This window comes from Marinomonas sp. 63XJN7_9_ISO-PGPR-S23-217, assembly GCF_056173515.1.
In genome coordinates this window covers 403,581-634,266 of record NZ_CM149678.1, presented here as the reverse complement: position 1 = coordinate 634,266, position 230,686 = coordinate 403,581, and the positions used below count along the sequence as shown (strand labels likewise).

Sequence of the window (230,686 nt, the reverse complement as noted above, 5' to 3'; positions counted from 1 at the left end):
AACGTTATGTCATTTCTGTTCAAAAAATTGTACTTTTTGTACAAGATAGCTTAGTTTAATTTACTGTGATATATATAAAAACATCACTAATGATAAAATTAATTAAATAAAAACAAAGAGTTAAATTCAATCAATCATATTGATTAGTGATTTTCTCTAACACTAAATTCAATAGGATATTGCATCTTTCGAATACTGCAGAAGAATAAAATGGCGAAAAATACCAATAACATCCCTCATTTTGGCCTATATGGCGAATCAAGTTGGGTCGACGATCCGGAGTTTTTTCATATCGAAGACATTGTCTCCCGCAGTGAAAACCTTGACTGGAAAATTAATGCCCATCGCCATGCTCAGCTCTTTCAAATTCTTATCTTAAAGGCCGGTGGAGCACTGGTGCAGATGGATGAGAAACAACAAAAGTTGGTCGGTAGTTGGGCCATCATTGTACCTGCTGGCGCTGTTCATGGTTTTCGATTTGCGCCAGACACTGATGGCCGAGTCATCACTATTGCCGAGCCCATGCTAGAAGATATTTATCGAGAAAAAGCAGCACGTTTCGTTAAACCTCTTTTAAGCCAACCAAGCTATATCAACTTTAACGGTTATCAGCCGGCTTTTTCTGAATTATGGCCCCTGCTTTCCCAATTAGAAAAAGAATCAGAGCAAACCCGTAAAGGTCGTGTTTTGATGAGCGAGTATTTGATCAAAGCCATCTTGTTATTATTGCGTCGACAACAACTCTCTTCAGGCATATTAAGCACTGACATCACCCTTCAAAGTCAGCAGATTCACGAGCTAAAAGAACTCATAGAAAAACACTACAGACAACACTGGAGCAGTGAGGAATACGCCACCGCGCTGGGAACCTCTGTCAGCCGTTTAAACCGACTGAGTAAAGCCATGCTGAATCACAGCGTCCACGATTTAATTTGTGACCGTCTGCTCCTAGAGGCCAAACGTAACCTTATTTATACCGCCCGATCAGTAGAAGAAATTGCCTATGATTTAGGCTTTAAAGACCCAGGTTATTTTTCACGTTTTTTCAAAAAAGCCTGCGGTGTTCCACCAGGACGATTCCGCGCACTTGCTAACCAGCCAACGGCCTAAATTTAGCGCTCATCCTCTTCTGTTTCCGATCATTTCCTTGTGAGTTCCTTTATTGATAAGGACCTCACGATAAAGGGTGAATTTTTCTAACCTCTATGCTGAAAATTGATCGTTTGTACAAATCTCCACGGGCTCTTATCATTAACACTGTCGATAAAGACAACTTACATAGATAGGAGAAACACCATGAAAAACGATTACAAATACGATAGCTTAGGTAATTTAGATACCGACTATTACGTTGAAAAAGCCTATGAAATGCGTCGTGTATACTTTGCTCTTATGATGAAAAAAGCCGTTGCCAGCGTAAAAAATATTTTCTCTGGATTCAGTGCTGCACGTCATTCACAAGGACATACTGCTAACTAATTTTTCTACACAACGTTTCACTCAGCAAGCGGTGAAATAGACTTAGTTGGCTAGCTTTGTATACCTCAGCCATAGCAATAACTAAGAGCTTTCTGTAACCGATCGAAGTGCAACAAGAATAATATCGATCTGGCTACAGCTCTCCTTTTTCTCTCTAGAACATCTTGTCTTTTTCCCATCATCCCGCTATTTTCCTTTTTCACACTACGTAGACTGCCTGTTTTCTTACGTGTCTGATACGCAGCTAAACCATACCAAAACCTATCCGTCATGAAATCGTCATAATTTAGACATAAAATTATTCAACATACATGGATGGGTAATCGATAACATTTGGATAATAAACAATGAGCCAAATAGATGAACTGCAATTATTAAATAAAATCATCCAAAACGGCTTAATTACACCCGTCTTTCAGCCCATATATGATTTGTCTAACGGGGCTATCTATGGTCATGAAGCGTTATCACGAGGCCCTAAGAATAGTGCCCTATTTAATCCAGATGCCTTATTTTCTCTTGCCACAAAAAAAGGCCTGCTTCATGAGTTAGAGCTTTTGTGCCGTGAACGAGCCTTATCGCGTTTTGCGAAATTAGAACTAGAAGGGCGCTTATTTTTAAATGTGAGCGCCTCTCTGCTTAGCTCTCCTTTGCACCAAAAAGGTATGACACTGGAAATTCTGAATAATTTAGGCTTGGACCAAAAACGTATTGTTATCGAGCTATCAGAACAACATCAATATGACCACAATGGCCTATCAAGAATCAGTGTAAAACATTATCGAGACATGGGATTTCACGTTGCCATTGATGATTTAGGTGTTGGTTATTCAGGGTTACGTCTTTGGTCAGAATTGCAACCTGAGATCGTCAAAATAGACAAACACTTTATTCACAACATTGACAAGGACGAAATCAAGCGTGAGTTTGTGCGCTCCATTTTGAGCATATCACAACGGTTAAAATGCATTCTGATTGCCGAGGGAATCGAAACGCAACAAGAATTGGATCAGCTAATCGACCTTGGTATTGAATTTGGACAAGGCTATTTCTTGGGCCACCCAACGGACAAACCCGCGTTTTCGACTCATCCCTATTTGAAGAAACAGGCACAAAGGCGAGCCGTATTTGAAGTGGATCATTCGGAAACGGTACGTTCTCTGTCGCGAGTCACGCCAACTGTCCAAATTGACAGTCACTTAGATGAAGTCTCAAACCTGTTTAAAGAAAATCAGGATGTGCATTCTATTCCGGTGTTAAAAGACGAAAAGCCAGTGGGTGTTATACGACGTCATCAGCTCCATGAATTATTTTCTACGCCCTATGGGCGGGCACTGTACGAGCATAAGTCGGCTGCCCTATTACTCAGCGAAGACATTCTTGTAGTCGAAAGTAATGTCAGCCTATCGACAGTGTCGACATTGGTAACCAACCAGGAAGCCGATACCTTGAACAATGAAATTGTCATTGTTCATAACGGTAAATTCCTTGGCACAGGCTCCCTAAGAGATCTGCTAAGACGCATTACAGAATTGAAAATCCAAAATGCGACCTACTCCAATCCACTTACTCTCCTACCAGGGAACGTACCTATCAACCAGGAGGTCATGCGACGCTTATCCAATCGTGAAAATTTTCATGTGGCGTATTTTGATCTCAACGACTTCAAGCCGTTCAATGATTATTTTGGCTATTCCATGGGGGATGAAGTAATCCAGCTGGTCAGCAATCTGATTAAAAATATCATAGAGCCGACGCGTAACTTTATTGGGCATGTGGGTGGTGACGATTTTATCGTTATTTTTTCAGACGATCACTGGCAAGAACAGTGTCAGGCAGTGCTCGATCAATTTGCTCATCAAGTGCGCCAATTTTACACCCAAGAAACCCTGCAAGCTGGTGGTGTATGGGGGAGTAACCGACAAGGCGAAAAGGTTTTTCATCCCGTACTAAGCTTATCCGTGGGGGTTGTCGATTTACGAGCAGATCAAGGATTAAACCACCATCAAGTGGCAGAATTAGCGGCATTAGCGAAAAAGTCAGCCAAGCAACAAGGTGGCAACCATCTGTATATTCAACCCTACCAACGTACGTACTCTCGCTCTACTTTACAAGAACCATCGTAAAAATAAAGCGACCGTTAACACACTTCAATCATAGGAATGAAGTGTGTTAACGTCCTCAAACTGTCACGACACTGTCTCAGAGCTGTCATGTTTTTTCCTTAATCTAACACTAAAGCCACAGCGTTAGCCATAGGACGAAACGATGCAAACGACTTTTCGAACGGTGTTTATATCCGATGTGCACTTAGGGACTAAGGCATGTCAGGCCGCCCATTTACTGGATTTCCTTACCACGATAAAAACAGACACTTTATACCTAGTGGGCGATATTATTGACCTTCAAGAAATGCGTCGTAAAGCACATTTTATCGACCTCCACTATCGGATTGTAGAGCGTATTTTGTATATGGCAAAAAATGGCACTCAAGTCATTTACATTCCTGGTAACCATGACGCCTTCTTTCGTCAATTCACTGGACAAACCCTCTCTGGCATCGAGATTCGTCTTAACGCTCGCCATACCACCGCTGATGGCCGACATTTCCATGTAAGCCACGGCGACGAGTTCGATCAAATGGTTAAAATCAGCCCATTGATGCTGGCTATCGGTGATAGAGCTCATGGTGCTATGTTGTCACTAAACCAGTGGATTAATGGCGTGCGGCGCTTTATTCGGCTCCCTTATTGGTCCCTCGCTGGCTACCTAAAAAGCCATATTGGCAAGGCCAAGGAATTCATCCATCGCTTTGAAACAGCAGCTCTCAAATCGGCCAAAAGCAAACACCTTGATGGCTATATTTGTGGTCATATTCACTTTGCCTCGTTTCTTTTAAAAGAAGGAGCCTTGTATTGCAACGATGGCGACTGGGTTGAACATTGTACCGCTCTCACCGAGTCAAAAACAGGCGAACTCAACCTCCTTCACTGGTCAGAGCAACCTAAACACCTTGCAACAGAGCCTCAAGATGAGCAGTGGCAAGGCAATCCGCTAAGCCGCCAGCCTAATTAGATTTACTCTATCAAACTCATTTATTAAAAATAAATAGCGCACTATTTAATATCTTGACATTAAATAGTGCGCTACTTATTATAAAACACACCCAGACAAAAGAACAAGGTAAGTCAGCCATGCAAGACACTCCCAAATTAAATGAGCTTTTATGTTTTTCGCTCTATTCAACGTCCCTGGCGATGAATAAGTTGTATCGAAAACTCTTAAAGCCGTTGGGCATCACTTACCCGCAATATCTGGTGTTAATTCTACTTTGGCAACATAAGTCTTACCCTATGACCAATATTGGTGAAGATTTGTTCTTAGATTCAGCAACGCTGACCCCCTTATTAAAAAGAATGGAAAGTGCCAATTTAGTGACACGTCGTCGAGATAAGCAAGATGAACGACATGTGATTATTGAGTTAACGGAGCAAGGCCAAGCATTAGAAGACCAGGTAGAAAGTGTTTTTCAAGAGGCTATTTGCGCCTCTCAACTGTCGTTAGAAGACATTGGTAGGACCAAACATGTAGTGGATACATTGAGGCAAAATCTCATTCATTACAACGATAGCCACTAACCAACAGGGGGCGTTACCTTATAACCCCCTTGTGATAACCCGTTTAAACGATGACAAAACAGGAGTCAGATATGACAGCATTAAACCAAGTACTATACACCGCTCACGCAACGTCTAAAGGTGGCCGTACTGGCGAATCAAAATCCGACGATGGTAAATTATCTGTCACTCTTAGCACGCCAAAAGAACTAGGTGGCAATGGCGGTGAAGGGACTAACCCTGAACAACTATTCGCAGCAGGCTACTCTGCGTGTTTCATGGGGGCATTGCAATTAGTCGCTTCTCAGCAGCAAGCAAAATTGCCAGCAGACAGCACAATTGATGCGGCTATCAGCATTGGACCAATCGATCAGGGTTTTGGTATTGCCGCGAAATTGACGGTTAACTTACCTGGAATGGATAAAGCGCAGGCAGAGAAGCTGGTTAATGATGCTCATCAAGTTTGCCCATATTCCAACGCCACTCGTAACAACATTGATGTTACCTTAGTCGTGAATGTATAAACATTTAGGTCTGCTCACTAATCTGGAGCGATCTATTTTATGAGCAAGATGGTTGTTTCAAAAAAGGGCGTCTCAACATGAGAAGCTCTTTTTTATGCGACAGCTATTTATTCTTGCTGTCGAGCTCATCAAACCGATTTATGAGCCAACGATGAGACAGTTACGGCCTTTTGATTTGGCTAAATATAAGGCATCGTCCGCCCTTGAGAGAAGCGTGTCCATTGAGTCTTCTGCGCGAAAACAGCTAATACCAACACTAATGCTGGTCGATACCGTTTTATGATCACTTGAGAGACGATACAAGGCCACTTCATCACGCACTTGCTCCATCAAGGTAATGGCCTTTTCTTGGGAATATTGAGGCAATATAACAAGAAACTCTTCCCCTCCCCATCGACCTAACAAGCCATGATCATTGATGATGTTATTCATTAACTTACCCAAAGCCACTAAAACATCATCCCCCACCTGATGACCAAATTGATCATTCACTTTTTTGAAGTAATCAATGTCGATCATCGCAATGGCCAAATCCTCAGACGACGCATCGTCTTGATGTTCGACAGCATAAGACAAACGCTTCATGATAAAACGTCGATTAGGCAATTCCGTCAGCGGGTCGATTAACGAGGTTCTCTCCAACTCAAGATTCAACTGGCGCAAATTACGCTGATAACGATCCGAGATCCGGGTTATTTTTTCTAACTGACGTAAGTGCTTATCAAAGCGTTCACTTAAGCTTTTCTCGCGCTGCATCATCATATCTTGGTAAGAATCGGACAATCGTGTCAGACGATCCATTCTATTCCACTGATCTTGATTCACCTCCCATAACTGACGCAACGCTCGACTCGCTGGATGGTCGTTATATTGGGGGGTATTGAGTATTGTTTGAATCTCCTTTTCAAGCTCAGAGAAATTGGTTTTCATCTATTTACCTATAATCTCAAAGGGAAAATGGCAGTCTTCTTTGAATTCTTCGGCTAACTCAGCAACACGTTCATTATCTTCATCAAAATACCAATTCACTGAGACCTGACGACCTTGTTGAAAGAACTCTTCCATTTCATCAAAGATGTCCATCATGACTTTAATACTACTGGTATTCAAATACAGTAATGACAACTCAAGCTTAAGCGGCGCAGTCGATTGCGCTAAATATTGACTGACCCAAGCCACCACATCAGCATACAACTCATAGGAGTTTTCAGGGTAAGAATCACCTTCCATATATAACGTACCTTCTTGCCAGCTAGCTCTCACACTCGGCGAAGAAACGGTCCCATCTATTTTCAAATCTTTCATCGTGTTCTCTCAAATCTCTATGCTTAAGCTAAAGTAAGCGGTATCGTCATCAATCATCTGCACATTCGCTTCCATTGGTTTTGACGATTTACGAGCCATGTCAATTAACCCTAATCCAGCACCAGTGACTGCATTTTCATCACGAGGTTTACGCAACTGAGCTTTATACAGGGCTTTTAACTCAGTTTTATCCAATGTCGATAATGCATCAATACGTTCCACTAACGCCTGACCATCTTCAACTTTGACTATATTACCGGCTGAAACTCGGTAGTAGCCTTCATCGTAACTCACAATCACCGTTGCTACTTCAGCACCAGACAATTGGGAAGACGCCGCATAATGACGAATATTTTGCGTGAGTTCTATATAGGCTGCAAACACATCCAACGCACAAGCTGGCGACATTTGCTCTGATTTCAAATAGTTTTTCAGTGCATTGCCTATTTCCTCAATCAGACTGCGAGAAATAGGGCCATTAAAACAAAGTAGAATCCTGTCTTTTTCAAAACGCTCCCTCAAATCATATAAATTTGGTGCAGGCATCTCATCAAACCTCATTATTTTGCGTTTTTGGATCAAACCGGAAAGACAGCAAAGTGATATCGTCTCGTTGAGGTTGATCTCCCATATAGTCATCTAGGGGCTGTTGATCTTTCACATTGGCAGCCAAATGATCGAGCAAGCTAACGCTAACATGCTTTCAAAATGAATTTTCAACTTATCATAACGCGTGGCTATCGCTCTAAAATGTTTGAGCCGAGCAAACGCATTTTCAACTAAATGCCGATATTTGTATAAACACCAATCTATATCGGCGTTTCCTTTTTTCGAATTTTGCTTTCTAGGAATGACTGGAGTCGAGCCGCATTGACGAACTTTCTCGCGAATCGCTTCACTGTCATAACCTTTGTCCGCAATGATGAAATCTCCTTGTGGCAAGACCTCAATAAGGTCATTGGCCACTTTACTATCATGAACTTCTCCGCCTGTGATTATGAACTCTATTGGTAAACCATAACTGTCTACAGCAAGGTGGATTTTGCTTGTATTACCGCCACGACTCAGCCCAATCGCTTGATTTTCCTCAGAGGATGCGCCCGAGCTGTGTTGATGCGCTTTTATATAGCTGCCATCAAGAAACTCCCATTCCGTATCCTTATTGGCCGATAAGGATTTGAATAGCCTGAGTAAAATTCCTTTTCTGGACCACAGTAAAAAACGACGGTAAACCGTATTCCATAAGCCAAAATAGTCTGGTAAATCTCGCCAAGGGCAGCCGACACGCAACCGATAAAGAATGCCTTCCATCGTGTATCGATGCTCTCGCTTGTTATAGACTCTATCTTCAAGCAGAATAGCTTTTAGCTTCGACCACATCTCATCAGTGAGCATTAATCGGGGCATGGTAATCTCGTTGTATTTGTTTTTGGCGAAGTAAATTATACGAGATTACCTTCTTCGCTCACAATTCAGACAAAGATCAACAGCCCCTAGAGCAGATTCAAAAAAATCCGCTTGATCCCTTAGAGGTAAAGCAGCATTGTCTTTTATTAATCCTTCAAAACGTTGATTACCAAAACCAAAGTTCTTCTCGCCCCCCGCCTGATCTAAAAAACCATCGGTTGTCATATAATAGGTCCAGCCAGACATAGGTAATTCGGTATTGTTATACTCGCCTACTCGTCTATCCCCCAATGCTCTTCGTCCTGATTTTTGCTTGATGATGTCATCACCATTACTGCCGTAAAGCGTAATTTTAGCGCCAGAAAAACGAATAAAGTCCCCTTGGTTAGGCACATAAACCAATCCAACATCGGCATTTGTTGCCACTTTATTCGCACTCAATTCTTCATTCAACATAGAACGCAAGGTGGTATCGATTGAACTGAGCAAAGCCGCAGGATTTTGAATACCGACATGACCTATAGCATAGTCAATGGCAGCACGCATTAACATCGTCATCAATGCACCAGGGACACCATGCCCAGCACAATCGACGATACCTAATAAACAGCCCTCGTTTGTGTTGTGGAACACATAAAAATCCCCCCCCACCACATCTCTTGGCCGCCATATGACACTGTGCTGATCCCCCAAAAATTGTCGCATTTGCCGATCCGGTAAAATCGACTTTTGAATCAAGCTGGCATAATCAATAGACGCTCCCATTTTGCGGTGCGCATCCACCACTTTCTGGTGTGCCTCCTCCAGCTCAGCAGTACGCTTTTGAACTTGTTTCTCTAGCTCCTGAGTATGGTTTCTAACCTGTTGAGCCATAGTATTAAATGTCTTGCTCAAATCACCAATTTCATCGTTACTACGCGAAACCAAAGACACATCGTAGGAACCACCAGCAATACTTTTTGCCGATTGTTGTAATTCTCTAATGGGAGTAATCACTAAACGCTCAATTACCAGTCCAAAAAATCCCAAAAGTAAAATCAGCAACAACACGAGTACACCAAGCGTCGGCAAAACAAGATTAGAATTGAACAGACTAACCTTGTTTAAATCTATATTGGTCACCACATACCAATCTAATAATGGAAAATACACAAATGCCATTAATTGCTGGTGTCCGCCTTGATCTACCTTAATAGTGACAACCTTTTCCTTATCATGGCGTGCTTTCTGTAAAGCCGCTTTTACTTTTTCTCTGGACTTGTCATTGTCCAACAAAGCATAAATAGAATGCTGTTTATCCTTACCATTCATCGAGTTGTAGGCAATCATCTTTTCGTTATGATGAATTTGGATACTGCCATTGGCATTGATAATAAAGGGTGTTACCCCAGGAATGGCGTTATCCGCAAACTGTTTAATAAAATGCTCTAAAGACAACCCGGTTCCAGCAACTCCCAAAAACTGTCCATGATCAACAATATCAACATCAATCCAAACCTTTATGACCTTTAATACCGAGTCGTAATTCACATTGATAACAAATGGCACATGCTGTTGACGTGTTAAAAAATACCAACTATCGGCAGGTTTACTGGCTTCTAACACATATTTTGGCGTCGTCGACAATGGACTATTTGGATCCGCAAAAAAGTACTGCTTCGTTTTATCATTCACCAAGAACATATTATGGCTTTGAAACGCGTTAAGATAACTCTGCGTTTCCTCTAACCATAGCTCTTTCAAAGCAGGGTCATCTGGCTTTCTAAGCCATGCCTTAACAATGGGGGAATTCGCAAACCGTTGAGCTAACGCTAATTCTCGAGAAACTGGCGTCAACATTCTCTGATAGTTTAACTCAGTAAAACTATCCGCATAATTTTCAGCGGAATACTCTTGTCCTTTTTGGACAAAATACCAACCAATCATCGCAATCATTAATAAAGCAAACACACTCGTACTTGCCAACGCAAACAACGATTTACCACGCAAGCCCCACCGTGCCATAAGCGTACCCTTTGATATAAATGAAAAACAGTAAGATTATGTTTACATAACCACTAATTAGTAACTAAATGTCTCTATTGGCATGGGGCGAGCCAGTAAAAAACCCTGAAACAGATCACATCCGTGTTGTTTTAACCAATCAAATTGGGCCTGTGTTTCAACCCCCTCAGCAATCACTTCCATATGGAGATTATGACCTAAACCGATAATAGAGGCGGCAAGAGACGCTTGCTTATCACTTTCTTGTATCGCTCGAATAAAGGACTGGTCAATTTTCAGTTGATCGATCGGCAGTTGTTGAAGATACGATAACGAGGAATAGCCTGTCCCAAAATCGTCTAATGAAATTAGAACACCTAACTGCTTGAGAGACTGCATCTTTTGAATGATATCAAATTGATCATGTACCAACATACTCTCAGTGAGTTCGATTTGTAATTGTGCTGGGGGAATCCCCGTTTGATAAATTGCCTCTTTTACTTGTGACACAAACTCCTCTTGGGAAAACTGCAACGCACTGACGTTCACAGACATGATCAAATGTTTTAACGCTGGATCCTTTTGCCAGTTAGCCAATTGCTTCAACGCTGTTCGTAATACCCAATCCCCTAAAGGCAGAATTAACTTTGACTCTTCAGCAAACGGAATAAAATACATTGGAGAAATCATACCTTTTTCTGGATGCAGCCACCGAACTAAAGCTTCCACCCCTTTCATTTTTTGGTTCGCCGTCCATTGCGGCTGATAATATAAAACAAATTGTTCTTCGGCTAAGGCCCGCCTAAAATCACTGTCTAACGTCACACGTTCTAATACTTTTTCGTGCATTTGAGGAGCGTAAAAGCACACTTGATTACGGCCACGCCCTTTGGCCTCATACAACGCAAGTTCGGCCTGCTTGATGACCTCTTGACTATTCGTCGTCTCTTTACCAAATAGAGCAATGCCAATACTAACAGAGAGATGATAGGGGGCATCATCCAGTTCGAACGGCACACCTAACGCCTTCATGATTTTTTCAGCAACATGCTTAGCACGATAAGCAATTCTATCTTCTGAAACAGAGACATCCACATCTTCCAGCATGATCAGAAATTCATCGCCACCAAAGCGAGACACAATATCCCCCGAGCGTGTCGAATCCATCAAACGCGATGCAATTTGTTGCAATAGCGCATCCCCAACCAAATGCCCTCTAAGATCATTCACATCTTTAAAATGGTCTATATCAATAAACAACAAGGCACTGCGACGAAACGTTAAAATGCCACTTTCCAGTATGTGATCTAAGTCCTTGGTGATCAAACGACGGTTTGCCAAACGCGTTAAGCTATCGTAGTAATTCAACTGATTAATACGACGCTCATTATCTTTGGTTTCAGAAATGTCTTTAAAGGTCGCCACATAGTGGGTTAATACACCATGCTCATCTTTTACCACAGAAATACTCAGCCATTCTGGAAAAATTTCACCGTCTTTGCGACGATTCCAAATTTCTCCTTCCCAACTTTCAAACTTTTCAATGTGTTCGTACATATCGCGGAAAAATGCTTTGGAATGGCGGCCAGAACTGATAATAGCAGGGGTTTTGCCAATGACTTCTTTCTCTGTATAACCCGTTATCTTCTCAAAGGCAGCATTCACTCGTACAATACAGTTTTTCGTATCCGTAATTAAAATACCGTCTTGTGTTTGAAAAGCCGTGGCGGCAATACGAAGTTCCGACTCGACGTTTTTTCGAAAGGTCACTTCACGGGTAATCACAACAAAAAAGCCGTCTATCTCATCATCCGACTGGGAATAGGTTGCTGACACTTCATACCATCGACGCCCTAATTCAGTCTCTACATAGCACTCATGGCCTTTGGTTATTCCATACTCTTTTGCACAATGTATCGCCTCTTCAAATACCGCCCCCACGCTAATTGGAAAAAACGCTCTATAGTCCACTCCCAAAGGTGAACCAAGAAAACGATAGTCCTGCTCGATACGCGGTGAATGATAGGCAATAATACAACCGTCTAACCCCACTTCATAAATCGAATCCTGCATGGCGTTCAACAATACCGTTAGACGCTTGTTGAGAGTTTTTAATGTGGCAGTCCTTTTATCCACCAAGCTTTCTAGATTATGGTGGCTGAGACGAACCTTTAGACCCAAACAGACAAAGTAGGCCATCAAAAAGCTGACAGAGAGGATAAGCAACACACCAAACAAAAGCATCCATATAGAAACCCATGAGCTTTCAGGAGCGAGGTATAAACGCCAAGTCACCCCCTGAATAGGGATATCAAGGTGAATCGCATAGGGACTAGAAGAGATTTCTTTGGAGGCAGCCACCGTCTGTGCTTTACGATGTTGCGCTTGGTTGAGAACAGTCAGTTGATAATCTAAATGTCGACTGACAAATTCATTTAAATCTAATCGCTGCATCAAATCAGCCATATCAATAACGGTATTACTCAATCCCCAAAAAGAAGAGTGCCCTTGCTGATCTTGCAAATAGACGGGGAAAGAGCCAATGATCTCTTGCTTATCCGAGAATACATGCAATGGTCCTCGAAAAGTAACGGATCGAGGGGCATCACCACTAAGATAAAGCCTCTTTTCGTCGTCACCAATAAACAGGCTCTTATTTAGAGATTGCTCATGACCCTTTAGTGGGTAGATATACTGAATCAAACCTTGTGGAGCAAGCGAAAACAATTCAACATCAGGATAGTAGGTCTTCAATGAGTCAGCTAAATAAGAAAAACCGACGGGGTTCCCCTGAGACTTTTGCAACATGGCGGCGAAGGCATAATTAGCCGATACGCTTTTATTCAGTGTGGTGACTAAAAGCGAGGCGTTACTTTGCGCTAGGGCCATCGCCATATTTTTTTCATCTTGCACCTCTATTTTATAAAACTGAAATGCCACATACCCTAAAATAAGTAGAGCCGTTATAAAAACAAAGATACAAACTTGTTTAGGTCTATTTAGTAATTTAAGAAAAAAATCTAACATCAATGATAGAACCACAACCTAAATAATAGAAAAACAAACTGTTTTTACACACCATAATAACAACATTGAGCGTTAACGATCCTACTATAGGTTATTTTTTTAATCGACCTTCCCATCGTAAATTTGCGTTTTACCAAGACCAACATCAAAAAATCATTAAAAATTTCAAAGCATTAGAAAAAGAATAACAGAAGGGCCTAAGAAAGGCTTGACGGCACCAAAAAGTTACCGGTAACATAAATAAATAGTTACCGGTAACAAATCATCTAAATTCCTACAACAATAATCATAGGAAGCCAATAATGAATAAGCTCACGACCTCTCTTTTGACCGTTGCTCTAGCAGGTACACTCTGCACGTCAGCCATCGCCGCCGACTACAAATTCAAATTTCAGTCTTCTGACCCCGTCGGTGATAAAAACTTTCAAATCCAAAAAGAATGGACAAAACGTGTCGAAACCATGACCAATGGTCGAATAAAAATCGATCTTCTTCCCGTCGGCAGTGTGTTTAAACACACCGAAACACTAGATGGCATTAAAATGGGAATTCTGGATGGGGAAATCACCGCCGTTAGCTATTTCTCCGGGAAAGATCCGGCTTTTGGTCTGATAGGTAATACGGTGGGAGCTTGGTCTGACACATCTCAGCTATTGCAATACATCAACTACGGCGGTGGTTATCAGCTTATGAATGAGTTGTACAAACCCTACGGTGTAAAATTCATTGGCGGATCAACAACCGGAGTGGAATCCCTTGTTTCAAAGGTTCCTTTAGATGGCGTAGATGACTTAAAGGGGTTAAAAATTCGAGCGCCAGAGGGACTCGTCCAGCAGGTTTTTGCAGCTGCGGGCGCCGCCCCCGTCAATATTCCTGGTTCCGAAGTCTTTACAGGGTTGAGTAAAGGGGTCATTGACGCCGCCGACTACACCGTATTCTCCACCAATCAAAAAGCCGGCATGAATGATATTGCCCCCAACCCTGTTTACCCTGGTTTCCACTCTTTGCCATTGATCGACATTTCCATGAGCCTCAAAAAATGGAATAAGTTACCTCCAGATCTACAGGAAATTCTCACCGTTTCGGTGCGGGATTTTGCACAAGATATCACCACACAATTGGCCATCGCCGACCGTAAAGCCGTCGCTGAAGCCAAGGCCAACCCTAAGATCACCATCCATAATTGGTCACCTGAAGAGCGTAAAAAGTTCCGAGAGATTGCCCGTACACAATGGGCAAAATACGCCAAACAATCACCCAATGCGCAAAAAGTCTATGACTCGATTACTCAGTATTTAAAAGAGAACGACCTACTGTAATGTCACAAACTCTTTAGCCATGTTCCGTAGAGGTATTCAACAAAGTACGCACTTTGCCTCTACGGTTTTGACTGGACGACGACTATGAAAAAAACCATTCATCCCCCAGAACTAGACCCTTCGGAAGTCCCCAGAAATGCATTGGATCGTTGCATTTATAAACTGGGCAACCTGTTGAGTTTGTTGTTTATTTTTACGGTCGCCATTTCTTTTTATGAGGTGGTGATGCGTTATGTCTTTGACGCCCCGACTATTTGGGTTCATGAAACAGCTTCCTTTCTCGGTGGTTGCTTATTCATTTATGGTGGCATTTATGCCTTGGCCACCAATAAACATGTGCGCGTCGTGCTGATTTATGATGTGGTTTCGGATAGAACCAAACGCTGGCTCAACGTTTTTCATCATATTATGGGGCTCTGTTTCACTGGCATGTTGAGCTGGGCCGCTTATCAAATGACAAAAGACGCTTGGTTATCGCCCTTAGGTGAGGTTCATTTAGAAACCTCTGGATCAGCTTGGAACCCGGCCTTTCCGGCCCTTGTTAAAGCCATGATTCTGTTAACCATTGGCGTCATGTTTATCCAGTTTTTGTTGCATCTGATTCAAGAGCTTAATGGCCTAAGGAAGCGTGACCATGTTTGATTTATCCTCCTTGGGAATCGGTTACGGCAGTCTACTCATGCTAATGAGTATGATTGTTTTACTCCTAACTGGCATGCAGCTGGCGTTCGTCACTTGCTTGGTTGCTTTAGTTTTTGCAGTCGGCTGGTTTGGCGTCGCCGCACTGCCATTGATAGCAAGTCGTTTATACAGTTTTGTGGGCGGCTATGTGTTTCTCGCCGTCCCCATGTTTGTTCTGATGGCCGCGTTATTAGATCGTTCTGGCATTGCCAGAGACTTATTCGATGCGATGAAAGTCTTCGGACGAAAATTGCGTGGGGGCGTCGCCGTCCAAACCTTATTGGTTGCCATTGTGTTGGCCTCTATGTCTGGGGTAATCGGTGGTGAAACGGTGCTACTGGGGATATTGGCTTTGCCGCAAATGTTGCGCCTCGGCTATAACCGCAAACTCGCCATTGGTACCACCTGTGCAGGCGGCGCGCTCGGCACCATGCTACCTCCGAGTATTGTCTTAATCATTTATGGACTCACGGCTAGCGTGTCCATTGGTGACCTATTTAAAGCCTCATTTGTTCCCGCTCTATTACTTGCCGCCTCATATATTGTCTATGTGTTGGTCATTAGCCGCTTGCATCCAGAATACGCCCCTTTACCAACAGAAGAAGAATTAGCGGCGGATGCCGATGTTAATTATTTTAAAGCCTTATTATTTCCACTGCTCACCGTCATCACGGTTCTAGGCAGTATATACACTGGCATTGCCTCAGTAACGGAATCCTCTGCCTTGGGAGTAGTCGGTATTATGATCAGTGCCGCCATTCGTGGGGAACTTAACTTTTCCATGCTCAAAGACAGCGCCAAAGCGACAATGAGCACCTGTGGCATGATCATTTGGATTGGTATCGGTGCCACCGCCCTAGTGGGCGTGTATAACCTCATGGGTGGTATCGACTTCGTCGAATCAACCATTCTGGCATTAAGCGGTGGCAGCGTGATGGGTACCGTACTGATTATGATGCTGATTTTACTCGTACTTGGTATGTTTTTAGACTGGGTCGGCGTCGCCCTCCTAACCATGCCCATCTTTGTACCGATCATCTCAGGTCTGGGTTTGGATCCCATCTGGTTTGGCGTGGTGTTCTGTTTGAATATGCAGGTATCTTTTTTGTCACCGCCTTTTGGCCCTGCCGCCTTTTATCTCAAATCGGTAGCCCCAAAAGACATCAGTTTAGGGGAGATTTTCTCTTCCTTACTGCCCTTTATCGCGTTACAAGTGCTGGTTTTGGCCTCCGTGATATTCTTCCCACAACTGGCACTTTGGTGGAAGTAGTACATCAATCATTATTAACATTTACACAGGAAGAAGCTGCGTGATGATGCATCCGCCATCACGCAGTCATACATTATAGACTTATTAGGTAAGAGGCTTCATTCATGGGAAAGAAGATTGTCGTTCTGGGTGTCTCAGGATCCGGTAAATCATTGATAGGTAAACGCCTAGCCGATGCATTAGGTTACCCCTTTTTTGATGGAGACGATTATCACAACTCATCGAACATCGAGAAAATGAGCAAAGGTATCCCATTATCCGATCAAGACCGTTTTGGGTGGTTAGCCACGTTAAATACCTTATTAAAAAATCATGAATGCGCTGTTGTCGCTTGTTCTGGCCTTAAACCGGAATACCGAGCCATACTGAAAAAAGACCTTGATGATGTCACCATGCTGTACCTTAAGGGGGACTTCAATACCATTTGGCAACGTCACCAAAAACGCAACGGACACTATTTTAAAGGCCAAGACATGCTAAAAAGTCAGTTTGCCACCCTCATTGAACCCACACAAAGCGAAGCTTTTAGCGTTGACATTAGCCAAGATGCTGACTCTGTGTTTCAACAAGCACTGGCCTATATAAAGCAATAAATCAGTCCTCCGCAGAATCGCAATCATCCATTTTTTTGCGGTTCTCGGGCTACTCAAGCTATGATAATGTTACTAGTAACAATACCACGAGATAGTTGCACCTAAATGAAAAAGAAACGTCCGACGCTTCAAGATGTTGCTGATCAGGTTGGCATCACTAAAATGACGGTCAGCCGTTATCTTAAAAACCCAGATTTAGTATCTTCTCCTCTACAAACACGCATTCGTGAAGCTTTAGATACTCTTGGTTACATTCCCAATCGCGCGCCGGATATTCTCTCTAATGCGAAAAGCCACTCGATTGGTGTGCTGTTCCCTTCCCTCACTAACCAAGTGTTCTCTGAAGTATTACGCGGTATCGAGTCGGTCTTCGAGCCTGCTGGCTACCAAACCATGCTGGCCCACTATGGTTACAGCCAGGAGGCCGAAGAAGCACGCATTATTACCCTATTGTCTTACAATGTGGATGGATTAATTATTTCAGAAAGTACTCATACCGAGCGGGTGCGAAAAATGCTCGATGTGGCAGGTATTCCAGTTATAGAAATTATGGATTCCGTATCCCCCCCAATAGAGCAAGCCATTGGTATCGACAATGAAGCCGCTGCCTATGCGATGACGCAGCTGATGATCAAAAAGGGTCGACAGAAGATTGTGTATTTCGCCGCACGAATGGACATGCGCACATTGCTTAAGATTCGTGGTTATGAGCGCGCCATGGAAGACCATGGCTTAACGCCTCTATGCTTAAAAAACAATGAAGCATCTTCTTTTACCTTAGGCGGACAGTTTCTACACCAAGCCTTAGAACAACAACCGGATACTGATGGTATTTTTTGCACCAATGATGACTTAGCCATTGGTGCCCTTTATGCCTGCCAAAAGGCAGGTATTTCTATCCCGCAGCAAATAGGCATTGCAGGGTTTCATGGCCATAATATTTCGCGAGCCATGGTGCCTTTGCTAGCGACAGTTATCACCCCCAGAGAAGAAATAGGGCGGCTTGCTGCAGAGCAGCTTCTGAGTCGCTTAAAAGGCGAACCTGTTTCTCAGCGTGTTATTGAACTGCCATTCCAACTAGAGGTTGGGGAAAGTTTGTAAAGAATGGCTGGCAAATCAAGCGCCATAACAATAGATAAATAATATTGAGAAGTGTTATCATTAAAATCTTCATAAACAAAGAATCAAGATGCAATGAAACACTTCCTCATCATGGTGCTGACTTGTGCCTCAGCTCTTCTTTTTCCTGGGTTGAGTCAAGCCGCTTCAGATAATGGCCCTCATCCGAAAAACACTCTAGACAAAACTGTAACGGTGCAAGATAGCAAAGGGACTTTCACAATCGATTATCGACCTAAGCGCATAGTGGTCTTAGAGTTTTCCTTTGCCGATGCGCTAGCATCTGTCGGAGTCAGTCCCATTGGTATCGCGGACGATAAAGATCCAAGCCGTGTATTACCAGCCGTCCGTAAGATCATCAAACCTTGGACATCGGTTGGTACACGTTCACAGCCTAGCTTAGAAACCATAGCAGCGTTAAAACCCGACCTCATTATTGCCGATATCTCTCGCCATGAAGGAGTCTATGGGGATCTACAAAAAATCGCGCCAACCCTTATTTTGCCATCGCGCCGCGAAACCTATCAGGATAGTCTCAAGGCAGCCGCTATCATTGGCAAAGTGATTGGTAAAAACAAAGAAATGCAAGCGCGTCTAGCAAAGCATCAGAAAATTATGGCCGCCTATGCTAAGCAATTACCAAAAGGCGTGGTGGTTCAGTTTGGGGTTGCCCGGGACGACGCTCTCTTTTTACATACTGCCGACTCCTACGCTGGCGGCGTTATTCGAGCCCTTGGTTTAGCCAACGCGCATACCGGAAGAAACGATTCTGCTTATCGCCAAACCAGCTTGGAACAACTGCTTAGCATTAACCCTGATTATTTGATTATTGGCAACTACACCCATCCCAGTATTGTGGATAAATGGGAAAAAGAACCACTCTGGTCGGTATTAAAAGCCGCTCGTGAGCATCACATTTTTTACGTGAATCCCAATGTTTGGTCGCGCTGTCGAGGCATTATGGCGGCGGAACAAATGGGACAAGACTTGGTTAATGTATTTCACGGCAATCAAGTCGCCTCTCAACCATGATGCTATCACGACTACCCTTTACCTGGCAGTGCATAGTGTTAGGGGCAAGCTTATTGATCATCGCTTGGGTCAGCTTATTTAGCTGGTCTGCGGTACCGATTACGCCGATGGATGCCCTTCACGCCTTATTCAATATGGACAATACCAGTATCCCCCAACATATTGTGCAAGATTTGCGCTTACCCCGCACCTTGATTGGTATCCTCGTCGGCGCCTCCCTAGCGGCAGCCGGTGTGGTGATGCAGGGCTTAACACAAAACCCGCTGGCCGCGCCCTCCGTGCTTGGTGTCAATGCCGGTGCCGCGCTTGGTATGGCGGCAGTCTCGACCATCGCCCCTTGGTTTGGTCTATTAGGCACCTCTGTTGCCGCCATTATTGGTGGCGGGATGACTTGGACCTTGGTTATGGTACTGGGAAGTGCATGGAAAAGCGGCAACGACTCCAGTCGCTTGGTACTAGCAGGTGTGGCGATTTCGGCGCTTTGTGCGGCACTCACTAAAGCCTCCATCATTATGGCAGAAGATCAGGCCTCAGGTGTCTTGACCTGGCTAGCTGGCAGCTTAGCGAACGCCCGTTGGAATACATTCGATCACTTGTGGCCTATCTCTTTGTTCAGTTTGTTAGGCTGTATGGCGCTCTCGCCAACGTTAAATATCCTGCAACTGGGGGAAGAGAATGCTCGCAACTTAGGTGCGTCGCTCATTCTCACTAAGCTGGCTGGAAGCTTCTTAGTATTACTACTGGTTGCCAGCGCCATCAGTTCAGTGGGCTCCATTGGCTTTGTGGGCTTACTCGTCCCACACATGGCCAAAATGCTTTGTGGACAAGATCATCGGCGTTTTTTACCCCTTTCTATGTTATTGGGCGCCATTTTAGTCGTCCTCTCGGACATTATCAGCCGTTCAATTATCTTCCCTATGGAAACTCCGGCTGGGGCGGTTTTAGCGTTAATAGGTGCACCGTTTTTTATCTATCTGGTTAGGAAACGCACTTTATGAATCGATTTATTCCTTTCTTTATTATTAGTGTGTTGTTGATCTCATTGGTCGTAGCGAATTTGCTATTCGGTGCCGTTTCGCTGTCATTACATGATGTTTTTCGCGGCTTTCAACCGGGCAGTGATAGCTACTTCACCATTCACGAATACCGTTTACCTCGTACCCTACTGGCAATACTAGTGGGCGCCATGCTTGCTCTTGCCGGGGCTCTCGTTCAAGGGGTGATTCGTAACCCATTAGCATCACCGGATATTCTCGGCGTCAGCCACGGAGCAGGCCTTGCCGCTGTCGTGTATATGATCTATTTTCCACACTCAAGCATCTCTTGGCTTCCGGCGGTGGCCTTAGCTGGCGGACTGTGTGCAGCACTGGTTTTATGGTGGTTATGTGGTCATCGCAGCAGCACGATAAAACTGGCGATTACTGGGGTGGCTCTGGCAACGTTTTATGCCAGTACAGTCGACTTTTTAATGTTGATCAAGCCGTTAGAAATCAACAACGCGTTGCTTTGGTTAACAGGCAGCTTATGGGGGCGCAGTTGGCCGCAAATTACCATGCTACTCCCTTGGCTTGTGCTCATTCCATGTGCGCTGTACTTGGCGAAATCGTTGAATCTTATTCATCTTGGCGAAGACACTGCCATTAGCCTTGGCACAAAGGTTAATTCACTTCGCCTGATTGCCTTAGCCATTGCTGTGGCACTGACTGCAGCGGCGGTGTCAATTTGTGGCCCCATTGGCTTCTTAGGTTTAGTCGCCCCCCATCTTGCACGCAAATTATTTGGTGGACGCCACCAAGCTCTGCTGCCAGCCACTATGTTAGTGGGCGCCGTCTTACTGCTAATGGCCGATTTAGTGGCCCGTACAATTGATCCACCGATTGAATTACCAGCGGGGATCATGACGGCTGTACTTGGCGCCCCTTATTTTCTTTGGTTACTTATCAGGACAAAATGATTTATGTCTCTTAGTACTCATAATGTCTGCGTTGGCTATCATGGTAAAACCATTGTCAATCAAGTTTCACTGACCATACCAGAAGGAAAGATGATCGCTTTACTTGGACCGAATGGTTGCGGTAAATCGACTCTTCTGAAAGCCATGGCACGCATTCTACCCCCCATAAAAGGGGAAGTGCATTGGTGTGGGAACAACCTTCACCAAATGCCTTCCAAAGGCTTAGCAAAACAACTGGCCTTATTGCCACAAACACAACCCATTCCTGAGGGCATCAAGGTTAAGGATCTCATCGCTTATGGACGTAGCCCGTATACAGGCTTTTGGGGGAGGCTAACGAAAGACGACCACACCATTATTGATAAAGTGATGCAAGAAACGGGGGTCACCGCACTAGCCGAGCAGTTAGTGAGCGAGTTATCAGGTGGACAACGTCAACGTGTCTGGCTTGCCATGACGCTTGCCCAAGACACGCCCTACTTACTCCTTGATGAACCAACCACTTACATGGACTTAAACCACCAAGTTGAACTGATGCATTTACTTCGTCAACTTAACCTATCTGGAAAAACCATCGTGACGGTCCTGCACGATATCAACCAGGCAGCACGCTATTGCGACCATTTGATTGTCATGAAGCAAGGTCAAATAAACACACAGGGAACACCAGAGGCGGTATTAACAAAGGACATGCTACGGACTGTTTTTGATCTCAACGCACAAATACATCGCGACCCTATTGCCAACACCCCAATGTGCATCGTTGAAGATAAATAAGCAAAGCGACACCTCCGCCAAGATATGACACCAGAACGAAAAGGCCCCTGTCAATAAAACAGAGGCCTTGATCAGAATCACCTAAGCAAGCGTTAGGTTTGCTGTGATGCTAATGTTTCTTCAGCATTCTCACGAGCTTCTTCAGGTGTTAGTGAATCCTCACCCTGCTCTTTCCATTGAGCCAATTCTTCTTTACTGGCTTTGGGTGAAAAGAAACCAAGCTGAGCATAAAGAATCCCCAATACAGGCGACAACCAACACGCAAACGCTAATGGAATATATAGAAGGTTTTCAAAATTTCCATCCGAGATTCCCAGCCCCAACGCACTGATCACAAAAGCACCACCCGCATTCCAAGGAATAAGCGGCGATACCAAGGTTCCCCCTTCTTCAAGCGCCCGAGATAAGTTCAAAGTAGAGTACTTCATACCACGATAAACAGGAGAATACATACGGCCAGGCAAGGCAATGGATAAGTAAGGATCACCTGCGACTAAGTTAGTCGAAATAGAGGTACAAACGGCAGCGGTTTGAATGTCTTTGAATTTATGAATCTTAGTCAAAATCGCCAGTATAATGGTTTCTAAACAACCCGTTCTCTCCAATGCGCCACCAAATCCTAAAGCAATCAGTACAAGGGAGATAGTCCACATCATGGATTGAATCCCACCACGGTTCAGCAGAGTATTAATGGCCGTCACGTCGGTATTAATCGTGTAGCCACTGTTAGCAAAGGTCACCACTTCGTGAATGCCATTGCCTTGCGCAACCATGGCGGTTATCGCACCGGCCACGACACCGGCAAATAGCGAAGGAATAGGCGCAATACGTTTGACCGCTAGGACAATGACCAACAAGGCAGGGAGTAGTAACCAAGGAGAGATAACAAAATGCTTTTGTAGCTCCGTCGTAATGCTATTAATCTTAGCAAAAGACACGTCGCCATCATGCACCAGCATGAAACCAGCAGCTAAGTAAATAATTACCGCGGCCATCATGGCAGGCAAAGTCGTTGGCATCATGTTTTTTATATGGGAGAACACATTGGTCCCCGTGACTGCTGGGGCCAAGTTAGTGGTATCAGACAGCGGGGAGATTTTATCCCCGAAAAAGGCACCAGAAACAACAGCACCCGCCGTCCAGTACACAGGCACATCAAACCCTGCACCGATGCCCATTAGGGCAAGACCTACGGTCCCGACTGTCCCCCAAGAGGTCCCCAGCGACACAGATACAACAGAGCACAACAGCATGGCAGCAACCAGAAAAATCTGTGGAGACAGGATGGTTAAGCCATAGTAAATGAGAGTCGGTACCGTACCACTCGCGATCCAAACACCGATAATCATCCCGACACAAATCAGCACCGAAACGGAGGGCAGCGCAATATGGATAACGTGAAAGATCCCTTCTTCTATATCTTTCCATTTAAAACCGAGTTTTATACCAACGAGTGAGGTAAGCGCAAGACCAATAGCAAGAGGAATGTGCGGAGTGAAGTCGCCAAAATAAAAAATCTGCACCCCCAATACCATAAGTGTTAAGACGACTGGAGTCAGGGCAAGCAACAAACCCGGACGACTAATCCCAGTATCCTGATTTTTTTCAGTCATAAAAGCTTCCTTAATTGCACTTTTTTACATACATAAAACTAGTGTAGCGGAAATAAAAAGCTTTGACCACGAAGGGATATGGTTTGAAAAAACGGATTTATTGCCTATGAAAAGCATTTTATGACATATTTTTGAGGATTTTTCTGAATGATAGCGATCAATATCAGAAAAAAGCCTTTTTCCTGATATTATTTTTAACTCAAATTATTTTTGAAAAGTACAATTTTATTAGCAACATCAAAAATGAACAACCTCGCCTATTTGGCAACTGGCCTATATACAACCTGAACAGGTCATGACTCCAGAAGCTCGAACGCATCCGTTTGAGAAATCACCGTCGCATACTCACCATGAAGATTGGCCAGTGACATAGCATGAACCTCGTCAGCACTACGCTCACGACCATCAAAGTCCAATGTAGAAAAGGCAAAACAAGCACTGCCGACAACATAGGTGGTAAAACCAATGTTCCCAGCGGTTCGAACGGTCGATTCAATCGAGTGATTCGTGCTGACCCCCACCACCACTAAGCGATCAATCTTCTGGGATTCAAGCCATGACTGCAAATCTGAATGAGTAAAAGCATCAGGCACGTGCTTCTCAATAACTTTTTCCCCCAACAAGGGTATAAAGGCTTCTTGCACCATGACCCCTTCTTGCTCAGGCCAAAATAAAGAATCCTCTTCCCGCGATAAGTGATGAACATGCACAATGGGCGCATTGTTCACACGCCAATGGGATAACAGCTCAGCAATCTCTCGTTCCGCATCCGGGTTATTACGCTCACCCGCTTGCGGCCAAGCCATACCATTTTGCATATCAATAATGAGCAATGCCGTCTGACTAACCATTGCTTTCTCCTTGTTCTTTCACTGTTTTTTCGTTTACAGAAAAGGGCGCACTAGAATATAAGGATAAACGCTTAGACAATCTCCATATATACCAAGTCAAAGCCAAAATCACTATAAAAAGTAAGGCTATCAATGTCGATAGCAGGTACATTCTGTCGACAATGGACGAAGTTATAGCAAAGTGATGTTTCAGTTCATCGATTTGCTGTTGCAGATCTTGTACATCATCCAAAGAGGCACTGGACACCTGTAAAATGGCCACACTACGCTCAAGTTCAAAGACCGTCTTCATCGGGTCTTTTGTTGGCCCCTCGCTCTTACTCACCTCCTTCTGATTTTTAGTGGCAGGCGCTTTCGCGGCATCGGTCTTCTTCACAACGGCCGTCTTAACAGGGACATGATTCTTAGACTCGGCTTTTTCCACCTCTTGATCGGCCCATGCTATATGAACAAAACAGCCAACGAACAAGCACAGTGCGATTTTTTGCAACATGAAAGACCCTAGTGATAACAATCAAAAACGGAGTACCCACAACCATAGCAGCGAATCACACCTAAAAGTAAGCAAAAGTTTACGCACGCAACCAGGGCAAACCATCAGAAGACGCCAACTTTTTGCAATAACTAAGTCGGGCCACATCCTTTTTACAATTCGTTTTGTAAAAAGGTAATAAGAGCCAATGAATCAAAAAATAAAAATTATTTAATTTCAAATACTTATATTTTGGCACGATCATCGCTATGGCTTTTTATAGCAAGTTTTTCACAACAAACTTTTTACAGCAAATAATAGGTCATGAGGCAGAAAACAACTTCAGTCACGCTATGGCCATTTTTAAAATAAGGAGAGCACTATGAAGAATACAATCATGTCCATCCTTTTCGTATCAGCACTCACTGCCGGTGCCGCGCAGGCCCAGACAAATGATCACTGGACTGACCGCGCCAAAGACGCATGGATTGATGGTAAAGCGGAAGCCACTTTATTATTCAATAAACACGTTAACGCTTTTCACATCAAAACCAGCGTAAAAGATGGTGTGGTGACCTTAACGGGCACCACAGATAACAGTACCGATAAGGACCTTGCAGGCGAACTTGTCGAAGGTTTACAAGGCGTCAAAGAAGTTAAAAACAACATCACCATTGCAGATACCCCCGCAAACTCACCAGAGGGCGCCGATAAGAACAACATGACAGATCAAGCCAAAAGTACCTTGATCGATACAAAAATTGCGACCGTATTAAAAACCCGCTATTTATGGAACCAAAACATAGAAGGAACCAAAATACACATTGACGTCGATAAAGGCATCGTCACCCTCACAGGGAATGTAAAAAGCGATGCCGAAAAACAGCTAGCCGTGCAGATTGCACGTAACACAACGGATGTAAAACAAGTGAAAGATGAGCTTAAAGTCGCCTCCATAGCCGCTTAATAAGCGATAACGATTAAATACGTTAAGCACAGAGCGCAAGCCTTATCTGCGCCCATCCATGATGGGCGCTTTGCCTTTCTCAACGTTTTGCTCCCCTACTACTTTTCCCCTTCACAAAGCACGTGTAATACGCTCGAATTCTACTTTTAAAAAGTCCACCAGCAAACGCAGCTTTTTAGCACTGGAAGACCCTGGTGGGAACACAGCGTATACATCAATATCAGTACAACGATAGTCTGGCAAAATACGTTTTAACAGTCCTTTTTGAATACGAGGCTTGGCATCGTATACAGGGATACGCCCGATGCCATTTCCCCCTTCCAAAAACATCGTCCTCGCCGCTGCATTGTTAGTACTGACCTTGCCCATTACCGACAAACTATAAGAACGTGATCCTTGGCTCAGATGGACGGAGTTCGCTGCCTGCTTATATACAACCCAATCATGATCATACAAATCCTGAGGTTGAACAGGTGTGCCTCGCTTACGAAAGTACTCAGGCGAGCCACATAAATAGGTTTCAAACGAGGCCAATATACTGGCTTGTAATCCAGAGTCGGCCAATGGCGCACCTCGAATAGCAAGATCCATTCCGTCTTTAATGATATTAACGACCTCATCACTTAATGACACATCCAATTCGATCAGAGGATACAAACGACGGAACTCATTCAATGCAGGCACCACAACTTGCAGCCCTAAATTCACTGGACAGGCGATTTTTAACTTACCCACAGCCTCTTGTTTTGATCGCTCTATTTGCAGATTGGCTTCATTGGCTTGAAAAGCAATAGTACGACAACGCTGATAATAGGCCTCTCCCGTGTCAGTTAGTGACAAACTGCGAGTGGTGCGATTGAGTAATACAACCCCAAGCTGGTCTTCTAACTTCTTCAAATGATAGCTCACCACGCCACGAGAAATTCCCATCGCTTTGGCGGCCGAAGTTAAACTGCCTTGTTCCACTACTTGAGCAAACACCACCATACTTTTTAACTGCTCGAACGAAATGTCCACACATGCCCCTTATCTGCAACTGACTTATTAATTGTATCAATTATTAGACCAATGAAGTCAACTTTATCCCTGTATTCAAACCATTAAAGCCCCTCTATACTGACCACAACTTAACAATCAATCCGACGAGACCTTTGCACGATGCCACGAGCGACGCCAAGACACGGCAAAAAAAGACGAAAAAGCGGAGTTTATACCTATAAATGAGCATTTTGAGTCTGTTTTTAACAAAGTATTGGCAAGCGCAGTAGTCGTGCAAAAGTCTCTCGACACCAACAAGGAGTCATAATGATGAGTACGAATAAAATTTTAGTGGTTCTAACATCTCACTCAGAAATGGGTAATACAGGTCACAAAACAGGATTTTGGGTAGAAGAGTTTGCGGCTCCTTACTACGCCTTTATTGATGCAGGGGCTGAAGTAACGGTTGCGACACCGAAAGGCGGCCAAGCGCCTATCGACCCAAACAGTGAAGCACCGGATGCCCAAACAGAAGCGACCAAGCGCTTTTATGAAGACAAAATGGCGCAAGACGTCATCGCCAACACGCGTAAATTGAGCGATATGAAACAAGATGATTTTGATGCCATTTTTTACCCAGGTGGTCATGGTCCACTATGGGATTTAACCAACAACGAAGAGTCTATTGCACTCATTGAAAGCTTTATCCAAGCAAACAAACCAATTTCTTCTGTTTGCCACGCTCCCAGCGCGTTTTTAAACATTAAAGACAGCAAAGGTGACTACTTCATTAAAGGCAAAGTTGTCACAGGCTTTACCAATAGCGAAGAAGCAGCGGTACAGCTTACCGATGTGGTGCCCTTCTTGCTTGAAGACGAAATGAAAAAACGTGGTGCAGACTACCAAAATGCAGACAGCTGGACGCCTTTTGCTGTGCAAGATGGCTTGATGATTACAGGCCAAAACCCAGCGAGTTCAGAGCTTGTGGCAGAGAAATTACTGGCTCAACTAGCAAAATAGTGAATTGACTCGTTCGTTCGAAAAAATAAACCAATAACGGATTGGTTTATTTATCCAACTAAAAAGCCCGTCCTCAAAGTCTGATTGAGTGACGGGCTTTTTGATGCTGGCATCTTCATACAAGCAAAGCACTTTTTCACTTTAGCGTTGAAACGCCTCACTCTTTGAAAGGCACAGGATTAAAGTTAAGTACTAACGAGTCCATCTCTTTGCCAATTTTACTATTAATCCCATTTATGACAAAAAATGGGCAGATTCTATTCAAACATTTGGATCAATTATTGATTCAAATGCCATTCTATGGCACGTCATATTGCCACCTCGTATACTAACCATATAGAAAAGACTGATAACGTTTTGACCTTCGGGAGAAAAAACATGGCTGTTATATTAATCGCAAGCGCCGCTTATTACTGGCTTTATGCCTCCTAATAGAAGGCTTTTGAAATAACAAACCAGACATCCGTCTGGTTTTTTAGCGAATAGCGCGAGTATTACGACAATGCGTAGTCAAACACAATAATGTCTTCCATAATGGGCCCTAGCTGTGCCTTTAATGCCATATGCTCTGGGTGTGGCAGGTAGTTATCAAGGGAAGCTTGATCAATAAATGTCATCAATACACAATGTGAATAACCTTTATTGCGATCTTCTGAACTGGAGTTTTCACCCCACTCTACCGATTCAATACCCTTAACCTGATGCTGAATCGCTTCAAAATTCCCAAAACAAGTTGAGATGTCTTCTGCCGTAGCCTCTTCTTTAAACTTTATAAATAACACATGGCGAATCATAACGTCTTAGCTCCTAATCGATCATTTACTTAGTGATTATTAATATCAGGGCTAACTCAAGAAAACCAAGTTTTCTGGCGCTTGTGCTAGTTTAATGCGGCCTTTTTCATCAATTTCTATCAGGTTATCTAAATGGGTAAAATGCAAATCACTTAGCACCAGTACTTTTTCTTGTTTTTCCTTCAAGGATTCAACAAAGGCATGAGCATCAAAGGTATCATGGGCTTTCATATAAGTGACGAGTCGTCGAAACAACTTAGGTAAGATCACGTATTCATCCGTCAGGTTGCTTAGCGATTCTATTTTGATAAAACTGTTGGTTTTATCCTCACTCCATACGCCTTTTTTCGCCGCTCGTGCTTTTATCGCGGCTTTGGCAAAACGTGCTCTTAAATCGTAGAAAAGCCCATCATAAAACGTTGGATAAGCGAACCCTTTTGCTAACATTTTAAAGTTTACCGACGTTTTCACGATGCGGTTATCTAGAAAAATAGATTGCCCATCTTCGTATTCTGTTTCGCCAGCAAACACAAATGCTACAGGTCGACCATAGCGCTCGGCCATACGCGTCATAATATAACCTGGGACGCCATCGTCTGCGGATACCACTTTGCTTCGAGATTCATTCCACTGAGTGTTTTTAATTTCTAGTAACTTCAATAAATATTGCGTGGCAGAATCCGCCCACTCAGCAGGTTGGTGCTCACTTTTATAATGGGTTTCTAAGGTATCGATAGCTTCAATTCTCAGTTGAGCATGCTCCTTTTTGTTAAGACGCACTTTACTGCCTTCTAACAAATCCCACTGCGCTAAGTCATCCGCTTTGAAGCGAACTGAATCGCCATCCGGCGAATAACCCACTATATGAAAAGACCCTTTAATCACTCGAAATGACATTTCTATTCCCCCTGTACAGGAATCCAACAATTTATTATGGCTAGATTGCGCTTTTCTACAGCCGCTGTACACTGCCTTTTCAGAAAAATTAACATAAGCTTTATAACGGTAAATCCTTCCAAACCATCCCCAAGGTCAATTTTGTTCAATACTCAAGAGATAACAAAAGGGATAGTCGTCATCGACTTTTTCTCTTTTGGACTACCCTATGACCTTATCTCTAATCACCTCTATGTCATTGTTTGCCTTAGCGGCGTCTTTATCTCCTGGCCCAGTTAATCTTGTCTCACTAAGTGGCAGTGCCCGCTATGGCACGAAAACAGGATTACGATTTATTACTGGCGCGACACTGGGCTTTGTCGCTTTATTTTTAGTAATTGGTTTTAGCCTACATTATTTGATCAGTCATCTGGCTTGGATTACTCAAGTATTACAATGGCTAGGCATCATGTTTTTGCTTTATCTAAGTTATCAATTATTCATAGATAATGGGCGATTAGACGCTGATAGTCATAAAAACGCGCCGACCTTTATGACGGGTGCTGTCATGCAGTGGCTGAACCCAAAAGCCTGGTTGGCTTCCCTCTCAGGCATCGCCGCTTACATTCCCAGCGCAAAAGCATTCGAAGTTGTCACCTTTGCTGGCTTATATCTGCCTATTTGCTGGTTATCTTTAGGAGTGTGGGTTTGGATCGGCATCGTGCTTGGACAATACTTCCAAAGCCCCGAAAAAATGCGTTTGATGAACAAAACACTTGCCGTTCTGTTGGCGGCTAGCTGCCTGTTACTCGTGGTCTAATCCTCTGAGATTGATAAGACTTAAGATGACATGGAACGGCGATATTGATCCGGTGTTGCAGCCACTCGCTGTTTAAAGACACGCTGAAAATGCGCTTGATCACTAAATCCCACCGTCTGCGCCACGGAAGAAATCGCCTGACCTTGTTTAAGGGCTTGTTTTCCCAGTTGAACCCGTCGATTCAAACGATAGGCATGGGGTGTCATATTAAAATGACGTTTAAAAGCACGAACTAAATAGCTCGTGCTGTAGCCAAACTTCTCGCTAATAAGATCCAGCGACATTTCTTCTAGGCAGTGCTGATCTAAATAGCTCGCCACAAGATACAGTCGATTCGGTGGTAACAAGGTTTCCTCTCCGCCATCGCGGGTATCCAGATAACGAAATAAGGCGACAAAGTATTCAATGAGTAGGCCTTCTTTTTCCAGAACGGTCAACTGATGGGACATAATAGCTTGGCATAAAGCAACAAAATCTTGATAAAAAGACTGTATCGTCAAAGTATCCAGATGAGTATTTTGCCAATCGCCCACAGACCTTAAACCATGCTGATAAAGCACATTCGCCAGCCAACTTGGCTCTATATGCATCATATAATAGGCCCAAGGGGAATCTTGACGGGGGTTACAAGCATGCACCACATTCGGATTCATAAACACCAAACTGCCCGCTTTTACTTGATGAAGCCTGCCATCACAAAAGAACTCGCTTTGCCCATTGAGGACGGCACCGATCGACCACTCTTGATGGGTGTGAGGAGAATAACGTACCCTTTCCCCCTCCAGAACTTGACGTAACTCAATATAAGGCAAAGCAGCATCTCGCCAGAAAATAGGATGGGTAGTCGGTGTCATATGCAGCTTACCTCCAACAAAAATATCTCAGACTCTTTTCACTTTAGGGCTGACAACTTATGCGAAAAGAATCATCAAGCTTAACAGGCAAAATTAACGTACTAAATTGCATGGCCAAAGATTCCTTACACATGGCCGCTCTATCTTCAGCATTATTCACATAGCTGGTTCGGTATTCCGCATTCAATACTGGTTTTCCTTGTTTAATAAAAGCAGTAAAAGAGCGGCATTCTGAAAAAGCAAAACATTGCTCGGTAACAGCAAAATCAAAATTGCTAACTAACGCCCGAACCTGATCAGGGTCATTTTTCAACCCTACAGCGAGCCCTCTTTCATGGGCTTGCTTTGCTAAAAAACGATTAAAGGCTAATTGGTCATATTGGCGAAATGAAAAGCCCGTATTCGTTCGATAGCTGTCAACATTATCCGGCTCCACCCCATCACAGCCTTTTTTCACGGCAAGATCTAAACGTTTTAGCATGATGCTTCGTACGTTTTCAGATCGAATATCTAACCAGCGCTCATCATTCCAACCTTTTAGCGTTTTCCCCAAGTCCTGTTTGGCGAACTCAGCCGCATCAGGTCGCCAGTCTTCATAAGAACCCGCCGAAAAGTAACAAATCACCTTTTTACCTGACGCGTGCAAACGTTGAATCAGCGCAACGGGGGAATCAAATAAATCAATATCATATAGATCCACATTGTAGCCTTCGTTAACGACCCCATCTAACTGCCATTGCCATGTTGCAGACACAGGCGGTTTATACCAATTCTCAGCGGCATAAAGAGAGGGAACACTGCAAAGCAAGGTCGTTATTGAAATAAGTAATGCGCGCATGTTGGATTCCCTGTTTCCTGCAAGACGAAAAAGCCTACAATATGAGTGTCGTAAGCTTCACTCTACTCTCTTATGAGGCTTTATGCTTATAAACAAGGGAAATAGTTTTATGGAGACCTTTGCACAACATCACAAACAACCGTTTTTAGTGGAATACTTGAGACAAACATTCATCATCAATCTGACCATGACACACTGACGTAACACTCCCGCTCATTGAGACCGTCATGTCCGCGGCAATGTCTATGTCTATTTGCCCTCCTGGCATCATCACTTTAATAGACGAATCACATAACCCTAACTTGTATGCCACGGCGGCAGCCGCACAGCTACTACTACCAGAGGCCAGCGTATAGCCTGCACCACGCTCCCAGATCTCAATCACAATATGATTGCGGTCAATCACTTGCATAAATTGCACATTCGTTCGATTCGGAAAATCAGGATGGTGTTCGATCAATGGACCAAACTCTTTTGCCATGGTCTCGGTGGGTGCTTCGCTCAAGATCACACAATGGGGATTACCAATCGTCACCGCACTGAACACATGGTTCAAGCCCATGACATTTAAATTTTCCAGTAATACTTCACGAGGCTCACCCCATACTGGAATGTCTCGGCTCATAAAAGACACCTTGCCCATTTCTACATTGACTCGACGCCCCTCCTCCAGCACTTGCGCTTTTACCACACCGCCTTTGGTTTCAATGGTAAACGGCTTGTCTTTGACAAGACCTTGATCCCACAAGGAACGACAAAAAATCCGTAAGCCATTGCCGCTTTTTTCTGCTTCACTGGCATCAGGATTAAAAATACGCAACCCAAAATTCGCAACCTTAGAAGGAAGTGGGCCAATCAATACACCATCAGAAGCCACTCCGTAATGCTTATGGCACATGTTCTTAATCATTAAAGCAGCGGGCTCATCTGGAAACGACTCTGGCGGCACCACTAAATACACATTACCAAGGGCATGATACTTACGAAACTCCAAACAACTTCTCCTTAACCATCATCTCTTTTAACATCCGTCATCAATTTATCAACATAAGGCTCGATAGCATTTGCCCAAACGGCATACTGACTGGCATTAGGGTGTAGAAAATCACTCATTATGTCACGACTCAAGCGCCCTTTGTCATCTAAAAAGCGTTGGTTAATATCAAGGTAGAAAACACGCTCATTATCCTGATAGCCTTGAATCAAGGCATTAACACTATCGTTAAGAAGACGCAGTTTTTGTGTGGGTTTGGCACTACGCGGAAAAATAGCCAACAGTAAAATATTCGTGTTTGGGAGCTTGTTAGCCAACACCTGAAGGATTGTTTTAATTCCTAATGCTGTCTGTTCGGGCGCATCTTGGCGATGACCAGTGTTGTTTGTTCCCACCAGCAAGACCAAGAGTTTAGGCTGAATATTATCAACTTCTCCGTGTTCAAGACGCCACAAAACATTTTCTGTTTTATCGCCATTAAAGCCAAGATTCAATGCATTTCGTGGACGGTAAAATTTTTCCCAAACATCCGCCCCTTCCTCTTCCCATGCTTGAGTAATGGAGTCACCAAGAAACACCAAATCTACTCTACCCATTGCCGCTTTTTCTGCCAGCTTTTGTTCATGACGAGGCAGCCACCAATCGACTTCTTGAGGCGCTGGTGTTAAGGCTAATAAATCACGCTCATTTATCATAGATTGCGTCCTAAAAAATGTGCCCCTGGAATGGGGTTGTAACTCACAGGGTCACACGGCTCAAACCCTAACTGAATATATAAGCGCCTAGCCGTGCCCAAGTCGGCCAATACATCAAGGCACATGCGCTGGTAGCCATTACTCTTTGCCAGTTGCATTAACTGGGTCACCAATTTCTCACCCAATTGGTGGCCTCGCTCAGTGGGACGAATATAGACGCGTTTTATCTCACAGACAGTCTCATCCACTCGACGAAAAGCACCACAGCCCACAACTTCATTTTGCTTTTTAATCAGCAAAACGACCCCATCAGGCAACATGTATTTCTCTGCCAAATGTTCAAACTCTTGTTCATTCTGCTGGTAATCCAAGTTGACTGGCGCCGCGGCAATGTATTCACGAAAAATAGACAGTACTTTTTCGTTATCCCTTGGTAAAACGGCTTGGTGAATGGCGTACATGGTGTTTCCTTAGTAAATGGCCTCTAACATATCGTGCAAAGGTCTCATCTTATAAGAGATCATACTGATTTTACTATTCGTCTTTTGTAGAATGGCGTTTTCCATCAAGACAAACAACATGAGCCTTATTCTTTTCTATTGTAAAAAATTCATCGGCATGATGCTGATGCCCATTCCACTCACCTTGGTGATCATGTGCCTTGCTTTTTTTCTGATCAATAAGCGACCTAGAATTGCCAAACTCTTTTTATGCTGCGCGATACTATTATTAGGCTTGACCAGCTGGAGTCCCGTCGCCAATCGACTTATTGCCACTGTGGAACACGATTACCCCGTCTTTAATATTCAGCAACCTGTGGATGTAGTGGTTGTGCTAGGCAGTGGGCATAAACGCCTCACCAACACGCCAGTGGTAATGGAACTGGGAAACAGTGCCTTATTTCGACTTGAAGAAGGAATACGCATTTTAAAAGCTAATCCCACCGCGCAATTATTCGTTTCGGGGTATTCTGGTGGGATTGGCAAATCCCATGCGGAGCTGATGCGAGAAGCAGCAATAGAATTAGGGGTTAGCGCAGATCGCATCACCATATTCCCTTTAGCAAAAGACACTGAAGACGAAGCCAACATGATGGCACCGCAGTTAAAGGGCAAACGTGTCGCCTTAGTCACAGAAGCATCCCATTTAAAACGGGCGGTGATCTTTTTCCATCGAGCAGGAATTAAGGTCTTCCCTGCCCCCGCTATGTTTTTAGGGTCAGAACAAAGCGATTGGCAAATTAACGCCACTGACGCGCACAAAAGTGAGCGAGCCTTTTATGAATGGATTGGTCGGACCTGGCAATGGATAAAAGGGGAAATAACAAATTAAGAAATTAAACAAATCTGAAATCAAGAGAGGCTAACCTCCGCTAGCCTCTCCGTAACTTACTGAAACCTAGTTTGAAACTTTTGGAACGCCGCTAGATGATTTTTTGAGGCATCACGCAAACGTATAAACACATCCTTAACATCGCTCGGTAAATCCTGTTTTAAAAAGCGTTCATACATAGCAATATTATTGATTTCAGCGGTAACACCAATGGGAAAGGTTTCCTGGTAAGTGGCTGGCAATACCGCACTTTCCATTCCTTTATCCGCCGGTAAAGCAAAGCCGTACTTTGTAAAAAGGGGCTCTAACCAAGAAATATGACGCTCCTCCGCTTTTACTATATTGCTATAAGGTTTGCGACTGCCATACGTCTCGATAATCTTTTGATACTCACCTCTTGCGAGATATTCATCCTCAATCGCAAAACGCAACATCTGCTCTAGAGTAAACGATTTATCAGACATACTTTTCGCTCCCGCCGCACCATAACTTTCACCAAAAGCAGCAATTGGCAAACTAGACATTAACAATACAACAACCCCACTTGCCAACAATGATTTAAGATTCATAATCTTCTCCTTCTTAGCAACCATACCTATTCACAGTCATAGACAACACGCCTATAACCGTCAGCTTCCCTTATCAAATAGACCCATCGGAGTATTTTTACCAGAGATAAAAGCCCTTTGATTGATCTGAGTGCATATTTCGGAGCATTCCGAACAGCCATTTCGGAATGAACCGAACACCTATTTCGGTTTAATCCGAACGCACATTCCGCGATTATCCGAACACTTTTAGGCGAACTCCGAAATCAGCGTTCGGAATAGCGAAAAGCCCGTTCGGAATGTCCGAAATCCTAATTTTTTCTCTTTTAAATCAATCACTCGCTATTCTTTATCTCTCAAATCAGAAGGTAAGGAAGCGACCATGGCTAAAAAGAGAACTCCAATGAAAAAAATCAAAGAGATATTACGACTCAAATACGACTGCGGTCTGTCCTATCGTCATATCGCTAGTTGCCTCAATGTCAGCCTTGCAACTGTCTCAGAACTTATCGCGCGCTTTAAGCAAAGTCAGATAGGTTGGCCCCTCCCAGAAGACTGTAGCGATACCGATCTCAATCAAGCGCTTTATCACTCAAAGAAAGCCAGTCGTCATAAAGTCATGCCGGACTTCGTTCAGTACGCTGTCGAACTCAGGCGTAAAGGCATGACGAAGATGCTGCTCTGGCAGGAATATCATGAACAATATCAAGAGCAAGCTTACGCTTACACTCAGTTCTGCGAGTACTTCATTCGCTGGTTCAAAACCCAAAAGCGCAGCATGCGTCAGCTTCATGTGGCGGGGGATAAGCTGTTTATTGACTATTGTGGACCTAGGCTTCAGGTGGTCAACCCTGACACAGGCGAAGTGCGAGAAGCGGAAGTGTTCGTGGCGACCTTAGGTGCGTCCAATTACACTTATGTTGAAGCCTTCCCAAGCCAAGGTAAATCCTATTGGCTAGAAGCCCATGCCAATGCGTTCGAACACTTCGGCGGTGTTCCCCAACTTTTAGTCCCCGATAATCTGCGCAGCGCGGTCACCAAAGCGAACCGCTATGAGCCAAGGCTTAATGACAGCTATCAAAAACTGGCGAATCATTATCAAACCGCGGTGATGCCAGCTCGCCCTTACAAACCAAAAGACAAAGCCAAGGCTGAAAATGCCGTGCTCCTAGTGGAACGTTGGATCATGATGCGATTGCGTCACCAAACCTTCCATACCTTCAAAGAACTGAACCTAGCCATCCGCGAACTTATGAATGAGCTAAATCAGCGAGAGATGAAACAGTACGGTGCGAGTCGCCAAGCATTGTTCAACAAACTCGATAAGCCAGCGTTAAAACCATTGCCCAAACAGCGTTATCTGTATACCGAAACCAAACGCGCCAAAGTTGGGCCGGACTATCACATCGAATATCGCCGCCATTATTACTCCGTTCCCCATCAACTGGTCGGCCATCATGTTGAACTGGAAGCCTCTAATCGTCTAGTGCAGATCTACCACCAAGGTAACTTGGTGGCTCAGCACCCACGCAGTCAAAGGGAGCGCGGAAACAGCACACAACCCGAGCACATGCCAAGTCATCATCAATATCAAAAGTGGTCACCTGGGCGCTTGCTCAACTGGGGAGCGAACATAGGACCAGCGACCCGAGAAGTCATTAACAAAATGCTCCACTCCAAGCCTCATCCAGAGCAATCCTATCGTTCCAGTCTGGGGTTGCTCAATCTGAGTAAAGTGCATGGAGAGTCGCGTTTAGAGCAAGCCTGTAACGATGCCTTGATGCTAACAAAACCTAACTACACCTTCATCAGTAACTTGCTTAAAAACAACCGCGAAGGACAACTGGATAAAGGCAAAACGAGCACACCTAACCTTGTTCATAGCAATGTCCGTGGCCCGAACTGTTATCACTAGGAGAAGATAAATGAACGCACTCGACGAGAAACTAAAAACCCTCCGCTTGAGCCATGCAGCGAAAGCACTAGAGCAGCAACAAGAGCAACTGACCACCTACGCAGAACTGAACTTCGAGGAACGGTTAAGTCTGCTTCTAGAAAGTGAGATATTGAATCGTAACCAGACCAAAATCCAACGCTTAAAACGACAAGCCAAGCTAAGAATGGACGCACAACCGAGTCAACTTATCTATAAAGAAAGGCGAAACCTTAACCGAAAACAAATGAGCGAATTACTCACTGGCAGCTACCTACACAAACATCAGAACATCTTGATAACAGGCCCAACGGGCGCAGGCAAAACCTATCTAGGCTGTGCACTGGCAACCAGTGCCTGCGATCAACAACACACCGTTAGGTACTATCGATTAACTCGCTTGCTTGATGACCTAAGTGCAGGTCGTCTCGATGGCAGCTATCAAAAACAGCTTCAGTCTCTGGCTAAAAAAACCTTACTGATCCTCGACGACTGGGGGATGGAAAAACTGACTCAAGAGCACTCAGGTCATCTGCTGGAAGTGCTTGAGGATCGTTACCAAAACAGCAGCACCATCGTCATCAGTCAACTTCCTGTAAAAGAGTGGTACAGCATGATCGACAACGCCACTGTAGCAGACGCCCTAATGGATCGATTGGTACACAATAGTCATCGAATAGAATTAGGAGGTGAGTCAATGAGAAAACTGGCGTAATCCGAACAGTTAGAGTAAAAATAAGGAAAGAGAAAAAAAGTAGGTTCAGGTGTTCGGAATAAACCGAAATGAGCGTTCGCAATCACCGAAATACGCAATCTGAGGCGTGATTTAGCGTTTATAGTGGGAACGAAATAGCTAAGAGCATCAGTGCAATAGAATTTGTTAAGCAATACTGTTTGCACTAACATTTGTATGACAAAAACGTCAAAGGTGAACGTCATAGATACAAGAATTCAATTTAGAATAGATGAAGAAACAAAACATCTGGCGCAACTTATGGCAGAAAACCAAGGTCGCTCACTCAGCGATGCTTGTCGAGAAATGATAGAGCAACTCGCCAATGAGCAAAGGAAGCGCATGTCTCATGACTCATGGGTAACAGAGCAAGTTAATCTAGCCTTTGAAAAAATGGAAAAAGGCTCCGCTGAATTTATTTCAAATGAAGAAGCGAATGCTCAGATGGAAAGCTTCAAAGTAAAAATCAGAGCAAGAGGGTAAATGATGATTTTATGGGAAAAGGAAGCCCAGCAAACTTCGGGTTCTTCATATGAAGCAGAATTTTCCCTACCGCGAGGAGTAAATTATGAACGGGACTTCACTATACAGATTCGAGCCTGCCGATGAAAAGAGAATTCTCTCTTTAGCAGACAACAAACTCTGGTTTTCTGATCCTCTCAAGTTTAATGACCCTTTTGATTTTCAATTAGGTCTTAATGATCGAATTTACCGGTCTGGGCACAATGATGAGAAGTTCAAAAAAGCAGTCAAAATGTTATTCGAAGATATTTCTCTGGATAGTATGCATTGGCTATTTAATAAGATAACAGTCAAATTTATTAATCAATGGACTAAAGATTCTTCAACCCGAACACCGGAGCAAATTCAATATGAATTCAAAAAGCACTTTGGTTCTTTTGGCGTTCAGTGCTTCATGAAAAATCTCGAAACGCCTCTTGCTTGGGCTCATTATGCTTCAAGCCACAAAGGCTTTTGCATTGAATATGTCTTATCCCCGATGACATTTGCTACTCAGAATAATAATTTGGCACAATACCATGTAAATTACGTATCAGAACTACCAGAAATATGCTTCTCCGAATTGTTATTCTCACCTCACCAAGCACTAGCCAAATTTATCGCAAGCAAAAATGTAGATTGGAGTTATGAACAAGAATTAAGGCTAGTCAATTTTGAGAAAAAAGCCACCTCCATTGATATGCCAGAAGGACTCAAAATCAAAACACTTATAGCTGGATATAAAATGTCTACAGAGCACAAACAACTCCTCAAATACACAGCTGAAGCTCTTCAGGCTGAATATGATGAAATGACCATTACCAGAGAAGGCTTAGCATTAATATCTTCAGTGCCAGATTAGGAATATTTCCCCGTAAAGAAGTAATTTTTTCGAACCAAGCAATCTAATGTCAAAGATGCTAGCTCAGACCTGATCTAGCACGGTTAAATAGCCTTATAAGTTAAACCCATAATGGCTGCCATCGGGCAATTCAACATCCACTGTTAATTTACCACCAGCGCCTTCAACATAGCGCTTCAAAGTAGATAATTTAACATCACGACCCTTGCGCTCCATTCCAGCAATCGTTGGCTGCTTCACGCCTAGCGTGTTTGCCATATCCTCTTGAGTAATTTGCATGCGTTCACGCAACTGGGCGAGATGAATACCAAGCAACATATCATCCGCCTTTTTACGAGCATTTTTTACTATTTCAGGCTTCTGATCTGAAATTAATTTATCAAGTGTTCTAGCCATTACTCACCTCGACTTTTTAGCTCCAGTAGATGCTTTTCAAATTCTTTATCAGCAACTGGAATCATCTGTTCATAAAATCGCTTATCTTTCCCTGTTTTCTCTCCAGCACACAATAAAATACCAGTTCTGCTTGGATTGAATGCATAGAACGAGCGTATAGGGTTGCCCTTACTTTGCGTCCTTAGCTCTTTCATATTAGCGAACTTTGAGACATTCACAGCATCTGCATAAGGCCTAGATAATTGCGGTCCTTTTTGCTGTAGCAAAAGTAATGTTGCCAACACGTTTTCTTTATCAATATCGTCCAGAGCGTCAAACCATTCATCGAACACATCCGTTGTTTCTATACTCCACATAAATTCCCTTTTACATAAAATAATAGCCTTTAAACTATATAGCTTTAAGGCTATATTTTCAATTCAAAAAAAAGCAGCGCCCATAATTGAACACTGCTTTTTATCGCATCAAAGACTATGTCTTTCCTAACAAACCTGAAATAAGAAATTCTTAATCAAATCCTTACCGCCTTCTGTCGCAAAGGATTCTGGATGGAATTGAATCCCTTGGATCGGGTATTCCTTATGGCGCACGCCCATCAGCTCGAATTGCCCGCCTTGATGGATCCTTGCTAGATTATTAAAATCCGCTGGTTGCAAGTCGCCAACCGACGCGGTGACTTCTAGCACCTCTGGAAAGCTTTCCGCTTCGGCAATTAAAGAATGGTAACGCATTACTTCTAGTTGGTCTGGAATGTCATGGAAGATGCCTTGTCCATTATGGGTAATCGGGCTGGTCTTCCCGTGCATTGGTAAGGGCGCTTTCACAACTTTACCACCGAATACATGACAAATACCCTGCATCCCCAAGCAAACCCCCATTAAGGGAATGGTTTTGCCAAATTCTAAAATCACATCGGCACACACACCAAAATATGCTTTATCGTCTGGTGAACCCGGCCCTGGAGAAATAATAATGCGATCGGGCGATGCATCGCGAATGTCATCTAAGGTCACTTCATCATTGCGCTTCACGATCACTTCGAAGGCACTGATGTCGCCACGACTTTTTTCGGTTTCCAACACTTCACCAATAAACTGATATAGGTTGTAAGTAAAGGAATCGTAGTTGTCGATAATATAAACTTTCATGTTACCTTCCCTTAAACCTTAGCTTGATGTTTAGCTGGCGCAAAGCTTTCCAGTACACGGCGGGTACCAGCAAACTTACGTTGAATTTCTTCATACTCGTCTTCGGCGTTTGAGTCATATACGTTACCGCCACAGGTTTGCACATAGGCTTTGTTACCCTTAGCAAACACGGTACGAATGGGAATCGCGAACATACAATCACCATTAAAAGAGAACTGACCAACCGCGCCACCGTAAGGGCCTCGGCCATCATTTTCCAAATCGTCGATGATTTTCATGGCTTCGATTTTCGGCGCCCCCGTCAAGGTCCCCGCCGGAAAATTACTCGCCAAGGCCGAGAACATATCGTGATCTTCCGCCATGATACCAACAATTTCACTAGAAATATGCTGAACATGACTGAAACGTTTAATGTCCATCAAACTGCGCACTTTCACCGTACCAAAACGCGCCACACGGCCGATATCATTACGATGCAAATCGACAATCATATTGTGCTCGGCAATTTCTTTTGGGTCGTTCAACAAAGCGCGAGCCAAAGCCACATCTTCTTTTTCGTCCACGCCACGTTTTGCTGTACCCGCTAGCGGAAAGGTTTCCATTTCCCCCTGACGTACACGGAATAGTAACTCGGGGCTAGCACCAATGACTTTTTGCTCGCCAAACTTTATGTAATACATTTGTGGCGAGGGGTTCACTTCTCGCAATTGCTCGTACAAGTTAATGGTATCGCCTTCCATGTCGAACCACATTTTAAAGCCCACTTCGCATTGGAAGATTTTGCCATCAATAATGTCTTTTTTGACTTTGGCTACGGCATCGGCATGGTCACTTTTACTCATGGACTCCCCCGCTGGCGTGACCACAAAAGCCCCATTCTCTGGCGTTGGTTCTGCCATCATATGGTTCACCAGTTCTACTCGATTGTCATCGTAATAAAAGTAGAATAACTCACCCGTCATTTTGTCGTAGATCAAGCCATCCTTAAACAAACCAAAGCGGAACGCATCAAACATATCGCTCGATTGTAGATCTAGCGTAGGCTCGAAGTAATTCATGCTGTCGTAACCAAGATAACCGGTTAACCCGCCTGCAAAGCCTCGTGACAAAATATTCTGAGGCACGATATCACGCAGCAAATAGTATGGATTGTCAGACTCGTAAGCTTCTGTCGAGCCATCGCGCTCTTGAATAAACAATTGCTTGTCTTGTGCCCAGATCAACTTTTCAGGATCAAAACCAATAATAGAATGGCGGGAAATAAAGCTCTCTTCACCAAGAGATTCCAACATAAAACAGTTGTCGAAACGCTTCTCAACCTTTTTAAATAAATCAAAAAAATCACAATCTGAACTGATAGTGATGTACTTAGGTTTGCGCGGTAGCGTGATACGCTCCGGCTTTTTATTAGATTTACTCATATCTCTTTTAATTCCTTCAATGCTCGGGAACCACGGGTCACAGTAGCAATACCTACGCCTAATTGTTTTGCAATATCTCGCTGTGGCACGCCTTCGTCTAACAACGCAATGATCTTCAAACGGCTCACCATTTCACTAATTTCATTCGGTGTCAGTAGCACTTTTAAACGCTTCTCCAACACAGATGCATCATCAACTTCGGATAAAAACTGGATTAAGTCCTGCATAGGCGGCACTCTATTATGGCTCTTTCAAAAAAGTTTCGTATTCATGTACTAGTACAGTATAGTTTTTGAGCCAGAGAAACAAGAGGAACAGGCACAAAAAAACACCGACTGGCGGTGCTTTTTTGCGAGAAATAAAATAAAACTAATTTTCGGATATCTGCTCTAACTCTTTTTTCAATCTAGCTTTGTCTTAACACTCTTCGAAGAAACGGTTAGCGCGAACTAAAGGAAGACAAGCTTTCCTTAGTAGACTCTGCATTTTCCAGCAGATCTTTGCTATGTTCCGTCATTTGCTGACTATCATGAAACAAGTCATCCATTTGTCGGTCTAAATCAATCAGTCTATTTGACATATGCTCCATAGATTTGTGCTGTTGTTGATTCGTTTGTACAACATCCAAGTTCAAACGATTAGAGTTATTTACCTTCCCAATAATATCTTCTATATAAGAAGACGCTTCTTCTGTTGCTTCAACACAAACCGTAGAATTATCCAACCCTTGCTCCATGGAGCCAACAAGGTTAGTAGCGTAATTCAAAAGTTGCGTCAGAATTTCCTCTACTTGATCGGTTGAACTGGACGTTTTCTCCGCCAAAGAACGTACCTCATCCGCCACCACAGCGAACCCTCGACCAGTTTCGCCAGCTCTGGCGGCTTCAATCGCGGCATTAAGCGCTAATAAATTCGTCTGGTCTGCAATATCGCGGATGATTTCTAGAATGCTGGAGACTTCACCAGCCTGTTTATTGAGAGTATCAGCAATATCGAAGGCCGATTTGGTACTTTTCGCTAGTTGCCTATTTCTTTCAACTGCCTCCTGCAATTTACTTTGACCTTGTTGCGCAGCTTCAACAGCCTGCTCCAAAGACTCCGAGGCGGTTTCAATTCTTTCTTTAACAGAACCCACAGACTGTTGTAGATCATTGCCCAACGCTAAAGTTTGCTTGATATCCTCACGTCTTAGACGAATTTTTTCTTCTAGCTGCTCAACATTGTTCTCAAGACTAATAGACACGTTTGAAACTTTCTCCGCACTACCCTGTAGCCCTGTAAACGCCCCTTCCAACTTCTCGATAAAAGTATTGATATGATGTGCCAACTGTCCAAACTCATTAGAGCTATCATAATGAATACGCTGTGATAGATCACCGTTACCTGAAGATAGCTCCCCTGTTAAGTAGGTGAAACGCTTGATAGGTTTTTCTAAAACTTGGCGAATCATTAAAAACAAACCTAGTAAAGTCACAACTAGAATACCACCGCCTATCACCAGTGCTTTTGTCAGCAATAACTTTTCTAACACAATGACAGAACTGTAACGCCAATTTGAACGAACATAACCCACCACACTATCACTTTTGCCTGAAGTTAGACGTATAACTAGAGATAATTCGGTTCCCGTTTGCAGCACAATCCCTGTTCTATCATTAAATGTTATGCCGTCTACAGCAATAGGAGCGACTTTTCCATCCAAGGAACTGTAAAGTAACTCTCCATCAGCGAGAAACACGCTGACTTCTTTTAAATCGTTTTTTGACTCTTCCAGATATGGCTCAACCTTTTTACGAACCGAACTCTCTTTTTTAAAACGCACAGATGTCGCAATCTGATCAGCAATCGTATTGGACATTCTATAGTAGTTATTTATGCTGGCCTGTCTCAAAGCGTCTGTACTACTTTGCCACATAATGGCAGTCATAATGACCATTGCCAGTGTCACAACCAGAAAAGAGCTTAGAATCAATATATAACGAATACTCATACCATTCCTCCATAAATATGAATATAGCCAGTTACTACATTTTCCCTATATTGACTCCAACCGTAATCGCCCCGATAGCTTCGCCCGTTTTAGGATCACTAATGGTGTAACTAATCTGAGATTGGAACGTTTGCGTTGATTCATCCTCCTCTATGTCACCAACATATATGGCACCAGAACCTTTGAGAAACGTTTGTTGCCACTTCGCTTCGTCACCTTGCCAGTAGTCAGATGTAACGACACTCTGCCCAACGTTAAGACCTTTGTTATCCATAATAAATATCTCAGTATAAAGTCCATCACTTTCTTTCTGGGCAGACATCAAATAAGTAGATAGCGGATTACCAAGTACCTTAGAGATTAGAGGCTGATCAGAAGCACTTACTTCTGCACGCCATTGTTGGTCTAAATTATTAATATCGCTCTGTGATAAGGTAGCATTGCGTTGATTCTGCGCCTCAACCGCTTCTATAACTATAGGAGATGAGACCAGTTCTCGCACCTGAGTATTAGCTAACTCAGTTAGTTGACCTTCGAATTCATTAGCAAAAAGGATAGAAGGAATAGAAATAAGAGCAGTAAATAATAGAGCTTTCTTCATAGTACACCCGCCACTTTGATATTGATGATTGGAAATTAGATCTTTAAACTGTAGAACAGGGATTCGTAATAGCGAGATGCCGTTACATGAAAATACAAGCCTATAATTCTCTAACAAGCACAGACTAGAAACAGATAGTCCTAGAAGCAGCTACAGAGCTACTTTTAAAGACTTTCAAGAAATGAATAATCATTCATAAAAAAGTAATAAATGAAGACTATGTTAGGCCTCTTGTATCAAATTCCTAACTTATTGTTTTTAGACAGGGCTCTAGTATTCAACAGTGCCTGATATTAGCAATGCACTGGACGCAAAAAGAGTGTTTGCCACCTAGCACTTAAAAACGTCAATGCCAAATACCTGCGACCTATCCCCTAGCGTTTTATCAGTCCCACCTTCAAATCCGTTGCTTCGTAAATCACTTCACCATTGAGCAAGACAAAACCGTCAGCAATCCCCATTCCTAAGGGCTTTTTGATAATACGTTTAATATGAATTTGGTATTCAATGCTTTTAGCGTCTGGATAAATTTGCCCTGAGAAGCGTACTTTCGCTACACCTAATGCACGGCCTTTACCAAGTAAACCAGACCAACCCAAAAACACGCCCAATAATTGCCAAAGTGCATCCAAGCCTAAACAACCCGGCATAACAGGGTCTCCTTTAAAATGGCAGGCAAAGAACCAATGATCAGGCCGAATGGCTAAGTTCGCGATCAATAGGCCTTTATTGTATTTGCCGCCGATATCATCAACGTGTGAAATTTCATCCATCATCAACATCTGATCACTAGGCAATTGTGCGTTGCCCTCACCAAAGAAATCCCCTTCTGACATAGCAATAATATCCATGTTAGAAAACCTCATATTCACCTCATGCTTTTTAAGAATCCGTTGTGGTGAGTATGGAAGTTGCTTAGGGGCGAGGCTTGTAAAAATTGGACATGAATTGCTGGGAAATAGGAGAAAGCGACGTTACATTGTGCTGAGCCGTGGTTCTTAGAATATGCGATTGGTCATAAAAACCAAGGTCCAATCCATGATGAAGATACGGGACATCATCTTGCGAGCAACGCTTTAAAAAATGATTAATACGAATAGTCTGAGCAAATGCCTTGCTAGTCAGCCCTGTATGTAATAAAAATTGTCGATTCAACTGACGATGGCTCCAACCGACTTGGCTCGATAAGTACGCCATACTGATATTGCCACATTCTTGATAGATAATATTTTGAGCGTGTTTTAATTTATCAGGGAAAGATATCGATTGAGTATGCTTTATCAGTATATTTTCACAGTAGTTAACCCGATCATTAAAAGATGCCTTCTCATATAAGCCTTCTTGAAAAGATAAGAACACTTTGCTGTCTAAAAAATCCAATGGGACGAGCTGGTCAGTGACCTCAGAGACATCCACATTAAAAAAACTTCGCAATTTTCCAGGCTGAAACCAGATACCAAAATAGGGCCCATCCAATGTATTTAAAGGTACATCCAAAATGGAAGATTGAGTTCCTCCGAATAACTCTCCACACGCAGAGAAAAACATAATATTGGTACCATCAGGTACGATGGGATACCGAGTGGGATGGTCGGTACTTACTTCAACAAAAGCATACACGTCGTCCGACAAGGTAAAACAAGGCTTATGGATTTGTAGCTTTAATCCAAATTGCTCTTGCCCCGCATTCGTTAACATTGGCTGAAAAGATTGGTAACGTGTTTGAGATGCTTGCAAAAACAATCCTATTAGAGACCTTTGTGTCAAGTCCGTTAGTATAAATCTGAAATGGAAAAGCGACCTATAACTTAGATCGCTTTTCAAACTCGAAACGAATTTTAGCCAATCGCTATGATACTTTTATCCATCTTAGGTTTGATCCACGATTTCAAGCCCAGCACAAAAAGCACGATCCATACACTGGCAAGGGCGATATAGAGCAAGGATTCCATCGGGTGGTCAGCAAAGGTCAGTACCTGGAAACTGTATACCGCGCCCACGTATGCAACGGATGTGCTCCAGCCAACAACGACCCCCGTCCACAATAATCCGCCCTCTTTCACCAACGCGCCAATCGCCGCAGCACATGGCGTATAAAGCAAGACAAAAACAAGGTAGGCGAATGCGCCCTGCCAGCCCTCAAATAACGACACCATGCGCTGGTGTCCTGGCGATAAGGTGGTTTCTGTTTGCGCTTCAGACACAGCAGACAAGCCTAATGGGTCGATCAATGTACTCACCACGCCGCTAAGATTTGCCCATAAAATCGAGCCCGCTTCTTTTAGGTTTACCAGTGGAGACACATAATCTCCTCCTGCACTGCCCCCTGCCGCATTGGTATATAACGCATCCATGGTGCCCACTACCGCTTCTTTTGCTAGCACACCAGTAAAAACACCGACAGCAGCAGGCCAGTTGCCATCCCCCATACCAATCGGAGAGAAAACGGGGGTAATGACTTGTCCTACCTCCGCCAAGGCAGATGGTTTTCCGCCGTCTGCAACAGAGCGCCACGATGGCACCGAATTCAATATCGTTAATATGGCAGAAACAACCACGATTGTCTTACCTGCACGGATCACAAAACCTCGAACTTTGTGCCAACTAGACAAGCCAACATTCCCCCAACGAGGACGATGATAGTGAGGCATTTCCATAAAGGAGCTAGCTTGCACGTCTTTAAAAAGCTGCTTGCGGAAAATCCATGCCGTACCGACGGCCATAGCAATGCCCAGTAAATACAAACCAAATACCAAAGAACCACCGTGCTCCCGAAAGAAAACAGAAACGAACATGACATACACAGCTAAACGTGCACTACAGGACATAAAGGGTGCCATGGCCATGGTGAGCATACGCTGTTTGGGGTTTGATAAACTGCGTGTTGACATGATAGAAGTCACATTACAGCCAAAGCCCAATAGCAGGGGGATAAAGGCTTGTCCCGGCAAGCCAATCGACAGCATCACTCGGTCAATAATAAAGGCTGCTCGCGCCATATAGCCACTATCTTCAAGGATACTCAGACAAATGTATAAACAACCGATCACGGGAACAAAGGTAGACACCAACTGCACACCGCCGCCAACACCATCCGCGATGACGATAATCAACCAATGAGGGATACCCACTTGCGCCATCCAATGACTGGGAAACGCCACAAACCAATAACCAGCAAGAGAATCAATTGGATCAACAAATAAATTCCCTACACCAATCGCAAAGGCAAACATGGCATACATGGCGAGTAAAAAGATAGGAATCCCCAACCACGGATGAAGCACAATGCGGTCAACCAATTCAGTGGTATTTTGTGCCCTCGCCTGCTGCTTCATCACACCGGATAACCAATCTTTGATTGGCTTTGGTTCCGCGTTTATCGGTTTGCCTTTTAACTCGTTTACTAAATGGCAAACATGATATTGGAGATCATTCACCGACAATTCGTAACCATCAATAATGGGCACCCCCATATTGGCCTCTAAACTGGCAATGTCTGGCATAACACGCATTTTTCGAGCTAAATCCGTCATGGTTAGGACGACAATCATCGGACGACCCAAGGCAATCAACTCTTTTGTTAACTTGAGATTACGCTTTAAATTGGTGGCATCTACCACATTAATAATGACATCGTAATCCCCTGTATTCAAAAAACGGCGCGCCACCGCTTCGTCAATGCCGCCAGATTCAGTTGCAAAACTGTAAATACCAGGTAAGTCTGTCATATCGACGCGCTGTTGATCAGAAGCAAAAAAGCCCGTTTTACAATCGACCGTCACACCAGCCCAGTTACCCACCTTTTGCCGTGTACCAGCAAGCTTATTGAATAAGGTGGTTTTACCTGTGTTCGGATTACCGACTAACGTAATATGTCGGCTCATTCGTCGTGTCCCTCGCAATACTCATCACATAAATGAACATGCTGAGCATCGTCCGTATGGATAGCAATCAAAGTGGCACCGACTTTCACTTGAAGGGGGTTTCCTAAGGGAGCTTTCATTAACAGCTTTATCGTCTCACCAGGATCAAACCCCAGTGCATTGAGTTGTATTTGCATTTCATCGCTTGGATGAGAACACATGATGAATAGTTGCTTCTTGACCCCTCAATAACTCTGACAAAACCATTGCAGCCCCCCAAAAATGAACATAATAACAATTATCAATACAATAGGTTTCGCTATTATCACCCAAAATCAGGCTTAACAGCCAGAAATAAAGACGACTCAATCAACAAAAAGTGCTTAAAAAAGCACAAATATTAAGCAACTTTTCTTCGCGCTCTAGCGCAGAACGATTTTCATCATACCAGCTCACCCACCAAATGAAGGCTCACTTAGCTCCAACAACAAGGTTTAAAGGCTATAAGCTGTTAATTTCATTCGACAACGTTTGTATTGTCGTGAGCAAAAAAAGAACCGCTTATCGTCAAAGGCATAGTCATACCAAAAATAGAAATCCCTTTAAAAAAATATAAAATGTATTTTTTTGTAAACATATACATAAATTAACAAAAAAATAATTAAAATAGATACAGTTTTTTACAATAACCTAAAAAAATAGATGCGTCTCATAGGCCTAGAAACGGATGACCCAGCCCCACTTCCTCTCACTTGGTATAAAGCGAAAAAAAATCTGTCAACTATTGTTCTTGGTGATTCCAACCATTTTGGGGTTTGTAATTACACTGGCCCTCATTCATTTTTTTTTATTCAACGAAGATAAAAAAAATCTCTACTCTGATTTAGATAAAATGAACTTAGAAAGCCAAGCGCTATATAATGAGGTAATGTCGGCTTTATCCAGCGCAAAGCTAGACGACAACCAACTTTGCTCATCAGATAACCTTAAAAAAATGAGGACTGCCTTATGGAAAGACAAATATATTAAAGATATTGCTCATATTAAAAATAATCAAATTATTTGTTCTGCCAGTTGGGGCATACTAAAAGACCCAATATCTCTTCCAAAAGAAGCAAAAAAATTAACAAAAAACTTCAAGCACTGGAAAAACATACCAGATCCATTCACTAAAAAAACAAACATCAACATGATCAGCATTGATCACACTTTAATTTCAATTAAAAAAAATTTAGTGAATAAATATTATTACAAAATAGACCATAACAATAATGTCGCTTTTGAACTCAAAGCATTTAATTATATTTTTAGACATTATGGCAGTACGTCACCAAACGTATTAATTGAAGCAAAAACCGGTATGACTTTAACATCCATGACCGAAAAAGAATGTTCAGATAACAACCAATGCATTATTATTCAAAATAATAAAATGGGATTGCTAGGTCTATCCGATAGCAACTTATTAATCGCGATGATAGTAAGTATTATCTCTGGACTAACCCTAAGTTATATTCTATTTTTATCTAGAACAAGACATAAATCTCTATTACAACATTTAAAACGAGCTATTACTAATGGTGATATTTATCTAGAATATCAACCTAAACTCTGTCTTAGAACATTCCAGGTAACTGGGGTGGAAGCACTCGCCCGCTGGCACGACAAAACCTTCGGAAAAGTCTCTCCTGATGTTTTTATCGGTTTGGCCGAAAAACATGACCTCATGGAAAAATTAAGCCATCTTGTGGTTCATCGTGCCCTTCAAGACATGTCACCTATCATGAAGAAATACCCAGACATAAGCCTAAGCATTAACCTGTCTATGAAGGATATCTCGCAAGGTCAAATTTTATGTTTTATTAATGAACAAGCTGAACGGCATCAAATTGCCCATGATAGGGTTATTTTCGAAGTCACTGAACGAACAAATGATGGTGTTGATTTGATTGAAGGACCTGTGGCGGAATTCACCAAAACTGGCTATAAAATCTCATTAGATGACTTTGGTACAGGCTATGCCAACTTGTCTTGGTTAAGTAAGATACAACCCCATGAAATCAAAGTAGACAAGATATTCACCCAGTCCATCGGCACAGAATCCATCAATCAAAACATGCTCAACGCCATTTTTCTTATGCTACAAAAGCTCGATGCAACAGTCGTTTTTGAAGGCATAGAAACGCAAGAACAATTAGACTATCTCACGTCTTTGTCAAGCGAAGCGATGGGACAAGGCTGGCTTTTTGCCCGGCCAATGAAAACAAACCAACTAGAAAACTATCTACAAACAAAAAAGGTAAAAAACAAATGTCATTCAGAAAGAATAGCAAAAGACTCCTTAAGTACGACACGACTAAGTAATTAAAGCATTCGCTCTATTTTGAAGACAGAACGATGATTTTCACATTAATAACCCCTTTATGAATGTTTGCAATGCGTTTAAAAGCAGCCTTACTCAAATCGATAATACGATCACTGGTGTAAGGACCTCTATCATTTATTCTCACCACAACACTCTTACCGTTCGCTAGATTAATTACTTTAACTCTAGAACCAAATGCTAAACGTTTATGGGCAGCGGTTAAGGCATGTTGATTAAAGCGCTCTCCGTTGGCGGTTTTTCGACCTTGATATTTATCCGCATAGTAGCTGGCTTTACCATACTCTACAAAGCCTCGCGACTCAGAATGTGTCATTGGGGCACTAGCACAAGCAGATAGCAACAAAGGCAACACAATCCAACTAACGACAGTAATTTTTAACATAGAGGTTCCATTTAATGAAGACTTAATATGAGCAATTATCAAATGCGAATATTTTAAGACAGTTTACTTTTTAATATCATTTTCCGCCAATATTTCAGGTATGCTCCGGTGTGAATTCTCTGGAAACCATCTTATTCATTGATCGAAAAATCAGCCTCATGACGACCAACAAACCACACTGCGAGCCAGAAAACAGACCCAAATATCAGTCTTTTATTCTGTTATTTGTCCTTTCTAGCCTCATCGGTGGCTTTTTAGAATGGTTCCACTTACCTGCCGCGTTGTTACTTGGCCCAATGATCGCCGCAATCATCATCACCATAAGAGGGGCAAGGTTAAGACTCTATAAGCCTTTCTTCCTATTGGCGCAAGGTTCACTGGGTGTCATGATTGCCTCTCATCTACCTTTAAACCTCTATACTGAAGTTGCCAAAGACTGGCCTGTTTTTTTACTTGGTACTTTATCCACGGTCGTAGCATCAAGTTTCCTCGGCTGGCTACTAAGTCGCACCGGATTACTGCCAGGCACCACGGCTATCTGGGGCTCTTCTCCCGGTGCCGCCGGAGCAATGACGCTCATGTGTGAGGCCTATGGTGCCGATATTCGATTGGTTGCCATGATGCAATATTTACGAGTGGCCTGTTGTGTGGTGGCAGCATCCGTCGTCGCTCATATCTATAATGTCAGCTCAACACCCAATCATGCTGTCAGCAATTGGCTCTTAGTCAGCTCATGGCAAGGTTTTGGGCTCACCTTGTTACTCATCAGCATTGCCTCTTATATCGGAGTGAAGCTGCGCTTGCCTGGTGGCCCTTTGCTTATTTCGATTGCTTTAGGTGTATTACTGAAGGCCACAGGGCTACTAACCATTGTATTACCCACTTGGTATCTCACTATCAGCTATGCCATATTGGGCTGGGGAATTGGCTTTCGATTTTCGCCAGAAGTCGTGCGCCACGCCGTTAAAGTCTTTCCCTATGTATTAGGCTCTATATTAGCGTTATTATTTCTCAATGGCTGCTTTGCTATTTTATTGGTGTATTTTGCCGATATTGATCCACTCACAGCTTTTCTGGCTACTAGCCCAGGTGGAGCCGATTCCGTCGCCATTATCGCCGCTGCCACCAATGCCGATGTCGCCTTCGTCATGACAATGCAAATTTTACGCTTTCTCTTAGTATTGATTATTGGACCTTTGCTTGCTCGCTGGTTGTCCGCCAAGCGCCCAAATGAAACCGCGTTATAAACGTATTCAGAGCATAAAAAAACCACGTTTTTAAGCGTGGTTTTTTTATTTAACAGAGACAAACTAAAGACCGAATCAGTCACCTTTATTATTTGGCAAGATTCTCAGGGCCAAATGACAAAGGCAGCAATTCATCCATGGTTAGGGTTTTCTGTATCTGCGTTGGGCTGCAAATATGAATTCTCGTTTGCTCAGTAGCAAACTCACGAATTTTCTGACGACAACCACCACAAGGGGTTACCAACAAGTCCCCCTTTCCCATAACATAAATGTCTTGAATTTGAGCATCACCACCCAGCACCATGGCCGCAATGGCTCCTGCTTCGGCACAGGTTCCCTCTGGGTAGGCCGCATTTTCGACATTACAGCCGGAGTAATACTTGCCGCCAACCGTCAAAATTGCAGCACCAACATGAAAGTGAGAATAAGGCACATAAGCCTTATCCATCGCTTCTTTTGCTAGCTTAAAAAGCTCTGAGTTTTCCATTGTTTTTATCCTGCTGTTAGGCTCGTTCTTTCACATAAGGACGGCCAACCGCTTTTGGCCCAACGGCTTTACCGATAAAACCCGCCAATAGCAATATGGTTAACACATAAGGTAACGATTCAATTGCCTGTACTGGCACTTCACCAACCCCTGGAATAATCACACCTTGCAAACGTACAGCAACAGCATTCAAAAAGCCAAATAACAGACAAGCAAACATCACAGGCACAGGTCGCCATTTACCAAATATCAACGCAGCCAGAGCCATATATCCCTGACCCGCACTCATATTTTTCAAGAAACCTGCGTTGTGTGCCGTCGACAAATATGCGCCAGCAACGCCGCACAAAATACCACACATCATTACCGCTCGATAACGTAACCAAGTCACCGAAATCCCCGCCGTATCAACAGCGTGGGGATTTTCTCCAACCGCACGAAGACGTAGTCCAAATCGAGTTTTATAGACAATCCAGTACGTCACTGGCACCATAACGAAGGCCAGATACACTAAAATATTATGACCGCTGATCAGGTTCGAATATATCTGCCCGATAACGGGCACATTCTGCATCGCATGAGCGAACGGCAAGGTAATGTCCAAGAAGCGCTGATCACCAGATAACGCCGGTGTTTGCCCTCCCATATTGAACCAATGCAAACCAAGGGTTACTGTCAATCCTGCAACAATGGTATTAATCGCCACCCCCGAGACAATATGATCACCACGATGAGTAATACAGGCAAAGCCGTGTATCAAGGCCAAAGCAACGGAGGCGATGATGCCAAAGATCAAACCAATCCAAGCAGAACCAAACACCGCAGAAGCCGCTGCCGCTGCGAATGCACTACCTAGGATCTTCCCTTCCAAGCTGATATCAACAATACCTGCTCGCTCGGAAAAAAGCCCAGCCAAGGCCGCCAAAATCAATGGCGCAGAGACACGCACGGTCGCGTCCAACATTTGAATAAGCGTATCGTACATTTTATTTCTCCTGTGCTGCCGCGGCTCTGCGAATAAAGAAGCCTTCTATACGATCTTTAAACATGTGCTCTAAAGCGCCAGAAAACAAAATAACCAAACCTTGAACCACCACAACAATGTCCGGTGTAATTTGCGGCATATCAAATGACACTTCCGCACCACCCTGATACAAAGCACCGAACAAAATCGCCGCAAGGAAAATACCAACAGGGTGATTGCGCCCCATCAACGCCACCGCAATCCCAGTAAAGCCATAACCCGCTGCAAAATTCAGCAACAGGCTGTGGTTGACCCCCATGATTTCATTTAGCCCCACAAAACCCGCTAGTGCGCCCGATACCAACATCACCCAAATAGTCACTTTTGCGGTATCAATGCCAGCGTATTTTGCAGCAGTAGGATTGGTTCCTAAGGTTCGTAGCTGATATCCCCAACGAGTATGCCAAATTAATAGCCACACCCCAAAACAGCACAACAAGGCCCAAAAGAAAGAGAGGTTTACCGGAGAATCGCCGATATCAATCCCCAAGGGTGTCAGCAAAGTATGCAAATAAGGCATCCAAGCATTTTGCTCAAACGTACGGCTGTTTAAAGACATGTTTTGCGTCCCTTTTAACCAGTTCACCATCAGATAAACCATTAAAGACGACGCAATAAAGTTGAACATGATCGTGGTAATTACAATGTGGCTACCACGACGCGCTTGAAGATAAGCTGGTACGTAGGCCCAAGCGGCCCCAAATACCGCCGCCCCAATAATCGCCAAGGGAGCAATCACAATAAATGGCATTGAATGATCCAATGCAAGACACACTAAGCCAACGCCTAAGCCACCAATATAGGCTTGCCCTTCACCACCAATATTAAACAAACCCGCCTTAAAGGCCACGCACACAGCCAGCCCGGTGAAAATAAAGTTGGTCGCATAATATAGTGTGTAACCAACCCCTTCACTGTAACCAAAGGCGCCGTAGATCATATAGCCAGCAGCCTCAATGGGGTTTTGACCAATGGCATAAATCACCAAACCAGAAATAACAAATGCCAAAGTGATGTTTAACAGTGGGATCAATGCGATATTAACCCAAACTGGGACTTTTGCCTGATTCATGCTGGCTCTCCTTGAGGGTCATCACTGTAAGAATTCGCCATCATCAAACCAAGAACACGTTCGTTAGCGTCTTTTGCCTCCAGCTCGCCAACCACCGCACCATCAAACATCACGAGGATGCGATCACTCAATGCCATAATTTCATCCAACTCTACCGAAACCAACAAAATTGCTTTGCCAGCGTCTCGTAAACTAACAATTTGTTCATGAATATTTTCGATTGCACCAATGTCCACACCACGTGTTGGCTGACCAATCAATAACACATCAGGGTTTTGCTCCACTTCGCGGGCAATCACAATCTTTTGCTGATTACCACCTGAAAAATTGGCCGTTTTCAGGTATGGATTAGGTGGTCGAACGTCCCATGCGGCCATGCGCTCACTGCATTCATCTAATATGACTTTACGATTCATAAGAAACTTGCCGTTATAAACTGGCGAGTTATGGTAGCCTAATATCGCTGACTCATAGGCCTCAAACCCTGTTACCAAGCCCATTTTATGACGGTCTTCTGGTACATGGGCCATTCCCATATCACGCATTTGTGCCGCATTTTTTGGCGCACTGGCAGAAATCACTTCACCGGCGAAATGGATTTCACCTTCGCTCATGACCGTAATACCAGACAGCACATTCAACAGCTCACTCTGGCCGTTTCCGGAGACCCCGGCAACCCCCAAAATTTCACCCGCACGCAACTCTAGACTAACATCTTTCAAGCGCTTTACACCTTGGCTGTCAAGCTGAGAAAGATGCTTCGCCGATAGAACAACCTTGCCAGGCTTTGCTTCTTCTTTATTAACCGTCAAGCGAACTTTTTTACCGACCATTAATTCAGCCAGCTCTTCTTTGTTGGTTTTCGATGTCTCTCGGTGAGCCACCATTTCCCCTTGGCGCATCACAGAAACATTATCCGTCGAAGCTAAAATCTCGCGCAATTTATGGGTAATCAATAAAACCGTCACTCCCTTTTCTTTTAGCGAGTGCAGAATACGGAATAAATGATCAGCCTCCTGCGGTGTTAGCACTCCCGTAGGCTCGTCGAGAATCAAAATTCGCGCGCCGCGATATAAAGCTTTTAAAATTTCCACGCGCTGCTGTAGACCAACGGGAAGCTCTTCCACTACCGCATCAACATCAATTTCTAAGCTGTACTGAGAGGCCAACCGCTTTAACTCAGCACGCGCTTTGCTGACACCTTTTCGCAATAAGGCGCCACCTTCGGCCCCTAACATCACATTTTCCAGCACGGTAAAGTTTTCCACCAACATAAAATGCTGGTGAACCATGCCGATACCAGCGTTTATAGCATCTTGCGAAGTACGAATGTCGACGATCTCGCCATCCACTTCAATATGGCCTGTATCCGCCGCATAAAAGCCATAAATGATACTCATCAAAGTGGATTTTCCTGCCCCATTTTCACCGATGATACCGTGAATACTTCCCTTAGGTACTTGCAAGCAAATGTCTTTATTGGCCTGAACCGTACCAAAACGCTTGCTTATGTCACGCAATTCTATTGCGTATGGAATAGTTGTATTTATCATAACTAAATAATGATTCGTCTATGTTGTATTGGGGCAGCAAATGCATTTCATTTTCCGTCAAAACGGGCAAAATCAAATACATCAACCCACCTAACCCAGCGGATTAGGAAGCATGTTTTATTCACACGCGGATCCTGCATAAGCGTAGGTTATAAGGGCAATGCAGGAACCATGATCAAGACAAGAAAACGTGTTCCTGCCCTCCCTCTCATACCGAATACGAGGAATCGAACGGAGTGGCCGTTCGTGCAACAGATCGTAGGTAAATCTATTGATCAAAAGAGCAAAAACAAAAAACGTCAAAGACAAAAAAACAGCGACTCATACCAATAAGTCGCTGCTTGATTGTTTGTCTCTTACATATTACAGCTGTTGTCTACAGAGTAATCATGTACTTTAATCTTACCATCGATGATGTCTTTACGAATCGTATCCATTTTCGCTTTCATCTCTGGGGTAATCAGTTTTTCGTTGTATTTGTCCAGCGCCCAAGTAACACCATTATCCGCCAGACCAAGGGTCACTACGCCAGGTTTCCAGTCTCCAGCAGCCGCACTTTTGTATACATTGTAAGCCGCTTGGTCAACACGCTTAACCATAGAAGTCAGCATCACGCCTGGATGAAGGTAGTTTTGGTCTGAATCCACGCCAATTGCGTACTTGCCAGCATCGGCTGCGGCTTGGTAAACACCAATACCCGTTCCACCAGCGGCCGCAAAGATAACATCAGCCCCTTGGGAAAATTGGCTTTTGGCTAACTCAGAACCTTGAGTTGGGTTACTAAAAGCTGCACCTGTAGAACCAACAAAGTTAACAATCACTTTATCGTTTGGCGCAATGTATTTCACACCTTGTCGGTAACCACAGCTAAACTTACGAATCAGCGGAACATCGATTGCCCCAATAAAACCAACCGTATTGGTTTTAGACTTCATCGCAGCCAGTGCGCCCACCAAGAAAGACCCTTCTTGTTCTTTAAAGACGATCGATTGCACGTTTGGCAGATTGATTACACTATCAATGATACTAAAATGGATATTAGGGAAATCTTTCGCCACTTTCTCTGTGGCAGCAGACATACTGTAGCCTACAGCAATAATCGGCGAGTAACCACGCTGTGCCAAACGACGAAGACCTTGTTCAACTTGCGCTTCATTTTTTGGTTCAAATTCACGAATTTGCTGCCCCGTGTCTTTCTCGTATTTTAGGACACCGTTGTAAACACCTTCATTGAAAGACTTATCGTATTTACCAGCTTGATCGTAAACAACCGCCGGCTTATCAGTTGCGGCATGGGCTAACGTTGCAGACATTGCCAATGCGGTTACAGACGCAAGAAAGACACCTTTCATTCCAATTCCTCTTATGGTTTTTTAATTGTGGCATCGACATTTAAGTTGTCTAGCCGGTCAAAAATAAACTTATTCACCTCATATCGCAATCAAAAAACATCAAAACAGGTTGTTTTTTGAGCGACAATTCTTAGCAATACATTTTTTATTCTCTACTTAAGAACTATAGACGAATAAAATCGACTATAGTCGAGCAATAAGCATGCCGATCTTATCTATTTAGTCAGGTTTGGCAGTCGGGACAATATACGGTACTACGTTGCCCTTGACGAATTTCTTTCAACTCGCCACCACATTGTCGACAAGGCTTACCGGCTCGACCGTACACGGCTAACTCCTGCTTAAAGTAGCCAGGCTTACCATCCCCCCCAACAAAATCTCGTAACGTGGTACCACCTTGCTTAATTGCTGAGGTAAGCACCATTTTAATGCACTCAACAAAATAAGCTAAACGGGCTTTACTAATATTACTCGCCATACGAGTAGGACGAATACCCGCCATAAACAAAGCTTCGTTAGCGTAGATATTGCCAACCCCTACTACCACTTTGCTGTCCATAATAAAGGTTTTAATAGCGACTTTACGGCCCTTTGCCTTTTCATGTAGATAATCTACGTGAAAGTCTGGTGACAGAGGTTCTGGACCCAAATGACTCAACAACTCATGCTGGAGCCAGTCATTTGTTGTCCATAAAATCGCACCGAAACGTCGAGGATCCGTATAACGCAACCAATTCGCCTCCCCTGCAAAACAAAAATCCACGTGATCGTGAAACAAAGGCGGGGTATTGGGCGGCACAAAATACAAGCTGCCTGACATGCCTAAATGGATAATTAAGGTTCCCTTGGCCGTATGAATGCCAATGTATTTTCCTCGCCTAGACAAGTGTGTAATGACTTGCCCTTGCATTTGATCTGTTAACTCAGGCGTGATTGGCCAACGCAACTTTGGCTGACGGATATCAATCTTAGTAACAGTCTGATTAACAAGATGCGGTTCGATGCCTCGCAGTGTTGTCTCTACCTCTGGCAACTCAGGCATGACTAAAACCCCACAAACGATTAAAAAGAAGCGATTATACTAACCCTTTAGACAAAACTCTTTATTTTAGAAAAAGAAATTTTCAATACCGAACATCGAATACAAAAAAACCGACTCAGTGAGTCGGTTCCTTTTGACAAAGATCGAAAATTATTTAATTTTCGCTTCTTTGTACATAACATGCTTACGTACAACAGGATCAAACTTTTTCATTTCTAGTTTGTCTGGAGTATTACGCTTGTTCTTGTCAGTTGTGTAAAAGTGACCAGTACCAGCGGAAGATACCATGCGAATAAGATCGCGAGCGCCTTTAGAAGCCATGATTCAGATCCTTATACTTTTTCGCCGTTAGCACGAAGGTCAGCAAGAACTGATTCGATGCCTTTTTTATCGATAATACGCATACCTTTAGAAGAGACACGTAAACGGATGTAGCGGTTCTCACCTTCGACCCAAAAACGGTGCCAGTGAAGGTTTGGAAGAAAACGACGCTTAGTACGACGCTTTGAGTGAGAAACGTTATTACCTGTAACAGGACGTTTCCCAGTAACTTGACATACGCGAGACATAATTAAATACCTTTTGCTATCCAGAAAATTATTGGAAGTGTGCTTCACTTCCTCAGGCGGAGCATGATTCCTTGTGAATCAAAAAAATCCCGTACCGAGGATATAGCGGCGCGCATTTTCCCATAAGCAGCATCATTGAGCAATTCTTTTGTTAAAAAAATGATCAATTAAATAAACTTAGTCGAGAAAAGAAGCAAGCCTCGGCAAAAACCACGAAAAATCTATACCAGCCCACGCTCAGCCAGTGATACAGGCGCGCCATCCCCCACCACAAAATGATCCAACATACGCACATCAACAAGCTCTAACGCCTGTTTGATGCGACCCGTTATAGTAATATCAGCTTGACTAGGTTCTGCCACACCACTTGGATGGTTATGGGCGAGGATAACGGCAGCGGCGTTGTATTGCAGAGCGGCTTTAACCACTTCCCGTGGGTACACGGCAGCAGCATCAATGGTGCCCATAAAAAGCTCTTGATAACGGATTAAACGATGCTGTGAGTCTAAAAAAAGCACCGCGAAGACTTCCCGTTGGGAATGGCGAAGCTGGGAAGACAAGTAGGTACGAACATGCTCAGCGCTGGTAAATACTGTTTCACGCACAAGCTGCTCGTGCAAATGTCGCTTCGACATTTCTAGCACCGCTTGTAACTGAGTGAATTTCGCATCCCCCAATCCTAGCCCTTTGCAGAATTCCTCGCGACTGGCCGACATCAACGAACGCAACCCACCAAAGTGACTCAACACTTGCCGAGCCAACTCCACGGCGCTCAAACCTTGCGTACCTGTACGCAGAAAAATCGCCAACAACTCAGAATCACTCAATGCGCCTGCGCCTTGATGAATCAGCTTTTCTCTGGGTCTTTCTTGTTCAGGCCAATGCTTAATACTCATGATCTCCTCCTTGATCCATGATAATCTTGCGCTACTGCGATTATATTAGAGAGGCTGAGGTTTAATCTGCGACAGGTTGGTCAAGTCAAATAACCAACCCTCATTATGCCACCTCGCCTTATTATTACCTTATCGGTCATGACTTGAATTGAGAAGTTTTTTATGTCGTCTATCCATCAGAAACGCATTCTACTCGGTATTACTGGCGGTATTGCTGCTTATAAAAGCATCGAACTCATACGTTTACTCAGCAAAGCAGGAGCAGATGTTCAAGTTGTGCTGACCGATGGCGCTAAAGCCTTTGTTACTGAGATGACATTACAAGCGGTATCGGGAAACCCTGTTCGTAGCACCCTATTAGATCCCAATGCCGAAGCAGGCATGGGACATATTGAGCTCGCAAAATGGGCTGACCTTATTATCATTGCTCCAGCATCAGCCGACTTTATGGCTCGCTACGCACAAGGTATGGCAAACGATTTACTGACCACACTCTGTTTAGCAACGCAAGCGCCTGTTTTATTAGCCCCAGCTATGAACCAAGCTATGTGGCGTCATCCTGCCACTCAAGCCAACGCCTCCTTATTAGCTGAGCGCGGTGTACTCAGTATTGGCCCAGCCGAAGGGGCACAGGCATGTGGCGATATTGGCCCTGGTCGCATGAATGAGCCGCAGGATATTACTCAGGCCGTTATCAGTCATTTTGAAAACACAAATATAGCTCAAGACTTAGTCGGGCAACATTGGGTGATTACAGCTGGCCCCACTATGGAAGCCATTGACCCTGTTCGCTATATCAGCAACCACAGTTCAGGAAAAATGGGTTATGGTCTGGCCGCCGCCGCACAAGCCCGTGGTGCAAAAGTCACTTTGATAAGCGGCCCCGTACAAATCGCAGTACCGAATGGCGTTCACCTAGTAGCGGTTAAAAGCGCTGATGAGATGCTTACAGCCTGTGAGAATACCATGACCCAACAAACCGATGTCTTTATTGGCGCTGCCGCCGTAGCCGACTTTAAAATGAAAGCCGCCTGTGATCAGAAAATGAAAAAGCAAACCAACAGTGATGAATTAACCCTCACGCTGGTTAAAAATACAGACATCATTGCCACTCTCGCCAGTAAGCGTCTTGCCCGCTGCATTATCGGCTTTGCAGCAGAAACACAAAATGTCATTGATTACGCCAAAGACAAACTAGCTCGCAAGGGATTAGACATGATCATTGCCAATGATGTGTCTCGCGACGACATAGGTTTTAACAGCGACGAAAACCAAGTCACCGTGATTACCAAAGACGCAACATGGCAGCCAGAAAAGGCGGCAAAAGCACATTTAGCCGTCTCACTGGTGGATTGCATTAGCAGTCATTACCGTAAAACTCGTTAACCATTCTTTTAAACAGTAAGTGAACTTTTATGAAACACCCTATCCAATTAAAAATTCTGAGCGACAAAATCGGCAAAGACATCCCTATGCCAACCTACGCCACAGAAGGCTCTGCTGGTCTTGACCTTCGCGCTTGCCTAGACCAAGCAATCGAGCTTGCTCCTGGTGAAACAACATTGCTGCCAACGGGATTATCTATTTATATTCAGGATCCAAACCTTGCTGCGACCATTTTACCTCGCTCTGGCCTCGGACATAAACATGGCATTGTGCTGGGTAATTTAGTCGGCTTGATCGACTCTGACTACCAAGGTGAGCTGATGGTCTCTTGCTGGAATAGAGGCAATACCACCTTTACCATTGAACCCGGCGAACGCGTTGCCCAGATGGTGTTATTACCTGTCGTTCAGGCGGAATTTAACATTGTCACTGAGTTCGAAAAAACCGAACGAGGCGAAGGCGGCTTTGGCCATACAGGTACAAAATAAGCCAATACAACATCAGTCCTATTAATCGAAAAGAGACATATGGGTGAACAAAATTCATCTATATGTCTTATCTAACCACTTTCCTTCACCTATCTCCCTGCCCTATTGTGAAAATTAGTTTCATAAGTCATTTAGTGGATTATTTTCCGATAAAATCTATAGTTAATCTGTCAACTTCACGTTATTATTTTATACATAAGTGGTTGCTTACACTCGCCTAGAGCCTTAAAAGGCAAATCACTTTACAAATACACGCCCTATTTTGATGATCACAGGAGCAATAGGCTCTTTTTCTGACAGGAGTAAGTTGAACGTGGCTTTTTCGCGAGAATCCGCTTTAGACGTCGCTAATATATTAAGTGAATCACTGCCCTATATTCAGCGTTTTGCAGGCAAAACCCTCGTTATAAAATACGGCGGCAATGCCATGACAGATGAAAAGCTCAAAGCTGGCTTCGCTCGCGATATTGTATTGATGAAAGCCATTGGCATTAACCCTATTGTGGTGCATGGTGGTGGCCCACAAATCGGTGAAATGCTGCAAAAGCTTAATATCGAATCAAAATTCATCAATGGCATGCGTGTCACCGATTCGGCCACCATGGATGTGGTTGAAATGGTATTAGGCGGACAAGTCAATAAAGACATTGTCAGTATGATCTCTCAAGCCGGCGGAAAAGCCATTGGCTTAACAGGTAAAGACAGCCACTTTATTCAGGCTAAAAAACTGTTTGTAAAACATCAAGCAGAAGGTATGAGTGCACCAGAACCGGTAGACATTGGCCATGTTGGTGAAGTTGCTAGCATAGACATCAGCGTCTTAAAGGTGTTGGAAAACAGTGATTTGATTCCGGTTATTGCACCGATTGGTGTGGATGCTGAAGGCAATTCTTACAACATCAATGCCGATTTAGTAGCAGGAAAAGTGGCCGAAGCGGTTGGTGCGGAGAAACTTATGCTGCTGACCAACATTTCTGGCGTACAGGACAAAAACGGTAATGTACTCACAGGGCTAAGTACTGCTCAAGTTGATGCACTCATTGCCGATGGAACAATCTACGGTGGTATGTTGCCTAAGATCAGCTGTGCTTTGTCTGCGGTCAATGCTGGCGTCACCAGCGCGATTATTAATGATGGTCGCGTGCCCCATGCTGTACTGTTAGAAATACTTACAGACAGAGGCGTAGGCACACTGATCTCGAACGCAAAGAAAGACGAAGAATAAGCAACGTACACACTCAACCCTGCCCAATTAGAGGCACTCAACGACAATAATGGGTTTGATACTGGACGGTCAAATGAGCACAAAAAAAAGTGATCGACGCACACAAATATTACAAGCTTTGGCACAAATGCTTGAAAGTAGCCCAGGAGCCCGCATAACAACTGCAGCCTTGGCAAAACAAGTTGGTGTCTCGGAAGCGGCGCTCTATCGCCACTTCCCTAGTAAAGCCAAAATGTTTGAGGGTTTGATCGAGTTCATTGAAGAATCATTGTTTACTCGTATCCATCGCATTGTTCAAGGAGAAGCCGATGTATTAACTCGTATTGAGATGATACTGACGTTGACACTTGGTTTTGCAGAACATAACCCAGGCATGTGTCGCCTGTTAACGGCAGACGTACTTGCTGGTGAAACGGATCGTCTGCGCATTCGCATCGCACAATTATTTGAGCGAATCGAAACGCAGCTAAAACAAATCATGCGTGAAGCGGATTTGAAACAAGGCCTACGCCCGGCTATGGGCGTCGCCCCCTGTGCCGATCTTTTGATCGCCATTATAGAAGGGAAGATTCGCCACTATGTACGCAGCGACTTTAAAGTCAAACCAACCAGTGTGTGGACGGAACAGTGGTCCACATTGGCACAAAATTTGATGCTAAATCGCTAAACTAAAGGGTATCGCTAAAATAAAAGGTGAGGATCTCACAAATAAGATCCTCATCGATGGTTAGATACCGTATTGATCTCGGTATGCCTTGACGGCATCTAGGTGTTTAGTAAAGCTTGGGGAATCCTGCTCTGCTAGATACGTCATGATGTCATTAAGCGACACGATACTGATAACAGGCATTTGGAAGTCCCGTTCGACTTCTTGGATTGCGGATAGCTCGCCTTGACCACGCTCTTGACGATCTAAAGCAATCAGAACACCGGCAGGCGTTGCATTGGCTTCTTTAATGATGGTCATCACTTCGCGAATAGCCGTTCCGGCAGTAATAACGTCATCGATAATCATGACATTACCAGCCAGTTCAGCGCCAACAAGTGAACCACCTTCACCGTGATCTTTTGCTTCTTTACGGTTGAAGACGTATGGTGTGTCCACATTATGATGGTCATACAGAGCCACTGCCGTGGTTGTCGCTAGGGGAATCCCTTTGTAAGCGGGGCCGAATAGAACATCAAATGGGACATTAGCTTCCATTAACGCGGCAGCATAGAAGCGTCCTAACTTAGCCAGCGCTTGACCAGAAGCAAACAAGCCTGCATTAAAGAAGTAAGGGCTAACACGGCCAGATTTAAGGGTAAACTCGCCAAAGCGCAAAACGTTTTGCTCAATGGCGAACTCAATAAAGTCTTTTTGGTAAGGTTTCATGCCGACTCCAGATTGATTGAATATGTAACAAAGCGCCGCCAAGAACGAGCGAAGCCATGCCAACTTTGGATAGGTGCTAATATAACACACGGCTAGGAATTGTAGGGACCAGAAATGAAGGTCATCAGCCTTAATGTAAACGGTATAAAACAAGCAGCCGACCGCGGCTTTTTTGAATGGATGGTTCGTCAGAACCCTGACGTTGTATGTCTACAGGATATACAAGCAGATGAACGCAGTCTCAATGACAGCGTTTTCTTTCCTCCAGAATTCAATACCTACTTCTTCGATTCCATCGAGAATCCAGAGCAAGCAGGTGTTGCTATTTATTGCAAAACCATGCCTAAGGCCATTATGACCGGCATGGGCTTTCCTGAATGTGACTTTGAAGGCCGCTTTATTCAAGCAGACTTTGATAAAGTGAGCATTGGTACGTTCTTAACTCCTCATGGTTCAAATCATGAAGATGCACTACAAGAACACAAATATCGCTTTATGGAAGGCTTTAAAAACCACTTGATCAAAACACGCCGCAAGCGCCGCGAATTTATTTTTTGCGGGACAGCCAATGTTGCACGCTCCCCGATTGATGTCAGCAGTTGGTTCGTCAACCAGCGCAACTCAGGCTTTTTGCCGGAAGAGCGCAAATGGATCAACGAAATATTCAATGAACTTGAATACATTGACGCCTTCCGTCAAGTGAACAAACAAGATAAGCAGTACACTTGGTGGCCTGATTATGAACGAGCTTGGAAACTGGATGAAGGTGGTCGACTCGACTATCAGATCACCACACCAGGGCTACGCAACATCATCCAAGGAGGCAGCGTCTACAAAGGACAACGTTTCTCCGATCACGCGCCATTAATTATGGAATACGATATCGACTGATCTGACTCGTTTTCACTTCCATAAAGCCAGTCCCTAAATAAGCAAAAAGCCCGCAGTACAAGGTGACTGCGAGCTTTAATGGGATAACATGTTTTAATGGCATGACAAGAGCCACACTAAGTCAGCTATGTTGCTCTCTGCCCCATTAGATTGAGCTTAGCTGAGTGTCTCCACGGTAACCGATAACCTAAGTTGATGCATATCACCTGAGGCAATCTGATAGCCATTATCTAATGCATTGGCGGTTTCCACACAGACAAAGTGTCGATAATCCTCGTCTTCCATGTCCGCGCGCTTTTTAGCTAATTCAGGGCCCGGGTTCCACAACACGGTACTTTGACTACCTTCGGTACGAAGGGTAATCTTACGCGCCAAGCTGGCATCCTCGATAACACACTCGTCAGGCGAATCAATATACACGCTGTCTAAACATTCGAATGGTGTCACAACACCACTTTGCTTTTTACGAGCGCCATTATCAAGCTTATCGATAAATGACACGCCGTCTAACCCCCGAACCTGAACTTGCTGGTTGTCTCCCACATGGAAATAGGTATGCAACGCTTCTGTCACCTCCATCGGCTTATCCGATAAATTAGCCGCAGAAAAATTGATACTAAAACCGTCTCCTGTAAAACGAAATACCTGACGTAATTCGAACGCTTGAGGCCACATTTCTTCTAACAAAGGATGATCTTCAGAAGCAAGGCGCAGTACAATTTTTACATCGCCATTTTTGAAGCGTCCAGCTTCGGAAAATTGCCAACGAAAATAACGAGCCAAACCATGAGCAGGGTAATCCAATTGTTTTTCATTGGCCCCAAACCATGGCCAACAAACAGGCACACCAAAATGACGGCGACCAAAACGCGTTTGATTTCCTTGGTTAGCAGACTGGAACAACAAGTCCTTCTGACCTGCCGGCACAAAGCTCACTAAATGACCGCCCCACAATGCAATTCGAGCATGGTACTCTGGCTGATCAATGACAATCTCATCACACTCTCTAAGGCTTGCAGGTAATAAATCCCCACCCAGCGCTTCCAACTCTTGTATTAGTTGGCCATTCATTCATGACTCCATTAGATAATCCGGTATGCACATAGTATCCTGACAGTAGACGATTACAATAGCCTACACTTATGGTGACTATTTAGCTTGTAAAAGTTTAAGGAATTAAAACTTAACCTCAAAGCATTTTTAAGCTATAAACCAGCCTAACGATAGGCGTTTTTTCATAACGGAAAAACGCCTAATTTTTATACTAATAGGTTAATCTATGAAGAGTTTTGCCAATGAATCAATTTAATGAACCAAAAATGGTCATCGGTAGTGAGGAATGGTGCGCCTTTCCATCCATCAATATCCCTGCGGTAAAAGCTCGCATCGATTCTGGAGCAAAAACCTCGTCTCTTCACGCGATCAACATTCATTTTTTCACTCGCGACGGTGTCCAATGGGCAGGCTTTGAAGTGCATCCGATACAGGAAAACCGTAAAATCACCGTACACTGTGAAGCCCCGATTATCGACCATCGCGTTATCAAAAGTTCCAGTGGCGATAAGGAAAAACGCCCTGTTATTCGAGTTCCTCTAGCCATTGGCGAAAAATCTTGGGCAATAGAAGTCACGCTAACCGATCGCGACAGCATGGGCTATCGTATGCTACTGGGCCGCGAGGCAATGAATGGTCGTATTTTAGTCGACCCAGAAGGTTCTTGCTTATTGGGAGACCGCTGTCAAAACGATTTAGCAAACTTATATAAAGCCCCTGAAATGCGCACTGGGGGGTTAAAAATTGGCTTACTGGCAAGCAATCCAGATTTGTACAGCAATCGCCGCATTATGGAAGCCGCTGAATCTCGTGGTCACGAAATTCAATTTTTAAACATTAAAAATTGTTATATGAAGTTAGATGCGACCACACCAGAAATTCACTACCGTGGTGGTCGTCTGTTAAATGATTTGGATGCCATTATTCCACGCATTCGCCCTAGCAAAACCTTCTACGCTTGTACCTTATTACGCCAATTCGAATCACTCGGCGTGTATTGCTTAAATACCTCCATGGCGATTGCAAAATCCCGTGACAAGTTACGTTCCCTACAGTTATTGCTGGATAATGGCTTACAAATCCCCACTACGGGCTTTGCGAACTCACCACTCGATACCGATGACCTAATCAATATGGTTGGCGGCGCGCCTCTAATCGTCAAATTATTAGAGGGAACACAGGGTAAAGGCGTTGTACTAGCTGAAACCCGTAAAGCCGCCGACAGCGTCATCAATGCCTTTAAGAGCCTCAATGCCAATATTTTGGTTCAGGAATTTATTAAGGAAGCCAGCGGAAAAGACTTACGCTGCTTTGTGATTGACGGCAAAGTGGTGGCTTCCATTCAACGGGTCGCCGCTGTCGGAGAGTTTCGTGCCAACATTCATCTTGGAGGACGGGCCGAGCTGGTAAAAATCACAGCGGAAGAAAAGCGACTGGCAATCAAAGCAGCCAAAGCCATGGATTTAAAAGTGGCGGGAGTCGACCTTATTCGTTCAAACAAAGGCCCCTTGCTCCTGGAGGTCAATTCTTCACCTGGCCTGCAAGGTATCGAAACAGCCACCAACGAAGACATTGCCGTCAAGATGATCATGGCAATCGAAAAGCAACTGTGCATACCTAGCGAGTAAACACCGTGCCCATCAAACGCGATGGGCACAATATTTTTTGTAGACTGAAAGCGAGGTTGGGATTTTGTTTTAGGCAAATAGAAGCTTTAAACAAGTCAAAGCACGTATCAAGCGGATATCGTGGATTGGTTTCGACCCGCTTGTTTCGATTTATACAACGCTTGATCTGCCCGATTTAACCAAGCAGAAGCACTGCTATCTTTCTCGTTAAGCTCAGCGATTCCTAAACTAATCGTGACATTGATGCTCGCCGATTTGGTTTTAAACACTCGTGTAGCAATTTTTTCACGGAACTTTTCGCAAAAAGATTTGGCACTTTGTTGATCAGTGTTTGGCAGCAGCATGACAAACTCCTCCCCGCCATAGCGCGCTACAAAATCCCCCCGTCGCGTAGAGGCGATCATTTCGACGGCAATATCTTTGAGAATTTGATCGCCTACCAGATGTCCGTATTGGTCATTAATATCCTTAAAGTGATCCAAATCAATCATTACCAAAGAGTGTGGTCCTGTGCCTTTTTTCAAAAAAGAATTAAAGGTCAACTCCAGCGCCTTTTCCAAACCACTGCGATTGTTTAGCTCAGTTAATGGATCAATCTTACTAAGCTGCTCCAGCTGACGATTGGCAGAGGACAACGCCATTCTATTACTCGCCACATCCGTCACATCATAAACTGCAATACACGCATATTCTAATGTCCCATCTGCATTCGTTAACGGACGTAACGTTATATTCTGGTACATTTTCTCGGCAAGCCCAGTAATAGGGCGATAACTTTTAAAGGGAAATAAATGCGGACATTGCTCCCAAGAGATAAAAACAGACGTGCGCAAGCCAAATACATTATCGATTTTACGCTTCAACCATGCTTTATCGATGGAAGGAAAGAGCTCAAAGAAATCCTGTCCCTTAGCGGAAGTTGAACTTTTACCACTATGGTTTTCCATAAAGCTGTTCCACAGTGTAATTTGATAATGCTTATTGATCACAACAAGACCAAGGTCAATATGGTTGAGCATATCAAATAGCCAGTGCAACTCCATTATCTCTTCTGTATGACGTTGCATACTCACTCAATCCTCAACCAAATAAGACAAACGTTTCTCTAAAACCGGTACCGAGTCTTCGGTAAATAACAGCAACAAGTCACAGCAAATATCGTAATTCTCCACTTCATAAACAATTTCTACCGTTAGTGTACGCTTCCACTGGGCTTTCTTTGCGCTAATTAAACTGTCCATTTTAACATGCTGACCAAGCAAAGCTGGATGCCCATAACTAAAATCAATGTCCATCTGCTTACCCAGCGCGTCCATATAAGGTCCAACAAGCACCGACGCCACATCCATTAAAAGCTCAATTTCTTTTGTATTCTCAACGCTTCCAGAGGCACCCAGTAATTTTGCCATGTCCGAAAAACTGGCATCATTAAAAATCAACAAGGCTTCCAGCGCCACACCAGCCCCAACAAACCCTTGTGATACCGCTGAAAAGCTCGCGCCTCGGTTAGTATAATCAAGCGCCATCTGCAACTCGCTGACTTCGAGAATGTGAACAGAAGGAACGGGCAGCTTGATAAAAACATTAAGCATATCCGCTAGCACACTCGCGGCGCGCCCCATTGCTACATTTGACACCTCTTGCAGACAGTCCGAAACAGAAAACTTATCTAAATCAAAGTCGCTAGGGATAGAATGCGGCGCAGCCGTTTCGTCACTAACCATTAAGTTCAGCGCCAATAAAGACTGACGCATCACTTCCGGTCTAATGGGCTTTTTATGAAATTCACTTGCCCCTAAGTCTTTGACTCTCTGGACGGCTTTTGGCTGCACGTCACCCGACACAACAAAGACATGAGGGGCTTGAGGCACATGCTGTAGCGCCTCAAGGGTTTGATAGCCATCTTTGACAGGCATATTCAAATCGAGAAACAACACATCAATCGGCTTTGAGGTGATGATATCTAACGCCTCCTGCCCATTCGCTGCGTAATCTACTTGGATATCCCAATCAGCCGGCAAGGCCTTAGCGAGTTGTCGTCTTGCGATGCTAGAATCATCACATATCAGTACACGGGTACTCATTAATACATTCTTCCTGGAAGTCCATACCATTCAAGTATAAAAGCAATTTTCAAAAACGAGCGTCATCACTAAGACAATCCATACTTGTTTGATATTAAATTAACGACTTTTCAATACATAAATTGTAATTTTAACTCAATCGACTCGTGAATATAGTGGAGTTATGTTAATAAGATCAAGTTAATGACAGGAGCGCCTTCACGATGAGCGCCTCGTCATAGCGATCCACCTTATGTCGAATCAAAGGGGTTTTGATTACCTGAACACCAAGCCGAGACAATTCCTCAATATCAAGCACTCCATAATCATAGGAATCATCCAACAAAAGATAATCTAATGCAGAAAACGTGTTACTGACAGACTGGCCATCAAGATCGCACTGGATAACAGAAAGCAAACGCGCTACTTGCCCCATTAAGGACAAGCCAATTTGCTCTGGATCAACACCCAAATTGGGAATATATACCTTAGGATTGGGATTATCACAAATGGAAAGCCCAACACCTTTTGGCAATAAGTTGGCCAACAAGCTACTGTAAAAACTACCCGGCGGATAACAAATCAGATCGGCTGTGGCGATCATATCACGTCGATCATCGGCAATCTGACGATTAATCGGCACCACACCTCGCAACCCTTTATTTAACCAAATATGTTTAATCGGACTCTTCAGATGGGCATGTTCTTTACCTGTGATTCGGTGCTGGCCTAAAATGACACTACCATCTTCCAACTCAACACCAAGATGAAAGGGCGAATCCAAGATGGTTTTCACTTCCCCTAAGGTTTTTACAATACGCGAGAATAAAAAGACGATCGGGTCGAGCTGTTGCTGATTATTCAGATACCCCCCCGCCATAATAAGATTGCCAATACTCGCCCCACGCAGATCGAACTCAGGGCTAATTTTCGCTTGCGTGACCGCTAGCTGTGTCTGAATTAAGGCGCGCATGGGATTGGGAATCGGCTCAATCAAAGGATGATGACCATCCACCAATTGTTGTAGCTGCTCAGCCAGAACGTCAAGACTGTCCGTTTGCGCAAAACGATGGGTAAATAATGCATACACATCCGGCTGCCCCATCACCGTTTCGTCCGCTAACGCCATCAAACGACTGCGCAAATCGCCCACAGCAGGCATATCAAATTCGGCACGCAAACGAGCAGAGCTTCCTCCCGAGTCAAAGGGCGTCACCAAGTGAATAGAGTGATGGGTGAACTTCTTTAACTCTCGACTGGCTTTGTTAAACGCTGAGCCACCACTAAAGAACAAGACTTTTGGCCCCTGTTCCGGCAAGCTTTCATAACGGTGTATGCGAACCGGATCTGGCACCTGCAAACGACGCCAGATACGACAAGTACTGGACATAACATCCCCTTTGCTAAACAGTCTTTAGAAACATTACCTATCTTCATAACGACAGAAACTGCTCAAAGTTTACCCTGCAAAGCCCGCCTTTCACAGCGCCATCATAGGAATAGACCACCTTCAACCTAAAATACACAAGTTATTAGCCGCAGCTCCTATTAAACAGTAAAGAGAAGTGAAACTTACCGAAAGAGTAAGTATCTAAAAAAACAGGATAAGAACAGTACATACTAGGTTTGGCTTTAGTCGCGCTTTCACGCACAATACGCCAACCTTCGAAACCAGATGGATGACATATTATGTCGATAGGATTACTGGCTTTACTGGATGACATCACCACGTTACTTGACGACATCGCCGTGCTATCGAAAGTGGCTGCGAAGAAAACCGTGGGGGTATTAGGAGATGATCTCGCCCTCAATGCAGAGCAGGTATCAGGCTTTAGCGCAGACAGAGAGCTGCCCGTGGTGTGGGCTGTTGCAAAAGGCTCCTTGGTTAACAAAGCCATTTTGGTGCCCCTAGCAATAGCAGTCAGTGCCTTTCTACCTTGGCTGATTCAACCCATACTGATGCTGGGTGGCCTATATCTGTGTTATGAAGGCGCTGAAAAAGTACTGCATAGCATCAAACAACGCCGCGATAAGAAAAACCACCAGCAAATCGTCTTGAGTCGCCTTACAGCACAACTCAAGCAAACCGATGCCAAGCTAGACGAAGAAGCACTGAGGAAACAAGAAAAAATCAAAGTCAAGGGCGCTATTCGCACAGACTTCGTCTTGTCAGCTGAAATCATTGTGATCGCGCTGGGCACGGTAGAAAATCAGAGTATTTTAATTCAGGCTCTCGTGGTGAGTGTCATTGCGTTTTTAGTGACAGTTGGAGTCTACGCTTTAGTGGGCCTAATTGTGCGGTTAGATGATATGGGTCTCGCATTGTTTAAATCCAAACACACTCTTATTAAAAAGACGGGGAGTGTGATTTTACAAAGTGCCCCTTGGCTTATTAGATTATTAACGGTGGTAGGAACCGTGGCGATGTTTTTGGTTGGAGGAGGAATATTTGTTCACGGATTACCTCTATTGCATGGTATTGAACAAACGATCGATTCTGTTGACTTATTCTCCATGCCTTTGTTAACAAGCACTCTAACCGTCTTGTTTAATATTCTCATTGGCTTGGGATTAGGAGGAATGGCTATTGCCATGGCTTCCCTCTTTAGCAAGAAGGAAGCACATTGACAAACATCAGACTAGAGCATCCGTTTATCAGCTTGCTTTTTTCGCTTTAAGATGAACAGCATTCGCCAACTCATGAACAAGTGCTTTGCTAACATGACCTGTCACTTTTAAATGATGGTCTTTTTGGAACTGTTTTACAGCAGCCATTGTTTTGCGTCCCATTAGTCCATCTGCATGACCGACTTCTTTATAACCCAAAGTCAACAGATCTTTTTGAGCAGCTAGTACTTCTTTGCTATGATGTTTCTTAGCGACCAACTTATGAGCAGTTTTCTCTTTTGATGTAGAACTAACCGCTTTGTGAGTAACTTCTTTTTTGACTTCAGGAGTCGATTTTGTTCCAGCAGGTTGCGCATCTTGTGCGTAAACTTGTGGAATAACAAGACAACATGTAGCCAAAACAACAGGTAGACATAAACGCATGGCAACTCCCTATACACATAAATGATTCTTTGTAAATGCGCTAAACGCGGCGACTATATAACATGAAGAATCACACTAAGATATAGGAAGTGCATATGTTTGATTTTTCCTTTCAACAAACTGAAATTCCATACACTAAACTGACTATTCACCTTAAAAAAAAGTGAAAAAGACAGCCCTAACGCAAGGATAATAAATGCTGAGTCAGCTCAGCAAAACCAAGCCCTCCAGGGAAATTCGTTTGAAAACGCGGGACATGCGTCATACTAGGAAGGTGTTCTGCAATGTTCGATACCCCGACACTTAGGGGAAAACGTGCAAACATACTTTCATCATTGGGAGCATCTCCTACGTACATCACTTGTGCAGCGAATCGCTCATCACTGACATTGTACTCCTGATTAAGAACACGTTTTGCCATCGCAAACTTATCATACCCTTCGCCACTGACATTGATATGAATAGAACTCGCTTTTGCATTTAGTCCAAGCTCTTTCAATGCCAATAAACACGCCTCTTTCGCTTCGATAGCAGGCGGCCTTACTTCTTGCGCAAAGTCGATAGCCACATCCGTTAAGCGATAGGCTTGGTCACGAGCCAGACGCAGCGCTGGAAAACTATCTAGAACCGATGTCACGATGGCAAGTATTTCTGTTTTCTGCGCCACCATCACCGTTTCATCTTGCCAGAACTGGTAGCTAAGGGAGCCATGATTCTTTTTGCGAATAAAGACACCACCTCCCTCACTAATCACCCCAGCCACAGGCCAAGTTCGCGCCATCATATCGGACCAACCCGCACACCCCCCTGTAACAGGAATAACCGTCAAACCTCTAGAGGCTAACTGCTCTAATGCAACCAAACTGTCTGTTGGCAATCGCCCTTCCCAAGTCAAGGTATCATCTACATCGGTGAGAATATAACGGACAGCTTGGCAATCGCTCTTCGTCAGCGCTTCTAATGGTTTGATCAAAACCTTCTCCATAATCACATCAAAGGCGCAAAACGGGTTGGATCATCCGTAATAATGGTATCCATTCCCCATTCCCAATGCTGGGCAACCAATGCCATATCGTTCGCGGTATAACACAGCAATTGATAGCCAGCCCCTTTAATGGCCTGAGCCTTCTCTTGTGTTAACGCCCGATAGTCACAGTTCAAGCTGTAGGCCTGTATGGCTTCAAGCTGAGCCTGCCAATCCTCTGGGATCGGCCCATACAACTGACCAAGATGGCGTGTCTTATCCAGTTGATGACATAGCAGCAAGGCCCCATGGTTAAAACTGGAAATCAACAACTTATCGTTATCTTTCCAATGTGCATCTAAAGCGGCCAAGACCGGTGGCACAATGTTCTCAACATCGGACTCATCGTGTTTGATCTCTAGGTTCAACCCTAACCCAAGGGACTGAATACATTCTAACGCTTCGACCAGAGTAGGCACTTTTTCGCCTCGGAATGCCCCTGAGAAATAACCACCCGCATCCAATCCAGCGACATATTCAGGCAATGCTTGACGAGTCACCCCTGCACCATTCGTACAACGGCTCAACTCATCATCATGAAAGATGATCAAACCATCCTCACCAATCAAATACACATCGATTTCTACCCACGTCACTCCTGTCGCTGCAGCAGCACGGATAGACGCCAAGGTATTTTCTGGCGCTAACAGAGCCGCACCACGGTGTCCCATTACTTTCGCGTTAATAATATCTTTTTTTGGGCTTGTCATTGGACCCTCTCTGATAAAATGGCTTCATTGCACGACGCTTAAAGACACGCTGAAAGCATCATAATCGTTGCTGTGTATTGGCATCAAATAGATGCCAATCTTCTCTTGGCGCAGTGAACCAAAGATGGCTCCCAATATCGGGCAAATGAGGGCCAGACAAACGCACCACCAAAGGCACGGCTGAGCCATCAGTTTGCTGACTCCCCACAAGCACCCCGTGAATCAAGGTTTCTGCGCCGAGAGATTCTACCGCCTGCACTTGCAAAGCGAAATCACCATTTTGCTCGTCACTCGCTACTAAATGCTCAGGCCGAATGCCCCAAATCATTTTACCGCGATAGTCGTGAGAGAATGGCAACACCAACGACTCATTCAGATTAATGCCAGCCTCAGTCATCTCAGCGTCTAATAAATTCATCGCTGGAGACCCAATAAAAGCGGCAACAAAGGTCGACGCGGGCTTATTATACAGTTCCATTGGCGTGCCAATTTGTTCAGCTTTCCCTTTATTTAACACGACAAGACGGTCCGCCAAGGTCATCGCCTCGACCTGATCATGGGTCACATACAAGGTGGTGGTTGCCAGCTTGCGTTGTAACTGACGAATCTCAACACGCATTTGTACGCGAAGCTTCGCATCCAAGTTAGATAAGGGCTCATCGAACAAGAAGACTTTAGGATCTCGCACCATAGCGCGCCCCATCGCCACACGCTGACGCTGCCCACCAGACAGCTGATTCGGCTTACGATCCAGCAATTCTTCCAACCCCAACATAGTCGCCACACTGTTTACCTTAGTATCGCGCTCTTCTTTTGGGACACCTCGATTTTTAAGGCCATAGGCCATGTTCGCCCGAACGGTCATATGAGGGTACAAAGCATAATTTTGGAACACCATGGCGATATCACGGTCTGCAGGCTCTTTCTCATTGACGCGGTTTCCCTTAATCAGCAAATCCCCCTGAGTGATGGTTTCAAGCCCCGCTACCATGCGCAGCAAGGTAGACTTACCACAACCCGATGGCCCAACCAATACGATGAATTCCCCTTCTTCAATGCTTAAATCGATACTTGGAATCGCTTGGTAACCATTTGGGTAGGTTTTACCAATGTTCTTTAATACTAAATCGGTCATTGCTTACTTCTCCGCGTCAACCAAGCCTTTTACAAATAATTTTTGCATACCAACCACCACGGCCACAGGGGGAATCATCGCCAATAGGGTGGTCACCATTACATTATTCCACTCAATGTCCCCATCTGGGACAGACAACATATTCTTAATACTCATCACCAAGGTGTAATAAGTATCGTCTGTGGTAATGATCAACGGCCATAGATATTGGTTCCACCCATAAATAAACATAATCACAAACATGGCCGCGATATTGGTTCGGGACATGGGCAATAAAATATCGAAGAAGAAACGAATCGGACCAGCCCCATCAATACGAGCCGCTTCCACTAACTCACCAGGCATGGACATAAAACATTGACGAAACAGGAATGTCGCTGTAGCACTGGCAATCATGGGGAGAATCAAACCACTGTATGAATTCAACATATTAAGATTGGCAATGACTTGATAGGTCGGCACAATCCGCACTTCCACAGGTAACATCAAGGTAATAAAGATCACCCAGAAAATCAGCGAGCGAAACGGAAAGCGAAAAAACACAATGGCATAGGCCGAAATCATCGAGATGGCGATTTTGCCAAAGGTAATACCCAACGCCATAATCATCGAGTTTAACAACAAGTGCCAAACAGGGATCTGTAGGGTACTGCCTGCCGCATGAAACAGCACATGGCTCCAGTTCTGAACCCCTTGGTCACCAAACCACAAAGGCACACTGTCAGCAAAGCTGCTTGCCGATTGCGTCGAACCGACCAACGCCACCCATACAGGCAAGGCTACAATCAGCACACCAGCAATCAGAATAAAATGGCTAAACAATTTGAGCCAAGGACGATTTTCGATCATTAGTATTGCACCTTACGCTCAATAAAACGGAACTGAACCACGGTCATCAAGCCGACAATAGCCATTAACACAATCGATTGAGCCGCCGAGCCACCACTGTCCAAACCGATAAAGCCGTCTTTAAACACTTTATACACCAAGGTATTGGTACTTCCATCTGGCCCACCTTGAGTCGTGGTATCAATCACACCAAACGTATCAAAAAAGGCATAAACCAGATTCACGACTAACAAAAAGAAGGTAGTGGGTGAGAGCAAGGGAAACACGATATCCCAGAACCGCTTAAACGGACTGGCTCCATCAATAGCGGCTGCTTCAATTAAAGAGCGCGGAATGGCTTGCAAACCGGCTAAGAAAAATAAGAAGTTGTAACTGATTTGTTTCCAAGTCGCCGCAATCACCACCAATATCATGGCCTGATCACCATTTAAAAAGTGATTCCAATGGATGCCAATACGATCCAAAAACAACGCAATAGGTCCGATATTGGGGTCAAATAAAATCCACCAGAGTACCCCAGCAAGGGCGGGGGCCACGGCATAGGGCCAAACCAACAAGGTTTGATAGACCATTTTTCCGCGAATCACACGGTCTGCCATCACCGCTAACCATAGAGCGATAGCAATACCGAAAAAAGCAACAGAAAAACTAAATACCATGGTCACCCCCATGGATTTGTAATAAAGCGGGTCTTGAAAAAGGTCGATAAAGTTTCCAAAACCAATAAAGGTCTGACTTAAACCAAACGCATCTTCTCGATAAAACGCTTGTTTAAACGCTTGACCTGCTGGCCACAGAAAGAAAATAGCAGTAATGATGAGCTGGGGTAAAACCAGCAGGTAGGGCAACTTTTTTTGCGGAAAATAAACAGACATAGCATCGCTCGGCAAATTCAAACATCAACATCCCCACCGACTTTCGCCGATGGGGATGACAAACACTCAGTAGAGTAAGATTTACTTTACTGATGCGCTCTTGCGAATTTACGTAGCAAGGCATCACCACGCTCTACTGCAGTATTCAGAGCTGCTTGCGGTGTTGCTTGGCCACTCCAGACACTTTCCAGAGCACTGTTAATCACATCACGAATTTGCACAAAATTACCCAAGCGCAACCCACGAGAATTCACCGTTGGCTTACTCGCCGTCATCTGTAATACCGCTACGTCTGTACCAGGATGAGTTTTGTAGAAACCTTCTTTCTTGGTCAGCTCATAAGCAGCATGGGTAATGGGCAAGTAACCCGTAAACTGGTGCCATTCTGCTTGAATTTTTGGCGTCGACAAGAAGTGTAGAAACGCAGCAACCGCTTTGTACTGCTCTTGAGATTTGCCTCTAAGAACCCATAATGACGCCCCACCGATAATGGTATTATTCGGCTTTTTCACTTCACTCGCCCAGTAAGGCAAAGACGATACACCAAAGTCAAACTTCGCATTTTTCACCATGCCACCATAAGCAGAAGAGGAGCCTGTATACATGGCACACTGTTGGCTATAAAACATAGGCACACTGTCACTACGACGGCCACCATAGCTAAAAATACCGCTCTTTTGCCATTCGTGCATTTTGGTGATGTGCATCACTTGAAGGGGACCATTGAACAATAACTTGGTGCCTTTTATGCCTGAAAAACCATCGTCGTTTGAGGCAAAAGGAACATTATGTCGAGCACTGAGGTTTTCTAGTTGCACCCAAGATTGCCAGCCAGTGGTGAAACCACATTTAGCCCCGCTTGCTAACAGCTTTTTAGAGTCAGCAGCCACTTCTTCCCAAGTTTTTGGTGGTGAACTAATGCCTGCTTTTTTAAACATGTCTTTATTGTAGTAAAGAACAGGTGTTGAACTGTTAAACGGCATCGACAACATATTGCCTTGTAAGTCGGAGTAATAGCCAGTGACAGAACTGAGGTAATCTTTCGGATTGAACGGCTCGTGGGTGTCTTTCATCAATTTATAGACAGGGTAAATAGCGCCTTTCGCCGCCATCATACTGGCCGTGCCCACTTCAAAAACTTGCACAATGGCAGGTTGCTTATGGGCACGAAATGCCGCGATAGCAGAAGTCATGGTTTCCGTGTAATTCCCTTTAAACACTGGGTCGACTTTGTACTTATCTTGAGAATCGTTAAATTCTTTAACAATCTTATTGAGTTCTTCCCCGTTAGCACCACCCATCGCATGCCACCATTGGATCTCCGTAGTCGCAAAGCTCGAACCAGAAAGAGACAGGCCTAAAACGGCCATTGCTAGCGTTAATTTACGCATTTCATGATTCCTCACACCATTGGTTTGTTTAAAGTTTGCAAACAAAATAGAGGCTAATTATTTCCGTTATATGACAAACACTTTTATTTCACAAACCAAATTTTTTAAAAAACAATGAAAAATCACAAAAAAATAAACATATTCAATAAAAAAGCTCATAAAAAGCAGTAACAAGCTTGTTTCACTTCAACAATAAAATTGTCGATAATTCCTCTCTTAAAGCGCCATAATGAGATTCTAACGTCAAGTAAAACTCTGGGATCGCAGAAGTATTATCTTCCTTAGCGGCAAACTCAATCGCTCTGGCATCTTGCGTCATCGCCTGCCCAGACACTTCAGCACAGGCGCCTTTCAAACGATGGGCAGTTTGCGCCACCTGCAGCCAATCTTCGGCTTGAATGCTCGTTTCCAATTGGGAAACCAAATAAGCCGCCTCTCTTAAAAACTCAGCCGCGACGAGCGCCATCAGTTCATCACTGCTCGCCATGCGATTTTTAAAATCTTCGAGATCAAACACCCTTGCTTCTACCATGACTTAGACTCTCCTATTTTTTTATCTTTGCATGTGGCAACCACTTTTCCAATACAGCCAACAACTCATCTTTATCAATAGGCTTAGCAATATGATCATCCATCCCAGCCTCAAGGCAGACTAACTTATCCCCTTTCATCGCATTGGCACTTAAGGCAACAATGGGGACATTTTTGGCTGTTTTGCCTGTATCTAACTGACGGATTCGTCCCGTCGCTTGATACCCATCCATAATAGGCATCTGACAATCCATAAAAATCAAATCGTAATGAGTAGACTGCAACATCGTCAGCGCTTCTTCGCCATTATTGGCAATATCAACCTCAATCCCTAACCGACCCAGCAAGCCACGAGCAACAACTTGATTAGTAAAATTATCTTCCACTACTAATATTTTGGCATTAAATTCTGGGGGTTGATCAAGCCAGCCATTAGTCGGACCTTCTTGAGGCGAGCTTAATAGCTCATGTGACGCCTCCTCTTTCAATGGCGAAGTCAGTATTTGTGTCAGCACTTGATGCATTTCATGGTTAAATACAGGCTTATGCAACACTTTCATATCAGACTCGAGACTTTCTTTGGAATAATTCAGCAACAAAACACAGGTCAACTTTTTCTGTGCACATACTTGCTTAAGTTTTTCCTGATCCTCTTGAGAAGCTTGTCCATAGAGAGAGTCATCCAACAAAAGAATCCTATTTTCCGTGTACACAGTCTGCCCAGTCTCAGCTACCTCATCGTCTAACCATGACACGAGGGAATTAAACACTGTCACATCTAGTCCTATGTTCTGGACTAATGATGCAACGTAATCACGCCCCACGTCATTGTGATACACCAATACCGCCGAATACGCATGGAAAGCCGTGTCATTCTCCTTTTCTTGACACTCAAACGGCACGGTCACTTTAAACCAAAACGTAGAGCCTTTACCTTCTTCCGAGTCGACACCAATGCTTCCGCCCATTAATTCAACAATACTTTTACTGATGGCTAAGCCTAAGCCCGTCCCACCAAATTTTCGAGTGGTCGAATTATCTGCCTGTTTAAAGCGTTGGAATAAGTTCTTTTTCAGGGCTTGATTGATACCTATACCAGTATCAGACACTTTAACGCTTAACTCACAGGTACCACTGTTTATTAGAGGATCAACATGGATAAACAAATTCACCTCACCCTGCGAGGTAAATTTAATGGCATTACCCAATAAATTCATAAGCACTTGCTTGATCCGTAATCGATCCGCCAAGATAGACACTTGAGGAATAAAAACCGCTGGCACATTAAATTCGATGTTTTTCTCCTGCGCCCTGAAGACCAACAGCTGACTCACTTCTTCCACTAGCTCTCTTAGGTTGAATAACTCCTCATCCAACACAATACTGCCACTTTCGATCTTAGATAAATCCAATATATCATTGATCAATTCCAATAATGCTTCCGCACTTTGGCGCGACAAATTCGCCAGATTTTTTTGTTCAGGACGCAAATCCGTGCTCATCATTAAAGAGAGACAACCAATGACGCCATTGAGCGGCGTACGAATTTCATGACTCATATTCGCTAAAAACAGACTCTTTGCCTGATTGGCTTCTTCAGCCTCATGCTTCGCTTTACTATGCGCTAACTCTGATGCCCTAAGTGACCGGTTTGCTTCTAAAAGATCCTGTGTGCGACGACGTACCAGGCTCTCAATTTCAGACATCTGACTACTGACCATCAGCAAAAACCAAACCAGAATACCCGCCACCAAGAAACCACATACCAACACAAACTGCACACCCCAAGGCTGCTTATAAAAACGGCTCTCACTCACCTGAAATAAACGCCAACGCTTTTCGCCGACTTTCACATCATAGGCAACCGCCTGCCCAAAGTCCCCCTTGTTAAAACGCGATATTAAAGTGGCAACAGACAAATCGGCCGATTCGCTTTGCGTCACCAAAACAGGTGAATCGCCAGCCCCATGCATATCCACTAGATATAACTGGGTATTTGGCAACAACCCTCTATTAACTATCTCCTTAGTTAACATATCTAGCCCTATGACTGCCGTCGCCATACCCAAAACCTTCCCGGTCTCATCGTTAAAAAATGGTAAAAACAGTAAGACCCCCTTACTCCCTTGAACCAGATTGATCGGATCAGTTGGGTAGGCTTGTTTTAGCTCAATGGACTTATCAATCGCCTTTCGCCTACTTTCTTGGGAATAAACATCATAGCCAATCGCGGCTTTATTTTTCTCTCTGGGCACCACAAACGTGACCACAATATGGCGTTTTCGAGGAGTAACATTCACCAACTTCCCCGATGAATCCCTTTCTTTAACTCGAAACTCTAAATGGGGGTAACTCTTTTGAATATTATGTTCAAAGGCAGGTATCGACAGGCCATCCACCACATAGTTGACAGAAACCCCTAAAAAAGAGTTATCTCGGGACATCGCACTCAATGCATATTTGTCGAACTCTTTAGACGACACTTCTTCACTGCCTCGTACAAATCCCGCTACCCCATAAAGCAAATCGACACTGTTTTTTATCCGGTTATTTAAAGAGATTTCTAATAATTCAGCATTTACCCGAAACTCCTTAGCCTGCTTATTCTCTTCAAACTCACTCACCCCAAACGACACCCCAAACGTCAAAATGAGAATAAAAATCAGCCCTCCCATCAAACTGAACTGATGCTGAAAATGATTACCAAAATAACGGGGAAATAGCACAGCAAACCAAGGCACGATGACCAGCGCTCCAATGGAGTCCCCCACCCACCAACCAACCCAGTTAAGCCAAAAACCGTCCCAGGTGATGATATTAAAATACAATAGGGCGGAAGAACCGACCGTAGCGCCAATCAGAGTGGACAAAACACAAGCTAAAAAGACAAAGCGCAACACCAAATCCACTCGGTGAAAGGCGAACGGAATCCCCACATAACGACGTACTAACCAAGCACCAACTGCCGCCTGAAGAGCCGCCCCACATGCGATGACAGCAGGCAACAACACAGCAAATAGATGGAGGTTGTACCAAGTGGCGGACACATTCACGAGAAATGAACCGAGAAACACGCCGCATAGGCCTGCTCGCGGAAAGAACATCGCAGCAACTAAAGCCAAACCCGAAGCGGGCCAAATAATGGTTGCATAGCCTGGCGGAATAGCAGCCATTAAGCCCAATATCCCCAGAGCCCAGTACATTAGCGCAGTGACAACAACAATGACTATTCCTTTAAACATAATGCACCAATTTATCAAGAGGAGGTCTTTAAACTAAAAAGCGTAGATAGGTTATCTCCGGGTCAAACGGATCGGCTGTCTTTATGCTAAGAATAGCCAAAGAATCTTACTCATGACCCAGATAATCGTTACATTATGTAATGAAAATAATGAGCTATAACTGCAAACACATCGAATCATAAAAACACGAAATGCTTACCCGCCGATAAAGCAAGATAAGCATTTGCTGAAGGAAGGCTCTCTTACGAAGAGGCTGTCGCAAAAGAGATCAAGCAGGCATCGTTACAACTGGAACTGACTCACTGCGGTATTCAAAGTACCTGATAACCCGTCTAACTTTTTGGCCGTTGCAACCGTATTCTTGGCAGACTCAGCGTCTTCACGGATAATCATCGCAATACGATCAATTTTTCTGGCAATATCATCACTGGCGTGATTCTGCTCAGTCAAAGCATTACAAATATAATCAATGGACTCTTCTACCTTTTCGGTACTGTTTGTCACATCATTCATAGATTGACCAGCCTGTTGTGCAAGCAACACACCTTGCTCAACCCGCTGAAGCCCTGATTCCATGCTAAGCGATACCGCCTCTGTTGCCTCTTGTATCTGCCCGACAATCTGCGCAATTTCGCTAGTCGACTGAGTGGTTCGCATCGCCAAATTACGAATTTCATCTGCTACCACGGAAAAACCGCGCCCTTGCTCACCTGCTCTCGCCGCCTCTATCGCCGCATTAAGAGCCAACAGATTGGTTTGGTCCGCTACGTCCTTGATTACCTGCATGATATTAGAAATGTCACTGGATCGGTCTTCTAACTCTTTAATCAACGCGGATGAACCACGGGAATACTCAGAGATTTTATTCATTTCATTAGTTGCAGATAGCACAACCCCACCCGCCTGGGTTGACAGCTCACCAGATTGCACAGAAAAAGACTGCGCACTCTTAGCATGCTCCGTTACCTGACCGATACTGACCGCCAATTGCTGAACCGTCGCCGCCACAGAAGACGCCGCCTCATTCTGAGAACTGGCACTGTTCGCCACATGAGCCGACGCATCAAACAATTCAGCAGCTGCACGCGACACATCACTTGTACTCTCTCGTACCTGACATAAAATCGAGTGGGTCTTGTCGACAAAGCCATTTACAGACGAGGCAATTGAAGACAACTCATCCCGTCCTTCTACTGGTAAGCGCTTCGTTAAATCGCCGCGCTCTAAAAATGTCACCACATCCAACACACGAAACACACGCTTTCTCAGATCTCGTGCCAACAAACGCTGACTGGCAATAACAAACAAACCGCCCGCAACCAAGGGCGTCAAAATCAACCACAAAATCATCGCCATCTGTTTTGAAATGACGCTGTCCGACGAAGACTCAAGCCCTTGATTTTCCTTAACCAATTGGTCGATATTATGAATCATCGGCACCAAATACAAACCGTAAATAGAATCCGGTATTTGCAGTGCATCCTGCGGGCTATCTTGAGCCATATTAATGGCACTATTGAATTGCTTAAAATACTCCGCCCACAGGGGCTTAATCTGCTTTAAAAGCTTCGCTTTCTTCTCATCAACCACATGAGACGCTTCTATCGTCTTCAACAACGCATTGATCTTAACGTTCGCTGCATCAAGGGCCGTTTTGGTTGAAGGCAGAATAGGATCCCCTTTTGCCACAGACAGACCAGTCGCCTTCATCTCAAACAAATGCTGAGACGTCGCGATTTGCGTTTTGTAATGATCAAAGTCTGTCCTCAAAGAAGAGAGAATATAAGCTGCGAAGACACCAACCAAAATAATACTGATGGCCGTCACACCAGAAAGAACCCACATCTTTTTGTTAATGTTCACATGCTTCTCCAATTGATCAACATAGAGAGATGAAAAATCACCCCTCTTTTTTTCAGAAGCATGTTACAAAATGTATATGACGCTTTTGTAACAAAGCAGCAAAGATCACGAAGAAATACGACATTCCATAACACACATCAAAAAAAAGAAAACATAAATAAAAATATAGACTTAGCTATAAAATGATCAACGAAATCATCAACATGACAAGCATGGTATAGCAGTAAAACCTGCAGTGATCAGCTTCCCTATCACTCCCATAAATACAATTTATTACAGGCATTATCGTGACTTTATGCTTTTTGAGAGCACTCTTGGAAACACAACAGCCAAAATTGCAAAAAGCCGCTCAAGCTAACGCTAATTTTTAAAAAAATGCACACTATATGATTCAAAAGACATGATTTAAAAAGGTCTGTAGTAGTAGCCTCAAGTCTCCATTATAAAAGGAGATTTGAAATGTTTATTACCTACCTGATTACAATACAAGCAATTTTATTCTTGAGTAGCTTTCTATTAGAAAGAATTTTTCCCAAAGAACAGTGGCAAACACAAAAAGGGTTTAGCGCCGTGTTGTGTTTAATAATAGGCATTGGTGCAGTATTCGCACGAGTGATGTTTTTTGGGTGGATAAATATTCCAGGAATAGGCATAGAAATCAATAAAGACCCCCTCATAGAAGGCATGGTCTTCTATCTCATCTATTCGTTTGTTAACTACTGGGCTCACAGAGCAAAACATTCGATACCAATGGCGTGGAAGTACTTACATAAGATGCATCACAGCCCTTCCCACATGGACAGTCGCGTAGCATTTTATAGACACCCGTTGGAAATGGTGATAAACACCGTTATATTATTTTTATTGGGTAAAGTTATTTTGAATGTTAGTGTCAATGCTGTAGCAATGGCTCTAGTGATAGAAGGCATACTAGAAACCTTCCATCACGCTAATATTAAACTGCCTCGCTGGCTACACCCACTTGGCTATATCATTCAAATTCCAGAGCAACACATTATTCATCATCAGATAGGGTTGCATAGATACAATTACAGCCCATTAGCCCTTTGGGATTTAATGTTTGGCACATTACGATTCCAGCAAAACGACTTTAACGGACTAGGATTTAAAGACTCAAACAAAGCATGGCCATATTTACGATTCGACAAATAGGAGAGCACCATGGGAACCCAAGAAAAGGAAAAAACAGGCGTTGCCTTTGATTTAAACATTACCACAGAGTACCACGCTATCGGTGTAGATGAACTAGAAGAACAGCTCAGAGCAAAAATCACCGAGTTCACTTCAAGCAGTCGCATCATTAACGGCAGAAAACGAAAAGGAAGCTATCGCCTATTAGCGGAATATACAGATATTAGCCAAGCGTACATTCATCAATTTCACAGTGAAAAGCGAGCCATTTGTATCACCAATATGAATAAACTCGCAAACTACTTTGGCGTCAAATACGTTGTTAGCAACTTCTAAACGTACTATTTTGTATATTATAGTGTACAAAAAATTGACAAGAATCAAAAATCGTTCAATATAGGGGGATGAGACACAAGGTTAAAGAGGATGGAACCTGATGAGAAACAACGTGCATGATTTAGCCCATTACCAGTTGATTAGAATATCATCGGATATTAAGGCGTTAGGTGCACTGTCAAAATGTACTGTTGAAAGCATGGAAGACTCCCAAGAAAGCCTAGCTGTCGAATTGCAAGAACCTACCCAAAAAGCTTCTCTTTACGAGGGGCTTTTTTATTTGCTCTAACCTGCCAACTAAGAAAAGGAAACCTATATGGAACATATTCAAATACAGCTGCTCGCAGAAAAGATTCTCGGACTCACTCCAGAGCAAACAGACGCACTGGTCGATAGAGGCGAAGATTACGACACCCCGCTTAAAGAACGCTTCGGTATTGATCTACAGACCTTTGGGAAAATTGCTAACGCTCTTATCCCGTTAACTCCCATCATCCAAGAACCCAATACAGAAAAGTTCATCCACGCTTTTGTCGAATTCCAAAACGGACACGGCACGATATTGGCCAAAAAAGATATTGCTGAATAACCTTCCTCAAAAACGGGAAGTCTAAGGGCTAGGGTTGACAGCAGATTTGTCAAAGCAGCACGCATCAACATTGAATGACGTTTTAGTGAAAAACCATAGACAAATAGCATCGACATTCGCGGAAGTTAACAATTCTTACATAGAAAAACTTAATAAAAAATATCGACTTAGCTATGAAAAACTAACAAGATGACCAACATAACAAGCATGAAACAACAGCAATATTAACCGTCACTACATTCTTTAGCACGCCTCAAAAATACAATTTATTACAGGCATTATCGCGACTTTATGCTTTTTGAGGGAACCCTTGAACACCCATAATGCAGACAGATAGACTAAAATATTTTAAAAATGGATTTGAAAATGCTGAAAGGCTTAATATATAAGGCGCTGAGGAAGTTCAGAAGATGCTGAGAAATGGTGCCCAGAGGCGGAATCGAACCACCGACACGAGGATTTTCAATCCTCTGCTCTACCGACTGAGCTATCTGGGCTTAACAAACAGGAACCACTAATCTAGAAAATAAGGATCCAAGACGAAAAAAAGCCAGCTAATTTAGCTGGCCTTCTTTATCGTGGTGCCCAGAGGCGGAATCGAACCACCGACACGAGGATTTTCAATCCTCTGCTCTACCGACTGAGCTATCTGGGCAAGTGGGGCGTATTATAGAGAAACCTTCTTTAGGGTCAATAGTTTTTCCTAAAAAAATTAAAAAAACTTAGTTTTCCCCGCTGGTCTGGTATTATCTCAGTATATCAAGGAGATAATACCATGCTTCATATCGTACTCTATCAACCAGAGATTCCACCTAACACTGGTAATGTGATTCGTCTTTGTGCCAATACGGGGTATCAGCTTCATTTAATCGAGCCCCTAGGGTTTGATCTTGAAGACAAAAAGCTCCGCCGTGCTGGGTTGGATTATCATGAGTTTGCTAACCTAAAGCGTTACGCAAATTTTGATGACTTTCTGGCACAAAATACCATCGGCACAATCTACGCATTGACCACAAAAGGCAGCCATACTCATAGTGAAGCCAAGTTCGAAGCCAATGATGTTTTGGTCTTTGGCCCAGAAACCAGAGGTTTGCCAGCGGCGTTCATTGAAGCCCTGCCACCAACGCAGCGTTTACGCTTGCCAATGCAAGCCAATTCACGCAGCCTTAATCTGTCCAATACGGTTGCAGTAATGGTCTATGAATCTTGGCGGCAATTAGATTATGCCATGTCAACGGATGAATAAGACCCATAATCAAGTCGCAAGCACAACCTCTACAAAAAGGTCCCAATTCATTATAAAAGGATAGTATGAATACCTTAGGTCTACTTCTTAGACGTAACAACACACGACGGCAGTATCGCAAAAAGGTTCATTTGCATGCCACTAAGGACATGCAAAAAAGGCTGATTCTATTCGCTTGTGTGATTGGCTTGCATAGCTTAGCTATGAACCATTTTGAACACCTGAATTGGTGGCAAGCGTTTTGGCTGACCATGACCTCTGCCAGCACGACAGGCTATGGCGATTTGTCTCCGGCTACTTTCTGGGGACAGTTCTCTACGATTGTACTGATATACGGAATCAGCATTACGCTATTGGCGCAAATCGCGAGTGATTATGTGGAGCTAAGAATCGCTAAAAAAGAAATGCGCATCAAAGGTCATATGGAGTGGAATACAATGCAGGATCATTTGTTGATTATCAACACCCCCAGCAGCGATGCATCTCGCTATCTAAAACTACTTGTTTCGCAAGTCTGTAACACGCCAGAGCTGAGCGAAGTTCCTATCCAGATCCTCACTAAAGCGTACCCAGATGGGTTACCTATGAGTTTACGATCTCGGGGGGTGGTACACCATACGGGCGAGGCGACCAAAGAGGGCAAGTTACTCTCCGCTGGAGCCGATAAAGCCAAATACATTATTGTGCTTTGTTCTGATCCCCATGATAGCAGCTGTGACAGCCAGACCTTTGATATATTGCACCGCTTAAAAGAAATAGGCTGTTCGGCGTTTATCCTTGCTGAGGCCATCGATGATGCTAATCGTCAGCGCTTTAGGAACGCAGGAGCCAACGCGGTGATTCGCCCTATACGTGCCTACCCAGAGATGCTGGTTCGCTCTTTGATTGCCCCAGGTACAGAACAAGTACTTGAAAACCTATTCCGCTATGAAGGTGACCATACGATTCGTTTGGACATTAATTTAGAGGGCTTTACCTGGGCGCAAATAGTCACTTGTTTAATTCAGAATAACATTGGGACTGCGCTTGGCTATGAAAATCAGCACGGCCAAATCATCACTCATCCAAGTACAACGGAAAGTATTCACGCTCGCTCGTTAATTCTGTTAGTCGGAGACGAGCTAAACTCCCCTACCCCTGAGCAAGTACTGACTTTTTTTGAAAATGTTGTGTAGAGGGCCTGAACAACAGCTAAACGCTTTTGCTGTTAATGACAAGCAGTTGCTGTCAAACAAGCATAAAAAAGCTCGACCTAGATAATCGAGCTTTTTTATTAAAGAGCAATAAAGAACAGATTAGAGTTGTCCGGTCAGTACTAAATACTTTTCCATCAACTTTTCTTCTGATTCTTTGTTATTAGGGTCTAATGGAATGCAGTCCACAGGACACACTTGTTGACACTGAGGTTCATCGTAGTGACCCACGCATTCCGTGCATTTTTGGGGATCAATAACATAGATCTCATCGCCTTGCGAAATAGCCTCATTTGGGCATTCAGGCTCACAGACATCACAGTTAATGCATTCATCAGTAATGATCAGAGACATGATTCTCTCCTAACTATCAGCCGATATAAACCAGCCATAAATCCAAACAAGGCAAAAAGTCCAAGAAAGGGAAATACATCACTTTCCACACTATAGAGTAGCTAACTTATTGCCGATCTAAAGCAATGAGTAAAGCGGCAACCTATCGCTTCATCGTTAAATAATGTTCCTTAAGAACACGCTCAACTTCAGGATTAACAAACTGACCGAAATCCCCGTCTAGTGAAGCAATTTCGCGCACTAGGGTTGACGAAATATAAGAGTGTTTTTCCGATGGCGTGAGGAAGATACTTTCCACATCGGGAGCAATGGCACGATTCATGTTGGCTAACTGAAACTCGTATTCAAAGTCCGATACCGCACGCAAACCTCGCACCACCACTTTGCCATTGACCGAGCGAGTAAACTCTGTCAACAAATTATCGAAGCCGACAATCTCTACATTTGGTAAATGGCCCAATACCTTTTCCGCCAAAGCAATACGTACTTCGTGCGACAGTACCGGACGTTTTTTAGGGCTCGCTGCAACGGCAACGATAACCTTCTGAAACAGTTTTGACGCGCGCTCGACCAAATCAGTATGGCCGTTCGTAATGGGGTCAAAGGTACCCGGATAAACCGCAATCGTACTCATAGCTTTCATCCAAAAAATGATTATAAGGAGAAGGGAGAACCAATAAAAGACACAGCCGCCCCCTTAGATTCCCATTCAGGGGTCGAATCATATAGGAATACGCCCCTGTTCTCAATTCTACGCCGTCATTCGTCACCAATAATGCTTAAAAAGCCACCAATTTAGTGTCATGTCTAAATAACAGGAAAATATCCCCTTAAGAACTGCTGAATGATGGAAATTGCTAAAAACAAGAAAATCGGTGATAGATCTAATCCCCCCAATGTTGGAATCACACGGTGACACATACGATACAAGGGCTCAGTGATCTGCGCGACCAACATAGCACCCGGATGACTCGCCGCTGGTGCTACCCAACTTAAAATGACCGAAATCAATAGCGCCCAAAAATACAAATCCAGCAAATGATATAAAGTCCCGACCACCGTCAAAACCACGTATAGGGAGACAGGTGTCATCGAGGCAGCACCTTGGAAAAATATCACGCCGAAAACGGTTAAAAACTGCACTAACAAGGCAAACACCACACAGGCCATATCAACACGGCCAATGGAAGGAATCACCTTACGCAAAGGCAATAGAATAGGGCTGGTTGCTCTGACGATGCCTTGGCTAATAGGGTTATAAAAATCCGCACGCGTCAATTGCAGTACTAAACGTAGCAACACAATAAACAGATACAAATTGGCAATGGTCTTAAATAAAAAAATCAATGGATCTGAAGTCATCAGATAGTCCTTCTTTATGAGTCTGCGTTACCAGAAAATAGTTGCGCCATTTCTTTGGAACGATCCATACAGGCAAGCATGGCCGTTCTTACTATATTATCAATACCTGACGCCTCAAAAGACAACAGGGCTTGTTCGGTAGTGCCCTTTGGCGAGGTAATATTTTTACGTAATTGGTCAATTGGCTGCTCAAGCTCTGTTGCCATACGCGCCGCACCTAGCATAGCATTCGCGGCCAAACGACGGCACGTTTCTTCGCTTAAACCTTGCTCTTTACCCGTTTTAATCATTGCTTCCAAGAACTGAAAAAAATAAGCAGGAGAGCTACCAGACAGGGCAGTCACAGCATGCATTTGCGATTCATCTTCCACCCAGATAGATACGCCGATACTTTCAAATACACTAGATACCCACGCTTTCTGATCCTCACTAGTATGAGCATTTGCAATTAAACCGGATACTCCCGCACCTAATTGAGACGGCGTATTCGGCATGCAACGCACCACAGAAACGTCTTTGCCCAACCAGCGAGCTAAAGCGCTGAGTTCTATGCCAGCGGCCACCGAAATAAACATCTGCTCGTCACGCACCTGATCCGCAAAGGCACTAACCACCTCTTGCATTTGCGCAGGCTTTACACAAAGCACCACCACGTCAGCTTTACTAACAGCCTCGCGATTATCCGCTAGCGTTATCATTGCGTACTGTTGCTCAAAGTGCTCGCGCTTAGCTTGCGTGCGAGAGGTACCAAGAATCTTCTTTGCAGGGTATCCGCTCGCAATAAGGCCGCCAATGATCGCACCAGCCATGTTTCCAATACCGATAAAGGCAATTGTTGGTTTCATTTATATTCCTAATTTTTATATCAGTGTCCAGTAAAATAGAGCCATTATTGTCTGTTAGACAACAGCATTCTCCTGTCTACATTCTTCTCATGACGAGGTATAGTCCCGGGCGCCAAAAATAGCCGTGCCAACCCGCACTAGGGTACTGCCCGATGCAATGGCCGCCGGTAAATCGCCAGACATACCAATGGATAACGTATCTATCATGCGATCTGATGACGCCAATTCAAGGTAAGCCTGAGATAATGGATGGTAGACTGCCATTTGTTTTGCTTCATCCTCTTGCGGCGCGGGAATCGCCATGAGCCCCCGAAGTTGTATGTTTGGCAGGCTTTTTACTAGTGAAACCATCTCCGGCAAGTCCTCTAACAAAATCCCTGATTTGCTTTCTTCGCCACTAATATTCACTTGTATGCATACATTTAGTTTGGGCATATCATCGGGACGTTGTTCGCTTAACCGACGAGCTATTTTTTCACGATCAATGGTATGCACCCAATCCATAGTTTGTGCAATTACGCGTGATTTATTGGACTGTATCGGCCCAATAAAGTGCCATTCAATATCAACGAGATCTGCCAACGCACTGTGTTTCTCTACGGCTTCTTGAACATAGTTCTCACCAAATAGGCGCTGACCAGCCTGATATGCCTCCCGAATGGCCTCTAGTGGTTTAGTTTTACTCACCGCCAGCAGACGCACACTGCCAGCATCACGTTGATATTGTTGCTCTAGTTGCGCAATTTGTGCGCCGACAAGAGAAAGATTCGTTTCTATATTCATAACAAAACCCTAGTTTCTTTTGGACTTCTGCACTGCAGCTCGCATCAAACAACAAGCTTATAAACTGGCATTAGACGAAATACAACAGAGAAAACAGCTCAACATTCTCCATAAAATAAAGCGCATAACAGCATGTTAGCACTTTTTTAGAGGTGAAAAAAAAGCTAAGAAGAAAAGCAATGAAGGGAAATCAGGTAACGATGTTAAGTATTCACGCAGCGCGAAACAGATCTCCTTTGCACCATCTATAGTTTACTATTACTAGCGCGATTTATAACAGAGCCAGTAAACAGGAGACTGCAAAGCACTTAGAAAACATAAAAGTCATTACTTGATGAATAAACTCGACCATGAAACTCCAGACGATGCCCAAACGACTCGCTCACAGAATTTTCGGCAAAAGAAGCCGCACGATAAAGATCGTCCAAACTAGAATGTTCGGGGTAAAAGGAAATGCCGATAGAAACCCCATCCGATACAAGTTTTTTAGCGGCCAATTCAGGGTCTCGCAATGCCTTCATCAATTTGTTAGCGACGACTTCGGCGTCTTCCATATGACGAATGCGAATGCCCATGACAAACTCACCGTCATCGTAATAAGCCACTAGGTCGTTATCGCGCACCGTACGCTGAATCAATGCGGCTAATGCCTTGAGGTCCGCTGCGTCGTCTTGAGTGATGCGAGCATGCAATCTTAAAGACATCAATGCGACTCGCTGAAAATGACGGCGTGAATCTTTTAACACCATGGCAAAATTATTTTCAAAACTGTAACGACGCAACAATGCTGTTTGGGGATCACGGTGACCGTCTTCAAATAGACAGCGATCAGAGTATTCACGCAGCGACACCGCTTTCATACAGTTCGCACTTTCATCAAATAATAGATCAATGACCTCACCACTGATATCAGCGGAATGACACTGGAAAAAGACCATCAAATAATCATCATGCTGTTTGGTTGGCACATTCAACATAACCACATCAGAAAAGCCATTTAGTTCTAAAAAGCCTTTCCATAGTCCCCAATCCACTGAGAGCTGAATATTTGCCTCTCGCCGTTTTGGACAGGATGGGCTTTCTGAAAAGGTCATCAAGGCTCTTGGTAGCGTTCCTAATTGCCCTTCAGAATTAAGCAAAGTCGCGTTTCTTTCATCTCGAGTGACTAATACCCAGCCCTGACTTCCTTTACTTCGAACCAACAAAAGACCATAACAATCTGGCAGTATTTTTTGTAGATTTGCTTGAATATCTTTCCAAAAGAAAGACACAGGCTTACCACTTGCCACAGACAGTAAGCGCTGAGCATTGCTCACATTGAATGATTTCAATAAATCACGTTCCTTCTCCGCCTTAAGCAGACGAGCATGAAGAGCTTGAACATCATCGGACTGAAAAGAATCGAGCACCATTTAAACTACCAAAATGTTTAATATTAACAACCAGATTTAACAGACTAACCTATACTGTTATAAGTTTACAATCTACTGTAAGTAATTTTACCGACTAAATGACACTTAATCCCCGCAAACTTTAAAACTTTACTTCTGGAAAGTGCCTCATGCCAATCGATATACTTGCTGACCGGAAATAAAGGTGGCGATAACTTGACCTGTCAGCGTATCACCAAAGTATGGCGAGTTATGCCCTTTGGTTTTACGATTATGATGCGTCCATTGCCAACGCGCCGTACTGTCAAAAATAATTAGGTCAGCAAAGCTTCCCACACTCAAACTGCCCGCTTCTAAGCCAAAACAATTAGCAGGGCCACACGTTAGGCAAGACAATAAAGTCGATAAATCCAAGTCGCCCTCATCCATTAACTGCATCGCCAATGGAAGCAACACTTCAACGTTGGCCATCCCCGGTTCCGTGGCCGCAAACGGAGCAATTTTAGCCATTTTTTCATGTGGTTGATGATCCGAACAAATCGCCGTAATCACGCCAGCTTTGATGCCTTCAATCAGGGTCAAACGATCTTCATCACCGCGTAACGGTGGCAACACATGATACTGACCATCAAAGCGGCTGAGTATTTGATCGGTTAACAATAAGTTATGTACGGCGACGTCAGCGGTTACATCCAAACCTGACGCTTTGGCATCCGCCAACATTTCAACAGATTTTGCACAAGATAGACGCGCAAAATGCGCCCGAACCCCTGTTTTTTCGACCAATAACAAAGCTCGCATTAAAGCAATGGTTTCCGCTTCTTCTGGGATACCGGCTAAACCGTGCATGGTGGACATCAGACCTTCATGGGCACAACCGCCTTCCGATAAACTCTCTTCATCGGGATGAAACACAACAAGTAAATCATGAGTTGCCGCATATTCTAGCGCTCGGGATAACACTTTGGTGTTCGCAATTGGGTAACGATGATTAGAAACGGCGACACAGCCTGCGTCCGTCAATGCCATCATGTTGCTCAGTTGTTCCCCAGCAAGCCCTTTTGTTAGCGCACCAATGGGAAAAACATTGGCCATGCCCGCTTCATCTGCCTTATCTTGAATCAACGCAGCCACAGAAGACGTATCGACAATAGGATTCGTATCCGGTGGACACACCAGTGTTGTCACCCCGCCAGAAACAGCCGCTCGGCCTTCCTTCGCGATATTGCCTTTTTGGGTTTGCCCTGGTTCACGCAATGCCACGGCAAGATCCACCAAACCTGGTAGCACCCATTTGCCTGTGGCATCAACGATTTCAGCGTTTTCAAAGCCATCAGGCGCCTCACCAATGGCCACAACTTTTTCATTTTCGATAAACAAATCGGTCACTGCATCAAGGTCTTGGCTTGGGTCAATCACTCGACCATTTTGAATGCATAGTTTCATATTATTTCTCATCCTCGCCACTATCCCGTTGTAACTGCCCACTCATCGCCATGGATAACACGGCCATACGCACAGCAATGCCGTTTGTTACTTGATTTAAAATCACAGAGTGTGCACCATCGGCGACCTCAGAGGAAATTTCAACGCCACGATTAATCGGCCCCGGGTGCATGACAATGGCATCTGGTTTAGCCCACGCCAAGGTCTCTTCTGTTAAACCATATAAGCGGTAGAATTCCCCTTCACTTGGTAGCAACGCCCCCTTCATACGCTCTTTTTGTAGACGCAACATAACAATCACATCCACATCTTTTAAGCCTGCTTCTAAGTCATGACAAATGGTGGCCCCCATTTCCTCGAAAAACTTAGGCACTAAAGTTTTCGGACCGACTAAACGCACCTCTTCTACTCCAAGAGTGGTAAACGCCTGTAATTGAGAGCGTGCGACGCGCGAGTGCAGAATGTCTCCCACAATGGCGACTTTCAGGCCATCAAACCGCCCTTTATGACGACGGATTGTCAACATGTCGAGCATGGCTTGAGTAGGATGAGCATGACGACCATCCCCAGCATTGATAATGGCAACATTAGGCGTACAGTGCTCGGCAATAAAATGAGCGGCCCCACTGTCAGAGTGACGTACAATAAACATATCGCTCTGCATGGCTTCAAGGTTTTTTAACGTATCAAGGAGCGACTCGCCTTTGGAAGTGGCAGAGGTTTCAATATTGAGGTTAATCACGTCTGCAGAGAGACGCTTAGCCGCCAATTCAAAGGTCGTTCGGGTTCGAGTAGAGTTCTCAAAAAATAGGTTTACCACGGTTTTACCGCGCAGCAGAGGAACTTTCTTTACCGACTGCTCACCCATGGATAGAAAGGAATCAGCTCGATCAAGAATTTCTGTCAAAATGGTTTTATCTAGACCATCCAATGTCAAAAAGTGCTTAAGCTGTCCGTGTTCGTTTAACTGTAATGCCCGAGGTTCGGATCGCATCATGGTTTGCTTTCCTCAAACTGCAAAGACGGTATCGCCTTTCTCTGTTCTAAATAGGGTATAGATGGAAAAATGCCCGGTGCAGACTGGCTACAACCGGGCATTCATAACGTTAACAAAATCAAGGGATTGAATAATCAAAGCACACAGGCAGTCACGGCTTAGACTGTTTCGATACTTTTCATCGACATCCCACTGAACACCATCCGATGTCGAGATGTCTGTCATACTTTCAACTGAATTAACGTCATTCATATCCATCTGCTAATTGTCGTATTTGTTAACGCAAAAATAAAGCCGGAAACGCACTTTAATGCGCGTCCAGCACAGAAACCGTCAAAGGATTAGGACCAGACAACTTAACTCTTTGGTCAGGATTAAGCGTCAGCTGCTCTCCCACGATATCCGCCTGAATCGGTAATTCATGCTGACCTAAATCGTATAAGATGGCCAAGGTAATACTAGCAGGACGGCCAAAATCAAAAATTTCATTCATCGCGGCACGAATCGTACGGCCAGACATGAGCACGTCGTCGACCAGAATCACATGACGATCTTCAAGAGCGGGAAGCAACGTTTGGTTCACTTTCGGATTTAGCCCTGCGCGAGTGAAATCATCACGATAAAAAGTGATATCCAGCGTCGCTAATGGCTCATCCGTCATCACCGCACTCATCAACTGCTCGGCGACCCAAACGCCACCAGTGTGAATACCGACCACTATGGGGCTTTCTATGTTCTTTTTCGCACAATAGGCCGTTAACTGCGTTTTCATTGACGCTAAAGAACGCTCTAAATCTAACTTCATCGCTGTCTAAACCTTTGTTTGCCTTACCATCAACTGGCTCGAATATATGTATGGTTTGAATGCACTTATGGTTAAAATGCTCTTATGGTTCAAATGTCCTAAGCAATTAGCTCGTTTCAGTGAACCAAGTTTCTACAATCATTTGCGCGGCTAACCCATCCACTGAGTTTTCTTTAAAATTGCGATTTCCACCACGGGCAATCACCTGCCCTTTGGCCTCAAAAGAGGATAACCGTTCGTCCATCATATGGTAAGGACGATTGAAACGTCCATGCAAACGTTTCGCAAATTTACGTGCCCGTTGACACATCTCATTTTCAGCACCATCCATATCCAACGGCAGCCCCACCACAAAAGCATCCGGTTGCCACTCTTCTACCAATTTTGCGATCTCATCCCAATTAGGGATACCCTCTTTGGCTTTTAAAGGCGCGAGAGGACGTGCCGTACCCAACATTCGTTGACCAAACGCCACACCCATTCGTGTCGTACCAAAATCAAAGCCCAATACTGATTGCTCAGTATTGGGCTTATCGTTAACATTTTCAGACGAGGTAACCGTCACTAAGCATGTCCTATATCCGGTGATAATCTTGTCATATCAATTCCCAGCACCTTAGTGGCGGCGGTGAATTGCATATCGCTTGGAGTATGGAATAATACGTCTAAATCCGCCTCGCACACCAGCCAATCGTTATTCGCAATTTCTTTTTCTAGCTGCCCCGCATCCCAACCAGCACAGCCAAGTGTAATACGATAAGCCTCTGGACCTTGGCCACGCGCAATGTCTTCTAGTGCTTCTAGGGAGGCGGATAAAGAGACCTCATCGTTCACTTTGAGTGTATTGCTCCAAGCTTTTTCAGAGGTATGAAGAATAAAGCCCTTTTCGGGTTCCACTGGCCCACCATGATAAATGGGGTCAGAGGCTAACGTCGGGGCGGTAATGGTCATTTTCAAATGCTCTGCAAGCTCGCTGAAATCAATATTAGAAGGGCGATTAATGACAAGACCTATGGCCCCTTCTGGTGTGTGCTCGCAAAGATAAACCACAGTGTGTTCAAAATGTGGATCATCAAGATGTGGCATAGAAATGAGAAAATGATTTTTGAACGAATCGAAAAATGTATTCATATTAACTTGCCCTCTTCTTTGTGAAGACGCAGGGATCTCGCGTCGGATGTGACCTCGTAAAACTCAAGGTGTGTAGAACTTTTTGTTGCCTTACGGTATTCGTATCGGTAAAAAATTGACGCCGATCAGGATATTATAGGTTAAGTATTTGATTTACCCAGTCAAACTACACAATTAATACGTGTTTCACTTCAAAACAAAGGTTTCACACAGTAAACTACATATTGTGACAGGAACTCAACCCATTCCTAGTCATTGTTACACTTTCTTTTCTACACATGAAGTTTGCGACACAGTAAGAGAGCATTGAAATGTCTGTTAGATCCTTGCCAACTCTGTTCACTACCTCTACAACGGCCTCCGTTGGGAGTAGGGCTGCTTGTCAGACGACAAGCTCGAACAGTTGCACTCATTACTTAGGCGAAGCCATTGACTTGAAAATGTTTTTTCATAGCGGTTGGTCTTCTTAGGTCACTCTTGTTTGCTGCATGTTATGGGTCCGCGGTGATGCGGACTGACGATCAAAATATCAAAACAGAGACTTAATAGGACACACACAATGCAACTAAAAGCCGTAGATTACACTAGCCCAACCGCCGCTGAAGACTTTGTCAGATCTCTTCGTGAAACAGGGTTTGGCGTACTGAAAAATCACCCCATCAAAAAAGAACTGGTCAGTGCTATTTATGAAGATTGGCTGACCTTTTTCTCAAGCGAAAGTAAACATGATTATCGCTATAACGTTGGCCCACAGGATGGTTACTTCTCTCCTAAAGTGGCAGAGACGGCCAAAGGTCATACTAAACGAGATATTAAAGAGTACTTCCATTACTACCCTTGGGGTCAGTGTCCTGAAAAGCAAAAGCCATTATTAGCACAGTACTATGGCGAAGCCACCACCTTGGCGGAAGAGTTATTAGCTTGGGTTGAAAAATATTCCCCAGACGACGTAGCGAAGCATTACTCCCAACCCCTTTCCAGCATGGTTGAGGGCAGCCAACAAACGTTACTGCGTATTTTACATTACCCGCCATTGAAAGGGGACGAAGAGCTTGGAGCGATCCGCGCAGGCGCTCACGAAGATATTAACTTATTGACCATTCTACCGTCCGCTAATGAGCCAGGTTTACAAGTCAAAGCCAAAGATGGCTCTTGGATGGATGTACCTTGTGATTTCGGCACCTTGGTGGTGAATATCGGCGATATGTTACAAGAAGCGTCTGGTGGCTACTTCCCTTCCACATCACACCGTGTGATTAACCCTGAAGGTGCCGACAAAACAAAATCGCGCATCTCCTTACCGCTGTTCTTGCACCCAAAACCAGAAGTCGTGTTATCCGATCGTCATACAGCAAAAAGCTATTTGCGCGAACGTCTAATTGAACTGGGCGTTATCCCAGAAGAATAATATCCTCTTCTCGATACCAAGAGCCTATCCAAAAAAGCACCTAGTCTGGTGCTTTTTTATTGGCTTTTCGTCACGCTTTATTATCTTTGAAATAAAAATTCTATTTTATATTGTTTTGGAAAATACGATGATTTATGGTTAGAACCATGTATAGAAGGTTCAGTTCTTGATACCTTGCTGAGCCAAACCACCCAACAATAAAAATGATGATGAAACATCATAACGGGAGTTCAATATGTCGACGTCGCATGCTCTGCCTAAGTCCTCTGGATCATACCTTTTGTCCAAAAAGCAAACTCAAGAGGGCAGCACGCTCACTCAATGTATCACCCCCGAAAGTGCCAATTGGCAATACGTCGGATTTGCAGCACACTCACTCAAAGCTGGCGATACACTTTCTATCAGTACCGAAGACAAAGAAGTTTGCGTGGTACTACTGGCTGGCCATGCCAATGCACAAACCCAAGCACACACTTGGCAGGATATAGGCGATAGACAGTCGGTTTTTGATCAGAAAGCCCCCTTTGCCGTCTACGCACCGCCCCACGATAACATTACTATGGAAGCCCTCACCGACATCGAACTGGCGGTTTGCCAAGCCCCGTCAACAGGCAAATATGCTGCTCGCTTAATCCGCCCAGACGATTGCCAATTTGAAAGCCGTGGAGTGGGTAGCAATCGTCGTCATGTGTGTAATATTCTATTTGGTAATCTAGAAGCAGACAGCTTATTGGTTTGTGAGGTCATCACCCCAAGCGGTAACTGGTCCAGCTATCCACCACATAAACACGATCAGGACGCCGCCCCCGAAGAAACACAATTAGAAGAAACTTACTATCACCGCATTGATCCCCCACAAGGCTTTGTCTTTCAGCGAGTGTATACCGACGATCGCCGTATAGATGAAACCATGACAGTAGAAGATGGTGATGTGGTTATGGTGCCAGAAGGCTACCACCCGGTGGGTGTGCCCCATGGTTATCAATCCTACTATTTAAATGTGATGGCAGGCCCCACACGCAACTGGATTTTCCATAACGATACAGACCACGAATGGATTATTGAGCGTGACAAGAAAATAGCTCAATCATCCACACCGTCTACATAGCCTCGACTTGAGGCTATGTACTTGGTAGCGCTGGCGTTTAAACGAGACTTTCATGAGTCTCGTTAGCGTTTCTCTAATTCATAAGCTAAGCCAATTGATAGAGACTGAGCCAAACAAAGGGAAGATGATAAGGAGCGAAACGAATCGATCTCTGCCTCTTTCACCACAAAACAGACCGAGGCAATAGACGCCAATGGGCTTATATGGTTATCCGTAATCACAATCAAAGGTACGCCTTTCGCCGCAGCCGACTTAGCAACCAACTGAGTTTCTTCCGCATAAGGATGAAAGCTGACGGCGATTAATACATCTTCTTCCCCGACACTGCCCGCTTGTTCCTTGTACATTCCCCCCACTCCATCGATCAAATAGGCTTTACGATCAATGTGGCGTAACGCATAAGCAAAGTAACTGGCCACCACAAAGGCTCTGCGTACCCCCACAATGTGGGCCGCTTTCGCCTCAGCCAGTATATCAATGGCGCGGCTTAAATCTTCCGCACTGGTGACCTCACTCAAATGCTCCAATGCCAGAGCGTTAGCCTGGGAAAAACGCGCCAATAACTGGTGAGGGGATTGTTCTGCAGCCTGCTCACTATGGGCATGACGCGCCATTCTAATGCGTTCTTGATAATTCGGTATTTCCGACATCAAACTTTGCTGAAACAGCTTTTGCATTTCACTGAAGCCGCTGAAGCCAAAGGCATTGGCAAAACGCACCCAAGTGGAAGGGTGAACCCCCGCATCTTTCGATAACACTGCGACAGTACCAAAGGCAACTTCACTTGGAGATTCTAAGACAAACTCCGCTACCTGACGCAGCCGTTTACTTAACTCAGCATGCTGCTGTTTAATCATTTCATTCAAATCCGCTAAGGACTCGGGTATTTTTTCATTCATAAAGCACTCGTGACTCATGACAGAGGGAAACAACAACCCACTGAATCATCAATAAGGTTAGGGTGTGGACAAAGGAATGGAAATAATCGTTTATAAATGTCTGTTCCTAAATTGGAATAAAAATTCTAACTCAAGTCCCGTTAAACAGTCCAGCCGCCCGATCTAGCAAACGATCTATCATAGTGAAGCGACCCTCATCTCTCATTAGAAATGGAAAAAAGGACCAGCGGCTCTACGGGAATAAGGAGAGTCACTGGATCTTCAGAAAGGTTATGTCGATTTTTTACGTTTATTCTGGCGCTGCTGATCAACCACCACTGCCAGCACAATGATGGCGCCCTTAATTATGTCTTGATAATAAGCATCGACTCGCAAAAAGGTAAATCCTGACATCATCACGCCTAAAATCAAGGTTCCAATCACCGTCCCAGCAATGCGTCCACGTCCGCCCGCCAAAGAGACCCCGCCAATGACCGATGCGGCAATCGCATCCAGCTCATACCCTAAGCCCATGCCCGCTTGTGCCGTTTGGATACGGGAAATGGTCACCATGGCAGCTAAGCCCGTCAACAAGCCAGCAATCATATACAGCACGATTAAGTGACGATCAATATTAATCCCAGAGACTCTTGCCGCTTGTGGGTTCGCGCCAATCGCATAGGTAAACTTACCAAAGCGGGTGTAACGCATGACAATATGGAAAACAATAGCCATCGCAATAAAGATCACCACTGGCATCCAGCGCCCCAAACCATTGCCAATCATAATAAAATCTGGAGTAAAACCAGACACTGGACTACCGTCAGTATACCAACGGGCCACACCACGAGCCGAGACCATCATGCCCAAGGTCGCGATAAAAGGAGGAATCTTGGTTTTGGCAATCAACAAACCATTGATTAACCCCGCCGCACCAGCCACCGCCAACCCCACCAACAGAGGCACAAAGAAAGGCAGGTCAGTTAATGAAGGAGAAATTACTCTTGGCCACTGACTCGACTGGGCAAAGGTGGCCGCAATCATCCCCGACATGGCAATCAGCGACCCAGAGGATAAGTCAATCCCACCGGTGATAATGACCATGGTCACACCAATGGCAATGATGCCGATAACAGAGACTTGTAAGACAATGATTTGTAATCGACTGATATTCATCAAAAAGCTTTGCCCGACGAAGAGCCACCCCAGCACTTCAAACATGATAGCAATACCAATCAAAATGAATAATATGTTTACTTCTTGGGGGATACGCTTTTTAGCAGGTGCTTTCTTTGGCTCATTAGCCCCCTGCATGGTGTTATTTAACATAGTCATATCAACCTCTTATTTTTATAGTCGGCGTTTTAGTTGCTATTGAATGCTTTATTGGGCGGCTAAATTCATGATGGAGACCTGATTGGCTTCATCATGATTCAAGATACCTTTTACACTACCCTCGTGCATGACCAGCACTCGGTCACTCATTCCCAATACTTCGGGCAACTCAGACGAAATCATAATGACGGCAACCCCCTTGTGAGCAAGCTGGGTCACAAAGGAATGAATTTCGGCTTTCGCCCCCACATCAATGCCTCGTGTTGGCTCATCTAAAATTAATATATGGGGATGCGTCAGCAACCAACGGCCTATCAAGACTTTTTGCTGATTACCACCCGATAGGTTTTCAATCGTTTCTTCCATGCTGGGTGTTTTCACACGTAATTTACGGCACATCTCTTCTGACTCTTTGTCGAGCTTGGCTTGATCAACAAAACCTCCTTTGTTGGTAAAACCTTCATGAAGCACCGCTGATTGAATGTTTTCTTGAATGTCTAAAGCGAGAAAGCAGCCCGTTTCTTTGCGATCTTCCGTTAGAAAGGCCATGCCATTCTTAATCGCATCATTGGGGTTCTTAATGTGAACCTCTGTACCATCGATATAAATTTCACCCGAGTCCGCTGGCGTCACGCCAAATAAAGCTTCCGCCACATTGGAACGCCCCGCCCCAACCAAACCGGCAAAACCTAATATTTCCCCTGCGCGCACGTCAAAGGAAACATCATGAAATACCCCTTCCAAGGTCAGGTTTTTAACCGACAATACCACCTCACCTAACGCCACCTCTTCCTTAGGAAACATCTGTGAAACTTCCCGCCCAACCATCATACGAATGATGTCATCACGGGTCACATCCGACGACGCATGGGTACCAATGTATTTGCCATCACGAAACACCGAAAATTCATCCGCAATTTCAAATAATTCATTCATTTTATGGGTGATATAGACAATACCGATGCCTTGATCGCGCAAGCTGCGGATGATCTCAAACAGATGGGCCACTTCGGTTTCGGTGATGGTGGAGGTCGGTTCATCCATGATCAACACATCTGAGTTAAGGGACACCGCCTTGGCGATCTCAACCATTTGACGGTTCGCTACGGATAAAGTACCAACTTCAGCATCGGGGTCTAATTTGATGTTGAGGCGTTTAAATAAGCTGGCTGTCATGTCATGCATTTTGCGATGATCAATGAACCCAAACTGATTGGTCGGCTCTCGACGAATCCAGATATTTTCAGCCACCGTCATGTAATTCATCAGCAATAATTCTTGATGAATCATGGCGATACCCGATTGCTGTGCTTTTAGAGGCGTTTCCAGTGTTACTGGCTGACCACGTAATAGCACTTCACCGCTATCCGGTTGATAGATGCCAGCAATCACTTTCATCAGAGTGGATTTTCCCGCGCCATTTTCACCCATTAGGGCATGCACCGTCCCGGGGCGGATTTGCAGTTGTACATTGTCTAACGCCAAGACCCCAGGAAAGGCCTTTCGTACATTCCTTACCTCAAGTACATACTCAACGTTATTATCCTGGGGAATTGCGCCATTAACAGGTTCGCGTTCCACGACAGATGCGCTTGTCATAACGCAATCCCTCCTTATTATTGTTATTACATGGATTTAGTTAAATAAGACAACGACCTAGTGCATGTATTTATGCATGTTCTGCGGGGTCACCAACTCAAATGGCACCCACACTTTTTGATCCACTTTCTCTCCCTTGATCAACTTAAGCGCAGTATCAACCGCTCCTCGGCCCTGTCCACTAGCACTTTGAAACACCGTCACATCAAGCTCACCTGCTTTCATCGCAGCCAAACCATCCGCGGTGGCATCAATACCAGCCACCACAACGCTATTCATCGGGCGACCAGCGGCTTTTAGAGCCTGAATGGCACCGATGGCCATTTCATCGTTATTGGACACCACTGCATCGAACTTAAAGCCCGCAGCAATCCAATTGGTCATCAGGTTATTGCCCTGAGTTCGCGACCAGTTAGCGGTTTGTTGCTGAACAATAGAAATGCCAGAGCAGGCAGGCGTGGCAATAACATCATGAATGTCTTTGGTACGCTGAAGTGCGGCTTGATTGGTTAACTCTCCCATCATGACAACGATTTTGCCCTTGCCATGGAGATCCTTACACACTTGTTCCATTTCTAAGGTGCCAGAAACTTTTTCATTAGAGCCAACAAAAGCTTCATTTTTAGGTAGGAGATCGACGTTGATCGGCTGACGGTTAACATACACCACAGGGATACCTGCAGCTTTCGCATCGTCACTCATTGAGACGGTAGCATCAGTATCCACGGGGTTAATAATCATGGCATCGACACCGGAGGCAATAAAGTTCTGAACCTGATTGAGCTGATTGCCTATACCATTTTTCGCATCTTCAATTTGTACTTCAACGTGATTATCTTTCGCCGCCGCTTCAATACCATTACGCAGCGTAGTTAAGAAGTTATCGTCAAAGGCCGCCATTGAGACACCAATTTTATAGTCAGCAGCAAACACACTGGTCGTTAAAAGCGATGTCGTGACCGCGACGAAGAGTAATTTTTTCATTGTGCAGTTTCCTCAAGAGTGAGCAATCTTGCTCTATTGTTTTTATTGTTCCCGGTAAAGCACACCTAAAAGTGAAACAGACAAGACCCTGAGTCCCGTGTGCTGTCACACTTAAAAGCAAATATAAATTCTATTATTGACTAAATATAGAATATACGTTCCAATTTGAACGCGACAAGGAATTTTGTCAAGTCTAAATAATCATCAATTGCATGATATTTTTTTGACAACCGACAAGATGGCGAAAAAACTAAGAGCAAGATGTAAAGCAGCAGCACAGCGACAAACACGAACAAATAAGCCATTACATAAACCCTATGGAAAACAACAATAAAAGAGGTAACACCAGAATGAGTATTAAAATCGGCGTAATTGGAACAGGGGCAATTGGAGCAGATCATGCTCGTCGAATCACATACACATTAACAGGAGCAGAGGTAATCGCCCTCACGGATGTGAATCTTGCTCAGGCCGAAAAAGTAAAAAGCGACCTAAATTTGAACGCCACTATTTATACTGACGGGCACGAACTGATCGCAAAAAGTGGTGTGGATGCCGTGCTCGTTACCTCATGGGGGGCAACTCATGAAGAATATGTGTTGGCAGCGATTAAAGCGGGTAAATACGTATTTTGTGAAAAGCCACTGGCCACAACCGCACAAGGTTGTCAGAACATCGTTGATGCCGAAATGTCAGCAGGAAAACGTCTCGTCCAAGTGGGCTTTATGCGTCCCTATGATGCTGGCTATAAAATGCTTAAGGCTGTGATCGATAAAGGAGACATTGGTACTCCGCTGATGATTCACGCGGCTCACCGTAATCAATCCGTTGGCAAAAACTATGTCACCGCCATGGCCATTCACGACACGCTCATTCACGAATTAGACGTCTTTCGCTGGCTACTAGACGACGAATATGTCAGTACCCAAGTAATCTTTCCCCGCAAAACGCCCCATGCCCATGAGCAACTCGCGGACCCACAAATTGTGCTACTGGAAACCCAAAAAGGCGTTCGCATTGATGTAGAAGTCTTTGTTAACTGCCAATATGGCTACGATATTCAGTGTGCGGTTGTCGGTGAAGAAGGCATTGCCAACTTACCAGAACCACAATCCATCACCCTGCGCAAAAACGCCCAACTAGGAAACGAATTACTGGTCGATTGGAAAGAACGTTTTATCGATTCCTATGATGTGGAACTGCAAGACTTTATTAACGGCGTGCTCGCAGAACAGCTGACTGGCCCATCCTCCTGGAACGGTTTAGCGGCAGCCGTGTCGGCAGACGCTTGTGTCAAAGCACAACAAAGCGGCCAGATTGAGGCGATTGAGCTGCCGGAACGACCAGCCTTCTATCGCTAACTTAGAGCACATTGATTTGAGTAGTGTGTGTCAAAGACAAGACCATCGGCACGATGCTTGTCTTTGAAATAAACATTCCAAAAATCATCCAATCCACGCGCTTACGGATAAAACGCATAAAATAATTCTAAAAGATTGCATTAATGGAATATTTATTCTATTTTGATTGCAGTGCGATATACGATAATAACAATAACCCATGACGCCCTTGTGCTTCACGCCATCGTCATTTTTAGGTTAATACGGGAGAGAACACTATGCTCGTTGAAAAAAACCTTGATCTAATCTGTCTTGGACGAGCGGCTGTCGATATGTATTCCGAGCAGATAGGCAGCCGTTTAGAAGACGTCTCAAGCTTTGCAAAATACCTTGGCGGTTCCTCTGGCAACATGGCTTTTGGCACCGCTCGCCTTGGCTTAAAAAGTGCCATGCTGACACGCGTTGGCAACGAACATATGGGACGCTTTGTCAGAGAGGAGCTGGCTCGTGCCGGCGTCGAAACCAGCCATGTCATTACGGATCCACAACGTCTTACCGCGTTAGTGGTGTTGGGCATTAAAGATCAAGACACCTTTCCGCTGATTTTTTACCGTAACGATTGTGCCGATATGGCTGTGAGCAAAGACGACTTTGATGCTGACTTTATTGGCTCAGCCAAAGCCTTAGTGATCACAGGGACGCATTTTTCTACCGAACACACGTATGAGACCAGCAAACAAGCCATCACTTATGCGAAACAAAGAGGCACCAAATGCGTGCTAGACATTGACTATCGCCCTGTTCTTTGGGGATTAACCAGCCCTGGCGATGGTGAAACACGCTTTATTTCTAATGAAAAAGTCTCTGCACACCTACAAAGTATTTTGCCTGATTTTAATCTTATCGTCGGCACAGAAGAAGAAATCCACATTGCAGGAGGCAGCACAGACACCATCCGAGCATTGAAAACAATCCGAGAATTAAGCCACGCAACCATCGTCCTCAAACTCGGAGCGCAAGGCTGTACGGTGCTCGAAGGCGAGATTCCTAATAGCGAGCAAGATTTTGTCTTGCACACTGGGGTACGCGTTGATGTGCTGAATGTGTTGGGGGCTGGCGATGCCTTTATGAGCGGTTTTTTGCGAGGTTGGATTCATGGGGAGTCCGCTGAAAAATGTTGCACTTATGCCAATGCCTGTGGCGCTTTAGTCGTGTCCCGCCATGGTTGTGCGCCAGCGATTCCAAGTGCCGAAGAATTGGACTACTACATCGCCCATGCAGAACAAATAAAACGCCCCGATCTTGATCGCAAACTCAACCACTTACACAGAGTCACCACGGAGCGACTGCCCTATCACTGGCAAGACCTGTGTATTCTCGCTTTTGATCACCGCAAGCAACTGTTTGATCTGGCGCGAGCAGAAAATGCAGACCCAGACCGTATCAAAACCTTAAAACGTTTATTAGTCAAAGCCTTGGCAGTTGGCTCAACACAATTGGGTGGAAGTCAGTACGGAGTGTTAATCGATGACACATACGGTCAATATGCTCTAAATGAAGTGACGGGAAAAGGCATATGGATTGGTCGTCCAGTGGAATTACCCAGCTCCCGCCCCATTGAACTCGAAGGCGGACGCAGCATTGGTTCTAGACTGAAAAACTGGCCTAAAGAGCACATTGTGAAATGCTTGGTGTTTTATCATAACCAAGATGACATTTCATTGCGCAGCGCACAAGAGCGTCAAGTGATTGAGCTTTATAAAGCCTGCTGTGCGTCTGGCCATGAATTTTTATTGGAGATCATTCCACCGCTCGATAAAGACTATGATGAGAGCATTTTTACCGACTCGATGAAGCGTTTTTATCATCTGAATGTGCGTCCAGATTGGTGGAAACTTCCGCCTCAATCAACAGCCAACTGGCAGGCAATTACTGAGGTCATCCACCAGCACGACGCCCATTGTCGTGGCGTGGTCATGCTGGGATTGGATGCCCCAATGGAGGAATTAAAAGAAGGCTTTGCCAATAGTGCAGGATTTGATATTTGCAAAGGCTTTGCGGTGGGTCGCTCTATCTTCAGCGGCCCAAGTCGAGAATGGCTCGCCAATCGCTATAACGATCAGCAGTTTATCGACGCCATTGTCGCCAATTATTTGGAATTGGTTTCCTACTGGAAAGCACGTCATATCGACGCACCTTCCCACAAAATGCAGGCTTAATGGAAGAGGAATCAGCAATAATGAACAGCATTCGATTAACCATGGCACAAGCCGTCGTGCGTTACCTGATGGCGCAAAAAATCGCAACGGAATCCGGCATACAGCCCATGTTCGCGGGTGTATGGGGGATTTTCGGACACGGTAATGTCGCGGGGCTCGGGGAAGCGCTTTATCAAGTGAAAGAACAATTGCCGACTTATCGCGCCCACAACGAACAAGCCATGACACACGCGGCAATTGCCTTTGCCAAAACCAAGAACCGCCAACAAATGATGGCCTGTACGGCCTCGGCTGGACCAGGCTCGTTGAATATGGTCACCGCTGCAGCGGTTGCTCATGTGAATCGTATTCCGGTACTTTTGTTACCGGGCGATACCTTTGCTACTCGACTGCCAGATCCTGTATTGCAGCAAGTCGAAAACTTCCACGACATGACTCTCACGTCGAACGACTGCTTTCGTCCGGTGAGTCGATTTTTCGATCGCATCACGCGCCCTGAGCAATTGCTCGCCTCACTGCCTCAGGCAATGCGAGTTTTGCTGGATCCCATTGAATGTGGCCCTGTCACCCTTGCCATGCCCCAAGATGTACAAACTATGGCCTTTGATTACCCTGCGGACTTCTTTCAAGAAAAAGTTCACCGTTTGCGTCGCCAAGGGCCCGACGAACAGGAGTTGGAAGATGCCATTACGCTGATTCGCCACGCGAAAAAGCCCGTTGTCATCGCCGGAGGCGGCTTACATTATTCCGGCGCCTTAGCGTCGTTCGAACAATTTGTTAGCCAACATCGATTGCCTGTTGGCGAAACACAAGCCGGCAAAGGTGCCTTACCTTGGGACCATCAACAGAATATGGGCTCGGTGGGTGTGACCGGGGCCGCCGCCGCGAATCAGTTGTTCAGTGAAGCGGATTTAGTCATCGCAGTGGGGACACGCCTTGGCGATTTCACCACAGGTTCGCGCGCCTTGATTCACCCTGAAGCAAAAATTCTTAGCATAAATGTCGCCTCCTTTGATGCGATCAAACACAAAAGCCAAGCCTTGGTGGGTGACGCCAAACTCACACTGGACCGATTAAACCAAGCACTAGAAGACTGGCGAGTAGACACAACTTGGTGCGACAAAGCGGAAGCAGAACGCATCAACTGGCATCAGATTGTTGATCAAGCCACGGCCGATAAAGGGTTGGATTTACCCACGGACGCGCAAGTCATTGGTGCCGTTAATCGTGCCGCAAACGATAACGACATGGTACTGTGCGCCGCAGGTGGCCTACCAGGTGAATTACACAAACTGTGGCGCACTCGCCACCCTCGCGGCTATCACATGGAATATGGCTACTCTTGCATGGGCTATGAATTAGCAGGCGGTATCGGTGCCAAAATGGCCACCCCAGACGCGAACGTTTTCGTCATGGTGGGTGATGGCTCTTACCTTATGCTGAACTCGGAAATCGCGACGTCTGTCATGCTCGGACAAAAAATCATTGCTGTGGTACTCGATAACCGTGGTTTTGGCTGCATCAACCGCTTGCAACAATCAGGTGGTGGAGCAGGCTTCAACAACCTACTGGACGATTGCTTAACGGTGCCAGAAGGCGCACCAAAAACCGATTTTGCCGCCCATGCCAAAGCGCTGGGAGCCAATGCCGAAAAAGTCGCCAATATTGCCGAGCTAGAACAAGCGCTTGTCCGCGCGAAAGCCTCTCCGATCAGCTACATCATTACTTTAGACACCGATCCTCTAGCAACCACGGAAGAAGGGGGCCATTGGTGGGATGTAGCATTAGCGGAAGTGTCTGAACGGGAGCAAGTTCGTACTGCCCGCGAAGAGTATGAAAAACAAAAACAAAAACAATTTAACAACTTGTGATTCCAGCTTTCACATTGATTGGAGAAAAATAATAATGACAGTCAGAATCGGCATCAACCCACTTACTTGGACTAACGACGATATGCCTTCACTTGGCGCAGATACGCCTCTAGAAACCTGCCTAAGCGAAGGTAAACAAGCAGGCTTTAGTGGCTTTGAGTTGGGACAAAAGTTTCCTCGTACTCCCGAAGTACTTGGACCTATTTTAAATGCTTACAAGTTGGATTTGGTCTCAGGCTGGTTTAGCGGCGAGCTGCTTACCCGCAGTGTGGAAGAAGAAATTGTCGCCATTCAACCCCACTTACACCTGCTTAAAACCCTTGGCGCCAAGGTCATGGTGTATTGCGAAGTCACAGACTGTATTCATGGCAAACAAGACACTCCACTGTCTCATCGCCCGTGTATCAGCGAAGTACAAATCGCCGAAATGGGCCACAAGCTCACTCAAGTGGCAAATTATTGCTTATCCGAAGGAGTACAAATCGCCTATCACCATCACATGGGTACCGTGATTGAGACGCAAGAAGAAATCGATCTATTGATGAAGCACACTGGGCCTTCTGTGGGGTTATTGATCGACACCGGACACCTGACTTTTGCCGGAGGCAATCCTCTAGAAGTACAAGCCAAACATGCCGATCGCGTGGTGCATGTACATTGCAAAGACCTGCGAAAAGATATTTTAAAAGACGCCAAAAACCGTGATTTAAGCTTTCTTGATGCCATGCTAAACGGTGTATTCACCGTGCCTGGAGATGGTTTTATCGACTATGCAAGTTTGTTTAGACAGCTCAAAGCCAGCCACTATTCAGGCTGGTTGGTGGTCGAAGCAGAACAAGACCCTGCCGTCGCGCACCCTCTTACCTACGCCACAATGGGGGCGAACAACCTAAAAGCCCTTTGTGCTGAAACAGGTCTCGACTTAATCGCCTAAATCCACGCTTAAGAGCGCTCGCGAAAGTCGCATCATTTTGCACTCATAGATCTAGCAACGGTTTGCCCACCATCTGGTGGGATTTTTTATTGTGAGAGCATCGCTCGCAGCGTCGCGCCAAGGCCCTTAATCATTAAAGCAAGGCTTTAAGGGACAAGCTCACCCCCGACATCAGCAATAAAATCAGCGCAATGCGTTTAATAATGTGTGGTGAAATGGTAGGCGGATAGCGTTTTGACAATAGCGACGTTATAAAGACACAGGGGAAGCCAACGATGCTCAACCAAATCATCGGCGCGGTAATCTGTCCACTAACGCCCATAATGCCAATACGTAACAGACAGGAGACAAAGAAGACACTCAACAAGGTGGCACGAATCACACTGATCGACACAGGCTGGCGGTACATCAAATAAGAAATTGGTGGCCCCGAGGTGGCAAACAACCCACCAAGCACACCGGAAATACCACCAAACACAAAGTATACCCAAGGGCGTGAAGGTTCAGCGCCGACTTTAGGTTTGATCAAACTCATCAAACACGCCACCACAATGGTTAGGCCCAGCAGAAGTTGCAACCAATGCAGCGCACCGTTACCTAGATAGCTCAGTAGATACACGCCAAGCGCAATGGCTGGAGTACAAGCAATAAAATAGACAATTAAGTTTTTCCCATTCACCTGTCGCCAGACACCGCCATAAAGCCCTGTCGCCGCATTCACCAAGCTTAATGAGCTCACCGAGAAAGCCACCACATCAATTGGCGCAAGAGAGAATAATCCGGCAACACACATGACAATCAAGCCATAGGCAAAGCCAGTGAGACTTTGCACATAGCTGGCAACAATAAAAACAATCAACAATAGATAGGAAATGTCATGCACAAGAATGCATCCTTATCAGCCACTCTCGGTTAGGAAAAAAGGGAATATCTTATACAGAGGAGCCTATTAGGGGGCTTTGTGCAACATCATAAGCCAAACCGTTATTTAAATAGCCATTAAAACTCGACTATCTCAACCCAGTTCGCTCCTTGTCCACTTGGCACTTCGCTCACCTTCACGGGCATGCCAGTTTGATCATTTAACTGGTATATACCAAGGTGATCCGCCGCTTCACCAGACACCACCATGTACTGGCCATCTTCGGTCAACGCAAAACCACGGGGTTGCTTCTCAACTTCAATATGCCCTTGGTATTGCACACGGCCCGTTTTCGGCTCCACCCGCAAACAACAAATAATACTGCAAGTTCGTTCGGACACATATAAAAATTGTCCATTAGAGGTAACATGAATATCGGCCGCCCAGACTGGCGGATGATCGTTTTGTACGCTTTTAGACGGTGGAACACCATTCACCAAACCTAGCTTATCGGAAGGCACGGCTTGTACAGCGCTTTTATAAGACAGTAATCCTGTCGATTCATCATATTGATAGGTAATCACCACACCTGATAACTCACCTAAGCAATACACATACTGACCGTTAGGGGAAAAGACAAAATGACGTGGTCCATCCCCTTTTTCTGAGGCGACCATAGTCACAACGTTTTTAGACAGCTTTCCTGTCACTTCGTCGAAGCGATACTGCCCAATATGGTCATCCCCCAAGCTAGTGGCAAAAACAAAATCATTATCGGGGGACGGATGGATAGCGTGAGCATTGCGCCCCGTTGCTAGCACTTGTATGACATCACCAACATGACCCAACTTATTGACCGCACTCACACTGACTTTATGACCACCATACGAGGCCGCGAATAGAAAACGCCCGGTTAAATCTAGGTCGATATTCGCCATACTGTCTGGTAAAGGTGCAACGGCCTCTTCCGTTAACGTCCCCGACTCAGGATCAATGCGATACGAGACAACGCGATAGGGCTCTGAGCGAATGGCTGCATATAAATACGTTTTATCAGGACTAACAGTCAACGGCATCACATTCGGCCCTGCTGGCGTCTCCCCCAATGGCACCATCGTCAACGAGGTTTTATCTAAAGAATAACGCGACACCGTACCGTCTTTTGCATTCGAAACATACACATAGGCTGTTTTATTGATTGCATTGGTCATTTCACAGATTCCTTTTTACTGGGCGAAGTACATCGACCAGTGACTACAAACGATCTTGTATAATGTCATACCTAAATAGATTAAATCACACTTATTGTGCAAATTAACAGCAATATTCCCACTTTGTTGTCTGCCATGCTTTTTATTACGCCCTCAAGCCCAATAAATCTATGCAATACACTTAACCATTTACTCTGTTAACAGCGAGCAGATCATGAAAGACTCACTCAATATTCAATTTATCTCCGATATCATGTGCCCTTGGTGCGTAGTCGGTTTGGGGAATTTAAACAACGCCTTGGCGCAACTGGAGGACACCGTTGATGCCGAGATAACGTTCCAGCCTTTTGAGCTAAACCCTGATATGCCAGCCGAAGGACAAGCTTTTCAAGAACATATCACGGAGAAATATGGCATTACCAAAGAGCAATCAGATCAAAACCGTTTGCAAATAAAAGCACGAGGAGAAGAAGTCGACTTTGATTTTAATTTTAATGATGAAAGTCGCATGAGAAACTCCTTTGACGCTCACCGCCTATTACATTGGGCGGAGCACGAAGGCAAACAAGCTGAGCTAAAAATGGCCCTGTTTAAAGCGCACTTTACCAACAATCTGGATGTGAGTGATTATGATGTGCTTGCCAAACTTGCCGCTGCAGTCGGCCTAAATTCCGCTACGGCAAAAGGCATTTTAGAGAACGATCAATACGCAGACGACGTTCGTCAAAAAGAAGCCTTTTGGCAACAACATGGCATTACCTCTGTGCCGACCGTTATCATTAATAATAAATACGCCATTACTGGTGGCCAACCCGCCGAGAACTTTAAACAGGCCATTGAAGACATTCTTGAAAAAGAGAAAACGCAGCAGTAACAAAGCCGCTTAATCGTCTTCACCCACCATGCTTCCTAATGATATCAACAGCAAGCGTGGTGGAGTGTCGGTAACGGCCATTCATTGATGGATGAAGCTTGATAAGGTTAACCTGTTTTATCTGAAGAGCCGGTGTAATGCAGTTCGATTGATCCCTTTCTCTTGGCGATTAACCACTCACCCTTTATTTTTTTAAGCTCATCGACAAAGCGACCAATAAAGATATCGCCATTCGCCTGTACCATACTTTCGATGTCGTCGACTTTTTTATCCGAAGACTTTTTACCTGAAGACTTTTTATCCGAAGAGAAGAGCACCACTCGCGATGTCACAATAACCGAGTGATCATTGATAATATTGGCTTCCATATTGGTCAGTGCATGGCAGGTTTCTTTCGCAGGGCGTGCATTAAAAGAAGCGAGAATCGCATCGCGCCCTGCGATTTTTACGGTGGGGGCACTTGGTCGATATAATTCACCCTCTTCGGTATAGCAGTTTGCTAACTCTTGCCAACGCCCTTGATCGAGCAAATTAATCGAGCGAGTAACCAGCTTCTGGCATTGCCATTCAATTAATAAGTTGTCCATTGATTGATTATTCATAAGGGTTCTACGCTCTCTTCAGCCATGTTTGCAGCGCCAGAGCAATCTCATCAGGAGCTTCCGCTGGGGCCATGTGCCCAGCCTCCTCGATCACAACCAGCTCACTACCTACTATTTTTTCTTGCATTGCTTGGTGTTGAGACACAGGACTCCAGTTATCTTGCGTACCGGAAAGTAACAAGGTGGGCACCGAGATCTGCGCAAGCATCTCTTCCGCATTAGGACGATGGATCAGCGCATGGATTTGTTTCTCAAAGTGCTCAACGGAATAAGACTCCACCATCTTCGTCAAGTCCGCCATTAAATGCTCATTGCTTAATCCTTTAGGAGACATCATGGGAACAAGCCACTGTGTTGGTAAGGCTGACATACCTTGCTGTTTCGCCACATCAATCAACCGCATACGTCCAGGTATTTCTTTGTCCGACTTCGGATGAACACCTGTGTTTAACAGCGCCAGATAAGTCACTCTCTGTGGCGCTAGGCGGTAGATTTCCAAGGCCACTCGCCCTCCCATAGAGTGGCCTGCCAAAGCAAACTCACCCTTGATGGTAGACAATACATGCCTAGCCATCTCTGTCAGATCATCAAAGCCGGCGAAGCTCATAATATGCACGTCGGCCTCTGGTTCTAAGTAGGACGCGACCTTTTGCCAAACCCGTCGATCACACAATAAACCAGATAAACAAACCAATGTTGGCTTTGTGGGGGATAACGTCATAATGCTTTCTCCTCCTCACTCTCTTGGCTGGCATTTTCATAGATCAAATGACCTAATGCTGTATTGGAAACTGGCACATGATAATGTCGATGAATCTCTTGCACCTCATGATTCAGTGCGCCACGCATGATCAACCACATCACCATTTCACTCCCTTCAGTGCCCGATTCGCGGATGTATTCGACTTGAGAAATTTTCGCCAGCTTCTCATAGTCGCTCTTTAGATCGTCCATAAAAGCAAGATCCCACTCACGATTAATCAAACCTGCTCGCTCTCCCACCAATTGGTGACTCATACCACCTGTGCCCCACACCTGAACCGTCAGATCGTCGGGGAATTGCTCTACTGCGGCACGAATGGCCTTGCCTAACGCTAAACAGCGCTCACCCGTTGGGGCGGGATAAACCACCGTGTTAACCGCTAAAGGGATCACTTGACAGGGCCACTCCTCTACCTCACCAAACACCATCGACAAGGGGACCGTCAGACCATGGTCGACGGTCATCTCATTGACAATCGTTAAATCAAATCCTTGCAATATGACGGACTCGGCAACATGCCACGCCAGCTCGGGCGCCCCGTTTACAATGGGCACTGGGCGCGCACCATAGCCCTCATCCGCCGGGCGATAACTTTCTCCGCAGCCAATAGCAAATGTTGGGATGAGTTTCATATCAAATGTCGTCGCATGGTCGTTATAAACCAAAATGACCACATCGGGTTTCTGTTCACGAATCCACTTTTTAGTGAACTCATACCCCTTAAAAATGGGGGCCCATTTTTCGAGGTGACTTTCCCCTTTGTCCATCAGATACCCTAATAACGGGATATGGGATGTCCCTAATCCAGAGGTTATTTTTGCCATAACGACTCCTCAGACGGTTTATTCTCGCCCTGATCAGTAAAACGATTCCCCTCTGGTGAGCGCCCACCACGACGCATCATGTCGATATATTCATCAACAGATAAGTCGGTCATGGTGGAAACCGCTGCCGCCACACTCAAACCATCCGTCGAACTGATTTTGACAAGGTAATAAATGTTGCCACCCAAAACGATAAGCTGGCTAAAATTCCGTTCAAGTACTGCGGTTTTTTGCGCTTCCGTCATGGGCCATTGGTCAAGATATGCTCGCTCATTTTGCTTAAACGCAACACGATTAGACTCTTGCATTAACGACATACAAAATTGATTCAGATGGAAGCCTATTCTGGCCATATCACCGTCAAAGACAGTCGTACCGGGGATATTATCGTAGGGCTTTTGTTGATTATTCATTCACATCCTGCCTTCTCTCAATGAGAGATATTACTGAACCCGTGGCGCAATCCCTATAACCCCCTCCCAGCCTCCCCCTTAGTAAGGGGGAGGTGTTTTTTACTAAGTCATGCCCAGTCCCCCCTTATTTAAAGGGAGTTTTTTTACTGAGGTATGCCCAGTTCCCCCTTATTTAAAGGGAGTTTTTTTACTGAGGTATGCCCAGTTCCCTCCCCTTATTTAAGGGGAGGGTTAGGGAGGGGTTTTCGTTTTGTCATGCAAATGCACCACAAGTTGACTAAGTAAAACTTTCTTTTTTCACGATAAACAGAAAGTAGCAGTTCGTCATATGCATAATTAATAATACAGCTTAAAATTTGGTTATATCATGATACCGTTGTAACCACAGGACATGACAAGGCGCTTTTTCGACAAGGTATTTTTTGACAGGACCATAAGATGGACATTGCCCATACACACTTTCCTTTGACGCTCAAACAGTGTCGTGTCATTTCAGAAATCATGAAAAAGGGCACGGAAAAAGACGCCAGTGTGGCGTTAAATCTTAGCCAACCCAGTGTGTCTCGTGCGCTCTCCCAGGCAGAACAAACCTTGCAGGTAACGGTCTTTACGCGAGGCTGGAGTGGCGTGGAACCGACGTCAGCAGGAGAAGTCGTGATCTCAACCTGTAATAATATGTTACAAGCAATTTCAGAGACAGAACGCCAACTACAAAACCATGTAAGCTGTCCACTTAAGTTAACGCACTATGTGGAGTGGCGGCATCTGATGATCATTGAAGCGGTCGTAAAAGTAGGCAGTGCTTCTGTGGCGGCGCAAACACTTGGCATCACACAACCCGCCGTCAGTAAGACCCTAAAGGAAATCGAAAACATGGTACAGCAGCCAGTTTTCTCAAGAGCCCGCCGTGGTTTGATGACACAAGCGGCCGCCAAGCAACTTGCTTCGCTCTATCTGAGAATATCACCGGTCGCTCAGTCTCTTCTTCATCGACTGCAATCGCTGCCCCATGCATTAACGGGGAGATTGTCCGTCGGCATGCTGTCCTTTTCCTGCCAAGATATTGTGCCCATTGCCTTTGCCTCAATCTTGAAACAACACGCAGGTATCCGCCTACAAGCCATGCAAGGCCCCTATCACATGTTGGCCAATGCTTTACGACAAGGCGAAATAGATTGCTTTCTAGGGCTCATGAGAAAAGGTCCGATTCATCCAGAGCTCGTCGAACTGCCTTTATTAAACGCCCAATACGCCTTAATCGCTCGTTCCGACCACCCTATACACAAGAAGGCTAAAACACTCAATGATCTGACCAATGAACGCTGGATTGTGGCACGCCACGGTACCCCTATTCGAGACTATTTCGACAGTTTATTCCGTAATATCAATAATATGCCCCCCATTCAGGCATTAGAGATGCTGACCTTTGCCTCTTCAGAAGAACTCGTCATTCACAGTGACGCCATTGCCCTACTGTTTTATGACGACTGGAACATAAAACAGCTTAATCCCCGACTCAAGCAACTCGCCATAGCGCTCCCCAAACCTGAGTGCACCATTGGCATAACATTACACCGCGAACGACAATCCGACATTATCAAAGCTTTTATTGAAGAGCTGAAATTAACAATTCTAAATAAACTGAGACCTTTGCACGATGTCACGAGCGACGCCAAGACGCGGCAAAAACACAATGCTTAGCTATTCACATAACCTAAGGATTCTACAATAAGCCAGAGAGCCATGAGGATCATAAATAGACCACCGATCATATGCATCCATTTAATCGCTTCGGTAGAGTCTCTTAGCAAACTCCTAGCTTTAGCCGCCGCTAGCACCCAAAGTGCATCGACCACCAACCCAGTCAAAATAGGAACCATGGACAAGATCAGCAAAAAAGAAACAGAAGGGGCCAATAGATCAACAGGCACAAAACTGGGAACAATGGTCCCGAAGATAATGTACGCTTTGGGATTCGTTGCTCCTACCACCACGCCACTCTTAAAGGCATGCGCCTGGCGTGCCGTCAAATTGGCTGTATTCTCAGACGGTTGCTTATTATTGAAGGATAAATACTGGACACCAATCAGTATTAAAACGCTAGCGCCCACCATTGGCAGCAACATCTTAAACAGCCCTGATGAAGCTAAAAGATAGCCAAGACCAATAGACATCAGGATCGCAACAGAAAAAGTCCCTATGGCGTTACCGACCACTGACAATAAAGCCGCTCTTTTCCCAACGGCCATAGCTTGGCCCAACAAAAACAGAATACTTGGGCCAGGAACAGCAATCAGTACCAAACAGGTGATAAATAAACTGGCGAAAGGTGCGACAGACGTCATTTAACGTTCCGCTGCAAATCATTCATCATAGTGCTTACGTCCCCTTATTCTGCTATATTTTTCCTGAATTTAAGAGACATTTGCATTTCTAAACACATAAAACAAGGTTTTCTTAGCAAGAATAGCCACACCCTGTTTTATTATTTAAAGCCGTTGCTGCATTACCCATTGCTCAGTTTTAATTTTTGTCTGATTCGACTCAACGCTATTGGCGTAATGCCTATATAAGAGGCGATATACTGCAAAGGTACTTGCTCTTTCAGCTCAGGGTAGTCGGCACAAAAGTCCAGATAGCGACGCTCAGCGGAGTGCTTCACAAACGCACTTTCGCGCTCTTCTTTGGCAATAAAAATCTGCTCTAAAAACGCCATATAAGATGCTAGAAAGCCTTTATCTTGTGACATTTGTTGGAAAAACTCTGCCCACGGATAAGAAATCACCATGGTATCGCTGAGCGCTTGAATACCAAAGAGTACTGGCATACCTGTCACCATGGCACGTGTCGAACCGATGACCCTCGGCCCTTTTACAAAGGTTTGAGTAAACTCTTTGCCAGCGTCAGATACCCCAACATAACGCACCAAACCAGAATGCAAAAAATACAACCGATTCGCTAGCTCACCTTGATGAAAAAGATAGTCCCCCTTTCGCACCGGATGCAGCGTCATGGATAAGGACAAATACTGCCAATCAATATCATGACCCAAACCAAGAAAGTAAGCGCGAAAACTTGCTTCTAGTACTGCTTGATCCATAACTGTTCTCCAAACATGATGACTCGGCTTACACCTGTTTTGCTGTGATAACGCCAACGCCTCTGTTGTCACGAATCAATACCAAGGCCAACAAAACAATAAACACACCCGTTACAAAGCCAAAATCGAATAAATCTGACCATCTTGCTTGAGAAAACGCGGTATAAACCGCCACCCAAATCGGCACCGTATAAGAGAACGCCAACAATCGACTTGCGCCAACTGTTGTCACCAAGCGCTGCTGTAGCACAAAGGTCAGTAAGGTAGTAAAAATAGTAAGGTACAAAATAGTGGACCAAAAACCAAACGATAGCCACTGCACTTGCTCAATATTTCCCCATATCAAGGCAATGGGCAATAACCACACACTGCCAAATAACATAATCATAAAGGCGCCAGGCAGTGCTCCCAAGGTGCGTCCCCATTTTTGTACCGAAACCACATGAAAGGCCAATAACAAACACGCACCAAGGAAAAGACTGTCGCCTTTATTCCAGCCAAACGCCCCCGATGAATGAGTGGCAAGCAGCACAATCATCGCCCCCATTGACCCTAAGACAAAGCCCAGTACTCGCCACCAAGAAGGCAGTTCTCTTAGCCAGACAAAAGCAATCAATACGCCCATTAATGGAATCAGGGTATAAAGCACAGAGGTATGCAAAGGCGTGGTCAACTCCAACGAGGTAAACAACCCAACAAAGAAGCCAACCAGCGCACCACTGATCATCAGGTAATGGAGTAAACGTCTTTTTGACTGAAACAAAGCACGGAACTGATCAAGGATATTGAGTCCTGACCGATGCCAACTGACCATCAAAGCTGGCAGCATCATCAGTAAAGATAAGAGAAAGCGAACAGCAGAGGTCGCTAACGGACTGGCATACTGCACCATATGACCAGACACAATAAACGACGATGCCATCAGCCATGCCCACAGCAAAAGCAGTAACAAGGCTTTCATCCTTAGCTCCTTGTCTGGCTATCATCCAACTCAGACTGAACAAAGCGCTCAAACAGATGTTCCGCGACAACCAGCTCAAGTTTGATCTGAAAATGTTCTGCTAAAATGCTTTGCAATACACGCGGTGAATCCACCTTACGACTCTGTTCGCCCGATTCGGTCTTAATATTGAACGTCGAGTTGAGTAGCGAACGGGTTTTATCCAGCGCTTTATTCGTGACCATTAAGTTATTCACAAACACTGCGTTAGGGTGTCGATGGGAATAAAAATGCCCTACCGTGCAATCCGCTTCAGAATAGTGAGCAAAATCAAAACGATACAATGTGAAATAGTCACCGTCTTTGACGATTTGTAAATCCCATTCACTCCCTTCAAGAGGAAGCATTCGGTAATGCTCAAAGCCAGACTGCTGTTCTTGTTGAGTGCTTAAACTCAGTGGCGACAGAGGGCCATTGCCACCAAAACCAGTGTCGATCAAATACATCTCATTGTTTAGCGTTAACAAGGTGACCCGATGGGTTCTTCCCGCCGCCCTTTCTAGATTATTATTAAGGACACGGGCTAACTTCAGTTGCACGTCATAACCTAACGCTTTTAATAGCTCAAACGTCAGTTTGTTATGCTCAAAGCAATAACCGCCCAAACCGCGAGTGACAATTTTTTTGCTGACGTCGTCCAAATCCAGAGAAATATCGCCCCCTAATACAACCGCCAAGTTATTAAAACTAAACTCCGCCACATGTCGACGCTGTAGCTCGCAAACAAAATCCAGACTGAGCGAGTCTGGCACCGTCAGATCAAGACGGACTAGATATTGATTTAACGCTAAAGGAAGTGACATCCCCTTTCTCCTTAATGATTCGTCTTGTTGTTAATCGTGCCAAGGTCGCTATTTAATGTTTGATAACTGGCTTGCTTCGTATTCTTCAAAGCCATTTTCTAGAGCGGGAAAAATATCCACCACCTCAAAATACGGCACAGTAAAAATTTGACTGTCTCTTAGGGCTTCGATTAAGAAATAATAGTGTTGTAAATTCTCGGTTTCATAGACTGCTATATCACTGCATCGAGTGGTAAAGGCTTCGCAGTCATACAAGCGGACAGACACATCTGGGTAACGGGCAAAAATATCCCCTATTGTTTCAGTAAAATAACGGTTCCGCTCTTCACGGCTCAAAGACAGCCACGCAGCGGTGGCATTCATATGAACAAAAAAGGTGTATTTTCTTGGCATGGTCTTTTCCCTTAAGAATCATTCATTGTTAGTGTGTTAACACTATCGAACCCCCGCCGCCAAGAAATTAACCTAGGTTAAGAAATTCAACTTTTTTATCCTAAGAGACCTTTACACACTGTCACGAGCGACGCCAAGCCGCGATTTTATCTTTAATAAACTGCAAGCCTGTTTTCAATTCATCGCGAGAAACAGGCCCAGTTAAAGACAGTCGAATCGCATTCGGCACTGGGTAAGAGCCTACTCGGAAAAAATACGCATCTCGGACAAACACGCCCGTCTCAGCCAGCTCATTTTTGAAGGCCCGACTATCACAGTTTTCTGGTAAATAGAGCCAAACATTAAACCCTGAGACAGCCAACCTTTTATGAGTAGGAAACATTTTATAAAAAATCCGATAACGCGCCTTCAGTTCACGGGAGATCTCCTCTTCCACTTGTTCCATTGCCCCATTGCTCAACCAACGACAGACTAAATCCAATAAGAGTGGACTAACATGCATACAAGAGGTTCGCAGCGCCTGCTTCATCGCAGGTTGCAAAGTACTCGGCAGCACCATATACCCCACTCGAACACCGCCAGCAAAGTACTTAGAAAAACTGCCAATATACAAGGTGATATCCGGTGCGATGCTAACCAAAGGAGAGCAGCGTTCATCAGGCTGGCAGTACATCACATCGTCTTCGATAATCAACACATCAAAACGGCGGCAAATTTCAATAATTTTTAACCGCCTCGAATCACTTAACCTGACACCTGTTGGGTTTTGAATAGAAGGGGTGAGGTACAAAAGTCGAGGACGGTGCCGTTGACACTGCAGAGATAAATCATCGGGAATCAAGCCCTCTTCATCCATCGCAACGGGGATCGCTTTACGCTCCTGTTGGGCACAGGTGTTAATTAACTCGCCGTAACATAAACCTTCCAATAAAATACTGTCACCGCTTCGCGTCAAGGCTTGTAGCACCACACTTAACGCATGTTGCCCACCATAGGTCCATAGCAACCGTGATGCATCCAGATCCCATTGCCAGCGCTCGTTCAACTAGGTTTGCAATGTTGTACTATGACCTTGCAAACCATCTGAGATAAAATAATCCAACACCGCCCGTTGAGCATTAGGTTCACTAACTAAAGCTTCTAACGACTCGCTCAAGCGTTTTTGCTGTCCCAAAATCAAAGGTCGGCACAAACACAAATCCATCCCCCCTCGGCTGGCGATGGGGTGATAATACTCCTCTTGAGTCTTCATCTTATCTTTGACATAAGTACCACTATCAACAACAGGAACCGTTACACCGCGTCGTTCCAATTCTTGATAAGCGCGCGTAATCGTTCCTACGGTTACACCCAGCTGATAAGACAAAATTCGTTGCGATGGCAGCTTGGTATTTGGCTTGAGTTCCCCACGAATCACCGCTTCTTCAAACACATCAGCAAGCACTTTGTACTTAGGCCCAACTCGACCGACTATATCTGGAACAAACATTGTCACCTTTGTCATAGAGACACTTTGTTAAAATAACCAGCATATTCAAGGATGGGAGATAGGTAAATCATTTAAATGTCATGGTGACACTTAAGTCTTACTAAAAGGAATAAGCCTCTGTTTAGAATGGCTATTGTATGACGACTCGCACATAAGAGCGCTCATCTATAAAACCACTAAACGATAAGGATTCATTATGTTATGGAGTTTGTTGCCTTCGCTGTGTCTCTTCAGCTTCGTTGCGGCCGTCACACCAGGCCCCAATAACTTTCTGCTTGCCAGTTCTGGCTCCCAATTTGGCTTTTGTCGAACCCTTGGCCATGTGGCGGGTATTCGTCTCGGGATTATTGGTCTGCTGTTGTTAAGCGCCATCGGCATTGGGGCATTAATTGAACGTTACCCCATCCTCCATGACGGGCTGAAATATATTGGCATTGTCTATATGAGCTATTTAGCCTTAAAACTAGTCTTTAAAAACAGTGTGTTGCAGCAAGGAAGCGCTCATCAACCTATTCATTGGCGACAAGCGGCGCTCTTTCAAATGGTCAATGTCAAAGCATGGGCTGCCAGCTTGTCTTTAGTCGCTACCTACTCTTTGGTATCAGACTATTGGCTATCGGTGTTATGGATCATCATGGCCTTTACTGGCTGCGGATTGATCGCCAATTTCTGCTGGGTTGGCATGGGCAAAGCCGCTAACCGCTTATTCAATACCCCCAGCAAAATTCGCCTGTTTAACTATGGGCTCAGCTTTCTCACCATCGCGACAATTGTGCCGCTTTTGTTTGAGGCTTAGTAAAAACAACGAGAATTGATACTTGCTCCTCAGGGTATCAATTCTCCTAGCGAAAAAGTTTTACTGTCTTACTTCCATAACTAGTCTCGATTTTGCAGCTTTCTCGATTTCTGCATTGACCGTTTTGGTGTTTTCCTGATCAAGGAAAGCATCCCATTCATCCAGCAGTAATGGACCCTTCGTATGGGATAACAACCATAAGATGCATTTCTTAGAGTATTGCCCATCGGACAAACTTGAAGACGATGTCTCTTCCCAAGGGTACATGACCTTAAAAGAAGGATTGAAATAAATAGCATCGTACTTATCGCGAAACGCTTTCAAGAAAGTGGATTTACCCGAGCCGTTTTTCCCTTTTAGAGAGAATCGCCCCGACTCTTTAGGGGTAAGCTCATTGTGGTCAAAAAGCTTCTCACCTTTATATAGACGCAAATTGTCATTAAAGCTAAAAGCAGGCTTTTCAATCTCTTTAGCAAAGCAAGAGAGTATTTTTAATCGACCTTTGAAAGAAGAAAACGAAATAACAATCGACACTATCTCTGTTGCAGAATTGAGCAGTTGATAGATTCTTGTCAGATTAATAACAATCGCTAATTTTATACCAACACCAACCCCTGTTTTCAGCAAAATATACAAAACCAATAAGGTCGTTGGCATCAATGAGGCAAAAGCAATAATGAGCATCACAGAAGATTGAAAGACTTCTTCTTTTACTCTGCTCGCCAGATAAACATCAATTTTATTCTTTAGTTTTTTAATAAAATAGGCGTAACTCACCCGCGATCCATGATGTGTGTTGTCATGAGTCAACGACAGTAAAGACACAAGCCCTGAACCAGACTCGGATACCCTCAAAGCGAATGCTTCAAGCTTTCTTGAAACAAGGTACTTGATCAAAACAACAAGCACCGCGCTGATCGCGATACTGATTATAAAACGAGCGTCAATAAAGACCGATATAACGATCAGGCTCAGAAAGAAATTCAGAAAAGCAGATGTTCCAAAAGAAATATAACCTATAAAGTCAGAAATAATTTCTTTTCCTTGAGAGCTTAACACTCCAAGTGGTTCACCTTTTATAAAGGGCGATGTGGATGCTTTGTATCGATCAACAGAAGAGAGCCAAAACACCTTGAATACGCCACAAATCCATTTTTGATTAAAGACATCGGATAAACTAGCGGCAACATGAGGAAGAACCATTGATACCACATAGACCACTAACCAAAAATTGAAATTATTCTCATCTATCTTAAATCCATTAATAGAGCGGATTAATTTTATAGACGCATAGACGGATAGCGCAATGAATGATTGGTGCACTAGAATAGAAAGAAAGGTAAAAACAGAAAATTGATTAAAATACAGCGACGCCACTCGCCTTAAGTGAAAAATTTTAGACATAGTAAACCCTTAAAAAATTTTTTAATTTCATAACATTTAAAAATATTTTAAGAATCGATCTACATCGTCATTCGCTTCCGTTCAATATGGCATGTGACCTGAGCATATACTAAAAAGGCACGAATAATCTAGACGCCACCTCCCTCCTTTTTGAAAGGATAAAACCCTACCTTGACTGTCATTATGTTTCGAGGCCCTAACGATGGAAGCCTTACCAATAATAGGTATATTGTTCTAGAAGGAACTATCGTATGCTACCCCCTATGATAGGCGTGCACCTGAAATAATTCCTCGTTTTTCACTAGGGAAAATTCGCATAGACACTGATAAGCCGATAGGAAACATGAGGTAGTTATGGTCATCAAAACCCCACGAACAGCGCTGGCCACACTTATATTTGTGACCTTCGTATGGGGGTCTGAATTCACTTTAATTGATTTAGCAATGAAGGTTATTCCGGTTAATACCTTTAATGCAGTACGTTTTACATTAGCAGGCTTATCACTTATCCCTTTGCTTTTACTCTCAAAAGAGAAAGTCTTAAAAGCACAAATACGCCCTTTACTTGGCAAAGGAGCCACGCTTGGTTTTGTGCTATTTATTGCTTTTTATACACAAACAGAAGGGCTCAAATACACCAGCGTATCGAATGCTGGTTTTATCACCAGCTTAGCGACACCATTAGTGCCCATATTAGGCTTTTTACTCTTTAAAACTCGCGCGAATCGCTTTGTTTGGTTAGGGATTGTACTGGCAACGATAGGTCTCTATTTACTCACAGTCGGGGACAAATTAGCGTTTAATAAAGGGGACTATATCGTCCTAATCTGTGCATTTGCGTTTGCCGTTCATATGCTTTTAACGGGACGCTTTGTCGTCTCTCTGCCGGTCATCCCACTTACTATCATTCAATTGTTCGCGGTGGGGGTTTACAGTGCCATTAGCGCGTTTGTTTCCCCCAACCCTGCGTTTTACTTAGCTGGGAATCCACCACTTAGTTGGCAAGAATGCATTTTTTCTCCCATCGTTTTAGCCACTATTTTGATAGCAAGCCTACTTGGGACAGCTTACGCCTACTGGGCACAATCAGCCTGTCAGAAATTATTACCTGATTATAAAGTCGCTTTAGTATTCACTCTAGAGCCCATATTTGCTTACCTAACAGCTTGGCTGATTCTGGGTGAAAAGCTTGGTCTATCAGGTGCTATTGGTGCGCTCAGCATTCTAACAGGCGTGATTTTGGCAGAGACCGGTGACAAGTTTTTACTGCGCAAAAGAACAACACATGTTGCATCTCCCCATTCAAGCAAATAACTAGAGACCTTTGCCTAACTGACACGAAAAGGCTAGGCTTTCTACCAGCTCAACCTATCGTTTTCTCAAACCACTCCACATCCCAGTATTGGCCAAACTTTCGCCCTACTTCCCGGTAAACGCCAACGGATTCAAAACCAAATTTTTCATGGATAATTTGTGATGCTTCATTCGGTAAGGTGATGCCAGCGTACGCACGATGCACGTCTTCTGTTTCCAACAACTCAAATAATTCAAGGTATAACGCGGTTCCCAACCCTCGACCTTTGGTATTGGGATCGAGATAAATACTCACTTCCACAGACGTTTCATAGGCGCGTTTGGGTTTGAATCGGCTACTGCAAGCGTAGCCAATCACTTCATCGTCCTGCTCCACGACCAGTAATCGGTATCGACCCGTTGTGTCAAACTGCGAAAACCAAACGGCTCTGCTTTCCAATGTGTATGGTTCTATATCAAAGGTCGTAGGGGTATTTACAATGTAGTGATTATAAAGATCGGTTAAGGCCGCTAAATCCTCAATAACAGCGGGGCGAATTTGCACACTCATTTTGCTCTCCAATGACAATACTCTTAGGCTGAAGCGATTCTCTTGTTTTACCACGCTTTACATTGTTGTAGTAAACAATTTGATCTGCTGTAAGTTCGCCAAATGTGACATCGGAAGCATATCATTGGTATTTTCTATTCCTTAGAAAAGAACGCCTTATAAAAATAAGGCGCTCCATAGGCTTAATCCCATTCTGAAAAAGGGTTTTCCCAACCCATCCATACTTTTGGCCCTTGTGCCATTTCTTCATCGGTTAGCAAGCAAGCGTCCAAGTTGGCTCGCAAGGCATCTTCATCCATATCCATGCCGATTAAAACCAACTCCTGACGGGCATCACCCACCTCGTCATGCCATTTTTCATGGATCCAAGCAACTGACTCTTCATCCTGTGGCCAGCGATCTTTTGGCACAGAGACCCACCAATATCCCGCAGGGCCGTGTCGTGCAGCGGCCCCCGCTTGCGACCAAGACCCCGCTTTGGTTGGATCTGATGCTAACCAAAAATACCCTTTTGAACGCACGACTCCCGGCCAATCTTGGTTAACAAGGTGATAAAAACGGCTTGGATGGAATGGCCTACGTGCGCTGTAAACAAAGCTACTAATGCCATATTCTTCGGTTTCTGGTACATGGGTACCACGAATTTCTTGCAGCCAAGCGGGCGCTAAAGAGGCCTGCTCAAAATCAAACAGTCCTGTATTTAAAACACGGTCTAATGGCACCTTACCAAACTGAGCAATTTCAATTTTCGCCCTTGGATTCAAGCTACGTAGAATCGCTATCAGTCGGTCTCGATCTTCTTCGCTCACCAAATCAACTTTATTAATGACCATCACATCGCAAAACTCGATTTGTTCAATGAGTAGATCAACGACCGTTCGGTCGTCTTCCTCTCCTAACGATTCCCCACGAGTCTGTAAATCATCTTGTGAGCTATAATCACGAAGAAAATTAAACGCGTCTACCACGGTCACCATGGTATCCAGTTGTGCCACCTCATTCAGACAACGGCCATCTTCCCCTTCAAAAGTAAAGGTTTCCGCAACGGGTAACGGCTCTGAAATACCGGTTGATTCAATCACCAGCTGATTAAATTTTCCTTCCTTGGCAAGTCGCTCTACCTCAATAAGCAAGTCTTCCCTTAACGTACAGCAGATGCAGCCATTGCTCATTTCAACCATTTTTTCATCGGTACGAGAAAGCTCTGCTCCTCCTTCTCGAATCAACGCAGCATCAATATTGATCTCACTCATGTCATTCACAATCACGGCAACCCGTCGACCTTCGCGATTGGTTAAAATATGGTTGAGTAAGGTGGTTTTACCTGCACCAAGAAAACCAGACAGCACAGTGACTGGCAGTTTTTTATTCGTAAAGCGACTCATTGGATGTTCATTCATATAATGCCCTACATGAAGAAAAGTGATTGATAGATCTAAGATTAACGATTTGATGGAATTCAATACGCCAAGATAATTATGTTATAACATAACAAATATACTTGTGACAAATCCCATGCTCGATGGAAGTGACCTAACAACATCAAAATTAGAAAACCTCGGCTCCTCCAGCTACATGGCAAGAGAGAGTTTTAGAAGGCGGCTCGCCAAACAATTGTTTGTAATCTTTGGCGAATTGACTTAGGTGCCAAAAGCCCCATTGGGTGGCAATATCACTGACGGTTTGTCCGCTTGTTGCATGAAGTAATGAACGGCGTACACCATTAAGCCGACTAGCACGTAAATATTGAATTGGACTCACACCTAGAATACTTTCAAAACTGTACTGTAAGGTTCGGCGGCTCACGCTGCAGACTTCACACAGTTGCGTGATGGTAACAGGCTCGTCCAAATGGTTATCTAAAAATTGACGCGCCACATCAACCACTCGTTTTCGATGGAAATAACTTTGCGTTTTCGCGGGCTTAGGCGTTTCCAGCTTCAGCACTTCAAGCAAGGCCATCATGATAATGTCGTGCTGCAAACGCGGCGGGGTCGCGGTATTGTGAGTAGATAATAAGCGAGCCAGCAAAAAACGCACATCGGCCAAGGTTTTATTGGGGACGCCAAGGCGTCCGTAGGCGGTCAATTCTCGCCAATTCAGATCAACTCCATGAATATTTGCCATGTTTACCAAAGACTCACGATCCACTACTAACCCATAGAGGTCGTAATTCTGAGGCGTCGTTAGCTGAAACTCACAATCACCAGGTCGACACATAATGGTGTCTGGCCGAATCGTCAAACCGTTAATGCGGCTTTCCTCTTGACCCACTAAGGGAATTCCCAACCAAATGGAATCCGGCCAGACCACACATTTTTGCTGTAATGCCTGACTGGTATGTTCGCGAAAAACTTGTAGACCGCTTAACGGCAGCTCAATAATGCGCCCATAGAAACGCCCTCGACTAATTTGGTCGTATTCTTGTTGCCAATTGGTGAGGTTGCTGGCATGCAGGTCGGCATCATATGCGTCGGATACATGAAGCGGAACGCCCTTATTCGGTGCAAAAGTGGATTCAAACAGCATATACTCTTCCTGTAGCATGGTTATTTATCTTGCCAAAAGGGCTCTTTAAAACCATAACCTACTGAAATTATTAGATATTCATAATTTTGCCATTATTCGTTAACAGAATGACGAACATAATTATTATTGTGTAACCAGCAAAACTTATGCCGATCAAAAGGCTTTTTAGTCGCATAAGTCATGTATTCAAGTAAACGGAACTTTGTGTGAGTGGGAGCAACTCCCCCTCAAGTGGAACAGGATCTTTACAAACTGAGTTTGTAGAGGACGAATAACATATGTTGAGAGGTCACAATGACAACACAAACACTAAAACCCACGTTAGGTACCATACATTTATGGGCCATCGCCGTTGGGCTCGTTATCTCTGGAGAGTATTTTGGTTGGAGCTATGGTTGGGGAGTTGCTGGTACATTAGGTTTTTTGATCTCCGCCGTTGTTGTCGCCATTATGTACACGTGTTTTATCTTCAGCTTTACCGAATTAACCACCGCCATTCCCCATGCAGGTGGACCGTTTGCCTATAGTCGACGGGCATTTGGCGAAAAAGGTGGTTTGATAGCGGGGCTTGCCACCTTAATCGAATTTGTCTTTGCGCCACCCGCCATCGCGCTGGCCATTGGCGCTTATTTAAATGTTCAATTCCCTGAATTAGACCCGAAAACAGCGGCCGTTGGAGCCTATATTATTTTTATGGGGCTAAATATTCTGGGAGTTAAAATTGCCGCCACCTTTGAGCTGATTGTCACCGTATTGGCGGTCATCGAGCTGCTTGTTTTCATGGGCGTCGTCGCCCCAGGTTTTAGCTTCAGCAACTTTGTTATTAATGGCTGGGCCGGCTCTAACACCTTCTCCTTGGGATCCATGTCTGGCATTTTTGCAGCCATTCCTTTTGCTATCTGGTTTTTCTTAGCGATAGAAGGGGCTGCCATGGCAGCCGAAGAAGCGAAAGACCCCAAACGCACCATTCCAAAAGCCTACGTTAGTGGCATTCTGACCTTGGTCTTCTTGGCCATGGGCGTGATGATTATGGCTGGCGGCGCGGGTGATTGGAAAGCACTTTCCAGCATCAACGATCCACTTCCACAGGCCATGAAAATGGTTGTCGGTGAACATTCTGGCTGGTTACATATGTTGGTCTGGATTGGCTTGTTTGGCCTTGTCGCCTCATTCCACGGCATTATCCTGGGTTATTCTCGTCAAGGTTTTGCGTTGGCTCGCGCTGGTTATTTACCTGCGGGTCTGGCTAAATTGTCGCGTTTTCAAACACCGCACCGTGCCATTATCACTGGCGGAATCATTGGTATTGCCGCCATTTACAGTGATGGCATTATCAATCTACAAGGTATGAGTTTAACCGCAGCCATGATTACCATGGCAGTATTTGGTGCCATTGTAATGTACATCATCAGCATGTTAAGCCTGTTCAAGCTGCGTAAAACAGAACCTAATCTAGAACGTACTTTCAGTGCCCCAGGGTACCCTATCGTACCAGCAATTGCGTTGACCCTAGCTGTCGTCTGCTTGATTGCGATGGTGTGGTTTAACCTTGTTATCGCACTGATTTTCTTAGGCTTTATGGTCATTGGTTTTATTTATTTCTCTCTTACCAAACACCAACGTGACAACGCACAGGGTGATGTCATGTTAAGTGGTTCCAACTCGATCTAAACTGGCAGCTACTTTGCATATCAGCATAGAGGTGGTACGTTCAACAACGTACTACCTTTTATGCATTAACAGGTCACCGTTCTATACTTAACGTCGAAATAATAAGAGGCGTAACTGACTGATGAACCATTCAGACTCCAAGTTTTCCTTTCGCTATACCCTTGGTGAACGCACCTTTGGCTTTGTTGACCTTGCTGATTTAATGGCCAAAGCCACCCCCGCTCGCTCGGGAGATCGACTAGCAGGGGTCGCCGCCCAAAGCGCAGAAGAACGCGCTGTCGCGCAGATGACATTAGCCGATGTGCCACTTAAGCTTTTCCTTGAAGAACTTTTGGTTCCCTATGAAGACGATGAAATTACTCGGTTAATCATTGACGAGCATGACAAACAGGCCTTTTCCCCTATATCTCACCTGACGGTCGGTGGTTTTCGGGATTGGCTATTAAGTGATTTGGCCACTAGCGAGATGCTCACGCAAATCCGCCCCGGTGTCACACCAGAAATGGCAGCAGCGGTCAGTAAAATTATGCGTAACCAAGACCTCATTATCGTGGCGAAAAAATGTCATGTAAAAACGGCATTTCGTAACACCATTGGCTTACCAGGTCATTTATCTACCCGCTTACAACCCAACCACCCCACAGACGATTTAACAGGTATCGCGGCGAGCATGCTGGATGGCATGCTCTATGCTAACGGAGATGCCGTCATCGGCATTAATCCCGCGACAGACAATGTGCAACAAGCAACGCGCTTAATCAAAATGATGGACGACGTCATCCAGCATTATGAGATCCCCACCCAATCCTGCGTGTTAACCCATGTTACCAATACCCTCGAATGCATCGAGCAAGGTGCCCCTGTTGACTTGGTGTTCCAATCCATTGGTGGTACACAAGCGACGAATGACAGTTTTGGATTTAACCTTGCCAATTTAGCTGAAGCACAGGCAGCCGCCTTATCCCTCAAGCGGGGCACCGTCGGCAACAACGTTATGTATTTTGAAACAGGACAGGGCAGCGCGTTATCGGCCAACGCCAATCATGGTTTGGATCAACAGACCTGTGAGGCACGGGCCTATGCTGTGGCACGTAAATTCAGTCCGCTACTGGTTAACACGGTTGTCGGTTTTATCGGTCCTGAATATTTATACGATGGCAAAGAAATTACCCGAGCGGGGCTAGAAGACCACTTCTGTGGCAAGCTACTTGGCTTACCTATGGGATGTGATGTGTGCTATACCAACCATGCTCAAGCCGATCAAAACGACATGGACAACTTACTAACACTACTCGGCGTCGCTGGCTGTACTTTCGTGATGGGGATTCCTGGTTCGGACGACATCATGCTCAACTACCAGACAACTTCCTTCCACGACGCTCTATATGCTCGAAGAGCACTGGGGCTAAAACCCGCCCCCGAGTTCGATGCTTGGCTCGCCAAGATGGGGATTTTTAAGAACAACGAACAGTTTGTTTTGAATCAGCAATTACCCGATGCTTTTTATAAGCCCTTAAACCGTCTGATTGGAGGCCAATAATGGGCACAGACGATGCGAAAAACCGAATGGATTCAACGCCGTCTTCCGAGCCACCATCAAGCGAAGCGGTGACAGAGAATATATGGCACAAACTCAATGCCTTTACGGATGCCCGTGTGGGTCTGGGGCGTGCCGGTATTAGCGTACCGACAAAGCACTTATTAGCCTTTCAATTGGCTCATGCCCAGGCAATTGACGCGGTGCATACCCATTTGGATAGCAAAGGACTCGCGACTCAACTTATGGCACAGGATTGGGCTCCTCAGTCTGCGCCTTTGTTTTTACACAGCCGAGCAGCGGATCGTGCGATTTACTTGCAGCGTCCTGATTATGGACGACGACTGGATGATGAATCCGCCCGACTTTTAGATGAGCACCAAGCCAGTTATCCACAGGGGTATGATCTGGTAATTGCCGTTGTGGATGGGCTATCTTCTCTAGCCATTGAGCAAAATACCCAGCCCTTTCTCAATGCCTTGTTTTCCATATTAGGCAATCAGTCGCCTTCTTGGACAATCGCTCCTTTATGCCTAGTAGAACAAGGCCGCGTCGCCATTGGCGATGATATTTGTGAGCGACTTAACGCTAAATGCGTGTTGGTACTCATTGGTGAACGTCCTGGATTAAGCTCACCAGACAGTTTAGGCTTGTATCTTACTTGGGGAGGCAAAGTCGGCTATACCGATGCGTATCGCAATTGCATCTCAAACATTCGCCCTGCCGGACTGAATTATCAGGAAGCGGCTCGCAAGGCGTTTTATTTATTAAAAGAAGCCAAACAATTGAAGCTATCTGGCGTGAAACTTAAAGATCGCTCGGATGACGACCTTGTCATTGATACAGGCCACTCCACACGTAACTTCCTAACAGCTTCGGACTGATGATTTTAGACAAGCGGCATGGCAAAGCCTGTATAAATAATCATTTTGAAACACATACTTAACATTAACGTACTATGCTATAAATTAGAGCGCAATCCATGTCATCATTAGTGAACTTATGAGGTAGTAGCATGAAAATGAAAGGCCAAATCGATAGTGTTTACCCGCCAGCTAAAGAGTCAAAAAAGAAGGGCAAAAAAGCGTCTAAAAAAAACGCCCAAGACAAACAAAAGGGTAAAACTAAGATTAAGAAAAAAAAATCGGCCGACATCGTTACTCCCACTACAGTTTTAGAACAGGTTGAATCGGTCATTGCGCCCGTAAAAGAAGCCACACAGGCCGTGAAAGAAACCCTCGAAGAAACCATTCAAGCCTTAGAAAAAAGCCATACTCCAGTCACTGATGACACCCCAGCCGTGCTGGATGAAACCGACGACGGCAAGACAAAAAATCCCATTGCACGAGCCTCTAAGAATTCGCAACCTCTTGTTGACGATGACAAACAAAAGACCATGCAGCGAATCATTAAACAATTGATTATGGGCGATATTAGTCAAGGAGAAGCGCTGAAAATATTGCGCATTCAAGTACTCGGTTTAAAACAAGAAGACTTCGCGAATCTCGTTGGCGTTTCCCGCAAAACCCTTTCTGAAAACGAAAACGATAAAGGTAATTACACTGCGGACATAGTGAACAAACTGTTCCAACCCTTCGACTTAAAAGTTGGACTCTTGCCCAACTCCGTCAAGACCTTAGAAAGATTACTGGTTTCCAAAAATAGTTAGCTTATCCTATGACAAGGATGTCGTCTGAACTACTTTACCTTGTAAAGAAAGACGCGTTGTCTTCCATTTTACTTGCCAGATCAAAATCCTTCTCAGAAAGCCCGCCCACATCATGAGTTGTCAGTTGTATTTTGACGGTGTTGTAGACATTAAACCACTCAGGATGATGATCTTTCTTTTCCGCATAAATCGCGCACAGGGTCATAAAGCCAAAGGCTTGCTGAAAGTCTTTAAATTTGAAGGTTTTACTGAGCTTGTCGTCTTCCAATGTCCACTTAGAATCGGATTTTTCATTAAGAGAATGTAGGGCTTGTTGAACGTCGTTGTCATTGAGCTTTTGTACTGTCATAACGTCTCCGTTGAAGAGCTTTTTAAATTGCTGTCATTAAGCTTTCATCTTGCCCATTTAGCTTAACCTTTTCACAGTAACGCGTCTCTCGCTCGATGTCCAAGGAAGCCACTTATAATGAAAACACCCTTTACACTCTCTCCTATTAAAAGTTCGTTATGCTTAACTCTTTTCATCAGCTCCGTCACCCAAGCAAACTCGACAATACCAACACCATTACCGCCTATCGGGCTGGGCTTTGAACAAACGGTTCCAGTTCCTAAAGTAGGTTACCCTTTGCCCGTGATTCAAAATGGTGCGAACAACAGTAAAGGGAATTTGAAATACAATATTGAGCAAAACCCCATCGCAACGCTACTAATCGGCATGAATCAAATTTGGACGAACGGGCTAAAGGGGTGGCAAAACGACGCCAATAGCAATGGACCAAGCAGTTTTGCCAACCAAGCCATTGTGAATCCAAAAATCTGGCAAGAAAACATTGCTTATGTGATCAAGGTCACCCAGCAGCGCACAGATAAACAAGCCATTGCCGCCTATTTGGATGATCAGCGCAGCAAAAACTACAGTGTGATTGACGGCTATGGCCCTCTGACACAAGCCTATGTAACGGCTTCTGGCGCCTATACAGACATTGATCAGCCGACTGTCAAAGACATTGTTAGCAACGCCCATTACTATGCCAAGAATAATGATGACATCAAGTTTGCCGGGAAACGAAACGCGCCATTAGGTAGTGTGTATCAGCTGGTTTACGATTTTCGCGAGGTAGCCCCAGCTTCCACGAGTGCCTCAAAGTACATTTATTCAACCCCTCGTCCATGGCGTATGGACAAAACTGGCGGAATACATTATCTAGGCACCGCGCCTTATTCTTGTGTACAGCAAAATGGTACCGTGCATTCGGACTGGCTGATTGATCAATACCAATCCGAAGTAAAGGTCGTGCCTGGCCTGATGTGCTCACGTCGTCATCATGAGAGCAGTGTTGTTGCCAATAATCAGGAAAACCGCCGTAAAGATGGCGCCTATCCAAGTGGACACACCAATGCTGGTTACTTAGCGGCCATGGCCTATGCTTACGCCTTGCCACAGCGTTATTCAGAGATGCTTACTCGGGCGTCGCAATTAGGCGAGAGCCGCATTCAAGCGGGCATGCATTCCCCCGTAGATGTGATCGGTGGCCGTATTCACGCCTTAGCCGTAGCAACTTACGCTTTATCCCAAAGGAACATTCAGGCGGATGCACAAAGAGCCTATAACGACTCGCAATCCTACTTTGGTCAACAAGCTTACGCGGCCAGACAATTCTTGTATTATTTCGCTCACAACAAAGTGTTGCACCCGCAAGGTTTAATACTTGGCAATAAGGTCAATACCCATGTATTTGATAACAATAAGTTTGCCAATCACGAAGCGATGAAAGCCCTTTATCGATCACGACTGACCTATGGTTTTAGTCAAACAGGAAAGTTACACCAAGGGCCCGTTGTACCAGCAGGGGCTGAACTCTTACTGGCCACCAGACAGCCTTACTTAAACCCAGCACAACGCCGTGCGGTTCTGGCAACCACAGAAGTGCCCTCTGGCTATCCTATTCTGGATCAATCAAATGGTTGGGGCCGTTTAGATTTAGTCACCGCTGCCGATGGATACGGTGCCTTTAATGGGGATATTACGGTCAATATGGACGCCAATAAAGGCGCCTTTAATGCTCACGATTGGTGGCGTAATCCTATTTCGGGCAAGGGAAAACTAACGAAGAAAGGCTGCGGCATTCTTACTTTAACGGGCAACAATCAGTATCATGGTGGCACGATTATTGACAATGGTGTATTGGAAGCCGCCTCAGCCCATGCCTTGGGTAAAGGCGACCTCTATCTGAAAAATGGAATTTTGGATGTGACATCAAAAGGTGCATTAAAGGTCGCGAACTACACTCAGTTGAATGGGGCCACTAAAATCGACATGGATAAAGACGCCAGCCAAATTCAAGCCTCAGGAAACGTGGTTATCATTGGCGGTACATTGGCCTTAGATTTGTCGCATTTTCAACCTCAAGCAGGCAAAGGCTACGTGCTAATTGAGGGACGCCAGTTACAAGGTCAATTTGAGACCATTTCTTCTCCTCTACCAGTTCGTCTGCAATATACTGACAATAAGCTCATCGCGACCTTTCAATAAGTCTGCTTTTCCCCGCGAACCAAGCAATAGCCCAACAAATAGATAGGGCTATTGCTGTTTATGCCAAATCATGCATAAAGTGTGAGACCTTGGCACGATTACTGTGCTTGCCAATACTTTGTTAAAAACAGACTCAAAATGCTCATTTATCGCGATAAACTCCGCTTTCTCGTCTGTTTTTGCAGCATCTTGGCGTCGCTAGTGACATAGTGCAAAGGTCTCAGTGTACTAAATATTTACACTTTAAATGAAAATGATTTGCATTAACGTCATTATTATATAAAAATATTGCTCTCAGACATCGACACCACATGTAATGCAGAGAGTGAATGGAATGATAGAGTCGAAAGCATTAGGATTTGACGTGAATGGCCGCGCCTTATTGGCCGACTTTTCCATGACCTTTGAGCCTGGAAAAATTTACGCCTTGGTCGGTCATAATGGGTCAGGAAAATCCACTCTTCTTAAGCTGCTCGCCCAACAACAAACAGCAACCTGTGGTCATATTCTGCTAAATGGTCAAGCTATCGACTCTTGGTCCCATAAACAATTTGCCCAACAAGTGGCTTATCTTCCTCAGCAAACCCCAGCAACAGACAGCTTATCGGGCAGAGACCTAGTTGGGTTTGGTCGTTATCCTTGGCACGGTTTGCTGGGTCGTTTAAATCGTCAGGATCAAACATACATCGACGAAGCCATGGCGCTAACCGATACCACCTCTTATCAGGACCGTTTAGTTGACACCCTATCCGGTGGTGAACGCCAACGCCTTTGGCTCGCCATGTTACTGGCTCAGCGCACGCAATATTTGCTACTTGATGAACCGCTATCTGCTTTAGATATTGCCCATCAAGTAGACATGCTTAATCTGATCAAAAAGCTCAGTCGCGAGTTATCCCTTGGTGTGATTATTGTTATCCACGATATCAATATGGCAGCGCGCTTCTGCGATCATATCGTCGCACTGCACAGTGGAAAGATGATTGCCTCAGGCTCTATTGAGAGCCTCTTTACACCACAAACCCTAGAAGACATCTACGGTATCAACATGCACATTACGGATCACCCCGCAGGGTATCCGGTTGCCATGCCTTACTAGCCAAGTAGGAAGTTATGAAACGTACCTTTTCTTATTTGCTTCTGCTGTCTATCACGTTTACAACCCACTTCGCCGTCGCACAAGAGCGTGAGATGAAAGTGGCCGCCATAGATTGGACGCAGATCGAAACCCTGCTTGCCTTAGGCGTTCACCCCATCGGCGCGGCACAGATAGCCGACTACAACGCGTGGGTAAAATCCCCGGCTATTCCCAGTCGTACCGTCGATATTGGCTTGCGCACTCAACCCAATTTGGAACGATTGGCGGAGCTAAAACCAGAGCGTATTTTTATCTCTCCGATGTTTCAGTCTCTAACACCACAATTATCCCGTATTGCCCCCGTAACAAACATCGCCTTATATAAAAAAAGCGATGTTTCATGGCAAGCCTTCAAAACCTATACGCAAACCCTCGCGAAAGACACCCACCGAGAAGCGGCTGCTAAATCACTGATTCAATCGGCTCAGGCGACGTTGGCGACCCTTTCTAAACAGGTTCCCGCCCATACGCCACCCTTGTTGATGATGCAGTTTATGGACGCTCGTCATGTACGAGTCTTTGGCACTAATAGTCTGTATGGCATTGCCGCTCAGCAAATCGGTTTACAAAGTGCGTGGCACCGACAGACCAATAAGTGGGGCTTTTCCCTAGTTGGCATTGACAAACTGCTTGGTGTGAAAGGGCAAATTGTCGTCATCGAGCCATTACCAGCAGGTGTGGAAGCGAACCTACGACAGGATGCCTTCTGGCAATACTTGGTCAAACAAACAGGGCATCCGATGCTGAAAATCCCGCCCGTTTGGAGCTTTGGAGCCATCCCTTCCACGGTACGCTTTGCTCGTCTATTAACCACTGCTATTCACCAGGAGAGCAAATGATGCGGACGCTTCCTTTCACGCTGATGGCGCTCCTTGCCGTTCTGGTCGCTTTGTTAATAGGCGCTCATCTAAACAGCGTCGGTGGGCTTAACCATGCTTTTGCTAGCTTACTCCAGACAAACTGGCAGTCTAGCCGCTCGGTCGAGTTGTCATTAACCTGGTGGCCACGCCTGTTTACCACCTTATTGTGTGGTGCCGCATTAGCGGTAGCTGGGGTGTTGCTGCAACAGGTACTTAGAAATCCCATTGCCTCGCCCTCTACTTTGGGGATTGCTAGCGGCGCTAGCTTTAGCCTGATGCTGGCAACACTGTATGCACCTTGGCTGATGGCGTTTTCTCAAAGTCTGGTTGCCTTAACAGGAGGGCTCATTACCATGGGGCTGGTCTTTCTGTTGTCTTGGCGACGTGCCCTATCGCCCACAGTGGTCGTGATTGCGGGTCTGGTGCTTAATCTCTATTTCAGCGCTTTCAGCACCGTATTGCTGATGCTCAATCAAGAAAAACTCTCTGGTTTAATGATCTGGGGGGCGGGCTCTCTAGTACAAACGGGCTGGGGCAATGTCACCTATTTATGGCCTCGCATTCTTGTGGCGGTGCTCATCGCGCTTTTATTCCTTAAGCCATTAAGTTTATTAGAATTAACCGAGTCTGGAGCTAAAAGTTTAGGGGTGTCATTAACCAAGCTCCGTTTTGTCTGTCTTGGTCTAGCGGTACTACTGACGTCTTGGGTGGTCGCCAGTGTTGGTGTGATTGGCTTTATTGGGCTCGCCGCTCCTGCCATTACGCGGCTAATGGGCATCCGTCGTTTACTACCTAAAGTAATAGTGTCCATGATACTTGGCGCCCTCTTACTAACACTGACAGATTTATTGATTCAACGACTACCAGACACGGTGGAAATGGTTGTTCAGACAGGAGCCGCCACGGCAGCGCTGGGGGCACCACTTATGTTATGGCTACTCCCCAAACTGGCCATTCGTCATCAGGCCCAAGCGGAAACCGTATTAACCCGACATAATCAGCAAATACATCACCTCAGCAAATCCGCCATTGTATGGACAGGCGGGGCATTGCTGGTGGGTTTTTGTTTGTTTGCCAGTTTGTCTATTCAAAACCACGGTTGGCAATGGCTAGTCTTCAATGGCGATTGGTCTTTGTTGGAATTGCGGATACCTCGCTTAGTTGCGGCATTATTAGCTGGCATTATGCTCGCGGTAGCAGGCACCATCATTCAGCGCTTAAGCGGCAATCCAATGGCGAGCCCAGAGGTGATTGGTATCAGCTCTGGCATCGCCATTGGTCTGATTATCACCCTCTATAGTGGTCTTGCATCAGGACTTGTTGGACTCTATATAGGTGGTCTGGTGGGGGCCCTGATAGTCATGGGGTTAATCGTCTTGCTCAATCATAAGTCGGGATTTCAACCGGAGCGGGTATTGTTGACAGGGGTCGCTATTACGGCCCTGATGAATGCCGTGCAAAGTCTTATTCTCGCCGGTGGCGACCCACGTAGCTATGCTTTTTTAGCTTGGTTATCCGGTTCCACCTATTACGTTAAAAACCAAACCTTGTTGCCTTTAGCGATAGCGACGTTGTTATTGGTCAGTATTGGCTTTTTGCTAAGTAAATGGCTGGATGTTTTACCGCTAGGGCAAGCGACAGCTCGATCATTGGGAATGAATGTCTCCCGATCCCGTCTCTTGCTGCTACTGTTAGCCGCTTGCTTAACTGTTGCTGCCACCTTGGTTGTCGGTCCATTAAGTTTTGTTGGGCTGATGGCGCCTCATTTAGCACGGCTATTTGGTTTTAGTCGTGCCCGTGATCATCTGATCGCCTCATCATTGGTAGGGGGACTACTGATGTTACTGTCCGACTGGTTAGGTCGACAATTACTCTACCCACAGGAAGTACCTGCAGGCATGGTCGCCTCCATTCTCGGCGGCTTATACCTGATGTGGGGCTTACGGCGGCTCTAGGAAATAGCTCTACCAACATACTAGTATCTTGCTTCGCAAAACATGGAATGTGTCAAAGTCAATTAATGAGAATGATAATACAAATCAAAACTGTTTATTTATGGATCTAACATGAAGTTACTGATGCAGCTTGCAGACAAACAAGGCAAACCTCTGGCTTTTGTCATCTTACTCAGTATGGCCAGCGCGCTCCTGACGGTCGGGGTAATTGCTTTTATTCAATACCGACTACTCAGTCAGCACGACCTAACCCCCTCGGTCCTGTGGCAATTTGTCCTCCTGTTGGCGGTCTTGCTGGCAACGGCTACCGTCGCCCAAGTGGCACTGCATAAACTGGGGCATCAGTTTGTCTATAAAAAACGCTGTCAGCTTATCAAAAAACTGATCAATACTGATATCGAACAAATAGAAAGCATCGGCAGCGCTCGTTTGCTTGCGTCACTCAATACCGACATTCGTAATGTCACCTTTGCCTTTGTCCATCTGCCTGAACTGATTTATGGGGTGGTGCTTTGCTTAATCGCCCTCGCCTATCTCGCTTTTTTATCTCTTCCTTTGTTTGGCGTCAGCGTCTTACTGTTAGCGTTGACAGGACTCTTCGGTTTTAGTCTGGTGAATAAAATCTCCTACCACATCACACAGGTGCGAGAATTCGATGACAAGTTGTATCAAGACTACCAGTCCTTTATTGAAGGGCGCAAAGAGCTATCGTTAAACCCGGGACGCGCTAAACGCTATTTCAATGATGAGTTTGATCCACACGCCAAACAGTATCGCGATCAGGTAACCCGTGCTGACATTCTTAACGGTTTTGCGGCCAACATGGCCAACACCATTGTTCTGGCGCTCATCGGTTTAAACTTCTATCTCGCGTTAGGGCTTGGCTGGGCCAGCTTTCCAGTTGCTTCATCGTTTGCGTTAATTATCTTATTTATGCGCACACCACTGATGTCAGCTGTCGGCTCCCTACCCACTTTAGTGACAGCCAATATCTCAATGCAAAAATTGGAAGACTTGTCATTAAGCCAAAATAGCGCCTTGATCAGTCAGCAACCAGTTTCCGCCCCTTTTGAGCAGTTGCATTTACAGCAAGTGGTTTACCAATACCGAGCTGACGGTGATGAGAAGCCATTTCAGGTTGGTCCGATCGACTTCACCATTAAACAAGGTGAACTCATCTTTATTATTGGCGGTAATGGCAGTGGCAAATCCACGTTTGCCAACTTATTGACTGGTCTCTACCGGCCCCACTCTGGGCAAGTTTTCCTTAACGACCAGCCGGTTTCCCTGGAGAAATGGCCGGAATATCGTTTGCAATTTTCCGCAGTATACAGCGACTTCTACCTATTCCATCAGATCACGGATGGACATGGCGACAACGTGGACAACACAGTGATTGATGAATGGATGACGCGTCTGGAAATGGCACATAAGGTCTCTCATCAGGATGGTTACCTTTCCGACACTCGATACTCCCAAGGGCAACGCAAGCGACTCGCCTTAATGATGGCGGTATTGGAACAACGTGGCTGTGTCTTACTGGACGAATGGGCCGCCGACCAAGATCCCAAATTCCGCAAAACGTTTTACCGAGAACTATTACCCCTCTTAAAAGAGCGTGGTGTAACCATTATCGCCATTACCCATGATGACAAATATTTCGATGCGGCAGACCGAGTTTTCAAAATGGATTTAGGTCAGCTTAGCGAACTCAACTCAAACAACCAACGCCATACAGAAGAAGCGCTTTCGAGCATTGTTTCTTAATCAATTGGACAAAAGCAAAAGAGAGGACTTTATGAGTATTGATAACCCAAACACAGAATTCACCGTCGTCATCAATGATCAAGAACAATACAGCATTTGGCCAACCTACCATGCGGTACCAGCGGGTTGGAAAGAAGTCGGCGTGGTCGGCAATAAAGAGCAGTGCCTTGCGCACATCAAAGCAACATGGACAGACATGCGACCAAAAAATTTAAGAGATGCTTTAGCCAGCTAGAAATAAATAAACAGCCAACGCCATGCCATTGTGTTTTCTTTTTACTCCATTAGGTGGTCATTATGCCAACTGACGATCTCTATAACGCGTCGACATCCAGCCAATATCATTCTCTTTACGCATCTCAACAGCGCCTATGGATGTTTCATCAATTAAAACCGAACAGCGCCGCTTACAATCTTGGTGGGTTACTTTGGTTTGATGATCCTCGCCTGAGTATTGATAGGCTGCAACACGCCTTACACCAGATGATAAAAGACCACCCAGCCCTGACGATGATTCTGGATGACAGTACGGGAACCCCGCGCCAGTACTATAGTGACGCTGAAGGTCTAATCACTTCCCAACCAATAGACGTAACAGACTTAACACAGCATGACGACCCAATGGATTGGCTAAAACAAGACGCCGAACAAAGATACCTTGAACCTTATCAACTCACCCACCGCCGACTGACTCGTTTTCATATCTATCAGGTACGTCAGGATAAGTTTGCCGTATTAATTGCCGCACACCATCTGATTATGGACGCTTGGTCATTACCCCTGTGTTGTAAATCGATCTTGTCCTACCTTGCTGGTGAACACTCCCCTGCGCGCAATGGCGAGGATTATTTATCCTTCGTGGAAAAGAACAGCCATCACAATGACATAGACACTACCCGCACGGCATGGCAGTCATTAGCACTGTTATCGGATGAGCCGCTTGCCCTACCCAACATAGCCCCTATTAGCGATGTCTGTTATCGTGCTGGCCATGTGACACAAGGTTTGAGCGACGCGCAACTAGGGAGTCTCAATGACGCCGCCAAATCCCTTGGTGTCACACGCTTTGAACTGCTATCAAGCGCTCTGCTTTTGACCCTGTCTGTGTATAGCAATCACCCCCATCCATCGTTGGTGATCCCCACACTCAACCGGAACAGTCAAAACCGACGTACGGTGGGCTTCTACGTTCGCAACGCCTTGCTTGGCCTACCCTTAGAAGCCACCAGCACACTGGGAGAGATCACGCAAAAGGTACGCGAAAAATTGGCCCAATCCCTTGGTTTTTCAAGCTTTTCAGCCGAACAACTCTGTGGCCAACACGCCCTGCCCAGTTATGCCTTTAACTTCCGCACCCACGGGGAAGGAATGGTTGTCAAACAAGGGGATTATCAATTGTTATTCGAAGAGTTTCCCGTAGTAGAAACGCCCTTTGAACTGGTACTGGATGCCATCAGCAATACTGATCTGACCTTGCGTTTTGTGTACGCCAAAGAAAAATTCTCTAGGGCATTTATTGAGCGCCTTATCGACAGCTACCAACATATTCTTCAGCAAATCTGCCACCAGCCAGACCGCCCAAAAGCCAGTATCAACCCGCTGGGCAAGCAAGAAAACCGTTGGTTCGATGCCCAAGCGACAGCAGACACACCGTGGGAAAAGGCACTGTTTCATGATCTGTTTGCCCGCCAGGCATCCTCTCAGCCCGATCATATTGCCTTGAAGCATGGCGACCGAACCTTGACCTACCGTCAACTTGACGAACAAGCCAACCAATTAGCCCACTATTTAATCAGTGAAGGCGTCGTGCCCGACACCATGATTGGCGTCATGATGGAAAGAGGCCTCGCTCTGTTTGTCACCCTGCTCGGCATACTCAAAGCGGGCGGCGCCTTTTTACCGCTGGATCCTGACTACCCAGAACAACGTTTGCGCTTTATGCTGGAAGACAGTGACGCTCAGCTGCTGCTAACGCAAACGTCTTTAATGGAAAGCGCTCAGTCTCTCACCACACAATCGGTAATTGCCTTGGAGTCCATCCCCTTAGACGCCTTTGCCAACACAGCGCCCATCACGAACCTACTCCCCCATCATTTGGCCTATGTCATTTATACTTCCGGCTCAACGGGTATGCCCAAAGGGGTGGCCGTCGATCATCTTGGCTTAACCATGCATGTGCAAACCATTGGCCAAGAGTATGGTATGACACCACACGACACTGAGTTGCACTTTTCCTCAATCAGCTTTGATGGCGCCCTTGAGCGCTGGACAGTTCCCCTTGCCTTTGGTGCTCGACTCATCATTCGTGATCAAACGCTCTGGACACCAGAGCAAACCACACAGGTTTTATGTAACGAAAAAGTAACCATTGCCTGTTTTCCACCAAGCTATGTCGGCCCTTTATTAGACTGGATAGAAGAGACTCAACCCTCATTAACATTACGCTCGATTACCTTAGGTGGAGAAGCTTTCACTCGGGAAACTTTTGAACGCATTCAACGAGTTATCGCCCCACCTAGAATCATTAATGGCTATGGCCCAACCGAAACCATTGTTACCCCATTAATATGGCGAGCCTATCCACAGGATACCTTAACCAGTGCCTACGCTCCCATTGGTTCCGCTGTTGGTGCTCGTCAACTGTATGTTTTGGATGCCCAATTACAACGCTTACCCGCTGGGGTTATTGGTGAACTCTACATTGGCATGGAGGTGGGCCTTGCCCGTGGCTACTTGAAGCGAGCAGACCTGACCGCTGAGCGCTTTTTACCTGATCCATTTGCAGCGAATGGCGAACGTATGTACCGCACTGGTGACTTGGTTCGTTTTAATGAAAATGGCATTGTTGAATACTTTGGTCGAGCGGATCAACAAGTCAAAATTCGTGGTTTTCGTATTGAGTTAGGGGAGATTGAGTCCTGCCTACAAACCGTATCCCAAGCAAAATGGTGTGCCGTTGTCGCCCATGACTCGCCAAATGGGAAAAAGCTGGTGGGCTATGTGCAAACGCATGACACCCAACAAGACTCGGCACCATGGTTAACGGCACTCGCTCAGCAGTTACCGGATTACATGGTGCCTTCTCACATTATGATGGCAGAGCAATTCCCCATCACGCCAGTGGGTAAAATTGATCGAAATCGGCTCCCCGCTCCTCAGTGGGAACAACTGAACGACACAAACAGCCCATTGACCACACCTCGGCAAACATTATTGGCTGAGCTATGGCGAGACATATTAAAGACCCATGCTATTGGCGCTAACAGTCACTTTTTCTCTTGCGGTGGCGATTCCATTAGTGCCTTACAATTGGTCGGCAAGTTGCGTCAGCACCAGCTGATGTTAAGCCCCAAACAGGTATTTGATCATCCTGTGTTGTCAGACATGGCCGATTGCCTTGTTGATAACCAAACCAAAGCAGTGCAACAACATCCTCTTAGAGGGAAGGTCGCCTTGCTGCCGATGCAATCACGCTTTGTCGAACAGTATTCTCTGACATTGTGCAATCAGTTTGCGCGTTTTCAACTGCCGACGCCCGTTCATCAAGAAGCTCTGAATACGGCAGTGACAAAGCTGCTAGAGCACCATGATGCCTTGCGACTGAGATTCAACGACAGCCGAACCGCCACCTACCTTGATCAAGGAAGATTCGCCTTACAAATACAAAACCAGCCACTCGATTGTGACGCCATACAACAGGCTATTGACCCAAGCGCGGGGTTGCTGCTCTCCTTAGGTGTCCATCTGGAAAGTGGTGATACCTTACTGGCGATCCATCACTTGGTAATCGATGCGTTGTCGTGGCCGATATTGTTAGAGGACTTGATGAGCCTCTATCAAGGGAGCTTACATAATACAGCGAGCCATTTGCCCGCCAAAACCCACCACCAAGGGGATTGGTATCAAGCGCTGCACGACTATTCATGGTCCGATCAAGAACACCGCTATTGGACAGAGCAAGTTTACCCCCCCGTGTTTCCGACACAGCGGGGAGCAATCCGTAAACATCAATGGCACCTCACTTCCAGCTCGGCACAAAGCTTGTTTGCCAGCACTCAGCGGTTCGCCAGATTGAATAAGGAAACCAGTTTACTGTGCGTCGTCGCCCATGCGTTAGGCCACTATCAACAACAGAAAACATTCCTAATCCATAAAGAAAGTCACGGCCGTTTCGCGGAAGCTTTTCATCTTGATCTGTCACGTAGCGTTAACTGGCATACGGCTTTGTTCCCGCAAAAAATCCTTATCAGTGACGATTTAAGCGCGACCTTAGCCCACACTAAAGACCTTAGTTTAGCGCTACCAGCGGGAGGAATTGGTTATTCTGCTGGAATATTACAAGGGGAATGGTCCTATGCTGACGGCATCGATGTGTTATTTAACTACCTTGGTCGAGCAACGCAAAATCACCTCTCCGGCCTACCTATCAAGGAGTTTGGTTTATGGCGACCAGACAACGGTATCAGCGATGCGGCCATCGCTGTCAATATTTCAGAAACAGACCAAGGGATTGAGTTTGATATTGAGCTGGATCACCCGTTATTTAGCGAGTCACAAAGTGAACGTTTTATTCAACATCTCGATCAGGCAACCAAAGCCATTACTCAGCATTGCCAGCAACACTCGGCTATTTTGACCCAACAGGATGCGCTAGGCACAGCGTTAAACCAAGCGTCACTCACCGCCATCAGCCAAGCAATTCTGTCACAGCCCGATGGTCAGTTGCCGGAAAAGATTCTGCCCTTATCCACTTTACAGCAAGGGCTCTATTTCCATTCACAACTTGCTGAGGATAAACACACCTATGTAAACCAAATCACCTTGCCGATTCATGGCGCAGAACCGAATAAGCTATTAGCCTGCTGGCAACAGCTTATGCAGCGTCACACCATGCTGCGCTCGACCATCAGCCAAGTGGAGGGACAAGCGCACTTATTGGTCTGGTCAAGCCTGCCTCTGATAAGTTCCTATCAAGATGCCCGGGAGCAAAAAGGATGTCGCCTGAGACAGATTCAACAGCATCTTGTTGAGCAGGGGTTTGATTTACAGCAAAACCTCATTAGCGCACCACTACCATTGTGGCGGGTCGATTTAATCCAAACCACAGATCAGACACTGCAATGTGTGTTTACCATCCATCATCTACTCATGGATGGTTGGAGTACTGGTGTGTTATTAACCGAACTCTTTAGCCTGTATCACGGTCACACTCTGCCCCCCGTACAACAGGATTTTTCCGACTACCTCGGCTGGATCCGCCAACAAAATACAGCGTCAGTTGAACCTTACTGGCGTGATTTTTTAAGCCATATTGAGACCCCTACTTTGCTGGCGAATGTGTATGGTCAGCCCCAGCCGCAACAAGGTCATGTGCGTAGTAGCATCAGTATAGACACCACCACACTGGCCAACTGGCAACAGGATCTTAAGCACTCAGGGCTCACACTCAACACCTTAATTCAAGGCGCTTGGCTACTGACCCTGCAGCGTTATACAGGGCAAGACAATCCCGTTTTTGGTAATACGGTAGCAGGTCGCCCCACCACCCTCGCCCATAGCGATACCATGGTCGGGCTCTTTATTAATACGCTTCCTGTGACTCATAGAATTTGTTGGCAACAGACCATTCGAGACTGGCTAAACGCCATACAAAATCAAACCAGCAGTCAGCGCGAATTTAGCCACACGGCCTTGTCCCAAGTACAACAGTACTCTCCCCTCGCCGGAGAGCCACTTTTCGACACCTTGGTGGTATTCGAAAACTACCCATTGGATCAAAGCCTCTTTCAACAAGGGGAACTCACTATCGGTGAACCAGACAGCTATGAGTTCACCCACTACCCTCTTACATTGGCCGTGTTGCCCAGTGAACAATTAGACATTGTCTTTGCTTATGATTCCGCTTGCTTTAGTACCACACAAATAGCGTCATTACAGGCGACAACAAGTCATTATCTTGAGCAGTTAGTGCATGGTTTAGCACAGCCACTTAACAGCATTAATGTGCTAGATAACACCCAAAAAAACATATTACAAAAGCATGTAAAACCCTCTGAGCCTTGGCACTATATCCCATTTACTGAGCTGTTTCGCAAACAAGCCGAGCAACAGCTAAACCAACAAGCATTAGTCGCCAATCCGTTACTAGCGGGTGGAAAACAAGCCACGGTATTAACCTACCAAGCGCTAGACCAACAAAGTGACGCCGTGGCGGCAGAATTGCTTGCCCAAGGTATTCATCAAGACAGTATTGTTGGCGCCTTATTCCAACGGAGTAATGAAATGTTGGTCGCGATGATCGGCATTTTAAAGGCGGGAGCCGCCTTCCTACCACTTGACCCCTCTTATCCAGAAGACCGTTTACGCTATATGGTCGAAGACAGTGAGACCGCGCTCTTAATCAGTGATCCATCTTCCTTATCATTAGCACAGCGTATAGCCGAAAAAACGCCTCTTATAAGTTTCAATAACATTGATTTGACCACTTCTTTAAATGAAAACCCCGTGCTTTTACCCGACCAGTTGGCTTACGTCATCTATACCTCTGGCTCGACAGGTAAACCAAAAGGCGTCTGTATCAGCCAATTAGGGTTAAGCATGCATGTGCAAACCATAGGACAGCGCTATGGTATGCAACCCTCAGACAGAGAACTGCATTTTGCTTCCATCAGCTTTGACGGTGCCATTGAGCGTTGGGCCACACCTTTAGCATTTGGCTCTACCCTAGTGATTCGTGATCAATCCCTCTGGAGTGCCCAAGAAACCTGCGAGGTACTAGAAAGAGAGCACATCACCATTGCCTGCTTCCCTCCTAGCTATGTAGGCCCTTTACTGGAATGGATACAAGCGGCTAACCCAAAACCCCAACTTCATGTTCGCTCATGGACATTGGGTGGCGAGGCGTTTACTCGCGATACTTATTTTGCTTTGCAACACACTCTACAACCACCACGTATTATTAATGGCTACGGTCCAACAGAAACCGTTGTTACGCCATTAATCTGGCAAGCTTATAGGGATACGCCACTTGTCAGTGCCTATGCCCCTATTGGGACAGCCGTCGGCGCCCGCGATCTGTTCGTGCTGGATAAAGACTTACGCCCAGTGCCTTCTGGTGTCTGTGGGGAACTCTACATTGGTGACGAAACAGGGTTAGCGCGGGGCTACCTCGCTCGCCCAGAGCTAACCGCCGAGCGTTTTATGCCCAACCCCTTTAGTCGATATGGTGAACGCATGTATCGAACTGGCGACCTAGTGCGCTGGCGCGAAGACGGCGTCATGGAATATTTGGGGAGAGCGGACGATCAAATCAAAATCCGTGGGTTCCGCATTGAATTAGGAGAAATTGAATCCCGCTTGCAGCAACTTAGCGGCAGTCGCCGTAGTGCCGTTGTCGCCTTTGATGGACCAACAGGAAAAAGGTTGGTTGGCTATATCGAAAGCCAAGCTACCTCTCTCGATAGCCAAGCCATTTTACAGAAAATGAAGTACGCGTTGCCAGATTATATGGTGCCTTCTCAATTAATGGTGTTGGACACCTTGCCACTCACCCCCGCCAGCAAAGTGGATAAAAAGCGCCTACCAGAGCCAGAAATAGAGACATCGCACCAAGATTTTGTTGCCCCTCAAGGTGATGTAGAAACCTTACTCGCCAGCGAATGGCAGCACCTGCTAACACTCGACAAGATTAGCCGACATGACGACTTTTTTACCCTTGGTGGTCAATCACTGCTCGCGACCCAATTGGTCGGCCGTTTACAACAAAATCATCAGATACACTTGCCCCTGCAAGCGGTGTTCGATGCACCTATATTGAGTGAAATGGCCAAACAGTGTCAGTCCCATAACGAAGCCCTTGCTATGAAGGCGGTTCCACGGTTATCCCACATGCCAGTCAGTGCGGCACAAAAGCGCTTATGGTTTGTTCAAGAGCTGATGCCCGACAGTTCTGCTTATCATATGCCTTTGGGCATCAAGCTGACAGGCCCGCTTGATCGCGCACGTTTAGCTCTCGCGCTGCAGTCCTTAGTAAACAAACATGAAATTTTTCGTACCACTTTTGTTCAAGTGGAAGGCGAGCTGATGCAGACCATCCACCAAGAGGTGCAGGTCCCTATTATCTACCATCAAGCCAGTGAGTTTACCGCCCTTGAACCACAACGAAAAAACTGGATAAGCGAGCCGTTTGATTTTGCTCAAGCGCCCCTTATGCGAGTGTATGCTATCGAACACAATGCAAACGAACACGAACTGCTTTTGATCCTCCATCATATTATTAGTGATGGCCTCTCCATACAGCAGCTCATTAAGGAATGGTTCACCCTGTATCAGGATCTAGCGAGAGGTGTTGAGTCAAATATCGATTCCCTTAAGACGTTGGATTATGCTGACTACGCTTATTGGCAACGGGATTGGCTGCAAACACCGCAAGCTAAACAAGATCTTCTGTGGTGGACTCAGGCACTGAAAACCGATATTGAACCACTCATCCTGCACAGTGAAGTGCCAAGAGACCCAAAGCAAGTCCATGGCAGACGCTATCATTTTGTATTGAGTGAGCAACAAGTCACACACATCCGTTCACTTGCGTCGGCTCATCAGACAACCACCTTTAACGTGATGCTCAGTCTTTGGCATTTACTAATGCACAAATACACAAGTCAGCATGACATTCGCGTGGGGGTTCCTGTCGCGGGACGACACCAACCCGATACACAGGATATGCAAGGCTGCTTTATTAACAGTCTCACGATTCCCGCTAATATCAAAGCCACCGATACCTTCTCGGACTTAGTCAAGCAAGTCACTGGCTTTTTCCAGCAGGCCCTGGCTCGTCAGCATGTTCCCTTTGAGGCCATTGTGGAAGCGCTCGGTGTCGCGGGCAATATACAGCATCATCCCCTTTATCAGACCAGCTTCAATTTCCAACAAATGGATCTAGCCGCTCTTCAGCATGTCGATGGCTTAGACATTGGCTTGTTTGATCCTGGAGTAGTCGGTGCTCAACTTGAATTAAGCCTCGATATCCAACAGTTCACGGATACCATCGATGGCAACGAGAAGTGGATGGGCTTTGTTAACTACGCCTCACCCATTTTTGATGAAGCCTTTGCTCAATCCTTAATTGAACACTGGTTCCTGCTACTGGAAAGCGTCGCCAATGGTCAGCCAAAAACGCTGGCCGAGCTAACCTTGGTGGATGCCTCACAGGGTCAATACATTAAGCAATTCAATGCAACTGACAAGGATTGGGGGGAACTGTTACCCCCACCGTTAAGTATTATTCAACAAGCCCAGCGCACACCCGATGCGACCGCGTTGTCGATGGGTAACCAAACACTCAACTATCGTGACTTTGATCGTCAAGTTACCCAACTGGCCAACTGGCTACGCCAGCAAGGCGTCAAAGAAGAAACCCGTGTCGGACTTGGCCTGCCACGCTCTATTGACTTAGTCATCGGCCTACACGCCATCACCCGCGCAGGGGGAGCCTATGTTCCCTTGGATCCTAGTTACCCTAAGGAGCGCCTCAGCTATATTCTCGACGCGGCCGAGGTCTCCTTACTGCTAACAGATGAGCCAACCCTCAGCCAGTGGCCTACCTCATCCCATTGCCGTTATGTCACAATCGATAGCCTCGATACGTCGTCCGAAAGTCTGACGCCACCCAGTGTTAACTGGCAACAAGATCTGGCGTTATATGTCATTTTCACCTCAGGCTCCACAGGGTTACCAAAAGGCGTTGTTAACACACAAGCCGCCTTACAAAACCGTCTACAGTGGATGCAAAGCGAATACTCACTGACAGCAGAAGATTGTGTTTTACAAAAAACCCCTTTTAGTTTTGATGTCTCAGTCTGGGAGTTTTTCTGGCCTCTAATGGTCGGTGCCCGACTTGCCATTGCCCCACCTGAGACTCATCGTCAGCCAGAACGCTTGCATCACACCATCATTGAGCAAGACGTCACCACCATTCACTTTGTGCCATCCATGTTGCACGCCTTTGCTAACGAAACAGACATGACCCTTTGCCGCAGCCTAAAACGCATTATCTGCAGTGGAGAGGCATTGCCCGTGGAGTCTGTCGATAAAGTGCTGACGACTCTGCCCACCTGTCAACTTCACAATTTATATGGCCCCACCGAAGCGGCTATTGATGTCAGTTATTGGCAATGCCAGCAACCGCTTGGCAGACGCACGCCCATTGGCTATCCGATCAGCAATACGCAACTGCATGTGCTGGATGACTGCTGGAATCCCCTTCCAATCGGTATTCCAGGGGAACTCTATTTGGCTGGCGATGGATTAGCACGAGAATACCTTGGCCGCGCTGATTTAACCGCCGAGCGCTTTGTCCCTAACCCTTGGGGAGCAGCCGGTTCTCGCATGTACCGCACTGGCGATAAAGTCTTGCGCATGCCTGACGGTCGTTTGGAGTACCTTGATCGATTGGATCATCAAGTCAAAATTCGCGGGTTGCGTATCGAATTGGAAGAAATAGAAGCGGTACTTAATCAACATAGGCTAATCGATGAATCCGCCGTAATCGCCTACCACTATCAAATTGGCTCGCAACAGGATAAGGGCCATACCCAACTGGTCGCTTACTTGGTGTGCAAGGATTGGACGACAGACCAGGAAGCGGAGGTAAAACGTCATCTTTACGAGCATTTACCCGATTACATGGTGCCTGCCATCTTTATTGGCCTTGATGCGATGCCGTTATCCCCAAGCGGCAAGCGTGATCGTAAAGCATTGCCTTCTCCAGAGTGGAATCAAGTGCGCTATCGCGCTCCAGAATCCGCACTAGAAAAATGGTTCGCCCAAACCTGGCAAACCATTCTGGGCGTTGAACAAGTAGGGCTCGATGACAACTTCTTTGCCCTTGGCGGACACTCTCTATTGGCAACCAAAGTGGTGGCTTTGACGCAACAAGAACTGGGGCTCACCCTGACCTTAAAAGACTTTTTTGCCGCCACGTCTTTACAGGCACTCACCGACAGCCTTGAGCCTCACTACCAAACACAACACCAATCGGAGCAGGACGAACTCGATGTCATGGCGGCATTGATGGACGACTTGGATAACTTATGACTGCGAAAAATGACAAAACAGCCTTAGCGAAACGCTTTTTACAACTTGGTGAGCAAGAACAAATCAAGTTTATCCGTCTTCTTGATAGCAAGGGCTTAAACTTTGAAACACTGCCTATTGTAGCGGGCGATAGGCCCAAACTGATCCCTTTGTCTCCCGCGCAAAAGCGGATGTGGGACATCTATCAGTTAGATGCAGGCAACAGCGCCTACCATATGGGAGGCTGTTTTGAGATTTCTGGGCCACTGGATCTTAAGCAACTGCATAATGCGCTGCTAAAGGTGATGGAAAAGCATCATACTCTGCGTACGCGATTTGTTCAGAATGAAGCTGGAGAAACCTTTCAATTTATTGAAAACCAGCCGGTCATCAGCATTGAAAGCTGGGATCAACAAGGCGCAGATGAACACACTTTACAACAAGCCAACGAGGCCTTTTTAAGCAAGCCATTTGACCTTTATCGCGGCTTACCCATCCGTGCTCAGAGCATCCGCCTCGAAGAAAAGCGCTACCAATTACATCTGGTGATGCACCACCTTGTGTCCGATGGCTGGTCTGTAGACATTTTTATGGGCGACCTGATCAAGGCTTATCAGACCATTGCGCTCACCCCACTGGATATCCAATACGCAGATTATGCCATTTGGCAAACGGCCCTGTTAAAGGCAGGAAAAGATCAAGAACATTTGGATTTTTGGCGTCAAGAGATCGGCACCCATCAGCCAGAAAAGTTGTTTGCTTGGCAGGGAGAAGTAGCACCTAATCAACGCCGTTTGGCAGACAGTCTCCAGTTGACGGTCTCTGCACGACAGCATCAGACCCTTAAGCAGATAGCGCGCCAGTTGTCTGTCACCACGTCCAGTCTCTGGTTAGGGCTGTGGCAAAGTGCCCTAACCAAGGCTTCAAAACAGCCAACTATCTCCATTGGTATCCCTCTAGCGAATCGACAACGGGCCGAAGTCGCTGATGTCATTGGCTTTTTCGTCAACACCTTGGTCATTAAGCAAACCATCGCCCAAAGCAGCCCCTTGATGGATAGCATCCAAACCGCCCATCAAAAAGTGCTACAAGCACAGGACCATCAATTAGTACCGTTCGATCAGATTGTCGCGTCTTTATTAACCGAACGCGCATCAGGGGAAACCCCTTTCTTTCAGGTACTGTTTAACCATCAAATGGTGGCCCAAACCAACGCACAGCTGTCACCAGAGGTGACCATAAAACCCATCCACCAGCCAGGTCTCTTTGCCTTGTTCGATGTGGCCTTAGACATTCGTGAACACGCTGACCATACCCGTGTCATTCTCACCTATGCCAAAGACCGTATTGCACAGCAAGACATGACGCAACTATTCCAGATGCTAGAGCGTCTCACTAACACCCTAGAAGAAAACCTACCGCTCCCCTTGGCGAGAATCAATCTACTGAGCAAGGAGGACATCAAACGCATCAATGCACTGGCTCAACCAAATGGCTCATGGCAGTTTGCCCCCATTACGAGCTTGATCGCTAAACAGGCAGCAGTGCGCCCGAATGCGATTGCGCTAAAACAATCTGGGACACAATACACCTTCGCCGAGCTGGAATCTCACGCCAACCAACTAGCTCACTATTTAATAGGACTAGGCATCCGCCAAGATGAACCCGTGGGGGTTTTATTTGAGCGTGGTGGTAATATGATTATCGCCATGATCGCAATTATGAAAGCAGGCGGTGCTTTCTTACCCCTAGATCCAGACTACCCCACGGAACGACTGGCTTACATGATCGAAGATTCAGGTGCCAAGTACCTCCTTTCTCATCAAACGCTCACCGCTCGCTGGCACCAAATAAACCGCGCTATTACTCAACAAACGATCCAGTTGTTAGCGGTTGATGAACTGGACCTGAGCCAACAAAATACCACCGCTCCCGCCCTGACACTTTATCCTGAGCAACTGGCGTATATTATTTATACCTCCGGCTCAACGGGCAAACCCAAAGGTGTTGCCATTGCCCATGATGGCTTAAGCATGCATGTACAAACCATCGGCAAACAATATGGGATGACTCCAGATGATATCGAACTGCACTTTGCTTCCATCAGCTTTGATGGCGCGGTAGAACGCTGGACGGTTCCACTGGCTTTTGGCGCCAAATTAATCATCCGCGATCAAGCCCTATGGAGTGCGGAAAAAACATGTCGTGTGCTGCAAGAAGAAGGCGTCACCATCGCCTGCTTCCCACCAAGCTATGTGGCCCCATTATTGGATTGGATAGAAGCCACCCAGCCAACATTGGCCGTGCGCTCTTGGACATTAGGCGGGGAGGCGTTTACCCGCGAAACCTATGAGAGGCTGCAAACCTTAGTTCGCCCACCACGTATCATCAATGGTTATGGGCCCACGGAAACCGTGGTTACCCCTTTGATCTGGCGCGCCTACCCAGGGGATTCCTTTCCCACGGCCTATGCGCCCATCGGAGAGCCGGTTGGCTCCCGCCGTTTGTACGTCCTGGATGAGCAGTTAAACCCTGTGCCATTAGGCGAAGCGGGTGAACTCTATATTGGCGATGAAACGGGTTTAGCCCGCGGTTATTTACATCAACCAGAACAAACCAGCGAACGTTTCTTACCGGACCCATTTACCGCTAACGGAGAACGTATGTATCGCACGGGGGATTTGGTGCGTTGGCGTGATGATGGAGTAATGGAATACCTAGGACGCCTCGACCAGCAAGTAAAAATCCGTGGTTTTAGAATTGAATTAGGCGAAATCGAGAGCCGCTTACAGCAATTATCCGGTGTCGAAACCTGTTTGGTTGCCCTATGGCAAAACCAACTTGTTGGTTACCTTCATGGGCGCCACGCTACACAATGTGACCAACAGGCGCTGCTAGCAAAACTGGCGCAACAGGTTCCAGATTATATGCTGCCTGCACAACTCATGGTACTGGATCATCTGCCTCTCACACCGGCCGGGAAAATAGACCGCCAAGCACTGCCTGCTCCCAGCCACATATCCCCAGAGACATCCTATGCCGCCCCCATCAAGCCTCAAGAAACCTTACTGACGACTCTCTGGCAAGAGCTATTGGGCATCGAGAAGGTCAGTCGAACCAGCCATTTTTTTGCCCTCGGGGGCGATTCTATCCTCTGCTTGCAACTGGTCAGCAAACTGAAATTAAGCGGATTTAGCCTGACACCAAAAGACATCTTTGCCAATCCGGTATTATGTGATCTGGCCAAGACAATGACCCGCGTTCAGCAAGCACAAGAGAGAGCACTACCTCAGCATGCCTTTGATTTGATGCCCATACAGGCCCATTTTTTAGCCCAAGACTTTGCCCAACCTAACCACTGGAATCAACATGTCTGTGTCACCTTGAAACAGGAAATGGACACAAACGCCCTAAATCTCGCGCTCAATGCCTTAGTCGAACATCACCCTAGCCTTCGTTTGGCTTTTTCTAAAACGGAGAGGAGCTACCAACAAGCCTACCAGCCCTTTGTTTCAAGCAATCTGCTCTGGCAAGCCCAAGCGGCCGACGAAGCCGAATTTGCAGACATCGCTCACCGTCTACAAACCAGCCTCAATTTAGCGTCCGGAAAATTATTGCAAGCGGGGCTTGTCACCCTATCGGATATGAGCAAAAGGCTTATTGTGGTCATCCATCATATGGCCGTAGATGGGGTTTCCTGGCGTATTCTGCTCGACGATTTATGGACGGCTTACCAACAAATCGTGAGTGATCAAGCCGTTGTCTTACCCACTAATTATGCCAGCTTGGACATGGCCGTCGCCCGACTTCATGAGTGGCGGGCTTCCGTCGACTATCAGCAAAAACAAGCCTATTGGCAAACGGTTGTCGACGCATCCCACGCCCTTTTGCCAACGACGCCACCGGCGTGTTATGTCGACAAACACAGCCTCACCATTACACTCAGCGAGCAAGACACAGCGGCATTACTCACCTCAACGAAAGACATTATCAGCACCCTGTTAGCCGCCTTACCTGTCACCTCGCTCACCAATAACCAAACGGCGTTACCGCTTTATTTAGAAGGTCACGGTCGAGAGGCGTCGGTCTTTGGTGAGTTAGACTTAAGCCGCCTTGTTGGCTGGATGACCAGTTTGTACCCGATGATTCTTCATGCTAATCAAGACAGCGAAGCCATTGAACAGCAACTCAGCACAATACGCGAAGATGGCGGCATCAGTTTTGGCGCACGCTATCTAGAACCTGACCAACCGTCTCCCAATGCCTTGCTGACGTTCAACTATTTGGGCCAATATTCTCATCAGGATTTTGCCCATTGGTGCCAGCCATTTGAAGGCGGCGGACCCGCTCAATCTGAGCAAAATACAATGCTTACCCCATTAGTCATTAACACTCAGATTGTCTCTGGCAGGCTGTCCTCTACTTGGGAATACGCAACAACCCATTACCATGAGTCCGATGTTCAGCGATTCGCGAATCAGTGGCGCCATCAACTTCACCAACACATAAAACAGTTGGCGCAATCCCCTGTGCCAGTGCAGGCTGATCAAAGCTTAATAGAAAGACTTAATACGGACTCGAAGCCACCTGTTTTTTGCATTCACCCGGTTACTGGACGAGTCGTTGGTTATCAGAAATTGGCTATTGCTCTGGAAGGACATCGAACTGTCTATGGTATCCAGTCTCAGAGCTTTGCTTATCCAGGCCGTTTTGACCGCTCTTTTTCACATATGGCAGATGTTTACGTGGCGACCATTAGAGCACGGCAACCCCAAGGCCCCTACAGCTTAATCGGTTGGTCACTGGGCGGAGCTTTATGCCAAGAAATCGCCATGCGACTCGAACAGGAAGGAGAGTCCATAGAGTTTATCGGCTTATTAGATTGCTATGTTCCAGGCACGGAAATAGCAGATGATCAATGGCAGTCCCCCCATGCCAAACACAAGCTTATTTCTCACCTAGAGTTGCTACTAGGGACACTATCAGACACACAGCAAGCCTCTTGTCTGCTCAAGCTTGACCAGTCCCCTCCCAGTCACTGGCCAGCATTATTTGACGAATGGCTAACGGAGAATCAGTTTTCACTTCATGATACGCAAAATGCGCGGCAAGTCTTATATAGCTGGGCGGTAGAGCAGCATATGAGAGCATTATGCTCAGGGTACCAACTGCCATCTATCGCAACCCCTGTGCATACTTTCTGGGCGGGGCAGCCTGATAAACGTGCTTCTTGGTTAACCGCAGAGCTGAGCAAGATAAACTCTCTTGCGGATCACCGTGTTTACGACACAGATCACCTTGGTATCGTCCAGCACCAAGCGGTTATTAATGATTTAAAACAAATACTTAGCCAAACAACAGATAGGATGCGTCGTCATCACAAAGCAGTGAGAGCGTCTATAAGCGAATTTATCGAACGCTAAATTGAGAATGATAATCAACTAAATCTTTTCATTTATTAAAGAATATGGTTAAAATACGCAAAGATAAATAATAATGATTATCATAATCAACATCATCAACTTAAGGATATTATAAATGAGTCGATTATTCTGTCTAAATCCTCTATCACTTGCGGTTGCCATTGCATTAACGTCAAGTGTCGGACACGCTGAGGATCTCGGCACGCTCGTTGTAGAAGGCGATACACATCAAAGCTCCACAACCAATAATTTTTCTTATGTCAGTAAAGTGGCACAGACGGCCACCAAGACAGATGAAAAGATCGTAAAAATCCCTCGTGCGGTTTCCGTTGTTACTCGGGAGCAAATGGATGATCGTGCGACCATCAGCGTATCAGATGCGCTGCAATACACTCCTAGTATTCAGACCAATTTCTACGGTGAAGATAATAAGCAGGATTGGTTCGTTATTCGCGGCTTTAAACAAGCGAATAATGGCCTATACCAAGATGGAACTCGACTCTATTCCTTTGGTTTTTACAGCTGGCAAATCGATCCCTTCATGTTAGAACGTATAGAGGTTTTACGAGGCCCAGCGTCTTCATTGGATGGTCAAACACCTCCTGGCGGCGTTATCAATTTGATTAGCAAACGCGCCCAATTGAACGAAGATTTTGGCTCGGTATCCGCCAGTGTTGGGTCTTATCACCGCAAAGAAATCAACTTGGACGTCAATAAGGCTATCAACGATAAGCTAGCTTTTCGCATGGTGGCCCTAAAGCGCAAAAATGGTACTAAAGTCGATGGAGTAGAAGCACATCGTACCTTATTAGCCCCATCTTTAGCGTGGCAAATGAATGATGCGACCAAGTTAACCGTGCTGGCTAGCTATCAAAAAGACGATTCAGATCCTTACTTACAGTTCCTGCCTGAAGAAGGAACGCTCACCAGCAACCCCAATGGTAAAATCGGCTACGATACCGCCTTAGGCAACTCTGGTTGGGAAACCTTTCAACGCGAACAAACCTCTGTTGGCTATGAATTAGAGCACGCCTTTAGCGATAATGCCTCATTCAAGCAGTCGGCTCGTTTTAGCCATATGGATATCAACCTACGCCAAATGTACTTTGCGGCCTATTCTGCAGACGTGCCCCGCGTTGGTCCGTTACTGGATCCCACTGGTGCCAGAAGCGACATTGTTAGAGGAGTCTCTACGGCAGATGGCCATTCTAATGCTTTCAACATTGATAACCGCTTTATCTATAAGTTTAACACTGGCGGCGCAAAACATACGTTACTAACCGGTGTAGATTATCAAAGCCTTGATATTAACAATAAAGACTATGCCTCAGACCCTATCGCCGCAGATGGCAACAAGCCGATGGCCGTACCGGGTGTTGGTACCGTTGCGGGTAATCCTAATTTTAATATTTATCACCCAAGTTATAGCAATAACATTGTCTTATTAAACCCAAATACATTAGCCACTGTCACCGATGCTGATCTGCAAACTACCAAAACGAAAAATCGGCAGTTAGGTTTTTATATCCAAGACAAGGCAAACATCACGGATAAATTCACAGTGATCGCTGGCGTGCGCTTTGATGACACCAGCGACAAAACCCACAATACCACGACCGATGCCAAAACCGATGTTGACCACCATGAATGGACCAGCAACCTAGGCGCTTCATATGAGCTAGCGGATGGTCTGGTTCCCTATGCCAACTTTGCCCAGTCTTTCAACCCAGTGGTGAAATTGGACGCGAACGGCAATCCTGCTAAAGCAGAAAAAGCCAAAAACTACGAAGTCGGTGTGAAATATCAACCCAAAAGCTTTGATGGCTATTTTGGTGTGGCCGCCTACCAACTGACCAAGGAAAACCTAACCAGAGGCTCCAGTAATACAGCCACCTTTAGACAGCTAGGGGAAGTCCGTAACCGTGGCATCGAGTTTGAAGCGGTTGCCAACCTGACCCAAGCTATCACCTTGGTGGGTAATTTAAGTTACGTAGACTCGGAAGTCACAGAAGATTCTGACACTCAGTATATTGGCAAAACGCCCTCACAAATTGCTAATAAATTGGCCTCCTTTTGGGGTAACTACCGCTTTTTCGATGGCAAATTGGCGGGCTTAAAACTGGGAGCTGGGGTTCGTTATATCGGTGATACTTATGCCGATAATACGGAAACCAATAAAGTGCCGTCTTACACCTTATTCGATGCGATGGCCAGCTATCAGTGGAACAACTACAAGTTTCAAGTCATGGCAAAAAATATCTTCAACAAGGAGTACGTTGCCACCTGTGACTCCAATATTTGTTACTACGGTGACAGCCGTAACGTCATTGCGAGTGTGACATATGACTGGTAATCAGAACGTTCATCACACACTGCCCGTTGGGCAGTGTGTTTCTTTTGAAGCTGGCCACTACCACGTGACACTGCCATCGGGCGGTATCAGTGTTCACGAGGAACAGCATGGCCAAGGTGTCTTAGTGCATTGTGAACTGCCTGAAAGTGATTTGCTTAACGCATTTACCTTACTGTTTGAGCAGGTTCCACAGCTGCGTTGTATTGATTTAAGCAGCATTGATTTAAGCAGCATTGATTTAAGCGACGTTGATTTACGCAACCTGTCATCTGATCACTTGGCTCATATACTTTACCGCAACGAATCAGGACAAAATATTCTATGGAGAGAAGCCATCATGCAGCGCCCGCACCGCTGGCTGCTTCAAGATCGCCCCTTGTTTCCCCATAAACCTGTTCTCACTAAAGCGGGCTATCATCCTATGCGACCAGCCCCTCAACAGGGTGAGCTTTATCGTCGCTACCTGCCTGAACTGCAACAACATATTAGCCTATTGGGGCTCAACCTAGACGAACATTTAGCACTCTTTAATAAGTGGCAAAACAATGATCGCGTGGCCGCTTTTTGGGACCAAAAAGGCAGTCTAAGTGAACATCGAGCCTACTTAGCAGAGCAAGTCGCGAACCATAAAAATCAGCTGCTAATTGCCTGTCTGAACGATGAACCCTTTGCCTACATTGAAGCCTATTGGGCAAAAGAAGATCGCATCGCGCCTTACTATGCTGTCGGCGATTATGACCGAGGGATCCATATGTTGGTGGGAGAAGAGCACCACCGAGGCGCACATAAGGTCGCTGCGTGGCTGCCATCGGTTTGCCATTACCTATATTTGGTGGACCCCAGAACCGACAAGATTGTCAGCGAGCCTAGAGCAGACAATCAGAAGATGATTCATTATTTGCAAGCGTATGGTTTTGCCAAACTCAAAGAGTTCGATTTTCCACATAAACGCTCCGCTTTAATGTGCCAATTAAGGGAAAACTTCTTTGTTGACTGTTTTTAGTTAAGCGCCAAAACAGAGTCTAACCACAAAGCCAATATTCAACACGAACAACGAGGTGACTATGACAAACAAAATAAGGGAATATGATGTGCTTGGCATCGGTCTAGGGCCGGCTAATCTGTCCATCGCCATCGCTTTAGAAGAACAAGCGCAAGACAATCAACTCTCATACTGTTTTTTAGAACAAAAATCGCAGTTTGAGTGGCACGGAGGCATGCTGCTTGATGGCACTCGCATGCAGATCTCTTGTTTAAAAGATCTGGTGACATTACGCAATCCCATGAGTCCTTATACCTTTGTGAATTATCTCCACACCCATAATCGACTTAATTCCTTTATTAACCTCGGTAGCCAACATCCATCACGTATCGAGTTCAACGACTATTTGGCTTGGGTCGCTAAACAATTTGATGCGCTCGTGCATTATGGTCAACGCGTCATCGATATTCAGCCAATAGAAGAGGAAGGGGAAATCACCAAAGTCAAAGTGATTGCTACCAATATCCATGGTGAGAAAACCGTTCGCATTGCCAGAAATTTGATTTTGGGAATGGGAGGCATGCCCAAACTACCGGAGCAGTTCCAAGGGCTCGAACACGCCAACGTACTGCACTCCTCTCACTATAAAACCTGGAGTGAATCCACCAAAGATCTTCCGGAACACCCTAAAATAGCCGTTGTGGGAGCCGGTCAAAGTGCCGCAGAAATTTTTGTGGATTTGTGCAACCGCTATGAAGACGGGGAAGTGCATATGATCAATCGCCGTTTTGCGCTCCACCCTGCCGATGACAGTCCTTTTGTGAATGAAATATTTGATCCAGAGTTTACCGATCACATCTACTCCCGCGAGGAAGCAGAACGCAAAGACATCCTCAATCACTTTAGCGCAACCAATTACTCTGTCGTGGACATGGAAGAACTCCATGCCATATATGAAAGACTCTATTTGCAAAAAGTGACAGGAAAAGGGCAGCACAAATACCTGCGCTGTCATGACATCCAAGAAACGGGCGAAAAAGAGCAGAAAATTGCCTTACGCCTTAACGATAGAGTAAACCACCAGCAAAACTGGCAAGCTTATGACGCGGTTATTTTGGCAACGGGCTACCGCTATGACGAATTTCACCAGATGCTCAATCATATGCAACCTTTGATGACAAGCTCCCCAGTGGAACGCAGTTATCGCTTGCCGATGAAAGACCAATGCTCTGTTAATGTGTTTCTACAAGGTTGCTGTGAATCGTCCCATGGTTTAAGCGATACCCTGTTATCGGTACTAGCGGTTCGCTCTAAAGAAATTGTGGATGCACTGCTTGAGCAGAAGTCTTCTCTTCATGACGAGAAAATGAGCGCCTAATAACCTTTTGTTAGCAACAAAACGTCGCCCCGATAAAGGAGTATCAGGGCGATGTTTCGCTCATTGCCATGGTTGCAAGCCGCTTTCCTGATCCCATTCAAAGGTGTAATCGACAAAGGATTTTCGCTTGGCAAGAGACATTCGTTTAGGGGTTCCTAATGACATCACCCCCAGAATATGGTCGTCATTGCCCATTTTTAGCATGACCCTTAGAGCCTCTGTTGTTTCTTGGCTATGCCAGATGCCACCAAATCCCATGGCATGCGCTGCTAGCAATATATGCTCACATGCCGCCCCACCCGCCAACTGTTGATCTAATACAGAGACTTTGTGTTCCATGTTGAGCACACTGTAGACGCAAATCATCATAGGAGTGTTGATAATCTCTTGAATAAATCGATTGAAGTACACTTCATCCTCGACTTGTCCATCGTACATAGCGCGTAGGACACCTTCTAGATCCTTCATCCCCTGCCCTTGTATCACCACAAAGCGCCAAGGTTTAATATTACCGTGGTCAGGTACGGTCATCGCAGCTTGTAAAATTTGCTCTACTTCCGCTCTATTAGGGGCAGGCTGAATAAGGCTGCCCCGTGGATAAGAACGACGCGTCATCAGCGCTTGAATGGCATCCATCTCACTTTCCTTAGGTAAATTTACATGCATAGTCTATGCAAAATAATGATAATACGTCTCATCCTCATTTTTATCAAACACTGACAAAAATACCTTTATATTTATAAAAACATCGTTTAGATGATTGCTATAGTGTTGGAGTATAAGAAGCGATGGAAGAAAGCATATTATGCAGACATTACCTTTGGTGTTGGCCGGTCCCATTTTACGCAAGACAAATCCACACGAAGTGACACTATGGTTAGCAACAAGTCGGCCCGTTGACGTGACGCTTTCGCTTCATTGCGATGTACTAGACGCCTCGCCTGTGCTCACCGTAAATCATCGTCAAATCAAATCAGGCGATAAACTCTACTTTCAGCTGATTCATGCCGTTCCTGAGTCAGCCTTACCAATCGCAGAATGGATTGGTTATGACATCATGTTGATCGACACCGTTTCAAAGCAAGAGCATCCTATTCAATCTTGGGCTACGGATCTCTGCTACCCGGGATACACGACACCAGGATTCATTATCCAGAAACACATCAAGCAATTACTGCACGGCTCTTGTCGTAAGCCCCATTATTGTCGCCAAGACGAGTCACCTGAAGAAAGCAATACCGATGGGCTTGCACTGGTAGACAGTCTATTAGAGAGAACGCCCGTAAAAGAGTGGCCCGCCGTGTTATTACTAACAGGGGATCAAATCTACGCTGACGATGTGGCAGGTCCCATGCTAAATGCCATTCATCAAGTGATTCAACAATTAGGGTTGGCCGACGAAGACATAGACGACACCGTATTAGACAAGCATCAGAGCTTACATAGTTCAGCGCCCCACTACTATGAGCGAGACCGCATCCTACCTCAAAGGCAAGAAACCAAGGAGCTACATAAACAGTTCTTTGGCGGTGTCAAAAAACCTATTTTTACCAGTAGCACGGCGCAAAACCACCTCATTACACTCAGTGAGGTACTGGCAATGTATCTACTTGTCTGGTCGCCTGCTTGTTGGGCTAATATCGACTTAACCTGCCCAAATGTCATCCAAGATAACGCAAAGCGTATGCGTTATGAGAAGGAAAAACAGGCCATTGAGGCATTTAAACAACCGCTCAAACACGTCCGAAGAGCTTTAGCCCATTTACCTACCGCCATGATTTTTGATGATCATGATGTGACGGATGATTGGAATATGACTGCCGCATGGGAACATAGTGCTTATGGTCACCCTTTATCAAAGCGCATTATCGGTAATGCACTCACGGCCTATTTATTATGCCAAGGATGGGGGAACGCACCAGAGCAGTTCGATGATGCAATGCTCTCACAGCTTGATCAGACCTTACAATCCATTGGCAGCCAACAGCACGATGCCTTGATTGACCAGCTATTAACATTTGAGCAATGGCATTACGAATGGCCGACTTATCCCCCGCTAATCGTGTTAGACACTCGCACCCACCGCTGGCGCTCTGAGCGTCATCCGCAGCGGCCGTCAGGGCTCATGGATTGGCAAAACCTAACCGATTTACAACAAACGTTGATTGATCATAAAGCCGTCATTATGGTGTCACCTGCCCCTATTTTTGGAGTCAAGTTAATTGAAACGGTACAAAGAATCTTTACTTTTTTAGGCAAACCTTTGGTAGTGGACGCCGAGAACTGGATGGCACATTCTGGCTCGGCTCACACCTTAATGAACCTATTTCGACATCCAAAAACACCGCATCATTTTGTGATTCTATCGGGGGATGTCCATTACTCTTTTGTCTATGACATCGAAGTGAAAGGCCTTCAAAGCAGTCCTCATATTTGGCAAATCACAAGTAGCGGACTTCGAAATGAATTTCCAAAACGCTTATTAGATTGGTTTGATCGACTCAATCGCTGGCTCTACGCCCCTTGGTCACCTCTTAATATATTTACCAAACGTCGAGGCATGTGGATATCGCCACGCAAACCGGATAACGCCTCTCGTGGAGAACGATTACTCAATCATGCCGGAATTGGTTTAGTCACCCTAGATGAGGAAGGCAAGCCAATACAAATCCAGCAATTAACAGGCAAAAACAAAGCCATTGTATTTAAGCAAGACCCTCAAGATCGACGGTATGAATAAATCCCGAATAATTCTATCCACTTGTCCACCCTTTCTTTTTCTAAACCCAGATGACAATAATGCTGGGGCCTATCTAACATAGAGACATGACAGAAATAAGGTTGTTGCATACATTCCAAGTTGAAAAAACATAGCAAAAAAAGTGTAAAACTTTACCAATATCGGATAATGAAAAAAGTTTGTTAGTAGTACTGTTTAGTGACATAACTAAAACTAAGGAACGTACTAATGACACACACAAAACGTTTTATGATTGCAGCAAGCAGTGTTTTGATTGCCTCTTTTGCAGCCCAAAGCCAAGCAACTGAGTTTGGGTCACCCACCACTGCGGCTGGTGTTTTCGATTTTGGGACGGGCTTTATGCCACCCGTTACGCCAATCGGAAGTTTCTCCTTACGTATTGCACCTTACTCAGCCGATTCAACACGAAACAACAGTGGCAAAAGCACCCTACCAAAGTTTTCATTGGATGTTCTGAGTATCTCATTAGCCTACATTAAACGTACTAACTACAAAATTTTAGGTGGGGACTTCGGCTATAGCGCCGTTATTCCCTATCTGGATATGAACCTTGACCTAACGACCCCTCCTGGCGGTAAAGTACATGGCTCACAACAAACACTAGGAGACCTGCAAGTCGCACCTATTATCATTCAGTGGGACATTGCCCCTAACTTTGGAGTGAATGCACAACTGCAAATACAGGCACCTACAGGCCATTTTGATAAAAATGCGGCCATTAATGCCGGTATGAACCATTGGACATACTCCCCAGCCTTGGGCGTCACTTACATCACCAGCAATAAAATCGAACTCTCATCTAGCTTCCAGTTAGATTTCAATACTAAAAACAAAGACACAGACTACACCAGTGGTATTGAATATCGTCATGAATTTGGCATTGGGAAAATCATGGATGCTTGGACCGTTGGTTTAGGTGGTTACTACTACAAACAGCTAACCGATGATAAAGGACCCAATGTGCCGGCAGATGGTAACAGAGCACAAACTATTGCAGTGGGCCCAGCTATTGCTTACTTCAAACCAGGACTGCCTGCCCTTTGGTTCCATGTTTATAAAGAGTATCACTCAAGAAACCGTACACAAGGCACCTCTATCGCATTACGCATTGCACAAAGTTTCTAAGGGAGCGCTAGAAAACGCCCTAGAAAGTAAGCAACCTGACAAGGAAGTCATTCGTCATTGATGACGATTACAGATCAAATTTATCAACAAGCTGATCAATCATAGAGGCGCTGATGTTATCGGCGTCGATGTGTTCGTCACTCTTATCCCATAAGTGTATTGCCTGCATAAAGTTAATAACAATGGCACTAAAAAAACCATTAATGGGCGAATAATTAGAACGCTTTAAGGTCGCAATCAATTGCCCATGTTGATACACCTGAATAATATGCGAGACCAATGGTCGACTGAGTGCCTCACCACCATATTTATAGCGACGGGTGTAATCAATTGTGATAACTAATGCAGCACTGTGTTTATCAGGTTTCACTGCATACACATCATGTTCTACTAAGCTCTTTTGAATTGAGTAGGCAAAATCTTTACTTAAAGTCTCTTCTGATGAAAAGGCTCTATTGTTTGGCTTACCCCAATCCCCTTCTTTTAAATTAACATGAAGACTTTTTACATAAAAAGACGTAACACCTTTGCTATCGGTCGGAGACGTAAACCAACTGGCACAACCTGACAAAAACAGAACACCCAAAATCACTATCAAATGCTTCGAACGCACGATTATTATCCTTATCTAAGGAGCCAAACGAAAAATACATTAAGAAAGATGGCGTCTACACGCATTCCTTAATTGCAGATAGTATGCAAAAACATTGTACAAAATTTTCCTAGTTACATTCTAACAGCGTTTTTCTATTTTATCATGGCTACTTTTACATCGATAAAAACCTAAAAAAGGGTATTTTCTGCTATAAAATCCACGAAAAAGCCCTATGATAATATTTCCCCCTACCCACTAGAGATGGCCTGATGCAAAACAACAACAGCGAGCTGGATAACGATTTTATCGACTTACTTAAATTACTCATTCGACAGCCAAGCGTTGTTGGTGCTGAGCACTCGTTCTTTCGCGTATTACAACGAGAGCTGGAAGAACGGGGGGCCAAAGTCACTTGGTATGAGGGATTATTAGTGGCCCAAGGCAGTGACCCCATGAGTACCATGTTCTCTGCGCATATTGATCGCCACGGTCTGGTATGCACCGGACCAAATGAGTTTCAATACGCGGCCTTTGTTTCTGCCAATAAAACAGACTTGCTGAATAATTCTGTATCGGAAGAATTAATGACTAAGGTGACCGAGCGCTTCCACCATGAAGAAATCTACGCCTATGAACCTTGGTCAGGTGTTTACCGAGGCAAAGGCATCATAAATCACTCATACGTGTGTGAGTTTCGTAACAACCTGATTTTTGAAGTCGATGGCCTTGAAGGGGTAGTAGCCGGTACCCCTATTGCCTTTAAAGATCAACTCACCATAAAAGACCAACGCTTAGAAGGACAACTGGATAATGTCATCTCTGCCGCAGCACTGGTCCATTTATTTGCCCACGGCTTTAAAGGCACCACCTTTTTTACCGCCCAAGAAGAAGCCGGCAAAAGTTGGCGTTATCTCCTAGAATGGTTTCGCCGCTTTGGTGGCTCAACTAACCGTTTATTTGTGGTTGATACCAGCCCTTTTCCAGATACCCAAGCGGCTAATGAACAGCTTTTGGTGCTACGGGAAAAAGACGCAAACGCCTCATTTAACAAAGACAGCACGCAAGCACTGGAAGCCCTTTGCCAACAGCACCATATAAGCTATCTCTACAAAAATCGTTATGTGGAAGCAGAAAATATTAAACGCGCCGCCTTAGGACAACCACCTTCCTCACTCGGCAGTACCGAGTTAGGACGCATTATCTCAGCGTCAAACGGATTGGTGGATGGTACGACCATCCAAATACCCACGACGGGATATCACACTATGCATGAATCTGCTTCGATTGATTCAGTAAACGCTTTTTTAAACACACTAAAAATACTCTCTAATATATAAATAGATTCCGTCTACACAATAATGCCATCCCATTCATCGCTCTGGGGTGGCCTAAAAATACCTATTCTTTCCTACTTGCTTACACCCTATTTTGCCCTAATTTTTTGTAAAATTTTCTTTGTCCTTATATTGTCTTTTTTATGTTTATCAGCGTATTTTGTTAACAAAATAAAGAGAGTGTGTGTGAAAACTTTAGTGACGGGAGCCGCAGGCTTCATTGGACATGGGTTAATTAAATCTCTTCTATTAAAAGGAGATGAGGTCATTGGTATTGATAACCTTAATGATTACTACGATCCAACACTAAAGCAAGCACGCTTGAAAGACATTAATGATTTTCAAACTGCCCAAAAACTGAAAAACCCTCTACGTTTTATTCGTATGGATATCGCAGATAAAGACAGTATGTCCGCACTGTTTTCAAAAGAAAAATTCGATGTGGTCATCAATCTTGCTGCACAAGCGGGTGTCCGCTTCTCTATCGAGAACCCTCAAGCCTATATTGACTCTAATCTATTGGGGTTTGCTAATATCTTAGAGGGGTGTCGACATAACGAGGTTAAACACCTTGTTTATGCCTCCTCAAGTTCCGTTTATGGCATGAATACCAAACAGCCTTTTAACACCAAGGACAGAGTGGACTACCCCATCAGTCTTTACGCAGCGACCAAAAAGTCCAATGAATTAATGGCCCACTCTTATAGCCACCTATATAATATTCCGACCACTGGACTGCGGTTTTTTACTGTCTATGGCCCTTGGGGGCGTCCTGATATGGCCGCCTACAAGTTCGTCAAGGCCATCTTGAACGGCACGCCTATCGATGTCTACAACCACGGTGACATGCAACGTGACTTTACCTACATCGACGATATTGTTGATGGAATCGTTCGCGTGGTCGACACTATCCCGCAACCCATGGAAAACACAGAGACTAAAGCACAAGCTCCCTACAAGTTGTTTAATATAGGGAATCACAATCCCATTACACTGCGGCGTTTTATCAGCGCAATAGAAAAGGCTTGTGGTAAAAAAGCGAAGGAAAATTTATTGCCCATGCAAGCTGGCGATGCCCCCATCACCTATGCCGATATTGATGAACTGACACAAGCCACAGGTTTTATGCCCAAAACGACTATTGAACATGGCATGCAAGCATTTGTGGATTGGTACCAAGCCTTTTATAATCTTGGAAACACTAACAACATGGGCAACACTAGACGAGAATGCATCAACGTCTAACACTGTACCCATCACCTATCAAACAGAATACTTAGACTAAGGGACATACCTTGAACACTAAAAAATACCATATTGCGGTCGCTGGTACAGGCTATGTTGGCCTGTCTATTTCCATGTTATTGGCTCAGCGCAACAAAGTCATTGCTGTCGATATTGTTCCTAGTCGAGTGGAAATGCTGAATCAAGGTCAATCCCCTATCAGCGACACGGAAATCGAAGATTTTCTCACTACAAAAGCACTCGATTTCACCGCAACAATGGATAAAAACCTTGCTTACCGTGACGCAGATTTTGTCATCATCGCCACGCCAACAGACTATGATCCCGTCACCAACTATTTCAATACCAGCTCCGTTGAAAGTGTGATTGAAGACGTGTTAGCCATTAATAAAAACGCCACGATGATCATTAAATCGACCATCCCAGTAGGCTACATCAATAGTGTCAAAGAGAAATACAATATTGATAACATTTTGTTTTCTCCCGAATTTTTACGAGAAGGCCGTGCTCTTTACGATAACTTAAACCCATCACGTATTATTGTCGGTGAGCATTCTGAACGCGCTGAGCTCTTCGCCCGCTTGCTACAAGAAGGGGCCATTAAACAAGACATTCCGACCTTATTTACGGATTCAACTGAAGCCGAAGCCGTGAAGCTTTTTTCCAACACTTATCTGGCCATGCGCGTAGCTTACTTCAACGAGTTGGACTCCTACTGTGAATCATTTGGCCTCAATAGCAAACAAGTAATAGAAGGTGTCGGACTAGACCCACGCATTGGTAGCCATTACAACAACCCGTCCTTTGGCTACGGTGGTTACTGTCTGCCAAAAGATACCAAACAACTGTTGGCAAACTACAACGATGTACCAAACAACTTGATTCGTGCCATTGTCGACTCCAACACGACGCGCAAGGATTTCATCGCCGAATCGATTCTTAAACGTAATCCTGATGTGGTAGGTATCTATCGCCTAGTGATGAAAACAGGTTCCGATAACTTCCGAGCTTCCGCGATTCAAGGGGTTATGAAGCGCCTAAAAGCCAAAGGCATCGAAGTCATCTTATATGAGCCTGAACTAGAAGAAGACACCTTCTTTAAATCAGAAGTCTGCCGCGACTTTGAGGACTTCAAAGCCCGTTCCAATGTCATTATGGCAAATCGCATGACAGAAGACCTCCGAGATGTAGTCGATAAAGTCTATACACGTGATTTGTTTGGTACGGATTAAAAATTAAAATGCCCATAAAACCCCCAATAAATTCTATTTATTGGGGGTTTTATATTTTCGGGTAAGCTAAATTAATCCGAATTGATCACGCTTGTCGTGGAGACGAAAAAAGGTTATTACTCTGAGACCTACCCTAAAGTGGAATACAGCTTATGAACATCGGTATCTACCTTTACGACAAAGCAGAAGTGCTCGATTTTTCAGGTCCGTTTGAAGTATTCTCAACAGCGTCACGTGTTTGCCCAAACGATGAACCATTTAATGCTTTTTTAATTGGTGAATCTGGCGAAATGGTCGTCGCCAGAGCGGGTTATAAGGTGATTCCACACTATGGCTTTCATAATCATCCAGCAATTGATGTTCTCATCGTTGTCGGTGGCGATCATACCCAAGAGATCCATAAACCTAGAGTCACTAACTGGATTTATCAACAAGCGCACAAGGCTGATTTCGTTGCCTCAGTCTGCACAGGCGCATTTTTACTCGCCAAAGCCCACGTGATAACAACGCAAAAAGTGACAACACACAGGGAAGACATCGCCGATTTAAAAGCGCAGTTTCCCAAATTGAATGTGATTGAAGGGGTTCGCTGGGTAGAAGAAGGCCATATCATTACCTCGGCAGGGATTTCGGCAGGCATAGACATGAGTTTACACTTAGTCAGTCAGTTTCATAGCCTTGAGCTCGCCGAAAAAACCGCGCGTCAAATGGATTTTGATTGGACAAAAAACGGTTTTTAATCACCCGTAACGGTATAAAACCTTTCTACATTTTTGGTCACTTCTCCCCAACGAGAAGCCTTGACACGCGTTTGATGTTTTTCAAATGCAGCTTTATCGGTGAACGCTTCATACACATCAAAGTGCTGTGAATTTTTTGCGTCTCTTTCTATAGTAAAAGTAAGACAACCTGCTTCTTGACGTGTCAGGGCAATATGATTTGGCAACTCAGCTAATACCGCGTCTAAGTCTTCTGTTGGCACTTCTATGTGTCCACTTAGTATAATTTTTGCCATAGTGCAAAGCTCCCTATTTATCTAGCAATGAAGCAAGATAACATGCCATATAAGTAACAGAAAAAGGCAGGTGATCGAACTGTTTAGTTTCGCCTTTTACAAAGCCAAACTGTTCATACCAATCTTGTAACTCTGAGTGTTTGCCAATCACGCCAATGCTGATCAACTCAAGCTCATCAGCTCTCGCCTGCTCGATAATGCGCTCGACAAGTTGCGCCCCGATGCCTTTGTGTTGCCACTCAGGTAACACTGACAATCGGTTCAAGTAGGCTTTACGAACGCGATTGGTCTGAGTGGGAATGTCATACGCCACACAAGCAACTGGCTGTTGATTGTCAATGCAGACAAAATAGCGCTCACCTCGTTTAAAATCCTGCTCGACCCAACTGCCCTCGCAAAAAGAGGGATGCTTTGGGCAGTTGTCTTGGTTTATTGCAAAACGTTTAGCAACAGGTCGATTCGCCTCACGAATGATATAGGCGATCACCTCGGCTTGATCTTCGAATACTTCCTTTATCTGTCTCATAACTTCTTCTCCTTCATACTTTTCTTAGAGACGCTCAACGGCAACCTCCAATGAAACTTCACGGCACTGACTGCAATCAAAATCATGATGACCCCCAGTATTTGCGTTACACTGATATGTGTCGAAAACGCAAAATGGTCGACAAACAATGCCGTAATCGGATAAATAAACGACAGCAAAGCAATCAGGCTAGTCGGCAATTTTTGAAAGCTGTCGTACATGATGATGTACATAAACCCTGTTAGTATCGCCCCAAGAGTCAATAAATCTAACCACTGACTAGTTTGCGTTGGTAAGTTGTCGAAGTCAGCAAAAGGCAAGAGCATGAGAATACCAACGATCACCTGTACCAATGCCACAAAAGTGGAAGGCACTTGACTGACTTTTTTTGTAATGAGTGTCGTCGCGGTATAAAGTAATGCAGCACCCAAGGCGAGCAATAAACCGAATAACGCAGAAGAATCGGTTCGATTTAAGTCGCCGATAAAAAGCTCATGTAACTCATGAGGATTAAGTTCTACGATTAACACTAAGCCGACAAATGCTAAAGCTAGCCAAACAAGTAGGGAGATTGACGGCTTTTCTCGGGTGATTAATGTGCTCGCTAACACCAAAAACAAAGGTTGCATATGGTAGGCAACGGTCGCAATAGAAAACGGAATATAATTGAACGAAGCAAATAGCAATACCCAGTTTCCTACTAAGGTAATACCGCCTAACACAATCAATAACAGTACCCTGGGCTGGAAAAACTCGGCACGAATCAAGCCTGAAAAATAGGCATATCCGCCTAAAACCATTGCACCAATCACACAACGAAAAAACACCACATTCCAAAATACCTGTCCCGAACTAATCACAAAATAACCAATGGTGCCAGACAGTATCATGGCAAAAGTCAGCTCTAAACTGCTTATCGTATGATTTGAATGTTTCATAATAGACCTCGGTTATTGCCCCTCACGGTAGAACACTGAATGCATTCTCTTTTTAAGGGAACTGGTTTATGGTGAATAGAATAAAATGAAGGAAGCCACCTTGGCAGACTTATAAAAAGACAAATCAACAACATAGCCATACTTATTAGAGGGAAAAATGCGAAATAACCTTAAAAAAGAAAAAACCATCTTGGATGGTATTGATAGCAAGCTGATTGAACAACTTTATACGAATGCGAGAACCCCTGTTACAGAACTTGCACGGGCAGTGGGTATGACCGCGCCCAGTGTCAACGAACGATTAAAACGACTGGAAGAAAGTGGTGTCATCTCTGGCTATCGAGTGGAAGTGAACCCTGTGGTTTTAGGCTATAGCTTAATGGCAATTGTACGAATGCGCCAACTTCCAGGCAAACTCAAAGCTCTAGAAGCCATGATCCAATCCATTCCTGAATTTGTTGAATGCGACAAGGTGACTGGGGATGATTGTTATATCGCTCGTCTGTATTTAAAAGACATTAGTCAATTAGATCCCATTCTTGACCAAGTCTCTGAGTTAGCCGATACCAATACAGCCATTGTGAAATCGACACCAGTCAAACGACGACTACTCATCTAACAGCCTCTAATTGGTATGGCAAGCCAATAAGAACCACTCGCCTATTAGTATTGTTAAAATTTAATATAGTGTTATAGTTATATATAACACTATATTTAACTGGTTTATTAAAACGCGACTTACCCATCGCGAAACCATACAGAAGAGAGCCCCTATGCAAGAGCAATGGAACGACGAACAACCCATTTATCGCCAAGTGCGTGATCGCATGGTGAGCTTGATACTTGCAGGAGAGTTACGTGAAGGCGAAGCACTACCCTCTGTTCGGGCGGTATCCACCAGCTATCAAATCAACCACTTAACGGTATCAAAAGCCTATCAGTCACTGGTTGAAGAAAAACTCGTCGAAAAACGACGCGGTATGGGCATGTTTATTCTTGGAGGTGCCCGTGCGCGAATTTTACACGCAGAAAGAGCACTCTTCTTTCAGTCAGAAATCCCCAAATTAAAACAACGTTTAACTCTATTAGATATTAGCACCAACGAATTAATTGAGCAGTTATCACTGGAAACACCTCCCTTAAACGACATCACGGTAGATCAACTTCGTCTACAAAAAGACAGCGAATAGGTATGATTATGAAGACAACAACAAACCATGCCGCGATCATCGAGGCACAAGGTTTACACAAACAATATGGCGACTTCAAAGCCTTAAACGATGTGAGCTTTCGCGTCTTGCCTGGGCGAATTGTCGGTTTAATTGGTCCCAATGGGGCTGGCAAGACCAGCCTGTTAAAAGGCATTTTAGGGTTGAGCACACTAGACGGTGGGCTAAGTGTCTTGGGTCTTAAACCAATGAAAGAGCGCACAAAATTATTGGAGCAGGTGAGCTTTATCGCTGACACCGCCATTTTACCTTCATGGCTTAAAGTACACCAAGCAATCGATTATGTAGCAGGAGTGCATCCAAGGTTCAACCGAGAAAAAGCTCAAGCGTTTCTGGCAAAAACCACAATCAACCCAAAAAGTCGCATTAAAGCCTTATCCAAAGGCATGGTCACCCAACTGCACTTGGCTCTCGTTATGGCGATCGATAGCAAACTATTGGTATTGGACGAACCCACATTAGGGCTCGATATTATGTACCGAAAACAATTCTACTCCAGTCTATTGGAAGATTATTTTGACGAACAAAAGACCATTTTAATCACCACCCACCAAGTAGAAGAAGTCGAAAACCTGTTAACGGATGTGTTGTTTATTGACCGTGGACATTTGGTACTCGACAGCTCAATGGACGACATTAGCCAGCGATTCTGCCAACTCTCCGTTTCGACAGAGGGCCGACATCAGGTCTTGGAGGCAGGGTTTCAACCTATTTACGAAGAAACTCGCCTTGGTGGGGCCAGTTTATTATTCGAAGGCGTTGATCCTGAAACACTCGCCGCTTTTGGTAAACTCCACACGCCGTCTATTGCCGACCTGTTCGTGGCAAAAGTCAGTTCAGCCAACGAGAGACGCCATGACGAAAGCACGGTATCTAACATGCAATGGAAGGAGGCAGGACAGTGAACCGCTATCTAATACAAATTAAACGCGAATTGTGGGAACACAAAGGCGCACTGATCACAACACCTTTAGTGGTCTTGACTATTTTTGTCGTACTAACCATTCTTGCGGGACTGGCTGGACGCGATGTTGTCCAAGGTGGCCAGTTTATCTCGCAACACGACGGCATGATGTCGTTCTACTCATTTTCTTCCGATGGTCAGCAACAATCCTTTATCTACCACAAAGGTATAAACGGTCTTTCAAACATTACCGACATGACAACGCAAAATCCTGCGACCATGTTAGAACAAAACCCGGCGATGTCGCTTTTGCCAGCCCTACCTTATATTGCATTTGATCATCTGGCTTGGTTGATTGGCCTAATTTACCTACTGTCTTGCCTATTTACCGATCGCAAAGACAAAAGTATTTTGTTTTGGAAATCCATGCCCGTCAGCGAATGGCAGAATGTTCTCACGAAAGCCTTTATAGCGGCGTTCATTATTCCGGCCATTGCCTGGCTAGCTGCATCGGCTTACAACCTGTTTTATCTGCTCTTCATGACAATCTGGTCATTCTTTAGCAGCATACATCATCCCGACTTACTCTTTCAGCCCCAAGCGGTACTCGCTACAGCTTGGTCATTTTTAGGCAGCTATCTTGCCACTTCTATATGGATGTTGCCTTTTATCGGTTGGGTTTTATTGGTCTCCGCGAGCGCAAAGAAAACGCCCTTTTTATACCTTGTCCTCCCCTTGTTGGCATTAGTACTTATTGAGTATACCGTCTTGGGAAGTCACCATATTTCTCAAATTATCGGCTCCTACATCAATGTGAGTGACCCGAGGACAGAGCAGAATATGCTCAATGTGTCAGGCTGGTACCATATTCAGAATGTGCTATCCAGTGTGCAATGCTGGCTTGGTTTGGCTGCTACAGCTGGACTACTTTACGCAACCGTATGGCTACGGGAAAATCGCTTTGAAAATTAGAAAAACACACCGAAGCGAAGCAAACTAACCACCCAAGGCCCTCATTACTCAAAACATCCTAGCCATCCTATAAACATAGGATGGCTAGGATGTTTTTTTATGGCTTCCCCCCTGATTAATTCCAACATTACAGGTGAAAAAATATTCAACCTTTACTAAGCTTGTTTTTAGGATCACAGGGAGTAATAACAAGGTGTTTACATTTTCTAAACTAAAGCTATCCAGCGCCATTACCTTTATCGGTATCGTCCCCTCTCTATTTGCCGTTCTCGTTGTTGCCATTTTAGTAATAGACCTGAACAAACAAGTCGATGAAGGGCGAACCGCCGAAGACATGGTAAAACTTTCTACCTTATTAGATAACGTTGCCCATAATTTCGCAGTGGAACGAGGCTTAAGCGCCGGTTTTTTAGGCAGCCAAGGCAAAAAAGGCAAAGACGCTTTAATGGCTCAGCGCCTAAAAGCGGACCAAGCTGAAGCCGCCTTGAGAGATGTTCAGCCAGACGCCTTCCAAGAGCTAAGCACCGCTCAGCTGAATAGCTATCGGGATCATGTACTCAACGTTCTAACGGATAAAAACACCATTCGTCAAAAAGTCGATAGCCTAGCGCCCGACAATAACGCCTTTAATTTTTATTCTAAAGTCAATCAAAGCGCATTAGATGCGATTCAGTATGCCATTTTAAACATTAATAATAGAGACATCGCCAAGACGCTAGAGGCACGCTTAAACCTGTTATGGATGAAAGAACGAGTAGGCCAATATCGCGGGGCGTTAAATGGTGTATTTGCCGCTAAAACCACCACCCCCAAACGACAATCACAAATTGCCGCTTTCATTGACAATGAAACACTCCAATTAGAGCACTTCAAAGCCATGGCATCCGAGAAACAATTAGCCATGCTAAAGACGGCCACCGAGAACGAGGCATGGAAAAAAGTGGATCAAGTCACCAGTGACTTTCTTAAACAAAAAGACGTCACTGTCGTTAATGGCCCTGCTAATTGGTTTGACTTGGCCACCACGAAAATTGGCTTAATAAAAGCCGTCGCCGATAAAATCAGTACACAAATCTATGCTCTGAGCAACTCACTTACCACACAGAGTATTTACTATCGAAATGCGCTGGTTATTGTTTTTACCATACTGATTCTGCCGATTCTTTGGCTGTCTTATGCTCTCACGCGCTCCCTAACCAGACGCGTCAAGCAAATTAGCCAAGTCCTATCCAACATTTCGACTCAGCGTAACTTGCTTGGTCGCATTGAAAACAAATCCGCTGATGAACTGGGTGAAATTATCCAATATTTAAATGCGCATTTAGACCATTTAAAAGGATCATTTGACGCCATGATGGGCATGGCAATCGAATCCAAAAACAGCATGGATGAGCTAAGCCAATTCTCTCGCAACGCCCTGCAAGAGACAAAAGATCAATTTCACCAAACCGACCTAATGGCATCAGCCGTCAACCAAATGTCACAAACCAGTGGCACAATCTCTCAAGATATGCAATCCGCCGCAGACGATACAGAAAACATTCGAAAACAAAGCCTGCAAGGATCGCAACGAATGCAAACCATTCTGGATTCCATTTCAAATCTATCCTTTGAGATAGAGGGCGGCTACAAAGCCGTACAATCGGTCACGACTCATACTGAACAAATTAGCAGCATTTTACAAACCATCGAAGCCATCGCCGAGCAAACCAACTTATTAGCATTAAACGCCGCCATCGAAGCAGCCAGAGCAGGAGAACAGGGTCGAGGTTTTGCTGTTGTTGCAGACGAGGTCAGGACTCTAGCCCAGCGGACTCAAGGCTCAACAGAAGAGATTCGCACCATGATACAGGCCCTTGTTGACTCGGGAAAAGACGCCTTACAATCCATGGAACAATGTACCAATATGGCAACTGGCACTTCAACTGTGATTGAGGATAATGTCCATATGATGCAAGAGCTGTTTGCTTCCATTGAAAACATCACACAAACCATCGAGCGAGTTGCTACGGCATCAGAAGAGCAATCTCAAGTATCAGAGGAAATCAATAAAAATATTCAGAACATTAATGAACGCTCACAAAATATTCTAAATATAGTCACCAATACAGACCAAGAAGCAAATCTGGCGAAACAACGTTTTGACAATGTGCTTAACGAAATCAGCTCTTACACCATTAAATAAAACCTGTTGAGATGACAGCCTTCCATTATTTGGTAGGCTGTCATAAATACCTCAGTCATTAGTACACATCACTTGATGCTAAGTGTTACCCATCAGTCTTTCTGCAAGATACAAGCAAACCGCTAAAATAACCCAGGGCGTTTATTCTCTATGTCACAATAGAAGCTTAAAATTTATTAAGCAAAGCCACCCTTTAGTAGTAAGGTTAATAGGTAGTAGGGTAAAAATACGAACCGGAGTAAGGTATGAGAAAACGTATAGCGATTGATATGGACGAAACGGTCTGTGACAGCTTGTTACGTCATATAGAATGGTATAACAAACAGTTTGGCGCTCAGCTTACCAAAGAAGATACCGCAGGCAAACGCATTTACCATGTGATTCCAGAAGAGCACGTGGCGACAGTAAAATCCTACCCTCATCACCCTGATTTTTTTCGCGACCTAGTAGTCTTTGATGATGCCATTGACTCCATCAAAACGCTCTCCGAGCAATATGATATCTTCTTTGTCACTGCCGCAATGGAATACCCAACGTCTTTTCAAGCTAAGTATGAATGGCTAAAACAACATTTTCCCTTTATTCATGAACTTAATTATGTCTTTTGTGGAGACAAAAGCATTATTAATGCAGACTACCTCATCGATGATACCCCAAAACACTTAGCAACTTTTGATGGAGAAGGTCTGTTATTTCATGCCTTTCATAATATGCATGCAACAGGATTCCAACGCGTCTATAGCTGGAAAGAAATTCTAGAAACGCTGCGTTTAGATTAATACTCCCTTGCTCCAGGCAAGGGAGTAGGATTAAGCAGCAGTTAAGCGCCAATAAGCAAACGGCTCTTGGAACCAAAGAGTCGTTTCAAGTGACGAATCAACCACACAGTACCGTAAAACTGAAAGGCAAACAGTACTACTGACGACACCAAACTATACCAAAGGGTTGTATTTGGCTGAATATAACCAAAATGCAACAGGAAGTATTTTGTGTTTCCCCACATCATTCCCACCAGCGGATGCAAAAAGAAAATCGCAAAGCTGATCCCTGCAATCATGGTTAAATGCTTTCCTAAGCGCTCACTGACCCAATGCCGGCAAAACCCCACCAGTAAAATACATAGCCCTACTTTTTGAATAAACTGCAAGTCTATTCCACGCCATTCAAAGGCCCTTTTATGGTAATCCCCAACGTGGAAAAAAACGCTGGACTGAAGCCATATGGTCAACAAGACTGCTACTAAGGCAGCAATAAGAAAATAACGATAGTTCTGCTTCATCCAGTCCAAGTGCTGAGAATACAACATGCCCATTAAATAAAAAGGCGTGAAATACACCACCGACTGTAAGACATTCACATTCGCTTCTGGCCGTTGAATCACCAAAGCTACCACCGAGAAGATCATTAGAATCGATAATTGGGAAAACACCGACAGTTTCAAATAACGAAAATGCAGTCCAGAACACAAAAAGGTGGCCATAATGAAAGGAATGTACCAGTGAGGAAACAGGACATAGCCGTGCTCCAACACCTTACCGCAAAGCGCTAACGCCTTACTAAAAGAAACGCCATCAATCCACATGAAACCAAAAAAATTGACCACAATGGCAAATGCCGATACGGCCAAAAATGGCACCAATACATTGCGACATTTTTTACCCATAAAATTCTGGAAGTTGAAGCTCTGAGAAAAAACATGGTGGAAGAAAAAGCCCGAAATGAACACAAAGACCCCGGTTCCACCCCGCAGTATATTTTCCAACCAAACGGGAAAACCATGATTACTATTGGTAATAGAATGGCCTAGCACAATCAAAATGATGGCTATCCCACGTAGATAATCAAACTCAGTTACTCTCGCGACTTTACTGACTTTAGAAGGGCTGGTGTTTTCAATGCCTGCCCCCATGGGCATTGAATGCTCAAATGTTTTCACAAGAAACCTCCATACATAAGAGATTCCCGTATTAAGTCTTTAGTCTCACCTAGAATCAACAACTATTTTTCAATAAATGAATATTTTACTGTCACCATGCAATGCCTACGTGATGTTTGCAAATTATTAAGATTTTTAATAAAAAACATCGGGATGTATGACGAAACCTGCTAAAATATCCCTATCTCATTCCCCCAGTATCCATATCTCGCTTACCTAACACTAGGACTTTATTTTGACAAACAATGATATTTTACGCCGCCTCCGTTATACCTTCTCTCTGAAAGACGCTTATGTGAAAGAAATATTTTCCGCAGCAGACAGCAGCGTCACGCGCGATCAAATTATTGCTTGGATGACAAAAGAAGGTGAAGAAGGTTACACGCCTATGGCGGATCAGGAGCTGGCTACCTTTTTAAATGGCTTTATCAACGTAAAACGCGGTAAACGCGAAGGAGAGCAACCCATTCCAGAGAAGCGTTTAAACAATAATGCCATTTTTATGAAGCTACGCATTGCCCTTAACTTAAAAGCAGAAGACATTTTAGACATCATGCAATTAGCCGAATTCAACATGAGCAAGCACGAGCTAAGCGCTTTTTTTCGCAAGCCAGATAACAAACACTACCGTGAATGCAAGGATCAAATCCTGCGTAACTTTATCCTAGGACTGCAACGAAAGTTTCGTCCAGAGTAATTTTTTTGGATAATACATTCGGATAAAGACTTTTACACAGTATTTCGAACGAACTCCCCCTCCAAAAGGAAGCTAAATTAGCTACCTTTTGGAGCGTATCAATTGACTCAATCAACTTTAATGTAAATAGCTGGGGAAGATTGACGCTTTCAATAAACCTGGTTTATTCACATCATATACAACAATAGTTGAGTACCCTTTATAATCCCCTGTTTTAGATTCGTCAGACACCCAAACAATTAAATCTGGGTCTGAATTATTATTCACATAAGCAACAGCAACGATTTCTAGTGAAAAGTTCCAATTTTTAGTCTGGAGCTCTATAATATTATTAGAACTAGAAGCTTGATTTGGATATAACATCTTTAGTGTATGAAATTTCCCCCTGCTTTTTCTATTAAGAGAAGATGGGAATGATCTAAGATCTAATCTTGATAGAAGTTCTTTACCGAATTTTGGATTATCATCTATTTTGTGATACTCTAAAGTCGATTTTGAAAGAATTTCAAGAGCATCACACACTAGATACTCACTTTTAATTTGTTGGTTATAAAGACTCTCATCTATATTTTTTTCTAAAGTCAACTTATCATATGTCCGACAGTCATCAACTTCTCTCCCACCACTAAATAATAAAGGAGTCCGTTTCAATGCTAGGGTTTTATCCAAATTAGTATACGAATGATATAATTGAGCATTTAATATTAACGGAACTTCTTTATTTTTTTTGACTATTGTGCACCCAGTAACACTTAAAGACAATAAAAAAATCAGAAATGATATTTTCATTTAATTTCCTCCAACAGCTTAGCTTCTTTATTTCTTCTGGTAGGATAAATATCACCAAAGTCTTGAAGCTCTTTTGTAGCACTTGACCAATCTTGAATAATGACAGAATGCCAGAAATTCGGAGCTGAAATATTTAAGTTAACACCGTACTGAAATGATAAGGATGCTATTACCGTTTGAGCCTGTGGAGGTAATTTTGAAAAAAACATATGAGGAGATGCAGCATTATATTTCATAATTAATTGATCAATATGAGATTTCTTTACTGCTTTATCAATTTCTTTTGCTTGACTAATATTAATCACCAGTGGTTTTTTCTTTATTAACCTTTGAGCTTCTATGCCTTTTACTCCCAAGTAAAGTGACAATTTAGAAATTAAAATTAAATCTAGATTTAATTTTTTTAGATCGTTTTCATTTCTTTGTCCTAAGTCAAAACCAGTTGCTATAGTTACCCCACTTTTACTTTTTCCAGCAACAGGAACATATCCATTTGTGCGACTCCCTCCTTCAACACTGCTTAAAAATTGATAGTCTATACTATTTTCCATCTATTTATATCCTTATACTATTAAATTTAACAGCCATTATTATCTGTTTCGATTTTAGAAAGGTTAAAATAAGCCCCTAGCTCTATAATTTCAAAATCTTCGCCCCAGAGAAAAATACCTGAAGCGCTAAATTTATGATCTTTAGTATTATTTTTTTTAAAATAAAAAGATACTTCTTCGTCTAAAATATCAGTAAAGAGAATTGCTGGTTATCCACAGCGAATACTCACATCCCTTTGTTGTTAGAGCGGATATGATAAGGGTCTCTATCCAAATTGCAATAATCGGACGGTAATACTTAGGATCATCCATATAAAAAACGCCCTTTCGGGCGTTTGTCATATATATCCTGTTTGCCTACTTGTGATCGTGTTATGCCACTTCTTCAGCCAGATTAATGCGGTCTTCTTCTACAGCATGGCAAGCAATTAAATGGCCTTGTTCTGATTCGTCGTAGCTATCCAGTTTCAACACGGGTGTTTCACTTTTACAACGTTCATTCGCAAAGCGGCAACGCCCATGGAATGCACAACCAGAAGGTGGATTCAATGGTGACGGTAACTCCCCTTCTAGCTTAATACGTAAGCGACGCTTTTCAGGCGATAGCTGTGGCGTACTAGACAGTAGAGCTAAGGTATAAGGATGTTTCGGGTTGTCGAACAATTGTTCACACGAGCCTTGCTCAACCACTTTTCCTAAATACATCACCATCACATCGTCTGCAATATGCTCTACAACCGATAGATCGTGGGAAATGAACACATAGCTCAACCCAAACTCTTCTTGCAAGTCCATCATTAAGTTGAGTACTTGTGCTTGCACCGATACGTCCAGCGCAGAGACCGGCTCATCAGCCACAATGACATGGGGATCCAGCATCAAACCGCGAGCAATGGCAATACGCTGACGCTGACCACCGGAGAACATATGGGGATAGCGATCATAATGCTCCGCTTTAAGTCCCACTTTTTCCATCATGGAAATGGCTTTGGCTTTACGATCTGCTTTGGGTAAGTCTGTATTAATCACCAAAGGTTCTTCGAGAATTGAACCGATTTTCTTACGCGGATTCAGCGACCCATAGGGGTTCTGAAAAATAATCTGAATTTTCTGACGTAACTTAGTCTGCGCGCTCTTGCTTAACGTCAGCAAGTTCTGTCCTAGATAACCTAATTGACCATCAGTTGGTGTTTCTATCATGGTCAGCATACGACCTAGGGTCGATTTACCACAGCCAGATTCCCCTACTACGGCCAGCGTTTTGCCTTTTTCCAGATTAAAGCTCACCCCATCCACCGCTTTCACCACGGCTTCAGGCTTAAACATGCCTTGCTTTACATGATAATGCTGTTTCAGACCCTCTGCTTTTAGAATTAGCGCACTGTCAGCAACGTTTGTTTTACTCATGCGGCAGGTCTCCCTTGTGTATCGAGTGGCGTGTGACATTTCACTTGTCGATTCAGTGAACCTTGGTTCTCAGGTTCCTCTTTGCGACAGTGATCCGTTGCATAAGGGCAACGAGGGCTTAGCAAACACCCTTGTGGACGATCATATTGACCTGGTACCACACCAGGCAAGGCATCTAGTCGGGCTTTTCCTGAAGCGGACTCAGGTAAAGATGCTAACAACGCTTGCGTATATGGGTGCCTAGGCGTGCTAAATACCTCGGCAGCAGGACCAGACTCAACGATTTGGCCTGCATACATAACGATAACACGATGAGCAACCTCCGCCACCAACGCCAAGTCATGGGTAATCAATACCAAGCCCATTTTCTTTTTGCGCTGCAACTCTATTAGCAAATCAATAATCTGGGCCTGAATGGTCACGTCTAGGGCTGTGGTGGGTTCATCTGCCACCAGCAAACGAGGATTACAAGCAATCGCCATAGCGATCATCACCCGTTGACTCATTCCCCCAGACAGTTGATGAGGATAATTGTCCAAACGCGATTCTGGAGCGGGAATCCCCACTTGAGTTAGCAATTCAACGGCCCGTTTTTTTAGCTCTTTTTTACTGCCACCTTGGTGTGTTTTGAGCGCTTCGATGATCTGGTAACCCACGGTAAAACATGGATTCAAACTGGTCATTGGATCTTGGAAGATCATCGCAATGTCCGAGCCAGTCAGCTTACGACGTTGCTTCTCTGGCATGGCTTGTAGATCTTTACCATCGAACGACAACTGATCGGCGGTAACTTTGCCAGGGAAATCGATCAACCCCATAATCGCCAATGAACTCACACTCTTACCTGAGCCAGATTCCCCAACAATGCCTAGGACTTCCCCTTCCTCGACTTTATAACTGATGTTATCCACGGCACGGAATTTGCCAAAGGTCACACTTAAATTGTCCAGCTGTAACAGTGACATCACAACCTCCTACTGTTTCAACTTGGGATCAAGGGCATCGCGTAAGCCATCGCCCATAAGGTTAAAGGCCAATACGGTGATCAGTATCATCAAGCCTGGGAAGGTGACGACCCACCATGCACGTTGTACAAATTGCAACGCATTCGCCAACATAGATCCCCATTCTGGTGTGGGTGGCTGTGCACCAAGCCCCAAAAAGCCCAATGCAGCCAAATCCAAAATCGCGCTGGAAAAGCCCATCGTGGCTTGCACAATCAAAGGAGCCAAGCAGTTTGGTAGAATACAGATAAACATCAGACGCAACGGGCTCGCCCCAATCACACGTGATGAGGTGACATAATCGCGGGACATTTCACTCAAGGTAGCCGCACGGGTCAAACGAACATAGTTAGGCAAAGAGACAATCGAGATGGCCAAAGCCGCATTAAAAATACTGGGGCCAAGGATGGCGACCACCGCAATGGCGAGCAATAAACTAGGCATGGCCAGCATGATATCGACCAAACGCATGATGACTATATCAATCACACCTTTAAAATACCCTGCTACTAAGCCGAGTAAAATACCTAACACTAACGATAAAGTAACCGCCAACGCACCAACGGCCAATGACAAACGAGCGCCATAAATCAAACGAGATAAAATATCCCGCCCTACATCGTCTGTCCCTAAAATATAAGACCAATTACCACCATCCAACCAAGCCGGAGGCAATAAAAACGCATCACGGACCTGATCCGACGGCGAATGGGGAGCGATCACATTGGCAAATACCGCTAAAAAACAAATCAGGATAATAAAGGCTAAGCCAGCTACCGCCCCTTTATTACTACTAAAATAGTGCCAAAACTCACGCAAAGGGGTTCTTGGCGCTGGTGCCATATTCACGGCCATTGGCGTCTCTGAGTTGGGTTGCGCAGATTGCGCTTTTGATTGAATCGTCATAAAAGCGCCTCCTTATCGGCTATGTCGAATACGTGGGTTAACAATGCCATAAGCGACATCAACCAACAGGTTTACGATGATGATAATGGTGGCGACAATCAGAATACCACCTTGCACCACTGGATAATCACGCCGGCTGATGGCTTCGATCAACCATTTACCGATGCCCGGCCAAGCAAAGACGGTTTCCGTCAGAATCGCCCCCGACAACAAGGTGCCAACTTGTAAACCAATCACCGTAATCACCGGAATCAACGCATTGCGTAATGCATGAATAATAATCACTCGCCAAGGGGCGATCCCTTTGGCTCGGGCCGTTCGAATATAGTCTTCACTTAATACTTCCAGCATGGACGAGCGAGTCATACGGGCAATGACCGCCATCGGAATGGTGCCCAAAACAATGCTTGGCAAAATAAGATGAGAAACAGCCGAAATAAACGCCCCTTTTTCACCCGACAGCCAAGAATCAATCAACATAAAGCCTGTGACATTATCAATCCAGTACACCACATCAATCCGACCGGAGACGGGGGTCCATCCTAATGTCACAGAGAAAACCAGCATTAATAATAACGCCCACCAAAAAATCGGCATGGAATACCCTGTCAACGACATCGTCATAACAGTGTGATCAAAAATGGTTCCACGCTTAACAGCCGCAAAAATACCAGCAGGTAATCCAACGAAGATAGCGAAAATGGCGGCACAAACAGATAACTCAACAGTGGCAGGAAATAGGGTTAAAAACTCATGCATGACCGAATCATGAGTCACCAGTGAATACCCTAAATGGCCGTGTAAAATACCGACAACATAGTCGAAATATTGCACGTAAAGCGGCTTATCAAGACCCAGCTGAGCAGCCAACTCAGCATGACGTGCAGCGGATACGCCGTGCTCACCCGCCATGACTTCAATCGGATCCCCAGGAATCATATGAATCAAAGCAAAGGTTAACAAGGTAATACCAAGAAACGTCGGAATGACAAGGCTTAATCGGCGAAAAATAAACTGGAACATAAAGAAATGGCTCTCTGGCTATTTGACTAGATCGAGCAATGCTCGGTCAGTGGGATGTTTGCTTGCGTCCCGGCAAGCAAACATCCTTTGCTAGATCCAATTAGGACTAATTTTCTTTACTGACGTACTCGAAGTCATGTGTGCCTAATGGATTGATTTTGTAGTTCTTTACAACTTTGCGAATTGGCTCATAAACGGTCGAGTTAGCAATCGGCATAAAAGGTACCTGTTTATGGAAGATCACTTGCGCTTCCTTGTAGTACTTAGTGCGTTCTGCAATATTTGATGTGCGTTTCGCCTTGATTAATAGATTATCGAAGCTCTTATCACACCATTCAGAATAGTTACCGCCACCCACAGCATCACAGCTTAGCAAAGTGTATAGGAAGTTATCTGGGTCACCATTATCGCCCGTCCAACCAATAAGTAGGGTATCCGCTTCGCCCGCTTTGGCGCGTTTCAAATACTCACCCCATTCGTACGTCACGATCTCCGCTTTCACACCCACTTTTGCCCAGTCTTCTTGGATAATCTCAGCCATACGACGCGCATTTGGGTTATATGGACGTTGCACAGGCATGGCCCAAATTGTGGTGCTAAAGCCATTTGGATAACCCGCTTCTTTTAATAACTCTTTGGCTTTCGCAGGATCATATGGATAATCCTTAATGCTGTTATTATAAGACCACATAGTTGGTGGGATTGGGTTTTTGGCAACTGTACCGGCCCCTTGGAACACGGCATCAATAATGGCTTTTTTGTCAGTCGCATAGTTCAATGCCTGACGTACTTTCACATCGCCAAAGGGTTTTTTCTTAACGTTAAACGTTAGATAACCCACATTCAAACCCGCTTGGCTTAGCAATTTAATATTTGGATCTTTTGCCATCTGCTTAAGATCGGCAGGGTTTGGATAAGGCATTATGTCACACTCACCCGCTTTTAACTTCGCATAGCGAACAGAGGCATCTGGGGTGATAGAGAAAACAAGACGATCAATTTTAGGCTTGCCTTTCCAGTAATCTTTAAAGGCAACATAACGAATTAAAGAATCTTTTTGATACTGTACTTTTTCAAAAGGCCCTGTGCCTGATGGATCTTCATCTAGCTTATCTGGAGTGCCCGCTTTTAGGTATTGATCAGCTTGCTGTTTAGAGAAAATGGACGCGAAATCCATTGCTAAGTTCGCAACAAACGGCGCTTCTGGGTGATTCAAGACAAACTTCACTGTGTAGTCATTGACTTTCACAATGTTTTTGATCAGTTTATCCATCCCCATATCATCAAAGTAACCGTAAGAACCGCCACCTACATTATGGTATGGGTTGCTCGCAAGACGCTGGCGGTTAAATGAGAACAATACATCGTCCGCATTAAAATCGCGAGTGGGTGTAAAATCTTTTGTCGTTTGAAATTTCACGCCATGGCGTAAATGGAAAGTGTATACTAAACCATCTTTAGACACGTCATAGCTCGTCGCCAAACTGGGAACGACTTCGGTCGTGCCATATTTGAATTCCATCAAACGGTTAAAAATCGCTTGGGAAGACGCATCAAATGTTGTTCCAGAATAATAGAGAGAAGGGTTAAAACCTTCTGGACTACCTTCAGAACAATAAACCAAGGTGCTTGTCGCTTGTGCTGTAGAAGCCATCATCGCTCCCGCTGCCAGCATAGCAAGCGGTAATGCTGCTAACCCTTTTTTCATTTTCATTCTCCATTAGCATAATTATGATCGTGTGGAACACGTGGGAAGTAGAATCAAGGTAATCGTTACTTTTATGATTTGGTACAGGGTAACTATAGACGCCTTTCAGAAAGTTGGAGAGAAAGAACCTACATAAAACAACCTCATTTAGGCTCCTGCCTAAATGAGGTGTTTGTCTCGTCCTTGAGCCCCCTTTAGCTATTTTCTACTAACCACTGAACGGTCTGCAGAAAAATAACGTAGGTCAAGATTACTCAAGGTTTACACAATGACCAATCGAAATAACGAGATGCCTCATACGTGTAATGAATATGGAATGAATATGAAGAAAAATTTCACTCAAAAGTGGTGCAAAAAATCCCGATCACAACGCAATAAAGAAACGATTAGAAAGGATAAAAAAAGCCAATAGTTTCAATATACTATTGGCTTTTCATACTGTAATAATGGCGTCACGTTAGGCTTTTTTGTCTAACGCCTTAATCAATACCGATGTATCTTGCCGACTACGCCCTTCGGCCATTAGCCCTTGGTAATCTTGATCGACTGATTGGGTTAATGGGATATTTAATCCCATTGTTTGTGCCTGAGCGAGGCACAAACTCAAATCTTTATGCATCCATTCGATGGCAAAACCAAAATCAAATTCGTTTTTGGCCATGGTTTCACCACGATTTTCTAATTGCCAAGACCCAGCGGCCCCATGCTTTAAGGTATCAACAAGCGTTGCGACATCAAGACCTGCTTTTTGCGCAAAACGAATGCCTTCGGACAACCCAGACAAGACTCCAGCGATCAAAATCTGATTGACCATCTTTGCAAGTTGACCGTTTCCAACCGGACCCAACAAGGTTGTCGCTTTCGCATAACAATCTAAAATCGGTTTTGCGACGGCTAATGTACTTTCATCACCGCCCATCATGACGGTTAACACACCGTTTTCAGCCCCTGATTGGCCACCAGAGACGGGGGCATCCATAAACACAAAACCTTTTTCCATTGCTACTTGGTGGAGCTCTTTCGCAACATCTGCTGACGCCGTAGTATGGTCAATAAAAATGGTGCCTGGTTTTGCCAATTGAAAAGCGCCCTTCTCACCAAGGTATACCGCTCGAAGATCATGGTCGTTCCCTACACAGGTCAGAACAATATCTGCCTCTTTCGCTGCCAATGCAGGGGTTTCAGCAAACTCACCACGATAAGTGTCGCACCACTGCATCGCTTTTGAGGTCGTTCGGTTATAGACCGTCACGCTATGACCAGCCTTACTAACATGCCCAGCCATTGGATACCCCATGGTACCCAAACCAATAAAACTCACCTTCATTGAAATACTCCTTGTTCTACTACATTTATTTCATCATACCCCGCGATGAGATTTTTTCGAGACACAGATGGTTAAAAGACACAGCATACAGAGCTTTTGATGAAGAATACGAGCACAAGAAGAACAAAAATTGAACACACCCACCTGTGGATAACTTTGTGCAAGATTTTCTCAACGCCCACCCAATCCTGATAAAATCATTGCGTTAATAAAAATCGTGTATTTTTTATACGACTCACGTGAAAAGTTTCCAAAACGCTCACAAATGCCAACAACTCAATCAAATTCATCAGACCACTCAAAACTATAAAACCTAAGAAAATCAACCGATAGGCTCTCTTTTTTCAATGACTGAATTTTTTTCTTTTAAAAATCATGGTCTTATAATTATTACCTTGAGGTATTCTCCCACGTCATAATGAAACGAATTCATAGCTATGGCCTCAACACTAAGCTTGGTTTCCCACAATGCCGATCAACTCGCTATTTCTTTGTTAAAGCTTTCAGAAAGCCAATTCGACGAGTTTACGCATTTTTTTCCGTGAAAGATTGCGCATCTTTCTCTCTCCGGTGTTTGGGGATAAATTTTTTCAGATTTTATAAATCCCTTATTTTCCACACCAGACGGACACTTAATAATGAGTATAATTCATATCGGTAGATATCAAGAGTTGTGCTAGAGTGATAGAAAAACAATAAGACTTACAATGAGGCCACGACCCGCAATGGATAATATCGCTTCTCAGATTACGTCGACTGAGCGATCTTCTATCGCCCCCAAGGATTCTGATCATCCACACAAGAACCTAGAAAACACGTTTTTTGCCTTAAAAAAACACAGCCGAATGCACCCATTTCCAAGCTTTAACCAACGCTTAACACTATTAAACCAGCTTCAACAGGCATTATTACGTTATGAAGAGACCATATTGACCGCGTTAACCTTAGATTATGGGCAACGCGCCCATGAAGAGTCTCGTCTAATTGAACTGATTCCAACGTTAGGAGAAATAAAACATGCTAAGCGGCATTTGGCTCGTTGGATGCGTCCTAACTCTCGCCGTCCCCATATTAGCATTTTCCCAGCTAAAGCCAGTGTGATATATCAACCTAAGGGCGTTGTCGGCATTATCTCGCCTTGGAATTATCCCGTTTTACTGTCTCTTGGCCCCTTAGTGGGCGCATTGGCAGCAGGAAACCGGGTCATGTTAAAGGTGTCTGAGTTCTGTCCTGCAACCAATGCAGTGTTACGCCTACTACTAGAAGAATCTCTTGGAGAGGAATGGATTGCCTTTGTTGAAGGGGAAGCCGAAGTCGCGAATACCTTTAGTCAATTACCCTTTGACCATCTTTTATTCACTGGATCCACCCAAGTGGGCAAACGGGTTATGGCAAATGCGGCGCAACATTTAACCCCAGTGACCCTTGAGTTAGGGGGCAAATCCCCAGTCATTGTCTCACCATCGGCGAATCCAAAAACGGCAGCTGAATGTATCCTATTTGGTAAATTAATCAATGCTGGACAGACCTGCGTCGCACCCGATTACATACTGTGTCATCGGCAACAAAAACCCGCTTTGATACACCATATGAAGCAAACGCTTGCACGTATGTATCCTAACGGAATCGATAGCCCTGATTACACCTGTTTAATCAATGAAAAACAAATGAATAGGCTAACGAGCTACTTAGAAGAAGTGGCACAACAGCAAATCTGTTATGAAAATTTAATGCCACAGGGCCCCAAATGGAAAGGGCACAAATTAGCTCTTCACCTTTTACACCAGCCTGACGAGCAACTTAAGGTGATGCAAGAAGAGATCTTCGGGCCCATCTTACCCCTACTCCTTTACAATGATCTAAGCGAAGCCATGGACTACATCAATGCACGTCCTCGTCCACTTGCGACTTATCTGTTTAGCCAAAACGCGAAGGAACATCAAGAGATCGAAACAGGCATAGTGTGTGGCGGCTTAGTCATCAACCAAACCCTTTTACATGTGGCACAAGCCGATTTGCCCTTTGGCGGTATAGGTGAGTCCGGTATGGGGATGTATCATGCCATCGAAGGGTTTCATACCTTCTCACATGCCAAAGCCGTGCTCCATAAAAAAGGCCCGAATATGATACATCTGCTCATGCCACCTTATAAGAAGCACATTCACAAGCTACTAAAAAGATATTGGCGTTTTCTATAGTGCAGAAGACATAAAAAGACCCCATGCTAAGTGGGGCCTTTTATTTAAGCGGATACGATTCAAACTTACGACAAGGTAAAACCCCCCTTCTTTGCGCTCTACAAGTCGTATGGTTTTTTATGATGACCCACGCTAGCATAGTCAAACCTAACTTGGAGACGTTTCATGTTTACACTTGCTATTCTTAGCCATCAACAGAAAGTTGATGTTGCTAACTTTTCCCTAAATGCCGAACAAATGGGCTTGCCAAAAGAGTTACCAATCCATATTGCTCAATCCTGCTTAGTTGGCGGTAAACAGGCTGGCTCCCGAATCATCACCCTAACCGTGGGTGAAACAACCGTTCGCATTGTCCCGACCCGTGCCATGGCAATATTAGATGCAGTTCGAAACGGCGTGCGCTTTGGCTGGCAGTCCCCCGTAAAAGAAATCGTCCATCCAAGCTTTATCAATCAAGAAGCCTCTGGTGGATCAGGTTGGTTAGATGGTTTTAATGAAATGGTCGTACGATGTGGTTATCAATGGGCAGGGCATCCAGGACAAGACGGTGATGAGTTTTTAACACTACATGGTCGCATTCAAAATACACCCGCTGACGAAGTCGTGCTCGAAATTGAACAAACCCCGCCTTACCGAGTGACACTCCGTGGACGAGTGGACGAAAAACGCTTCAAATCCACCAACTTTGAAATCGAAACCTGTTTGTCCCTTTCCATTGATGGGCCTTATTTGACAATAGAGGACACCTTAATCAACAAGGGAAGTTACGAACGTGAATATCAAGCGATTTACCACAATAACTTCGCCCAACCTATTTTAGAAAAAGGGGCCCAATTGCATGTACCTGCAACAGAAATATCCCCCTTTAATAATTATGCCGCCCAAGGATTAGAGCACTGGAATCAAATGCCAGCTCCCACTAAGGACTTTGATGAAATGGTGTTTAATGTGCGCCCGATCAGTGATGAAAATCACTTAAGCTGCGCCTTGCTACACAATGCCAATGCTACGTCGGGAATAGAAGTGACTTACCAGACTGATACCTTGCCAGTATTAACGATTTGGAAAAACACAGACACAGAAGAACAAGGTTATGTTGTCGGCATTGAGCCAGGAACCAGTTTTGCTTATAACCGCCGTTACCAACGCGAGCTGGGGTTAGTCCCCACCATTCAGGCAGGGGAAACAAAACATTTTATGGTACGTTTTGGACTGTTAACAGATGAGCACCAAGTCATAGCAAGCAAAGCGCGTATTGACGCTTTGCAAGCCAGACAAACGTGCCAAGTAAACACTACACCACTGGTATTTCTCGACGCGTAGTACGAGCTATGGCTCTTTCCCAATCTCCCCCTTCAACGGGCGTCGACTGTTGAAGGGATTGATTATAAATGTACATACTGCCTCTACCATAAGGCGAATGAACTCGCACACGAACAAACAGAGAGTCATCCGGAGAATTTGGATCATACTCCTTCATACGATCCAAAGCCTCAAGAGTACTATCACTCACCTTATACCATTCCACACGAACCCGTTGATTCTCCTCGTAGGTTTTCACTACACCAGGATACTGTCCAAGGTTGAACATTCGAAATCCTGTTAGCCAGCCTTTACCGATAGGTTGACTATCAACAATCATTTCGTGATCACTAAAACCAAATCTGAGCGAGTCATACACTGCGACAATATTTGAAGACATTTTTCGTTTCCATCCAGTCATACTAATCAGCAAAGCATCCCTCATACCGCCAAAGCATTTCAAGCTTAAAACAGGGTGTTTAGTGATAAATTACAGCCTTATTACACATCCCAAAGACAACCTTTAATTCATTGATAAAATGGTTACTTTAGAAAACATTTTATCAATGGTCCATGCATAGCAGACTCTATATGAAAAGCATGTAATGTCACTTCATGACAGAGTCAGGAAAATTAAATTTGCCATTATCATTCTTCTGCTGAGCTTTAGGCGGAATGGGAGCGACCACATCCCAATGCTCGACGATTTTATTGTTGGCAACCCGAAATAAATCATACAAAGCAATCGGCTTATTGTTATCCTGACCTCTACTGACTACCAACACAAAGTTTCCTTCACCAAAGACAGCCTCAATTTTACGATAATGAGAAAGTTGCCCTTGCTTTGTCATATTGGCAAAGGCTTTTCTCAAGCCTGCCATCCCATCTGAGATATGTGGATTATGCTGAATATATTGGGTAGAGCTGATGAATTTGGGCATTTCATCACTCTTGCCGTCCACCAAAACCGTCTGTACAAAGTTTCTGACCAAACGTTTATTGGACAGGGTCTTATCACGGTCAACAATTTTCGTCGTGCCATCGGTCTGCGTATGCCCACTTGGATTGGGCTGCTTTTCTAAGCTTTGGATATTATCCCAGTGTTCAGCAATTTTGCCATTTTCAAAACGGAAAATATCAAATACGACCGAGTTATAGGGAATAATATTGGATTGGACAATCACATAATTCCCATCTTGTAATACTCGCACAGCATAACTTTTACTGTCTTTAGCGGGCGTCGAAGGAAACTGTTTCAGGAAATTAATCAGTCCTTGTTTACCTGTCGCAGCCCCCAAATTATGCTGAATATAATCCTCACGGATATAATTTAAATAATTGGGATCCGTCGTACCCAGTTTTTGCAAAACGGTAACGGCAATGTCTTTTTCATTAACTGCCGTTTTTTGCGCTGAAGGGGAACTGGCACAACCAGCCACCAATAACACACACGATACTAGCCCTGCACTGACTAAACGACCAATCATGACAACATCCTTTCTATGATAATGAAATTCAGTTCATAGATTACGCAAATTGATCTTAATAAAAAGAGAAAATTTGCTTAGAAAAGGTAAAACTATCGTATTAAAATTATACTGTAATGAATAAAGCACCATAAATTTATGCTAAAGACACCTGTTTAGACTGTGAAACGTTTCACTTGAGTGGTTACTTCACTGGAGTCTCGTAACGTTTCTCTCACGCTTTGATTAATTGCTTGTGAAATCACCACAATCTCTTTTGTCATCTCAGCTAACTGAGACAAATTATCATTCACTTCATCGCTGACTTTACTTTGCTCTTCTGTTGCACTGGCCGTCTGAGTTGTATAGTCATAAATACTCTGAGCGGAGCGTTTTAGATTCAAAATAGCCGTATGGGTTTGTTGACTACTGGTTACTGTTGTCTGCGCCATATTAACACTTTCAGCAATTACCGAGACGGCACTACCAACCCCTGATTGCAACTCATTAATCATCTCTTGAATATCCGCCGTAGAGGCTTGTGTTTTACTGGCTAAGTTACGAACTTCATCGGCCACCACCGCAAAGCCCCGCCCCTTTTCGCCCGCCCTAGCCGCTTCAATGGCCGCATTTAATGCCAATAAATTGGTTTGCTCGGCAATGTCTAAAATCACATCCAGTACCGTGGTAATTTGACCTGAGCGTTTTGACAGTTGTTCAATGGCGTTCGATGCGGTTTCAATTTGTGCGGCTAACTGATTGAGCATATCAATAGAGGATTGCACATTGGCTTCGCCACTTTGCGCTTGCTGGTTTAACACACCCACTTCTGACACGGTATCATTGGCATTTCGAGCGACTTCGGTGGTTGCTGAGCTCATTTCTTCTATTGCAGTGATGACAAAATCTAACGCCTCATTTTGTCGAATGCTGAGTTGATCAGATTGCTCGGTAGCACTTTCTAAACTAACCATTGCACCACGAATATCATCACAACGCGTTCTAATTTGTAAAATCAATTCCCCCAATCGACCAACGAACTGATCCAATTCGTTGCTAAGTTTTCCGGTTTCATCCTTCTTTTTACTGTTAATGCGGCGGGTTAAATCACCGTCTCCGGAGTTCATTTCGCGCACCCCATCGGTCACTTTACGAATAGCCCGTGAAATGGTTTGCGGAGCAAACCAAGCCAGTAACATACTTCCTCCCAAGACAACGATAGAGAGCACCCCTACAATGAGTTTAAAACTCGATGAATAAGCTTGTATCGCCTGCTGCTCCAAATCAGCATACTTCATCACCAACTGTCCAGAAACATCATAGCGCTCACGTAAAGCACCAAATTCCTGCTGGTTTTTACCAAGAAATAAGACCAAAGCGTCAGCCTGCTTGCCATCTTTGATCAACTCAATGATATGTAAGCTACTGGCTCGCCAGAGATCGGATAAGGCATCAACTTTAACCAATACTGCTTGAATATCAGGCAAATCCACCGTCAATGCCTTAAATCGTGCCATACGATCAAGCGCTTGACGCCCATTTGTCACCACTTTTTGTTCATAGTCAGCCAAGTTACTCGACAACACATCCTGCTTAGCGAACACCATGTCCGCTAGTGCTAAGCGAGACTGATACAAATCTCGATCCGCATTTTGAACAAAAGACGCCCCTTCTACGTACTTATTACTACTGGTTTGCAGATAGGACACTAAAAAATACGCCGCTCCCGCAACGAGTAAAAATACCAGAGACAACAAACTAAAAATGGCGGTATATCGGCTACGAATGCTAGATAACATGATCATCGTCCTTTATCATCATTTACTGTCACTATTCAGGACAACTTAATCTGAAAGCAACGCTATATTGACTAACCCTTTGTCACACTAGACGACAAAATGCTTAGACAGTAAAACGCTTGACTTGCTTTGCTAAGGCATCGGAATTCGTTAACGTTTCATTAACAGAGTCGTTAATGCGGCGAGAAATCCCCAGTACCTCTTTGGACATATCCGCTAAGTTGGACAAGTTTTGATTGATCTCATCCGTGACTTTACTTTGCTGTTCCGTGGCACTGGCGGTTTGCGTGGTGAAATCATAAATACGTGTTGCCGATGTCTTAATCACATCAATTGAGGCGGCAGTCTCTTGGGTTAAATCTACCGTTAACATCGACATTTTGACGCTCTCTGAAATGGATTGCACAGCGTCCGTTACCCCAGATTGCAGATCGTTAATCATATTTTGAATATCCGTCGTAGAATCTTGGGTTTTGCTCGCTAAATTACGCACTTCGTCTGCCACGACGGCAAAGCCACGACCTTGCTCACCCGCTCTAGCCGCTTCTATTGCTGCATTTAAAGCCAATAGATTAGTTTGCTCGGCAATACCTAAAATTACATCAAGCACAGAAGCAATACGGTCGGAACGGGTAGACAATTGCTCAATCACACTGGAGGCATTACTTACTTGTTTTGCTAGATCGTCCAATTGTTGAAGTGAGGCTTTTAATTGTTTCGCTCCCTCATCAGCACAACGATTTAAGGCTTCCACTTCATCCACCGTTTGCGTTGCATTATGAGCAACTTCTCTTGTCGCACCGCCCATTTCTTCTACAGCGGTGACAATAAAATCCAACGCCACATTTTGCCTTTCACTTAAACCAGCTGATTGCGAAGCTGATTCTCCAAGGTGATGCATTTCTTCACGAATATGTTCACAGCCGTATCTTACATCACCAATGAGCTTACCCAGACGGGCGACAAAGCCATCTAACTCTCTGCTTAATTCCCCTGTTTCGTCCTTTTTAACGCTATTAATACGACGTGTTAAATCCCCATCACCTGAACTAATTTGGCGCACACCAAAGGTCACTCGGCGAATCGAATTAGAAATGTTTTTAGGAGCAAACCAAGCCAATGAAATACTAAACGCCAACACAATCATCGCTAAAACACCGACCGCCGTCTTAAAACTGTTTGAGTAAGCATCAATACTGATTTGTTCCAACTCAGCATACTTAGAAATCAACTCCTCAGATTGGTCATAGAGATTCCGTAAACTGGTGAAATGAGTTTGATTTTGGGCAACAAAAGCAAGCGTAGCGCCATCATATTGTTTGTTGTCCACCATAGCGATAATACTCATGGTGTCATCTTTCCAAGTTTTATATAAGGTATCGAATACACTGAGTGCTTGGTGAATTTCGTCGACATCTTGAGTCATAGAAAGAAATGCTTGCATACGATCAAGTGCTTGCTGGGCATTACTCGTGACCTTAAGCTTTAATTCGTCAGGATTCTTAGCCGTTTTATCAAATACTAAAGACGCCAACGCAAGGCGAGACTGATATAAGTCTCGATCGGCATTTTGAATAAGAGATGCCCCATCAGCAAACTTTCCAACACTACTTTGCAGGTAGGAAACCAACATAAATGTAGCAATGACAACACTTAAAAAAACAAAGGTAAGAATACCAAAGGCAATCGTATATTTAGCTCGAATAGTTGAAAGGGTTAACATATTAGTGGCTTCCCTGTTTGGATCTGCCTTACTTCATATTGAAATAAGCACAAAATCCATTTTGTTATTTAATCCTGTTGCGAGGCAAACTTTCCTATATATAAGCCTTCAACGTCTCCTTAAATTTGCAACATCTATTTAAAAATGACACCCACAATAGAAACCCGCAAGGTACCAAATGTGATATTTTGTAATATTAAAACAAAATTTTGTATTCCCAATAGAAAGCAGAGCAGAAAAAAATCACAACTCATTGTTTTAATATATTAATTTTTTATTTCCCTATACTGGCTATTTTTTAAAATAATAATGCAAACGCAATTTTCTCAGAGACTCTCACTTGTTTATGTATCATTTTTCTATTCCTTCTTCCTTTGGCACCTCTCAACCATCCCTGCTTTCCATCATCACCTTTAATATTCGTAATAAGTGAAAAAATCGTTTCTTTTTTAAGCGGTTTGGCTCTAAAATCGCGCGATGTTTCGCTACTGACTATGAATAAATGAACATCATCTCTTTTGACGCCCTACGCACCTTACACTTACCGAATGTCCGTTACATCAAACCCGAATCCATGTATGACCATTTGGAAGACATTAAACAGGCAGACTGGTTGCTATTCCCACAATATTGGCAACTGAACGCCTTGGTGCACGGGTTAAAAAAACGCATTTTTCCCAGTCTGGCATCTTATATGATAGGCCATGACAAAGTAGAGATGACACGAACGTTTCGAGTAGTGACGCCGCAACATCACCCCTATACTATTATTACGGCAAACACTCCTTACGAAGCGGATAAAATCTGGGATACCATGTTCCTACCCTTCGTCGCAAAAATTCCTAAAAGTAGCATGGGAAATGGGGTTTTTCTTATCGAGACCATTGGCCAATGGCGCGACTATCTGGAAAAGACAGATGTGTTATACGCACAGGAATATTTACCCATTGATAGAGACATACGCGTCATTTGGGTGGGTAATAAAATCGTTAATGGCTATTGGCGCTTACAATCCGACAATGGCTTTCATAACAATATTAGCCAAGGTGGCCAAGTAGAAATCGGGCTCATCCCCAAAGAGGCACAAGATCTTGTCACCTACCTAGCACAATCGTTGGATATTAACCACGCAGGATTCGATATCGCCATGGTAGGCGCAACCCCTTATGTTATCGAAATAAATCGTATTTTTGGCAACCAAGGCATCGCCAGTATACAAAGTGATGTTAATACCGAGCTATTGAACTATTTAAACGAACAACACTTATTGTCTACTGCCACCCTAACCGATCAGCCGATTGGCTTTTAAGCCCAGAAACGACTTGCTAGCTTGCTGCCCCAATGCCCGCACAGTGGTTATTCATCCACAGTGCGGAGTCTCGTCTCTTGTGGACCTTAGTCTCTGTTCTCTCTGCGTAACAAAAATGCAATTGAAATACCCTACTCTTGGCGCACAAATTGATCCTATGTGCATTCGCTCACGAATAAGAGATTAAAAAGGTTGCTTATGAAAAAGTCCCTATTTTTGCTGTTCACTATCGTTATCCCTCTGTCTGGCTGCAGTACGTTAGACCAAAAACAGGTGCCGTCCAAACACTATGCGTATGGGACCAAATCTGTTTATCAACCACAAGCCTCATCGGCTCATTACCAAGCCACTCCAAACGGCTATCATTTGGTTTATACTGAACTGCTTGCTCGTCATGGGTCACGTGCTTTATCCAGCCCTAAATATGACTATATCAGCCTAAAAATTTGGCAAGCCGCCAAAGCCCAAAACGCCTTAACCCCATTGGGCAAACGTCTTGGGCCAGAAATAGAGCGTTTTATGGCAGCTAACCAAAAAATGGGGTACGGTAATTTATCTAAACGTGGCAAGTTAGAACAAAAAATGATCGGTGAACGTCTTGTGATGCGAGACAAAAGCCTATTCGAGCGTGCAGTAAACAACCACCAACCCATTGAAATGGAATATTCGGGGAAAAAACGCGCAAAAGACAGTGGCTTAGCCTTTATATCAGGTATGGAACAAGAGAACCCCGCCATACGCTCGTTAGTCAGCAAACCCATTATAAACAAAGCCCAGCTCTATTTTCATAAACAAAAAAGCAACCAGTATTATCAAGACTATAAAAAGCATGATCCAGCCCTGCAAGCAGCCATTAAACAGTTAATGAACCTGCCTAAAACCCATGCAATGGCGCAACAAATGTTAGAGCGGGTTTACACCCCCGCTTTCGTTGCACAATTAGCGGCGGGGAAATTATCTTTTCTGCAGAAAAACAAAAGCAAGCCAACCATTTACAACGACGTTGACGCAGCGATACAATTATTCAACTTATACTTAGCGGCACCAGGGCTTTCCTATGAAGCAGGTAAACAGCCTTGGCAGTTTATCGATTTTGTCACACCAGCTGAGTCACAATGGTTTACTTATGTGCTCGACGGAAAAGACTTCTACGAGAAAGGGCCAAGCTTTGCTGGCACAGACATTACCTACCGCATGGCAAAAGTCTTAGAGGATGATTTCTTTAAGGAGGTAAAAGGTATTCAAAACGGCAGTAATAAAAAAGCGGCAAAAATTCGCTTTGCTCATGCCGAAACGGTGATACCATTTGCCGCTCAAATGCATTTAGAAGGTAGTACTAAAAGCGTTGCGAAAGGCCAGCTATATCGCTATGAAAACAACCCATGGCGTGGCTCTTGGGTGTCTCCATATAGTGCGAACATTCAGTGGGATGTATATAAAGACAAAGCTGGCACGCTTCTTGTTAGAATGTTATATAACGAAAAAGAAATTCCGTTTTCAAGCCAGTGCCAGCCGATCCAAAAAGGCAGTTACTTTTATAAATTTACTGAGTTAGAACACTGCTACGGTGAATAGCCCCCAGAACTAACTCAATAGAAAAAGAGCAAGCAACAAAAGCCAGCCATTATAAGTGAGCGCTTGATGGCTGGCTTTTTATTATTGGCGGTATCTCTTATCTCCCGCTACCATAGACGCATTTTTCAACCGTATAAATTAGCTGACTTTGTAATCAATAAGTGCTAAAAGTACCAGATAAGTGGTTGATTCATGGAAAACAATAAGGACGATAATGCCAAACTCTTCTTCTAAAAGCGGCGTTGCCTACGCTCTCGCCGCATTTGGCATATGGGCGATTGCGCCTATGTATTTCAAAGTTATGTCCTTTGTTCCCCCTATCGAAATTCTTGCCCATCGTATTATTTGGTCTTGCTTAATTGTGTTTGTACTCATCATCGCCATGGGCAAAACCAGCAAGGTCAAAGCTGTATTTGCCTCCAAACAGACCATTTTCTTCATGGCCATATCCACCTTGTTGATTGGTCTCAATTGGGGAACCTTTATCTGGGCTATCGCTAACAACATGCTACTCAGTGCCAGCTTGGGGTACTACATCAACCCTTTAATCAGCATCCTATTGGGTATGATTTTCTTTAAAGAAAAGTTGGACCGGGTGCGTAAAGCCGCTGTTGTTTTATGCTTTATTGCAGTGACATTTGAGGTCATCCGCTTTGGTTCATTACCTTGGATCGCGTTGTTACTCGCTCTGACCTTTGGGTTTTATGGATTGGTGCGCAAAAAAGTGGCGGTAGACAGCTTTACGGGCATGGCGGTAGAAACGGTTCTCCTATTACCAGTCGCCTTGGTGTATTTGTTTAGTATCCATACGCCCACCTCCAATATGCTGGAAAATACCGATTTAACCAATTGGCTCTTATTTGCATCCGGCCCAGTCACTATGATACCACTCATGTTTTTTGGTGCTGCCGCCAACCGAGTCAGTCTAACCACTCTCGGCTTTTTTCAATACATAGGGCCAAGTGGCATGTTTATTCTCGCCGTGTTCCTTTACCACGAACCCTTAGCCCCCGCCAAATTAATCACTTTTGCTCTGATTTGGACCGCGCTGGCGTTACTCATCTTTGACTCCATTCGCAAGCTGCGCAAACCTGAAAAGTTGCTTAATGATGAACCTCTACTTGAACAAAGCCCTCCAACGGCTAAGAAAACAGAAACAATTTAGCGGCTGCCATCAGTGACATAATGCGAATTAACCATTTGAATTGTGAAGGGTTCACTTTTTTCAGAAAGTGAAAACCAATAAATGCCCCGATGGCCAATCCTGGCAACGCTTGCAAACTGATTTCGGTCGTCTTAGCGCTGAGTAAGCCTAAGCTGATGTACATAGGAATTTTCGCCAGATTGATAATGAAAAATCCCCATGCCCGCGTACTGACATACGACTCTTTTCCCAGCTTCTGCTCTAACAAAAACAAACTAAATAAAGGGCCAGCAGCGTTCGCAATCGTGCTCACAACGCCCCCCATAAATCCCATGCCATAAGCCGCCAATGGATTACGCATAAAGGTCGCCGGACGAAGATCTAAATACAAACCTAAAGCAATCATGGCAACAATGATGGCCCCCAAAAAACTCACAAACTGATGGGCATCGATGTTTGATAAAAAATGCCCCCCAATTAACACCCCTAAGAATGCTAAGGGCAGAAAACGCGCTAATACACGCCATGAAATTTGTTCGCGATAGCTGTACACGGCCATCATATCGGTAATGATATACAAAGGAATCAGAATACCGAGTGCCTCAGGCCCAGGAAACACCATCATCACCACCGGCAATATCAGTAAGCCCATTCCACCGACAGAAAATTTAGAAAAGCCGGTAATTAAACCAGCGACAGATAATACCCAAAATGTGGTATCCAATTTTACTCTCCACTTATTTCACTTTCTAAGCCTTATTATTAGCAACAAGGCTCGGCTTTTGATGACGACTATGATAAAAGAAATAATGAGTTAAAAATAATTTCATTTTATTATTATAATGATCAGGTATAAATATCATGAAACTGGATCAAATACGGGCTTTCATCGCCGTTGTCGAAGCGGGGAGCTTTCGTTCAGCGGCGGACAGCATTCATAAAACGCAACCCAGTATCAGTGCTGCCGTCAAAGCATTAGAGACACGCTATGGTCTGCAACTTTTTGATCGGGACAGTTATCGCCCAACCTTGACCTCTGAAGGACATGCCTTTTTTCGACAAAGCAAAAAGCTTATGTCTCAGGTGCAACAGCTAGAACACCTAGGCCACGACCTAGCCCACGGAGCTGCCACACCATTACGACTTTGCGTGGGACAAATGAGCCTATCAGATGAGTGTTTGGTGCTCATTAAACGCTTTCAACACGCTTACCCGGACGTTCCCTTAGAGATCACTACAGATCATCTCCATGGCGTTCAAGAAAGCCTCAAAAAAGACAATGCCGACATCGCCATTGGCCCCCGTTATGGATTAGATGACCAACATGCTTTTATTGAAATCACGCGAATTGAAATGGTTACCGTCGCCACGCCAGAACTGTTGCTTTCCATCAATGGAGGGAACAACAAGGTAAAACAGCCGCAGCTGTATTCTACTCCACAGATCATGGTGGGAGGGACAAATAACCATCAAGGTGACAAAGGCCACCGATATGTCCTTGATACCGGGAAGCGCTGGTATATTAATGACTTCCAAGCCAAAAAGTCTCTGCTATTTCAAGGGCTGGGATGGGGACGCATACCACGTTATATGATAGAGACAGAACTCGAGAAACGCATTCTAGTCACTTTAGAAATTGAGAATTTCACCTCTCATAACAGTATGCCTATTTTTATGATTCGCTTACGCCAGCAAACTCAAAGCTCTCAAGCGAACCTATTCTGGGAATTTATGAAAAACGTCACCGTACCAAAAGACGAGAGCTAAGACGGAGCGAGAACGGTAAAACAATGACATGACTTTTAGAGATGTATTTGCAAGTTTTCATCGAAATTATGCATTTTTCAACAAGTTGAAAAAGTTATCTCCTATATAACAACACGATAAGACTTTTGTCGAACCCAGTTCTCCCTTACGTCCCCCTTATTCCGCTGTTTTTTTAATCGCCGACACATAAAGCGTTGCCATGTGAGTATCTATATAATGCACATAGTCCGTTTTATAGGTACGAGCATAAAGACACCCCTCTTCATTAAAAAATTGGTGCGCTTGCTGCCAAGCCCTCATCACCGACGGTCGATGTTCACCCATTGCGGCAAATGATAAGAAGCCCCCCGCCTCTATCGTTATGCTAGTAAGCTCATGAGCCGTTTGAATTGGCTGCTTGTCCATATCCTCCACTTTCGCACCAAGAACAAAATCTAAGTCATTATGCGTATTGCTATTACGATAATGACAAACACCGTATAACTGACAATCCTCCTCTAATTGTGGCAAAATTTCAGTCATAAAATGATCCCACAATGGGCCAATCTTCCCTAGCGTTGTCATCTCATTATGAGCTGTCGTTTTTATTTTCAACCCTTTAACTTGGATTGAGTCTTTAATATGATATGCCATACATTCTTCCCAATAGTACCTAACCGCTTTCTTTGCGACTTCCCCTAAACATGAGGCAACATTAAGAATGCCCTAGAATCCCCTTCCTAGCCGCGACGCCATGTGTGGTATTTCTCTACCCAACGTAGCAACCTATCTGGGGCATGGGCACGCTTCCACTCTCCCGCAGCATATTTATTTGCTTCTGCCCATGTTGGATAGGTATGAATCGTCCCCAATATCTTATTCAGCCCCAGCCCATGCTTCATGGCCAGCACAAATTCGGCCAGTAATTCTCCAGCATGCTCACCAACAATGGTCACACCCAGAATAGTGTCTTTTCCCGGCACCGTTAGCACCTTTACAAAACCTTTCGCTTCGCTTTCAGTAATCGCACGATCCAGATCATCTACGCCATAACACACCTTCTCAAAAGCAATGCCCTTCGCTTTGGCATCTTGTTCATTTAAGCCAACCCGCGCCACTTCAGGATCAATAAAGGTTGTCCAGGGAATCACTCGATAATCCGCACGAAACTTCTTAAATTGCCCAAATAATCCATTAACCGCTGCGTACCAAGCTTGGTGGGCCGCCACGTGGGTAAATTGGTATGGGCCAGCCACATCGCCTGCTGCCAAAATATTCGGGTATAAGGTTTGTAAATAGTCATTCGTCACCAAATGTCGTTTGGTTTCGATGCCCAATTCTTCCAAGCCATAACCCGTTAATCGCGCCTCTCTGCCTACAGCACAAATGAGCGCATCGTATTCGACTCTCACTTCTGAGCCATTATGCTCAAGCCATACGCATTTCTGCCCGTTATTCATCTCACAGCGAACCGCCTTATGTTCCGTCAGCACAGTCACCCCATCGTTCGTGAGGGTCGCTCTAGCAAACTCACTCACGTCCGCATCTTCTCGGCTAAGAATACGGTTCGAGGATTCAACTTGTGTCACGTGAGAACCAAGACGAGCAAAGCTCTGCGCTAACTCACAACCAATTGGCCCACCACCCAACACCACCAAACGCTTTGGTGCTTCGTCTAACTGCGAGAACGTTTCCCATAAGGTATCACTGGTCAGATACCCAACCTCTTCTAATCCTGGGATATCCGGTACAGAAGGTTTAGAACCCGTCGCCAGTACAATGCTACGCGTGGTTAAGCACTGTGTTTTCCCATCCTGGCGCTGTATTTCTACCGTCCAAGGATCAATGACTTTGGCATAACCTTGAATGACATCGACACCGAGCTGAGTGTATCGTTCCACACTATCGTGGGGCTCTATTTCCTCGATAATCTCTTGAATCCGTTCCATGACAGAACGAAAGGAAAATCGCGGCTCACAACCTTCTAAACCATAATTCGCTCCGTGGCGCATTTGATGGGCCACCTTGGCACTCTTGATTAACGCTTTACTGGGCACACAGCCATAATTTAGGCAATCACCGCCCATTTTATGCGCCTCAACCAAACTGACTTTGGCTTTTACTGTTGCCGCAATGTAAGCACTCACCAATCCACCCGCTCCTGCACCAATAACAACCAAATTACGATCAAACTGTTTTGGCTTGGTGTAAGCGCGATAAACGCGTCGGGATTTAATTGCCTCCGTCAATTTTTTTGCCAACAGAGGAAACACGCCGAGCAACACAAAAGACAGCAATAAGGACGGCGACAAAATGCCAGACAAACTGTCCAAGTGACCAATCTGAGTGCCGGCATTCACATACACCAGCGTTCCCGCAAGCATCCCGACTTGACTCACCCAATAAAAGGTCACCGCTCGGATCCTAGTTAGCCCCATTAATAAATTAATTAAAAAGAAAGGGAAAACAGGCACCAAGCGCAAAGTAAACAGATAAAAGGCACCGTCTCGCTCAATACCTTCGTTAATCGTACTAAGACGGCTACCAAAACGGGCCTGTACCACATCTTGCAGCAAATAACGGGACACAAGAAAAGCACAAGTCGCACCAATCGAACTGGCAAAGGACACCATCAACACCCCCCACCCTAGACCAAATAAGGCCCCTGCCGCCAATGTCATAATGGCAGCGCCAGGTAAAGACAGCGCGGTAACCGCAATGTAGAGTAAAAAGAAGGCACCATACACCAAAAAAGGGCTCTTATTACGCCACACTTCAAACTGTTCTAACCCTGATTTTAAGCCATCCAGTGTCAGCAGACGGTTTAAATCAAAATAGAAAAAGCCGACTACCATCAGCACAATGACAACAAGCAGCCCGAATTTTTTCATATAGCAAATCCATTAAGTCTATGTTACTGAGTATACGCATTAGACGTTAGAACAGGTCGATTTCTTACGGAGAAAGCATGCATTTACTCAATATATTCAAGAAGCGCATTAACCCATGCACAATAAGACGAGCAACGAGAGGTTCTAAGAAGGATTTGAAGGTAAACGACCTGCTAAGAAACTAAAAAGCCCACCTAGCACACACAAAAACAGCACCAGCAATACCAAGCCTTCAGTATTCATTAAGGCAATCATAGCGGCGAAACTTGGCGGCCCAATGGTGGCCCCTAAATTTCCTAACTGGGCTATTAAACCGTAGCCTTGGGCCTGTTCGCCCGCAGACCGAGTGACCAATGGAATCATCGACAAAGCCGACCCGGGCACCATACCCGCCGATAGCACCATCAAGCTAACAGACAGCGCAAAAACAATAGGATAAGACTGACTAAAATGGGCGAATACCGCTCCCACAGCAACCGAGGAAAACGCCAACAAGGCGACACGTTGTGGGCGCATCACATATTGGGATAACGCCCCCGCCAAAAACGTGCCAGCCGTACTGGTTAACGGCAAGGTGATACGCAACAAATTTCTCAGTTTCTCATCCGAAATCAATGTCGGAATATACGTCAGAAGGGACACCAACATACAGGTGTAAAACAAAAACACCAAAGCAGGCAGCAATGTACGGGGCGTTTTGTACATATTGCGTAATTGCGTCCAAAAACCTAACAAGGACGGAGCACTTTGATTCTCATAAACCGATTTGTATTGACTGAGCAGCCACCATAAGACAAGCGCCATACTACCAATGAGCACCCCATGGACAAGCAAAAGCCCCTGTAGACCATAGGCACTCAGTAATTTATTGCCTAGCCAACCGGTTATAGCAAACGCCACCCCAAAGAAGGTACCCCACAGGCCCATGGTAATAGAACGGTGTTGGGGCGCACTTAATCGCGCAATCATGGTTGGCGCAGCCACCACGACACCTAACTGCGACATGCCTTCTAATACGCGAAGTACCAGCATTGTCATAAAGGATGGCAAAAAGGATTCAAGAACGGACAACAAAGAACCAATGGCTAGAGCGCCCACTAACACATTGAGATACCCCATGCGCCCTGCGACCACACCTGCAGACGCCCCAAAAATCAAGCCGACAATCCCCACCACAGAAATCAACGCCCCCGTCCAAGCAGGCCCGGCTTGATAATGAGTTAACAGTTCATCATAAGAAATGGAAAACTTCGCGAACTGCATCGCCGCCGCCACCCCAGAAACCCATAATAAAACCACCTCAAACCAATGGGTTTTCTGAGGCTGCGCCATGTCAGACATAATCTCTTCCTTTTTAACGTATTCATTCCAATGGGAATACGCCTGTGTAATGGATCAAAAAGCTCGCCATTATACACAATATGAGATGTCTCAATAACCACTCAAATTAAGCTTGTTGAGCAGGCACCGCTAAAGGTGGTGCTTTCAAGTCTCGCAAACGAAGCCCCACATTCCCCAAAATTAACATGATCGCCCCAATAATCTGGTAGCTGGTTAAGCTCATATCTAAAAAGAACCAGTTAATACCTGCCGCAAAGACAGGAAACGACATTTCTGCCAAGGTAGCAAATTGCGCGGGGACGGATTTTAATCCCTGATAATAAAACCACATACCAATCAGGCCACTGAGTAATGCCATCACCACGACAAGCCCGACTTTCGTCATGGGCATGGCCACCAGGCTAGACGGCATCATCATGGCTAAAGGCACCAGCACACACAAACCGGATAAAAAGCGTCCTGACAGGATGGCATTGGCTGGCACCCCTTGATAAGAAAGGTACTTACCACATACGGTAGCAGCGCCCCACGCAGCGACAGCAATTAAGGTAAATCCATAGCCTTTTAAAATATCAATATTGTTATTGGTATAGTGCCACTGAGCGCTACCAAGGGAATGAATATCTGGCCACATCATGACAAGACTGCCCGCTAAAATCACCACCGCCCAGCGCACAAAATGCCCACGTATACGCTCTTTTAAGAAAAAATAAGCCAGTAAAATCGCGACGATGGGTTGCAGTTTTTGCAGCAAAATAACCACTGTCGGGTTGAGGTAGTGAAAAGCTTGGGTAAAGGCCAAGGTGCCCAACGCCGACCCGACACCGCCAATAAAAAATAAGCAGCCAAACGAGGTGCGTGATAGATGCCGAAAGGCATAACGGTGACGAAACAGTAACGGGCTGGTGACTAACACCAAGGTCAGATGTTCCATCAGAACTATCTGTAAAGTGGAAAAACCCGCGCTCAAAAGGGGATAACGAATGAGAGTATCTAATGCCCACGTGAAACACGCGATCATAATAAACAATGTGCCTGCCATCTTGTTTGTCTCCTAAAATTAAGATGCACAGGGGTGATGAGGAATATACCAAACAAAGCAGTACTTAGCGTTCGTCATACACGACGCCTAAAGCACGCATACCAAAACCGGATGACCTTCATTTAACGGCGTAGCCTTAAACGACTCTCATCAAGCATTAGTCTATCTGGTCGATCTTCTATCATCCGGACTATAACCGTCGGCTCTGGCGTCTCACCAGATCTGCTGACCCTTTTTCCTGCATCCTCCCTTAGGAGATCATCTGAAAAAGGCGCTCGCGGGCTGATTACGAAGCATGGCTTGTAATATACCGCCGGTGGGGAATTTCGCCCCGCCCCGAAGTTCGATTTAGTAACATTCTATTGGTAAATAGAGTGAGCTATTACTTTACCGCGACACATCCATACAGACAACCACAAAAATTTGATCGAATGTATCAAAACAATGAAAACTGATCCCCTACTTTGGCTGGCACAGTAAACTGACTGCAATCAAGCCGACTCAATCGTTCATCAGACAATCCATGTTTGCGTCTCGCTAAATGAAAGCGTTGGTTAATGATGTCGGCAAACAGACCTTCCCCTGTCATGCGCTTACCAAAGCGACTGTCGTATAACTTGCCACCGCGCATATCCATAATACGCTGCAACACATGGGAAGCTCGGTCGGGATAATGCTGTATCAGCCACTCTTCAAACAATGGCGCAACTTCATGGGGCAAACGCAGCATAATGTAGTGAATGGATTGGGCTCCAGTGTCTGCTGACGCCGCAACAATCTGTTCCATCTCATGATCATTGATAAACGGAATCACCGGTGCCACCAGCACAGTCACGGGAATGCCCGCCTCACGTAACGCTTTAATCACCTGCAAACGCGTTTTTCCTGAGGCGGTTCTGGGCTCTAAAATACGCTTTAAATGATTATCTAACGTCGTCACACTGATTGCCACGTGCACCAAACGCTTTTGTGCCATCTCAGTGAGAATATCTAAATCACGCAGAATCAAGGTGCTTTTGGTAATCAAAGACACAGGCTGACCATAGGCCAAACACACGGACAACAGCTGGCGCGTAATCCCCAGTTGCTTTTCTATTGGTTGGTAGGCATCGGTATTGATTCCCAACGCAATCGGCTCACAACGATAGCTCGAATGAGCAAGCTCTTTCTCAAGAAGCGCCGCCGCATTCACCTTTGCGGTTAACTTGGTTTCAAAATCCAGCCCTGGCGATAAATCCAAATACGCGTGGCTTGGCCTTGCAAAGCAATAGACACAACCATGCTCACAACCTCGATACGGATTCACCGACAAGGTAAAGGGAATATCCGGGGAGTTATTACGGGTGATAATCGTCTTAGCCGTTTCGTAACGAACTTGTGTTTTCGGCGATGACGTTTCGAGTGCCTCGACAGGAACATCATTTTCGTCCACTTCCACTAAGGTAATGGCAAAACGCCCTGCTAGCTTGCTCGCTGTACCACGACCTTTTATGGGTTTATTGGCAGAAAAATCAGACATAATTGCATCCCAATATACTGTATATAAATACAGTATATTTTATTTATGCTATTCTAGCAAAAACGGTTAATGAGGGAGCGGTTAAAATGAGTAGCATTAACTTACCAGTAGAATGGAACGAGGACGACGAATTACCGAATGAAGGCTTGTATTTTGTTGCCATTCGCTATCCTAGTGGATTTGGCTGTTACGACTTTGTCGTCTGGAATGGAGAAGAGTGGGAACTAGGCTACACTGCTGAAGTCGTTGGCTGGGTAGCAATAGATAATGTGCTATCTCTCATCAAAGCCGGTTGGCCTCAAGGCGACAATGCCGTCAGTGAAGCATTTGATCGCCGTTATCTCGAACGTAAAACACAAAGAAAAAATGAAGACGATGAAGACGACTTTGTCGAGGTAACCTGATAAAAACTCTAACAGTCCTTTATCATTAAGGTCATCTCTACAAAGGAAATGACCTTCTCGTATCCTGTCACGCTTAATCTTCTCCCTTAAGAGGTCACGGCTGCTTTTTTGATCATCTGAGTGCTCTCGCTGCGATGCTGTTTCATCAGAGCTTTTAAGTTCATTAATAGCATAGGTAATACAATTATTGTGAAGGCGATGTTTGATAACGGGACCGACAACCATACTCCTTCAATACCCAAAAACCTTGGCAAAATAAATAAGAAAGGCAATTGCACGATCATGTTTCCGACAGAGACAAACAAGGCTTGGCCGCTTTTTCCTACCGCCACAAAGTAAATCGACGCCATAAATAAGAAGCCATCTAAAAATAACGCCATCAAATGCAAGCGGATACCCACTTTGGTTGCTTCAATCAAAGGTCCATTAGCACCAGAAAAAAAGCGGGTGAAAAACTCAGGAAAGAGATTCAACACAATGACCACAACGACACCGGAACCTACCGTGACTGAAAACGCCAACTTTACCGTTTGGATAATGCGTTGGTACTGCTTTGCACCTAAGTAATAGCTCACTGGCGGCTGCAAGCCACTCACCAAGCCTTCGGCAAAAAAGTAATAGCAACTGGCTAAATAACCAACGATGGCGAACGCTGCCAATTGCGTTGTGTCCCCATAAGTCATAAATAACCGATTATGCAGAGCGATGATAAAACTCATATAGATAAACATCACCAAGTTCGACGAACCAAGCTGCATGATCCTTTTCGCGATGTGTCTATCAAACTGATTCAGGGATAAAACGGTTTTTGCTTTAGGCGAAGTAAAATATTGTAAGCACAAAATGCAGGTAGCCAGCTGAGCGATCAAGGTTGCCACGGCCGCCCCTTTTAACCCCATTCCTAACATCCCTAAAAAGACATAGTCCAAAACAATGTTCAATAATGCTCCGACCACAATAAAGAGCGTCGCCATGTTCGGGCTATCGTCATTTCGTACTAACATGGGCATGGCACTGGCGCCAATGGAAATTAACGCACCATAAGACATGATCTCTACATACTGCCAACTTAGCACCAAGGTGTTACCAGTCGCCCCTTGTAACAACAGGCCACTTTTCCCAAAAGTCGTAAACACCAAAGAAGCAAATAAGCCAATCCCAACGACTAAGAATAAAGACGTCATCAACGTTGATTGAGTCGCAGGAAGATTCTTCTCACCACGATATTGAGACAACACACTGCCGCCTCCCATACCGATAAGAAGACCAAAGCCCATTATCAGACCCAATAATGGAATCGCCATATTGATTCCAGCTAAGCCTTCGCTTCCCACATAATGTCCAACAAAGAAACCATCAATAATTTGATACAGACCACTCACCAGCATGGCGACAATAGAAGGAATCGCGAAGCGCCAAAAGGCCTGTGCAACCGATTTTGGTGGTTGAGTGGGTGTCACGGTTGGCATTTTGCCTCTCCCATTGCGTAAAAGTAGGAGAATAATATGATAAATTCAGATATAACAAAGTTAGTTACCATCCGCTTTTAGGATACATAACTAAGTCAGTAAACTGCTTTGGAGACTCACTTGAACTGGAGACCTGTATGAACTGGACCCTTGATCAACTGCTTGCTTTTGTGACCGCCGCCGAATTAGGTTCCTTTTCTGCTGCCGCAAGAAAGCTTAACAAAGCACAATCACGTATTAGCAGTGCCATCTCCAATTTAGAACTGGATCTGGGGTTTGATCTGTTTGATCGCCGCTCAAAGTACCCAGCGCTAACCACTTTAGGAAAAGAAATGCTGCCTGAAGCCCAAGCTATTCTGAATCAATGTTTACGCTTAGAATCACGAGCCTTAACCGCTGCGGGTCAGGAGCCGATCTCATTACGTATTGCCATTGACGAGGCGCTTCCTTTAGAAACCATCCATACTATTTTTTCCCAATTCGGCGACACCTTTCCCAACACTCATTTGGTCATTACTAATGGCTCCCAAGATGATATCGCCGTCGCCATTGCCCAACATAATGCAGATATAGGCTTAATGATCAGTAACCATGTACTGCCCGCTAAATTACAACTCCACCCGCTTGGTTATTTAAAAAAAGTGCTTATTGTTGGCAAGCAGCACCCTTTGGCTGACAAAGACACGCTCAACTTGGCGCAATTACAGCAATATCGACAATTCGTTTTATGCAATCGCTCAGGAGAGAATCGGGAACAAGCTTTAAGTCCCGATCATTGGGATATAGACAGCTATTATTTAATTTGTGAACTGGTGACACAAAATCAAGGATGGGCCATTGTGCCCGAGCACATTGCCAGCGCTCAGTGGTTTTCTCAGCAAATAAAAATTGCTAAAAGCGACGTACTATCTGATCGCTTTATTGAAGTCGGTATTGTCACGCTTATCGAAAGCCCCACCTCAACACTAACGGATTGGATTATTGAGCAAACCCGTCAGTTAATGACAAATCCCCCAAACGAAAGAGCAATATAATGACAATGGAGGTCCCTATAAATTACTCGCTTACTCAATGATAAAGCCTGGCATTTTTATGGAAAATACCAGGCTTATAAAAGGAAGCCATCAGCAGCTAATTACTTCACTTTTAGCAAAGACAAAATAGCGGTTAATTCCGCTACCGCTTTAGAACTATTGGCATTACTGCTTTCTAGTTCACTTACAATGTCTTTAAGCTTCGCGGAAGACTCATTGATACCAATCAAATTCCGGTTAATGTCTTCCGCCACATTCGATTGTTGCTCTGCGGCAGACGCTACTTGAATCGTATTATCTGAAATCCCAGCCACTCTTTCGTTTACTACACCCAATTTTTCTGCACTTTCAATCGATGAGGCAACTGTTTGCTGAGCATTTTCTTGGCTTTTCATAATCAACTCCACAGCCGATTGAACATCCTGCTGCAAGCCTTTGATTAACCCATCTACCTCTTCTGTTGATTCTTGAGTCCGTGCTGCTAGGTTACGCACTTCGTCAGCGACCACGGCAAAGCCTCGACCTTGCTCACCGGCCCGAGCGGCTTCAATAGCGGCATTCAAGGCCAATAGGTTAGTTTGTTCTGCAATGGCTCGAATAGTATCCAAAATACTGTAAATTGAATCACTGCGTTGGGACACTTGTGCAACTTGATTACTGGCATCGTTTAACTGTTTTGCAAGGCCTTCAACCATTTGTCGGTTCGATTGAACAAGCTCAAATGACTCGGTTAGGTACTGACTAATGTCCGTCGCCGCTTGTCCATTATCCCGAGCCAGTGTGGCCACCTCTGTTGCAGAGCTGGACATTTCTGTGACAGCAGTAACCACAGAATGTATCTGTTCTGCCTGCATGACAGTGGACTGATGGGCAATCGTGGTCGCCTTGGTAAACTCATCATTCGTCATGGCAACCACATCTCGCTGCTGGATCAGGCGAGTAATCATGTTCTGCAATTTCCCGGTGAACTGATTAAACCCTTGCGCCAACAACATAAGTTCTAAATGTTTTTGCGTATCGAGACGCTGGGTTAAATCCCCTTCCTCGGAGGCCAATTTTTCCATTCGTAGAGCAATGCTGCGCAGTGGTGAGGTCACTGTATTGACGACTAAAAAGACTAGTACCAGCCCAACAAGTAAAAGCCCAATAGACAAACCAACAAACAAGGTGATTGAGCTTTGTGTTTTATCATCAAGTTGACCGGACATTTTGGTCACGGGCGCCAATAAGACAGAAGTGGGAACGGAGACATAAATTTTCCAGACATTGGGTGCCGCGCTGATGGTCATACTGTCACTGTATACCCATTGCTTTTCCCCTTTTTTTAGCCCTGTTTTCTGACCCGCAAACGTCAACCCTGTCTTGTTAATGTTTTTACCAATTGCATCAGGCAATTCGCTGGATCCTACTATCAACCCTTTTTCACTGACAATAGTGATATTACCGGCACCGCCAAACAAATTGTCGGTTAGCTGACTTAGCTTTTTTTGAATCGCAGACAAATTGATATCCGCGCCCACCATGCCGATAAACTTTCCATCAGCCAAAATGGGGGCTGAATAAGTAGTCATTAATACTTTTTGCCCACTTGTCAGCTCAAATAAATAAGGGTCTAACAAACACGCTTTTTTTGTGTCCATCGGACACAAATACCACTCCGATACTCGAACGCCATTTTCATCTTTATCCTGAACATATTTAAGGGCGGGATCTCCCGTACTGTAAATATATTTACCGTCATCACCTTTTAACCAATAAGTGTCTAATGTACCAACAGATGATGTATGATCCCCTGTTCCCATCGACTCTTTATCTTTTCCATCGTATCCATTCGGCTCAAATTGCGCATACAACGCGTTCATATTCGGTGAACTTTTTAGTAAAGATAGGTTCATATCTTTGACTTTTTGACGAGCAAAAGGAACACCGCCATTGCCTACCGCCGTATCCGCTAAAACTTTAGCAAAGCTTGAAACAACCGCTGCGGTATTACCCAGATAACTGGACACTTGGGATTGCACCTCAGCAGCGGCAGACTCAAGTGAAAGCCCCGCTTGTTCTTCTTGGTACACTTTTAACTCATTGGAAGAAAAGTTGCTTAACGAGCGAATAGAGTGAGCTGATAAATAAATAAGTACACTGATAAGACAAGCAAAAAAGACGCCTGTTATTACCACCAGCTTTACTCTGATACTGAATTTAGACATTGAGGCACCTCAGGTCAAATTGACTATACTGTCCAAACTTCCCTGTTACTAAAAAGCATATTCTTATAATAAAACGACATCCAAAATAGGATAGGTTGAAACTCGATATGCATTAGAATTTTTTATATCAATTATACTGTAGACTCTTTGTTTAAATCATACTGTAGGATTTTTGTAATGAATGGCAGTAACTTCTTATCAAAATTTTGGCAAAAATTTAACTAAATAGTCAGAATTAATTTTTGTTTTATTTAAAAGAGTCAGCTCAAACGCCTCAATAAAATAATAATTTAAAACCAGAACAACACTATATGAATGAAAACAATGAATGAAAATGCTAACCCATTTTAGAAGGCGGCCTTGTCCCGACAAGCGTTGGCATAGCGTCTCTTATGATGTCGAGAAACGTTCGTAGACGTGCTGGATAGTAGCTTGCATAAGGGTAAATAAGGTACACAGGCAAGGGAGTAGCGTGCCACTGTGGCAGTAAATGCACCAAACTACCTGCGGCAATGTCATCATTGACCACCCAAGCAGAAGCCACCCCCGCTCCGAGCCCTGACAAAAGAGCATGACGCATAGCGTACAGGCTATCGGTGCTGAGTTTTGGGGAGATCGTTAGTTGATAGAAGTCATGGTCGCGGTCATTTTGCAGTATCACCTTAGTGCGGTAAAACGTGCTCAGCGCAATCCAAGGCAAAACTGCCAAGTCCTGAACCTGCTGAACCTCGGGGAATCGTCTCAATAATTGGGGCGATGCCACAACAATCCGAGGTATTTCCGCCAATAAAACGGCCACCATAGAGGGATCAGTCAGCTCCCCTACATGAATCGCGCAATCAATACCATCATTGATAAAGTCGGGAGAATGATCGTTAAGCATCCATTCCACTGACATATTGTTGTAGCGATTTAAATAGTCGACTAACGGCACAATAAGCTGATCTTGTCCAAAGGCATGGGGCGCCCTTACCCGCAAAGTACCAACAGGCTCGTCTTTGGCGTTATTAACGTCGTCTTCGAGGGCATTCCAACCGTCAATTAACGTTTTTGCATGCTGGTAACAACGCTCTCCATCGTCAGTCAGTTTCATTGCATGGGTGGTTCGCAAAATCAGTTTTGTACCAAGCAGGTTCTCTAGTGACTGCAAGCGTCGGCTAATGGTTGGCTGGGAAGTACCAAGTTGATTCGCCGCCGCCGATAAGCTGCCACTTTCTACAATTCGGACATAAGTTTGCATCAGTTCTATACGGTCGATGCTACCGAGTTTTGATATCTTCATACGAGTTATGTATAACCGTTTTACCTATGAGCTGGCTACCAAAATAATGCCAATACATTAAAAATAGCCGCATTCCCATTCAAATCATTCACTCAGAGATGAAGCCGTCATGTCATTGCAAAGAACCATGGATAATGCCGCTACACCACAAACTCCCCCTTTATCCAAAAGCCTTGTGTTTACCATGGCAACCGGTGCGGGGCTCAGTGTTGCCTCCATTTATTACAACCAACCTATGCTGGGTAATATTGGCGCCACTTTTCATGCCAATGTCAGCGCCACAGGATTTATTCCAACCTTCACGCAAGTCGGCTATGCCTTGGGCATTCTGTTTCTGATTCCCCTGGGAGATCGTTTTGATCGGCGTAAAGTCATTGCCATCAAAAGCCTACTCTTAGCACTAGCTCTGTTCTTATGCTCAATTATGCCAAGCCTGAATAACGTATTAGTGGCCAGTTTAGCCATCGGCATCATGGCGACCATGGCACAAGATATCGTACCCGCAGCAGCGAACTTAGCACCAGAAGCTAAGCGGGGGAAAACGGTTGGCACGGTTATGACAGGCTTACTGGTTGGGATTCTTTTATCGCGCGTGATCAGTGGTGCGGTAAGTCAATATTTGGGCTGGCAAGCTATGTATCAATTGGCCGCATTAAGCATTTTGCTCATTGGCTTGAGTTTGTGGCGCATTTTACCCACATTCGAGGTACATTCCAATTTAAGCTATCCAGGGTTATTAAAATCCATGCTGACACTATGGAAGCGCCATGATGAGCTGCGTCGTGCGGCATTCGCGCAAGGTCTATTATCGGTTGGCTTTAGTGCTTTCTGGTCCACCCTTGCGGTGATGCTTCACACACACTATGGTCTAGGCAGTGCTGTCGCTGGAGCATTTGGCTTAGCGGGTGCAGCAGGGGCATTAGCAGCCCCATTAGCGGGAACACTAGCGGACAAAAGTGGCCCAGCTCGTGTTACACAAATAGGTTGCGCTCTTTTCACGATTTCATTCGCCATTATGTTTTTATTGCCCTATTTCCCTATAAACGGTCAAATTGTACTGATCATTGTCAGTGCGCTGGGGTTTGATTTAGGGATACAGGCTACCCTGGTTTCCCACCAATCTCTGGTATACGGCCTTGATCCCGCCGCTCGTGGCCGCCTCAATGCCCTGCTATTTACTGGGATGTTTATTGGCATGTCCATCGGTTCGGTTCTGGGCAGCCAAGCTCTGGCTTTGATCGGCTGGAATGGCGTAGTGGCTGTCGCGACCATTGCTGGCATTTTGGCTTTCATCATCCGCATAACGGATCGATCCGCGTAATGGACATTGCATGTTACGCTCATGATCCAGCAGCCAGCGCTTTCTCTCTAATCCGCCACCGTAGCCTGTTAAACTGCCATCTTTACCTATCACACGGTGGCAAGGAATCATAATCGAAACTCGGTTCGCCCCATTGGCCGATGCGACAGCCCGCACGGCTTTGGGGTTACCAATTAACGAGGCTTGATGCTGATAGCTGGCGGTATGACCACAGGGAATCTGCTGCAAGGCTTGCCATACGGCGTTCTGGAAATCCGTCCCAGGTGTGTCTAACGCGACACTAAAGTCACGTCGTTCTCCCGCAAAGTATTCCTCCAATTGCTGCTTGGCCAATAACATATGCTCATTCACACCAGCCATGATGGGGGCTTTCAGGTAGCGTTGTAGATCTTTAAATTCCGTTTCTAACATACGTCGGTCGACGAACTCTAACAAACAAATCCCCCGTTTGGTGGCCCCCACAAACATAGGCCCAAGTGGGGTAGTCAGCCGATCAAGCAAGATGACATCCTGCTCTAATGACGCTTGGGGGGAGCGCCCCACCAATTTCTTAAAGGTATAACCAAAGCCACTTAACGACTCATAACCATGGTCAAACGCTGTTTGCGTGGTTTGTTTTCCTTGGCGCAGTTCTTCATAGGCGAAATTAATGCGATACATGCGCTGAAATGTTTGGAAAGTCATTCCATAATGTTGATTAAACCAACGTCGTAAAAAAATAGGCCGAATGCCCGCTTGTTCAAGTTGCTCATCGGTGATTTTCGCTTTCGGACAATCCCGTACTAAATTTATCGCGATTTGCACTTCATGAGGGGCCTCATGGCTGTTTTCTGTCGGTTTACAGACCTTGCATGGTCGAAAACCTGCTGCCATGGTTTCCTTTAAGTCTGTATAGAACAGCACATTGTTACGCTTGGGTTTACGCGCTCGACAGGTGGCAATACAAAAAATAGACGTGGTTTTTACCGCCACAAAAAACGTTCCCACAAAACTAGGGTCGCGTTCAATCAAAGCCTTGTAGTAACAATCAGCTTGTTTTTCATCTGTGATTAACATGGCACTTCTCTCATCAGTCAAAGTTTGGCTCATTACACAACGTCACCTGTCAACATCGTGCTAGATCCCGTGTTAATAAGGTTATAGGGTAACAACCAAACACCACAACCGAAAACTGAACAAGTATTTTTCGATGGGAACAAACAGAACCTGCCACGCGCCACAGACCAAAAAGCCCTGTTACCATGGGGCAACAGGGCTTTTTTCATCCATGGATGCACTAAAATTTAGTCGATTTAAATCTCGCCACCATACCTTGAAGCTCCTGAGATAATTCATTCAGCATAGAGGCCGTTTGTGACACTTGCTCCGCAAGAGTATTAGTCTTCACCGTTCCATCGTGAATCACCATCACATTGGTATTAATCTCTTCGGCAACTAAGTGCTGCTCTTCTGCAGAAGCACTGATTTGAATCATCATGTCTTTAATAGTTAATACTGACGCTAAAATTTGCTCAAACACAGTGTAGGTCTCTGAAGCTAAATCCACTGATCCTTTAGCAACCATCACACTTTGACCCATCTTACTAGCAGCAATACCCGTTTGTTCCTGCAATCGATTGACCAATTTATCAATCTCTTCGGTCGATTCCGCTGTACGACCCGCCAAGGTGCGCACTTCATCCGCGACCACAGCAAAGCCACGACCTTGTTCACCGGCTCTCGCCGCCTCAATCGCCGCGTTCAAGGCCAGTAAGTTAGTTTGTTCTGCGATGGCTTTGATGGTATCCAGAATCCCCACAATGTTATTCGACTCTTCTGACAAGGTCTTCATAGACTCATTAGAGCTGTTTAACTCACTCTCTAACTGACGCAGGGAGTCCATGGTTTGCTGAATGAGCTTATTACCATGTTGAACCTGAGTTTCACTGTGTTCAGCAGCACTTGCCGCGTTGTTACAATTGGAGGCGACTTCGTTGGCGGTCGCCACCATTTCATTAAACGCGGTAGAAACATGATCCACCGAATTCACTTGATGGGAAGCAACATCACTCATTTCTGCCGCCAATGACTCGGATTGATGGGCAACATTGGCAATTTTCTCGCATGAGCCTTTAGAGTGTCCGACAATATCGTCAATTGACGCCACAAACTGATTAAAGGCTTCGGCCATTTGCGCCGACTCATCTTTAGACTCAATCGCTAAGCGTTGGGTCAGATCCCCCTCACCATGGCTAATATTCGTTAACCGTTCAGCCATGACATTAATAGGACGAACAACAAGATTGGTTAATAACATCCCCAAAATCACAAAAATGACAATCATCACCGCCGCCACACCGATGGTCACCCACATCAGATGATTCGCCTGAGCGTAAACCGCACTGCTGGGGATTAAACCGATGAATTTCCAACCTAATTTAGGGGATATATGCATACTGGCAAACCAAGTATGACCATCTATGATGATTTTCTGCAGTGATTTGTCCGATGTCACTTGGCTGTATGGACGGGACGCATCGTTAATGGATTTGAAGTTGTTCTTCGGATTAGAAGGGTCAGCTAAAACCGTCCCGGAGTCTTCCACCATGACCACATACCCGTCGCCCCCAAATTTGACGGTTGCTAGTAACTCCGTCAGTTTTTTAAGCGTCACATCGACCCCAACGGAGCCATAAAAGCCGTCTTTTCCATCGAATCGTTGTACATAATCCACTAAAGGGGCACCTGTAAATGCGTCTCGATAAGCAGGAATACGAACAGGCTTACCACTGTTATCGTTTATGGAGAGTTTATACCAACTCCTCTCCAACGGATTATAGTGATCGACACTATTGCTTTGAGGCCATTGCAAATAACCTTTATCGTTTGAGCCTAACCAAATATAGGCTAAATCTGGGTGGGTTTGACCAAAGGCATCCATTAATTCAAATGCCTTTTTTTCCAACGGTGAGTTTGATAACGGTGTCATCTTTTGTACTGGCTTATCGGCATAGCTGAAAATACTGCCTGGGGTAAGTTGTGTCAGCTCGTTAGTGCGAGCAAAAAAAGCCGCATTTTCTGATAAGTTATTCAGATACATGGAAAATAAGGCGTCCACGTAGCCCATTTCCGTTTGGCTTTGCTGTTCAAATCGCGTCTCAGCATCAGAGCGGACCTGACTGATGACGATGAGCGATACAATGAGGACTGGAAATATCACGCCAGCCAACAAAAGTGCGATGATCTTTTTTCGTATGGTCATTTAAAGCCCCAATTGTTGATAAAATAACGAGTTTTTATCCAATTTTTCATAAAGCTCCCTATGATTATGTATAGCAGAATATCCTTTCCTCAAAGAAAAAAACAAGCAATATATAGATTGTTTATCAATAGCCAAGAGTTGACTTTATTTAAACCATTTCTCTTTGAGAGTATGTTTAATAAGCTCGGCCATGATAATACGCTCTGCGATATTGTATTTGATCAATCAGTTACCATAAGTGGCCTCTGACAAATTATCAGAAGGACTGCTTCTAGCAAAGCCTTTTCAGACATTGGCTTACCAAGAATAAAACACCATCAATGTGACAATGTGTGACATGAAGTTAAAAGAGATTAATGTCATACTAATAAAAATACATGACTTGGAATAAACCTTAGTAAAACACCTCTTTTACTAACAGCAGAGGACTTAGAATGACATCGTCAATGACACTGCAACTGCCCCATTCACCCGAACGACTCATCCTGTTACTACATGGTGTCGGTGCCTCACCAGAGAGTATGGCCCCGTTAGGAGAACTCTTGGCAAGACAATTTGATCAGACGGCTATCATTTCGGTGCAAGCACCTGATGCATCCGATTTTGGGCAGGGCTTTCAATGGTTTTCTGTTCAAGGCGTTACAGAAGAAAACCGCTTTGAGCGAATTCTTACTGCGATGCCACGATTTGTAGAAAGCGTGCAATATTGGCAAGCTCAGACCAATGTCTCCGCCGATAAGACAACGTTAATAGGCTTTTCACAAGGCGCCATTATGTCGCTATCCTCTACGCAAATTGTTGATAATCCATTAGCCTCATGCATTATCTCGTTATCAGGACGCTTAGCTAATCGACCGACCAAAGCACCGAAAAACACACGTATACACTTTTTACACGGTGACCAAGACCCAGTAATAGATAGTCAGTTCGCTCAACAGGCCCACGCGGAATTGTCTAAGCTTGGTGCCGACACCACCTTTGATTTGATCGCTAATTTGGTGCACACCATCAATCAGACAGAAGTACATTTCATTATTCGATATCTACAGGATGAAATACGATAATCTTATCTAACCGCTCCTAATGCACCACTTGCGTCCTTTGCACAATGCACCATAAAAGCAAAGGTCGCATGGCGTATTCCCTCCTCAGCCATTATAGGGTAGCCTTTCTATACTCCCCATCTTCCCTTTTTTAAGGACTAAATAGTGGACTACAGTTTTTTCACCGTTGCACTGCTTATGGGTACAGGTTTTGTCGCTGGTATCATCAACACTTTAGCGGGCGGTGGTTCCAACCTCACCTTACCCGCTTTAATGGTAATGGGCATGCCCGCCGATATAGCCAACGCCACCAATCGAGTAGGGGTATTTTTACAGAACCTCACCGCAACCTTTGGCTTTCGTAAAGCCAAAAAGCTCGATAATGCCGACATTTTACCCGTGATGATTCCGTCATTACTTGGCGGCGTGGTTGGGGCTTTTGCTGCAAGCTATGCTCCAGAAACCTGGCTCAAGCCCTTACTGCTTAGTGCCATGATAGGTATGACGCTAATCATGATTGTCCGCCCCACTCTCATTGCACCACCTGAAGGAACAGTGCCCTTTAAGGTCAGAGAAAAACCCAGTGCTTGGATCGCCCTATTTATCGCTGGCGTCTACGGGGGTTTTGTACAAGCAGGCGTAGGCTTTATTCTTATCACCGCCTTGGCAGGCACATTACGCTATGATTTAGTGAGAACCAATGCGCTCAAAATGGTCTGCACCATGGGGTTCACCACATTAGCCCTCGGCGTCTTTATTTGGAATGGTCAAATCCTCTGGATACCAGGATTGATCCTCGCCTCAGGTACCATGCTCGGTTCACACCTAGCCGTGAAAATGGCCATCAAGGCCAACCCCAAACATTTGAAGTGGTTTTTGTTTATTATGACCCTCTGTGGTAGCGCGGCGGCGTTATTGAGTGAGTGAGCGAGTTAACGGTAACGTGGTAAAAATATTTTAAATCAGTATGGTTAAGAGAGCTTTGCCCGACGTAGCAAGCAAAGCCCTGACGGGGCAAAAGTCACGTTAAGATATATTTAAAAAGGGGTAACCACACCACCATGCTAGAAGAAAATTTAGCGATTAACCTTAAACTACTATGTAGCTATAACGACAGTGTTGCGCAAACCTGTCGAAAAATGGGCATCAATCGTCAACAGTTTTCTAAATATCTAAGTGGTAGCAGCATGCCATCAATGCAGAGTCTACGAAAAATTTGCGATTTTTTTGGTGTAGAAAGTGAAGAAATAACCTTACCACCAGCGCAGTTTAAAGGGCTGATTTCCGCTCGTGAACGGACGAAAAAGCCAAATAGTATTTTAGATAATAGTCCTCAAGGCGAACGGCACACGCGCCTGTTAGAAAATATGATGCTGACCTCATCGAAAGATCTAAACCAGTACTTAGGGGATTATTACTATTACTACATGACGCCCTCTTATAAGGGACACATCAGCAAAGGCTTTGCTCGTTTATCATTGAAAGATGGTATTGGCTATTCCCACTTTTACGAAAGAGCCGAACCTGGTCAAGCCATGCTAGATGGCTATGAAATAGGAAAGTTTGTTGGCATTGTCTTTTTGCTAGGTGAAAGGCTGCAGATTATTGACTATGGGGTGCACTGCCAGCGCGCTATTTCTCAAACTATTTTATATGGTGCGACACGCGGCAACTTTAGTATGCTATCTGGCATAACACTTGGCATACAAGGTAGCAGCGCTAGGATTCCTTTTTCTTCGCGCATAGTATTTGAACGGATCAGCGAACAACTGTCACTTCGTCAAAGGATCAAAGGAGTTGGCTTATTCAAGATGGATAGCGATGAAATATCCCCCAGCATCAAAGCAAGACTAGAAACACCAAGCAGCCTAGACAGCCCCCATATTTTCACGGCATCGGAAAATTATTAGCGTGCCTAAGCGGCTCTTATACCAAACGACTGGTTCGCACCATTTAAGTGTGACTTAAAAAACGCTGCAAGCGCTCACTTTTAGGGTGATTAAATATCTCCTCAGGAGACCCCGACTCTTCGATTAAACCATTCGCTAAAAAAACCACTTGGTCTGATACTTCTTTGGCAAAAGCCATTTCGTGGGTCACCATAATCATGGTGCGCCCTTCTTCGGCAAGATTACGGATCACTTTCAGCACTTCGTTCACTAACTCTGGATCAAGCGCAGATGTCGGCTCATCGAATAATAAAATATCAGGTTCCATCGCCAACGCACGAGCAATGGCAACGCGCTGTTGCTGACCACCGGATAAAAATGCGGGATATCGACTAGCAACGGCTTGGCTAAGCCCAACTTTATCCAAATACTCAAGCGCCTTAGTTTTTGCCGTGTGTTTGTCCACACCCAACACTTTCGTCGGTGCCAGCATGATATTTTCCAACACCGTCATATGACTCCATAGATTAAAGTGCTGAAAAACCATCGCCAACTTGGTGCGCAGAATTTGCAGTTCTTTAGGGTTAGCGAAGGTCATGCCCTCTTTGTCTGACGAGGTGTTAATCGTCTGTCCATTAATACTAAAGACACCATCGCTAGGCTGTTCCAAAAAGTTAATGCACCGTAATAAGGTACTTTTCCCAGAACCAGACGAGCCAATTAAGGTAATCACATCACCGATTTTGGCCTTAAGGTTGATGCCTTTTAATACCTCATTATCCCCGTAGTTTTTACGCAGTCCTTCGATGGAAAGTTTGTATTCTGTGCTCATAATAATTCCAATGCTTAAGGCGCTAATAAATAGCCGCTACGGATAGGGTTTTCGCCAGCAACATGGGCAACTAACATGCCGGCTGTTGCAGTGCGTCTAAGAGAGCGGGAAAATAATACCCCCGCTTGAGTGGCTCGTATTTGTTCAACCTCATCGGTAATCGGATTAATAATTTCCGCTATAAGTTGCTGTGCTTCGACCATGTCACCGGGCTTTGCACAGTGAACTAACACCCCTGCTATTGGGCTTTTCAGTGGTTCGACCGCGGTTAGGTCTGTGGCTGGCGCTTTATAATCAGGTAGAGGGTCGGCCTTTCGATCCGTAATCACGCCCAAATGACGAAGGTAATTAATCAAAGCACTAGCGTCTTGATCACTTTTTTCATGGTACACATCCGCCTGCCCGCAAAGCTCTAGGGTCGCCGCTTGACAAGCCGTCGGTACCTTTTCGCCAAAGCGCGCTTGTAAACGCTGCCATACCATATCGAAAGACGAATCAAACGGCTGTCCGCCCGTTTCATCCGCGAGCATATTCGCCCTTGAACCCAAATATTGAGCCAATGGAGCGATGCCTTGCCACGAGTAATACGTGCTATATACATGCTGAACCGCTTCAAAGTCACAGTGCATGTCTAAAATAATATCCGCATCACAACACAATGTTTGCAGTGCTTTCTGCTGGGATTGAAGTTCCGTTTTTACTGGCCAAGATTGAATAACTTGTCGTAATGCTAAACGAATCAGCTTTTTATTAGCTTCCACATCCTCTGTTAACAGGTCTTCAACTTGGTTCGCTACTTGCTCAAATGTATCGTAATAACCACGATTAAAGTTCTGACCCGTTTCTAGTTGATAACGCCCTAACGGAACGTCCATCAAATGCTGGTTCTGACCTATTGGATTCGCCACAGGGACTAAAATAATTTCCCCATTTACATGACCTTGCTCTTCT

General features: G+C 44.8%; 206 protein-coding genes, 2 tRNA genes, 2 pseudogenes and 1 riboswitch (1 of these 211 running past the window's edge). Of the genes and pseudogenes, 89 read left to right on the top strand and 121 right to left on the bottom strand.

Annotated elements, in window-relative coordinates; translation table 11 throughout:
- Positions 1-210 precede the first annotated feature (210 nt).
- The 6 genes from AC0VYI_RS02900 (at position 211) to AC0VYI_RS02875 (ending at position 5,620) form a co-directional block, all read left to right on the top strand.
- Positions 211-1,110: a helix-turn-helix domain-containing protein gene (locus AC0VYI_RS02900; protein ID WP_475447218.1), complete on the top strand. Its 900-nt coding sequence runs from the start codon at positions 211-213 to the stop codon at positions 1,108-1,110.
- Positions 1,111-1,296: 186 nt separating this feature from the next.
- Positions 1,297-1,479 (top strand): hypothetical protein, encoded by a 183-nt coding sequence (locus AC0VYI_RS02895; RefSeq protein WP_199477453.1) that lies wholly within the window; start codon positions 1,297-1,299, stop codon positions 1,477-1,479.
- Positions 1,480-1,826: 347 nt separating this feature from the next.
- Positions 1,827-3,605 (top strand): EAL domain-containing protein, encoded by a 1,779-nt coding sequence (locus tag AC0VYI_RS02890; RefSeq protein ID WP_475447216.1) that lies wholly within the window; start codon positions 1,827-1,829, stop codon positions 3,603-3,605.
- Positions 3,606-3,747: 142 nt separating this feature from the next.
- Positions 3,748-4,554 carry a UDP-2,3-diacylglucosamine diphosphatase gene (locus tag AC0VYI_RS02885; RefSeq protein WP_475447214.1) on the top strand — a complete coding sequence of 269 codons (807 nt, stop codon included), beginning with the start codon at positions 3,748-3,750 and terminating at the stop codon, positions 4,552-4,554.
- 119 nt (positions 4,555-4,673) lie between these two features.
- Positions 4,674-5,117, top strand: coding sequence for a MarR family winged helix-turn-helix transcriptional regulator (locus AC0VYI_RS02880; protein WP_199477456.1), 444 nt, complete (start codon positions 4,674-4,676; stop codon positions 5,115-5,117).
- A 71-nt stretch (positions 5,118-5,188) separates the two neighbouring features.
- On the top strand, positions 5,189-5,620 hold the full coding sequence (locus AC0VYI_RS02875; RefSeq protein ID WP_475447212.1) for an organic hydroperoxide resistance protein: 432 nt from the start codon (positions 5,189-5,191) through the stop codon (positions 5,618-5,620).
- Positions 5,621-5,758: 138 nt separating this feature from the next.
- Here AC0VYI_RS02875 and siaD read toward each other — a convergent pair whose 3' ends face one another.
- From siaD to AC0VYI_RS02845, 6 genes are all read right to left on the bottom strand, one after another.
- On the bottom strand, positions 5,759-6,550 hold the full coding sequence (gene siaD, locus AC0VYI_RS02870) for a biofilm regulation diguanylate cyclase SiaD (protein WP_199477458.1): 792 nt from the start codon (positions 6,548-6,550) through the stop codon (positions 5,759-5,761).
- Positions 6,551-6,925 (bottom strand): biofilm regulation phosphoprotein SiaC, encoded by a 375-nt coding sequence (gene siaC / locus AC0VYI_RS02865; RefSeq protein WP_199477459.1) that lies wholly within the window; start codon positions 6,923-6,925, stop codon positions 6,551-6,553.
- Between the two features lie 9 nt (positions 6,926-6,934).
- Complete coding sequence (gene siaB / locus AC0VYI_RS02860; protein ID WP_199477460.1) at positions 6,935-7,471, bottom strand: biofilm regulation protein kinase SiaB; 537 nt, start codon at positions 7,469-7,471, stop codon at positions 6,935-6,937.
- A gap of 111 nt (positions 7,472-7,582) precedes the next feature.
- Positions 7,583-8,332: an IS5 family transposase gene (locus tag AC0VYI_RS02855; protein ID WP_475443627.1), complete on the bottom strand. Its 750-nt coding sequence runs from the start codon at positions 8,330-8,332 to the stop codon at positions 7,583-7,585.
- 45 nt (positions 8,333-8,377) lie between these two features.
- Positions 8,378-10,336 carry a biofilm regulation protein phosphatase SiaA gene (siaA, locus tag AC0VYI_RS02850; protein WP_475447210.1) on the bottom strand — a complete coding sequence of 653 codons (1,959 nt, stop codon included), beginning with the start codon at positions 10,334-10,336 and terminating at the stop codon, positions 8,378-8,380.
- A 57-nt stretch (positions 10,337-10,393) separates the two neighbouring features.
- Positions 10,394-13,210, bottom strand: coding sequence for a bifunctional diguanylate cyclase/phosphodiesterase (locus AC0VYI_RS02845; protein WP_475447208.1), 2,817 nt, complete (start codon positions 13,208-13,210; stop codon positions 10,394-10,396).
- 434 nt (positions 13,211-13,644) lie between these two features.
- Between AC0VYI_RS02845 and AC0VYI_RS02840 the strand changes: the two genes are divergently transcribed.
- The 9 genes from AC0VYI_RS02840 (at position 13,645) to fecE (ending at position 22,087) form a co-directional block, all read left to right on the top strand.
- Positions 13,645-14,661 (top strand): TRAP transporter substrate-binding protein, encoded by a 1,017-nt coding sequence (locus tag AC0VYI_RS02840; RefSeq protein WP_199477463.1) that lies wholly within the window; start codon positions 13,645-13,647, stop codon positions 14,659-14,661.
- Positions 14,662-14,745: 84 nt separating this feature from the next.
- Positions 14,746-15,303 (top strand): TRAP transporter small permease subunit, encoded by a 558-nt coding sequence (locus AC0VYI_RS02835; RefSeq protein ID WP_199477464.1) that lies wholly within the window; start codon positions 14,746-14,748, stop codon positions 15,301-15,303.
- The gene (locus AC0VYI_RS02830) at positions 15,296-16,612 is read left to right on the top strand and encodes a TRAP transporter large permease (RefSeq protein ID WP_475447206.1); all 1,317 of its coding nucleotides are present in this window, start codon (positions 15,296-15,298) and stop codon (positions 16,610-16,612) included. Before AC0VYI_RS02835 ends, AC0VYI_RS02830 begins: the two co-directional genes overlap by 8 nt.
- 104 nt (positions 16,613-16,716) lie before the next feature.
- Positions 16,717-17,205, top strand: coding sequence for a gluconokinase (locus tag AC0VYI_RS02825; RefSeq protein WP_475447205.1), 489 nt, complete (start codon positions 16,717-16,719; stop codon positions 17,203-17,205).
- 105 nt (positions 17,206-17,310) lie between these two features.
- Complete coding sequence (gntR, locus tag AC0VYI_RS02820; protein WP_199477467.1) at positions 17,311-18,306, top strand: gluconate operon transcriptional repressor GntR; 996 nt, start codon at positions 17,311-17,313, stop codon at positions 18,304-18,306.
- 93 nt (positions 18,307-18,399) lie between these two features.
- Positions 18,400-19,356 carry a Fe(3+) dicitrate ABC transporter substrate-binding protein gene (locus AC0VYI_RS02815; RefSeq protein WP_475447203.1) on the top strand — a complete coding sequence of 319 codons (957 nt, stop codon included), beginning with the start codon at positions 18,400-18,402 and terminating at the stop codon, positions 19,354-19,356.
- Positions 19,353-20,354 carry an iron chelate uptake ABC transporter family permease subunit gene (locus AC0VYI_RS02810; protein ID WP_475447201.1) on the top strand — a complete coding sequence of 334 codons (1,002 nt, stop codon included), beginning with the start codon at positions 19,353-19,355 and terminating at the stop codon, positions 20,352-20,354. The genes AC0VYI_RS02815 and AC0VYI_RS02810 overlap by 4 nt, the downstream gene beginning before the upstream one ends.
- The gene (gene fecD / locus AC0VYI_RS02805) at positions 20,351-21,310 is read left to right on the top strand and encodes a Fe(3+) dicitrate ABC transporter permease subunit FecD (RefSeq protein WP_475447199.1); all 960 of its coding nucleotides are present in this window, start codon (positions 20,351-20,353) and stop codon (positions 21,308-21,310) included. Before AC0VYI_RS02810 ends, fecD begins: the two co-directional genes overlap by 4 nt.
- Positions 21,311-21,313: 3 nt before the next feature.
- Positions 21,314-22,087: a Fe(3+) dicitrate ABC transporter ATP-binding protein FecE gene (gene fecE, locus AC0VYI_RS02800; protein ID WP_475447197.1), complete on the top strand. Its 774-nt coding sequence runs from the start codon at positions 21,314-21,316 to the stop codon at positions 22,085-22,087.
- Positions 22,088-22,179: 92 nt separating this feature from the next.
- Here fecE and nhaC read toward each other — a convergent pair whose 3' ends face one another.
- From nhaC to AC0VYI_RS02785, 3 genes are all read right to left on the bottom strand, one after another.
- Entirely contained in the window at positions 22,180-23,700 is a 1,521-nt protein-coding gene (gene nhaC / locus AC0VYI_RS02795; protein WP_475447195.1) for a Na+/H+ antiporter NhaC, read from the bottom strand.
- 293 nt (positions 23,701-23,993) lie between these two features.
- Positions 23,994-24,551: a cysteine hydrolase family protein gene (locus tag AC0VYI_RS02790; protein WP_475447193.1), complete on the bottom strand. Its 558-nt coding sequence runs from the start codon at positions 24,549-24,551 to the stop codon at positions 23,994-23,996.
- Positions 24,544-25,044 carry a hypothetical protein gene (locus tag AC0VYI_RS02785; RefSeq protein WP_475447191.1) on the bottom strand — a complete coding sequence of 167 codons (501 nt, stop codon included), beginning with the start codon at positions 25,042-25,044 and terminating at the stop codon, positions 24,544-24,546. The genes AC0VYI_RS02790 and AC0VYI_RS02785 overlap by 8 nt, the downstream gene beginning before the upstream one ends.
- A 361-nt stretch (positions 25,045-25,405) precedes the next feature.
- On the opposite strand from AC0VYI_RS02785, the gene AC0VYI_RS02780 reads away from it, so the two are divergent.
- Positions 25,406-25,990, top strand: a complete 585-nt coding sequence (locus tag AC0VYI_RS02780; protein WP_475447190.1) for a BON domain-containing protein — start codon at positions 25,406-25,408, stop codon at positions 25,988-25,990.
- 111 nt (positions 25,991-26,101) lie between these two features.
- Here AC0VYI_RS02780 and AC0VYI_RS02775 read toward each other — a convergent pair whose 3' ends face one another.
- Positions 26,102-27,007 (bottom strand): LysR family transcriptional regulator, encoded by a 906-nt coding sequence (locus tag AC0VYI_RS02775; protein WP_199477475.1) that lies wholly within the window; start codon positions 27,005-27,007, stop codon positions 26,102-26,104.
- A 291-nt stretch (positions 27,008-27,298) separates the two neighbouring features.
- On the opposite strand from AC0VYI_RS02775, the gene AC0VYI_RS02770 reads away from it, so the two are divergent.
- A complete protein-coding gene (locus tag AC0VYI_RS02770; RefSeq protein WP_475449772.1) occupies positions 27,299-27,988 on the top strand; it encodes a type 1 glutamine amidotransferase domain-containing protein in 690 nt (229 codons plus the stop codon).
- A gap of 494 nt (positions 27,989-28,482) precedes the next feature.
- Here the strand turns inward: AC0VYI_RS02770 and AC0VYI_RS02765 are convergent, their stop codons facing one another.
- Together AC0VYI_RS02765 and AC0VYI_RS02760 are read right to left on the bottom strand one after the other, a co-directional pair.
- Positions 28,483-28,782, bottom strand: a complete 300-nt coding sequence (locus AC0VYI_RS02765; RefSeq protein ID WP_475447188.1) for a Dabb family protein — start codon at positions 28,780-28,782, stop codon at positions 28,483-28,485.
- 51 nt (positions 28,783-28,833) lie between these two features.
- Complete coding sequence (locus tag AC0VYI_RS02760) at positions 28,834-29,679, bottom strand: thermonuclease family protein (protein ID WP_475447186.1); 846 nt, start codon at positions 29,677-29,679, stop codon at positions 28,834-28,836.
- A gap of 208 nt (positions 29,680-29,887) precedes the next feature.
- Here AC0VYI_RS02760 and AC0VYI_RS02755 point away from each other — a divergent pair, with 208 nt between their 5' ends.
- Entirely contained in the window at positions 29,888-30,478 is a 591-nt protein-coding gene (locus AC0VYI_RS02755) for a LysE family translocator (protein WP_475447184.1), read from the top strand.
- Between the two features lie 20 nt (positions 30,479-30,498).
- On the opposite strand, the gene AC0VYI_RS02750 is transcribed toward AC0VYI_RS02755, so the two are convergent.
- The 5 genes from AC0VYI_RS02750 to AC0VYI_RS02730 form a co-directional block, all read right to left on the bottom strand.
- Complete coding sequence (locus AC0VYI_RS02750) at positions 30,499-31,332, bottom strand: AraC family transcriptional regulator (protein ID WP_475447182.1); 834 nt, start codon at positions 31,330-31,332, stop codon at positions 30,499-30,501.
- Positions 31,333-31,375: 43 nt separating this feature from the next.
- Positions 31,376-32,170: an endo alpha-1,4 polygalactosaminidase gene (locus tag AC0VYI_RS02745; protein WP_475447180.1), complete on the bottom strand. Its 795-nt coding sequence runs from the start codon at positions 32,168-32,170 to the stop codon at positions 31,376-31,378.
- A gap of 145 nt (positions 32,171-32,315) precedes the next feature.
- Positions 32,316-33,164: a diaminopimelate epimerase gene (gene dapF, locus AC0VYI_RS02740; RefSeq protein ID WP_475447178.1), complete on the bottom strand. Its 849-nt coding sequence runs from the start codon at positions 33,162-33,164 to the stop codon at positions 32,316-32,318.
- A gap of 11 nt (positions 33,165-33,175) precedes the next feature.
- Positions 33,176-33,859 carry a GDSL-type esterase/lipase family protein gene (locus AC0VYI_RS02735; RefSeq protein ID WP_475447176.1) on the bottom strand — a complete coding sequence of 228 codons (684 nt, stop codon included), beginning with the start codon at positions 33,857-33,859 and terminating at the stop codon, positions 33,176-33,178.
- Positions 33,856-34,320, bottom strand: a complete 465-nt coding sequence (locus AC0VYI_RS02730; protein WP_475447174.1) for a GNAT family N-acetyltransferase — start codon at positions 34,318-34,320, stop codon at positions 33,856-33,858. The genes AC0VYI_RS02735 and AC0VYI_RS02730 overlap by 4 nt, the downstream gene beginning before the upstream one ends.
- 118 nt (positions 34,321-34,438) lie before the next feature.
- On the opposite strand from AC0VYI_RS02730, the gene AC0VYI_RS02725 reads away from it, so the two are divergent.
- Positions 34,439-35,191, top strand: coding sequence for an ElyC/SanA/YdcF family protein (locus AC0VYI_RS02725; RefSeq protein WP_475447172.1), 753 nt, complete (start codon positions 34,439-34,441; stop codon positions 35,189-35,191).
- Between the two features lie 56 nt (positions 35,192-35,247).
- Here the strand turns inward: AC0VYI_RS02725 and AC0VYI_RS02720 are convergent, their stop codons facing one another.
- Positions 35,248-35,760 (bottom strand): ferritin-like domain-containing protein, encoded by a 513-nt coding sequence (locus AC0VYI_RS02720; protein WP_475447170.1) that lies wholly within the window; start codon positions 35,758-35,760, stop codon positions 35,248-35,250.
- A 361-nt stretch (positions 35,761-36,121) separates the two neighbouring features.
- Between AC0VYI_RS02720 and istA the strand changes: the two genes are divergently transcribed.
- The 4 genes from istA (at position 36,122) to AC0VYI_RS02700 (ending at position 39,768) form a co-directional block, all read left to right on the top strand.
- A complete protein-coding gene (gene istA / locus AC0VYI_RS02715) occupies positions 36,122-37,654 on the top strand; it encodes an IS21 family transposase (protein WP_475443424.1) in 1,533 nt (510 codons plus the stop codon).
- 10 nt (positions 37,655-37,664) lie between these two features.
- A complete protein-coding gene (gene istB, locus AC0VYI_RS02710) occupies positions 37,665-38,387 on the top strand; it encodes an IS21-like element ISVch3 family helper ATPase IstB (protein ID WP_475443426.1) in 723 nt (240 codons plus the stop codon).
- Positions 38,388-38,549: 162 nt separating this feature from the next.
- Positions 38,550-38,888, top strand: a complete 339-nt coding sequence (locus tag AC0VYI_RS02705; protein ID WP_475447169.1) for a type II toxin-antitoxin system RelB/DinJ family antitoxin — start codon at positions 38,550-38,552, stop codon at positions 38,886-38,888.
- Positions 38,889-38,973: 85 nt separating this feature from the next.
- The gene (locus tag AC0VYI_RS02700) at positions 38,974-39,768 is read left to right on the top strand and encodes a DUF2971 domain-containing protein (protein ID WP_475447167.1); all 795 of its coding nucleotides are present in this window, start codon (positions 38,974-38,976) and stop codon (positions 39,766-39,768) included.
- A 93-nt stretch (positions 39,769-39,861) separates the two neighbouring features.
- Here the strand turns inward: AC0VYI_RS02700 and AC0VYI_RS02695 are convergent, their stop codons facing one another.
- The 11 genes from AC0VYI_RS02695 to AC0VYI_RS02645 form a co-directional block, all read right to left on the bottom strand.
- Positions 39,862-40,164, bottom strand: a complete 303-nt coding sequence (locus AC0VYI_RS02695) for a helix-turn-helix domain-containing protein (RefSeq protein WP_067012627.1) — start codon at positions 40,162-40,164, stop codon at positions 39,862-39,864.
- Entirely contained in the window at positions 40,164-40,520 is a 357-nt protein-coding gene (locus AC0VYI_RS02690; RefSeq protein ID WP_475447165.1) for a type II toxin-antitoxin system RelE/ParE family toxin, read from the bottom strand. Before AC0VYI_RS02690 ends, AC0VYI_RS02695 begins: the two co-directional genes overlap by 1 nt.
- Positions 40,521-40,646: 126 nt before the next feature.
- Positions 40,647-41,312, bottom strand: coding sequence for an anthranilate synthase component II (locus AC0VYI_RS02685; protein ID WP_475447163.1), 666 nt, complete (start codon positions 41,310-41,312; stop codon positions 40,647-40,649).
- 11 nt (positions 41,313-41,323) lie between these two features.
- A complete protein-coding gene (locus AC0VYI_RS02680; RefSeq protein WP_475447161.1) occupies positions 41,324-42,733 on the bottom strand; it encodes an anthranilate synthase component I family protein in 1,410 nt (469 codons plus the stop codon).
- A complete protein-coding gene (locus AC0VYI_RS02675) occupies positions 42,730-42,960 on the bottom strand; it encodes a Trp family transcriptional regulator (RefSeq protein ID WP_199477489.1) in 231 nt (76 codons plus the stop codon). Before AC0VYI_RS02675 ends, AC0VYI_RS02680 begins: the two co-directional genes overlap by 4 nt.
- Positions 42,961-43,172: 212 nt before the next feature.
- Positions 43,173-44,723: a methyl-accepting chemotaxis protein gene (locus AC0VYI_RS02670; protein ID WP_475447158.1), complete on the bottom strand. Its 1,551-nt coding sequence runs from the start codon at positions 44,721-44,723 to the stop codon at positions 43,173-43,175.
- 34 nt (positions 44,724-44,757) lie between these two features.
- Positions 44,758-45,324, bottom strand: coding sequence for a hypothetical protein (locus AC0VYI_RS02665; RefSeq protein WP_475447157.1), 567 nt, complete (start codon positions 45,322-45,324; stop codon positions 44,758-44,760).
- A 374-nt stretch (positions 45,325-45,698) separates the two neighbouring features.
- Positions 45,699-46,190, bottom strand: a complete 492-nt coding sequence (gene fabA, locus AC0VYI_RS02660; RefSeq protein ID WP_475447155.1) for a bifunctional 3-hydroxydecanoyl-ACP dehydratase/trans-2-decenoyl-ACP isomerase — start codon at positions 46,188-46,190, stop codon at positions 45,699-45,701.
- A gap of 49 nt (positions 46,191-46,239) precedes the next feature.
- Positions 46,240-47,061, bottom strand: a complete 822-nt coding sequence (locus AC0VYI_RS02655) for a DUF6597 domain-containing transcriptional factor (protein ID WP_475447153.1) — start codon at positions 47,059-47,061, stop codon at positions 46,240-46,242.
- 101 nt (positions 47,062-47,162) lie between these two features.
- The gene (gene feoB / locus AC0VYI_RS02650; RefSeq protein ID WP_475447151.1) at positions 47,163-49,208 is read right to left on the bottom strand and encodes a ferrous iron transport protein B; all 2,046 of its coding nucleotides are present in this window, start codon (positions 49,206-49,208) and stop codon (positions 47,163-47,165) included.
- Positions 49,205-49,384, bottom strand: a complete 180-nt coding sequence (locus AC0VYI_RS02645) for a FeoA family protein (RefSeq protein ID WP_475447149.1) — start codon at positions 49,382-49,384, stop codon at positions 49,205-49,207. Before AC0VYI_RS02645 ends, feoB begins: the two co-directional genes overlap by 4 nt.
- A 530-nt stretch (positions 49,385-49,914) precedes the next feature.
- On the opposite strand from AC0VYI_RS02645, the gene AC0VYI_RS02640 reads away from it, so the two are divergent.
- Positions 49,915-51,555 (top strand): EAL domain-containing protein, encoded by a 1,641-nt coding sequence (locus AC0VYI_RS02640; protein WP_475447147.1) that lies wholly within the window; start codon positions 49,915-49,917, stop codon positions 51,553-51,555.
- Between the two features lie 10 nt (positions 51,556-51,565).
- On the opposite strand, the gene AC0VYI_RS02635 is transcribed toward AC0VYI_RS02640, so the two are convergent.
- A complete protein-coding gene (locus AC0VYI_RS02635) occupies positions 51,566-51,955 on the bottom strand; it encodes a septal ring lytic transglycosylase RlpA family protein (protein WP_199476621.1) in 390 nt (129 codons plus the stop codon).
- Positions 51,956-52,065: 110 nt separating this feature from the next.
- Here AC0VYI_RS02635 and AC0VYI_RS02630 point away from each other — a divergent pair, with 110 nt between their 5' ends.
- On the top strand, positions 52,066-53,202 hold the full coding sequence (locus AC0VYI_RS02630; RefSeq protein ID WP_475447145.1) for an AbrB family transcriptional regulator: 1,137 nt from the start codon (positions 52,066-52,068) through the stop codon (positions 53,200-53,202).
- A gap of 88 nt (positions 53,203-53,290) precedes the next feature.
- Here the strand turns inward: AC0VYI_RS02630 and AC0VYI_RS02625 are convergent, their stop codons facing one another.
- From AC0VYI_RS02625 to radC, 9 genes are all read right to left on the bottom strand, one after another.
- Positions 53,291-53,689 (bottom strand): cytidine deaminase, encoded by a 399-nt coding sequence (locus tag AC0VYI_RS02625; RefSeq protein ID WP_199476622.1) that lies wholly within the window; start codon positions 53,687-53,689, stop codon positions 53,291-53,293.
- A gap of 16 nt (positions 53,690-53,705) precedes the next feature.
- The gene (locus AC0VYI_RS02620) at positions 53,706-54,674 is read right to left on the bottom strand and encodes an ABC transporter permease (RefSeq protein ID WP_199476623.1); all 969 of its coding nucleotides are present in this window, start codon (positions 54,672-54,674) and stop codon (positions 53,706-53,708) included.
- Between the two features lies 1 nt (position 54,675).
- On the bottom strand, positions 54,676-55,785 hold the full coding sequence (locus AC0VYI_RS02615) for an ABC transporter permease (RefSeq protein ID WP_199476624.1): 1,110 nt from the start codon (positions 55,783-55,785) through the stop codon (positions 54,676-54,678).
- Positions 55,782-57,338 carry an ABC transporter ATP-binding protein gene (locus tag AC0VYI_RS02610; protein ID WP_475447141.1) on the bottom strand — a complete coding sequence of 519 codons (1,557 nt, stop codon included), beginning with the start codon at positions 57,336-57,338 and terminating at the stop codon, positions 55,782-55,784. Before AC0VYI_RS02610 ends, AC0VYI_RS02615 begins: the two co-directional genes overlap by 4 nt.
- Before the next feature lie 356 nt (positions 57,339-57,694).
- Positions 57,695-58,690, bottom strand: a complete 996-nt coding sequence (locus AC0VYI_RS02605) for a BMP family lipoprotein (RefSeq protein WP_199476626.1) — start codon at positions 58,688-58,690, stop codon at positions 57,695-57,697.
- Between the two features lie 223 nt (positions 58,691-58,913).
- Positions 58,914-59,732, bottom strand: coding sequence for a bifunctional DNA-formamidopyrimidine glycosylase/DNA-(apurinic or apyrimidinic site) lyase (gene mutM / locus AC0VYI_RS02600; RefSeq protein ID WP_475447139.1), 819 nt, complete (start codon positions 59,730-59,732; stop codon positions 58,914-58,916).
- A 150-nt stretch (positions 59,733-59,882) separates the two neighbouring features.
- Positions 59,883-60,053 carry a 50S ribosomal protein L33 gene (gene rpmG / locus AC0VYI_RS02595; RefSeq protein ID WP_011978459.1) on the bottom strand — a complete coding sequence of 57 codons (171 nt, stop codon included), beginning with the start codon at positions 60,051-60,053 and terminating at the stop codon, positions 59,883-59,885.
- Positions 60,054-60,064: 11 nt separating this feature from the next.
- Positions 60,065-60,301 carry a 50S ribosomal protein L28 gene (gene rpmB / locus AC0VYI_RS02590; protein ID WP_067012586.1) on the bottom strand — a complete coding sequence of 79 codons (237 nt, stop codon included), beginning with the start codon at positions 60,299-60,301 and terminating at the stop codon, positions 60,065-60,067.
- Positions 60,302-60,522: 221 nt separating this feature from the next.
- Positions 60,523-61,197 carry a RadC family protein gene (gene radC / locus AC0VYI_RS02585; RefSeq protein ID WP_199476628.1) on the bottom strand — a complete coding sequence of 225 codons (675 nt, stop codon included), beginning with the start codon at positions 61,195-61,197 and terminating at the stop codon, positions 60,523-60,525.
- Positions 61,198-61,359: 162 nt separating this feature from the next.
- Between radC and coaBC the strand changes: the two genes are divergently transcribed.
- The 4 genes from coaBC (at position 61,360) to slmA (ending at position 64,963) form a co-directional block, all read left to right on the top strand.
- The gene (gene coaBC / locus AC0VYI_RS02580) at positions 61,360-62,583 is read left to right on the top strand and encodes a bifunctional phosphopantothenoylcysteine decarboxylase/phosphopantothenate--cysteine ligase CoaBC (protein WP_475447137.1); all 1,224 of its coding nucleotides are present in this window, start codon (positions 61,360-61,362) and stop codon (positions 62,581-62,583) included.
- A 29-nt stretch (positions 62,584-62,612) separates the two neighbouring features.
- Entirely contained in the window at positions 62,613-63,071 is a 459-nt protein-coding gene (gene dut, locus AC0VYI_RS02575; protein WP_199476630.1) for a dUTP diphosphatase, read from the top strand.
- A gap of 313 nt (positions 63,072-63,384) precedes the next feature.
- Positions 63,385-64,296, top strand: a complete 912-nt coding sequence (argB, locus tag AC0VYI_RS02570; protein WP_199476631.1) for an acetylglutamate kinase — start codon at positions 63,385-63,387, stop codon at positions 64,294-64,296.
- Between the two features lie 73 nt (positions 64,297-64,369).
- The gene (slmA, locus tag AC0VYI_RS02565; protein ID WP_199476632.1) at positions 64,370-64,963 is read left to right on the top strand and encodes a nucleoid occlusion factor SlmA; all 594 of its coding nucleotides are present in this window, start codon (positions 64,370-64,372) and stop codon (positions 64,961-64,963) included.
- A 60-nt stretch (positions 64,964-65,023) separates the two neighbouring features.
- Here slmA and pyrE read toward each other — a convergent pair whose 3' ends face one another.
- Positions 65,024-65,671 carry an orotate phosphoribosyltransferase gene (gene pyrE / locus AC0VYI_RS02560; RefSeq protein ID WP_199476633.1) on the bottom strand — a complete coding sequence of 216 codons (648 nt, stop codon included), beginning with the start codon at positions 65,669-65,671 and terminating at the stop codon, positions 65,024-65,026.
- Positions 65,672-65,785: 114 nt separating this feature from the next.
- Between pyrE and AC0VYI_RS02555 the strand changes: the two genes are divergently transcribed.
- The gene (locus AC0VYI_RS02555; RefSeq protein ID WP_199476634.1) at positions 65,786-66,562 is read left to right on the top strand and encodes an exodeoxyribonuclease III; all 777 of its coding nucleotides are present in this window, start codon (positions 65,786-65,788) and stop codon (positions 66,560-66,562) included.
- A 156-nt stretch (positions 66,563-66,718) separates the two neighbouring features.
- Here the strand turns inward: AC0VYI_RS02555 and AC0VYI_RS02550 are convergent, their stop codons facing one another.
- Entirely contained in the window at positions 66,719-67,633 is a 915-nt protein-coding gene (locus tag AC0VYI_RS02550; RefSeq protein WP_199476635.1) for a D-hexose-6-phosphate mutarotase, read from the bottom strand.
- A 224-nt stretch (positions 67,634-67,857) separates the two neighbouring features.
- Here AC0VYI_RS02550 and AC0VYI_RS02545 point away from each other — a divergent pair.
- Positions 67,858-68,262 (top strand): annotated as a pseudogene (locus AC0VYI_RS02545) (ATP-dependent zinc protease family protein); the annotation flags it as partial.
- A gap of 75 nt (positions 68,263-68,337) precedes the next feature.
- Entirely contained in the window at positions 68,338-69,243 is a 906-nt protein-coding gene (gene rimK, locus AC0VYI_RS02540) for a 30S ribosomal protein S6--L-glutamate ligase (RefSeq protein ID WP_475449770.1), read from the top strand.
- A 107-nt stretch (positions 69,244-69,350) separates the two neighbouring features.
- On the opposite strand, the gene AC0VYI_RS02535 is transcribed toward rimK, so the two are convergent.
- The 3 genes from AC0VYI_RS02535 to AC0VYI_RS02525 all read right to left on the bottom strand — a co-directional run bounded on the left by AC0VYI_RS02535 (position 69,351) and on the right by AC0VYI_RS02525 (position 72,696).
- Positions 69,351-70,310 carry a GGDEF domain-containing protein gene (locus AC0VYI_RS02535; RefSeq protein WP_475447134.1) on the bottom strand — a complete coding sequence of 320 codons (960 nt, stop codon included), beginning with the start codon at positions 70,308-70,310 and terminating at the stop codon, positions 69,351-69,353.
- Between the two features lie 6 nt (positions 70,311-70,316).
- On the bottom strand, positions 70,317-71,327 hold the full coding sequence (locus AC0VYI_RS02530; RefSeq protein ID WP_475447132.1) for a response regulator: 1,011 nt from the start codon (positions 71,325-71,327) through the stop codon (positions 70,317-70,319).
- A gap of 175 nt (positions 71,328-71,502) precedes the next feature.
- Positions 71,503-72,696 (bottom strand): GAK system CofD-like protein, encoded by a 1,194-nt coding sequence (locus AC0VYI_RS02525; RefSeq protein ID WP_475447130.1) that lies wholly within the window; start codon positions 72,694-72,696, stop codon positions 71,503-71,505.
- Positions 72,697-72,992: 296 nt separating this feature from the next.
- Here AC0VYI_RS02525 and AC0VYI_RS02520 point away from each other — a divergent pair, with 296 nt between their 5' ends.
- Positions 72,993-73,934: a DUF808 domain-containing protein gene (locus AC0VYI_RS02520; protein WP_475449768.1), complete on the top strand. Its 942-nt coding sequence runs from the start codon at positions 72,993-72,995 to the stop codon at positions 73,932-73,934.
- A 27-nt stretch (positions 73,935-73,961) separates the two neighbouring features.
- Here AC0VYI_RS02520 and AC0VYI_RS02515 read toward each other — a convergent pair whose 3' ends face one another.
- The 10 genes from AC0VYI_RS02515 to AC0VYI_RS02470 form a co-directional block, all read right to left on the bottom strand.
- A complete protein-coding gene (locus tag AC0VYI_RS02515) occupies positions 73,962-74,357 on the bottom strand; it encodes a peptidoglycan-binding domain-containing protein (protein WP_199476640.1) in 396 nt (131 codons plus the stop codon).
- 178 nt (positions 74,358-74,535) lie between these two features.
- Positions 74,536-75,330 (bottom strand): HAD-IIB family hydrolase, encoded by a 795-nt coding sequence (locus AC0VYI_RS02510; RefSeq protein WP_233407775.1) that lies wholly within the window; start codon positions 75,328-75,330, stop codon positions 74,536-74,538.
- A gap of 14 nt (positions 75,331-75,344) precedes the next feature.
- On the bottom strand, positions 75,345-76,091 hold the full coding sequence (locus AC0VYI_RS02505) for a glycerophosphoryl diester phosphodiesterase (RefSeq protein ID WP_475447128.1): 747 nt from the start codon (positions 76,089-76,091) through the stop codon (positions 75,345-75,347).
- Positions 76,092-76,149: 58 nt separating this feature from the next.
- Positions 76,150-77,226 carry a sn-glycerol-3-phosphate import ATP-binding protein UgpC gene (locus AC0VYI_RS02500; RefSeq protein ID WP_475447126.1) on the bottom strand — a complete coding sequence of 359 codons (1,077 nt, stop codon included), beginning with the start codon at positions 77,224-77,226 and terminating at the stop codon, positions 76,150-76,152.
- 3 nt (positions 77,227-77,229) lie between these two features.
- On the bottom strand, positions 77,230-78,075 hold the full coding sequence (gene ugpE, locus AC0VYI_RS02495) for a sn-glycerol-3-phosphate ABC transporter permease UgpE (protein WP_199476644.1): 846 nt from the start codon (positions 78,073-78,075) through the stop codon (positions 77,230-77,232).
- Complete coding sequence (gene ugpA, locus AC0VYI_RS02490; RefSeq protein ID WP_199476645.1) at positions 78,075-78,950, bottom strand: sn-glycerol-3-phosphate ABC transporter permease UgpA; 876 nt, start codon at positions 78,948-78,950, stop codon at positions 78,075-78,077. Before ugpA ends, ugpE begins: the two co-directional genes overlap by 1 nt.
- Positions 78,951-79,036: 86 nt before the next feature.
- Positions 79,037-80,341 (bottom strand): sn-glycerol-3-phosphate ABC transporter substrate-binding protein UgpB, encoded by a 1,305-nt coding sequence (gene ugpB / locus AC0VYI_RS02485; protein ID WP_475447124.1) that lies wholly within the window; start codon positions 80,339-80,341, stop codon positions 79,037-79,039.
- A 181-nt stretch (positions 80,342-80,522) separates the two neighbouring features.
- Positions 80,523-80,873 carry an Hpt domain-containing protein gene (locus AC0VYI_RS02480; protein WP_475447122.1) on the bottom strand — a complete coding sequence of 117 codons (351 nt, stop codon included), beginning with the start codon at positions 80,871-80,873 and terminating at the stop codon, positions 80,523-80,525.
- A 13-nt stretch (positions 80,874-80,886) separates the two neighbouring features.
- Entirely contained in the window at positions 80,887-84,114 is a 3,228-nt protein-coding gene (locus tag AC0VYI_RS02475) for an ATP-binding protein (protein WP_475447120.1), read from the bottom strand.
- A gap of 282 nt (positions 84,115-84,396) precedes the next feature.
- Positions 84,397-85,977, bottom strand: coding sequence for a methyl-accepting chemotaxis protein (locus AC0VYI_RS02470; protein ID WP_475447118.1), 1,581 nt, complete (start codon positions 85,975-85,977; stop codon positions 84,397-84,399).
- 459 nt (positions 85,978-86,436) lie between these two features.
- Here AC0VYI_RS02470 and AC0VYI_RS02465 point away from each other — a divergent pair, with 459 nt between their 5' ends.
- The 4 genes from AC0VYI_RS02465 (at position 86,437) to AC0VYI_RS02450 (ending at position 88,054) form a co-directional block, all read left to right on the top strand.
- The gene (locus AC0VYI_RS02465) at positions 86,437-87,150 is read left to right on the top strand and encodes a sterol desaturase family protein (RefSeq protein WP_475447116.1); all 714 of its coding nucleotides are present in this window, start codon (positions 86,437-86,439) and stop codon (positions 87,148-87,150) included.
- Between the two features lie 9 nt (positions 87,151-87,159).
- Entirely contained in the window at positions 87,160-87,465 is a 306-nt protein-coding gene (locus tag AC0VYI_RS02460) for a hypothetical protein (RefSeq protein WP_475447114.1), read from the top strand.
- 100 nt (positions 87,466-87,565) lie between these two features.
- The gene (locus AC0VYI_RS02455; RefSeq protein ID WP_475447112.1) at positions 87,566-87,754 is read left to right on the top strand and encodes a hypothetical protein; all 189 of its coding nucleotides are present in this window, start codon (positions 87,566-87,568) and stop codon (positions 87,752-87,754) included.
- A 27-nt stretch (positions 87,755-87,781) separates the two neighbouring features.
- Positions 87,782-88,054, top strand: a complete 273-nt coding sequence (locus tag AC0VYI_RS02450) for a hypothetical protein (protein WP_475447110.1) — start codon at positions 87,782-87,784, stop codon at positions 88,052-88,054.
- Between the two features lie 421 nt (positions 88,055-88,475).
- Here AC0VYI_RS02450 and AC0VYI_RS02445 read toward each other — a convergent pair.
- A tRNA-Phe gene (locus tag AC0VYI_RS02445) sits at positions 88,476-88,551 on the bottom strand.
- 82 nt (positions 88,552-88,633) lie between these two features.
- Positions 88,634-88,709, bottom strand: a tRNA-Phe gene (locus tag AC0VYI_RS02440).
- 120 nt (positions 88,710-88,829) lie between these two features.
- Here AC0VYI_RS02440 and trmL point away from each other — a divergent pair.
- Entirely contained in the window at positions 88,830-89,300 is a 471-nt protein-coding gene (gene trmL / locus AC0VYI_RS02435; protein WP_475447108.1) for a tRNA (uridine(34)/cytosine(34)/5-carboxymethylaminomethyluridine(34)-2'-O)-methyltransferase TrmL, read from the top strand.
- 65 nt (positions 89,301-89,365) lie between these two features.
- On the top strand, positions 89,366-90,475 hold the full coding sequence (locus AC0VYI_RS02430; RefSeq protein WP_475447106.1) for a potassium channel family protein: 1,110 nt from the start codon (positions 89,366-89,368) through the stop codon (positions 90,473-90,475).
- A 120-nt stretch (positions 90,476-90,595) separates the two neighbouring features.
- On the opposite strand, the gene AC0VYI_RS02425 is transcribed toward AC0VYI_RS02430, so the two are convergent.
- From AC0VYI_RS02425 to AC0VYI_RS02370, 12 genes are all read right to left on the bottom strand, one after another.
- Positions 90,596-90,847 (bottom strand): YfhL family 4Fe-4S dicluster ferredoxin, encoded by a 252-nt coding sequence (locus AC0VYI_RS02425; RefSeq protein ID WP_199476658.1) that lies wholly within the window; start codon positions 90,845-90,847, stop codon positions 90,596-90,598.
- Positions 90,848-90,989: 142 nt separating this feature from the next.
- Complete coding sequence (gene coaD, locus AC0VYI_RS02420; RefSeq protein ID WP_199476659.1) at positions 90,990-91,481, bottom strand: pantetheine-phosphate adenylyltransferase; 492 nt, start codon at positions 91,479-91,481, stop codon at positions 90,990-90,992.
- 173 nt (positions 91,482-91,654) lie between these two features.
- A complete protein-coding gene (locus AC0VYI_RS02415) occupies positions 91,655-92,209 on the bottom strand; it encodes a YggT family protein (RefSeq protein ID WP_199476660.1) in 555 nt (184 codons plus the stop codon).
- Between the two features lie 14 nt (positions 92,210-92,223).
- A complete protein-coding gene (gene proC / locus AC0VYI_RS02410; RefSeq protein WP_199476661.1) occupies positions 92,224-93,054 on the bottom strand; it encodes a pyrroline-5-carboxylate reductase in 831 nt (276 codons plus the stop codon).
- A gap of 87 nt (positions 93,055-93,141) precedes the next feature.
- Positions 93,142-93,837 carry a YggS family pyridoxal phosphate-dependent enzyme gene (locus AC0VYI_RS02405; protein WP_475447103.1) on the bottom strand — a complete coding sequence of 232 codons (696 nt, stop codon included), beginning with the start codon at positions 93,835-93,837 and terminating at the stop codon, positions 93,142-93,144.
- A 308-nt stretch (positions 93,838-94,145) separates the two neighbouring features.
- Complete coding sequence (locus AC0VYI_RS02400) at positions 94,146-95,249, bottom strand: diguanylate cyclase domain-containing protein (protein WP_475447101.1); 1,104 nt, start codon at positions 95,247-95,249, stop codon at positions 94,146-94,148.
- A gap of 147 nt (positions 95,250-95,396) precedes the next feature.
- Complete coding sequence (locus AC0VYI_RS02395; RefSeq protein WP_475447099.1) at positions 95,397-96,674, bottom strand: dihydroorotase; 1,278 nt, start codon at positions 96,672-96,674, stop codon at positions 95,397-95,399.
- A 1-nt stretch (position 96,675) separates the two neighbouring features.
- Positions 96,676-97,671, bottom strand: coding sequence for an aspartate carbamoyltransferase catalytic subunit (locus AC0VYI_RS02390; protein WP_199476665.1), 996 nt, complete (start codon positions 97,669-97,671; stop codon positions 96,676-96,678).
- 87 nt (positions 97,672-97,758) lie between these two features.
- Positions 97,759-97,923, bottom strand: a complete 165-nt coding sequence (locus AC0VYI_RS02385) for a hypothetical protein (protein WP_199476666.1) — start codon at positions 97,921-97,923, stop codon at positions 97,759-97,761.
- Between the two features lie 55 nt (positions 97,924-97,978).
- Positions 97,979-98,476 (bottom strand): bifunctional pyr operon transcriptional regulator/uracil phosphoribosyltransferase PyrR, encoded by a 498-nt coding sequence (gene pyrR, locus AC0VYI_RS02380; RefSeq protein ID WP_199476667.1) that lies wholly within the window; start codon positions 98,474-98,476, stop codon positions 97,979-97,981.
- Between the two features lie 106 nt (positions 98,477-98,582).
- The gene (gene ruvX / locus AC0VYI_RS02375; RefSeq protein WP_199476668.1) at positions 98,583-99,041 is read right to left on the bottom strand and encodes a Holliday junction resolvase RuvX; all 459 of its coding nucleotides are present in this window, start codon (positions 99,039-99,041) and stop codon (positions 98,583-98,585) included.
- Positions 99,041-99,607 carry a YqgE/AlgH family protein gene (locus AC0VYI_RS02370; RefSeq protein ID WP_199476669.1) on the bottom strand — a complete coding sequence of 189 codons (567 nt, stop codon included), beginning with the start codon at positions 99,605-99,607 and terminating at the stop codon, positions 99,041-99,043. The genes ruvX and AC0VYI_RS02370 overlap by 1 nt, the downstream gene beginning before the upstream one ends.
- Before the next feature lie 559 nt (positions 99,608-100,166).
- Between AC0VYI_RS02370 and AC0VYI_RS02365 the strand changes: the two genes are divergently transcribed.
- Both AC0VYI_RS02365 and iolB read left to right on the top strand, forming a co-directional pair.
- On the top strand, positions 100,167-101,015 hold the full coding sequence (locus AC0VYI_RS02365; protein WP_475447096.1) for a 2OG-Fe(II) oxygenase family protein: 849 nt from the start codon (positions 100,167-100,169) through the stop codon (positions 101,013-101,015).
- A gap of 235 nt (positions 101,016-101,250) precedes the next feature.
- On the top strand, positions 101,251-102,123 hold the full coding sequence (gene iolB, locus AC0VYI_RS02360) for a 5-deoxy-glucuronate isomerase (protein WP_475447094.1): 873 nt from the start codon (positions 101,251-101,253) through the stop codon (positions 102,121-102,123).
- 62 nt (positions 102,124-102,185) lie between these two features.
- On the opposite strand, the gene AC0VYI_RS02355 is transcribed toward iolB, so the two are convergent.
- The 4 genes from AC0VYI_RS02355 to AC0VYI_RS02340 form a co-directional block, all read right to left on the bottom strand.
- Positions 102,186-103,022, bottom strand: a complete 837-nt coding sequence (locus AC0VYI_RS02355) for a MurR/RpiR family transcriptional regulator (protein ID WP_475447092.1) — start codon at positions 103,020-103,022, stop codon at positions 102,186-102,188.
- 270 nt (positions 103,023-103,292) lie between these two features.
- Positions 103,293-104,336: an ABC transporter permease gene (locus tag AC0VYI_RS02350; protein WP_475447090.1), complete on the bottom strand. Its 1,044-nt coding sequence runs from the start codon at positions 104,334-104,336 to the stop codon at positions 103,293-103,295.
- A 48-nt stretch (positions 104,337-104,384) separates the two neighbouring features.
- Entirely contained in the window at positions 104,385-105,935 is a 1,551-nt protein-coding gene (locus tag AC0VYI_RS02345; protein WP_475447088.1) for a sugar ABC transporter ATP-binding protein, read from the bottom strand.
- Positions 105,936-105,992: 57 nt separating this feature from the next.
- Entirely contained in the window at positions 105,993-106,919 is a 927-nt protein-coding gene (locus AC0VYI_RS02340; protein ID WP_475447086.1) for a sugar ABC transporter substrate-binding protein, read from the bottom strand.
- A 350-nt stretch (positions 106,920-107,269) separates the two neighbouring features.
- On the opposite strand from AC0VYI_RS02340, the gene iolG reads away from it, so the two are divergent.
- From iolG to iolE, 4 genes are all read left to right on the top strand, one after another.
- The gene (gene iolG / locus AC0VYI_RS02335; protein ID WP_475447084.1) at positions 107,270-108,280 is read left to right on the top strand and encodes a bifunctional inositol 2-dehydrogenase/D-chiro-inositol 1-dehydrogenase; all 1,011 of its coding nucleotides are present in this window, start codon (positions 107,270-107,272) and stop codon (positions 108,278-108,280) included.
- Between the two features lie 257 nt (positions 108,281-108,537).
- A complete protein-coding gene (locus tag AC0VYI_RS02330; protein WP_475447082.1) occupies positions 108,538-110,478 on the top strand; it encodes a bifunctional 5-dehydro-2-deoxygluconokinase/5-dehydro-2-deoxyphosphogluconate aldolase in 1,941 nt (646 codons plus the stop codon).
- A gap of 20 nt (positions 110,479-110,498) precedes the next feature.
- Positions 110,499-112,349, top strand: a complete 1,851-nt coding sequence (iolD, locus tag AC0VYI_RS02325; protein WP_475447081.1) for a 3D-(3,5/4)-trihydroxycyclohexane-1,2-dione acylhydrolase (decyclizing) — start codon at positions 110,499-110,501, stop codon at positions 112,347-112,349.
- Between the two features lie 34 nt (positions 112,350-112,383).
- Positions 112,384-113,283, top strand: a complete 900-nt coding sequence (gene iolE / locus AC0VYI_RS02320) for a myo-inosose-2 dehydratase (RefSeq protein WP_475447079.1) — start codon at positions 112,384-112,386, stop codon at positions 113,281-113,283.
- Positions 113,284-113,416: 133 nt separating this feature from the next.
- Here the strand turns inward: iolE and AC0VYI_RS02315 are convergent, their stop codons facing one another.
- Together AC0VYI_RS02315 and AC0VYI_RS02310 are read right to left on the bottom strand one after the other, a co-directional pair.
- Positions 113,417-114,166, bottom strand: coding sequence for a sulfite exporter TauE/SafE family protein (locus tag AC0VYI_RS02315; RefSeq protein WP_475447078.1), 750 nt, complete (start codon positions 114,164-114,166; stop codon positions 113,417-113,419).
- A 116-nt stretch (positions 114,167-114,282) separates the two neighbouring features.
- Positions 114,283-115,356 carry a lactonase family protein gene (locus tag AC0VYI_RS02310; RefSeq protein ID WP_475447076.1) on the bottom strand — a complete coding sequence of 358 codons (1,074 nt, stop codon included), beginning with the start codon at positions 115,354-115,356 and terminating at the stop codon, positions 114,283-114,285.
- A 214-nt stretch (positions 115,357-115,570) separates the two neighbouring features.
- Between AC0VYI_RS02310 and AC0VYI_RS02305 the strand changes: the two genes are divergently transcribed.
- Positions 115,571-116,230 (top strand): DsbA family oxidoreductase, encoded by a 660-nt coding sequence (locus AC0VYI_RS02305; protein ID WP_475447074.1) that lies wholly within the window; start codon positions 115,571-115,573, stop codon positions 116,228-116,230.
- 107 nt (positions 116,231-116,337) lie between these two features.
- Here the strand turns inward: AC0VYI_RS02305 and AC0VYI_RS02300 are convergent, their stop codons facing one another.
- Genes AC0VYI_RS02300 through ligA form a run of 4 tightly spaced genes read right to left on the bottom strand, consistent with a single transcriptional unit; the run spans position 116,338 to position 118,832 of the window.
- Positions 116,338-116,832, bottom strand: a complete 495-nt coding sequence (locus AC0VYI_RS02300) for a nuclear transport factor 2 family protein (RefSeq protein ID WP_475447073.1) — start codon at positions 116,830-116,832, stop codon at positions 116,338-116,340.
- Positions 116,833-116,839: 7 nt separating this feature from the next.
- Positions 116,840-117,553 (bottom strand): alpha/beta fold hydrolase, encoded by a 714-nt coding sequence (locus tag AC0VYI_RS02295; RefSeq protein WP_475447071.1) that lies wholly within the window; start codon positions 117,551-117,553, stop codon positions 116,840-116,842.
- Entirely contained in the window at positions 117,550-118,419 is an 870-nt protein-coding gene (locus AC0VYI_RS02290) for a class III extradiol dioxygenase subunit beta (RefSeq protein ID WP_475447069.1), read from the bottom strand. Before AC0VYI_RS02290 ends, AC0VYI_RS02295 begins: the two co-directional genes overlap by 4 nt.
- Positions 118,407-118,832, bottom strand: coding sequence for a protocatechuate 4,5-dioxygenase subunit alpha (gene ligA / locus AC0VYI_RS02285; protein ID WP_475430704.1), 426 nt, complete (start codon positions 118,830-118,832; stop codon positions 118,407-118,409). The genes AC0VYI_RS02290 and ligA overlap by 13 nt, the downstream gene beginning before the upstream one ends.
- 438 nt (positions 118,833-119,270) lie before the next feature.
- Here ligA and AC0VYI_RS02280 point away from each other — a divergent pair, with 438 nt between their 5' ends.
- The gene (locus AC0VYI_RS02280) at positions 119,271-120,533 is read left to right on the top strand and encodes a LysR family transcriptional regulator (protein ID WP_475447067.1); all 1,263 of its coding nucleotides are present in this window, start codon (positions 119,271-119,273) and stop codon (positions 120,531-120,533) included.
- Here AC0VYI_RS02280 and AC0VYI_RS02275 read toward each other — a convergent pair.
- The 7 genes from AC0VYI_RS02275 to AC0VYI_RS02245 form a co-directional block, all read right to left on the bottom strand.
- On the bottom strand, positions 120,530-121,177 hold the full coding sequence (locus AC0VYI_RS02275; RefSeq protein WP_475447065.1) for a LysE family translocator: 648 nt from the start codon (positions 121,175-121,177) through the stop codon (positions 120,530-120,532). The two genes, AC0VYI_RS02280 and AC0VYI_RS02275, sit on opposite strands and share 4 nt — an antisense overlap.
- 161 nt (positions 121,178-121,338) lie before the next feature.
- Positions 121,339-121,932, bottom strand: coding sequence for a Crp/Fnr family transcriptional regulator (locus tag AC0VYI_RS02270; RefSeq protein ID WP_475430701.1), 594 nt, complete (start codon positions 121,930-121,932; stop codon positions 121,339-121,341).
- Between the two features lie 28 nt (positions 121,933-121,960).
- A complete protein-coding gene (locus AC0VYI_RS02265) occupies positions 121,961-122,893 on the bottom strand; it encodes a DMT family transporter (protein ID WP_475447064.1) in 933 nt (310 codons plus the stop codon).
- Positions 122,894-122,895: 2 nt separating this feature from the next.
- Entirely contained in the window at positions 122,896-123,735 is an 840-nt protein-coding gene (locus AC0VYI_RS02260; RefSeq protein WP_475447063.1) for an arylamine N-acetyltransferase family protein, read from the bottom strand.
- Between the two features lie 48 nt (positions 123,736-123,783).
- On the bottom strand, positions 123,784-124,128 hold the full coding sequence (locus AC0VYI_RS02255) for a darcynin family protein (RefSeq protein ID WP_199476682.1): 345 nt from the start codon (positions 124,126-124,128) through the stop codon (positions 123,784-123,786).
- 121 nt (positions 124,129-124,249) lie between these two features.
- Positions 124,250-125,173 (bottom strand): aminotransferase-like domain-containing protein, encoded by a 924-nt coding sequence (locus AC0VYI_RS02250; protein ID WP_475447062.1) that lies wholly within the window; start codon positions 125,171-125,173, stop codon positions 124,250-124,252.
- Positions 125,174-125,632 carry a GntR family transcriptional regulator gene (locus AC0VYI_RS02245; protein ID WP_475447060.1) on the bottom strand — a complete coding sequence of 153 codons (459 nt, stop codon included), beginning with the start codon at positions 125,630-125,632 and terminating at the stop codon, positions 125,174-125,176.
- Positions 125,633-125,813: 181 nt separating this feature from the next.
- Here AC0VYI_RS02245 and AC0VYI_RS02240 point away from each other — a divergent pair, with 181 nt between their 5' ends.
- The gene (locus AC0VYI_RS02240) at positions 125,814-126,413 is read left to right on the top strand and encodes a LysE family translocator (protein ID WP_475447058.1); all 600 of its coding nucleotides are present in this window, start codon (positions 125,814-125,816) and stop codon (positions 126,411-126,413) included.
- A 60-nt stretch (positions 126,414-126,473) separates the two neighbouring features.
- Here the strand turns inward: AC0VYI_RS02240 and AC0VYI_RS02235 are convergent, their stop codons facing one another.
- Positions 126,474-127,817: an ATP-binding cassette domain-containing protein gene (locus AC0VYI_RS02235; RefSeq protein ID WP_475447056.1), complete on the bottom strand. Its 1,344-nt coding sequence runs from the start codon at positions 127,815-127,817 to the stop codon at positions 126,474-126,476.
- A 354-nt stretch (positions 127,818-128,171) separates the two neighbouring features.
- Between AC0VYI_RS02235 and AC0VYI_RS02230 the strand changes: the two genes are divergently transcribed.
- Positions 128,172-129,131, top strand: a complete 960-nt coding sequence (locus tag AC0VYI_RS02230; protein ID WP_475447054.1) for a DMT family transporter — start codon at positions 128,172-128,174, stop codon at positions 129,129-129,131.
- Between the two features lie 49 nt (positions 129,132-129,180).
- Here AC0VYI_RS02230 and AC0VYI_RS02225 read toward each other — a convergent pair whose 3' ends face one another.
- The 3 genes from AC0VYI_RS02225 to AC0VYI_RS02215 all read right to left on the bottom strand — a co-directional run bounded on the left by AC0VYI_RS02225 (position 129,181) and on the right by AC0VYI_RS02215 (position 132,210).
- A complete protein-coding gene (locus AC0VYI_RS02225) occupies positions 129,181-129,681 on the bottom strand; it encodes an N-acetyltransferase family protein (protein ID WP_475447052.1) in 501 nt (166 codons plus the stop codon).
- A gap of 182 nt (positions 129,682-129,863) precedes the next feature.
- Entirely contained in the window at positions 129,864-131,081 is a 1,218-nt protein-coding gene (gene zigA / locus AC0VYI_RS02220; RefSeq protein WP_475447050.1) for a zinc metallochaperone GTPase ZigA, read from the bottom strand.
- Between the two features lie 148 nt (positions 131,082-131,229).
- Positions 131,230-132,210, bottom strand: coding sequence for a helix-turn-helix domain-containing protein (locus AC0VYI_RS02215; protein WP_475447049.1), 981 nt, complete (start codon positions 132,208-132,210; stop codon positions 131,230-131,232).
- 294 nt (positions 132,211-132,504) lie between these two features.
- Between AC0VYI_RS02215 and eat the strand changes: the two genes are divergently transcribed.
- The 4 genes from eat (at position 132,505) to AC0VYI_RS02195 (ending at position 137,087) form a co-directional block, all read left to right on the top strand.
- On the top strand, positions 132,505-133,881 hold the full coding sequence (gene eat / locus AC0VYI_RS02210; protein ID WP_475447047.1) for an ethanolamine permease: 1,377 nt from the start codon (positions 132,505-132,507) through the stop codon (positions 133,879-133,881).
- Between the two features lie 121 nt (positions 133,882-134,002).
- The gene (locus AC0VYI_RS02205) at positions 134,003-135,421 is read left to right on the top strand and encodes an ethanolamine ammonia-lyase subunit EutB (protein WP_475447046.1); all 1,419 of its coding nucleotides are present in this window, start codon (positions 134,003-134,005) and stop codon (positions 135,419-135,421) included.
- A complete protein-coding gene (eutC, locus tag AC0VYI_RS02200) occupies positions 135,421-136,302 on the top strand; it encodes an ethanolamine ammonia-lyase subunit EutC (protein ID WP_475447044.1) in 882 nt (293 codons plus the stop codon). Before AC0VYI_RS02205 ends, eutC begins: the two co-directional genes overlap by 1 nt.
- A 131-nt stretch (positions 136,303-136,433) precedes the next feature.
- Complete coding sequence (locus AC0VYI_RS02195; protein WP_475447043.1) at positions 136,434-137,087, top strand: helix-turn-helix transcriptional regulator; 654 nt, start codon at positions 136,434-136,436, stop codon at positions 137,085-137,087.
- 34 nt (positions 137,088-137,121) lie between these two features.
- Here the strand turns inward: AC0VYI_RS02195 and AC0VYI_RS02190 are convergent, their stop codons facing one another.
- Positions 137,122-137,436 carry a 4a-hydroxytetrahydrobiopterin dehydratase gene (locus AC0VYI_RS02190; RefSeq protein WP_199476691.1) on the bottom strand — a complete coding sequence of 105 codons (315 nt, stop codon included), beginning with the start codon at positions 137,434-137,436 and terminating at the stop codon, positions 137,122-137,124.
- A 117-nt stretch (positions 137,437-137,553) separates the two neighbouring features.
- On the opposite strand from AC0VYI_RS02190, the gene AC0VYI_RS02185 reads away from it, so the two are divergent.
- The 11 genes from AC0VYI_RS02185 to AC0VYI_RS02135 all read left to right on the top strand — a co-directional run bounded on the left by AC0VYI_RS02185 (position 137,554) and on the right by AC0VYI_RS02135 (position 166,549).
- On the top strand, positions 137,554-139,620 hold the full coding sequence (locus tag AC0VYI_RS02185) for a phosphatase PAP2 family protein (RefSeq protein ID WP_475447041.1): 2,067 nt from the start codon (positions 137,554-137,556) through the stop codon (positions 139,618-139,620).
- Between the two features lie 334 nt (positions 139,621-139,954).
- Entirely contained in the window at positions 139,955-140,719 is a 765-nt protein-coding gene (locus AC0VYI_RS02180; protein ID WP_475447040.1) for an ABC transporter ATP-binding protein, read from the top strand.
- Positions 140,720-140,733: 14 nt separating this feature from the next.
- On the top strand, positions 140,734-141,597 hold the full coding sequence (locus AC0VYI_RS02175) for an ABC transporter substrate-binding protein (RefSeq protein ID WP_475447038.1): 864 nt from the start codon (positions 140,734-140,736) through the stop codon (positions 141,595-141,597).
- The gene (fhuB, locus tag AC0VYI_RS02170) at positions 141,594-143,573 is read left to right on the top strand and encodes a Fe(3+)-hydroxamate ABC transporter permease FhuB (protein WP_475447037.1); all 1,980 of its coding nucleotides are present in this window, start codon (positions 141,594-141,596) and stop codon (positions 143,571-143,573) included. Before AC0VYI_RS02175 ends, fhuB begins: the two co-directional genes overlap by 4 nt.
- 111 nt (positions 143,574-143,684) lie before the next feature.
- Positions 143,685-145,340 (top strand): multidrug ABC transporter permease/ATP-binding protein, encoded by a 1,656-nt coding sequence (locus tag AC0VYI_RS02165; protein ID WP_475447035.1) that lies wholly within the window; start codon positions 143,685-143,687, stop codon positions 145,338-145,340.
- 31 nt (positions 145,341-145,371) lie between these two features.
- Complete coding sequence (locus tag AC0VYI_RS02160; RefSeq protein ID WP_475447033.1) at positions 145,372-145,575, top strand: MbtH family protein; 204 nt, start codon at positions 145,372-145,374, stop codon at positions 145,573-145,575.
- Between the two features lie 62 nt (positions 145,576-145,637).
- Positions 145,638-156,434 carry an amino acid adenylation domain-containing protein gene (locus AC0VYI_RS02155; protein WP_475447032.1) on the top strand — a complete coding sequence of 3,599 codons (10,797 nt, stop codon included), beginning with the start codon at positions 145,638-145,640 and terminating at the stop codon, positions 156,432-156,434.
- The gene (locus tag AC0VYI_RS02150) at positions 156,431-161,836 is read left to right on the top strand and encodes a non-ribosomal peptide synthetase (RefSeq protein ID WP_475447030.1); all 5,406 of its coding nucleotides are present in this window, start codon (positions 156,431-156,433) and stop codon (positions 161,834-161,836) included. The genes AC0VYI_RS02155 and AC0VYI_RS02150 overlap by 4 nt, the downstream gene beginning before the upstream one ends.
- Positions 161,837-161,951: 115 nt before the next feature.
- Positions 161,952-164,189 carry a TonB-dependent siderophore receptor gene (locus tag AC0VYI_RS02145; RefSeq protein ID WP_475447028.1) on the top strand — a complete coding sequence of 746 codons (2,238 nt, stop codon included), beginning with the start codon at positions 161,952-161,954 and terminating at the stop codon, positions 164,187-164,189.
- On the top strand, positions 164,179-165,192 hold the full coding sequence (locus tag AC0VYI_RS02140; protein WP_475447027.1) for a GNAT family N-acetyltransferase: 1,014 nt from the start codon (positions 164,179-164,181) through the stop codon (positions 165,190-165,192). The genes AC0VYI_RS02145 and AC0VYI_RS02140 overlap by 11 nt, the downstream gene beginning before the upstream one ends.
- A 61-nt stretch (positions 165,193-165,253) precedes the next feature.
- On the top strand, positions 165,254-166,549 hold the full coding sequence (locus AC0VYI_RS02135) for a lysine N(6)-hydroxylase/L-ornithine N(5)-oxygenase family protein (RefSeq protein ID WP_475447025.1): 1,296 nt from the start codon (positions 165,254-165,256) through the stop codon (positions 166,547-166,549).
- A 60-nt stretch (positions 166,550-166,609) separates the two neighbouring features.
- Here the strand turns inward: AC0VYI_RS02135 and AC0VYI_RS02130 are convergent, their stop codons facing one another.
- Positions 166,610-167,185 (bottom strand): nitroreductase family protein, encoded by a 576-nt coding sequence (locus AC0VYI_RS02130; RefSeq protein ID WP_475447023.1) that lies wholly within the window; start codon positions 167,183-167,185, stop codon positions 166,610-166,612.
- A gap of 169 nt (positions 167,186-167,354) precedes the next feature.
- On the opposite strand from AC0VYI_RS02130, the gene AC0VYI_RS02125 reads away from it, so the two are divergent.
- Positions 167,355-169,289: a metallophosphoesterase family protein gene (locus AC0VYI_RS02125; RefSeq protein ID WP_475447021.1), complete on the top strand. Its 1,935-nt coding sequence runs from the start codon at positions 167,355-167,357 to the stop codon at positions 169,287-169,289.
- A 228-nt stretch (positions 169,290-169,517) separates the two neighbouring features.
- The gene (locus AC0VYI_RS02120; protein WP_199476703.1) at positions 169,518-170,435 is read left to right on the top strand and encodes a SphA family protein; all 918 of its coding nucleotides are present in this window, start codon (positions 169,518-169,520) and stop codon (positions 170,433-170,435) included.
- A gap of 67 nt (positions 170,436-170,502) precedes the next feature.
- Here AC0VYI_RS02120 and AC0VYI_RS02115 read toward each other — a convergent pair whose 3' ends face one another.
- Positions 170,503-171,048: a hypothetical protein gene (locus tag AC0VYI_RS02115; RefSeq protein WP_475447019.1), complete on the bottom strand. Its 546-nt coding sequence runs from the start codon at positions 171,046-171,048 to the stop codon at positions 170,503-170,505.
- A 251-nt stretch (positions 171,049-171,299) separates the two neighbouring features.
- Between AC0VYI_RS02115 and AC0VYI_RS02110 the strand changes: the two genes are divergently transcribed.
- The 4 genes from AC0VYI_RS02110 to AC0VYI_RS02095 all read left to right on the top strand — a co-directional run bounded on the left by AC0VYI_RS02110 (position 171,300) and on the right by AC0VYI_RS02095 (position 175,581).
- Entirely contained in the window at positions 171,300-172,367 is a 1,068-nt protein-coding gene (locus tag AC0VYI_RS02110) for a peptidase M42 (RefSeq protein ID WP_475447018.1), read from the top strand.
- Between the two features lie 183 nt (positions 172,368-172,550).
- On the top strand, positions 172,551-173,609 hold the full coding sequence (locus AC0VYI_RS02105; protein ID WP_475447016.1) for an NAD-dependent epimerase: 1,059 nt from the start codon (positions 172,551-172,553) through the stop codon (positions 173,607-173,609).
- A 50-nt stretch (positions 173,610-173,659) separates the two neighbouring features.
- The gene (locus tag AC0VYI_RS02100; protein WP_475447015.1) at positions 173,660-174,841 is read left to right on the top strand and encodes a nucleotide sugar dehydrogenase; all 1,182 of its coding nucleotides are present in this window, start codon (positions 173,660-173,662) and stop codon (positions 174,839-174,841) included.
- A 152-nt stretch (positions 174,842-174,993) separates the two neighbouring features.
- Complete coding sequence (locus tag AC0VYI_RS02095; RefSeq protein ID WP_475447014.1) at positions 174,994-175,581, top strand: DJ-1/PfpI family protein; 588 nt, start codon at positions 174,994-174,996, stop codon at positions 175,579-175,581.
- Here the strand turns inward: AC0VYI_RS02095 and AC0VYI_RS02090 are convergent.
- Genes AC0VYI_RS02090 through AC0VYI_RS02080 form a run of 3 tightly spaced genes read right to left on the bottom strand, consistent with a single transcriptional unit; the run spans position 175,578 to position 177,320 of the window.
- Positions 175,578-175,856: a putative quinol monooxygenase gene (locus AC0VYI_RS02090; RefSeq protein WP_475447012.1), complete on the bottom strand. Its 279-nt coding sequence runs from the start codon at positions 175,854-175,856 to the stop codon at positions 175,578-175,580. The two genes, AC0VYI_RS02095 and AC0VYI_RS02090, sit on opposite strands and share 4 nt — an antisense overlap.
- Positions 175,857-175,869: 13 nt before the next feature.
- Positions 175,870-176,382, bottom strand: a complete 513-nt coding sequence (locus AC0VYI_RS02085) for a GNAT family N-acetyltransferase (RefSeq protein ID WP_475447010.1) — start codon at positions 176,380-176,382, stop codon at positions 175,870-175,872.
- Positions 176,379-177,320 (bottom strand): DMT family transporter, encoded by a 942-nt coding sequence (locus tag AC0VYI_RS02080; protein ID WP_475447008.1) that lies wholly within the window; start codon positions 177,318-177,320, stop codon positions 176,379-176,381. Before AC0VYI_RS02080 ends, AC0VYI_RS02085 begins: the two co-directional genes overlap by 4 nt.
- Before the next feature lie 157 nt (positions 177,321-177,477).
- Between AC0VYI_RS02080 and AC0VYI_RS02075 the strand changes: the two genes are divergently transcribed.
- The 6 genes from AC0VYI_RS02075 to AC0VYI_RS02050 all read left to right on the top strand — a co-directional run bounded on the left by AC0VYI_RS02075 (position 177,478) and on the right by AC0VYI_RS02050 (position 183,389).
- Complete coding sequence (locus AC0VYI_RS02075; protein ID WP_475447006.1) at positions 177,478-177,939, top strand: Lrp/AsnC family transcriptional regulator; 462 nt, start codon at positions 177,478-177,480, stop codon at positions 177,937-177,939.
- Positions 177,940-178,093: 154 nt separating this feature from the next.
- A complete protein-coding gene (locus AC0VYI_RS02070; RefSeq protein ID WP_067012405.1) occupies positions 178,094-178,510 on the top strand; it encodes a GntR family transcriptional regulator in 417 nt (138 codons plus the stop codon).
- A gap of 8 nt (positions 178,511-178,518) precedes the next feature.
- Positions 178,519-179,454 (top strand): ABC transporter ATP-binding protein, encoded by a 936-nt coding sequence (locus AC0VYI_RS02065; protein WP_199476714.1) that lies wholly within the window; start codon positions 178,519-178,521, stop codon positions 179,452-179,454.
- Positions 179,451-180,425, top strand: coding sequence for a hypothetical protein (locus AC0VYI_RS02060; RefSeq protein WP_475447004.1), 975 nt, complete (start codon positions 179,451-179,453; stop codon positions 180,423-180,425). The genes AC0VYI_RS02065 and AC0VYI_RS02060 overlap by 4 nt, the downstream gene beginning before the upstream one ends.
- 193 nt (positions 180,426-180,618) lie before the next feature.
- A complete protein-coding gene (locus AC0VYI_RS02055) occupies positions 180,619-182,610 on the top strand; it encodes a methyl-accepting chemotaxis protein (RefSeq protein ID WP_475447002.1) in 1,992 nt (663 codons plus the stop codon).
- 245 nt (positions 182,611-182,855) lie between these two features.
- Positions 182,856-183,389, top strand: coding sequence for a 5' nucleotidase, NT5C type (locus AC0VYI_RS02050; protein WP_475447000.1), 534 nt, complete (start codon positions 182,856-182,858; stop codon positions 183,387-183,389).
- Positions 183,390-183,430: 41 nt separating this feature from the next.
- Here AC0VYI_RS02050 and AC0VYI_RS02045 read toward each other — a convergent pair whose 3' ends face one another.
- Positions 183,431-184,546 (bottom strand): acyltransferase family protein, encoded by a 1,116-nt coding sequence (locus AC0VYI_RS02045; protein ID WP_475446998.1) that lies wholly within the window; start codon positions 184,544-184,546, stop codon positions 183,431-183,433.
- A gap of 235 nt (positions 184,547-184,781) precedes the next feature.
- On the opposite strand from AC0VYI_RS02045, the gene AC0VYI_RS02040 reads away from it, so the two are divergent.
- On the top strand, positions 184,782-185,243 hold the full coding sequence (locus AC0VYI_RS02040; protein WP_475446997.1) for a YehS family protein: 462 nt from the start codon (positions 184,782-184,784) through the stop codon (positions 185,241-185,243).
- 117 nt (positions 185,244-185,360) lie between these two features.
- Here AC0VYI_RS02040 and AC0VYI_RS02035 read toward each other — a convergent pair whose 3' ends face one another.
- From AC0VYI_RS02035 to AC0VYI_RS02000, 8 genes are all read right to left on the bottom strand, one after another.
- Positions 185,361-186,032 (bottom strand): hypothetical protein, encoded by a 672-nt coding sequence (locus AC0VYI_RS02035; protein WP_475446995.1) that lies wholly within the window; start codon positions 186,030-186,032, stop codon positions 185,361-185,363.
- Positions 186,029-186,583 carry a pesticin C-terminus-like muramidase gene (locus AC0VYI_RS02030; protein ID WP_475446993.1) on the bottom strand — a complete coding sequence of 185 codons (555 nt, stop codon included), beginning with the start codon at positions 186,581-186,583 and terminating at the stop codon, positions 186,029-186,031. The genes AC0VYI_RS02035 and AC0VYI_RS02030 overlap by 4 nt, the downstream gene beginning before the upstream one ends.
- A gap of 372 nt (positions 186,584-186,955) precedes the next feature.
- On the bottom strand, positions 186,956-187,990 hold the full coding sequence (locus AC0VYI_RS02025) for a peptide ABC transporter ATP-binding protein (protein ID WP_475446991.1): 1,035 nt from the start codon (positions 187,988-187,990) through the stop codon (positions 186,956-186,958).
- Positions 187,987-188,955 carry a dipeptide ABC transporter ATP-binding protein gene (gene dppD, locus AC0VYI_RS02020; RefSeq protein WP_199476721.1) on the bottom strand — a complete coding sequence of 323 codons (969 nt, stop codon included), beginning with the start codon at positions 188,953-188,955 and terminating at the stop codon, positions 187,987-187,989. Before dppD ends, AC0VYI_RS02025 begins: the two co-directional genes overlap by 4 nt.
- Before the next feature lie 9 nt (positions 188,956-188,964).
- On the bottom strand, positions 188,965-189,849 hold the full coding sequence (dppC, locus tag AC0VYI_RS02015; protein ID WP_475449767.1) for a dipeptide ABC transporter permease DppC: 885 nt from the start codon (positions 189,847-189,849) through the stop codon (positions 188,965-188,967).
- Between the two features lie 63 nt (positions 189,850-189,912).
- The gene (locus tag AC0VYI_RS02010; RefSeq protein WP_199476722.1) at positions 189,913-190,923 is read right to left on the bottom strand and encodes an ABC transporter permease subunit; all 1,011 of its coding nucleotides are present in this window, start codon (positions 190,921-190,923) and stop codon (positions 189,913-189,915) included.
- 106 nt (positions 190,924-191,029) lie between these two features.
- Positions 191,030-192,631, bottom strand: a complete 1,602-nt coding sequence (locus tag AC0VYI_RS02005) for an ABC transporter substrate-binding protein (RefSeq protein WP_475446990.1) — start codon at positions 192,629-192,631, stop codon at positions 191,030-191,032.
- 457 nt (positions 192,632-193,088) lie between these two features.
- Positions 193,089-193,958: an NAD(P)-dependent oxidoreductase gene (locus AC0VYI_RS02000; RefSeq protein WP_475446988.1), complete on the bottom strand. Its 870-nt coding sequence runs from the start codon at positions 193,956-193,958 to the stop codon at positions 193,089-193,091.
- 725 nt (positions 193,959-194,683) lie between these two features.
- Here AC0VYI_RS02000 and AC0VYI_RS01995 point away from each other — a divergent pair.
- Both AC0VYI_RS01995 and AC0VYI_RS01990 read left to right on the top strand, forming a co-directional pair.
- Positions 194,684-196,156, top strand: a complete 1,473-nt coding sequence (locus AC0VYI_RS01995) for a coniferyl aldehyde dehydrogenase (RefSeq protein WP_475446987.1) — start codon at positions 194,684-194,686, stop codon at positions 196,154-196,156.
- Positions 196,157-196,321: 165 nt separating this feature from the next.
- Positions 196,322-197,479 carry an aldose 1-epimerase family protein gene (locus tag AC0VYI_RS01990; protein WP_475446985.1) on the top strand — a complete coding sequence of 386 codons (1,158 nt, stop codon included), beginning with the start codon at positions 196,322-196,324 and terminating at the stop codon, positions 197,477-197,479.
- On the opposite strand, the gene AC0VYI_RS01985 is transcribed toward AC0VYI_RS01990, so the two are convergent.
- The 4 genes from AC0VYI_RS01985 to AC0VYI_RS01970 form a co-directional block, all read right to left on the bottom strand.
- Positions 197,451-197,858 carry a gamma-glutamylcyclotransferase family protein gene (locus AC0VYI_RS01985; RefSeq protein WP_199476727.1) on the bottom strand — a complete coding sequence of 136 codons (408 nt, stop codon included), beginning with the start codon at positions 197,856-197,858 and terminating at the stop codon, positions 197,451-197,453. The genes AC0VYI_RS01990 and AC0VYI_RS01985 overlap by 29 nt on opposite strands.
- A 208-nt stretch (positions 197,859-198,066) precedes the next feature.
- Positions 198,067-198,945, bottom strand: coding sequence for a nuclear transport factor 2 family protein (locus AC0VYI_RS01980; protein WP_475446983.1), 879 nt, complete (start codon positions 198,943-198,945; stop codon positions 198,067-198,069).
- Between the two features lie 155 nt (positions 198,946-199,100).
- Positions 199,101-200,723, bottom strand: a complete 1,623-nt coding sequence (locus AC0VYI_RS01975) for a methyl-accepting chemotaxis protein (protein ID WP_475446981.1) — start codon at positions 200,721-200,723, stop codon at positions 199,101-199,103.
- A 103-nt stretch (positions 200,724-200,826) separates the two neighbouring features.
- Positions 200,827-202,446 (bottom strand): methyl-accepting chemotaxis protein, encoded by a 1,620-nt coding sequence (locus tag AC0VYI_RS01970; protein WP_475446980.1) that lies wholly within the window; start codon positions 202,444-202,446, stop codon positions 200,827-200,829.
- A gap of 502 nt (positions 202,447-202,948) precedes the next feature.
- On the opposite strand from AC0VYI_RS01970, the gene AC0VYI_RS01965 reads away from it, so the two are divergent.
- The 3 genes from AC0VYI_RS01965 (at position 202,949) to rarD (ending at position 206,495) form a co-directional block, all read left to right on the top strand.
- Positions 202,949-203,755: an ATP-grasp domain-containing protein gene (locus AC0VYI_RS01965; protein WP_199476731.1), complete on the top strand. Its 807-nt coding sequence runs from the start codon at positions 202,949-202,951 to the stop codon at positions 203,753-203,755.
- Between the two features lie 198 nt (positions 203,756-203,953).
- The gene (locus AC0VYI_RS01960) at positions 203,954-205,330 is read left to right on the top strand and encodes a histidine-type phosphatase (protein ID WP_199476732.1); all 1,377 of its coding nucleotides are present in this window, start codon (positions 203,954-203,956) and stop codon (positions 205,328-205,330) included.
- A 214-nt stretch (positions 205,331-205,544) separates the two neighbouring features.
- Complete coding sequence (gene rarD / locus AC0VYI_RS01955; protein WP_475446976.1) at positions 205,545-206,495, top strand: EamA family transporter RarD; 951 nt, start codon at positions 205,545-205,547, stop codon at positions 206,493-206,495.
- Here the strand turns inward: rarD and AC0VYI_RS01950 are convergent.
- Positions 206,473-207,198: a sulfite exporter TauE/SafE family protein gene (locus tag AC0VYI_RS01950; protein WP_475446974.1), complete on the bottom strand. Its 726-nt coding sequence runs from the start codon at positions 207,196-207,198 to the stop codon at positions 206,473-206,475. The genes rarD and AC0VYI_RS01950 overlap by 23 nt on opposite strands.
- A gap of 137 nt (positions 207,199-207,335) precedes the next feature.
- Here AC0VYI_RS01950 and AC0VYI_RS01945 point away from each other — a divergent pair, with 137 nt between their 5' ends.
- A complete protein-coding gene (locus tag AC0VYI_RS01945; RefSeq protein WP_475446972.1) occupies positions 207,336-208,241 on the top strand; it encodes a LysR family transcriptional regulator in 906 nt (301 codons plus the stop codon).
- A 156-nt stretch (positions 208,242-208,397) separates the two neighbouring features.
- On the opposite strand, the gene AC0VYI_RS01940 is transcribed toward AC0VYI_RS01945, so the two are convergent.
- The 5 genes from AC0VYI_RS01940 to AC0VYI_RS01920 all read right to left on the bottom strand — a co-directional run bounded on the left by AC0VYI_RS01940 (position 208,398) and on the right by AC0VYI_RS01920 (position 215,013).
- Positions 208,398-208,874, bottom strand: a complete 477-nt coding sequence (locus tag AC0VYI_RS01940) for a GyrI-like domain-containing protein (protein WP_475446970.1) — start codon at positions 208,872-208,874, stop codon at positions 208,398-208,400.
- 86 nt (positions 208,875-208,960) lie between these two features.
- Positions 208,961-211,111: an FAD-dependent oxidoreductase gene (locus tag AC0VYI_RS01935; protein ID WP_475446969.1), complete on the bottom strand. Its 2,151-nt coding sequence runs from the start codon at positions 211,109-211,111 to the stop codon at positions 208,961-208,963.
- Between the two features lie 144 nt (positions 211,112-211,255).
- Positions 211,256-212,452 carry an MFS transporter gene (locus AC0VYI_RS01930; protein ID WP_475446967.1) on the bottom strand — a complete coding sequence of 399 codons (1,197 nt, stop codon included), beginning with the start codon at positions 212,450-212,452 and terminating at the stop codon, positions 211,256-211,258.
- A gap of 106 nt (positions 212,453-212,558) precedes the next feature.
- The gene (locus tag AC0VYI_RS01925; RefSeq protein WP_475446965.1) at positions 212,559-213,494 is read right to left on the bottom strand and encodes a DMT family transporter; all 936 of its coding nucleotides are present in this window, start codon (positions 213,492-213,494) and stop codon (positions 212,559-212,561) included.
- 169 nt (positions 213,495-213,663) lie between these two features.
- A riboswitch (FMN riboswitch) is annotated at positions 213,664-213,842 on the bottom strand.
- A gap of 88 nt (positions 213,843-213,930) precedes the next feature.
- Positions 213,931-215,013 carry a PA0069 family radical SAM protein gene (locus AC0VYI_RS01920; protein WP_475446963.1) on the bottom strand — a complete coding sequence of 361 codons (1,083 nt, stop codon included), beginning with the start codon at positions 215,011-215,013 and terminating at the stop codon, positions 213,931-213,933.
- A gap of 86 nt (positions 215,014-215,099) precedes the next feature.
- On the opposite strand from AC0VYI_RS01920, the gene AC0VYI_RS01915 reads away from it, so the two are divergent.
- The gene (locus AC0VYI_RS01915) at positions 215,100-215,417 is read left to right on the top strand and encodes a hypothetical protein (protein WP_475446962.1); all 318 of its coding nucleotides are present in this window, start codon (positions 215,100-215,102) and stop codon (positions 215,415-215,417) included.
- 86 nt (positions 215,418-215,503) lie between these two features.
- Here AC0VYI_RS01915 and AC0VYI_RS01910 read toward each other — a convergent pair whose 3' ends face one another.
- Positions 215,504-216,886 (bottom strand): MATE family efflux transporter, encoded by a 1,383-nt coding sequence (locus AC0VYI_RS01910; RefSeq protein WP_475446961.1) that lies wholly within the window; start codon positions 216,884-216,886, stop codon positions 215,504-215,506.
- 137 nt (positions 216,887-217,023) lie between these two features.
- Between AC0VYI_RS01910 and AC0VYI_RS01905 the strand changes: the two genes are divergently transcribed.
- Positions 217,024-217,920 (top strand): LysR family transcriptional regulator, encoded by an 897-nt coding sequence (locus tag AC0VYI_RS01905; RefSeq protein WP_475446959.1) that lies wholly within the window; start codon positions 217,024-217,026, stop codon positions 217,918-217,920.
- Positions 217,921-218,021: 101 nt separating this feature from the next.
- On the opposite strand, the gene AC0VYI_RS01900 is transcribed toward AC0VYI_RS01905, so the two are convergent.
- Together AC0VYI_RS01900 and AC0VYI_RS01895 are read right to left on the bottom strand one after the other, a co-directional pair.
- Positions 218,022-220,127: a methyl-accepting chemotaxis protein gene (locus tag AC0VYI_RS01900; protein WP_475446957.1), complete on the bottom strand. Its 2,106-nt coding sequence runs from the start codon at positions 220,125-220,127 to the stop codon at positions 218,022-218,024.
- A 337-nt stretch (positions 220,128-220,464) separates the two neighbouring features.
- Positions 220,465-221,409, bottom strand: a complete 945-nt coding sequence (locus AC0VYI_RS01895; RefSeq protein WP_475446955.1) for a LysR family transcriptional regulator — start codon at positions 221,407-221,409, stop codon at positions 220,465-220,467.
- 109 nt (positions 221,410-221,518) lie between these two features.
- Between AC0VYI_RS01895 and AC0VYI_RS01890 the strand changes: the two are divergent.
- Positions 221,519-222,490, top strand: a pseudogene (locus AC0VYI_RS01890) (MFS transporter); the annotation flags it as partial.
- Positions 222,491-222,580: 90 nt separating this feature from the next.
- Here the strand turns inward: AC0VYI_RS01890 and AC0VYI_RS01885 are convergent.
- Together AC0VYI_RS01885 and AC0VYI_RS01880 are read right to left on the bottom strand one after the other, a co-directional pair.
- On the bottom strand, positions 222,581-223,819 hold the full coding sequence (locus tag AC0VYI_RS01885) for a bifunctional transcriptional activator/DNA repair enzyme AdaA (RefSeq protein WP_475446953.1): 1,239 nt from the start codon (positions 223,817-223,819) through the stop codon (positions 222,581-222,583).
- A 187-nt stretch (positions 223,820-224,006) separates the two neighbouring features.
- A complete protein-coding gene (locus AC0VYI_RS01880; RefSeq protein WP_475446951.1) occupies positions 224,007-225,971 on the bottom strand; it encodes a methyl-accepting chemotaxis protein in 1,965 nt (654 codons plus the stop codon).
- A gap of 434 nt (positions 225,972-226,405) precedes the next feature.
- Between AC0VYI_RS01880 and ypfH the strand changes: the two genes are divergently transcribed.
- The 3 genes from ypfH to AC0VYI_RS01865 all read left to right on the top strand — a co-directional run bounded on the left by ypfH (position 226,406) and on the right by AC0VYI_RS01865 (position 228,924).
- On the top strand, positions 226,406-227,035 hold the full coding sequence (ypfH, locus tag AC0VYI_RS01875; protein ID WP_475446949.1) for an esterase: 630 nt from the start codon (positions 226,406-226,408) through the stop codon (positions 227,033-227,035).
- Between the two features lie 144 nt (positions 227,036-227,179).
- A complete protein-coding gene (locus tag AC0VYI_RS01870) occupies positions 227,180-227,941 on the top strand; it encodes a sulfite exporter TauE/SafE family protein (RefSeq protein ID WP_475446947.1) in 762 nt (253 codons plus the stop codon).
- Between the two features lie 134 nt (positions 227,942-228,075).
- The gene (locus AC0VYI_RS01865) at positions 228,076-228,924 is read left to right on the top strand and encodes a helix-turn-helix domain-containing protein (RefSeq protein WP_475446945.1); all 849 of its coding nucleotides are present in this window, start codon (positions 228,076-228,078) and stop codon (positions 228,922-228,924) included.
- Positions 228,925-228,967: 43 nt separating this feature from the next.
- On the opposite strand, the gene AC0VYI_RS01860 is transcribed toward AC0VYI_RS01865, so the two are convergent.
- Both AC0VYI_RS01860 and AC0VYI_RS01855 read right to left on the bottom strand, forming a co-directional pair.
- Positions 228,968-229,735 carry an ABC transporter ATP-binding protein gene (locus AC0VYI_RS01860; protein WP_475446943.1) on the bottom strand — a complete coding sequence of 256 codons (768 nt, stop codon included), beginning with the start codon at positions 229,733-229,735 and terminating at the stop codon, positions 228,968-228,970.
- Positions 229,736-229,749: 14 nt separating this feature from the next.
- A protein-coding gene (locus tag AC0VYI_RS01855) for a succinylglutamate desuccinylase/aspartoacylase family protein (protein WP_475446942.1) crosses the window boundary here: on the bottom strand, positions 229,750-230,686 show its 3' portion. It continues 179 nt past the right edge of the window; the window shows 937 of its 1,116 coding nt (coding positions 180-1,116); its start codon lies beyond the right edge, outside the window; its stop codon occupies positions 229,750-229,752.

Bases quoted from the DNA above. Each gene is read 5' to 3' on its own strand.
- AC0VYI_RS02265 (WP_475447064.1), bottom strand. From the start codon at position 122,893: ATGAAAGCCTTGTTACTGCTTTTGCTGTGGGCATGGCTGATGGCATCG.
- AC0VYI_RS02035 (WP_475446995.1), bottom strand. From the start codon at position 186,032: ATGAAAATATCATTTCTGATTTTTTTATTGTCTTTAAGTGTTACTGGG.
- AC0VYI_RS02050 (WP_475447000.1), top strand. From the start codon at position 182,856: ATGAGAAAACGTATAGCGATTGATATGGACGAAACGGTCTGTGACAGC.
- AC0VYI_RS02670 (WP_475447158.1), bottom strand. From the start codon at position 44,723: ATGAGTATTCGTTATATATTGATTCTAAGCTCTTTTCTGGTTGTGACA.
- AC0VYI_RS02145 (WP_475447028.1), top strand. From the start codon at position 161,952: ATGAGTCGATTATTCTGTCTAAATCCTCTATCACTTGCGGTTGCCATT.
- AC0VYI_RS01935 (WP_475446969.1), bottom strand. From the start codon at position 211,111: ATGAAAAAATTCGGGCTGCTTGTTGTCATTGTGCTGATGGTAGTCGGC.
- proC (WP_199476661.1), bottom strand. From the start codon at position 93,054: ATGAAACCAACAATTGCCTTTATCGGTATTGGAAACATGGCTGGTGCG.
- AC0VYI_RS02030 (WP_475446993.1), bottom strand. From the start codon at position 186,583: ATGGAAAATAGTATAGACTATCAATTTTTAAGCAGTGTTGAAGGAGGG.
- AC0VYI_RS02460 (WP_475447114.1), top strand. From the start codon at position 87,160: ATGGGAACCCAAGAAAAGGAAAAAACAGGCGTTGCCTTTGATTTAAAC.
- AC0VYI_RS02085 (WP_475447010.1), bottom strand. From the start codon at position 176,382: ATGAGACAGATAAAGGAAGTATTCGAAGATCAAGCCGAGGTGATCGCC.
- AC0VYI_RS02120 (WP_199476703.1), top strand. From the start codon at position 169,518: ATGACACACACAAAACGTTTTATGATTGCAGCAAGCAGTGTTTTGATT.
- AC0VYI_RS02765 (WP_475447188.1), bottom strand. From the start codon at position 28,782: ATGATTCGCCATGTGTTATTTATAAAGTTTAAAGAAGAGGCTACGGCA.
- AC0VYI_RS02165 (WP_475447035.1), top strand. From the start codon at position 143,685: ATGAAGTTACTGATGCAGCTTGCAGACAAACAAGGCAAACCTCTGGCT.
- AC0VYI_RS02645 (WP_475447149.1), bottom strand. From the start codon at position 49,384: ATGCAAATACAACTCAATGCACTGGGGTTTGATCCTGGTGAGACGATA.
- AC0VYI_RS02900 (WP_475447218.1), top strand. From the start codon at position 211: ATGGCGAAAAATACCAATAACATCCCTCATTTTGGCCTATATGGCGAA.
- siaB (WP_199477460.1), bottom strand. From the start codon at position 7,471: ATGCCTGCACCAAATTTATATGATTTGAGGGAGCGTTTTGAAAAAGAC.
- siaA (WP_475447210.1), bottom strand. From the start codon at position 10,336: ATGGCACGGTGGGGCTTGCGTGGTAAATCGTTGTTTGCGTTGGCAAGT.
- iolG (WP_475447084.1), top strand. From the start codon at position 107,270: ATGAGTATTAAAATCGGCGTAATTGGAACAGGGGCAATTGGAGCAGAT.
- AC0VYI_RS02190 (WP_199476691.1), bottom strand. From the start codon at position 137,436: ATGACAGTACAAAAGCTCAATGACAACGACGTTCAACAAGCCCTACAT.
- AC0VYI_RS02130 (WP_475447023.1), bottom strand. From the start codon at position 167,185: ATGGATGCCATTCAAGCGCTGATGACGCGTCGTTCTTATCCACGGGGC.
- AC0VYI_RS02730 (WP_475447174.1), bottom strand. From the start codon at position 34,320: ATGTACGCCATTCACCAAGCCGTTTTACCAAGGGATAACGAAAAAGTA.
- AC0VYI_RS02415 (WP_199476660.1), bottom strand. From the start codon at position 92,209: ATGACTTCAGATCCATTGATTTTTTTATTTAAGACCATTGCCAATTTG.
- rarD (WP_475446976.1), top strand. From the start codon at position 205,545: ATGCCAAACTCTTCTTCTAAAAGCGGCGTTGCCTACGCTCTCGCCGCA.
- AC0VYI_RS02025 (WP_475446991.1), bottom strand. From the start codon at position 187,990: ATGAGTAAAACAAACGTTGCTGACAGTGCGCTAATTCTAAAAGCAGAG.
- AC0VYI_RS02790 (WP_475447193.1), bottom strand. From the start codon at position 24,551: ATGGTTAGTCAGACGGCATTGCTCATTATTGATATGCAAAATGGTATG.
- AC0VYI_RS02760 (WP_475447186.1), bottom strand. From the start codon at position 29,679: ATGTCATTTCGAGTGATTAAAGGGTCTTTTCATATAGTGGGTTATTCG.
- AC0VYI_RS02090 (WP_475447012.1), bottom strand. From the start codon at position 175,856: ATGGCAAAAATTATACTAAGTGGACACATAGAAGTGCCAACAGAAGAC.
- trmL (WP_475447108.1), top strand. From the start codon at position 88,830: ATGCTTCATATCGTACTCTATCAACCAGAGATTCCACCTAACACTGGT.
- ugpA (WP_199476645.1), bottom strand. From the start codon at position 78,950: ATGTCTGTTTATTTTCCGCAAAAAAAGTTGCCCTACCTGCTGGTTTTA.
- AC0VYI_RS02290 (WP_475447069.1), bottom strand. From the start codon at position 118,419: ATGGCAAAAATAACCTCTGGATTAGGGACATCCCATATCCCGTTATTA.
- AC0VYI_RS02350 (WP_475447090.1), bottom strand. From the start codon at position 104,336: ATGACTATGTTAAATAACACCATGCAGGGGGCTAATGAGCCAAAGAAA.
- AC0VYI_RS02150 (WP_475447030.1), top strand. From the start codon at position 156,431: ATGACTGCGAAAAATGACAAAACAGCCTTAGCGAAACGCTTTTTACAA.
- AC0VYI_RS02330 (WP_475447082.1), top strand. From the start codon at position 108,538: ATGCTCGTTGAAAAAAACCTTGATCTAATCTGTCTTGGACGAGCGGCT.
- AC0VYI_RS02430 (WP_475447106.1), top strand. From the start codon at position 89,366: ATGAATACCTTAGGTCTACTTCTTAGACGTAACAACACACGACGGCAG.
- AC0VYI_RS02125 (WP_475447021.1), top strand. From the start codon at position 167,355: ATGCAGACATTACCTTTGGTGTTGGCCGGTCCCATTTTACGCAAGACA.
- radC (WP_199476628.1), bottom strand. From the start codon at position 61,197: ATGAGTATTAAGCATTGGCCTGAACAAGAAAGACCCAGAGAAAAGCTG.
- AC0VYI_RS02305 (WP_475447074.1), top strand. From the start codon at position 115,571: ATGAAAGACTCACTCAATATTCAATTTATCTCCGATATCATGTGCCCT.
- AC0VYI_RS02695 (WP_067012627.1), bottom strand. From the start codon at position 40,164: ATGGCTAGAACACTTGATAAATTAATTTCAGATCAGAAGCCTGAAATA.
- AC0VYI_RS02625 (WP_199476622.1), bottom strand. From the start codon at position 53,689: ATGGAAAACTCAGAGCTTTTTAAGCTAGCAAAAGAAGCGATGGATAAG.
- AC0VYI_RS02735 (WP_475447176.1), bottom strand. From the start codon at position 33,859: ATGATAAATGAGCGTGATTTATTAGCCTTAACACCAGCGCCTCAAGAA.
- AC0VYI_RS02845 (WP_475447208.1), bottom strand. From the start codon at position 13,210: ATGGCGATGGCCCTAGCGCAAAGTAACGCCTCGCTTTTAGTCACCACA.
- AC0VYI_RS02550 (WP_199476635.1), bottom strand. From the start codon at position 67,633: ATGAATGGCCAACTAATACAAGAGTTGGAAGCGCTGGGTGGGGATTTA.
- AC0VYI_RS01860 (WP_475446943.1), bottom strand. From the start codon at position 229,735: ATGAGCACAGAATACAAACTTTCCATCGAAGGACTGCGTAAAAACTAC.
- AC0VYI_RS02875 (WP_475447212.1), top strand. From the start codon at position 5,189: ATGACAGCATTAAACCAAGTACTATACACCGCTCACGCAACGTCTAAA.
- siaC (WP_199477459.1), bottom strand. From the start codon at position 6,925: ATGAAAGATTTGAAAATAGATGGGACCGTTTCTTCGCCGAGTGTGAGA.
- rpmB (WP_067012586.1), bottom strand. From the start codon at position 60,301: ATGTCTCGCGTATGTCAAGTTACTGGGAAACGTCCTGTTACAGGTAAT.
- AC0VYI_RS02825 (WP_475447205.1), top strand. From the start codon at position 16,717: ATGGGAAAGAAGATTGTCGTTCTGGGTGTCTCAGGATCCGGTAAATCA.
- AC0VYI_RS01905 (WP_475446959.1), top strand. From the start codon at position 217,024: ATGAACTGGACCCTTGATCAACTGCTTGCTTTTGTGACCGCCGCCGAA.
- AC0VYI_RS01985 (WP_199476727.1), bottom strand. From the start codon at position 197,858: ATGTCTTCAAATATTGTCGCAGTGTATGACTCGCTCAGATTTGGTTTT.
- AC0VYI_RS01960 (WP_199476732.1), top strand. From the start codon at position 203,954: ATGAAAAAGTCCCTATTTTTGCTGTTCACTATCGTTATCCCTCTGTCT.
- AC0VYI_RS02610 (WP_475447141.1), bottom strand. From the start codon at position 57,338: ATGATAAATACAACTATTCCATACGCAATAGAATTGCGTGACATAAGC.
- AC0VYI_RS02395 (WP_475447099.1), bottom strand. From the start codon at position 96,674: ATGAAACTATGCATTCAAAATGGTCGAGTGATTGACCCAAGCCAAGAC.
- AC0VYI_RS01880 (WP_475446951.1), bottom strand. From the start codon at position 225,971: ATGACCATACGAAAAAAGATCATCGCACTTTTGTTGGCTGGCGTGATA.
- ligA (WP_475430704.1), bottom strand. From the start codon at position 118,832: ATGAATAATCAACAAAAGCCCTACGATAATATCCCCGGTACGACTGTC.
- AC0VYI_RS02135 (WP_475447025.1), top strand. From the start codon at position 165,254: ATGACAAACAAAATAAGGGAATATGATGTGCTTGGCATCGGTCTAGGG.
- AC0VYI_RS01920 (WP_475446963.1), bottom strand. From the start codon at position 215,013: ATGTCTGATTTTTCTGCCAATAAACCCATAAAAGGTCGTGGTACAGCG.
- AC0VYI_RS02620 (WP_199476623.1), bottom strand. From the start codon at position 54,674: ATGTACGATACGCTTATTCAAATGTTGGACGCGACCGTGCGTGTCTCT.
- AC0VYI_RS02535 (WP_475447134.1), bottom strand. From the start codon at position 70,310: ATGCAACGTCATACAGAAGAGATAATGGAGTTGCACTGGCTATTTGAT.
- AC0VYI_RS02505 (WP_475447128.1), bottom strand. From the start codon at position 76,091: ATGACAAGCCCAAAAAAAGATATTATTAACGCGAAAGTAATGGGACAC.
- AC0VYI_RS02345 (WP_475447088.1), bottom strand. From the start codon at position 105,935: ATGACAAGCGCATCTGTCGTGGAACGCGAACCTGTTAATGGCGCAATT.
- AC0VYI_RS02195 (WP_475447043.1), top strand. From the start codon at position 136,434: ATGAAAATGAAAGGCCAAATCGATAGTGTTTACCCGCCAGCTAAAGAG.
- AC0VYI_RS02815 (WP_475447203.1), top strand. From the start codon at position 18,400: ATGAAACACTTCCTCATCATGGTGCTGACTTGTGCCTCAGCTCTTCTT.
- eutC (WP_475447044.1), top strand. From the start codon at position 135,421: ATGGGCACAGACGATGCGAAAAACCGAATGGATTCAACGCCGTCTTCC.
- AC0VYI_RS02700 (WP_475447167.1), top strand. From the start codon at position 38,974: ATGAACGGGACTTCACTATACAGATTCGAGCCTGCCGATGAAAAGAGA.
- AC0VYI_RS02160 (WP_475447033.1), top strand. From the start codon at position 145,372: ATGAGTATTGATAACCCAAACACAGAATTCACCGTCGTCATCAATGAT.
- AC0VYI_RS02005 (WP_475446990.1), bottom strand. From the start codon at position 192,631: ATGAAAAAAGGGTTAGCAGCATTACCGCTTGCTATGCTGGCAGCGGGA.
- rimK (WP_475449770.1), top strand. From the start codon at position 68,338: ATGCGCACTGGGGGGTTAAAAATTGGCTTACTGGCAAGCAATCCAGAT.
- AC0VYI_RS02425 (WP_199476658.1), bottom strand. From the start codon at position 90,847: ATGTCTCTGATCATTACTGATGAATGCATTAACTGTGATGTCTGTGAG.
- istA (WP_475443424.1), top strand. From the start codon at position 36,122: ATGGCTAAAAAGAGAACTCCAATGAAAAAAATCAAAGAGATATTACGA.
- AC0VYI_RS02685 (WP_475447163.1), bottom strand. From the start codon at position 41,312: ATGAAAGTTTATATTATCGACAACTACGATTCCTTTACTTACAACCTA.
- gntR (WP_199477467.1), top strand. From the start codon at position 17,311: ATGAAAAAGAAACGTCCGACGCTTCAAGATGTTGCTGATCAGGTTGGC.
- zigA (WP_475447050.1), bottom strand. From the start codon at position 131,081: ATGAATGAACATCCAATGAGTCGCTTTACGAATAAAAAACTGCCAGTC.
- AC0VYI_RS01900 (WP_475446957.1), bottom strand. From the start codon at position 220,127: ATGTCTAAATTCAGTATCAGAGTAAAGCTGGTGGTAATAACAGGCGTC.
- AC0VYI_RS02640 (WP_475447147.1), top strand. From the start codon at position 49,915: ATGACCCAGCCCCACTTCCTCTCACTTGGTATAAAGCGAAAAAAAATC.
- AC0VYI_RS02300 (WP_475447073.1), bottom strand. From the start codon at position 116,832: ATGAATAATCAATCAATGGACAACTTATTAATTGAATGGCAATGCCAG.
- AC0VYI_RS02885 (WP_475447214.1), top strand. From the start codon at position 3,748: ATGCAAACGACTTTTCGAACGGTGTTTATATCCGATGTGCACTTAGGG.
- AC0VYI_RS02000 (WP_475446988.1), bottom strand. From the start codon at position 193,958: ATGAAGGTGAGTTTTATTGGTTTGGGTACCATGGGGTATCCAATGGCT.
- AC0VYI_RS02500 (WP_475447126.1), bottom strand. From the start codon at position 77,226: ATGACCGATTTAGTATTAAAGAACATTGGTAAAACCTACCCAAATGGT.
- iolE (WP_475447079.1), top strand. From the start codon at position 112,384: ATGACAGTCAGAATCGGCATCAACCCACTTACTTGGACTAACGACGAT.
- AC0VYI_RS02370 (WP_199476669.1), bottom strand. From the start codon at position 99,607: ATGAATACATTTTTCGATTCGTTCAAAAATCATTTTCTCATTTCTATG.
- AC0VYI_RS02810 (WP_475447201.1), top strand. From the start codon at position 19,353: ATGATGCTATCACGACTACCCTTTACCTGGCAGTGCATAGTGTTAGGG.
- AC0VYI_RS02690 (WP_475447165.1), bottom strand. From the start codon at position 40,520: ATGTGGAGTATAGAAACAACGGATGTGTTCGATGAATGGTTTGACGCT.
- AC0VYI_RS01910 (WP_475446961.1), bottom strand. From the start codon at position 216,886: ATGCCAACCGTGACACCCACTCAACCACCAAAATCGGTTGCACAGGCC.
- AC0VYI_RS02555 (WP_199476634.1), top strand. From the start codon at position 65,786: ATGAAGGTCATCAGCCTTAATGTAAACGGTATAAAACAAGCAGCCGAC.
- AC0VYI_RS02355 (WP_475447092.1), bottom strand. From the start codon at position 103,022: ATGAATGAAAAAATACCCGAGTCCTTAGCGGATTTGAATGAAATGATT.
- AC0VYI_RS02530 (WP_475447132.1), bottom strand. From the start codon at position 71,327: ATGAGTACCCGTGTACTGATATGTGATGATTCTAGCATCGCAAGACGA.
- feoB (WP_475447151.1), bottom strand. From the start codon at position 49,208: ATGAGCCGACATATTACGTTAGTCGGTAATCCGAACACAGGTAAAACC.
- siaD (WP_199477458.1), bottom strand. From the start codon at position 6,550: ATGAAAACCAATTTCTCTGAGCTTGAAAAGGAGATTCAAACAATACTC.
- dppD (WP_199476721.1), bottom strand. From the start codon at position 188,955: ATGTCACTGTTACAGCTGGACAATTTAAGTGTGACCTTTGGCAAATTC.
- fecD (WP_475447199.1), top strand. From the start codon at position 20,351: ATGAATCGATTTATTCCTTTCTTTATTATTAGTGTGTTGTTGATCTCA.
- AC0VYI_RS02405 (WP_475447103.1), bottom strand. From the start codon at position 93,837: ATGAATATAGAAACGAATCTTTCTCTTGTCGGCGCACAAATTGCGCAA.
- AC0VYI_RS01975 (WP_475446981.1), bottom strand. From the start codon at position 200,723: ATGTTATCTAGCATTCGTAGCCGATATACCGCCATTTTTAGTTTGTTG.
- AC0VYI_RS02155 (WP_475447032.1), top strand. From the start codon at position 145,638: ATGCCAACTGACGATCTCTATAACGCGTCGACATCCAGCCAATATCAT.
- AC0VYI_RS02680 (WP_475447161.1), bottom strand. From the start codon at position 42,733: ATGAGTAAATCTAATAAAAAGCCGGAGCGTATCACGCTACCGCGCAAA.
- AC0VYI_RS02340 (WP_475447086.1), bottom strand. From the start codon at position 106,919: ATGAAAAAATTACTCTTCGTCGCGGTCACGACATCGCTTTTAACGACC.
- AC0VYI_RS02780 (WP_475447190.1), top strand. From the start codon at position 25,406: ATGAAGAATACAATCATGTCCATCCTTTTCGTATCAGCACTCACTGCC.
- AC0VYI_RS01980 (WP_475446983.1), bottom strand. From the start codon at position 198,945: ATGATTGGTCGTTTAGTCAGTGCAGGGCTAGTATCGTGTGTGTTATTG.
- AC0VYI_RS02770 (WP_475449772.1), top strand. From the start codon at position 27,299: ATGAGTACGAATAAAATTTTAGTGGTTCTAACATCTCACTCAGAAATG.
- AC0VYI_RS02635 (WP_199476621.1), bottom strand. From the start codon at position 51,955: ATGTTAAAAATTACTGTCGTTAGTTGGATTGTGTTGCCTTTGTTGCTA.
- AC0VYI_RS02750 (WP_475447182.1), bottom strand. From the start codon at position 31,332: ATGACACCGACTACCCATCCTATTTTCTGGCGAGATGCTGCTTTGCCT.
- AC0VYI_RS02855 (WP_475443627.1), bottom strand. From the start codon at position 8,332: ATGCCCCGATTAATGCTCACTGATGAGATGTGGTCGAAGCTAAAAGCT.
- AC0VYI_RS02605 (WP_199476626.1), bottom strand. From the start codon at position 58,690: ATGAAAGGTGTCTTTCTTGCGTCTGTAACCGCATTGGCAATGTCTGCA.
- AC0VYI_RS02070 (WP_067012405.1), top strand. From the start codon at position 178,094: ATGCAAGAGCAATGGAACGACGAACAACCCATTTATCGCCAAGTGCGT.
- AC0VYI_RS02465 (WP_475447116.1), top strand. From the start codon at position 86,437: ATGTTTATTACCTACCTGATTACAATACAAGCAATTTTATTCTTGAGT.
- AC0VYI_RS02275 (WP_475447065.1), bottom strand. From the start codon at position 121,177: ATGACGTCTGTCGCACCTTTCGCCAGTTTATTTATCACCTGTTTGGTA.
- AC0VYI_RS02235 (WP_475447056.1), bottom strand. From the start codon at position 127,817: ATGTCTAAAATTTTTCACTTAAGGCGAGTGGCGTCGCTGTATTTTAAT.
- AC0VYI_RS01865 (WP_475446945.1), top strand. From the start codon at position 228,076: ATGCTAGAAGAAAATTTAGCGATTAACCTTAAACTACTATGTAGCTAT.
- AC0VYI_RS01965 (WP_199476731.1), top strand. From the start codon at position 202,949: ATGAACATCATCTCTTTTGACGCCCTACGCACCTTACACTTACCGAAT.
- ugpE (WP_199476644.1), bottom strand. From the start codon at position 78,075: ATGATCGAAAATCGTCCTTGGCTCAAATTGTTTAGCCATTTTATTCTG.
- AC0VYI_RS02895 (WP_199477453.1), top strand. From the start codon at position 1,297: ATGAAAAACGATTACAAATACGATAGCTTAGGTAATTTAGATACCGAC.
- AC0VYI_RS02785 (WP_475447191.1), bottom strand. From the start codon at position 25,044: ATGTTGCAAAAAATCGCACTGTGCTTGTTCGTTGGCTGTTTTGTTCAT.
- AC0VYI_RS02615 (WP_199476624.1), bottom strand. From the start codon at position 55,785: ATGAATCAGGCAAAAGTCCCAGTTTGGGTTAATATCGCATTGATCCCA.
- AC0VYI_RS02080 (WP_475447008.1), bottom strand. From the start codon at position 177,320: ATGAAACATTCAAATCATACGATAAGCAGTTTAGAGCTGACTTTTGCC.
- AC0VYI_RS02525 (WP_475447130.1), bottom strand. From the start codon at position 72,696: ATGTCCAGTACTTGTCGTATCTGGCGTCGTTTGCAGGTGCCAGATCCG.
- ugpB (WP_475447124.1), bottom strand. From the start codon at position 80,341: ATGCGTAAATTAACGCTAGCAATGGCCGTTTTAGGCCTGTCTCTTTCT.
- AC0VYI_RS01970 (WP_475446980.1), bottom strand. From the start codon at position 202,446: ATGTTAACCCTTTCAACTATTCGAGCTAAATATACGATTGCCTTTGGT.
- AC0VYI_RS02830 (WP_475447206.1), top strand. From the start codon at position 15,296: ATGTTTGATTTATCCTCCTTGGGAATCGGTTACGGCAGTCTACTCATG.
- AC0VYI_RS01995 (WP_475446987.1), top strand. From the start codon at position 194,684: ATGGATAATATCGCTTCTCAGATTACGTCGACTGAGCGATCTTCTATC.
- AC0VYI_RS01930 (WP_475446967.1), bottom strand. From the start codon at position 212,452: ATGTCTGACATGGCGCAGCCTCAGAAAACCCATTGGTTTGAGGTGGTT.
- AC0VYI_RS02455 (WP_475447112.1), top strand. From the start codon at position 87,566: ATGAGAAACAACGTGCATGATTTAGCCCATTACCAGTTGATTAGAATA.
- iolB (WP_475447094.1), top strand. From the start codon at position 101,251: ATGTCGACGTCGCATGCTCTGCCTAAGTCCTCTGGATCATACCTTTTG.
- AC0VYI_RS02010 (WP_199476722.1), bottom strand. From the start codon at position 190,923: ATGTTCCAGTTTATTTTTCGCCGATTAAGCCTTGTCATTCCGACGTTT.
- eat (WP_475447047.1), top strand. From the start codon at position 132,505: ATGACAACACAAACACTAAAACCCACGTTAGGTACCATACATTTATGG.
- AC0VYI_RS02480 (WP_475447122.1), bottom strand. From the start codon at position 80,873: ATGGTAGAAGCAAGGGTGTTTGATCTCGAAGATTTTAAAAATCGCATG.
- AC0VYI_RS02725 (WP_475447172.1), top strand. From the start codon at position 34,439: ATGAGCCTTATTCTTTTCTATTGTAAAAAATTCATCGGCATGATGCTG.
- dppC (WP_475449767.1), bottom strand. From the start codon at position 189,849: ATGGCCGTGAATATGGCACCAGCGCCAAGAACCCCTTTGCGTGAGTTT.
- coaBC (WP_475447137.1), top strand. From the start codon at position 61,360: ATGTCGTCTATCCATCAGAAACGCATTCTACTCGGTATTACTGGCGGT.
- AC0VYI_RS01940 (WP_475446970.1), bottom strand. From the start codon at position 208,874: ATGGCATATCATATTAAAGACTCAATCCAAGTTAAAGGGTTGAAAATA.
- nhaC (WP_475447195.1), bottom strand. From the start codon at position 23,700: ATGACTGAAAAAAATCAGGATACTGGGATTAGTCGTCCGGGTTTGTTG.
- pyrR (WP_199476667.1), bottom strand. From the start codon at position 98,476: ATGAAGTTAGATTTAGAGCGTTCTTTAGCGTCAATGAAAACGCAGTTA.
- AC0VYI_RS01895 (WP_475446955.1), bottom strand. From the start codon at position 221,409: ATGAAGATATCAAAACTCGGTAGCATCGACCGTATAGAACTGATGCAA.
- AC0VYI_RS02840 (WP_199477463.1), top strand. From the start codon at position 13,645: ATGAATAAGCTCACGACCTCTCTTTTGACCGTTGCTCTAGCAGGTACA.
- AC0VYI_RS02230 (WP_475447054.1), top strand. From the start codon at position 128,172: ATGGTCATCAAAACCCCACGAACAGCGCTGGCCACACTTATATTTGTG.
- AC0VYI_RS02240 (WP_475447058.1), top strand. From the start codon at position 125,814: ATGTTATGGAGTTTGTTGCCTTCGCTGTGTCTCTTCAGCTTCGTTGCG.
- istB (WP_475443426.1), top strand. From the start codon at position 37,665: ATGAACGCACTCGACGAGAAACTAAAAACCCTCCGCTTGAGCCATGCA.
- AC0VYI_RS02215 (WP_475447049.1), bottom strand. From the start codon at position 132,210: ATGCTGTTTGAATCCACTTTTGCACCGAATAAGGGCGTTCCGCTTCAT.
- AC0VYI_RS02110 (WP_475447018.1), top strand. From the start codon at position 171,300: ATGCAAAACAACAACAGCGAGCTGGATAACGATTTTATCGACTTACTT.
- AC0VYI_RS02515 (WP_199476640.1), bottom strand. From the start codon at position 74,357: ATGCGTTTATGTCTACCTGTTGTTTTGGCTACATGTTGTCTTGTTATT.
- AC0VYI_RS02175 (WP_475447038.1), top strand. From the start codon at position 140,734: ATGAAACGTACCTTTTCTTATTTGCTTCTGCTGTCTATCACGTTTACA.
- AC0VYI_RS02185 (WP_475447041.1), top strand. From the start codon at position 137,554: ATGAAAACACCCTTTACACTCTCTCCTATTAAAAGTTCGTTATGCTTA.
- AC0VYI_RS02835 (WP_199477464.1), top strand. From the start codon at position 14,746: ATGAAAAAAACCATTCATCCCCCAGAACTAGACCCTTCGGAAGTCCCC.
- AC0VYI_RS02095 (WP_475447014.1), top strand. From the start codon at position 174,994: ATGAACATCGGTATCTACCTTTACGACAAAGCAGAAGTGCTCGATTTT.
- AC0VYI_RS02385 (WP_199476666.1), bottom strand. From the start codon at position 97,923: ATGAATGACGTTAATTCAGTTGAAAGTATGACAGACATCTCGACATCG.
- AC0VYI_RS01990 (WP_475446985.1), top strand. From the start codon at position 196,322: ATGTTTACACTTGCTATTCTTAGCCATCAACAGAAAGTTGATGTTGCT.
- AC0VYI_RS02310 (WP_475447076.1), bottom strand. From the start codon at position 115,356: ATGACCAATGCAATCAATAAAACAGCCTATGTGTATGTTTCGAATGCA.
- AC0VYI_RS02675 (WP_199477489.1), bottom strand. From the start codon at position 42,960: ATGCAGGACTTAATCCAGTTTTTATCCGAAGTTGATGATGCATCTGTG.
- AC0VYI_RS02400 (WP_475447101.1), bottom strand. From the start codon at position 95,249: ATGGTGCTCGATTCTTTTCAGTCCGATGATGTTCAAGCTCTTCATGCT.
- fecE (WP_475447197.1), top strand. From the start codon at position 21,314: ATGTCTCTTAGTACTCATAATGTCTGCGTTGGCTATCATGGTAAAACC.
- AC0VYI_RS02665 (WP_475447157.1), bottom strand. From the start codon at position 45,324: ATGAAGAAAGCTCTATTATTTACTGCTCTTATTTCTATTCCTTCTATC.
- fabA (WP_475447155.1), bottom strand. From the start codon at position 46,190: ATGAGGTTTTCTAACATGGATATTATTGCTATGTCAGAAGGGGATTTC.
- AC0VYI_RS02180 (WP_475447040.1), top strand. From the start codon at position 139,955: ATGATAGAGTCGAAAGCATTAGGATTTGACGTGAATGGCCGCGCCTTA.
- AC0VYI_RS01925 (WP_475446965.1), bottom strand. From the start codon at position 213,494: ATGGCAGGCACATTGTTTATTATGATCGCGTGTTTCACGTGGGCATTA.
- AC0VYI_RS02260 (WP_475447063.1), bottom strand. From the start codon at position 123,735: ATGTCACTTCCTTTAGCGTTAAATCAATATCTAGTCCGTCTTGATCTG.
- AC0VYI_RS02205 (WP_475447046.1), top strand. From the start codon at position 134,003: ATGAACCATTCAGACTCCAAGTTTTCCTTTCGCTATACCCTTGGTGAA.
- AC0VYI_RS02075 (WP_475447006.1), top strand. From the start codon at position 177,478: ATGCGAAATAACCTTAAAAAAGAAAAAACCATCTTGGATGGTATTGAT.
- AC0VYI_RS01945 (WP_475446972.1), top strand. From the start codon at position 207,336: ATGAAACTGGATCAAATACGGGCTTTCATCGCCGTTGTCGAAGCGGGG.
- dut (WP_199476630.1), top strand. From the start codon at position 62,613: ATGAAACACCCTATCCAATTAAAAATTCTGAGCGACAAAATCGGCAAA.
- AC0VYI_RS02745 (WP_475447180.1), bottom strand. From the start codon at position 32,170: ATGCGCGCATTACTTATTTCAATAACGACCTTGCTTTGCAGTGTTCCC.
- AC0VYI_RS02225 (WP_475447052.1), bottom strand. From the start codon at position 129,681: ATGAGTGTGCAAATTCGCCCCGCTGTTATTGAGGATTTAGCGGCCTTA.
- AC0VYI_RS02450 (WP_475447110.1), top strand. From the start codon at position 87,782: ATGGAACATATTCAAATACAGCTGCTCGCAGAAAAGATTCTCGGACTC.
- AC0VYI_RS02720 (WP_475447170.1), bottom strand. From the start codon at position 35,760: ATGAATCTTAAATCATTGTTGGCAAGTGGGGTTGTTGTATTGTTAATG.
- mutM (WP_475447139.1), bottom strand. From the start codon at position 59,732: ATGCCTGAGTTGCCAGAGGTAGAGACAACACTGCGAGGCATCGAACCG.
- AC0VYI_RS02280 (WP_475447067.1), top strand. From the start codon at position 119,271: ATGGACATTGCCCATACACACTTTCCTTTGACGCTCAAACAGTGTCGT.
- AC0VYI_RS02475 (WP_475447120.1), bottom strand. From the start codon at position 84,114: ATGTTTAAAGGAATAGTCATTGTTGTTGTCACTGCGCTAATGTACTGG.
- AC0VYI_RS02890 (WP_475447216.1), top strand. From the start codon at position 1,827: ATGAGCCAAATAGATGAACTGCAATTATTAAATAAAATCATCCAAAAC.
- AC0VYI_RS01915 (WP_475446962.1), top strand. From the start codon at position 215,100: ATGAGTAGCATTAACTTACCAGTAGAATGGAACGAGGACGACGAATTA.
- pyrE (WP_199476633.1), bottom strand. From the start codon at position 65,671: ATGAAACCTTACCAAAAAGACTTTATTGAGTTCGCCATTGAGCAAAAC.
- AC0VYI_RS02270 (WP_475430701.1), bottom strand. From the start codon at position 121,932: ATGGATCAAGCAGTACTAGAAGCAAGTTTTCGCGCTTACTTTCTTGGT.
- AC0VYI_RS02755 (WP_475447184.1), top strand. From the start codon at position 29,888: ATGACCTTATCTCTAATCACCTCTATGTCATTGTTTGCCTTAGCGGCG.
- AC0VYI_RS02880 (WP_199477456.1), top strand. From the start codon at position 4,674: ATGCAAGACACTCCCAAATTAAATGAGCTTTTATGTTTTTCGCTCTAT.
- rpmG (WP_011978459.1), bottom strand. From the start codon at position 60,053: ATGGCTTCTAAAGGCGCTCGCGATCTTATTCGCATGGTATCTTCCGCT.
- slmA (WP_199476632.1), top strand. From the start codon at position 64,370: ATGAGCACAAAAAAAAGTGATCGACGCACACAAATATTACAAGCTTTG.
- AC0VYI_RS02365 (WP_475447096.1), top strand. From the start codon at position 100,167: ATGCAACTAAAAGCCGTAGATTACACTAGCCCAACCGCCGCTGAAGAC.
- AC0VYI_RS02245 (WP_475447060.1), bottom strand. From the start codon at position 125,632: ATGACAAAGGTGACAATGTTTGTTCCAGATATAGTCGGTCGAGTTGGG.
- AC0VYI_RS02065 (WP_199476714.1), top strand. From the start codon at position 178,519: ATGAAGACAACAACAAACCATGCCGCGATCATCGAGGCACAAGGTTTA.
- AC0VYI_RS02140 (WP_475447027.1), top strand. From the start codon at position 164,179: ATGACTGGTAATCAGAACGTTCATCACACACTGCCCGTTGGGCAGTGT.
- ypfH (WP_475446949.1), top strand. From the start codon at position 226,406: ATGACATCGTCAATGACACTGCAACTGCCCCATTCACCCGAACGACTC.
- AC0VYI_RS02390 (WP_199476665.1), bottom strand. From the start codon at position 97,671: ATGATGCGATCCGAACCTCGGGCATTACAGTTAAACGAACACGGACAG.
- coaD (WP_199476659.1), bottom strand. From the start codon at position 91,481: ATGAGTACGATTGCGGTTTATCCGGGTACCTTTGACCCCATTACGAAC.
- AC0VYI_RS01885 (WP_475446953.1), bottom strand. From the start codon at position 223,819: ATGAGCCAAACTTTGACTGATGAGAGAAGTGCCATGTTAATCACAGAT.
- AC0VYI_RS02255 (WP_199476682.1), bottom strand. From the start codon at position 124,128: ATGCCAAGAAAATACACCTTTTTTGTTCATATGAATGCCACCGCTGCG.
- fhuB (WP_475447037.1), top strand. From the start codon at position 141,594: ATGATGCGGACGCTTCCTTTCACGCTGATGGCGCTCCTTGCCGTTCTG.
- iolD (WP_475447081.1), top strand. From the start codon at position 110,499: ATGAACAGCATTCGATTAACCATGGCACAAGCCGTCGTGCGTTACCTG.
- AC0VYI_RS02295 (WP_475447071.1), bottom strand. From the start codon at position 117,553: ATGACGTTATCCCCCACAAAGCCAACATTGGTTTGTTTATCTGGTTTA.